The 230,686-nt window shown below is 36.6% G+C and carries 169 protein-coding genes, 1 tRNA gene, 1 pseudogene and 1 riboswitch (2 of these 172 running past the window's edge); of the genes and pseudogenes, 89 read left to right on the top strand and 82 right to left on the bottom strand.

Features of this window, described 5'->3' with window-relative positions; translation table 11 throughout:
- Positions 1 to 791, top strand: the end of a protein-coding gene (locus tag MM213_RS02035) for an ABC transporter ATP-binding protein (RefSeq protein ID WP_241409647.1). The gene continues 961 nt to the left of window position 1, outside the view; 791 of the gene's 1,752 nt are visible here — the last part of the coding sequence; its start codon lies off the left edge, out of view; the stop codon is at positions 789 to 791.
- 311 nt (positions 792 to 1,102) lie between these two features.
- Here MM213_RS02035 and MM213_RS02030 read toward each other — a convergent pair whose 3' ends face one another.
- Positions 1,103 to 2,080 (bottom strand): M23 family metallopeptidase, encoded by a 978-nt coding sequence (locus tag MM213_RS02030; RefSeq protein WP_241409645.1) that lies wholly within the window; start codon positions 2,078 to 2,080, stop codon positions 1,103 to 1,105.
- Between the two features lie 124 nt (positions 2,081 to 2,204).
- Here MM213_RS02030 and alaS point away from each other — a divergent pair, with 124 nt between their 5' ends.
- The 7 genes from alaS to MM213_RS01995 all read left to right on the top strand — a co-directional run bounded on the left by alaS (position 2,205) and on the right by MM213_RS01995 (position 12,119).
- A complete protein-coding gene (alaS, locus tag MM213_RS02025) occupies positions 2,205 to 4,835 on the top strand; it encodes an alanine--tRNA ligase (RefSeq protein WP_241409643.1) in 2,631 nt (876 codons plus the stop codon).
- 89 nt (positions 4,836 to 4,924) lie between these two features.
- Positions 4,925 to 6,385 (top strand): Asp-tRNA(Asn)/Glu-tRNA(Gln) amidotransferase subunit GatB, encoded by a 1,461-nt coding sequence (gatB, locus tag MM213_RS02020; protein WP_241409636.1) that lies wholly within the window; start codon positions 4,925 to 4,927, stop codon positions 6,383 to 6,385.
- A 6-nt stretch (positions 6,386 to 6,391) separates the two neighbouring features.
- Positions 6,392 to 7,507 carry a TlpA disulfide reductase family protein gene (locus tag MM213_RS02015; protein WP_241409634.1) on the top strand — a complete coding sequence of 372 codons (1,116 nt, stop codon included), beginning with the start codon at positions 6,392 to 6,394 and terminating at the stop codon, positions 7,505 to 7,507.
- Between the two features lie 256 nt (positions 7,508 to 7,763).
- On the top strand, positions 7,764 to 8,234 hold the full coding sequence (locus tag MM213_RS02010) for a nucleoid-structuring protein H-NS (protein ID WP_241409633.1): 471 nt from the start codon (positions 7,764 to 7,766) through the stop codon (positions 8,232 to 8,234).
- A gap of 27 nt (positions 8,235 to 8,261) precedes the next feature.
- A complete protein-coding gene (locus tag MM213_RS02005) occupies positions 8,262 to 8,840 on the top strand; it encodes a hypothetical protein (RefSeq protein ID WP_241273448.1) in 579 nt (192 codons plus the stop codon).
- Entirely contained in the window at positions 8,837 to 9,676 is an 840-nt protein-coding gene (locus tag MM213_RS02000; RefSeq protein WP_241409632.1) for a hypothetical protein, read from the top strand. Before MM213_RS02005 ends, MM213_RS02000 begins: the two co-directional genes overlap by 4 nt.
- Positions 9,663 to 12,119: a leucine-rich repeat domain-containing protein gene (locus tag MM213_RS01995; protein ID WP_241409631.1), complete on the top strand. Its 2,457-nt coding sequence runs from the start codon at positions 9,663 to 9,665 to the stop codon at positions 12,117 to 12,119. The genes MM213_RS02000 and MM213_RS01995 overlap by 14 nt, the downstream gene beginning before the upstream one ends.
- A gap of 70 nt (positions 12,120 to 12,189) precedes the next feature.
- Here the strand turns inward: MM213_RS01995 and MM213_RS01990 are convergent, their stop codons facing one another.
- From MM213_RS01990 to MM213_RS01970, 5 genes are all read right to left on the bottom strand, one after another.
- Positions 12,190 to 13,212, bottom strand: a complete 1,023-nt coding sequence (locus tag MM213_RS01990) for a hypothetical protein (RefSeq protein ID WP_241409630.1) — start codon at positions 13,210 to 13,212, stop codon at positions 12,190 to 12,192.
- 9 nt (positions 13,213 to 13,221) lie between these two features.
- Positions 13,222 to 13,545: a DUF3817 domain-containing protein gene (locus tag MM213_RS01985; protein WP_241409629.1), complete on the bottom strand. Its 324-nt coding sequence runs from the start codon at positions 13,543 to 13,545 to the stop codon at positions 13,222 to 13,224.
- A 171-nt stretch (positions 13,546 to 13,716) separates the two neighbouring features.
- Entirely contained in the window at positions 13,717 to 14,253 is a 537-nt protein-coding gene (locus MM213_RS01980; RefSeq protein WP_241409628.1) for a hypothetical protein, read from the bottom strand.
- A gap of 293 nt (positions 14,254 to 14,546) precedes the next feature.
- Positions 14,547 to 15,083, bottom strand: coding sequence for an acyl-CoA thioesterase (locus tag MM213_RS01975; protein ID WP_241409627.1), 537 nt, complete (start codon positions 15,081 to 15,083; stop codon positions 14,547 to 14,549).
- Between the two features lie 402 nt (positions 15,084 to 15,485).
- Positions 15,486 to 16,154: a protein-L-isoaspartate(D-aspartate) O-methyltransferase gene (locus MM213_RS01970; RefSeq protein WP_241409626.1), complete on the bottom strand. Its 669-nt coding sequence runs from the start codon at positions 16,152 to 16,154 to the stop codon at positions 15,486 to 15,488.
- A gap of 127 nt (positions 16,155 to 16,281) precedes the next feature.
- Between MM213_RS01970 and MM213_RS01965 the strand changes: the two genes are divergently transcribed.
- Positions 16,282 to 16,875, top strand: a complete 594-nt coding sequence (locus MM213_RS01965) for a riboflavin synthase (protein WP_241409625.1) — start codon at positions 16,282 to 16,284, stop codon at positions 16,873 to 16,875.
- A 118-nt stretch (positions 16,876 to 16,993) separates the two neighbouring features.
- On the opposite strand, the gene MM213_RS01960 is transcribed toward MM213_RS01965, so the two are convergent.
- From MM213_RS01960 to MM213_RS01950, 3 genes are read right to left on the bottom strand one after another with little or no spacing between them, the layout of a single operon-like run.
- Entirely contained in the window at positions 16,994 to 17,572 is a 579-nt protein-coding gene (locus MM213_RS01960; protein WP_241409624.1) for a phosphatase PAP2 family protein, read from the bottom strand.
- Positions 17,573 to 17,584: 12 nt separating this feature from the next.
- Positions 17,585 to 18,475, bottom strand: a complete 891-nt coding sequence (gene hemF / locus MM213_RS01955) for an oxygen-dependent coproporphyrinogen oxidase (RefSeq protein ID WP_241409623.1) — start codon at positions 18,473 to 18,475, stop codon at positions 17,585 to 17,587.
- 29 nt (positions 18,476 to 18,504) lie between these two features.
- Positions 18,505 to 19,131, bottom strand: a complete 627-nt coding sequence (locus MM213_RS01950) for a beta/alpha barrel domain-containing protein (RefSeq protein WP_241409622.1) — start codon at positions 19,129 to 19,131, stop codon at positions 18,505 to 18,507.
- A 111-nt stretch (positions 19,132 to 19,242) separates the two neighbouring features.
- On the opposite strand from MM213_RS01950, the gene MM213_RS01945 reads away from it, so the two are divergent.
- The 9 genes from MM213_RS01945 (at position 19,243) to MM213_RS01905 (ending at position 32,382) form a co-directional block, all read left to right on the top strand.
- Positions 19,243 to 19,902, top strand: a complete 660-nt coding sequence (locus MM213_RS01945) for a hypothetical protein (protein ID WP_241409621.1) — start codon at positions 19,243 to 19,245, stop codon at positions 19,900 to 19,902.
- A complete protein-coding gene (locus tag MM213_RS01940; protein WP_241409620.1) occupies positions 19,889 to 21,535 on the top strand; it encodes a S8 family serine peptidase in 1,647 nt (548 codons plus the stop codon). Before MM213_RS01945 ends, MM213_RS01940 begins: the two co-directional genes overlap by 14 nt.
- Positions 21,536 to 21,590: 55 nt before the next feature.
- Positions 21,591 to 22,244 (top strand): ribulose-phosphate 3-epimerase, encoded by a 654-nt coding sequence (rpe, locus tag MM213_RS01935; protein WP_241409619.1) that lies wholly within the window; start codon positions 21,591 to 21,593, stop codon positions 22,242 to 22,244.
- A 156-nt stretch (positions 22,245 to 22,400) separates the two neighbouring features.
- A complete protein-coding gene (locus MM213_RS01930) occupies positions 22,401 to 22,910 on the top strand; it encodes a hypothetical protein (RefSeq protein ID WP_241409793.1) in 510 nt (169 codons plus the stop codon).
- A gap of 183 nt (positions 22,911 to 23,093) precedes the next feature.
- Positions 23,094 to 24,083, top strand: coding sequence for a hypothetical protein (locus tag MM213_RS01925; protein WP_241409618.1), 990 nt, complete (start codon positions 23,094 to 23,096; stop codon positions 24,081 to 24,083).
- A gap of 93 nt (positions 24,084 to 24,176) precedes the next feature.
- Positions 24,177 to 26,726: a DNA gyrase subunit A gene (gyrA, locus tag MM213_RS01920; RefSeq protein WP_241409617.1), complete on the top strand. Its 2,550-nt coding sequence runs from the start codon at positions 24,177 to 24,179 to the stop codon at positions 26,724 to 26,726.
- Between the two features lie 14 nt (positions 26,727 to 26,740).
- Positions 26,741 to 27,949 carry a tetratricopeptide repeat protein gene (locus MM213_RS01915; protein ID WP_241409616.1) on the top strand — a complete coding sequence of 403 codons (1,209 nt, stop codon included), beginning with the start codon at positions 26,741 to 26,743 and terminating at the stop codon, positions 27,947 to 27,949.
- A gap of 179 nt (positions 27,950 to 28,128) precedes the next feature.
- Positions 28,129 to 30,588 carry a PIG-L family deacetylase gene (locus MM213_RS01910; protein WP_241409615.1) on the top strand — a complete coding sequence of 820 codons (2,460 nt, stop codon included), beginning with the start codon at positions 28,129 to 28,131 and terminating at the stop codon, positions 30,586 to 30,588.
- Between the two features lie 87 nt (positions 30,589 to 30,675).
- Positions 30,676 to 32,382, top strand: a complete 1,707-nt coding sequence (locus tag MM213_RS01905) for a sodium:solute symporter family transporter (RefSeq protein WP_241409614.1) — start codon at positions 30,676 to 30,678, stop codon at positions 32,380 to 32,382.
- Positions 32,383 to 32,429: 47 nt separating this feature from the next.
- Here the strand turns inward: MM213_RS01905 and MM213_RS01900 are convergent, their stop codons facing one another.
- On the bottom strand, positions 32,430 to 33,779 hold the full coding sequence (locus tag MM213_RS01900) for a M20/M25/M40 family metallo-hydrolase (RefSeq protein ID WP_241409613.1): 1,350 nt from the start codon (positions 33,777 to 33,779) through the stop codon (positions 32,430 to 32,432).
- A 67-nt stretch (positions 33,780 to 33,846) separates the two neighbouring features.
- Here MM213_RS01900 and MM213_RS01895 point away from each other — a divergent pair, with 67 nt between their 5' ends.
- The 5 genes from MM213_RS01895 to MM213_RS01875 all read left to right on the top strand — a co-directional run bounded on the left by MM213_RS01895 (position 33,847) and on the right by MM213_RS01875 (position 38,734).
- Positions 33,847 to 34,362, top strand: coding sequence for a DinB family protein (locus tag MM213_RS01895; RefSeq protein ID WP_241409612.1), 516 nt, complete (start codon positions 33,847 to 33,849; stop codon positions 34,360 to 34,362).
- 128 nt (positions 34,363 to 34,490) lie between these two features.
- On the top strand, positions 34,491 to 36,158 hold the full coding sequence (locus MM213_RS01890) for a DUF6909 family protein (RefSeq protein WP_241409611.1): 1,668 nt from the start codon (positions 34,491 to 34,493) through the stop codon (positions 36,156 to 36,158).
- Positions 36,159 to 36,347: 189 nt separating this feature from the next.
- Positions 36,348 to 36,926: a YceI family protein gene (locus MM213_RS01885; RefSeq protein WP_241409610.1), complete on the top strand. Its 579-nt coding sequence runs from the start codon at positions 36,348 to 36,350 to the stop codon at positions 36,924 to 36,926.
- Between the two features lie 7 nt (positions 36,927 to 36,933).
- Positions 36,934 to 38,199 carry a hypothetical protein gene (locus tag MM213_RS01880; protein WP_241409609.1) on the top strand — a complete coding sequence of 422 codons (1,266 nt, stop codon included), beginning with the start codon at positions 36,934 to 36,936 and terminating at the stop codon, positions 38,197 to 38,199.
- 13 nt (positions 38,200 to 38,212) lie between these two features.
- Positions 38,213 to 38,734, top strand: coding sequence for a hypothetical protein (locus MM213_RS01875; RefSeq protein WP_241409608.1), 522 nt, complete (start codon positions 38,213 to 38,215; stop codon positions 38,732 to 38,734).
- A 39-nt stretch (positions 38,735 to 38,773) separates the two neighbouring features.
- On the opposite strand, the gene argH is transcribed toward MM213_RS01875, so the two are convergent.
- From argH to MM213_RS01835, 8 genes are all read right to left on the bottom strand, one after another.
- On the bottom strand, positions 38,774 to 40,114 hold the full coding sequence (gene argH / locus MM213_RS01870) for an argininosuccinate lyase (RefSeq protein WP_241409607.1): 1,341 nt from the start codon (positions 40,112 to 40,114) through the stop codon (positions 38,774 to 38,776).
- A 172-nt stretch (positions 40,115 to 40,286) separates the two neighbouring features.
- Complete coding sequence (locus MM213_RS01865) at positions 40,287 to 41,366, bottom strand: M20 family metallo-hydrolase (protein ID WP_241409606.1); 1,080 nt, start codon at positions 41,364 to 41,366, stop codon at positions 40,287 to 40,289.
- Positions 41,367 to 41,530: 164 nt separating this feature from the next.
- Positions 41,531 to 42,331 (bottom strand): acetylglutamate kinase, encoded by an 801-nt coding sequence (gene argB, locus MM213_RS01860; protein WP_241409605.1) that lies wholly within the window; start codon positions 42,329 to 42,331, stop codon positions 41,531 to 41,533.
- Between the two features lie 26 nt (positions 42,332 to 42,357).
- On the bottom strand, positions 42,358 to 43,302 hold the full coding sequence (locus MM213_RS01855) for a Rossmann-fold NAD(P)-binding domain-containing protein (RefSeq protein WP_241409604.1): 945 nt from the start codon (positions 43,300 to 43,302) through the stop codon (positions 42,358 to 42,360).
- A gap of 108 nt (positions 43,303 to 43,410) precedes the next feature.
- Positions 43,411 to 44,541: an aspartate aminotransferase family protein gene (locus MM213_RS01850; RefSeq protein WP_241409603.1), complete on the bottom strand. Its 1,131-nt coding sequence runs from the start codon at positions 44,539 to 44,541 to the stop codon at positions 43,411 to 43,413.
- 11 nt (positions 44,542 to 44,552) lie between these two features.
- Complete coding sequence (gene argC / locus MM213_RS01845) at positions 44,553 to 45,518, bottom strand: N-acetyl-gamma-glutamyl-phosphate reductase (RefSeq protein WP_241409602.1); 966 nt, start codon at positions 45,516 to 45,518, stop codon at positions 44,553 to 44,555.
- Complete coding sequence (locus tag MM213_RS01840; RefSeq protein WP_241409601.1) at positions 45,508 to 46,707, bottom strand: argininosuccinate synthase; 1,200 nt, start codon at positions 46,705 to 46,707, stop codon at positions 45,508 to 45,510. The genes argC and MM213_RS01840 overlap by 11 nt, the downstream gene beginning before the upstream one ends.
- Positions 46,708 to 46,742: 35 nt before the next feature.
- Positions 46,743 to 47,423, bottom strand: a complete 681-nt coding sequence (locus MM213_RS01835) for a GNAT family N-acetyltransferase (RefSeq protein ID WP_241409600.1) — start codon at positions 47,421 to 47,423, stop codon at positions 46,743 to 46,745.
- A gap of 410 nt (positions 47,424 to 47,833) precedes the next feature.
- On the opposite strand from MM213_RS01835, the gene MM213_RS01830 reads away from it, so the two are divergent.
- The 4 genes from MM213_RS01830 to MM213_RS01815 all read left to right on the top strand — a co-directional run bounded on the left by MM213_RS01830 (position 47,834) and on the right by MM213_RS01815 (position 53,327).
- Positions 47,834 to 48,907, top strand: coding sequence for a Fic family protein (locus MM213_RS01830; protein WP_241409599.1), 1,074 nt, complete (start codon positions 47,834 to 47,836; stop codon positions 48,905 to 48,907).
- Between the two features lie 264 nt (positions 48,908 to 49,171).
- Complete coding sequence (locus MM213_RS01825; protein ID WP_241409598.1) at positions 49,172 to 49,876, top strand: DsbA family oxidoreductase; 705 nt, start codon at positions 49,172 to 49,174, stop codon at positions 49,874 to 49,876.
- Positions 49,877 to 50,029: 153 nt separating this feature from the next.
- Positions 50,030 to 50,221, top strand: a riboswitch (cobalamin riboswitch).
- A gap of 246 nt (positions 50,222 to 50,467) precedes the next feature.
- The gene (metE, locus tag MM213_RS01820; protein ID WP_241409597.1) at positions 50,468 to 52,810 is read left to right on the top strand and encodes a 5-methyltetrahydropteroyltriglutamate--homocysteine S-methyltransferase; all 2,343 of its coding nucleotides are present in this window, start codon (positions 50,468 to 50,470) and stop codon (positions 52,808 to 52,810) included.
- A gap of 133 nt (positions 52,811 to 52,943) precedes the next feature.
- Positions 52,944 to 53,327, top strand: coding sequence for an acyl-CoA thioesterase (locus MM213_RS01815; RefSeq protein ID WP_014773178.1), 384 nt, complete (start codon positions 52,944 to 52,946; stop codon positions 53,325 to 53,327).
- Between the two features lie 49 nt (positions 53,328 to 53,376).
- Here MM213_RS01815 and MM213_RS01810 read toward each other — a convergent pair whose 3' ends face one another.
- Positions 53,377 to 54,288, bottom strand: coding sequence for an SMP-30/gluconolactonase/LRE family protein (locus MM213_RS01810; protein WP_241409596.1), 912 nt, complete (start codon positions 54,286 to 54,288; stop codon positions 53,377 to 53,379).
- 248 nt (positions 54,289 to 54,536) lie between these two features.
- The gene (locus MM213_RS01805; RefSeq protein WP_241409595.1) at positions 54,537 to 55,340 is read right to left on the bottom strand and encodes a TolB family protein; all 804 of its coding nucleotides are present in this window, start codon (positions 55,338 to 55,340) and stop codon (positions 54,537 to 54,539) included.
- Between the two features lie 177 nt (positions 55,341 to 55,517).
- On the opposite strand from MM213_RS01805, the gene MM213_RS01800 reads away from it, so the two are divergent.
- The 4 genes from MM213_RS01800 (at position 55,518) to MM213_RS01785 (ending at position 58,306) form a co-directional block, all read left to right on the top strand.
- Positions 55,518 to 56,570 carry an oxygenase MpaB family protein gene (locus tag MM213_RS01800; RefSeq protein ID WP_241409594.1) on the top strand — a complete coding sequence of 351 codons (1,053 nt, stop codon included), beginning with the start codon at positions 55,518 to 55,520 and terminating at the stop codon, positions 56,568 to 56,570.
- A 108-nt stretch (positions 56,571 to 56,678) separates the two neighbouring features.
- On the top strand, positions 56,679 to 56,984 hold the full coding sequence (locus tag MM213_RS01795) for a DUF2752 domain-containing protein (RefSeq protein ID WP_241409593.1): 306 nt from the start codon (positions 56,679 to 56,681) through the stop codon (positions 56,982 to 56,984).
- Entirely contained in the window at positions 56,977 to 57,363 is a 387-nt protein-coding gene (locus tag MM213_RS01790) for a TM2 domain-containing protein (protein WP_241409592.1), read from the top strand. Before MM213_RS01795 ends, MM213_RS01790 begins: the two co-directional genes overlap by 8 nt.
- Positions 57,356 to 58,306, top strand: coding sequence for a DUF4097 family beta strand repeat-containing protein (locus MM213_RS01785; RefSeq protein ID WP_241409591.1), 951 nt, complete (start codon positions 57,356 to 57,358; stop codon positions 58,304 to 58,306). The genes MM213_RS01790 and MM213_RS01785 overlap by 8 nt, the downstream gene beginning before the upstream one ends.
- A 286-nt stretch (positions 58,307 to 58,592) precedes the next feature.
- On the opposite strand, the gene msrB is transcribed toward MM213_RS01785, so the two are convergent.
- The 4 genes from msrB to MM213_RS01765 all read right to left on the bottom strand — a co-directional run bounded on the left by msrB (position 58,593) and on the right by MM213_RS01765 (position 64,125).
- Complete coding sequence (msrB, locus tag MM213_RS01780; RefSeq protein WP_241273400.1) at positions 58,593 to 58,997, bottom strand: peptide-methionine (R)-S-oxide reductase MsrB; 405 nt, start codon at positions 58,995 to 58,997, stop codon at positions 58,593 to 58,595.
- 58 nt (positions 58,998 to 59,055) lie between these two features.
- Positions 59,056 to 61,458: a penicillin acylase family protein gene (locus MM213_RS01775; RefSeq protein WP_241409590.1), complete on the bottom strand. Its 2,403-nt coding sequence runs from the start codon at positions 61,456 to 61,458 to the stop codon at positions 59,056 to 59,058.
- A gap of 400 nt (positions 61,459 to 61,858) precedes the next feature.
- Positions 61,859 to 63,070, bottom strand: a complete 1,212-nt coding sequence (locus tag MM213_RS01770) for an NRAMP family divalent metal transporter (protein WP_241409589.1) — start codon at positions 63,068 to 63,070, stop codon at positions 61,859 to 61,861.
- The gene (locus MM213_RS01765; RefSeq protein ID WP_241409588.1) at positions 63,067 to 64,125 is read right to left on the bottom strand and encodes a DUF2891 domain-containing protein; all 1,059 of its coding nucleotides are present in this window, start codon (positions 64,123 to 64,125) and stop codon (positions 63,067 to 63,069) included. Before MM213_RS01765 ends, MM213_RS01770 begins: the two co-directional genes overlap by 4 nt.
- A gap of 147 nt (positions 64,126 to 64,272) precedes the next feature.
- Here MM213_RS01765 and MM213_RS01760 point away from each other — a divergent pair, with 147 nt between their 5' ends.
- The 6 genes from MM213_RS01760 to MM213_RS01735 all read left to right on the top strand — a co-directional run bounded on the left by MM213_RS01760 (position 64,273) and on the right by MM213_RS01735 (position 71,487).
- Positions 64,273 to 65,349 carry an alpha/beta fold hydrolase gene (locus MM213_RS01760; RefSeq protein WP_241409587.1) on the top strand — a complete coding sequence of 359 codons (1,077 nt, stop codon included), beginning with the start codon at positions 64,273 to 64,275 and terminating at the stop codon, positions 65,347 to 65,349.
- 76 nt (positions 65,350 to 65,425) lie between these two features.
- Positions 65,426 to 66,529: a DNA recombination protein RmuC gene (locus MM213_RS01755; protein ID WP_439647560.1), complete on the top strand. Its 1,104-nt coding sequence runs from the start codon at positions 65,426 to 65,428 to the stop codon at positions 66,527 to 66,529.
- 41 nt (positions 66,530 to 66,570) lie between these two features.
- The gene (locus tag MM213_RS01750; protein WP_241409585.1) at positions 66,571 to 67,230 is read left to right on the top strand and encodes a tetratricopeptide repeat protein; all 660 of its coding nucleotides are present in this window, start codon (positions 66,571 to 66,573) and stop codon (positions 67,228 to 67,230) included.
- Positions 67,231 to 67,676: 446 nt separating this feature from the next.
- Positions 67,677 to 68,129 (top strand): IS200/IS605 family transposase, encoded by a 453-nt coding sequence (gene tnpA, locus MM213_RS01745; RefSeq protein WP_241409584.1) that lies wholly within the window; start codon positions 67,677 to 67,679, stop codon positions 68,127 to 68,129.
- A gap of 556 nt (positions 68,130 to 68,685) precedes the next feature.
- The gene (gene trkA / locus MM213_RS01740; protein ID WP_241409583.1) at positions 68,686 to 70,032 is read left to right on the top strand and encodes a Trk system potassium transporter TrkA; all 1,347 of its coding nucleotides are present in this window, start codon (positions 68,686 to 68,688) and stop codon (positions 70,030 to 70,032) included.
- Between the two features lie 3 nt (positions 70,033 to 70,035).
- Positions 70,036 to 71,487: a TrkH family potassium uptake protein gene (locus MM213_RS01735; RefSeq protein WP_241409582.1), complete on the top strand. Its 1,452-nt coding sequence runs from the start codon at positions 70,036 to 70,038 to the stop codon at positions 71,485 to 71,487.
- Here MM213_RS01735 and MM213_RS01730 read toward each other — a convergent pair.
- The 3 genes from MM213_RS01730 to MM213_RS01720 form a co-directional block, all read right to left on the bottom strand.
- Positions 71,484 to 73,235: an ATP-binding protein gene (locus tag MM213_RS01730; protein WP_241409581.1), complete on the bottom strand. Its 1,752-nt coding sequence runs from the start codon at positions 73,233 to 73,235 to the stop codon at positions 71,484 to 71,486. The two genes, MM213_RS01735 and MM213_RS01730, sit on opposite strands and share 4 nt — an antisense overlap.
- 243 nt (positions 73,236 to 73,478) lie before the next feature.
- Positions 73,479 to 75,929: a ligase-associated DNA damage response DEXH box helicase gene (locus MM213_RS01725; RefSeq protein ID WP_241409580.1), complete on the bottom strand. Its 2,451-nt coding sequence runs from the start codon at positions 75,927 to 75,929 to the stop codon at positions 73,479 to 73,481.
- On the bottom strand, positions 75,919 to 77,511 hold the full coding sequence (locus MM213_RS01720; RefSeq protein WP_241409579.1) for an ATP-dependent DNA ligase: 1,593 nt from the start codon (positions 77,509 to 77,511) through the stop codon (positions 75,919 to 75,921). The genes MM213_RS01725 and MM213_RS01720 overlap by 11 nt, the downstream gene beginning before the upstream one ends.
- Positions 77,512 to 77,653: 142 nt before the next feature.
- Here MM213_RS01720 and MM213_RS01715 point away from each other — a divergent pair, with 142 nt between their 5' ends.
- Positions 77,654 to 78,166: a hypothetical protein gene (locus MM213_RS01715; protein ID WP_241409578.1), complete on the top strand. Its 513-nt coding sequence runs from the start codon at positions 77,654 to 77,656 to the stop codon at positions 78,164 to 78,166.
- Between the two features lie 78 nt (positions 78,167 to 78,244).
- On the opposite strand, the gene MM213_RS01710 is transcribed toward MM213_RS01715, so the two are convergent.
- The 3 genes from MM213_RS01710 to MM213_RS01700 form a co-directional block, all read right to left on the bottom strand.
- Positions 78,245 to 78,691 carry a hypothetical protein gene (locus tag MM213_RS01710; RefSeq protein WP_241409577.1) on the bottom strand — a complete coding sequence of 149 codons (447 nt, stop codon included), beginning with the start codon at positions 78,689 to 78,691 and terminating at the stop codon, positions 78,245 to 78,247.
- A gap of 84 nt (positions 78,692 to 78,775) precedes the next feature.
- The gene (locus MM213_RS01705) at positions 78,776 to 79,720 is read right to left on the bottom strand and encodes a DUF4625 domain-containing protein (protein WP_241409576.1); all 945 of its coding nucleotides are present in this window, start codon (positions 79,718 to 79,720) and stop codon (positions 78,776 to 78,778) included.
- Between the two features lie 83 nt (positions 79,721 to 79,803).
- On the bottom strand, positions 79,804 to 82,104 hold the full coding sequence (locus MM213_RS01700; RefSeq protein WP_241409575.1) for a TonB-dependent receptor: 2,301 nt from the start codon (positions 82,102 to 82,104) through the stop codon (positions 79,804 to 79,806).
- A 405-nt stretch (positions 82,105 to 82,509) separates the two neighbouring features.
- On the opposite strand from MM213_RS01700, the gene MM213_RS01695 reads away from it, so the two are divergent.
- Positions 82,510 to 83,694, top strand: a complete 1,185-nt coding sequence (locus MM213_RS01695) for a S8 family serine peptidase (RefSeq protein WP_500790160.1) — start codon at positions 82,510 to 82,512, stop codon at positions 83,692 to 83,694.
- 51 nt (positions 83,695 to 83,745) lie between these two features.
- Here the strand turns inward: MM213_RS01695 and MM213_RS01690 are convergent, their stop codons facing one another.
- Entirely contained in the window at positions 83,746 to 83,964 is a 219-nt protein-coding gene (locus tag MM213_RS01690; protein ID WP_241409573.1) for a DUF3820 family protein, read from the bottom strand.
- Between the two features lie 409 nt (positions 83,965 to 84,373).
- Here MM213_RS01690 and MM213_RS01685 point away from each other — a divergent pair, with 409 nt between their 5' ends.
- A complete protein-coding gene (locus MM213_RS01685; RefSeq protein WP_241409572.1) occupies positions 84,374 to 85,771 on the top strand; it encodes an alpha/beta hydrolase family protein in 1,398 nt (465 codons plus the stop codon).
- Between the two features lie 194 nt (positions 85,772 to 85,965).
- Here the strand turns inward: MM213_RS01685 and MM213_RS01680 are convergent, their stop codons facing one another.
- The 4 genes from MM213_RS01680 to MM213_RS01665 all read right to left on the bottom strand — a co-directional run bounded on the left by MM213_RS01680 (position 85,966) and on the right by MM213_RS01665 (position 91,338).
- A complete protein-coding gene (locus MM213_RS01680; RefSeq protein WP_241409571.1) occupies positions 85,966 to 86,268 on the bottom strand; it encodes a DUF3784 domain-containing protein in 303 nt (100 codons plus the stop codon).
- Between the two features lie 501 nt (positions 86,269 to 86,769).
- Positions 86,770 to 88,470, bottom strand: a complete 1,701-nt coding sequence (ggt, locus tag MM213_RS01675) for a gamma-glutamyltransferase (RefSeq protein WP_241409570.1) — start codon at positions 88,468 to 88,470, stop codon at positions 86,770 to 86,772.
- 88 nt (positions 88,471 to 88,558) lie between these two features.
- Entirely contained in the window at positions 88,559 to 90,922 is a 2,364-nt protein-coding gene (locus tag MM213_RS01670) for a S9 family peptidase (RefSeq protein WP_241409568.1), read from the bottom strand.
- A gap of 83 nt (positions 90,923 to 91,005) precedes the next feature.
- The gene (locus MM213_RS01665; RefSeq protein WP_241409567.1) at positions 91,006 to 91,338 is read right to left on the bottom strand and encodes an Hpt domain-containing protein; all 333 of its coding nucleotides are present in this window, start codon (positions 91,336 to 91,338) and stop codon (positions 91,006 to 91,008) included.
- Between the two features lie 103 nt (positions 91,339 to 91,441).
- Between MM213_RS01665 and MM213_RS01660 the strand changes: the two genes are divergently transcribed.
- The 4 genes from MM213_RS01660 (at position 91,442) to MM213_RS01645 (ending at position 93,378) form a co-directional block, all read left to right on the top strand.
- Complete coding sequence (locus MM213_RS01660; protein ID WP_241409566.1) at positions 91,442 to 92,011, top strand: rhomboid family intramembrane serine protease; 570 nt, start codon at positions 91,442 to 91,444, stop codon at positions 92,009 to 92,011.
- A gap of 88 nt (positions 92,012 to 92,099) precedes the next feature.
- Positions 92,100 to 92,276, top strand: coding sequence for a hypothetical protein (locus MM213_RS01655; RefSeq protein WP_241409564.1), 177 nt, complete (start codon positions 92,100 to 92,102; stop codon positions 92,274 to 92,276).
- Positions 92,254 to 92,724 carry a DUF2452 domain-containing protein gene (locus tag MM213_RS01650; protein ID WP_241275996.1) on the top strand — a complete coding sequence of 157 codons (471 nt, stop codon included), beginning with the start codon at positions 92,254 to 92,256 and terminating at the stop codon, positions 92,722 to 92,724. The genes MM213_RS01655 and MM213_RS01650 overlap by 23 nt, the downstream gene beginning before the upstream one ends.
- Before the next feature lie 6 nt (positions 92,725 to 92,730).
- Positions 92,731 to 93,378: a DUF7255 family protein gene (locus tag MM213_RS01645; RefSeq protein ID WP_241409563.1), complete on the top strand. Its 648-nt coding sequence runs from the start codon at positions 92,731 to 92,733 to the stop codon at positions 93,376 to 93,378.
- Between the two features lie 275 nt (positions 93,379 to 93,653).
- On the opposite strand, the gene MM213_RS01640 is transcribed toward MM213_RS01645, so the two are convergent.
- The gene (locus MM213_RS01640; protein WP_241275998.1) at positions 93,654 to 94,271 is read right to left on the bottom strand and encodes a deoxynucleoside kinase; all 618 of its coding nucleotides are present in this window, start codon (positions 94,269 to 94,271) and stop codon (positions 93,654 to 93,656) included.
- 352 nt (positions 94,272 to 94,623) lie between these two features.
- Complete coding sequence (locus tag MM213_RS01635; RefSeq protein WP_241409561.1) at positions 94,624 to 95,514, bottom strand: 3-hydroxyacyl-CoA dehydrogenase family protein; 891 nt, start codon at positions 95,512 to 95,514, stop codon at positions 94,624 to 94,626.
- 99 nt (positions 95,515 to 95,613) lie between these two features.
- Here MM213_RS01635 and MM213_RS01630 point away from each other — a divergent pair, with 99 nt between their 5' ends.
- On the top strand, positions 95,614 to 96,441 hold the full coding sequence (locus tag MM213_RS01630) for a CvfB family protein (RefSeq protein ID WP_241409556.1): 828 nt from the start codon (positions 95,614 to 95,616) through the stop codon (positions 96,439 to 96,441).
- Here the strand turns inward: MM213_RS01630 and MM213_RS01625 are convergent.
- Entirely contained in the window at positions 96,438 to 96,797 is a 360-nt protein-coding gene (locus MM213_RS01625) for an arsenate reductase family protein (protein WP_241409555.1), read from the bottom strand. The two genes, MM213_RS01630 and MM213_RS01625, sit on opposite strands and share 4 nt — an antisense overlap.
- Before the next feature lie 108 nt (positions 96,798 to 96,905).
- Here MM213_RS01625 and MM213_RS01620 point away from each other — a divergent pair, with 108 nt between their 5' ends.
- Both MM213_RS01620 and MM213_RS01615 read left to right on the top strand, forming a co-directional pair.
- Positions 96,906 to 97,394 carry a YkgJ family cysteine cluster protein gene (locus MM213_RS01620; RefSeq protein ID WP_241409554.1) on the top strand — a complete coding sequence of 163 codons (489 nt, stop codon included), beginning with the start codon at positions 96,906 to 96,908 and terminating at the stop codon, positions 97,392 to 97,394.
- A 48-nt stretch (positions 97,395 to 97,442) separates the two neighbouring features.
- On the top strand, positions 97,443 to 98,369 hold the full coding sequence (locus tag MM213_RS01615; protein WP_241409553.1) for an ROK family protein: 927 nt from the start codon (positions 97,443 to 97,445) through the stop codon (positions 98,367 to 98,369).
- A gap of 252 nt (positions 98,370 to 98,621) precedes the next feature.
- On the opposite strand, the gene MM213_RS01610 is transcribed toward MM213_RS01615, so the two are convergent.
- Together MM213_RS01610 and MM213_RS01605 are read right to left on the bottom strand one after the other, a co-directional pair.
- Positions 98,622 to 99,008 (bottom strand): hypothetical protein, encoded by a 387-nt coding sequence (locus MM213_RS01610; protein WP_241409552.1) that lies wholly within the window; start codon positions 99,006 to 99,008, stop codon positions 98,622 to 98,624.
- A complete protein-coding gene (locus tag MM213_RS01605; RefSeq protein ID WP_241409551.1) occupies positions 99,001 to 100,251 on the bottom strand; it encodes a sterol desaturase family protein in 1,251 nt (416 codons plus the stop codon). Before MM213_RS01605 ends, MM213_RS01610 begins: the two co-directional genes overlap by 8 nt.
- Before the next feature lie 124 nt (positions 100,252 to 100,375).
- Between MM213_RS01605 and MM213_RS01600 the strand changes: the two genes are divergently transcribed.
- Genes MM213_RS01600 through MM213_RS01585 form a run of 4 tightly spaced genes read left to right on the top strand, consistent with a single transcriptional unit; the run spans position 100,376 to position 106,188 of the window.
- On the top strand, positions 100,376 to 100,873 hold the full coding sequence (locus MM213_RS01600) for a DNA topoisomerase IV (protein ID WP_241409550.1): 498 nt from the start codon (positions 100,376 to 100,378) through the stop codon (positions 100,871 to 100,873).
- Positions 100,874 to 100,902: 29 nt separating this feature from the next.
- Complete coding sequence (locus tag MM213_RS01595) at positions 100,903 to 102,801, top strand: DNA topoisomerase IV subunit B (RefSeq protein WP_241409549.1); 1,899 nt, start codon at positions 100,903 to 100,905, stop codon at positions 102,799 to 102,801.
- Positions 102,802 to 102,835: 34 nt separating this feature from the next.
- Positions 102,836 to 105,472: a DNA gyrase/topoisomerase IV subunit A gene (locus MM213_RS01590; RefSeq protein WP_241409548.1), complete on the top strand. Its 2,637-nt coding sequence runs from the start codon at positions 102,836 to 102,838 to the stop codon at positions 105,470 to 105,472.
- Positions 105,473 to 105,501: 29 nt separating this feature from the next.
- Complete coding sequence (locus MM213_RS01585; protein WP_241409547.1) at positions 105,502 to 106,188, top strand: TrmH family RNA methyltransferase; 687 nt, start codon at positions 105,502 to 105,504, stop codon at positions 106,186 to 106,188.
- A 12-nt stretch (positions 106,189 to 106,200) separates the two neighbouring features.
- Here the strand turns inward: MM213_RS01585 and MM213_RS01580 are convergent, their stop codons facing one another.
- From MM213_RS01580 to MM213_RS01565, 4 genes are all read right to left on the bottom strand, one after another.
- Positions 106,201 to 106,650, bottom strand: coding sequence for a hypothetical protein (locus MM213_RS01580; protein WP_241409546.1), 450 nt, complete (start codon positions 106,648 to 106,650; stop codon positions 106,201 to 106,203).
- A 242-nt stretch (positions 106,651 to 106,892) separates the two neighbouring features.
- Positions 106,893 to 108,767 (bottom strand): CocE/NonD family hydrolase, encoded by a 1,875-nt coding sequence (locus tag MM213_RS01575; protein ID WP_241409545.1) that lies wholly within the window; start codon positions 108,765 to 108,767, stop codon positions 106,893 to 106,895.
- A gap of 436 nt (positions 108,768 to 109,203) precedes the next feature.
- Positions 109,204 to 109,812: a hypothetical protein gene (locus MM213_RS01570; RefSeq protein ID WP_241409544.1), complete on the bottom strand. Its 609-nt coding sequence runs from the start codon at positions 109,810 to 109,812 to the stop codon at positions 109,204 to 109,206.
- Positions 109,813 to 109,899: 87 nt separating this feature from the next.
- Positions 109,900 to 110,619, bottom strand: a complete 720-nt coding sequence (locus MM213_RS01565) for a VLRF1 family release factor (RefSeq protein ID WP_241409543.1) — start codon at positions 110,617 to 110,619, stop codon at positions 109,900 to 109,902.
- Between the two features lie 62 nt (positions 110,620 to 110,681).
- Here MM213_RS01565 and MM213_RS01560 point away from each other — a divergent pair, with 62 nt between their 5' ends.
- Positions 110,682 to 111,212: a HEAT repeat domain-containing protein gene (locus MM213_RS01560; protein ID WP_241409542.1), complete on the top strand. Its 531-nt coding sequence runs from the start codon at positions 110,682 to 110,684 to the stop codon at positions 111,210 to 111,212.
- A 35-nt stretch (positions 111,213 to 111,247) separates the two neighbouring features.
- A complete protein-coding gene (locus MM213_RS01555; protein WP_241409541.1) occupies positions 111,248 to 111,865 on the top strand; it encodes a hypothetical protein in 618 nt (205 codons plus the stop codon).
- 34 nt (positions 111,866 to 111,899) lie between these two features.
- On the opposite strand, the pseudogene hrpB reads toward MM213_RS01555, so the two are convergent.
- From hrpB to MM213_RS01540, 3 genes and pseudogenes are all read right to left on the bottom strand, one after another.
- Positions 111,900 to 114,380 (bottom strand): annotated as a pseudogene (hrpB, locus tag MM213_RS01550) (ATP-dependent helicase HrpB).
- A 96-nt stretch (positions 114,381 to 114,476) separates the two neighbouring features.
- Complete coding sequence (locus MM213_RS01545; protein WP_241409540.1) at positions 114,477 to 114,992, bottom strand: DUF2911 domain-containing protein; 516 nt, start codon at positions 114,990 to 114,992, stop codon at positions 114,477 to 114,479.
- Between the two features lie 98 nt (positions 114,993 to 115,090).
- A complete protein-coding gene (locus MM213_RS01540) occupies positions 115,091 to 116,236 on the bottom strand; it encodes a Gfo/Idh/MocA family protein (protein WP_241409539.1) in 1,146 nt (381 codons plus the stop codon).
- 494 nt (positions 116,237 to 116,730) lie between these two features.
- On the opposite strand from MM213_RS01540, the gene MM213_RS01535 reads away from it, so the two are divergent.
- Both MM213_RS01535 and MM213_RS01530 read left to right on the top strand, forming a co-directional pair.
- A complete protein-coding gene (locus tag MM213_RS01535; protein WP_241409538.1) occupies positions 116,731 to 117,189 on the top strand; it encodes a (2Fe-2S)-binding protein in 459 nt (152 codons plus the stop codon).
- A gap of 2 nt (positions 117,190 to 117,191) precedes the next feature.
- Positions 117,192 to 119,354, top strand: coding sequence for a molybdopterin cofactor-binding domain-containing protein (locus MM213_RS01530; protein WP_241409537.1), 2,163 nt, complete (start codon positions 117,192 to 117,194; stop codon positions 119,352 to 119,354).
- A 272-nt stretch (positions 119,355 to 119,626) separates the two neighbouring features.
- On the opposite strand, the gene MM213_RS01525 is transcribed toward MM213_RS01530, so the two are convergent.
- The 5 genes from MM213_RS01525 to MM213_RS01505 all read right to left on the bottom strand — a co-directional run bounded on the left by MM213_RS01525 (position 119,627) and on the right by MM213_RS01505 (position 122,343).
- Positions 119,627 to 119,776 carry a hypothetical protein gene (locus tag MM213_RS01525; protein ID WP_241409536.1) on the bottom strand — a complete coding sequence of 50 codons (150 nt, stop codon included), beginning with the start codon at positions 119,774 to 119,776 and terminating at the stop codon, positions 119,627 to 119,629.
- Between the two features lie 122 nt (positions 119,777 to 119,898).
- Positions 119,899 to 120,099, bottom strand: a complete 201-nt coding sequence (locus MM213_RS01520) for a hypothetical protein (RefSeq protein WP_241409535.1) — start codon at positions 120,097 to 120,099, stop codon at positions 119,899 to 119,901.
- 71 nt (positions 120,100 to 120,170) lie between these two features.
- On the bottom strand, positions 120,171 to 120,668 hold the full coding sequence (locus MM213_RS01515) for a hypothetical protein (protein ID WP_241409534.1): 498 nt from the start codon (positions 120,666 to 120,668) through the stop codon (positions 120,171 to 120,173).
- A gap of 400 nt (positions 120,669 to 121,068) precedes the next feature.
- Entirely contained in the window at positions 121,069 to 121,425 is a 357-nt protein-coding gene (locus MM213_RS01510; RefSeq protein WP_241409533.1) for a response regulator, read from the bottom strand.
- 354 nt (positions 121,426 to 121,779) lie between these two features.
- A complete protein-coding gene (locus tag MM213_RS01505; RefSeq protein WP_241409532.1) occupies positions 121,780 to 122,343 on the bottom strand; it encodes a DUF4136 domain-containing protein in 564 nt (187 codons plus the stop codon).
- A gap of 341 nt (positions 122,344 to 122,684) precedes the next feature.
- On the opposite strand from MM213_RS01505, the gene MM213_RS01500 reads away from it, so the two are divergent.
- The 3 genes from MM213_RS01500 to MM213_RS01490 all read left to right on the top strand — a co-directional run bounded on the left by MM213_RS01500 (position 122,685) and on the right by MM213_RS01490 (position 128,153).
- Positions 122,685 to 123,602, top strand: coding sequence for a DUF3078 domain-containing protein (locus MM213_RS01500; RefSeq protein ID WP_241409531.1), 918 nt, complete (start codon positions 122,685 to 122,687; stop codon positions 123,600 to 123,602).
- A 716-nt stretch (positions 123,603 to 124,318) separates the two neighbouring features.
- Positions 124,319 to 126,745, top strand: coding sequence for a DUF4982 domain-containing protein (locus tag MM213_RS01495; protein ID WP_241409530.1), 2,427 nt, complete (start codon positions 124,319 to 124,321; stop codon positions 126,743 to 126,745).
- Between the two features lie 421 nt (positions 126,746 to 127,166).
- Positions 127,167 to 128,153: an MAC/perforin domain-containing protein gene (locus MM213_RS01490; protein ID WP_241409529.1), complete on the top strand. Its 987-nt coding sequence runs from the start codon at positions 127,167 to 127,169 to the stop codon at positions 128,151 to 128,153.
- A 120-nt stretch (positions 128,154 to 128,273) separates the two neighbouring features.
- Here MM213_RS01490 and MM213_RS01485 read toward each other — a convergent pair whose 3' ends face one another.
- The 3 genes from MM213_RS01485 to sucC form a co-directional block, all read right to left on the bottom strand.
- Entirely contained in the window at positions 128,274 to 129,227 is a 954-nt protein-coding gene (locus tag MM213_RS01485) for a CobW family GTP-binding protein (protein WP_241409528.1), read from the bottom strand.
- Positions 129,228 to 130,038: 811 nt separating this feature from the next.
- Positions 130,039 to 130,112 (bottom strand) — tRNA-Arg (locus MM213_RS01480).
- A gap of 51 nt (positions 130,113 to 130,163) precedes the next feature.
- Positions 130,164 to 131,375 carry an ADP-forming succinate--CoA ligase subunit beta gene (gene sucC, locus MM213_RS01475; RefSeq protein ID WP_241409527.1) on the bottom strand — a complete coding sequence of 404 codons (1,212 nt, stop codon included), beginning with the start codon at positions 131,373 to 131,375 and terminating at the stop codon, positions 130,164 to 130,166.
- Positions 131,376 to 131,513: 138 nt separating this feature from the next.
- Between sucC and MM213_RS01470 the strand changes: the two genes are divergently transcribed.
- The gene (locus MM213_RS01470) at positions 131,514 to 132,173 is read left to right on the top strand and encodes an ABC transporter ATP-binding protein (protein WP_241409526.1); all 660 of its coding nucleotides are present in this window, start codon (positions 131,514 to 131,516) and stop codon (positions 132,171 to 132,173) included.
- Positions 132,174 to 132,189: 16 nt separating this feature from the next.
- Here MM213_RS01470 and MM213_RS01465 read toward each other — a convergent pair whose 3' ends face one another.
- Positions 132,190 to 132,642, bottom strand: coding sequence for a peroxiredoxin (locus tag MM213_RS01465; protein ID WP_241409525.1), 453 nt, complete (start codon positions 132,640 to 132,642; stop codon positions 132,190 to 132,192).
- A gap of 148 nt (positions 132,643 to 132,790) precedes the next feature.
- Between MM213_RS01465 and MM213_RS01460 the strand changes: the two genes are divergently transcribed.
- Entirely contained in the window at positions 132,791 to 133,597 is an 807-nt protein-coding gene (locus MM213_RS01460) for a DMT family transporter (RefSeq protein ID WP_241409791.1), read from the top strand.
- A 65-nt stretch (positions 133,598 to 133,662) separates the two neighbouring features.
- On the opposite strand, the gene MM213_RS01455 is transcribed toward MM213_RS01460, so the two are convergent.
- Positions 133,663 to 134,391: a hypothetical protein gene (locus MM213_RS01455; RefSeq protein WP_241409524.1), complete on the bottom strand. Its 729-nt coding sequence runs from the start codon at positions 134,389 to 134,391 to the stop codon at positions 133,663 to 133,665.
- A gap of 560 nt (positions 134,392 to 134,951) precedes the next feature.
- On the opposite strand from MM213_RS01455, the gene MM213_RS01450 reads away from it, so the two are divergent.
- Genes MM213_RS01450 through MM213_RS01440 form a run of 3 tightly spaced genes read left to right on the top strand, consistent with a single transcriptional unit; the run spans position 134,952 to position 138,368 of the window.
- The gene (locus MM213_RS01450) at positions 134,952 to 136,433 is read left to right on the top strand and encodes a nicotinate phosphoribosyltransferase (RefSeq protein WP_241409523.1); all 1,482 of its coding nucleotides are present in this window, start codon (positions 134,952 to 134,954) and stop codon (positions 136,431 to 136,433) included.
- Positions 136,426 to 137,337: a ribose-phosphate diphosphokinase gene (prs, locus tag MM213_RS01445; RefSeq protein ID WP_241409522.1), complete on the top strand. Its 912-nt coding sequence runs from the start codon at positions 136,426 to 136,428 to the stop codon at positions 137,335 to 137,337. Before MM213_RS01450 ends, prs begins: the two co-directional genes overlap by 8 nt.
- A gap of 29 nt (positions 137,338 to 137,366) precedes the next feature.
- Positions 137,367 to 138,368: a zinc-binding dehydrogenase gene (locus tag MM213_RS01440; protein WP_241409521.1), complete on the top strand. Its 1,002-nt coding sequence runs from the start codon at positions 137,367 to 137,369 to the stop codon at positions 138,366 to 138,368.
- Positions 138,369 to 138,504: 136 nt separating this feature from the next.
- Here MM213_RS01440 and MM213_RS01435 read toward each other — a convergent pair whose 3' ends face one another.
- Positions 138,505 to 138,837: a tetratricopeptide repeat protein gene (locus MM213_RS01435; RefSeq protein WP_241409520.1), complete on the bottom strand. Its 333-nt coding sequence runs from the start codon at positions 138,835 to 138,837 to the stop codon at positions 138,505 to 138,507.
- Positions 138,838 to 138,913: 76 nt separating this feature from the next.
- On the opposite strand from MM213_RS01435, the gene MM213_RS01430 reads away from it, so the two are divergent.
- The 4 genes from MM213_RS01430 to MM213_RS01415 all read left to right on the top strand — a co-directional run bounded on the left by MM213_RS01430 (position 138,914) and on the right by MM213_RS01415 (position 142,670).
- Positions 138,914 to 139,651, top strand: coding sequence for an electron transfer flavoprotein subunit beta/FixA family protein (locus tag MM213_RS01430; RefSeq protein ID WP_241409519.1), 738 nt, complete (start codon positions 138,914 to 138,916; stop codon positions 139,649 to 139,651).
- A 36-nt stretch (positions 139,652 to 139,687) separates the two neighbouring features.
- Positions 139,688 to 140,656, top strand: coding sequence for an electron transfer flavoprotein subunit alpha/FixB family protein (locus MM213_RS01425; protein ID WP_241409518.1), 969 nt, complete (start codon positions 139,688 to 139,690; stop codon positions 140,654 to 140,656).
- 5 nt (positions 140,657 to 140,661) lie between these two features.
- Positions 140,662 to 141,267, top strand: coding sequence for a bifunctional nuclease family protein (locus tag MM213_RS01420; RefSeq protein ID WP_241409517.1), 606 nt, complete (start codon positions 140,662 to 140,664; stop codon positions 141,265 to 141,267).
- A 116-nt stretch (positions 141,268 to 141,383) separates the two neighbouring features.
- Complete coding sequence (locus MM213_RS01415; protein ID WP_241409516.1) at positions 141,384 to 142,670, top strand: NupC/NupG family nucleoside CNT transporter; 1,287 nt, start codon at positions 141,384 to 141,386, stop codon at positions 142,668 to 142,670.
- A 261-nt stretch (positions 142,671 to 142,931) separates the two neighbouring features.
- On the opposite strand, the gene MM213_RS01410 is transcribed toward MM213_RS01415, so the two are convergent.
- Both MM213_RS01410 and pckA read right to left on the bottom strand, forming a co-directional pair.
- The gene (locus tag MM213_RS01410) at positions 142,932 to 143,372 is read right to left on the bottom strand and encodes a peptidylprolyl isomerase (RefSeq protein ID WP_241409515.1); all 441 of its coding nucleotides are present in this window, start codon (positions 143,370 to 143,372) and stop codon (positions 142,932 to 142,934) included.
- A 124-nt stretch (positions 143,373 to 143,496) separates the two neighbouring features.
- Positions 143,497 to 145,098 carry a phosphoenolpyruvate carboxykinase (ATP) gene (gene pckA / locus MM213_RS01405; RefSeq protein ID WP_241409514.1) on the bottom strand — a complete coding sequence of 534 codons (1,602 nt, stop codon included), beginning with the start codon at positions 145,096 to 145,098 and terminating at the stop codon, positions 143,497 to 143,499.
- A gap of 295 nt (positions 145,099 to 145,393) precedes the next feature.
- On the opposite strand from pckA, the gene MM213_RS01400 reads away from it, so the two are divergent.
- The gene (locus tag MM213_RS01400) at positions 145,394 to 146,980 is read left to right on the top strand and encodes a peptide MFS transporter (RefSeq protein ID WP_241409513.1); all 1,587 of its coding nucleotides are present in this window, start codon (positions 145,394 to 145,396) and stop codon (positions 146,978 to 146,980) included.
- A 245-nt stretch (positions 146,981 to 147,225) separates the two neighbouring features.
- Here MM213_RS01400 and MM213_RS01395 read toward each other — a convergent pair whose 3' ends face one another.
- Both MM213_RS01395 and dinB read right to left on the bottom strand, forming a co-directional pair.
- Positions 147,226 to 150,168, bottom strand: a complete 2,943-nt coding sequence (locus tag MM213_RS01395) for a DNA polymerase III subunit alpha (protein ID WP_241409512.1) — start codon at positions 150,166 to 150,168, stop codon at positions 147,226 to 147,228.
- Between the two features lie 11 nt (positions 150,169 to 150,179).
- On the bottom strand, positions 150,180 to 151,319 hold the full coding sequence (dinB, locus tag MM213_RS01390) for a DNA polymerase IV (protein ID WP_241409511.1): 1,140 nt from the start codon (positions 151,317 to 151,319) through the stop codon (positions 150,180 to 150,182).
- A 627-nt stretch (positions 151,320 to 151,946) separates the two neighbouring features.
- Here dinB and MM213_RS01385 point away from each other — a divergent pair.
- The 4 genes from MM213_RS01385 (at position 151,947) to MM213_RS01370 (ending at position 161,322) form a co-directional block, all read left to right on the top strand.
- Positions 151,947 to 154,745, top strand: coding sequence for a helix-turn-helix and ligand-binding sensor domain-containing protein (locus MM213_RS01385; protein WP_241409510.1), 2,799 nt, complete (start codon positions 151,947 to 151,949; stop codon positions 154,743 to 154,745).
- A gap of 193 nt (positions 154,746 to 154,938) precedes the next feature.
- Positions 154,939 to 157,995, top strand: a complete 3,057-nt coding sequence (locus tag MM213_RS01380; RefSeq protein ID WP_241409509.1) for a SusC/RagA family TonB-linked outer membrane protein — start codon at positions 154,939 to 154,941, stop codon at positions 157,993 to 157,995.
- 24 nt (positions 157,996 to 158,019) lie between these two features.
- Complete coding sequence (locus tag MM213_RS01375; protein WP_241409508.1) at positions 158,020 to 159,666, top strand: RagB/SusD family nutrient uptake outer membrane protein; 1,647 nt, start codon at positions 158,020 to 158,022, stop codon at positions 159,664 to 159,666.
- A gap of 135 nt (positions 159,667 to 159,801) precedes the next feature.
- Complete coding sequence (locus MM213_RS01370; protein WP_241409507.1) at positions 159,802 to 161,322, top strand: glycerophosphodiester phosphodiesterase family protein; 1,521 nt, start codon at positions 159,802 to 159,804, stop codon at positions 161,320 to 161,322.
- A gap of 25 nt (positions 161,323 to 161,347) precedes the next feature.
- Here the strand turns inward: MM213_RS01370 and MM213_RS01365 are convergent, their stop codons facing one another.
- From MM213_RS01365 to MM213_RS01320, 10 genes are all read right to left on the bottom strand, one after another.
- A complete protein-coding gene (locus MM213_RS01365; protein ID WP_241409506.1) occupies positions 161,348 to 162,067 on the bottom strand; it encodes a LytR/AlgR family response regulator transcription factor in 720 nt (239 codons plus the stop codon).
- A 259-nt stretch (positions 162,068 to 162,326) separates the two neighbouring features.
- Positions 162,327 to 164,255 (bottom strand): OmpA family protein, encoded by a 1,929-nt coding sequence (locus MM213_RS01360; protein ID WP_241409505.1) that lies wholly within the window; start codon positions 164,253 to 164,255, stop codon positions 162,327 to 162,329.
- Positions 164,256 to 164,261: 6 nt separating this feature from the next.
- On the bottom strand, positions 164,262 to 165,233 hold the full coding sequence (locus MM213_RS01355; protein ID WP_241409504.1) for a PorP/SprF family type IX secretion system membrane protein: 972 nt from the start codon (positions 165,231 to 165,233) through the stop codon (positions 164,262 to 164,264).
- Positions 165,234 to 165,235: 2 nt separating this feature from the next.
- The gene (locus MM213_RS01350; protein ID WP_241409503.1) at positions 165,236 to 168,706 is read right to left on the bottom strand and encodes a CLIPPER-2 domain-containing protein; all 3,471 of its coding nucleotides are present in this window, start codon (positions 168,704 to 168,706) and stop codon (positions 165,236 to 165,238) included.
- 36 nt (positions 168,707 to 168,742) lie between these two features.
- On the bottom strand, positions 168,743 to 170,947 hold the full coding sequence (locus MM213_RS01345) for a peptidase domain-containing ABC transporter (RefSeq protein ID WP_241409502.1): 2,205 nt from the start codon (positions 170,945 to 170,947) through the stop codon (positions 168,743 to 168,745).
- Positions 170,948 to 170,950: 3 nt separating this feature from the next.
- Positions 170,951 to 172,132 (bottom strand): HlyD family secretion protein, encoded by a 1,182-nt coding sequence (locus tag MM213_RS01340; protein ID WP_241409501.1) that lies wholly within the window; start codon positions 172,130 to 172,132, stop codon positions 170,951 to 170,953.
- Between the two features lie 191 nt (positions 172,133 to 172,323).
- Positions 172,324 to 172,557, bottom strand: coding sequence for a hypothetical protein (locus MM213_RS01335; RefSeq protein WP_241409500.1), 234 nt, complete (start codon positions 172,555 to 172,557; stop codon positions 172,324 to 172,326).
- A gap of 667 nt (positions 172,558 to 173,224) precedes the next feature.
- The gene (locus MM213_RS01330; RefSeq protein WP_241409499.1) at positions 173,225 to 173,461 is read right to left on the bottom strand and encodes a hypothetical protein; all 237 of its coding nucleotides are present in this window, start codon (positions 173,459 to 173,461) and stop codon (positions 173,225 to 173,227) included.
- A gap of 257 nt (positions 173,462 to 173,718) precedes the next feature.
- The gene (locus MM213_RS01325; RefSeq protein ID WP_241409498.1) at positions 173,719 to 174,687 is read right to left on the bottom strand and encodes a sodium-dependent bicarbonate transport family permease; all 969 of its coding nucleotides are present in this window, start codon (positions 174,685 to 174,687) and stop codon (positions 173,719 to 173,721) included.
- A gap of 34 nt (positions 174,688 to 174,721) precedes the next feature.
- The gene (locus MM213_RS01320; RefSeq protein WP_241409497.1) at positions 174,722 to 175,012 is read right to left on the bottom strand and encodes a hypothetical protein; all 291 of its coding nucleotides are present in this window, start codon (positions 175,010 to 175,012) and stop codon (positions 174,722 to 174,724) included.
- A gap of 98 nt (positions 175,013 to 175,110) precedes the next feature.
- Between MM213_RS01320 and MM213_RS01315 the strand changes: the two genes are divergently transcribed.
- The 8 genes from MM213_RS01315 to MM213_RS01280 all read left to right on the top strand — a co-directional run bounded on the left by MM213_RS01315 (position 175,111) and on the right by MM213_RS01280 (position 198,130).
- Positions 175,111 to 176,028, top strand: a complete 918-nt coding sequence (locus tag MM213_RS01315) for a LysR family transcriptional regulator (RefSeq protein WP_241409496.1) — start codon at positions 175,111 to 175,113, stop codon at positions 176,026 to 176,028.
- A 537-nt stretch (positions 176,029 to 176,565) separates the two neighbouring features.
- Complete coding sequence (locus MM213_RS01310) at positions 176,566 to 179,271, top strand: phosphoenolpyruvate carboxylase (protein ID WP_241409495.1); 2,706 nt, start codon at positions 176,566 to 176,568, stop codon at positions 179,269 to 179,271.
- A gap of 133 nt (positions 179,272 to 179,404) precedes the next feature.
- Positions 179,405 to 181,321: a fumarate reductase/succinate dehydrogenase flavoprotein subunit gene (locus MM213_RS01305; RefSeq protein WP_241409494.1), complete on the top strand. Its 1,917-nt coding sequence runs from the start codon at positions 179,405 to 179,407 to the stop codon at positions 181,319 to 181,321.
- A 193-nt stretch (positions 181,322 to 181,514) separates the two neighbouring features.
- Entirely contained in the window at positions 181,515 to 182,246 is a 732-nt protein-coding gene (locus tag MM213_RS01300; protein WP_241409493.1) for a succinate dehydrogenase/fumarate reductase iron-sulfur subunit, read from the top strand.
- A 392-nt stretch (positions 182,247 to 182,638) separates the two neighbouring features.
- The gene (locus MM213_RS01295) at positions 182,639 to 183,184 is read left to right on the top strand and encodes a phage tail protein (RefSeq protein ID WP_241409492.1); all 546 of its coding nucleotides are present in this window, start codon (positions 182,639 to 182,641) and stop codon (positions 183,182 to 183,184) included.
- A gap of 76 nt (positions 183,185 to 183,260) precedes the next feature.
- Positions 183,261 to 196,427, top strand: coding sequence for an MBG domain-containing protein (locus MM213_RS01290; protein ID WP_241409491.1), 13,167 nt, complete (start codon positions 183,261 to 183,263; stop codon positions 196,425 to 196,427).
- 98 nt (positions 196,428 to 196,525) lie between these two features.
- Positions 196,526 to 197,467: a PorP/SprF family type IX secretion system membrane protein gene (locus MM213_RS01285; protein ID WP_241409490.1), complete on the top strand. Its 942-nt coding sequence runs from the start codon at positions 196,526 to 196,528 to the stop codon at positions 197,465 to 197,467.
- A 411-nt stretch (positions 197,468 to 197,878) separates the two neighbouring features.
- Positions 197,879 to 198,130, top strand: coding sequence for a hypothetical protein (locus tag MM213_RS01280; protein ID WP_241409489.1), 252 nt, complete (start codon positions 197,879 to 197,881; stop codon positions 198,128 to 198,130).
- Positions 198,131 to 198,376: 246 nt separating this feature from the next.
- Here the strand turns inward: MM213_RS01280 and MM213_RS01275 are convergent, their stop codons facing one another.
- Complete coding sequence (locus MM213_RS01275; protein ID WP_241409488.1) at positions 198,377 to 199,399, bottom strand: LacI family DNA-binding transcriptional regulator; 1,023 nt, start codon at positions 199,397 to 199,399, stop codon at positions 198,377 to 198,379.
- A 241-nt stretch (positions 199,400 to 199,640) separates the two neighbouring features.
- Between MM213_RS01275 and MM213_RS01270 the strand changes: the two genes are divergently transcribed.
- The 8 genes from MM213_RS01270 (at position 199,641) to MM213_RS01235 (ending at position 212,573) form a co-directional block, all read left to right on the top strand.
- Positions 199,641 to 202,742, top strand: coding sequence for a SusC/RagA family TonB-linked outer membrane protein (locus tag MM213_RS01270; RefSeq protein ID WP_241409487.1), 3,102 nt, complete (start codon positions 199,641 to 199,643; stop codon positions 202,740 to 202,742).
- Between the two features lie 11 nt (positions 202,743 to 202,753).
- On the top strand, positions 202,754 to 204,121 hold the full coding sequence (locus tag MM213_RS01265) for a RagB/SusD family nutrient uptake outer membrane protein (RefSeq protein WP_241409486.1): 1,368 nt from the start codon (positions 202,754 to 202,756) through the stop codon (positions 204,119 to 204,121).
- Positions 204,122 to 204,157: 36 nt separating this feature from the next.
- On the top strand, positions 204,158 to 205,606 hold the full coding sequence (locus MM213_RS01260; protein WP_241409485.1) for a CBM96 family carbohydrate-binding protein: 1,449 nt from the start codon (positions 204,158 to 204,160) through the stop codon (positions 205,604 to 205,606).
- 95 nt (positions 205,607 to 205,701) lie between these two features.
- The gene (locus MM213_RS01255; RefSeq protein ID WP_241409484.1) at positions 205,702 to 206,463 is read left to right on the top strand and encodes a 6-phosphogluconolactonase; all 762 of its coding nucleotides are present in this window, start codon (positions 205,702 to 205,704) and stop codon (positions 206,461 to 206,463) included.
- Between the two features lie 255 nt (positions 206,464 to 206,718).
- On the top strand, positions 206,719 to 208,281 hold the full coding sequence (locus tag MM213_RS01250; protein ID WP_241409483.1) for a family 20 glycosylhydrolase: 1,563 nt from the start codon (positions 206,719 to 206,721) through the stop codon (positions 208,279 to 208,281).
- Positions 208,282 to 208,283: 2 nt separating this feature from the next.
- On the top strand, positions 208,284 to 209,765 hold the full coding sequence (locus MM213_RS01245) for a sodium:solute symporter family protein (RefSeq protein WP_241409482.1): 1,482 nt from the start codon (positions 208,284 to 208,286) through the stop codon (positions 209,763 to 209,765).
- A 3-nt stretch (positions 209,766 to 209,768) separates the two neighbouring features.
- Positions 209,769 to 210,917, top strand: coding sequence for an N-acetylglucosamine-6-phosphate deacetylase (locus MM213_RS01240; RefSeq protein WP_241409481.1), 1,149 nt, complete (start codon positions 209,769 to 209,771; stop codon positions 210,915 to 210,917).
- Between the two features lie 54 nt (positions 210,918 to 210,971).
- Positions 210,972 to 212,573 (top strand): beta-N-acetylhexosaminidase, encoded by a 1,602-nt coding sequence (locus MM213_RS01235; RefSeq protein ID WP_241409480.1) that lies wholly within the window; start codon positions 210,972 to 210,974, stop codon positions 212,571 to 212,573.
- Between the two features lie 256 nt (positions 212,574 to 212,829).
- Here the strand turns inward: MM213_RS01235 and MM213_RS01230 are convergent, their stop codons facing one another.
- Positions 212,830 to 215,991 (bottom strand): TonB-dependent receptor, encoded by a 3,162-nt coding sequence (locus MM213_RS01230; RefSeq protein WP_241409479.1) that lies wholly within the window; start codon positions 215,989 to 215,991, stop codon positions 212,830 to 212,832.
- A gap of 349 nt (positions 215,992 to 216,340) precedes the next feature.
- Between MM213_RS01230 and MM213_RS01225 the strand changes: the two genes are divergently transcribed.
- On the top strand, positions 216,341 to 217,429 hold the full coding sequence (locus MM213_RS01225) for a hypothetical protein (RefSeq protein WP_241409478.1): 1,089 nt from the start codon (positions 216,341 to 216,343) through the stop codon (positions 217,427 to 217,429).
- 67 nt (positions 217,430 to 217,496) lie between these two features.
- Here MM213_RS01225 and MM213_RS01220 read toward each other — a convergent pair whose 3' ends face one another.
- The 8 genes from MM213_RS01220 to MM213_RS01185 all read right to left on the bottom strand — a co-directional run.
- On the bottom strand, positions 217,497 to 220,385 hold the full coding sequence (locus tag MM213_RS01220) for a type I restriction endonuclease subunit R (RefSeq protein ID WP_241409477.1): 2,889 nt from the start codon (positions 220,383 to 220,385) through the stop codon (positions 217,497 to 217,499).
- A gap of 57 nt (positions 220,386 to 220,442) precedes the next feature.
- On the bottom strand, positions 220,443 to 223,985 hold the full coding sequence (locus MM213_RS01215) for a hypothetical protein (RefSeq protein WP_241409476.1): 3,543 nt from the start codon (positions 223,983 to 223,985) through the stop codon (positions 220,443 to 220,445).
- 3 nt (positions 223,986 to 223,988) lie between these two features.
- Positions 223,989 to 225,170 carry a restriction endonuclease subunit S gene (locus MM213_RS01210; protein ID WP_241409475.1) on the bottom strand — a complete coding sequence of 394 codons (1,182 nt, stop codon included), beginning with the start codon at positions 225,168 to 225,170 and terminating at the stop codon, positions 223,989 to 223,991.
- Positions 225,171 to 225,172: 2 nt separating this feature from the next.
- Complete coding sequence (locus MM213_RS01205) at positions 225,173 to 226,741, bottom strand: type I restriction-modification system subunit M (protein ID WP_241409474.1); 1,569 nt, start codon at positions 226,739 to 226,741, stop codon at positions 225,173 to 225,175.
- 252 nt (positions 226,742 to 226,993) lie between these two features.
- Complete coding sequence (locus tag MM213_RS01200; RefSeq protein WP_241409473.1) at positions 226,994 to 228,367, bottom strand: PAS domain-containing protein; 1,374 nt, start codon at positions 228,365 to 228,367, stop codon at positions 226,994 to 226,996.
- Positions 228,368 to 228,719: 352 nt separating this feature from the next.
- Positions 228,720 to 228,971 (bottom strand): CBU_0592 family membrane protein, encoded by a 252-nt coding sequence (locus tag MM213_RS01195; RefSeq protein ID WP_241409472.1) that lies wholly within the window; start codon positions 228,969 to 228,971, stop codon positions 228,720 to 228,722.
- A 1-nt stretch (position 228,972) separates the two neighbouring features.
- A complete protein-coding gene (locus MM213_RS01190) occupies positions 228,973 to 230,223 on the bottom strand; it encodes an alkaline phosphatase family protein (protein ID WP_241409471.1) in 1,251 nt (416 codons plus the stop codon).
- Positions 230,224 to 230,418: 195 nt separating this feature from the next.
- Positions 230,419 to 230,686, bottom strand: partial view of a SusD/RagB family nutrient-binding outer membrane lipoprotein gene (locus tag MM213_RS01185; protein ID WP_241409470.1) — the 3' end only. The gene runs 1,181 nt beyond the window's last position; the window shows 268 of its 1,449 coding nt (coding positions 1,182-1,449); its start codon lies off the right edge, out of view; the stop codon is at positions 230,419 to 230,421.

The following is a 230,686-nucleotide window of genomic DNA, read 5'->3' as shown; positions in this document are numbered from 1 at the left end:
AAATTATGAATTCACCATTGGAAAATGCATCAGGAGAAAGGAATATTGCTCTTCCAAAAATCATCGGAAATATCAGTTTCAAGGAGGTTTCATTTGCTTATGAAGAAGGTAAAGATGTGTTGCATGGTATCTCCTTTGAAGCACATGCTGGATCGGTGACAGCTTTGGTCGGTACTTCAGGTTCTGGAAAAACTACAATAGCTGGTCTTGCGGCATCTTTTTTGAATCCGGAATCAGGTTTGATCACTGTTGATGGTGTGGACATGCAAAAGATTACATTGGATAGCTATAGGTCCCAGCTTGGTGTAGTCCTACAAGATGATTTTCTTTTTGAGGGAACTATCAAGGAAAACATTCTATTTCCAAGACCAAATGCATCGAATGATCGATTGATTCAGGCAGTCAAAGCAGCACATGTTGACGAGTTTACGGATCGATTTGAAGATGGTTTGGATACACTGATCGGTGAGAGAGGGGTGAAACTTTCGGGAGGTCAGAGACAAAGGATTGCGATCGCTAGGGCAATATTGGCTGATCCTCGTGTTTTAGTTTTGGATGAAGCAACATCAAATTTGGATACTGAAAGTGAATCTTTGATTCAGGCGAGTTTGAAAGAATTGATGGAAGGGAGAACCACCTTTGTAATTGCACATAGACTCAGTACCATAAGGCAGGCAGATCAGATTTTGGTGATAGAGCAAGGGCACATAGTCGAGCAAGGGAAACATGACGAATTAATCGAAAAGCAAGGTAGATACTATCAGTTATATACCTATCAAGCAAGGATTTGATCATAAATTACAATATTCAAATAAAAAAAGAGGATACCAATAAGCTCCTCTTTTTTTTAGGCTTCTTAATTTGTTTTAAACCCAAAACTTCTAAATATCCGATATGATTATCCGTATCAACAGCAGTATGCATAATTAACACAAATGATCATGCGGATAATTGTTATTGGTTATTAGTCGATTAGTTATCATTGCATCAATTGGTTAAAAACACACCAATTTGTTTGGCCATTAGTGTGAAAGCGGATATACTATCAATTAATATCTAATATCCATCAATATCTTATATTCGATTCTAATCAACCAAAATATCAAGACAAAGATTGATTTTCTTTAGAAGCTAACTCCAATATTTTTTCATATTCACTAGGTTCTAGGTCTTTGAAGAAATAATGGACTGGATTTACATATGCGCCATCTTTGATTACTTCGTAATGTACATGTGGAGCAGTGGAAGAGCCAGTGTTTCCTACAGTGCCGATCATATCGCCACGTTTGACTTTTTGCCCTTTTCTCACTTTGAATTCATTCATGTGGGCATATCTACTTACAAAACCAAAGCCATGGTCTATTTCAATATATTTTCCATATCCTCCAAAAACAGTTTTAACATCTGAAACCACGCCATCTCCAGTAGCATAGATTGGAGTGCCTTTAGGTGCAGAAAAATCCACACCTGTATGCATCTTTCTTACTTTCAGAATAGGGTGTAACCTATTTCCAAACCCTGAAGCCAAGTTAATTAACTCTTCATTGACAATTGGTTGAATAGCTGGAATTGAAGCCCAGTATTCTTCCTTGTTCAAAGCCATTTCTGAAATATCATCATAGCTGACATTCTGGATATATAATTGCCTTTTCAGGTTTTCTACTTTACTTTTCAAAGAAATAATGAGTTGCTCTTGCTTCAAACCTTTGGATCTTATTTCTTTAAATCTATCCGCGCCACCTATACCCGCATTTCTAATTTCTGAAGGAATTGGTTCAGTTTCAAAAATAACCCTATACAAGTTGTCATCTCTTTGCTGCAAATCACCAAGCATTTGACTCATAATTCCAATTTCCTCCTCCATCAATTGGTAATAAAGTTTCAGTTCTTTATTTTCATTTCTAAGTAGGATTTCTTTGGGGCTATCGAAATAAAGGTTGAAAACGATCAAAATTGCAACTGCGATTATTGATGCAGCGGAAAAGAACCCCAGTGCATTTAGGACTACATCCCATTTGCTTTTTTGGTATCTTTCATATTTACAGGTTTTTGGATCGTAGTAATATTTTATTCTACTCATTATAATTTGCAGGGTAAATCTTCTAATTTTGCATTCCTTGTACGTACTTGGGTGATATAACGAACCGGAAGCGTGCAAATATATAAAATATGAATTTATAATCCGAACATAGTCAAAAGCTTACATGGAAGCAAAGAAAATCAGAAGTACATTTATTGAATTTTTTCAATCAAAACAGCATCAATTTGTACCATCATCGCCGATAGTAGTTAAAAACGATCCGACCTTAATGTTCACCAATGCGGGCATGAATCAGTTCAAGGATTATTTTCTTGGAAATGAAATAGCCAAGGCAACTAGAGTGGCAAACAGTCAGAAATGTCTGAGAGTATCAGGAAAGCACAATGATCTCGAAGAGGTAGGCGTGGATACTTATCACCATACCATGTTTGAAATGCTCGGTAATTGGTCTTTTGGAGATTATTTCAAAAAAGAAGCGATCGAATGGGCGTGGGAGTTATTGACTGATGTTTACAAATTACCGAAGGACAGGTTATATGTCTCTGTTTTTGGAGGTGATGCCTCAGATGGATTGGACAAAGATATTGAGGCATTTGATCTATGGAAAAATATAGTGCCTGAAGATAGGATTATATTCGGTTCTAAAAAGGATAATTTTTGGGAAATGGGTGATACTGGCCCATGTGGACCTTGTTCTGAGATACACGTTGATCTTAGATCTGATGAAGAAAGGGCTACTGAAAGTGGATTTGATCTTGTAAATAATGACCATCCACAAGTAATTGAGATTTGGAATTTGGTGTTCATGCAATTCAACAGACTCAGTGATGGCTCCTTGAAAGAATTGCCTGCAAAGCATGTGGACACAGGAATGGGTTTTGAACGTCTGGTACGAGCGATTCAGGAAAAATCTTCAAATTACGACACTGATATTTTCACACCATTTATTCAGATTCTTGAGAAAAAATCAGGAAAGACTTACGGTGAAAACGAAAAAATAGACATCGCTATGCGTGTGATTGTAGATCACATTAGGGCGATAGCATTTACAATTGCTGATGGGCAATTGCCTTCCAATAATAAGGCAGGATATGTAATTAGAAGGATTTTGAGAAGGGCTGTAAGATATGGTTACACTTTTCTGGGCTTCCAAAAACCATTTATGTTTGATTTGATGCCTCTTTTAGCAGAGAATTTTGGTGAAATATTCCCGGAAGTGGCAGCACAACAAGATTTTATCGCTAAAGTTATTCAGGAAGAAGAAGCCTCATTCTTGAGAACTTTGGATAATGGATTGAAAATTCTTGATCAAATTCAAGTTGAAATGGCTTCTAAGTCTGAAAAGATAATTGATGGTAAGACAGCTTTTGAATTGTACGATACTTTCGGGTTTCCATTGGATTTGACTTCTCTGATAGCAAGGGAAAATGGTCTGTCAATAGATGAGAAAGGTTTTGCCGAAGAAATGGCAAAGCAGAAAAACAGATCAAGAGCAGCTGCTGAGCAAGAGACAGGTGATTGGATAATGGTATCTGATGAAGAAGGAGTTGAATTTATAGGATATGATCATCTGGAAGCAGAGAGTAAAATTGTCAAATATCGACAGATAAAGGATAAAAAAGGAGACCGCTATCAATTGGTACTAGATAAAACGCCATTTTATGCAGAAAGTGGTGGGCAAGTAGGTGATCAGGGGTTTTTGGAATCAAAGGCAGAGAAAATAAAAGTTCTCGATACCAAAAAAGAAAATGACCTGATTGTTCATTTTGTAGATAAGTTGCCAAGTAATCCATCTGCGACTTTTTCAGCTAAAGTTAACGCTGAAAAAAGAAGACTTACGATCAATAACCATACAGCGACCCACTTGCTTCAGGCGGCATTGAAGGAGGTATTAGGTGACCACATTCAGCAAAAAGGATCTTTGGTCAATGAAAGTTTGCTTAGATTTGATTTTGCTCATTTCTCAAAATTGACAGATGAAGAAATCACTAAAGTAGAGTCAATTGTTAATGCGAAAATACGGGAAAACATAGCTTTGTATGAGCAAAGGAATGTCCCTATTGAAGCAGCCAAACAGCAAGGTGCAACAGCTTTGTTTGGAGAAAAATATGGGGATTTTGTGAGGGTTATCACCTTTGATAAGGATTTTTCTGTTGAGCTTTGTGGAGGATGCCACGTCGCTTCCACTGGAGTTATTGGATTGTTCAAAATTGTCTCTGAAGGATCTATTTCTTCTGGAGTAAGAAGAATAGAGGCTATTACAGCGGATGCTGCAGAATCCTACATCAATGAACAGTTGACTTTGGTGAAGGAAATCCAAGAGCTTTTGAAAAGTCCAAAAGATGTCAAAAAAGCTATTGAATCATTGATTCAAGAAAAAAACGAATTGAAAAAAGAGATCGAAGGACTGCACAGCCTACAAGCCAATGCGATAAAAGATGCTCTTCTGAATCAAGTCGAAGCAGTCGGTGTTACCAATCAATTGTTTGCAACAGTCAATTTGCCTTCAGCAGATGCTTTGAAAAAGATCGCATTTGAATTAAAAAATGAAGTAGAGAATTTGATCTGTGTGATTGCAGCAGAGATTGATGGCAAGCCACAGATTGCTGTTGTAATCAATGACGATTTGGTAAGTTCCAAAGGACTAAATGCAGGTAATGCAGTACGTGAATTGGCAAAAGAAATCCAAGGTGGAGGAGGGGGGCAACCTTTCTTCGCAACAGCAGGGGGCAAAAATCTAGCGGGTTTACCATCGGTTGTGGAGAAAGCAAAGATCATGTTTTCCCAGCTTTAAATCAACTTACTTAAATCTAATTTGGTTTTAGATGTTTTCTAAGCCATTTTTGAGTTTAATTATCGGTTTTTACAAAAAGAATAATAAAAATGCTTTCAGCAGAAATAAAAGATAAATATGAATTGGTAGTAGGGCTAGAAGTCCATGCGCAATTACTTACCAAAAGTAAAATGTACACTACTGATTCTACAGAGTTTGGAAACCTTCCGAATACCCATATTTCGGTCGTGACTTTGGGGCACCCTGGAACTTTGCCAAAGGTAAACAAAAGTGCTGTGGAGTTTGCAGTGAAAATGGGTATAGCCTGTAATTCCGAAATTACCAGAAAGAATATTTTTGCAAGAAAGAATTATTTCTATCCAGATCTACCTAAAGGCTATCAGATCACACAAGACAAGAATCCTATTTGTGTGGGAGGACAAGTTCCTTTGACAATGCCAGACGGTACCAAAAAATCAGTTACCCTGACTAGAATCCACATGGAGGAAGATGCGGGCAAGTCAATGCACTTAGCTGGCGAAGTTGACACTTTGGTAGATTACAATAGGGCAGGAGTACCACTTATAGAGATCGTATCCGAACCAGATATCAGATCTTCAGAAGAAGCATATGCATTTTTGGTGGAGATCAAGAAGCTGGTCAGGTACCTTGATATTTGTGATGGAAACATGGAAGAGGGTTCTTTGCGTTGTGATGCTAATATTTCAGTAAGATTGAGAGGAGCAGCTGAATATGGAAAGAAAGTAGAAGTAAAGAATATGAATTCTTTCAGAAATGTGGCAAGAGCAATAGAGCACGAGTATGAAAGACAGATTCACATGATTGAAGCCAATGTAGAAATTATTTCTGAAACTCGGACTTTTGATGCAACCACAGGTCTTACAGCTTCTATGCGAACTAAGGAAGACTTGAATGATTACAGATATTTTCCAGAGCCTGATTTGAGTCCAGTTGTAGTCTCAGAAGAATGGCTTGAAGGGATAAGAAAGGAAATGCCAGCATTGCCAAGAGAGTTACATTATAAATTTGTCAATTCGTATGGACTTCCTGAATATGATGCGGGTGTATTGACTGATTCAAAAGAAATCGCGCTTTATTTCAATGAATTGTGCGAATCAACTCAAAATTATAAAGCTGCTTCCAATTGGTTGATGGGTCCAGTGAAGTCATATTTGAATGAGTTGACATTGCATATTTCAGATTTCCCTATTTCTCCAAAACGTTTGGCAGATTTGATTGGGATCATAGATGAAGGCAAAATAAATTTCTCAGTAGCCTCACAAAAAGTGTATCCTGAAATGCTTAAGAGCACTGAGAAGACTCCTTTGGAGATTGCGCAAGAACTTAATTTGATTCAAGAAAGTAACGAAGGCTCGCTTAAGCCAATTGTTGAAAGTGTGTTGGCAGAAAATTCAGCTAAAGTAGAAGAATATAGATCTGGCAAAAAAGGTTTGATGGGGATGTTTATGGGACAAGTAATGAAAAAATCCCAAGGGAAGGCAGATCCAAAAGTAGCTACGAAAATCTTAACAGAATTACTAGAAAATTAGAAAAACATGCTAAATATATTTAAAAGCTTTTTTATTTCACTATTGACAATCTCTTTGGTTTCTTGCGACAATTCAGAGCAAGTTTTCGATGGCAAAGTGAAAATATCAGGAAAAATTGAAAACGCAGATGGCTCTGAATTGATATTAGTCAAGTACCTAGATGATAGGACAGAAATACTAGACACCTTAAAGCTTTCTTCAAATGGTAAATTTGAATATACTGTGGAATTAGAAGGGCCTGGGTTTTATGAGTTGACAATGCAAGAGAAAGTGTCCATTATGCTTGCTTTATATGATCAAGACGCGGAGATTAGCTATGATGTAAATGATGATAAAAGTCCTAACATTGAAGGTTCTGAAGATTCTCAAAATATGTTGAAAGTAAAGGAATTGAGAGAGGGATATCAAGAACAAATCAATGGACTCAATGATGCCTATTTTGAGGCAATGTCTGAAAAAGATCAAGAGAGAATTAAAGAGATCCAAGAACAAGCAATGAGTTTGGAAAGTAATCATGCTACTAAAGTCAAAGAAGTTATCGGTGAAATGAATGATAGCTTTGCGTCGTTGTTTGCAGTGGGTTTACTAAACATCAAGCAGGATTTTATTTTTGTGGATGAATTGGTAAGTAGATTAAATGATAAATACCCAAACACAAAAATGATAACTAGTCTTATGGCTCAATTAGAGGATCTAAGAGTCCTTTCAATAGGTCAGGTAGCGCCAGAAATATCTCTTCCAAATCCCAAAGGTGAGCTTGTGAAATTGTCAGATCTTCGTGGAAAGTATGTATTGATAGATTTTTGGGCAGCTTGGTGCAAGCCATGTAGAGAAGAAAACCCAAATGTGGTCAAGCTTTACAATCAATACAAGGATCAAGGCTTTGAAGTATTTGGGGTTTCATTGGATAGGACCAAAGAAGCGTGGGAAAAAGCAATAGCAGAAGATGAATTGACTTGGACACATGTTTCGGATTTGAAGTATTTCAATTCGGAAGCTGCTGCGACTTATCAGATCAATGCTATACCTGCGACCTATTTGATAGATCCAGAGGGTAAAATTGTAGCAAAAGATCTTCGTGGGATGAGTTTGGAAAATAAGCTTGCTGAGATATTTAATTAAGTTTTTTTTATTGTTAGAAAGAAGGCCATTTTTGTTTTAAGATGGCCTTCTTTATTTTTAAAAAATATTATGATCTTGTCCCAAATGGAATTGCTTTAAATATGAAGTTTTTCATATACATTTGCGCCATAATTAAGCATCACAGACTCAAGATAGCATAAAATTAAAAATATTTCTAGCGAATAGTTTTATGGAATGCTTTTTGATTAAAATGTGGTGTTCCAAAAGAACAAAATTTAAACTTATAATTCAGAACATGAAAAAAACAATCCTCAAATCACCTGTAAACAGATTCGTATTTATTGCTCTGTTCAGCTTAATGGCTATGGGAGCATGTAAAAGTAAAAAGAAAGTAGTCGCTGAGACCCCACCGCCAGCACCAGTTGAGCAAGTAGAAGCACCAGCTGCACCATCTACGCCAGATCTTTCAGCAGAAGAGGCCGCTGTAGGTAAATTGGAGAATTATTTCAATAGTGTTGCTAATTCAAATAACGTACAAGCAGCAAACGCTACAATCCAAGAAGCTTTGGGAATGTTCTCAAATCAAGAAACTCCAGTACTTATTGTGATTCACGAAGAAAGTGGAATCAAAGATTATGATGAGCCTACTACTATCTCTAAATATCTTAATTATTTGAAAGACACTAAGAAAAATTTGAACTTTATCAGTGATATCCGTTTAGATGGATCTGGAAGAGTTTCTGAATTAGAGCTTCGTCGTAAATAATCACACAAAATCGAATATATAATAATTATGAAAAAATACATTCCTTTATTTCTACTTGTCTTTTTGGCATCTGCGTCAATCACTTTGGCCCAGTCAAATGACATTAGCCCTTCAAGAAAGCAGGCAATAGATTCACTAGCTTTAGAAAAAGTTAAAGATTTAAGTAAATATATCACCATTATCGGTAGCAAAGAAACACAGTTCTCTGAGGCCAATAGAGTAATGGATAGAGCAGAAGAGCTTTTCGCACCAGATGCTGAAATGGGAGTTTCTTCTATCAACAGAAAAGAAATCGCTTATTACAAAGTAAGAAGATACTTTGAAAGATTGATGGCATTGAACTATGATAGAGTGAATATCACTTGGTATGATATCCATTACATTTCTGATTTGGAAAGACAGCCTGACGGACGTTATGTTGGGGTTGTTACAGTATATCAGAGATTCGAAGGAACTTCTTTGGAGAGTGGTTTAAATTATAGAGATACTACAAAGAAAGATATTACAATCTATGTTGAGAAAAAACAAACTCAGATCGCTGGTCGTACTATCGAATTCTGGGATGTTATGCTAGGTGATATCCGTGTGACTGAAACTTCAGCATGAGAAAATTAACAATACTTGTATTATTAATAATAACATCCATTCAGTTGGCACCGGGGCAGGGTTTATACAGCCCCGGTTCGCCACAGGATGATGGAAGGTTTGCTGCTTCAACAAAACAAGTAAATCAATTTTTTAGAAGGTTCAATGGCGAGGAAAGTGCTGATGGCAAAAAAAGATACTATGACACTGACTCAGAATATAGAGACAGAGAACTACGAGGTAAATTTATCAGCGTTCTTTTTGACAATGAAACTTCTAGTATCCAAAATTCTTTGAAATCAGAATTTCTCAAAGAAGTTCTTTCCGAAAATCTCCCACAGTATTTAAGTTTTCATAGAGGAGAGTGGTTTGCAGAAGTTCAGACTACCTTTATTTTCAAAGGAAAAAAAGAGGAAGTTACATTATTTATGAAATTACAGCCAGAGGGTTTGGGATACGAATGGGTTGTTGAAAAAATTAATTTTAAACCATTCAAAAACTTATTTAATAAACCCGAAGGTGATGCCAAAGGATTTCTACATCCTTTGAGTCATGAAATTGGATTTATGAATTTGCGTAAAGCTTTTCAGGAAAATGATAAACCTGAATCATACACGCCAAAAGAATATCAACCAGATTATCTGACGATATTTTTGTATGAAATGAAGAATGGAAATTTGAAATTTGACAACATCTCTGATGTGAAGTTTCATTTTTTCCAAATTAACAATTGGTACTTCGAACTTAATCAATTCAACAGACCTGGGTTCAACACAGGATGGTTGATAAGTAATTTAGTAAAACTTGACGCTGGAGATAAAGACGTTGTTCAGAAATACATATATGATCAAAAATAGCATTAAATATCTTCTTTTTACAGTAGCATTTGTCAATACCTCTGGTGTTTTTGGACAGCAAGCTCTGGGTGATTATTCCAAACAAGAGATCAAAGATCTTGGGCAAAAAGCCGAAGATCAAGTAAGATTTTTGGAATACTATTTTAACACTGTTGGTAGTAAAGATACACCTGCCCGTGATAAAGATGTTATTATTAGAGAAAGCTATAAGAAAATTTTCAGGGACGACAAAGTTCAGGTAGAAGATGATTTGTTACTTGATAGAAAAGTAATTACAAACAAAGACGTAACAGCTTACTTGAAGGATATTGAATTTTTTTTCAAAGATGCTGATTTCAAATTTAAAGTAAGAGAGGTAAAGCCTTTTTTGAGGGATAATGAAGAGTTATCATTTATTGTGACTCTAGATAGGACATTGACTGCTACAGGCTTGAATCATGAGAAAATATCCAATACGAAGGAGAGGTTCGTAGAAGTCAATGTAGATAAAAAAACGAATGAATTAAAAATAGCAAGTATTTATACCACCAAGTTGAATAGAGATGAGGAATTGCATGAGTGGTGGACGACACTTTCTTATACTTGGACAGATTATTTTAAAACAAAAATCGGACTCACCGAACAAGACTCTATTACAATAGATCATTTGTATAAAATAAGTCAAATTGATTCTATTAATTTATCAGGTAATACTTTTGTACTTGATTTGGAGCCTATACAAGCATTGAGAGACCTTAAATTTATTGACATTAGCAATACTAATATTAAGGAACTGAATCCAATCAGCAATGTTACTTTTTTGTCACATCTCAATATTGCAAATACTCCAACCGAAGATATTCAGTTTATCAAATATTCTGATAGATTGGTTTATTTGGATATATCTGGAACGCAAATCAATGATATCAGCGAACTGGGAAATTTAAAACTCTTAGCTACTCTGAAAGCAGAGAAGACTCCTATTATGAGTTTCGGCATTTTGAATTCTTTTGAAGCTCTTAGGTCTCTTGAGTTGAGAGAAAGTGGATTCAATAATCTCGAGAATATACAGGAATTGGAAAACTTAGTGAGTTTGGATATCAGTTCAAATTATTTGATAAACTTTGAGCTGCTCTCAAATCTAGTTAGTCTCGAAAGTATTAATTTAAATGAGACAAACATAGTTGATTTGTCGCCTTTGAAATCATTACCAAATATTAAGGTTATTAATATTAACCAAACTGAAGTTTCAGACTTGAATCCATTAGATAGAATTTCTACTTTGAAAAAAATCTATGCTGATAGAACAAGAATTCAAGAATGGGAAGCAGATGAATTTACTAGAAGAAATAGGTCTATTCTACTAATTCATCATGTAGAAAATTTACAGACTTGGTGGGAAGGTTTAACTCAACCTTGGAGGGATGTATTTGTGGGTATAAACAAAAATTTAGCACGTGCTGAGCCTTCTGTCGAAGACTTATCGACATTGATCAGTACTGACTCTTTAGATTTGTCTGATAGCGAGATAGTGAACCTTGGGCCAGTTCTTAAATTCAAAAAAATCAATTATTTGTATTTTGATAATACTAAAGTAGTAGATCTTTCTCCTTTAGCTGATATCAAAACACTAACAAAAATCACAGCAAGAAATGCTAGTGTAAGTACATTACAACCACTTTCAAACTTACCAAATATTGAAATTTTGGATTTTAGAAATAATCCAATTACAAGTATATCGCCATTGTTGGAATCGAATACTTTAAAATATCTAAATGTAGAAAATGCTCAAATCCCAGTAGAGGAAGTAGTTGCAGCGGTATATGCGAATCCAAATTTAAATATTATATATAGATCAGGTGATTTGCTTGGATGGTGGGATCAGCTTGATGACACTTGGAAATCAATTTTCAAAAAACAATTCAACAACACTTCTGAAGAGCCAACAAATGAAGAGCTTCACGCTTGGACTACCAAACCTAGTTTGGTAATCGAAAGGGAGTCAATTTCAAATTTTAGAAACCTCGAAGTCTTCATTAACTTAAGAGAGCTAAGCATATTTGATGTGCCAGCTATGGATTTTATCGATATTGGAAGTTTACTTCAGCTAGAGGAACTTAAGATTAGCCAGTCTCCAATATCTGATTTAGGAGTATTGTCTCAGTTGAGAAATTTACAAAGACTCGACCTTTCAAATACAGGTATTGATGATCTAAGGCCTCTGGGGGTACATACTCAATTGAAATCATTAAACCTATCTGGTACCAATGTGAAAAATCTAAGAGGCTTAAACTCTTTAATAGAACTTGATGATTTAGACATTGCAAGTACAAATGTGAAATCATTAAAGCCGGTTCAGGGATTGAATCTAAAAAAGTTAAGCTGCTTCAATACCAGAATAAACAAAAGGGGAGTGGATAACTTCAAAAAACTAAACCCTGACTGTGAAGTCAGATATTATTGATAAAGTGGAGATATGGTTATCAAAAAAGAGGTTGAAACATCAAGTTTCAACCTCTTTTTTGGTAGAATCCCTATTTTTTGAGAACCTGCTCTAAGCTTTCTCTCAAAATTGCCCCCATATTTTTACATGAAAGGAATCTATCGTTCTTGTAGTGTTTTGCTAAATCTGCTTTAAGAGAATCAATATTTTCTTTGGTAGAAATCGTGTCGTGTTCCATACTTTTGATTATATCTTCAATCTCTTTGTATGATGATTTTAATCTATTTGCTATCAAGGCCCTTTCTTCTCTTTGGTATTGAACCATAGACTCGGAAGTGATATGATTTAAACCTAATTGAATTAAGGCATTATTTTGCTTGAAATACTGAGGTAGGTAGATAGATTTTTTCCCTTCGTAAGATTGCTGATCAAAATCGATTGCCCTGATTCTATAATGAGTTTCCTCGAAATCTGGTGTCACATCAATTACAAAATTTGAAGAATGCATATCTCCCAATAGTCTGACAAAGCATCTTTCATTGAATTTCACAAACTCCTTTGCCAACCTGATTGGGTTCAATAATTGGTCATGGATGTGTAACTTCATAAACATTTCCCCAGGGATGCCAGCAATGTGCTCTTCGATTAATGTGTTTTCATGAACCAAATAACTTATCCTATTGGGAGAAAGCAAATGTTCTAATTCCAAGCCATAAACCCTCGAAGCATCAGCATTTTTGACATAAAAATAATCAAAGTTATCATTGATCCTGTTGACTATTCTTACTCGAAAAGGCTGGGTATTACCATAGCTACATAAATCTATGCGATCGACATAAAGGTGCTTCATAACAGATATGTCACCCTCAGCCTTTAGCAGGGCATATATCTTCTTAATGTTGTAATGAATATCTTCTCTGTCAGATTCGCTGTAAAAAACAGTTTCCCATAAAGTATCATTTCCTTTGTAGTCATACAAAGGGATAGAAGTATTATACCTTAAAAGGTCTTTGTAATGAATTGGGAAATCAACTACACGTCCATATTTGAATAAGTATTTCCTCAAACCTGAACTTATGGGATAGACGATTTTCTTTTTGCTGATTAAGGCCATAAATAGAATTTAGGAGTCAATCATTTCCTTCTCTTTTTTCTTAAGGTTCCTATCAAATATAAAAGGGCCAAACGGTAAAACTGAGGCAACCAAGCCAAAGAATGTTTTCCCAAAGCTCCAGTCTAGCTTCTTGGCTGTCGGAAAAATTATGTAAATATAAACAACAAACAATGCTCCATGTATCCAACCGACTATTTTGACTGCCATTGGCATATCTAACATGTATTTTAACGGCATAGCGATAAATAGCAACAATAGAAATGATATTCCTTCCAGTATACTTATCTTTCTAAACCTCTTTAACCACTTTTCCTTTTGTTCTATAGTTGCCATTATGATAGTTGTATTTATTTTTTTTAATCCGTTTATTTACCAGTTGCCAAACAAAATCATACTTCTTAAATCAATTTGTACACTGATAACTAATCAACAAATAACCTATAACGATTATCCGCATATTTTCATGTGGAAATTAACCTTCTAGTATCATTGCGGATAATCAAATTATTTTTTGATACCAAATAAAATTTGAAGCATGTTCCAAAGCGATTTTTTGAGTGCTACATCTGAGAAAATTGACCTTAAGTCATCAGAATAAAGATACTCTACACCATTTTCATTTTTTATTTCATAATCCCTTTGTTTGAATTGAAACAAACTATGGTTCAATTTTCCAAAAATCAATATTTTATTGGCATTCAATTCATCAATTTTGGCAAGTGAAACTTCTTCAACTGATTCTGAAGAACTCAAAGCTATGTCTTTGAGAGAACAGTTTACAGCTCCAAGGATTTTGAATAGAAATTCTCTCAAATCAGCTTCCAGATGACTTCCTTCATAGACTATTAAGATACCTTTTTCGAAATTTCCTTCATAAATAAGGTCATGTTCCTCTTCACTGACTTCTTCGCTGATTGCTTCTGCATCAGATACCAAATCTATGTTATAATTTTTCTCCAAAAGCGCAGGGATTTCATCTTGGACAATTACAATGTCCGAATCCAAAAACATTCCTAAATGATGTAAATTCATGCTTTCCATAAGGCTAAATTGACTAAAAAATCTCAAGCAAACAAACAATTCCAGTGGATTGAAACAAAAAAGCTAGCTTAACTTCTAAGAGTATTTGAAGAAGTTCTCAGTCTTAAATATTTCAAGAAGAAACCAAATTAAATTAGTAAAATTCCTAGAAAAAAAGGTGAAGAGTCTATCCCTTCACCTTTATTGGGATATTGTCAAGATACCCCACGAAGTGTTTGTCCACCGATTCTGACACCATCCTTTGCGACTTCGTTTTCTCTGCGTGACAGATGTACCAAAAATCAATTTAAATATTAGATTTCTTCCTTTTTATCGTCCAAGTTAAAGATTGATTTCAGTTCAATAGCATCCTTTGGATCCATTCTTTTTGCCAAAACTAACCTAAGTTGTCTCCTTCGCAATGCGCCTTCATAAAGCTCTATTTCTTCTTCCGTCTCGGGTTCTACTTCTGGAACTTCTATAGGTCTTCCTCCTTGATCCACAGCTACAAATGTGAAAAATGCTCTATGGGTTGTGATTTTTTTACTTGCTGGAATGTCTTCAGCGAAAACTTCAATAAATACTTCCATAGAAGAATTGAAAGCTCTCGTAACTTTTGCTTTGAGGGTTACTACATTTCCCAAAGCAATAGGGTGTTTGAAAGAAATGCTATCAGCAGAAGCAGTTACTACGATTCTTGTAGAGTGCTTTTGAGCTGCTATGGCTGCTACCACATCCATCCAGTGCATCAATTTCCCTCCCATGAGGTTGTTCAAAGTATTGGTATCATTTGGTAAGACCATTTCGGTCATTATCACTTCTGATTGCTTTGCAAATCTCTTCTTAGTCATTATATTAAATTTTAGACAAAAATACAGAATAAATTATCTATACAGAAATTATTTAACGTCAATATCGAAATATTGTTTGGTTAAATTCTGATTTTTGTGACTATTAAAATATTGGCATTCAATCTTCCTACAACTCAATCAACTACCCCCATCTTTCAAACCTTCCAACTTTGCAACTTTCAAACCAATTTTCCAATCTTCCAAAATACTAATCTTCTAATCCTCCAACAACTCAATCATCTATCCCCCAACTTTCAAACCTTTCAACTTTGCAACTTTCAAACCAACCTTCCAATCTTCCAATCTTCTAATCCTCCAACAACTCAATCAACTATCCCCCAACTTTCAAACCTTCCAACTTTGCAACTTTCAAACCAACCTTCCAATCTTCCAATCTTGTCATTAAAGCGACTGACTTCTCCAACCTTCCTCGCCTAGTAGGGGAACAAAAGCAAAATTGTCAAATTCTTCTTGGATAATCTTTCTTTCGGTTTTTTTGAATAGCTTCATCATCTTTTGGGTGTTTCTATCTCCAACAGGAATTACCAAAATACCCCCGACTTTCAATTGTTTGAGAAGGGAGTTTGGTACCACTGGAGCTCCTGCAGTAACAATGATTTTATCAAATGGAGCCTTTGTAGGAATACCTTGCGAACCATCACCGTAATAGAAGTTAATTGGAATGCCTAATTTGGTAAGGAATTTTTTTGTTTTGTCAAATAGCTTCTTTTGATACTCTATGCTGTGTACTTCCGCTCCAAGTAGATGGAGGATAGCTGCTTGATATCCTGACCCTGTTCCTATTTCCAAGATTTTGTCACCTGACTTTACTTCCAGCAATTCTGATTGAAAAGCGACAGTATAGGGTTGTGAAATAGTCTGACCTTCGCCTATTGGGAATGCTTTGTCCTCATAAGCATGTGAATCCAAAGCAGTGTCGAAAAAAAAATGGCGGGGAATCGTATTAATTGCTTGCAATACATTGCCGTCTTTTATACCTTTTTTTTCCAGTAATTTTACTAAGGCATTTCTTTGACCCTTATGTCTATAAGTATCCTCAAGTCTGAGCATTGATATAAATGAATATTTTAGAAACTTTAATTGAGACTGCTAAGTTAATGTTTAAAATGGCTTAATTTGAAGCAATTTCCATTTGAAAGTTTATAATCTGAATTATTCAGGAACAATATTAGAAAAAATGTTTACAGGAATCATTGAGACCCTTGGGGTTATACAGAAAATAGAAAAAGAAGGTACTAATTTTCATTTTTTTATTCATTCATCAATTACAAACGAATTGAAAATTGACCAATCTGTCGCTCACAATGGGGTTTGCCTCACTGTTGTGGCAATAGAAGGAGAGGTTTACAAAGTTACAGCAATCGATGAGACATTGAAAAAAACGAGTCTTAAAAATTGGGAAGTAGGTAAAAAGGTAAACATCGAAAGATGCATGCCTGCAAATGGAAGGTTTGACGGGCATATAGTACAAGGCCATGTAGATCAAGTAGGTAGAGTAGATGGTATTTCTGAGCAGGATGGCTCTTGGATTTTTGATTTTTCCTTTGATCCAAACCTTGGGAATGTCACTGTCGAAAAAGGATCAATCACAATAAACGGAACAAGCTTAACTTGTTTCAATTCAAAAAACGGAAGTTTTTCAGTTGCAATTATTCCATATACCTATGAATTCACAAATTTCCATCAATTACAAATCGGCAATGAAGTGAACTTGGAGTTTGACGTGATCGGAAAGTACATTCAGAGAATAATTAGAGGTTACTCCTCCTGATTGACGTTTTAGATCAAATCATAATTTTACGGGTGTTTCCGCAATTTAGGATGATCAATAACAAGAGAATTTGTGAGTTAAAAATATTACTCTATAGCTTGGTCAACTGTAGTGAAACTTAACTTTGGACTGTTTTTGCAGATATTTTGGAATTCAAAAACAGTCCGATCTGATATGATAAATATGCGCCTATAGTCCCAACGGAAGCTCCCACAATAACATCTGCTGGATAATGTACACCAAGATAGATCCTTGTATATGAAAATAATGCTGCCCAAAGGAAAAGCCATTTTACTGCCTGAAAACGATCTGTCAGGGTTAGAGCCATTATGGTGGCAATGCCAAAACTATTGGACGCATGCGAGGATGCAAATCCATACAAGCCACCGCATTTACCAAAATTATGGACTATTCCTTCCCACCTCGGGTCATGACAGGGCCTGAGACGCTCGAAGAAAGGTTTCATAAAGCCTGATGTAAATTGGTCCGCTATCAGGATAGTAAGCCCTATACTAATGAAAACCCACCAGGATTGCTTACCAAACTTTTTTACAACAAGAAAAGTCAAAAATAAATACAATGGTATCCAAGGGATGGTTTGGGTTAGTTGAAAAACAATCGGATCTAAAAAGTCAGTATGAAAACCATTCAGGTATATAAACAAGCTTTCGTCCCAAGATTTTAAACTTTCTACCATTGTCATCAATTATTAAACCCAATCTATTCCTTTTGTCAACAATTCCAGTGTATTGGCTTCTTTTGAACCGGACTCCACTTGATGCATATATTCCCAACTTGCTAACGGAGGCATACTCATCAAAATACTTTCTGTTCTTCCATTGGTGTCCAGACCGAATTTTGTACCTGCATCCCAGACCAAATTGAACTCAACATATCGCCCCCTTCTGAGCGCTTGCCAACTTTTTTCATTCTTTCCATAAGGGATCTGATGATTTTTCTTCATGAAATGTGTGTAAACCTTCGGGAATAAATAGCCTATAGCTTTTACAAATTCAAAAATTCCATTCATCTCTTCAGAATCTTTGGAGGTCAATCGGTCAAAGAAGATACCACCAATTCCTCTTGTTTCATTTCTGTGTTTGATGAAAAAATAATCATCTGCCCATTTTTTGAACTTTGGATAATAGCTTTCATCAAAATGATCACAAGTGTCTTTTATAGCTTGATGGAAAAATTTGGCATCTTCTTCATCCACATAATGTGGAGTCAAATCAATACCTCCTCCAAACCAATTCACACCATTACTCATTTCAAAATATCGAATGTTCATGTGAATGATAGGCACCATTGGACTCTCTGGGTGGATTACAATTGATACACCAGTTGCAAAAAAATCAGATTTCTCAAGATTCAGTTTTTGAAGGATTTTGTCTGGTGTAGGTCCTTCTACAGCCGAAAAAGCAACGCCTCCTTTTTCAATGATATTTCCATTTTGGATTATTCGGGTTCTCCCACCACCACCTTCTTGGCGTTTCCAAAGATCTTCTTTGAAGATTGCTTTCCCATCTGCCAATTCCAATTCTTTACAGATATGGTCTTGGATCTTTTTGAAATCATTTGCGATTTGATCCTTGTTCATTTTATTTTTTTTCAATCTTAAATCTAAAATCAGTCCTCCAACTCCAACACTTCCAAAATATCCGCCAGTTCATCAAAATCTTTCAAGCCTGGCTTGATTTCATCTCCACCTTCTAGAGATATTCCCTTTACTTTGGTTTTGCCTAACACTTCTTCGATTGTCGATGCATCCAGCCCAAATCCCAAGAGAACTTGGCATTTTTCTGCAAGTTCTTTGATTTTTAAGGATGTAGCTTCGTCTAATTCCAAGGTGTCACTTACCAAATGTACGGTTACTCCGAAATCAGCATACGACTTTGACTTGGAGATTAGATCATCGATTGTATCTAAATCCTCAACTTTACATTTCAAAATCAATCCGAAACTTGAATTTACGAGCATTTTTAGATGGATTTCTTCTTGAATTTCCAGATAATTTATCTCTGGGTAGGCTTTTACAATTTCCAAGATAGTATCTGGGTGACTTTCTTCAAACTCTGCAACATATTCCAAACCTGACAACCAATCTGTGATTTCCTTGAACTTTTCAGGGGAGATGAAGTTTTTATTGTTTTCTTCAAGGCTGAATCCCATCAAGTTAACATACATTCCCGCACAATATCTGGCATCGCTTAGGTTATTGATGTTGCTTATTTTTACAAAAGTTTTTAGTGACATGACAAGTATTGTTGATTTTATAGATACGAAGGTAAAAGATTTCGCCCGAAAAATGTATTTTTAGCCCCTTGTTAGTATGCTTCTATGCGATATTTGATTAAACTTTATTTATTGGTTGTTGCAATAGGTCTGTTTTCTTGTAGAGAAATGGATGATGTGAACGTGGATTTGGGTTATGATTATCAACCTTTGGATATTGGTCTGTTTTGGGAATATGAAGTAGAAGAAAGGATAGTATTTGGTGAAAATGATTCTGAGGAGTTTGCCTATTTTTTTAGGGATAAAATTGATTATTCCTATATCAATGAAGCGGGAGAAGAGGTTTTTGTAGTATTGAGAGAAAAATCTAATGATAGGATAGATTGGCTGATTGAAGGGAATTATTCGTTATTAGTTAGAAATCAAGCGTTGGTCAGAATGCAAGAAAATGAAAGAGTTGTCACCTTTTCTTTTCCACCTCGTCTCAACAAATCTTGGGATGGGCGAGTTTATTCTTCGAGACAGCCTGAGATGTTCAATGTAAGTCTCTTAGGAATTTACCAGCTTGGGCAAACTAACTACTCACAAGTTGTTCAGGTTTTACAAAGTCAAGAAGATGATAAAATCACTTTTCGGGATAATAGGTATGAAGTTTATGCTAAGGGTATTGGAATGATAGAGCAATATTTTGAGGTGTTTACATATTGTTCCCGAAATGATTGTTTGGGTCAGGAGTTGATAGATTCAGGCAGTTTGAGACATTTAAGGATTATCAATTATGGGAAAAATTAGATTCCTTTTTTCAATATTTTTCGCTTTGGTTTTCCATTTTTCGAATGGACAGGGAAAATATGCAGTTCATTATAAATACAAACCCCAAGATCAATTTAGTTTGGAGGATGGCACTGGATTTTTAACTACAAAATCGCTTGAAAGAAGAGTCAAGCAAAGCATTCCTCTAGACAGCTTGGATCTTCCAATTTCCAAAAAGTATGAAGCGCAAATTTTGGAAAATTCAATGGAATTGATCTATAACACAAAGTGGATGAATGCCTCACTAGTCATAGCTAGTCAGGATCAAGTTGATGTGATTTCTGGTTTTGATTTTGTTGAAAAAGTGGAATTTGTTTCACCTATTTCAAACAATGGCGGAAGGATTCACCGAAGAGATAAAAGAGCAAATATTCAAAATCTAGAATTAAAAAATGTTTCAAGGAAATCAAGCAATGAAGTTTATGATTTTCAAAATTCTCTATTAGGTATACAGCAAATGCATGAAGAGGGATTTACAGGAAAAGGGGTCACGATAGCAGTTTTTGATGGAGGATTTTTAGGAGTAGATAAAATCGATGGATTTAAGCATTTGTTTGAAAATAACCAGATTGTTGCTACAAGGGATTTTATAAATTTGAGAAATGCAGATGTTTATACTAGACACCAACACGGCACAAATGTCCTATCGCTAATTGGTGCTAATATGCCACAACTTTTAGTGTCTGGAGCTCCGGATGCAAGTTATATTCTTTGTATTACAGAAGATGTGTTTTCAGAATATAGGATAGAAGAATACAATTGGCTAAAAGCAGCCGAGTTTGCTGACAGTTTAGGGGTAGATATCATTAATTCATCATTGGGTTATTTAGATTTTGATGACCCAAGAATGGATTATTTTGCCGAAGATCTCGATGGTGCCACCGCAGTTATTTCACAAGCCGCTTTCATAGCTGGGCAAAAAGGGATATTGGTAGTCAATAGTGTAGGGAACTATGGCAGTAGAGGAGGGCAGTCCATCACAGCGCCTGCAGATGCAAAAGGGATTTTGTCTATCGGTGCAGTAGATATTGAATTCAAGCGTGCAAATTTCAGCTCTCAAGGACCTAATGCATTGGGTGATTTGAAACCTGAATTAGTCACATTCGGTAGGGGAGCATTTTTGATTAGATCAAACGGAACTGTAAGTCCAGGCAATGGCACATCTTTTTCGGCGCCACAGATAACAGCTTTAGCAGCTGGACTATGGCAGGCGAAGCCAGATTGGACCAAGAATCAATTGATCGATGCTTTAATAAAAAGTGGATCACAAGCAGAGAATCCTGATAATGAATTGGGGTATGGGATTCCTGATTTTGCAAGGGCTTATTATGGAGAGATTCTATCAGTCGAAGAAAAAGGGGAGGTTGAAGATTGGAAAATCTATCCAAATCCCAATGAAGGACAAGAGCTCTTTATAAATTTCGGACTGTCAAATCAGATTGCAATTAGACTATTTGACGTAAATGGAAGTGTGATTTTAGATAGTGAAATTTCTAGGGATTCAAATAATAACCCTTTTACGGTCAGTTTACCTACTTTGGTAAAAGGTGTATATTTATTGGAACTTCAGTCTGGCAGAGATGTCAAAAGGACAAAATTAATAAAAAGATAGGGGGCTAAACTCTTTTTTATTTCCTTTGCAGGATAAAAACCCTACTAAAACAATAATGTCAGTTAAAATAGCCCCTTCTATACTTGCATCTGATTTTGCCAACTTGCAAAAAGAGATCGAAATGATCAATGTTTCAGAAGCTGATTACATCCATGTGGATATAATGGATGGTGTATTTGTACCAAATATTTCTTTTGGGATACCAGTCACCGAAGCAGTAAATAAACATGCAAAAAAACCATTGGATGTTCACCTTATGATAGTCAACCCAGATCAATACCTGGAAGCATTTAAAAATGCTGGAGCAGCCATTATTTCTGTTCATTACGAAGCTTGTACTCATTTGCATAGAACTTTACAGGGAATCAAGCAGTTGGGCTGTAAGGCTGGAGTAGCCATTAATCCACATACATCTGTAGAGCTGTTGAAAGATGTCATTATGGATATTGACTTGGTTTGTATCATGTCTGTCAATCCTGGATTTGGAGGACAGAAATTTATCGAAAATACTTATGCCAAAGTAAAGAGGCTAAAAGAAATAATCATCGAAAATGGTGCAGAAACTGAAATAGAAATTGATGGAGGTGTAAATGAAAGTAATGCACCATTGTTGAGAGCAGCAGGAGCCGATGTTTTAGTAGCAGGAAGCTTTGTGTTTTCTTCGTCTGATCCTTTGTCAACCATAGAAAAACTAAAAAAGATTGATTAGTTTAAAACATCATAAAGAATCCTTTAATCAAAAATAATTACCTTTTAACAATATTTAAGGCACATCTTTTGCATATTTTTTTGGTAAAATGGTCTTTTAACGTTTTATTAGAGGATCGTTTTTGAATATAAAACTAAATTAAAATCTATTGTCATGATGAAAAGAGTATTTGTATTAGCCTTCTTAATGTTAGGTATGATGAGTGTGCAAGTCAATGCACAAGATGAGTCCGAGGAAGTTACCGAAGAAGAGATGATGAAATTTGCTGCCATGGAAGCTAATTTTGCTGCATTTATAGCAGGCAAGCAAGCTGAAATGGAAGATATGATCAAATCAAATGAAATAATCGAAGGCGGAGGAGCAAGGTATAATGAAATCAAAGCTGCTTGGGGTAACGATGAAAAATTAGCTGAAATTAATATCACTGAAGAGGAGAAAGCAGAATATCAGAGAATTCAAGATTTTATTGGTTCTATTGGTGAGTCTGCAAGAGAATACAAAACTGATCTAATTATGGACGCAGATGTTTTGGGAGCAGCGACTTACAACAAAGTGAACAAAGCAATCAAAGAAAATCCAGAAGTTAAAGAAAAAGTGGATACTATGATTGCAGAAATGAAAAAGAAAAATGCTGAAGAAGGACAAGAGCCTGTTACGGATATGTAATTTTTCATAACATCATAAAAAAAGGAGATTTTCAATTTGAAAATCTCCTTTTTTTATGTCTAAAGAGTATTTATTTTGTTCAAACCTCGTTATTTAATCGAACGATGTATTTAAAATTATGGTTATTTCGAATATCTTCATCCTTTCAATGAATGCTTTCTTGTCATCAATTATAGTAAATCTATGAATCTTAAGTCAATACTTCTACTATCATCAATCTTTTTGCTTACCATCATAGAAATACAAGCACAGCAAGATGATATTTTCGGAATTGATACGAGAGTAAAGCGTGGAAGAATGAGTGAAAGTAATATTGGGAATGTTTTCAGAAAGGGAATTAGCAATTTTAGTTTTGAATTATCTTCAGGAGGTAGTTATCTACATAACAATATGGATTTTTTATCCGCTAACCCTAGTGAATATCCAATAAGCCAATTTCAAAATATAGAAAATACGACAGAAATACCCGTCGATGAAATCACGAAGTTTGATGGTAGTGGTTTTGGTGTCCCTATCAATTTGGGAGTAAAGCTGAATGTATTTAACCTATTTATTTTGGGGGGCGGATACGGACGGGAAATTGGGAATATAAATAATTTGCAAGGTTCTGATTATAGATTTGAGTTCCAAAATAGTTCCTATACTTTCGACAAGCTATATGGAAATTTAGGTTTGGTTCTATATGATGCAAAAAAACGAGCAAGTTTTCTGAAATGGAAATACCGTAGATATTCTTCTCAGAATATATACATGCAGTCTGAAAAAAATCAAAGGATTCGTCAAAATTATCCTTGGAGATTTATCTTGGAAGGCGAGTATGGGAGTTTGATAGTTCGTAAATCACCAGATTCTCGTTTGGTAAATAATAATGAGCCTTATTATGGAATTGCTTTTAGAATAGAAAGGCAGTTTTCTGAATATGCACGATTTTTTGTTAAAACCGGAGCAGAATTTAGAAATTTATCATTTGAGGGCACAAATATTGAAGAATTTCAAAATATTAAACAGACTTTGTACGGCGCTCAAGTTGGCCTTTCCATAAGTCTTCCAGGGACAAAAAGGTGCAAAGTACAAGGTTGTGGTGTGGTAATGAAGCACTTACATGACGGGGTTGAGTATAGAGGTAGTTCCATATTCAATCTCCAAAACAGAAGAGTGGGTCAGTGGTATTAAAACTTATTTAAATTCCCCCTTTTTGAGTGTAAAATCATATTTTAAAACCGTTATCTTTTTATTATCTTGCAAGCTTATTGAGAATAGATAAATATGGCTCAAGGAGAAAGAGAGAATATCATACCGATTAACATTGAAGACGAAATGCGTGGAGCCTACATCGATTATTCGATGTCGGTTATTGTTTCCAGAGCACTTCCAGATGTCCGAGACGGACTAAAGCCTGTTCATAGAAGAATACTCTTCGGAATGCAAGAACTAGGCGTTTTACATAACAAATCCTTTAAAAAATCAGCTAGAATCGTTGGTGAGGTACTAGGTAAGTACCACCCACATGGTGACTCTGCAGTATATGAAACAATGGTTCGTATGGCGCAACCTTGGTCTTTGAGATATCCTTTGGTGGATGGTCAGGGTAACTTTGGTTCTGTGGATGGAGATAATCCAGCCGCGATGCGTTACACAGAAGCAAGGTTAAAAAGAATCGCAGAAGAGCTTTTGATTGATATCAATAAAGAAACTGTTGATTTTCAATTGAACTTTGATGATTCCTTGAAGGAGCCTGTTGTATTACCTGCAAAAATCCCTGCCCTTCTATTGAATGGCGCATCTGGAATTGCAGTAGGTATGGCCACAAATATGGCTCCACACAATCTAGGAGAAATTGTAGATGGCATCACCGCTTACATCGATAATAGAGACATCACTATTTCCGAATTGATGGAGTTTATTGTAGCTCCAGATTTCCCTACAGGTGGGATTATCTATGGATATAATGGTGTCAAAGCTGCTTTTGAAACGGGAAGAGGAAGGATAATCGTACGCGGTAAAGCTGGAATAGAGACTAAAGATAGTGGCAAGGAGATGATCATCATCTCTGAGATCCCATATTTGGTGAACAAAGCCAATATGATCGAGAAGACCGCCCAGCTGATTACAGAGAAAAAAATAGATGGTATTTCTGCTATCAGAGATGAATCTGATAGACAAGGAATGCGGATTGTTTATGAACTGAAGAGAGATGCCATTTCAAATGTGGTATTGAATAATCTTTACAAACAGACTCAGTTACAAACTTCATTTTCAGTAAATAACGTAGCCTTAGTTAAAGGAAGACCTTATACTTTGAACCTGAAAGACATGATTGTACATTATGTCAATCACCGTCACGAAGTTGTCATTAGAAGGACTGAATATGAACTGAGAGAAGCGGAAAAAAGAGCCCATATTTTGTTAGGTTATTTAATTGCTTTGGATAACCTTGATGAAGTAATTTCTTTGATCAGAAGTTCAAGAGATCCTGAGACTGCCAGAAATGGTTTGATGGAACGCTTTGAATTGAGTGAAATTCAAGCAAGAGCAATTTTGGACATGAGACTTCAGCGCCTTACAGGCATGGAGAGAGAGAAGATCCAGGAAGAATATGATCAGATCATGCTTCTTATTGAAGAGTTGAAAGAAATTCTTGCAAATGAGGATAAGCGTATGCAAATCATCAAAGATGAACTTGCAGAGATCAAACAAAGATATGCTGATGACAGAAGAACCGAAATCGAACACAATGCGGAAGATTTCAGTTATGAAGACATGATTCCAAATGAGGAAGTTGTAATTACAGTTTCCCACGAAGGTTATATCAAAAGGACAGCATTGACTGAGTATAGAACACAAAGTAGAGGAGGAGTTGGTTCAAGAGGTGCTACTACCAAGAATGATGATTGGACTGAATACCTTTTCACAGCTTCGACTCATAATTATCTTTTGATTTTTACGGATTTAGGAAAGTTATTCTGGTTGAAAACATATGCGATCCCGGAAGGTTCCAAAGCTTCGAAAGGCAGACCTATTCAAAATTTGATCAACATTACATCGGAAGATAGAATTAGGTCAATAATTCAAGTAGGAGACTTAGGGGATGAGGATTATATAAACAATAATTTCCTAGTGATGGTTACCAAAAAAGGGATCATCAAAAAAACCACTTTAGAGCAGTATTCAAGACCGAGAACTAACGGTATTATAGCATTGAATATCAGGGATGAAGATCAACTGATGCAAGTTGAAATGACCAATGGAGATTCCCATATTATCATTGCAGCCAAATCAGGTAGAGCTATTCATTTCCATGAATCGACTGTCAGACCGATGGGCAGGACCGCTACAGGTGTAAAAGCAATTAAGTTAACAGATGTTAATGACCATGTAATTGGCATGGTATGTGCCTCCAGAGAAGATGCAACGCTATTGGTTGTATCAGAAAAAGGTTACGGAAAGCGCTCAGAGCTTGATGCCTACAGAATCACAAATAGAGGAGGGAAAGGAGTTAAAGCAATGAGTGTCACTGAAAAAACCGGAAGTCTGGTTGCAATTAAAGAAGTAGTTGACACAGATGATTTGATGATTATCAATAAGTCAGGAATCACTATAAGAACTCCCGTTTCAAACCTTAGGGTAATGGGTAGAGCTACTCAAGGTGTGAGGCTTATCAAGCTTGGAGAAAATGATGAAATTTCTTCAGTAGAAAAAATCAAAAAAGAAGAAGAAACTGAGGAGGAATTGGATTTGATCAATCCAGAAGAAGGATCAAATCAAGATGATAGCCCAGATTCAGAAAACAATGTAACCGAAGAACCAAACAATTAAGAAAAAAGAACAAAATGAAAAAGTTAATCTTATCATTAGCATTAGTAGGTTTTGTCACAGTTAGTTTCGCACAGAAAAAAGTGTTGAAATCTGCTGAAAAAAACTACAAAAAAGGAGAGTTGACTACTGCTTTAACAGAAGTTGAAGAGGCATTATCTGACCCTGAGACAAAAGATGATCCTTCCACGATCTTTTTGAAAGGTCAGATTCAAACGAAGATGTTTGACACTGCTGACGAAAATGAAATGTCTACCGTTACTCTAGGTCGCGATGCATTTTCGACATTTTCCAAAACAATGGAAATGATCAACAACGATAAGAGTAGTAAGGTTGGTAAGGATCTATGGAAAGATGATCTTCCTGGAATGCCAGATAATTTGAGATCTTTTGGTATCGAAACACTTAAAAATGCGACATTTAATAAAGCTATCGCTACTTATGAAGAAGATAATCTAGAGATGGCATATGAATACTTTGCTTTAGCAAGTGATATCAGTCCTCAAGATACTACCATGAACTTCAATGCTGGATATTTGGCTAATCAATTAGATAAGACAGAGGAAGCAAAGGTTTACTTCAATAGATTGCTTGAAATCGAAGAGTATAACAAGCTAAACACTTATTATTTCTTGATTCAGATTGCAAGTTCAATTGATAAAGATCCAGAAGAGGCTTATAGATTAGTGAAATTAGCAAAAGAAGAAGATCCTACTGATAAAACTTTGGCTGAGTTTGAAATTCAGTTTTTGTTACAGCTAGACAAAATGGATGAAGCCATGAGTTCTGTTGTTGAAGCTTTAAAAAATGACCCAGAGAATACGGGTATTCTTTTGAGATATGGATACTTACTTGAGCAATCTGGTGACTTGGATGGAGCTTTGGTTCAGTACAAGAAATCTGTTGCAGCAGATCCTGACTTCTTTGAAGGTAATTATTATGCTGGAGCAATCTTCATAGAAAAAGCAAGAACGATCCTTAATGAAGTAGGTAGTTTGTCAGATGAAGAGTGGGAGAAGAAGTCTGATGCGATGAACAAAGAAGCAGAAGATCTTTATAAAGAATCAATTGTCTATTTCACAAAAGCTTCTGAATTGAAGCCTGATTCTACAGAGATATTAGAGACATTGTTTCAAATCCATACAAGATTAGATAATAAAGAAGAAGCTGAAAAATATAACCAAAAATTGATATCCATTTTGGGCGAAAACTGGATGGAAGGTTAATTTTAGTAATTTTAAATACTATAGAAAAAAGCTACCGCATGGTAGCTTTTTTTTTGGTTTTTTAGTTACCAAAAATCTCCCAATAAGAATATTTACATTGTTGAAATCCCTTTAATAAAAAATAGTTTTTATAAGTTTGATACAAACACTAAATTTTACCCATTAAACAATAAATCCATATGTTGAAACGTGCCAGTCTATTGACCACAGTGTTTGGTTTTTTATTACTTCAAGTTTTTGCTCAGAATCCTTCCTCTAAACTTTATCATGACCTGCTGACGCTTAAAGAGACGAAGAGAATACTTTTTGTGGCGGCACATCCTGATGATGAAAATACACGGCTGATCTCTTATCTAGCCAATGGAGAACATGCCCAAGTTGCCTATTTGTCGCTTACTAGGGGTGATGGAGGGCAAAATCTAATTGGTAAAGAGCTAGGAATTGAGCTTGGATTGATAAGGACCCATGAATTGTTGAAAGCAAGGGAAACTGATGGGGGGAGACAATTTTTCTCCCGCGCGCTTGATTTTGGTTTTAGTAAAAACCCTGATGAAACCTTGAACAATTGGGATAAAGAGAAACTGCTTTCAGATGTCGTTTGGATTATCAGGAATTTTCAACCCGATATCATTATTAATAGATTTAACACTATTCCAGGAACGACACACGGACATCATACTACTTCCGCGATATTATCCTCAGAAGCATTTGACATCTCTGGAGATCCACTTTATTTCAAAGATCAATTGGAGCTTACCAACACTTGGAATGCAAAAAGACTTTTTTGGAATGCTTACAATTGGGGTGGCCAATATGAACCTGAAGACGGTAAAAGCTATCATATTTTCCCTGTAGGGGATTATAACCCTTTATTGGGGATTACTTATTCTCAAATAGCAGCTAACAGTCGTACCATGCATAAATCACAAGGATTTGGCTCTACTTCTCAGATTGGTGCGGGTAAGGATTTTATTGAACAGATTAAAGGAGAAAATTTTAAGGATAATCCTTTTGAAGGAATTCCAAATAGATGGTTGCAAATTGAGGATGGTGAGCAAATTCAAAAATCAATCAATAAAGCGATTGAAGATTTTGATTTTATCAGTCCAGAGCAAAATGTCGTGAATTTTTTGATAATAAAGAGACTTTTAAAGCAATCAAAATCAGAGGATTTGTGGTTTTTGGAAAAGAAAAAGCTAATTGATGAATTGATTTTAGGTGCGCTTGGAGTCAAGGCAGAATTTGTAATTAAAAAGGAAATAGGATTCCCTGGTGAAACTATAGATGCAGAGTTGATTTTTAACAATCCATCAAATAAAAGGCTAAGATTAATTGAAGCAACAAATTCTTTTTTGAATTTGAAATTAGATCAAAATGCAGTTGACAATCAGCCTGTGAATAAATCAATCAAACTTCAAATTCCTTCAGAATTCCCTGTATCACAACCATTTTGGTTAGAAAATCCTATTAACAACAGTTTATTTGATATTAGAGATCCAATGAAAATTGGACCTCCAATCAATCAATCAACGATTGAATTGAATTTACTTACTGAAATTGAAGGAGAGAAAATTAACCTAAATCTACCACTCAGTTATAAATATAATGATCAAGTAGATGGAGAAATCAATCAGCCATTTACATTGGTGCCAGAAGTAAATGTCAATGTTGACAAGTCTAGTGTGTTCTTGGTAGAAGGTGCAATTCCTGAACTTAAAGTTGAGGTTTCTTTTAGGGATAAAATCTTTGACGGTGAAATTAAGTTGAAGGGGCTAAAAAAAGATCAATATGAAATTTTGACAGTGGAAACTGATGATCGAAGAAAAAGGAAGATTTATACGATAAAAATCAAGAACTCTGACCAAGAGAAAGTAGTTGTTTTGGCTTCCTATGAATCGAATGATAATAGAGTGTTTTTTCAAGACACAAAACGTATAATTTACAAACATATTCCAAATCTCACCTATTTTGTAGATGCTTCTTTTGACTTGATTAAAATGGACATTTCAATCAGTGGCCAAAAAATTGGATATATCAATGGGGCCGGTGATGATGTTCCCGAAGTTTTGAAAAATTTGGGATACCAAGTTTCATTTTTGGAGAATGGAGACCTTAGGAAAAATAAATTCAATGAATTCAAGACAATTATAGTTGGAATCAGAGCTTTCAATACAAACCAAGAGCTTGCCAACAACGTGAATCAATTGATGGAATATGTCAAAGAAGGAGGTAACGTTATTGTTCAGTATAACACATCCTCGCCGCTTTTGACTAGAGAACTAGGGCCTTATCCTTTCTCAGTTTCTAGAGATAGAGTGACAGTGGAAGAATCTCCTGTTGAAGTAGACTTCAATCACCCTTTGATGCGTTTTCCAAACCAGGTTAAAGAAAAAGATTTTGATGGCTGGGTGCAAGAGCGTGGACTTTACTTTACTGCTGATTGGGACTCTAATTATTCTACACCATTTACGATGCAAGATCCGGGGGAAAAGGCAAGTAAAGGATCTTTATTGTACACCAAATATGGTAAAGGAACATATACTTACTCTGGGATCTCTTGGTTCAGACAACTCCCAGCCGGAGTTCCTGGAGCTATCAAGATATTTGTAAACTTAATCGAACAACCAAGTGGAAAATAAAGTCAACTGGAATAACTGGTATATCGCATTGATAGTTACATTATTTGTTTTAATTGGGTTGTTTTACTGGTTAACCAAAGCTTTTTCATGAGCAATTTAGATTGGATAGTTTTATTTGGAACGCTTGCATTGATCGTTGGCTATGGAGTGTACAAAACATACGGTCCTAAGAGCATGGACAATTACCTGCGAGGTGATAGTGATATGAATTGGTGGACTATTGGTTTATCAATCATGGCAACACAGGCTTCAGCAATCACTTTTTTGAGTACGCCTGGACAGGCTTACGAAGATGGGATGCGTTTCATTCAATTTTATTTTGGGCTTCCAGTAGCCATGATTATCTTATCAGTCACTTTTATTCCTATCTATTACAAGCTTAAAGTTTACACTGCATATGAGTTTTTGGAAAATAGATTTGATCTAAAAACCAGAACATTGGCAGCATTGCTTTTTCTTACGCAAAGAGGATTGGCAGCAGGTATTACGATTTATGCACCTTCTATAATTCTATCCACATTATTGGGATGGAACCTTACATTGACAAATATTTTCATTGGAGTTTTGGTTATTGTATATACAGTTTCTGGAGGCACCAAGGCAGTTTCAATTACCCAAAAGCAACAAATGATGGTGATGATGGGAGGGATGATTCTAGCTGGTATATTGGTTATAAATATGCTTCCTGTAAAATTCACAGAAGCTTTGCACGTGGCAGGAAAAATGGAGCGGTTGAATATTGTGAATTTTGATTTTAACTGGTCAGATAGGTATAATTTCTGGTCTGGAATGACTGCAGCCTTGTTTTTGTTTTTATCATATTTTGGAACTGATCAATCACAAGTACAAAGGTATTTGACTGGGAAAACACTTTCCCAAAGTAGAAAGGGGTTGATTATGAATGGTCTTCTCAAAGTACCGATGCAGTTCATAATCCTATTTATAGGAGTCATGGTTTTTGTTTTTTACCAGTTTTTTCAACCTCCTGTTGTTTTCAATAAGGTTCAAACAGAAAAACTGGAAGAGTCACAGTTTAAATCAGATTATTTAAGTTTAGAAGAGGACTTCTCCAAAGCATTTGCAGAAAAGTCAGGAAGTATTGAAAGTCTGCTTGAAGCAGTTAGGGCTGATGATGTAACTGGAATAGAGCAGGCAAAGTCAGCTATGCAAGAAAGCTTTGCTAAGCAAGAACAAATCAGAGATGAAGTAAAAGCTTTGATCGTAAAAAATGATTCTGGGGCAGAGACGCGGGATACAGATTATATTTTTATGCGCTTTGTGATGGATTATTTGCCAAAGGGGATTATTGGGTTGCTTTTTGCCGTTATTTTTTCTGCAGCCATGTCATCTACAGCATCAGAATTGAATGCCTTGGGCTCTACATCTACTGTTGATATTTACAGAAGATCATTGAACAAAAAAGGCTCAGATCGACACTATATGTTGTCTTCAAAATGGCTGACGGCTTTTTGGGGAGTATTTGCAATATTATTTGCAACATACGCGACACTTTTCGAGAACCTTATTCAAGCAGTCAATTTACTAGGATCTTTGTTTTATGGGACAATTTTGGGGATTTTCTTGGTTGGTTTTTACATGAAATGGGTGAAAGGAAATGCTGTGTTTATCGCTGCATTGCTTGCCGAATCTGTTATTCTGATAATCCATTGGCATAATGGTGAGTCATTGCTTGGGATAAACATTGATATTGGGTATTTGTGGTACAATGCCGTCGGATGTCTTTTGGTAATGTTGTTTGCGGCATTAATTCAATTGGTCAATAGAAATAAATAGAAATTTCTATTGACCAATTTGGGTTGTCTTGTTTTTTTCAATTCGTTTTATCTCGTTATGGGCTGTGGAAACACTGCCATGCTTTCATGCCCATTTTCTCCGACAGATTGGACTGCAAAGAAATAATTATCTTTTGAATAAGGAATGGTAAGTGTATTATCTTCAGTGTAGATTTTCTTTGTCCAAATAGATTCACTTGTTTCCCGAATCAACACATAATAACCTTTGGCTTTTCCGGTCTTTGGAGCATCCCATCTTAGCGTTGATGTATTGCTTAAGCGCCTCACGTCAATGCCAACCATCTGTGGTTCTGATGGGGCAGTTGCTAAATATGCAAGGGAAGCCAAATTGATTCCAGTGATTTTGCGCATGTACTCGAAATCCATAAACTCAGGAAGATCTCCATATTGAATTCCATCTTCTTCACGCACATTTTCATGTTGTGCATAGTAGTTTTCATTCATCTCACAAACTCTGATCGCTGTAAATCCTTCTCTAGCGAATGGCGTATGGTCACCACCTCTCAAAAACCTATCATTTCTATAGATAAGTTTCACTTCAATTTGGTCAACATATCTTTCACCTACTTCCTTCATGTATCTAGCTAACTGCCTTGATTTGCTATCATTTTCACTATTGGTATATCGTCTAATGGCAGCCATTTGATCTGTTTCGGCCATAGGAATTCCTTCAGAAAAAATCCTTACTCTGGTATTGTCACTTAGATCGGTTTGGGAAGATCTACTATTTCCTATCATGTCATTGTTCAATGTGGCAACAAGGTTCCAATTTTCGGCCTTAGCTTTTTTTGCTAAATATTCAGCACCTTTTAAACCCTGTTCTTCACCGCTGACCACTACAAATTTGATCGTGGCAGGATAAGATTTTTTGGACATGATTTTTACCAATTCTATAATTGCAGCTACTCCTGATCCATCATCATTTGCTCCAGGAGCATCAATTTTAGCATCCATTACGTCCAAAGCTCTACTATCAATATGTGCCATGATAATGAAAATCCTGTCATCATTTGGATCGGAACCTTTCAGTGTTGCAATCACATTACCTAATTGGCTATCTGTTGGGATTCTGCGATTGTCAGCAGGGATTGTGAAAAAATCTATTTCAGATGATAGTCTGCCATCAGCTTCTTTTTCAAAAGATTTGAAATGATCCAAAACATAGTTTTGAGAAGCCAAAATACCGCGGTTATTAGATTTCTCACTGAGTGTATGTCTTGTTTTGAAACCTGCTAAATCTCGAACATATTGTTCAAGGCTTGAAGCTGAAATCTCAGATACCATTTTTTCGATTTCTGAATCTCTATTGATGATTTGTGTTTGGGCGGAAAGAGTAGCAACTATGAAATAAACGAATATTGGTAATAATTTTCTCATTTTGACTTTTTGTGATTTTGAAACACTTAAATTTACACAAAGCATCCTTAATCAAAACAAAAATTACATGAACGAAAATTTCTTCCCAAAAGAAGGGGAATATGCTCCATATTATCATAAATACATTTCAAAGGTAGAGAATATAGATGTTCCAAAGCTTTTATTGAGCCAAATAGAAGAAGTTAGGAGATATTATGAAGCTATGGGTGAAGAAAAATCCCAATTGGCATACGCTCCAGGAAAGTGGTCTGCAAAAGAAGTGTTGAGCCATATCATTGATACAGATAGGGTGATGACATTTAGAGCTTTATGCTTTGCTAGAGGAGAGAAAGCGGCATATCCTAGTTTTGATCAAGATCTGTATGTAGCAAATTCAGGAGCTAATAAGGTCCCTTTGGTCAATCTTTTGGAAGATTTTGAAATGTCTAGATATGCATTAGTATCTATGATAAAATCACTTCCTGAAGATTCCTATTCCAGAATTGGAAATGCTAGTGGTTATGATGTAAGTGTAAGAGCATTGATTTATATTATAGCAGGCCATGCTATGCACCATTTGGAAATTCTGAAAGAGCGATATTAATAGGCAAATGAAAATATATGATTCCTAATTTTCTGAATTAATTTCACTTGTTTCTAGAATAAAATTAAAGTTTATCAAGAAAAATGTATTATATTTGCTGAATTTATCTAATACAAAAAATGAAAAATATGAAAAGAACAAGAGCACAAGAATCTCGGGCAGCCATTGAAAAACTATATATTACGATGCGCCACTTATTTATGAGGGGAACATATAAACCAATGGGTGTGTCGGGTGAATCCCTTGTAAGCTCACTTTTGGTTCTTAGTCCAGAAATCTATGGCTTGGTCATAGACGAGGAAAAAATTGAGCTTGATGGATTACTTTATGTAATGGAAAGGCTTCCAAAAGGTATTGAAGAATGTCGATTTGTGAGATTGATTAGCAGGGAAGGTTATGAAAACTCTGATTTTTTAACTTTGGTACCAAGTAGAAGAAAAAGGAATTGTTATAGAGTGGATGATGATCAGATGTATGTGGAAATGACTCGCGGTAAATCTGATATTTATGATATCTTGACTCACCTTACATTTTTATACATTGAAGCTGAAAAAATCAGGGCAAATAGTACTGACCATAAAGGTAGAATAAACTTGAATTGGGAAATGCTTTCCAAAATAGTGGAAAAAGAAAGCAGGGGGGAAGACTTTGATCAAGAAGCGGCTTGTTCATACTTAAGCCATATTACTGGAAGAACTTTTGACGAAACGCACCATGCTATTCAAAAATTTGCACAATCCTCAAATTCAAATAGTCTTTTTTCGATAGTTTACCACTTAGGAAAGTTGTCAATTGATGAATTTCTTCATGAAAAAGACAGGGAGATTTCATTTTCTGCTACTTTAAGAGAAAGGGTTGGGCATCACGTTTATGGTGAGCTGTGGGCTACGAGGATCAAAAGTGTGTTGGACGATCAAGGTTTGTTGGCAAGACCCATACATATCGTTTCTGCAAACTTACATAGTGTTGTAAATACAATCTATGGCCATCAAGCACTAGGTTTGAAGAGTTATGATGAAATCGAAAAAGTAGCAATGGACATCAGTGTCAATGACAAAAAGCATAAAGGGAAAGAAATCCAAGCATTTGCCAATAAGAATGGATTTATTGATTTGCCAGATTTGTCAGGTACAAATATTGGAGCACAGATTATAGATACTGCCCAAATGGGAAAAGGCACTATCATCCCCGGGGTGAAAATCCCAAATGAGGAGAAGAATAAACCTGTGATTGTAGTCATGGATTATGCTTTTGGTGAGCAGGCTTATGAGTGTTTTGATGAATTGTTGAAACCATATGAAAAAGATGGAAAGTCCATTGCTTTAGATGTTGTATCTGCATCGATCATGGGGAAAGCAGGGATTTTGGAAGGAAATAAGGGAGATATCATGATACCAAATAGTCATGTTTTTGAAGGAACAGCTGATAACTATCCATTCAAGAATGAATTGAAAAAATCTGATTTTGAAGGATTTGGACTTGGAGTATATGAAGGTCCTATGATCACTGTATTGGGAACATCTTTGCAAAACAAGGATGTATTGCGCTATTTTATGGAATCCTCTTGGAAAGCCGCAGGACTTGAGATGGAAGGTGCACATTACCAAAAAGCAATTCAGTCAGCGAGTAAAATAAGAAATAGCATCCGCAAAAATGTAAAGGTTTTATATGCATATTATGCGTCAGACAACCCTTTGGAAACAGGAAGCACTCTGGCTTCGGGTGCATTGGGAATGGAAGGAGTAAGACCTACTTACCTAATTACATATAAAATACTCGAAAAAATATTTTCATAATATTTTTATCAATAAACAAGTGAATACTAAAACCTGGTGTGTAAACATCAGGTTTTTAGTTTTTTAATGGAAAATATTTTAAAGTTGAATTTTTTGTATTGTTGAAAATCATCAATAAAACTGACTTTGCTCATGTTTTGGGGAGCTATCTGGGTCTACCTTTGATTCATCAACAAACACCCAACTATCATGAAAACAAACAACTTTTCTATTCTAAAAATAACAATGCTTGCAGCTTTGGTTTTTCTAAACCTCTCTGCTTTTGGACAAACAAACTATTCCCTTTCGAGCAATCCAGAATTGAAGGTGACAGGAACATCTACTCTCCATGATTGGGACATGAAATCTTCTACAGCTACTGGAAAAGCTCAAATTTCACTTGAAAACAGCAAGATTGATAAGATTACGAATGTAACCATCATCATGCCAGCTGAAAGTATAAAAAGTGGAAAAGGAGGTATGGACAGAAATGCTTACGCAGCATTGAATACAAAAAACCATAAAGAAGTAAAATTCAACTTAAAAGAGCTGGTAGCTAAAGGCTCAAGCTATGAAGCTATCGGAGACTTTACCATCGCTGGAGTCACTAAGGCAGCCAAATTCCCTGTTACTGCCACAATATCTGGCGAAAAAGTAACCGTAAAAGGTAAGCATGACTTCAAGTTGACAGACTATAGCATCGATCCACCTACGGCATTGATGGGAACAGTAAAAACCGGAAACGAAGTAAGTATCCATTTCAATGTAACATTCCAACCTACTAAATAATAAAGTAATGAAAAAGCAAATTTTAACGCTGATTGCTATTGCAGGTTTATCATCCACTGTAATGGCCCAAGGTCTCCAAAGAGATATGCAATTCTGGAGATCTTATGATCAAAGAGGAATCAATGTATTCGAAACAGGCAAAGCAGATACGGTAGCGTATGATGGAATCAAAGTAAGGGTAGGAGGTCACTTCACCCAGCAGTTCCAAAGCTTGAGCCACAGCAATGCAGCAGGTTCTCCAGAATTGATCGAAATAGGAGCAGGTACGAACCTTGCTACTGCAAACTTAAACATCGACGTCGCTTTGGCTGATGGTGTAAGATTGAATTTGGTAACTTACCTTTCTTCAAGACACCATCCAGAAACTTGGGTAAAAGGAGGTTTCTTGCAAGTTGACAAATTGAGCTTTTTGAACATAGGAAATACAGATTGGTTTGACAAGTATTTGACTGTTCGTGTAGGTCACATGGAAATCAACTATGGTGATGCACATTTTAGAAGATCAGATAATGGTAACGCGATGTACAATCCTTTTATAGGAAACTATATTATGGATGCATTCACGACTGAAGTGGGTGGTGAGGTTTTCTTCCAAAATAATGGGTTCCTAGCTATGGTAGGTGTTACCGGTGGCGAAATCCAAGGTGGAATCACAAGACCAGATGATAGAAAACTGAATTTCATAGGTAAATTGGGTTATGATAAGTATGTTTCTGATGATGTAAGAGTAAGGTTAACAGGATCTGTGTACACTACTAAAGGCTCAGCACGAAATACACTTTGGGGTGGAGATAGAGCAGGATCAAGGTATTATTTAGTTATGGATCCTGTTGGAGCTAGTACAGCTGCAAACTTTACATCTGGACGTTTCAATCCAGGGCAGACTGATAATATTACGGCGATGGTCTTGAATCCATTTGTGAAAATAAAAGGGTTAGAATTATTCGGTAACTTTGAGCAATCAAAAGGTAGAGCGGCAAACGAACAAGCTGATAGAAAATGGAATCAACTCGGTGCAGACGCTGTATACAGGTTAGGTGTCAAGGAAAATGTTTACCTAGCAGCTAGATATAACAAAGTTAGTGGTGAACTAGCAGGTGGCCGTGATGTCAGCATCGATAGAGTTCAAATAGGTGGTGGCTGGTTTGTAACCAAAAATATCTTAGCTAAAGTTGAATATGTTAGCCAAAATTACAATGACTTTGCAGCAGGAGATATTCGAAATGGAGGAAAATTCAATGGCTTGATGATAGAAGGTGTAATAGGATTCTAATTTAACCAAAACCATGCGTATCCTTATCATTCTTGTTCTAATGTGTAGTTACACAGCTTCAAGCGAAAAGAAGCTGGTGATCACTGAGAAAGAAATATCTGTATCAGGTCAGACTTCTCTAGGTGGATTCACTTGTAACTATACTAACGAGAATTTTAAGGATACGCTTTTTGTCAATAGCAATAAGCTTAACAACCCAATAGTTTTTGATATTCCGGTTCAGGATTTTGGTTGTGGTAATTTTTTGCTCAATAGAGACTTCAGAAAAACCATAAAAGCTACCGAGTATCCCCATGCTAAAGTCACTGTCAACAATCTACGTGAAAATGGTAGTGACTATACTTGTGATGTGAAGGTAAATTTGGTAGGGAAAAAATTAGAATATAGATCTTTAAAGTTGAAAAATCACAAAGATCAATTGATTGGAAAGATTTCCATCAACTTTGATGAACTGGATCTAAGCCCTCCAAGCAAGCTTGGAGGTTTGATCAAAGTCGAAGAACAATTGAATCTGGAAATTAAGTTGGGATTTTGAAACAGAGATAGAAAGTATAGCATCTAGCTAATACTTTCTTTAAGAATTACTAATCAGACTTTCCAAAGCTTGATTCACTTTTTCAAATTCGAACTTGGCAATTGCATTATCCATTTTCACCTTGATTTCTTTGGTACACAGGTTCCCAATACTACCTTCATGTGTATGTTTTACATTTTCTTGATTTGGTGAAAAGTCATCTTTTTCAATGTCCATACCAACTTTTTTGTAAGCATCTCTAAAAGGTACACCTTGTAAAACCAATTCATTTACAACTTCCACAGAAAATACATGCTTATAAAAGGTGTCTTTCAAAATTTGCTCTTTGATTTTCACTTCTTTCAGCATAAATGTTGTCATTTTGATACAATCTAAGGTCATTTCCACACCTGGGAAAATAGATTCTTTCAATAACTGTAAGTCTCTATGATAACCCGTCGTCATGTTGGTAAGCTGAAGGGTTACTGTACTAGGAATTGATTGAATTTGATTTGTTTTTGCTCTGATCAATTCAAATACATCAGGGTTCTTTTTGTGTGGCATGATGCTGCTTCCTGTAGTAAGCTCATCAGGAAAAGTTAGGAAACCAAAATGCTGATTCATATAAATACAAATATCAGCTGCCAATTTGTTTAGAGTACCTGCAATTCCAGCAATGGCATATGCAATTGTTTTTTCTGTTTTTCCTCGGCTATTTTGGGCATTGATTACATTGTGGTGAAGATCCTCAAAGCCAAGCAAACTTGTCGTGAGTGTTCTGTCAAGTGGGAATGAAGAACCATATCCAGCAGCTGAACCTAGTGGGTTCTTGTTCGAAAGATTATAAGCGGCATGAAGTAAATCCAAGTCTTCAGTCAGGCTTTCTGCAAATGAACCGAACCACAGCCCAAATGATGAAGGCATTGCAAGTTGGGTATGCGTATAGCCTGGCATCAGGTTATTTTTATGCTTTTCAGATAGGCTTTGAAGTAGAGTAAACAATTCTTGAACTTCTTCTACCAATTCTCTAATCACTGCTCTATAGTAAAGCTTCAAGTCCACCAAAACCTGATCATTTCTGGATCTTCCACTATGAAGTTTCTTCCCAACGTCACCGAATCGTTGAGTTAGTAAAAATTCAACTTGTGAATGGACGTCTTCAACTCCTTCTTCAATCTGAAATTGTCCTTTTTCTATTTCTAGATAAATATCCTTCAATCCTTTTCTCAATATAGATAGTTCTTCAGCAGTCAAAAGACCGATTTTCTCTAGCATTACGGCATGAGCCATTGAACCTAATACATCAAAAGGAGCTAAGAGGATATCAAATTCTGGATCTCTACCAATTGTAAATGATTCAACTTCTTTTTTACTTGTCTTATCTTTTTGCCAAAGTTTCATAGTTGGAATGTGCTTCTTTATTAGATTGTGGGATTTTGATTAAATGCTGTTTGGTCAAGAAACGAGGCTTGTTAAGTTGGAAACTATTGATAGCTTTTTTGCCAAAAAAAGTTTAAATTCTATCTTTAACAAAAAACCTCACAGACCAAATCTAAACGACATAGGATTTTGATTAATCAAAGATATAGGTATTTAAAAGATTTATGTAACCTTCTATGCCTGAATGGATTTCTTCAATGTAAATATATTCATCAGGAGTATGTGATCTTGCCGAATCTCCAGGGCCTATTTTTATTGAAGGGAAAGGAATCAGCGCTTGATCAGACAGGGTAGGGCTACCATATTGAACAAGATTCAATTCGATTGCTACTTTTAGTATTTTGTGGTCTTGAGGGACTTTGGAAGAGTTGAGTCGCATAGACCTTGGAGTCAATTCAGCTTTGAGTACTGTATTCAACTCAATCAATGCTTCTTCCAATGTGTAGCTATCTGTAACTCGCACATCCAAAGTGTAAGTACAAGTATCAGGAACTACATTGTGTTGACTTCCAGCTTGGATGATTGTGGCTGAAACTTTCGTTTTACCCAAGAATTTGGATTCTTTTTCAAACTGATAGTTTTTGATGGTGTTCAGATCTTCCAAAGCTTTGTAAATGGCATTTTCACCCTCTTCTCTTGCAGCATGACCAGCCCTTCCTTTGACTACTGCGTCTAATACCATCAACCCTTTTTCAGCAACAGCCATCTGCATCAATGTAGGTTCCCCAACTATTGCCAATTCAATTTTTGGAAGCTGATTTACAATGCTTTCAATACCATTTTTTCCTGATATTTCTTCTTCTGCACTTGCTACTAAGATGATGTTGTAGGGGAGATTTTGAGGATAATAATGGATAAAGGTTTGGATCAAACAAACCAAGCATCCACCAGCATCATTGCTTCCCAATCCAAATAGTTTTCCATCTTCAATTCTGGCTTCAAAAGGATTTTTAGTGTATCCTGAATTTGGTTTGACGGTATCATGATGGGAATTGAGCAAAATGGATGGTTTGCTTACATCAAAATGCTTGTTGTAGGCAATGATATTATTTCCACTTCTTTTGGAAGAGATTTGATGCATATCAAGGAAAGTAACAATTATATCTGCAGTCAAAGATTCTTCCTTGCTGAAAGAAGGTATTTTGATCAGATCCTTCAGTAATGAAATTGCTTTATCCGAATATGTGCTGCTACTTATAATGTTTGACTCCATAAATTTTCAATCAACTTTTTGGCTTCAAAAGAATTTGAGGTTGATGATTAAGATTAACATATTCAATACCTTATAATTGGGATTTTCTCGAATGTCAGAAAAGGATATTCCAGTTTACTTGATAGGAACTGCTGTCTTAGAGAAATAAATTTCGACTTTTCAAATCAATATAGATCGTATCTATGCTTTTCTATATTTGTCCCGGAGACTTTTCCTTTGGCTGCCAAAAGAAGATTTTCCGCTTTGCCAATCCAAACCTGATTGACACCTTTATTCAAGGCTGCAAAAGCATTGTCAAGTTTTGGGATCATTCCAGAATGGATTACATTTTCTTTTCTCAATTCTGAGTAGATATCTTCATTGATCAATGGTACGATGGAATCGTCATTTTTCTCATCAATCAAAACACCCGCTTTGTTGAAGCAGTAATATAGATTGACTTTATGCTTACCAGAAAGGGCTACTGCCAATTCAGAAGAAATGCTATCAGCATTGGTATTGAGTAGTTGTCCTTTTTTGTCATGTGTGATGGCACATATCACAGGGATGATATTTTCGTCTAAAAGTGTTCCGATCAAGTCAGTATTCACTTCTTGAATATCTCCAACGAAACCATAGTCAATGGTTTTAATAGGTCTTTTCTTTGATCGGATAAGGTTTCCATCTGCGCCAGTCATACCAAGTGCATTTTGCTTTAGTTTTTGGAGTTTGGCGACGATTTGCTTGTTGATAAGTCCGGCATAGACCATGGTGACAATATCAAGGGTGTCTTTATCTGTAATTCTTCTTCCATCGACCATTTCGGGCATTACTCCCATACTTTCACCGAATTTGGATGCCAAGACACCGCCTCCGTGTATAAGGATCTTTTTTCCTGGAAATCTCGAGAACAAATAAAGAAATTCATCTAGTTTTTCGGGAAAGTCTATGACATTCCCTCCAATTTTGATTATGCTGATATTCATGGTTGTGGTAGGTTTGAGCTATTTAATTATTCAATTATTTTACTTAAAACTGCTTGAGCAGCATAAATTCTGTTTTCAGCTTGTTTTTGGACAAGACTTCTGCTTCCATCGAGGATTTCATCAGATAACTCGACATTTCTCCTTACAGGAAGGCAATGCATCACTTTTGCGTTTTTGGCATTCTTGAAATGCTTTTCAGTGAGCATCCAAGATGTGTCTGTACAATGGATTTTGCCATAATCATCAAAAGCTGACCAATTTTTTACATACACAAAATCTGCATCGACTAAGGCTTTTTGTTGGTTATATTCGATTTTTGCTCCTTTTGTAAATTTCGAATCTAAACCATAACCTTCTGGATGGGCAATAGTCAAATCATGTCCGCAGCCAATAGCCCATTCGGCAAATGAATTTGCCACAGCATGGGGAATAGCTTTGATATGTGGGGCCCAAGTCAAGACAACTTTTGGTTTATGTCCTGCAATGATGTTTTCTTGGATTGTGATCATATCAGCCAAGCTTTGCAATGGATGTCTGATGGCACTTTCTAAACTAATGACAGGTACTCCGGAGTATTTTATAAACTGATTGAAGACGAAATCTTCTGAATCTTCTTGTTTGTTTGATAAAGAAGGAAAAGCTCGAATCGCCAATACATCGAAGTAAGTCCCCAAAACAGCAGCAGCATCTTTGATATGTTCGACAGTACTTTTGTTCATAACGGCCCCTTCTTGCATCTCCAATGCCCAACCTTCCTTGTCCATGTTCATCACTATCGGTTCCATACCTAAGTTTAAGGCAGCAATTTGTGTACTTGCGCGGGTTCTTAGTGATGGGTTCAAGAAAATACAACCAACTCTTTTTCCAAGTCCTTTTGAGATATGTTGACGTGGGTCGGTTTTGTATTTTAAAGCTTCTTCAATAAGCTGTTCTGCAAGACTTTTATTTTCAAATTGAGTGAAATGCTTCATGAGATAAATACCATTGAAGAGAAATCTTCAATTATTTTAATTACTGAAATATTAAGGAATAGATGTATTTATTAAAATAAAATTGCATTTATGCTATATAAAATCTATTTAATTCAAAATCTCTTTTAAACAGATCAAAAACGAAGATAGCTGATTAATTTCAATATTTAAAGGAGGAAGCAAACGAATTGTATGTTTTCCTGCTGAACTTCCCGTGAATATTTTGTATTTATTTACTAATTCAGAACGGATTGGAGCGGATTCTTTGTCCAAATCCAAACCTATCATCAAGCCCTTTCCACGGACCTCTTTTACTCCCTTTATACTAGATAGGTTTTTCATCAAAAACTCTCCTGATTCCAAAGCTTTTTCCATCAGGTTTTCAAATTCGATGATTTCCAAAACAGCCAGTCCAGCTGCACAGGCCAAATGGTTTCCTCCAAAAGTTGTACCTAGGAGTCCATAGCTAGCTTCGATTTCTGGATGGATTAGAACCCCTCCAATTGGATAGCCATTTCCCATTCCTTTTGCCATGGTGATAAGGTCAGGAACAAGCTCTTCTACCCACTGATGTGCAAAGAACTTACCAGTTCTACCATAACCTGATTGAACTTCATCTAGGATTAGTTTTGCACCATTTTTCTTGCACAAATCTGAAATTTCCAGAAGAAAATCTGGATTTGGAACATGAATACCACCAACACCTTGAATTCCTTCTATTATTATTCCAGCAATATTTCCTTTGTCAAATTGCTTTTTTACTGCATCAATATCATTCCAAGGAAGAATATGTACATCCGAGCGCTGATTATTTGGTGCAATGATTTTAGGATTGTCAGTAAGCACTACTGCTCCTGAAGTCCTTCCATGAAAAGCCCCTGAAAACGAAATGAATCCAGACTTGCCTGTAACAAATGAAGCAAGCTTTAATGCATTCTCATTGGCTTCAGCTCCAGAATTGCATAGGAATAAATTGAAGTCTGGATACCCTGATAGTTCTCCTAGTTTTGAAGCTAGTTTTTTTTGAATAGGTATATGTACCGAATTTGAATAAAAGGTGATTTGATCTAATTGATCTTTGATTCGCTGATTAAAGTGAGGGTGCGCATGTCCAACAGAAATCACAGCATGACCACCATACAAATCAAGATACTCTACACCATTTTCATCCCATAAATTTGAACCTGAGGCTTTGACTGGGGTAACGTTGATTAAGGGGTAAACGTCAAATAAATTCATTTTCCTAAGTGTTAAAAAGCTATACTTTTAAGTTTTAACCCAGTATATTCTTCAATTCCAAATGCTAAATTGAAGTTTTGCACTGCTTGTCCAGACGCACCTTTCAATAGATTGTCAATAGCCGAATAGACGACTAATTGACCATTTTCTTTTTCCAAATGAATGATACATTTGTTGGTGTTGACTGCTTGTTTGAGGTCAATATCTTTTTTGGATACATGTGTAAATGGAGCGTTTTTATAAAAAGCTTCATAAGTCTCATATGCTTCATCAAGACTTCCTTCGAAAGGGAAATATGCGGTGATCCAGATACCTCTGGCAAAATTCCCTCTGTATGGAACAAAAAGAATGTCCGAATTGAAATCACTTTGAATTTGCCCAAAGGTTTGTTTGATTTCTTTGAGGTGTTGATGTGTAAATAGCTTATATACAGATGTGTTATTGTTTCTGTAGCTGAAATGGGAGGTTTCGGCAAGCTTTTTTCCGGCACCAGTACTTCCTGTGATACCCGAGACATGGATTGTATCTTTAACCCATCCTTTAGAAATAGCAGGAGCAAGGGCTAGTTGAATACCAGTTGCGAAACAGCCAGGGTTGGCTATCTTTTTTGCTGCTTTTACTTTTTCTTTGTTGACTTCTGGAAGACCATATACGAAATCGTTGCTTTCATCCCTGAAATCTGTGCTCAAATCGATGATGATGGTGTCTTCTGCAAACTTGTTTTCTTCCAAAAATCCTTTGGTCTCTCCATGCGGAAGCCCTAAGAATACAGCTTCTATTCCCTCAGTGCTTACTTTGTCAGTGAAAATCAGATCTATGTCGCCAATCAGATCAGGATGTACTTCTGAGGCTGTTTTTCCTTTTTGACTATTGCTATGGATATATGCTAATTCAACATTGGGATGATGAACCAAAAGTCTCAATAACTCTCCTCCTGTATATCCTGCTGCGCCAATGACTGCTACCTTAATTTTCATTGTCACTCTTGTTTACTTGATGGAAAATAGCGGTTTGGTTGCCCAAAATTCTTGTGAAACCTTTTACATCTTCAGCTGTATATCCTTTGTTCATTTCTCCATAGCTACCAAATTTGGAAGCCATCAAGTCATGCTCAGACTCGATACCAATGAGCTGGAATCTATAAGGGTGGAGCGATACTTTGACTTTTCCTGATACAAATTCTTGGCTATCTGCTAAGAATGCTTCTAAATTTCTCATAACTGGATCTAAGTAATGTCCCTCATGTAAGTGGTTGCCATAGAACTCAGAAATTTGGTTCTTCCAAAATGTTTGCCACTTCGTCAATGTATGTTTTTCTAATAATTGATGGGATTTGATTATGATCAAAGGGGCTGCTGCTTCGAATCCTACACGACCTTTGATACCGATAATTGTATCCCCAACATGAATATCTCTGCCTATTCCATAAGGAGCGGCTAGTTCATTTACCTTAAGGATTGCGTCCACGGAGTTTTCATATTTCTTATCATTTACTCCGATCAATTCACCTTTTTCAAATGTAAGAGAAATCTCTTCTGAATTGGTTTTTGTAGCAGGAGTTGGCCAAGCAGCTTCTGGAAGTGTTTGACTTGAAGTCAATGTTTCTTTTCCTCCTACTGAAGTTCCCCAAATACCTTTGTTGATAGAGTAGGCTGCCTTTTCAAAATTCATGGAAACACCATGTTTTTTGAGATATTCTATTTCTGCTTCTCTGCTTAGTTTAAGGTCACGGATAGGGGTGATTATCTCAATATCTGGAACGATCGTTTGGAAAATCATATCGAATCTTACTTGGTCATTTCCAGCGCCGGTGCTGCCATGGGCTACACATTTGGCTCCAATTTTCTTAGCATATTCTGCTAAAGTTTTTGCTTGTAAGATTCTCTCAGCAGATACTGAAAGTGGGTAAGTTTGATTTTTCAATACATTCCCAAATACTAGAAACTTAATTACTTCTTGGTAGTAAGTTTTGGTGACATCAAGAATTGTAAATGATGAGATTCCAAGGCTATTTGCTCTTGTTTCAGTTTCGTTTAGTTCTTCAGGGGAGAATCCACCTGTATTGATCAATACGGCGTGAACTTCATATCCAAGGTCTTTGGAAAGATGGAGAGCGCAAAAAGTTGTGTCTAATCCTCCGCTGTAAGCTAATACTACTTTTTTCATTTTTGGTTGTTTTTAAAAAGCCTAGGGCTTTAGATTTAAAATAAGCTAATGGTTTTGTCTTTGGTCTTTTTGATGTTAAGCATGACATATTTTTTCAATCTTGTCCACCTCTCAAACAATTTTATATTCTTTTTGAAGTCATTTCTCAATGCAAGATCTTCGTGCTCTACTTTTTTCAGTTTTGGTTCATAAAGCATGGCTGTGCAAAGACAGTTTTGTCTGTTTTTACTTTGTAATATTTCAAAATTCACACAGCTTTGGCAACCTTTCCAGAATTGTTCATCATCTGTCAAGTCTGAATAAGAAACAGGTATGTATCCCAATTCAGAATTTATTTTCATAACTGCTGCCCCGGTAGTCAATCCAAAAATTTTTGAGTCTGGGTATTTGGTTCTACTGAGTTTGAAGATTTCTTTTTTGATCATTCTAGCCAATCCATACTTCCTGAATTTTGGTGCTACAATCAATCCTGAGTTTGCGACATACTTTCCATGTCCCCAAGCTTCAATATAACAGAATCCAGCCCATTCACCTTCAGTGGTAGTGGCAATGACGGCTTTTCCCTCCATCATTTTTGTAACGATGTATTCTGGGGATCTTTTTGCAATTCCGGTGCCTCTTGCTTTGGCTGATTGCTCCATTTCATCAGTTATGGTAACTGCGAATAATGTGTGTTCCTGACTAGCAGGTTTAATAATAAAAGAGTAATTGTCCATTTGGTTTGATAGTAATAGACAGAGTAAAGACTCTTAGGTTGAAATTAAGTGGTTTAGTAATAAAGTATATGGGGTAGGTCGCCCACGTAGGGCACCAAAAATTATAGAAGGGACACTGCCCTAAAGCTGTTCCTAAATTCTCTTAAAGGAGCTAAAAATAGCATAGCTGTTAAACCCAAGGAAGTTGGGTAAATTTTGTAAAAAGTAGCTATGGTGTTTGTTTTTTTCATCTTTCGCTTCTTGCGCAACAAAGGTTACAAGTATTAAAATAAAATGCAAGGTTTTATACCAAAAATTTAAAGAAATGAAGAATTTTTTGGAAGGAGAGAAAAAAGTAGGAAAAATTGGAAAAAAAATTCCAAAACCAAAAAATGTTGACTAAATTTGTCATGATCAAAAAAGTCAACAAAATGAAGTCATTATCACAGTTACTCACAAATGCTCGAAATCAAAAAGGACTAGTAATAAGAGAAGTAGCCAAAGAATGTGATTTAGACGCAGCATTAATATCAAAATTTGAAAAAGGACACAGGATTCCCAATGAAAATAATCTCGTAGCATTAGCGCGTGTATTAGATATCCCATTGTCAGAGCTTCGCAAAATTTGGTTGGCAGAGAAGATTTATCAAATATTAGAAAGTGAAGAAGATCCTTCCAAAGTGTTGGCATTAGCTGAATCTAGAGTAGAATACCTGACTAAAAGTCAAATATTTGCAAAAGAGAGTCTAAGTCAAGAAGTAAATGAAAAGCTAAAGAACTTGGATAGTCTAAAAGAAAAATGGCAAACCAAAAAACCTTTGAATCAGACCCAGCTTCATAAATTGAAAGAATACTTCAATATCTCTTATACCTTTGAAAGCAATAGGATTGAAGGTAATACACTGTCTCTTCAAGAGACCCACTTGGTGGTGAATGAAGGGATTACGATAGGAGGAAAGTCAATGAGAGAGCATTTAGAGGCAGTCAATCATTCTGAAGCCATTGATTACATAGAAAAATTGATAAAAGATGAGATTGATTTTGGCAAGAGAGTTCTAATGGATCTTCATTATTTGATTCTGAAGGGAATCGATAAAGAAAATGCCGGTAGATATAGAAAAGTGCCTGTCCGCATATCAGGAAGTAGGCACGAGCCTCCTCAGCCTTTTATGATCGATAAGTTGATGGAAGATTATTTCATTTATTATACATCCAATAAAAATAAATTACATCCCGTTATTTTAGCAATAGAATTGCATGAGCGGTTGGTGAGTATTCATCCGTTTATAGATGGAAATGGAAGGACTAGCCGCTTGGTTATGAATTTAATTTTGATGAAACATGGATATTCGATAGCTAACCTAAAAGGTGATTTGAGTTCTCGATTGGCTTATTATCAGGCATTGGAGGAAGTTCAAATTAACAACAATCCAGAAGTGTTTTATCACCTAGTGATTGATGTTTTAAAAAATTCTCTCGAAAGCCACATTGAAATGGCGGGGTAGGTGGATGACACAGAGATTTAGTCGAAAAGCTAAAACTCTGTGTTTTTTTCTAAAAGATGAATAGAATCAATAAAATAACAGCCATAATGATCGCAATGATTGAATAGATTGGCTTTCTACGAGGGAATTCAAATTCACATATAGGGCAGAAAATTGCTTTCTTATCAACATCCATAGCGCAGGACGGGCATTCTTTAGTTTTCATATTTTTTGGAACTCTTGACATCAAAATTTGATTATTCATACAATAAAACCAAATATATTATGAAAATAGAGATATGGTCAGATATCATGTGTCCTTTTTGTTACATAGGCAAAAGAAGACTCGAGTCTGCATTGGAAAGTTTTGAATACAAAGATCATGTAAAAATCGAATGGAAGAGTTTTTTGCTTAACCCAGATATGAAAACAGATCCTGAAAAATCCACTTTGGAGTATTTGTCAGAGACAAAAGGCTGGAGTCTAGAGCAAACTCAGCAAATCACCAATCAAGTGGTAGAAATGGCTGAAGGTGAAGGGTTGACATATAAGATGGAGAATACAGTAGTAGCAAATGCCAAAAATGCACATAGACTATTGCAGCTATCTAAAACAGTGGAAAAGGGTGATGCAATGAAAGAAAGACTTTTGAGGGCTTATTTTACAGAAGGAAAAAACATTGATGACTTGAGTACTTTAATTTCTTTGGCAGAAGAAGTAGGAATAGATAAAGAAAGGGCTCAGGCCTGTTTGGAATCAAATGAGTTTGCTGCGAAAGTTGAACAAGATATCTCGGAGTCAAGACAAATTGGAGTGAGAGGTGTGCCTTTCTTTGTATTGGATAGGAAATTTGGTATTTCGGGAGCTCAACCTGTTGAAGTTTTCCAGGATACTTTGAATAAAGCTTGGGAAGATTATGTGAAGGAAAATCCCATTTTACAAATGAACAGTTCTGAAGGAAGCTCTTGTGACATAGAAGGGAATTGTTAACAAGAATGCTTGCTACAGAATTATATTTTGATAAAACTGTAATTTATTCTTGAAGCCCAGTAGTTTTTGAAGTATTTATTTAAAACTTAGATAGATTAGTGTGGGGTAAAGTGATTTTACTAGTTTTGTGAAATTAAAGTTCTTTACTATAATTCTATATCATCCGGAATTGGTTATGCTTAGGTGTGTATTAAAAGGGAATCGTGTGCAAATCACGAACTGTCGCGCAACTGTAAGTAACAATCCAAAGGTTTTTGTCTTAGTATGTCCACTGTTTTAAATAAAATGGGAAGGACGACAGAAGCTGTTACAAGTCAGGAGACCTGCCTATTTCGATATGACGATGCTTTCGCGATTTGAAGCTTTTAGTCAAGTGTGATTCAATTTCCTTCTATGCTTTTTTGGCATTTCTATAGGTCTTTGATCCAAAGTGAATTACCGATTTTGGTTTTTCCTTTATAGGAAAAGTGTGTCTGATTTGGGACATATTTATTTCCTTCACTTTTCTAACACCTTCTTTCCCAAAAGCATTTTTGATTTATTGTAATGAGCTTTTAACCTATTATTTCAAACAAATAAAGTTAAAAGAACATGCAAACGCATAATCTTGGCTATCCGCGAATTGGTAGTCAGCGAGAATTGAAAAAGGCCTGTGAAAACTATTGGGCAGGAAAAATCACAAGGCAGGAGTTGTTTCAAGTAGGAAACGAAATCAAGCTCAGCAATTGGACCTTACAGAAAGAATGTGGGATAGATTTGATTCCTTCAAATGACTTTTCTTACTATGACCATGTTTTGGATATGGCATTCACAATTGGAGCCATTCCCGAAAGGTATCATTCTGTAATTTTTGACAAAAATAAGTCTGAAATCGATTTGTACTTTGCAATGGCGAGAGGATATCAGGCAAATGGTTTGGATATCAAGGCCATGGAAATGACCAAATGGTTTGACACGAATTATCATTACATCGTACCGGAGTTCAAGAAAAATCAAGAGTTTAAGCTATTTTCTTCAAAAGTCATTCAGGAATTTGCAGAGGCAAAACTGGCAGGTTTCAAAACGAAGCCTGTTATTTTGGGGCCAATTTCTTTCCTTTTACTGGGTAAGGAAAAAGAAGCCGGTTTTGATCGCATTGACCTAATAAAAAATCTTCTTCCTGTTTATTTCCAAATATTGGATAAGCTTGTAGAACATGGTGTAGAGTGGGTTCAGTTTGACGAACCATTTTTGGCTATGAATCTTTCGACTAAAGAAAAAGAGGCTTTTCAAAATGTCTATTCCCAAATCAGAAAAAAGTACCCTCACTTGAAGACATTGTTAGCAACTTATTTTGGAGGTTTGTACGAAAATATAAGCGTAGCAACATCTTTACCTGTTTGTTGTCTCCATGTAGATTTGGTCCGTTGTCCCGAGCAATTGTATGAGTTGTTAGGAAATAAACCGAAAGATCTCTCCATTTCACTTGGATTAATTGACGGAAGAAATGTTTGGAAAAATGATTATAAAAATTCATTGAATCTAATTCAAAAGGCTCTTAGAAAAGTTGATCCCGAAAAATTATTTATAGCTCCTTCTTGCTCTTTACTTCATTCACCATGCGATTTGGATAGTGAGTTGAAACTTGATAAAGATATCAAAAGTTGGCTTTCATTTGCCAAACAAAAATTGGTGGAAATTAGTGATTTGAAGAAATTGTCAAAATCTGTCAATGTTCCAAATGCGAATGGTTTAGAATCTTTTGAAAATGGATTTTCTGATATTTTCAATAAAAATCAGGAAGCAATCAGCAACAGAATAAATTCAAGCTTGATTCATAAAAATGAAGTGAAGAAGCGATTGAATAATGTTTTGGACTCTGATTTTGAGAGAAAATCTTCGTTTCAGAATAGAAAGATTGTACAGGCAGAGTTACTGAATCTTCCGCTTTATCCAACAACTACAATTGGTTCATTTCCTCAAACAAAGGAAGTAAGAAAAGTTCGTGCTGACTTCAAGAATGGAAGAATCGATAAGCAGAATTATGAACAATTCATTAAAGATGAAACGGAGAAGACAATCAGAATCCAAGAAGAAATTGGTTTAGATGTCTTGGTTCATGGTGAATTTGAAAGAAATGACATGGTAGAGTATTTCGGTGAGCGTTTGCACGGTTTTGCATTCACTCAATTTGGTTGGGTTCAAAGTTATGGCAGCCGATGCGTCAAGCCACCGATTATCTATGGAGATGTGTATAGGTCGGAACCGATGACAATATTTTGGTCAAAATATGCTCAATCCCTCACTCCAAAGTTTGTGAAGGGAATGCTTACTGGACCGGTGACTATTCTCCAATGGTCCTTTGTAAGGGATGATCAAGATAGAAGCGTGACATGTAATCAAATTGCTTTGGCTATTAGAGATGAAGTTTTGGACTTGGAAAAAGAAGGAATCCGTATCATTCAGATAGACGAGCCTGCATTGAGGGAAGGTTTGCCAATCAGGGAAGAACATTGGGAAGGATATCTAGATTGGGCTATCAAAGCATTTAAGCTCTCTGCAAGCGGGGTAGATGACAATACCCAAATTCATACACACATGTGTTATTCAGAATTCAATGACATCATTGGTCATATAGCCAACCTTGATGCCGATGTGATTACGATTGAATGCTCTCGTTCACAGATGGAGCTCTTGGATGCTTTTGCAGACTTCAAGTATCCAAATGAAATAGGGCCTGGAGTATATGATATCCATGCACCAAGGGTCCCTTCCAAAGCTGAAATCATAGAATTATTGCAAAAAGCAGTAGATGTAATCCCATCAGAACAGATATGGGTGAATCCTGATTGTGGATTGAAAACAAGACAATGGGAAGAAACCCACAAGTCTCTAGTCGAAATGGTTTTGGCTGCTAAAGCTATGAGAGAACTAGTTCCTGTTACGTTGAATTAGTGTTTACCGAAAGATCAGCAAGTTTGTATAGAAGCTTGCTGATTCTTTTTGATTTATTTGAGAAAATTGAAGGCTCGACTTAAGAATAAAATAAGGAAACAGTTGCATTTGCAGCTTTTGAAACAGAAATAATATGAACTTAGAAGAAAGGATACAGCAATCAGAAACGCACATTTTTAAAGCGGTTTTCCCCAATACCACGAATCATTATGGGACGCTTTTCGGAGGAACAGCAATGCAGTTGATGGATGAAGTGGCATTCATCACTGCTACTAGATTTTGCCGTCAGCGGGTAGTAACAGTAAGTAGTGATAGGATTGACTTTACTCAGCCTATTCCTGAAGGCACATTTGTAGAATTGGTAGGTAGAGTTACTTCAATTGGAAACACAAGCCTCAAAGTACATGTAGAGATTTATGTTGAAGAAATGTATGACGACAAGAGAGAAAAGGCGGTTTCAGGAGTATTTACATTTGTAGCAGTAGATCAAAACAAAAAACCAATCAGCATAGTATGATAGCTATGCTGATTGGTTTTTTGTTTTTGCTTCCTAAGGAAAGCTCAGATTAGTAAGTTCCGTAAACCTTCATTCTTATTTTGTAAACGGACTCGGAAGCTGTAATGAAAAGCGTTTTTCTGTCTGGACCTGCAAAAGTCACATTTGCTGTCCACTTTTCGGGAATTGGTATGTGACCAATTTCTTCCGACTTTTTGTTATAGATTTTTACTCCATCTTCACCAGTTACATAGATGTTTCCCCTGAAATCAATAGTCATCCCATCAGATCCTCTCTCCAAGTAAATTTCTCTATTTGAAAGGTATCCATCTTCAATAATATCGTATTTGTAAATCTTATTTGCACCTGGATCAGATACATACAAGTTTTTCCCATCAGGTGTTCCGACGATACCATTTGGTCTTACGAGATTTTCATCTACGGGCATAAATTGTAACCTGTTTGCAGAAAGGAAATACAAATGTTCGCCGTCTTGTTGTGATTCGGGATCTCTAGTCCAATAGTCTCTTTTGTACAAAGGGTCTGTAATGTACATGTCACCACTTGGGGTTATAAACAGATCATTTGGACCATTCAATTTTTTGCCTTTGTAGCTTTCTATCAAAACAGTTTTATTGCCTTTGTCATCTATAGACCAAAGCTGATTATCCAAATCTGCACATGCGATCAAGTTTCCTTCTTTATCAAAAAACATCCCATTTGACCTGCCGGCATTTTCCATAAATACTTCTGTTTTTCCTGTAAAAAAAGACCACTTGATAATTTTATCATTTGGTTGGTCAGTAAAATATACATCACCCAAACGACTTACAGCTGGACCTTCGGTGAATGCAAAGCCAGTCTCAATTTTTTCCAATTGCGCATTTTTCTCTATCAAGTTCTTTTTATCAACAATTTGTCCTTGGCTTTTTCCTACTAGTGCAAATGTGCAAAGGGCAAATACTATCAGTTTATAATTCATGGCAAATATTTTGGGAATAAGTTCTATTTAAGTTTTTCTTTACAAGTTTAGAGACTTTATTGAGGATTTGGTATACTATGTCAAAATTTGATCCAAATTATCAGAGAAATCGAATTTAACAGTCGTTGAGGAATGCCCGCTGTTTAAGGTTGTTCTCTTTTGGTCAGTGATTGGTGTGTCAGAAACAGACCAAGGGGATTGGGTTCTGAGGGACGCAGACCAAGTATGTAGGCATTAATTCTAACTAATTAATCTAACCTATCCAAAACTACTACAATTTTCCCGAGTTTTTTGGAATAGTCCAACCTAGTTATTTTTCCGTAACCACTAATATCAACGTCACCTATTTTCCTCCAGTTAGAATCATTAAATTTTCTCACAAATAATTCAGTCCCTTTGGATGTTAATAGATGGTTTTTATCTATCCATATAAAGTCTTCATTTTCGTTTAATGTATTGCCATAAGTTAGGCTTTTCCTTTTTTCTAAATCATATCCATTGATGAGAAACACCTTGTCTGACCCTTGGTCAATTTTCTTGTTTTTATCAACAAAACTCATTTCACTGGATTTTGGTCTTTTTCTAATAGACCTTCCAATATTTTCCTTTATCGTAAAAATATCATCTTTGCTGTATGGATAGACCAATCTGTTAGGGCTACCAAGTACAAACATTGCAGCTTTGTTGTCATACCAATCGTAATAGCCTACAGGAAGAATGTCGTCGTACAACAATTCTGGCTCTCCGAAATTTATAGGATAAAGCCATAGTCTCTGCTTCCCATCTTCTTCAACTGTGATAGCAGATACATACAATCCACAATCTGTGATTCTTGGGGAATACTCGTTTTGGTTTGGGGTCTTGGTAAGATTGGTAAATTTGCTGTTTTCAAAATTATAGATAATGATATCAAAATTCCCCTTTTCATCAGCAGAAGAAAAAGCAAGCTGTTTGTCATTGATAAAACTAGGTTGATTATCGTAGCCTTTTCTATCAGTTATCTTTGTTTCACTCCCTTTGACCAATTGGATCTTACCACCTGATTTCTTCACATCTATGGATATGATGTCGGTTGAATTTTGTGAAAAGGCATTAAAGTTTAAAATAAGAAATAATAATATGAGAGGGCAAATTTTCTTTAGCATAAGTACTCGTGGAATTAGAAAACTAAATTACAAAATGCAGGTTAGAAGTAAGTGGATAAATTAAAATTATATCAAAATCAATACATGGAGCCGCTAAGAAGTCAGGGTGATCCTTTGGCCGATGCTCTGATTCCTATTCTTATTGACTCACCAGAATGGGCGATTAAGATTAATTCTTGGTCAGTATTTCCCAATAATAATGATATAGCGGGTTTCCCGAAAGAATTAATTAGATTTATTGAGTTTTATTCAGAAGCTCCAGATTTTATTGAAAAGGATAAAGTGAAAATTTCCCAAGATTTTTTCAATAAAGAAGGAAATATGTATTTGGCAATGTTGGGTTTTTATTCATTGCCTTTTTGTTATGCATTTGGAGATGGTGCTCAAGTTCTGATCAGGTCTAAAAGAATCACAGATGAAGTAGGGTTGAGGCTTTCTGAAACGGCACTTTTCTTACTTGATGCTTATCGTCCTGGTACATTCCTTTCAGATGATCAGGCTTTGATTACTTTTGCCAAAGTGAGATTGATACATGCTTACAGTAGGTATTTTGTAAAAAAATATGCCATAGACTGGAACAATGAATGGGGAATCCCAATCAATCAGGAAGATATGATAGGTACAAATAGTGCATTTAGCCTAATGGTGATCAGGGGAATGGAAAAAATGGGGAGATTTCCGGGTAAAGTGACATTGGAGGCAGTTCTGCATTATTGGAAAATTATCGGCTATTATATGGGGATAAATATTAGCTATTGGCCTGATACGTCTAAGGAATCATTTGAACTTGAAAAGATCATTAGAAAACGACAACTCAAGGAGTCCGAGGCTGGTAAGGTTCTTATTGGTTCATTGATTAAATATTATAAAAACAGTATTCCCGACAAGAACCTAACGAGCTACATTGAAACGATAATTGCGTACTTTATAGGAAAGGAAGCTTCATCAGCTTTAGGGATCAATGAAGAATTTCAACTTCCAAAAGCTTTGTATGGATTAATGTTAGACTTAAGTTTTTACAGGCAATCAGGTAAAAACCCTTCTTACAAAAAGATAAGATCACTCTTCATAGCGAAATCAAAAATTGACTTTGGAAAAGAAGTTCAACTTCATATACCGGTTATAAAACGTTCATAACCGTACACTTTTTGTCCGATTTTATCAAGAATATCTGTTTATAGCCTTGAATTTGGCTTAAAAATGCATTTTTCACAGTTGGCATTCTTTTCGTACTTTTCCTGTCAAATGAAAAAGTTAATAATATCTGTTAGAAAGCTGCCGCTTGAATTGATCTTTTGGATTGCCGCATTAATTGGCATTCTAAGGATAGACCCTTACGACGCTCATCATTTCAGTCTTTGTCCTTTGGATAACCTAGGAGTATCTTGGTGCCCAGGCTGTGGATTGGGTAGGGCAATGAGTCTTTTGTCAAGAGGGGATTTTCAGGAATCATGGTCCATGCACCCATTGGCCATGTTTGCTTTCGCAGTGATTATTTACCGAATATTTGAATTAATTAGAAACAACAAAACAACAAAACACTATGGCTAATGTATTAAGACATCTTCCTGAATTGGAAGGAATGGAATTGGGTTATATTCAGGGAATATTGAAGAATATGGATGAAGACCAAGCAAATCTTTTTGCTCAGGTCTACAGAGCAAGAAGAAAAGACAATCAAATGGTTTTGATTCTTTGTTTGCTTGGTTTCTTTGGATTTGCTGGATTGCACAGATTTATTATTGGACAAATTGGCTTGGGAATTCTCTATTTGTTGACATTTGGTTTATGTTGGATTGGTACCATAGTGGATTTGATTAATTATAAAAGTTTGGCTTACGAATTTAATATTCGAGTAGCACATGAAACTTTATCGATGATGTCCAATGGTAATTTTCAAGCACCAATAAACAAAAATGACAATGTTTAACAAATCACAATTGGTACTGCTAGTCTTTGGATTGGCAGTACTTTTTTCTTCCTGTGAAGGCGTAGGACCTATAGTTACTCGTGAGTACGATGAGACTTTTTCCGATATAAAGGAAATAGAAGTTACTGGCAGATACCTCGAGGTATCTTATGAAGGAAGTGAAAATGAAACGGTTGTTAATCTAAACTCTTATCTGGAAATATCAGAGAGTAGTGATATTGATTTAAGTTTTAGAAAATCTGGCTCTAAACTAATTATCGAAGTGACAGGTCAGCAAAGTTCGGTCAAATTCTTCAACTTAGGGACAACAAATGGCGGCTTTATAAGCTTGACAGGACCAGAAGATGTGAAATTGAAATTCACCAACAACTCTGGTTCCATAGATGTGAAATATGTAAAAAGTGAGCATATTGATCTTCAGGTGAACTCAGGATCTATCAAGGCTTTGGCATTGGATGTAGAAAAGATGAATCTAAAAGCTTCTTCTGGCAGTATTAAAGCTGAGGGCTTGATAGGAGAGGTTGAAGCTCAAGTTAATTCAGGTAGCATTACAATGAAAGAAGTCCAAGGAAATGTCAATGCAAATGCATCTTCGGGGAGTTTGAGGATAGAAGATGTGGAGGGCACAGTGAGTGGCAAGGTAAACTCTGGCTCCATGCGTTTTGATCAAATTAGTAGATTGGGTGATTTGACAGTTAGTTCTGGAAGCATCAACGCTACCAACTCAGGACTAGGAGTGGAGACCAACTTGAAATCAAGCTCAGGAAGTATCAAAATCCAAACCCCTTCAGATCTTTCCAACTTCAACTTTGAACTGGTAGCGAATAGTGGATCTGTAAAAGTGGGAGATCAGAGTGGTTCCAAAAGATTGGAAATAGACAATTCAAGTGAAATTACAGTTCACGGAAAAGCGAGTAGCGGAAGTATTAAAATATTCAATTAAATAAATAAAAGGACAATAAACTAAGATTGATAGGACGCAAAATGGAATTTGAAAAAGAGTAAAGAAAGTGTTCTTATTAAGTTTAAAAAACCCTCAAAGATTAGTTCGAGATTACTTCTCACTATATCTTTTTGAGTGGAAAAGTAGAAAAGGAGAAAGCTGAAAATAAGTTTATTTTTTCAGTTTTCTCCTTTAATTTTTATTATAAAACAATTGAGATGAATGGCTCTATTTGTTTTGTAATGAGATACTTATTTTAATTAAAAAAATTTTTTTGTTCTATTTATTATTTCTTTTCGAAATCCATAGATACTGAGTTGATGCAATATCTTATCCCACCACGATCTTTTGGACCATCGGGAAATCGATGACCTAAGTGTCCACCGCATTTGGCACAAAGAATTTCTTCTCTAATCATCATGTGTGAATAGTCCATTTTTACATCTATAGCATCAGGTGATACTGGTTCTGTAAAAGCAGGCCAGCCACAACCACTGTCATACTTTGCCGAAGAATGAAAGATTTCATTTCCACAACCTCTGCATTGATATATTCCCGTTTCTTTGTTGAGATAGTATTTGCCAGTATTTGGACGCTCAGTTCCTTTTTCTCTCAAAACTCTATAGCTTTCAGGATCAAGCTTTTCTTTCCATTCTGATTCGGACTTTTCTATAGGATAGTATTTTTTCATTTTATCGATTTATTGGAATCTCCAAGTAAATAACAATTGAAGCTGATTTAAGTTTCCCTTATTTTCTTTTTGGGCTAAATCTAAGAATTCCGCTTGGACTGTTTTTAATTTGTGATTCATTCATCAGCTGCGGTCGATATTGTCCTGTGGCAAACAACTCTGCTTGATCACTGTAGTGTGGACTGAATACGTTCCCACTCTGGCCAGTAGGCAAGACTGATTCTGAAGCTTCTACATTTGCAAAATCTATAATTATCCGCATAGCAGGGCCTGATTTCACATAATAAACACCATCTCCATTAAGGTCAAAGGCCAATTTGTTTATAGATTCTTCATTGGCTGGAACAGATGATGCTTTTACATTGAAAATTCTATCCAATGGTTTTTTTGCTCCCAGAGGATGGGGATGTTCTAATTTGACTGCATTTTTCCATTGCCAATTACTGATATTTTTTCCAAACTGACTTTCTAGCTCCGTAAGCGTTTTTTCTAATGCATTAAGAATGATTTCTTTTTTTTGCTCAATTTTTTCGGTAGAAGTATTATCCCACCAAGGTGAATTCTCTGTTTGAACCAGATTTTGAACACTTCTGATATAAAGAAAGGTCTTAAGAAAATTTTCAAAATCTGCTTCTCCTAATTCATCTGCCATCATTCCATGAAGTGTATGGTATAACCATTTGTAATACACTGTAGGAGAAATACTCTCAAAATCGTGATTCCCGTCCCAGTTTACCAAAGCCTGTTTTACTTTTTCAAAATCTCCGAAAGCTGATTCATTAATTGCTTCAATCATACTTTTGGCGATTTTAGGATGTGTTTCATTGACTGTTTCGAGTTGTAGACTTTTGATATTCTCTTGTGTCCAGTCATTCCTTGAGCTGACAGTTTTTGCGATTCTGTTCCATCTGTCTCCAGGGTAGTAGTATCCAGGAAAGAAAGTGCCATTGGATAAAGTATCAGGCTGATTGTTTGCCGAAGCTACAAATCCAGATGGAGGATTAACACTCATAGGATTTTCCTCAAAAGGCATCCATCCTGTTGGTTCATCTAAATCTGTCGTTCCATCAAGGAACAATTTGCTATTGACTTGTTCGGGTCTTATAGGTAATTTGGCCGCTGCCCACCAAGCTATATTTCCTGCTTTATCACCATACATCACATTGAGTCCAGGAGCATGTATCAGCCTTACAGCTTCTTCTACTTCTTGGATACTTTTGGCATGATTCATTTTGTAAATAGCTTCCAAAGCTTTAGTTGGTTCTTGAATATATACCCACCAAGATGCTACAGGATTATCAGTAAGTCGGCCAATTTCCGGAATCACATCATTCATGATAGGACCATGAATTGATTCTTTTATTTCAAAATCAATTGCTTCTTTGTCTTTAATTAAAATTTTTTCATTTCTGATTTTCAGATCTTTAAATGAATCTTTATAAAGTACTTGATTAGAGTTTTGAGGATTGAGTTTTTCTTCGAAAAAATCCTGATCATCATTCTCAAACATTGTCAAACCTATGCTATGTTCTCTAGTATGACCCACCAGTCCAAAAGGAACTCCTGCCAAATGATTTCCATAAAAACTGAAATCAGGGTACTCGATATGTGCTTCATACCAAACCGAAGGTTGGGCAAAACCTATGTGTGTATCATTCAGAAATAGAACTTCTCCCGAGGCTGTTTTTGTGGGACCAATTACCCAAGAGTTGCTTCCTTCCAAAAGCGGAACAGGTAATTTATCAAGCAACGAAATCAAAGTTTTGTCAAAATTGATATCATTGGTTTTGGGATTTCTATTAGGGTAATTGTTTGGGATAACATGATGCTCAGGCAATGTATGCACTGATAATACATCCAAATATTGAGGGCCGAGTTGTCGAGAAATTTTGGTGACAAGCGGGTCAGTTTTCATGGCCATAGCAAAAGTAAAAGACATATAGCCGACTATACTATGTACATCATTGATGGTAAACGGTCGTGGTTTTTCTCCCAGTAATGTATATTCCAATGGCAATTTCCCATTTTCTATAAATTGGTTGACACCTTTTATATAAGCTTCTGTGGCTGATTTCGAACTTGAGTTATGTTCTTGATTCCATTCTTCTGTGCTCCATTCGGCATGTTTAGGAATGCCTAAGGTTCTGAAAAATTTATCGACATCCACCAAATCCTCACCAAGAAGCTCTGCCAATGTCCCAGAACCAACTCTTCGCATCATTTCCATCTGAAAAAGCCGATCTTGTGCGTGGATATATCCGAGTGTCAGGTAAGCATCAATTTCATTTTCAGCATAGATATGAGGAATGCCAAAATCATCGAAATAGACCTCTGCATTTGTGTTTAGCCCGAGTAATTCTTTATTTCCATCGTATTCTGGAGCAAATATTTTTTTAGTTATTTGAAAACCAATAAGTGAAGCCAAGAATAAAAATGTTAATAAAATCAATAGTTTTTTCATAGATTCTTTGGGTTATGTTATTATTGAATTTTTAGACGTTTAGTAAAATGATTGTTCGAAATAGCATCAGAAAGTGCATTTTTCATATGAAATTATGGGGTATTTTTTTTCAAGTTTTAAATAGATTTATAATTCAACAAGCAGTATAGCTATAATATCAGTGTAAATATTCATGTTTTTATTTTTGATTAAATGACTATTTGCCGGTACCATCATATTTTGGGATAATTATCTTACCGCAAGTAATTATCCAATTGTAACTTAATTGAGGTGGAGTATCCGATATCAGTTATATTCTTGTAAAGCAGAAAATGTAGTTGTCAAATTTATTAGTGATAAAGTTCTGTATATCTATGTTATTTGTGACACTTGTAATTTAAATATCTAGGATAATTTTTACTTAATTAAGTACTTTGAAGATACTCCATCCGCCTAAAAACAAGGTGATTAGCCAGATTATTCCTCCAACAATGTTTAGAAACATCGAATTGACATGATTTTTCATGACAGACTTTTTATTGATTATCCAAAGTATGTAGGCGCTTAAAAGTGGAAGCAATATTCCATTAGCGACTTGTGCCCAAGTGATTAACTGAATGGGTTTGATTCCCAAAGAGGAGAAAATTAGCCCTAGTCCCAAAATGAAAATAATGCTAAGTCTCATAGGCTTGCTATTGATATTCGTAGACCAACCGAAACAGCCGGAGACTACCAAAGCGCCAGCTAAAGGTGCTGTGATTGCCGATGTAACCCCTGCAGCAAACAACCCAAATGCCATAAAGTACTTTGCGAAAACACCAAGTAATCCTTCTAACCCAATCGCTAAATCAGCAGCTGAATTAACATCTATAGCTTTACCCGAAGCAGCAGTCACCACGATAGCCATTGAAACGATGCCTCCCAAAACAACTGAAATAATGGTATCAAATCGAATATACTTTAGTTCAGATAATGTATTCCATTTTTGACTAACCAAAGATGAGTGAAGGAAAAGGTTGTAGGGAACAACAGTTGTCCCGATTAATGCTACTATTGTTATTATATTTTCAGTATTAATTTTTGGTACGAAACCAGTCATTAAATCTCTCCAATTTGGACCAAGGACAATTGCATTTGTGATAAATGCAAGACTCATCAATATGACCAACACTGTCAAATATTTGCTGATAGTTTTGAAACTTCCCAGCATCAAAAGTAGTAAAGCTATCGCACCAATGACGAGGTTGAGCAACTTTACCTTAAATTGACCGATATTCAAATTAGGCAATGATACAATCAATTCAGCACCCATAGCACCTCCAGAGATGTTTCCAGCTTCATAGGCAGCATTTCCTAGAACTACTGCAAGCATCACTAAGGAAATCGAAAAATATCTAACAACCCCAATATGGATTGTGTCAGAAATTACTGATGCGAGGCCTTTTTGGGCTAACAATCCTATTCGAGCGGCCATTTCTTGCAGTACAATCGTAGCGACAATCGATAGCCCCAATGCCCATAATAAGTCAAAGCCAAAGTTGACTCCTGCAAGTGTACAAACAGTCACTGTACCTGGACCAATAAAGGCAGCAGCGACCAAGGGCCCAGGTCCTATATATTTCTTCCAACTCATTTGGCACCTTGTTGCAAGGCATACACTGCAAAGCTTCCGAGCCAATGTGTACCCTCGTAATTGTCATCTACAATGGAGGGAAGCGAATAATTGATATGATCGTTAGCAATGACATCCAAATGCCCATATTGATGTGGGTATGCTCTGGATAGTCCGTAAATACACCAAGCTCTACTAAAATTCAATCCATCTAAATGGACTAATTTCCCATCTGTTCTATCACTTACTTCACCAGGTGCCAGCTGAAAATCTTTATTTTTAAGTTCAGGCATAAATTTCGTTACCCATTTGTCAAACTCTTCTTTTTCCAAAACCTTTCGCATGATATCCAATTCCTGAAAGCAGGGTGATAAAAAATCATATCCGCTAGGTTCCCAATCCAAAGGGCAGTTTTCATCATTCAAGAACCAATCTTTGGCACGTTGACGGATCATTTCTGACAATTTCTTTTCATTGACAGTTTCGGCATAATCAAATGCAAGTGACATCCCAAAAGCAATATTACTGTGTTCTCCTACGCGAATTGGATAGTTTAATTTGGGAAGAAAGTCGATATATTTTTTCACCATTAGATCAGTCAGTGGCTGAAGATTCCTTTCCAATTGCTTTGCAACTGGATCGTCCCATAGGTAAAGTTCCTCAGCCAATTTCAATACCCAAGCCCAGCCATAAGTTCTCTCATAACTTGAATTTTGAGGTTGAAAAAAGTAATTTACTTCAGCAAGAATGTTTTGATAACTGATATTGTCCAACAGAATTTCTTTTATTTCTTCTTTACCTTCCAAATCGGGAAATTGACGAAGCAAACTGACTAACATCCAATGACCATGAACACTTGAATGCCAGTCAAAACAACCATAGAATGCTGGATGAAGTTCTTTTGGACCTTTTAGATAATCTTCAGAAGCCAAAGTTTGGTTGAGCTTGTTTGGGTATTCTACTTGCAGACAATGAAGAGGCATTTTTGCAAGCCTATTTGCTTCTTGGATTGTCAATTGAATAGTTTCGATTTCTTCTTTCGGTTCTGGTTTTTGGCAAGAAAAAATGATCGTCATTAGAAAGATAATTGAAAGAATTGATTTCTGCATTCGTTTTAGCATAATGATAATTTCGATTAGATGTGGTAAAAGTAGATAAACACATTTTTTAATATTCGAAAATTAAGCCTTAATTTATGGAAACTTGCTAATATCTCTTCAAAAATGCTAAAACTCTTCGTATTGATTTTCAAAATTGTTGCTTCGCTAATCTTTTTGATTGGACTAGCTATTCTATTAAGTTATAGATCAGATATCGATCCAGAAGTTTTAGTGGAGAAATATTCAAGCGAATCTTCCTATTTTGTCCACGTAGATGGCATCGACTTACATGTAAAGGTGAAAGGGGAAGGAGAGCCTATATTTTTGATTCATGGGAGCTTTTCATCACTCCATGCTTGGCAAGATTGGGAAGAAGAACTTTCACAATATTTTATGACAATTTCCATGGATTTACCTGGCCATGGCTTGACAGGCCCTGATTCCCAAAAGCGCTACAATGTCAATGACTACGCAAGCTTACTTTTTGAATTGGCTGATAACTTGGGTTTGGAGGAATTTCACATAGCAGGCAATTCTATGGGTGGTGGAGTAGCTTTAAAAATGGCGTCAGATAAGCCTGAGCGAGTACTTTCATTGAATTTAATTGATTCTTCTGGTGCACCTAGACAAATTTCTGAAAATTCAGAACCAAAAGCCAAAAGCAAAAATACAACACCTTCAATTATTCGACTGGCTCAAACGCCACTATTTTCAAAAATACTTCTGAAATGTACCCCGGAATTTTTGTTCAGAAGAAATCTCAAGCAGGTCTATTATGATCAGAAAAAAATCAAGCCTCAACAAGTCACACGATATTATGAATTGATGCGAAGAGAGGGAAATAGACAGGCTACAATCGATCGTCTTACCTTTAGGAAACCTTTGGAAATAGATTTCGAAAAGATAAAAATGCCTGTTTTGATCACTTGGGGAAGGGAAGATACATGGATTCCTTTGGCAAATGGAAAAAAATTGGCGGAAGCTATTCCCGGTTCCAAACTGAAGGTTTTCGATCAAGCTGGTCATGTACCAATGGAAGAAATACCGACAGAGACTGTCGCAGAATATTTGTCATTTCTAGGGATTCAATCGAATATCGACTACTTTTCAGCTCCCAAATATTATAGTCATGTCGGTAGAGAATACAATTTATTTCCTTTTGTTAATTCAGACATTTCTTCTTTGCTACCTAATTTATAAACAAAGTCAGAAAGGAAGAGGCGATCAAGAAAGAAAAGCTGAATTTCAAGATCTTAAAAGTGAACTGAACAAACAAATGCAATCTAACAGAGCAGAGATCAATCAAGGATTAATGCATCAGTTTGGATTGGTTTTCGAATCTTTGCGCGCCAATAGCAAAGAGCAATCAGAAGTTTTGAGGGATTTTGGGAAGCTTTTTAGGGAAAATGTCAAGGAATTCAATGAGCTCCAAAGAGAGAAATTTCAAGAATTGATCCAAAGACAGGAACGTATGCTTCAATCTACAGAAGAGCGTCTTGAGAAAATGCGTGAAACTGTTGATGAAAAACTTCAAAAAACACTGGAAACTAGACTTGGTCAATCTTTTGAACTTGTGACTAAACAGCTTTTGGCAGTTCAAAAAGGTTTGGGCGAAATGCAGAATCTTGCCACAGGGGTAGGGGATCTAAAGCGGGTATTGAGTAATGTGAAAACACGTGGTGTGCTTGGTGAATACCAATTGCAGGGAATTTTGGAAAATGTACTGGCACCAGATCAATATGAAAACAATGTTCAACTGAAAAAAGGAATCACTGAACGGGTAGAATATGCTATCAAAATGCCAGGGAATTCCGATGATGGACCAGTATATCTACCAATTGATGCTAAATTCCCCCAAGAGTCCTATTATAGATTGCTTGATGCGTATGATTTAGGTGAAAAAGTACTAATCGATACTGCGAAAATAGAATTGTTCAAAGCAGTCAAAAAAGCAGCACAAGATATCAGCAACAAGTATATTATCCCTCCTTATACTACAGATTTTGCCATACTTTTTCTTCCAATGGAAAGTCTTTATGCTGAGATCATCAGAGATGGAGATCTAGCACAGCTATTGCAGAGAGAGTATAAAGTCATTTTGGTAGGACCTACAACTTTGGCAGCGATGTTGAATAGCCTTCAAATGGGGTTCAAGACCCTAGCAATCCAACAAAGAAGTAGTGAAGTCTGGAAAGTTTTGGGAGCAGTGAAAGCAGAATTTTCAAAATTTGGAGATTTGATTAGTAAAGCTCAAAAGAAGATTACAGAGGCAAGTACTGATTTGGATACTTTGGTTGGTACCAGAACAAGAGTGATCCAAAGGAAGTTAAAGGAAATAGAAGAACTGCCCGAAGAAGAAGGGAAAAAACTATTGGATTAAGAAAATATGCAGTAGTTTTAGTTTAAATTAAGAATGAATTTATGAAATATGTAATTGCAATAGTTTTGTTTTTTCAGGCTTTGGGTATCCAAGCTCAAGAAGTATATGAGGTAGATCCAGAAGAAAGAAATAATTCTATCGTCATAGCAAAAACAGCCCAAGACATGATTTCAAAAGGAAATTATGAAACGGCATCTAAAATTTTGGAACCTGTGATAGAGAAAGACCCAACATTTCACCCAGCCTATGTCAATTATTATAATGCCATCAGGAATATCCCTCAAAAAACAGATAAATTGATTGAAGCCCTGAAATCAGCAATGGAAATATTTGAGGAAGATGATGAATTAGCCTATTATTTGGGAAATATTTACCAAGAAAGAAAGCAATATGATGCGGCAATCAAAGCTTATTCTTCAGCAATAGCTTATAGTAAAATTAATGGTGAAGATTTTCCAATTGTTTGGGCTTATCATTTCAATAGAGGCAATTGTCATTTGAAAATTAAAAAATTTGAAAGAGCTATCTCTGATTATGATTATGCCTTGAAGCTGAGCCCCGACAACTCAGATATTTTGACCAATAGAGGAACAAGTCATTATCAAGCCAAAAATGCTGAAAAAGCCTGTGAAGATTGGAATGCAGCAAGGAGATTGGGAAGTAAATCTGTTGACAGATACCTCAGTTCATTTTGTAAATAATTGAATAGGGGATGGTAATGAATAGGGATGGTACTTTAGTCCAACCAAAAAAAGGTTAGAATTTCTATTCAGGCTTTAGCCGAATTCTTTTTTTGATCAAATCTGAAATTAACCAATCCTAATTTGAAAACATCTAGGCATTTATTATTTGGCTAAAGCCTGAAATGCATATTATTCTATCATTTTCCTCCAGCTAAAGCAGGAGGCAATTGAATACAGGGCCAAATCTAAACACAGGAGCAAATCTACATATATGATGCAATTCAAAAGGAAAGAATCATATCATGTTTTAGAGGGTTTTAATGAATAGGGATGGTGTTTTAGCCGATACTAAAAGAAATTCTAATTTGGATTTTAGTCTTTCAAAAATAATTTGGATTCGAAAAAAACTAAATGTAAATTTTGATTTTAAAATTGTTTTAATCGTTCAACCTTAATTTTTATTTATGTCTTACATAAAAGTTTACATACATTTTGTTTGGAGCACGAAAAACAGAGAGCCTCAGCTTGTAACAAAAGAAATAAGGAAAATGGTGTGGAGCCATATTCAAGAGAATGCAAAGAAAAAAGGGATATTTATCGATTTTGTAAATGGATATTCAGACCATTGCCATTGCTTGTTTTCTTTGGGGGTAGATCAAAATATTCAAAAAGTAATGCAATTAATAAAGGGAGAATCATCATTTTGGATAAATAGAAACGATATAATTGTTCCTACTTTGGGTGGAAAAAAATTTGAGTGGCAAGATGAATATTTTGCTGTTTCAGTTTCAGAATCTATGATTGAGAAAGTAAGGAACTATATAAAAAAACAGGAAGAGCACCATAAAAAGAAAACTTATCAAGAAGAGTTTGATGAATTCATCAATAAATTTGGGTTTACTAAATTTCATGATTAAAACCTTTTATTTCCTCCAGCTAAAGCAGGAGACAATTGAATATAGGGCCAAATCTAAACACAGGAGCAAATCTAAATATATGATGCAATTCAAAAGGAAAGAATCTTATCATATTTTAAAGGGTTGTTATGAATAGGGATGGTGCTTTAGCCCATCCAAAAAAAGATTAGAGTTTCTATTCAGGCTTTAGCCGAATTTTTTTGATCAAATCTGAAATTAACCAATCCTAATTTGAAAGGATCTAGGGATTTATTTTTGGCTAAAGCCTGAAATGCACATTATTCTATCATGTTTCTCCAGCTAAAGCAGGAGGGAATTGAATACAGGGCCAAATCTAAACACAGGAGCAAATCTAAATATATGATGCAATTCAAAAGGAAAGAATCATATCATGTTTTAGAGGGTTTTAATGAATAGGGATGGTGATTTAGACTAGATGAATCAAAAGGCAATTTTTCTTTAATTTTTAAATATTGCAATCTTCCAATCCCTTTCTCCCAATTAATTCATTCTAAGTCATTACATTTGTGATCAAATCAAATGATATTTCACCTTTATGGGAATGAAAATAGTCATTGCAGGGGCAGGGGATATGGGGTACCATCTTGCACAGCAATTGAGTTTTGATAACAAGGACATTGTCATGATCGATACTGACAAGGATGTTTTGGACAATGTATCCTCACACTTGGACGTACTTACCATTGTCGGAGATTCCACTTCTTTGGAAGTATTGAAAAATGCCGGTGTCAACGACGCTGAGATGGTCATGGCTGTAACAACTTCAGAAAAGTCAAACATCGTGACTGCAGTTTTGGCAAAACAACTTGGTGCAAAAAGGGTGATTGCAAGGGTTCGAAACCATGATTATTTGGATCCGGAGAATGATGTATATTTCAAAAACATTGGGATCGACAATATTATTTCCCCTTCAATGTTATGCAGTTCAGAGATAAAGAGAATGCTCAAAAACTCTTCATTTACGGATGTTTTTGAATTTGAAGAAGGTAAGTTGAACGTGGTGGGGATCACCCTAGATCAGTATAGCAGCTTGGTCAACAAAGCGATTTCTGATATGAGCCAAAACATTTTGTTTAGGGATATCAAAATTATTGCGATAGTAAGAGATCAAATGACCATCATCCCCAGGGGAAATACAATCATCAGAAACAATGACCATGTATTTTTTATTTCCAACAAAAAGGCTGTAGAATCGATCTTAGATCTTCTTGGCCAAAAAGAAGTTACAATCAAAAATGTAATGATTATTGGAGGAGATGATATGGCCTATGCCACAGCTTTGAAGCTTGAGGATTTTTATAGGGTGACACTTGTTCATAAAGACAAAGAAAGATGTAAATGGCTTTCTGAAAGACTTGATAAGACGCTGGTAATCAATGGTGACTATAAAAATATTGATCTTTTGATTGAAGAGGGTTTGGAGCAAATGGAAGCGTTTATTTCTGTCACAGAATCTTCAGAAACAAATATAATTACAAGTCTTTCTGCTAAAAATCATGGTGTTTACAAGACAATTGCCCATGTGGATACCAGGGAATACATCCATATTTCTCATAGTATTGGAGTAGATTCTTTGATTAATAAAAAGCTTGTGGCGGCAAACCAAATCACTAGATTTTTAAGAAAAGGGAATGTGGAAGCTGTTTCGGGAATCTATGGGGTGGATGCTGAATTTGTTCAGTATGTAATTACAAAAAACTACAGGATTACAAGAAAAGCGCTAAAGGACTTACATTTTCCTGAAAGTGCTATGGTAGCAGGAGTCATCCGTGGTGAGGAAGTTTTTATTCCGGATGGAGATTTTGTCATGCAAAAAGATGATAAAGTGATTGTTTTTGCGCTTCCTGGAGCAAAGAATTCTTTAGAAAAACTATTCCATTAAAAAATGATTCATTACAAAGCAATTGGTAAAATCATGGGAGCTTTATTGATGCTACTGGCATTTCTAATGCTTCCTGGATTAGCTTTTTCATTCTATTTTGGGAGTCAAGACGAAATGGCCTTAATAGGTTCAGCATTCATATCATTTGTGGTAGGAGCTACATTATATTTTTCATTTTCGAAGCAGGATCAAAACATCAGGAAAAGGGAAGGGTACTTGATTGTTTCTTTGAGTTGGTTGTTTATGTCAATTTTTGGGATGCTACCCTATATTCTGAGTGGTTCGATTCAAAATATCCCAGATGCTATATTCGAGACAGTTTCAGGATTGACGACAACTGGAGCAAGTATTTTGAATGATATTGAGGCAATGCCTGCTGGAATTCTATTTTGGCGGAGTATGACCCAGTGGATAGGTGGATTGGGAATTATTGTTTTGACGGTGGCAATTTTACCACTTTTGGGAATAGGGGGTATTGAATTGTTTGTAGCAGAATCTCCAGGTCCTACATCTGATAAGCTCCACCCCAGAATCCGGGAAACAGCCAAGCGGCTATGGTTTGTTTATTTAGGTTTAACAGTTTTGGTTGGGATTTTATATCATTTGGGTGGAATGACGATTTTTGATGCTATAAACCATGCCTTGACAACTATGGCCACTGGCGGATTTTCTACTAAAAATGCCAGCATGGCGTATTTTGATAGTGCATTCATTCAGTATGTAGCAATTGTCTTTATGTTTTTGGCAGGTACTAATTTCACTATCATATACTTCGGGCTGATTGGGAAGTTCAACCGCGTTTGGAAGTCTGATGAATTCAAAACCTATTTGTTAGTAACAGTAGTTTTGGCAATATCTTTTGCAGCTCCAATTTTCTATTATAGTGGACAGGACTTCGAAAAATCATTTAGGGATGGTTTGTTCCAAATCGTTTCTCTTATCACGACTACAGGATATGTGACTGCTGATTATACTTCATACCATCAGGGATTGACTTTGTTGTTTTTCATGATGTTGTTTTTGGGAGGTTCTGCTGGTTCTACTGCTGGTGGAATAAAGTTTGTACGTCATTTGACATTTGTGAAAAACACATGGTTGGAATTCAAAAGAATAGTACACCCAAGAGCTGTAGTCCCCCTAAAGATCAATGGGGATAGGGTTACAGGAAAAATCATAACCCATATTATGAATTTTCTCTTGATTTATCTGATGATATTTGTAATTGGTTCTATTGTAATGACGTTGATGGGCTATGATATACTTACTTCGTTTGGAGCTGTTGCTACTAGCTTAGGAAATGTTGGTCCTGCAATTGGACGCGTAGGTCCATTGGACAACTTTGCATTTTTCAGTCCATCAGCAAAAATATTCTTAAGCTTCTTAATGCTATTGGGTAGATTGGAATTATTTACAATCCTGATAGTGTTTACACCTTTCTTCTGGAGAGCAAACTAAGCCTTAGGTAACTCTACAAAGAAGGTAGTTCCTGAACCATATTCACTTTCAACCCAAATTTCACCTTTATTGATTTTAATCAGTTCTTTAGTTAGTATTAGTCCTATACCAGTGCCTTTTTCCTGATGTGTACCTAGCGTGCTGAAAAATTCTGAACCGAACAACCTATCAAGGTTTTTTCTCTTTATACCGATTCCTTCATCACTTACTTTAATTATAACCTTATCATTTTGATAATATGTGCTGATAATAATCTGATCATTTTGCTTTGTGAATTTCAATGAATTTGAAACCAAATTTCTAATTACAATCTCAATCATACTTTTATCAGCCACAGTCCAAGCATCAGAATCCACATCATTTATTATAATTTGACCTTTGTAGTAACCTGAATGATACAAGTATTCAATGTTTTTTTGTACAAGCTTTTGTATATCAATTCTTGTATTGTTCACTTCAAGCCCATTCATTTGACTTCTAGACCAAACAAGGAGGTTTTCGAGCAATATATTATTGCTACCTAAGTTTTCTGCAAGGATTGGTATATATGATATAAATTCTTCTTTGGTCAAGTTGTCTTCTTGAATAAGTTTTACAAGACCGCTAAGTGAATTAAGTGGACCTTTGAGATCATGTGCCAAAATTGAAAAAATTTTATCTTTCATTTTATTTAGCTTTTCTAGATCCTGAGATTGAATCTCTATTTTTTTATTCTGTTCTGATAGTTTGGTTAAATTTATTTTTTCTCTTTGCAAGGCTCTGTATACAGTCAAATATGCAATGGTAATTATTAAAAGAGTTATCACTAAGCCATAAGAAAGAAACATTTTAAACTGCTCATTCTGTTCTATGAGATCCTTTTGCCTGTTTAGAAAATCAATTTCTTCTTTTTGTTTTTTGATTGTCAAGCCAGCAAGTTGGATTTTAGTCCTCTCGGATTTTATAATATTTCTTTCTGCCTGTAGCAAGGATTGATATTTTTGAGCATTTTCTAAATCATTTAGATTAAAATATACTTGATTCATCATTTGGTAAATATGAATCATGGATTCTGAAAATGGCTTTTCTAAATGAATGTCATGAGCTAAATTTGCATATTTGATTGCTGCTTGTTGGTCTCCAGTTTTGATTTTTAGTTCAACCATTTTTTCTAAAGCGTTGATAGCCCTTATTTTATCATTGGTTATACCATATTCATAAAGCTTTAAGATGTCATTTTCAGCTTCTTCAAAGGCACCTAAATCCATCAAAATATCAGCTTTATTGAATTTTGAAACCATTACTTGTCTTGTTTGACCAAGCATTTCTCTAATTTCAATTGCCTTATTGATTTTCTCCAAAGCCTCTCTATATCTTCCAAGTTCACTCAAGACTAAACTCATGCCTGTTAAGTTGTATCCAAGTCCATTTTGATCATCGACTTTCAAAAAAATTCTCTCGGCTTCTTCATAATAGTCTAGAGCTTCATCATAATAATCTTTGTAAAAATACATTTGACCAATGTTGTTATAAGAGTGTCCAATCTGTATCTTCTCTCCAGATCCTAAGCTCAGTTCTAAAGCTAATTCATACATGTTCAAAGCTTCTTCTTGTAGATTCATATTTCTATAATATACCCCAAGCCTGTTCATGTTTTGAGCTTTTAGCTCCTTATTGTTTAGTTTGTCTGATAAAAAAATGGCTTCTTCATAATATTTTAAAGCAGAATCAGAATAATGGATTTCATGAACAAGTTCTGATAGCAACAAAAGTCTACTGCTATCATCAGTTGTTTTTTGATAAATTTTAAAAATGCTATCTGCTTTTACTTTATGTATATCATGTTGAAAAGCATTTACTTGTGGCGACCAAAAGCATAAAAAGCATACTAGAAAATAAAATATAATTTTAGATCTAAACAAGTTATGTTTTAGCATTATATTATTGAAGATAGAATAATATTTAAAATTAATTCATTGTATTGAATCTACAACCTATGCTTAGAATATTTTTCAGTTAATTAAGTTAGCTTTCATTTTCGCTATTCTATCTTCCAAATTCTCGGATGATAAAGTAGCCCTCAATCTATCTACCATGATTGGAAAAGAAAAAGGAGTGAATTGGCCTGGTTTTTTAACAATGATATGCTGATGATTGATTTTTTGAATAATATTTAGAATTTTAAATTTTTCCATCTGCATATCCAAAACTTCCCTTTGCGCCTGTTTCAACAAAAGATTTTCGGAATCGTACTCTTCAAAGACACCATAAAGTATGGATGAATTAGACTGAAGATGCTTGAATTTCATAGGTTTTCCTGGGAAACCTTGAAAAACCAAGCCTGAAATAGTTGCAATATCCCTGAATTTCCGTTTTGCCATTTCGCTTTCATTGATACAAGAAATGATGTCATCCAGTAATCCTTTTTCTGTAAATAAATCCTCTTCAAGTATATCCTCGATAGGTATATCACTGTCAGAAAGCAGTTCAAATCCATAATCATTCATCGCAATGCTGAAGGTAATCGGATAGCTCACACTGATCCTATATGCTACCAAAGCACCAAGAATCTCATGTACCATTCTTCCTTCGAATGGATAGAAATAAACATGATAACCCTCTTTGGAGATGTTTTTTTCGATCAAAAATGTATTGTCATCTGGAATCAACGATAGCTTTTGTTGTAAATCTAGCAATGGAGCAATAAATTCAATTTCTTCTGTTGCCAAAATCCCATTAGAGGCATCTTCCAATATAGCTCTGATCTTTCCAGCAAGTTTTGAAGTTAGGGAAATCCTTCCTCCCATATATGCAGGAATATTTTTGGTCTTCTTTGTAGAAAGCTGAACCTGTACTAATTGATCTTTGATTTTCAAAAACTCCAAACTTCTTCCTGAGAAAAAGAACCTATCACCTGGCTTTAACTTAGATATGAAGTATTCTTCAATCATTCCCAAGAATGCTCCATTCCTTAATTTGACTTTGAGCATAGGGTCAGAAACGATGGTTCCCATCGAAAGCCTATGTCTCATAGCGGTTTTTCTATCCGTTACTTTGTAAAATCCATTCTCTTGGATTTCCACTTTGGAAAACTCTTCATAGCTCTGCAAACTTTCTCCTCCTTGGGTAATAAAAGCAAGGACCCACTGAAATTCACTTTCTGTGATTGTTGAAAAAGAAAAAGTGTTTTTTATGATCTCAAGGAGATTTTTTGGAAAAAAACCTTCACCAACAGCCAATGTTACCAAAAACTGAATCAATACATCATAGGTCAAAATAGGGCAGGGGATACTTTCCATTTCACCTGTCGCCACTGCTTGTCGCAAGGCAGCAGCTTCTACAAGTTCTAAAGAATTGGTAGGGACGAAATATATTTCGCTTGCGACACCAGGTCGATGTCCTGCCCGACCTGCCCTTTGGACAAATCGCGCCACACCTTTTGGACTTCCAATCTGGATCACCGATTCTACAGGCCTAAAATCAACCCCAAGATCCAAACTTGATGTACAGACGACTAGCTTTAATTTGCCCAAATGGAGTGATTCTTCAACCCACGTTCTTACTGCCTGATCCAGTGATCCATGATGGATAGCAACCCATCCCGCCCAATCTGGGCGCTTTTCCATGATCTTTTGATACCAAATTTCTGTTTGAGCCCTCGTATTTGTAAATAATAGCACAGAACTTTTATCTTCAATTATCTGGATGACTTTATCAATAAGTTGTATGCCCAAATGTCCTGACCAAGGGTATTTTTCCAGTTCATCTGGATAGACTGTTTTTATATCTATTTTTTTATCTATTTCAGCTTTTACAATGTGAGTTTCAGCTTCTTTTCCCAATAGGATCTTGCAAGCTTCTTCCAAATTCCCGATTGTTGCAGAAATCCCCCATATTTTGAGAGAATCATTTAATCTACTTTTGATAAAAGCCAATGCTAATTGTACTTGAACGCCCCTCTTGTTGCCCAACAATTCGTGCCATTCATCAATTATAATTGTCTTTAGGTTTTGGAAAAGCTTTGAGTTGTCTTTTTGAGCCAATAATATGTGAAGGGTTTCTGGAGTAGTGACAAGGCATTCAGGTGGATTTCTTTTTTGTGCCTGTTTCTGCTTGTCAGTTGTATCTCCATTTCGAACTTCTACACGCCAAGGTAAGCCTAGCTGATCACATACTTCTTGCATGGCAAGGGCAATATCCTGTGCCAAAGCGCGCAATGGAGTAACCCATATTATTTGAAGTCCGTTTTTTTGAGGTTTTTGCCATGTTGATGGATTTTGATTGATGTATTCCAAAATCACAGGCATCCATAGTGCAAATGTCTTTCCACTACCAGTAGGTGCATTGAGCAAGCCGGATTTCCCATCCAAATAATCTTTCCAAGTTTCTTCCTGAAAAGGGAAAGGTTTCCAGCCTTTAGATTTAAAATACTTATTTGCCTGAACGAATCTCTTATCCACCATAGAGCGAAAGTAATGCTTTTAAGTCTTCTAAAGTATTGGCTTCTGCTATTGGCTTGTCTTTTCTCCATCTCTGAATCCTAGGAAACCTTAATGCTATTCCAGATTTGTGTCTTGGACTTTCTTGTATTCCCTCAAATGCAATTTCAAAAACCAGACCTGGTTTTACTGTCCGAACTGGTCCAAATCTTTCCAATGTATTCTTTTTGATATACTGATCTACTTCTTTCATTTCAGCATCAGTAAGACCAGAATATGCTTTTGCAAAGGGTATCAGTTTTTCATTTTCCCAAACAGCGAGGGTGTAGTCAGAATATAAATCAGCTCTACGGCCATGACCCTTTTGTGCATACAAAACTACTCCATCTATTGTCAATGGAGCAATTTTCCACTTCCACCAATTTCCTTTTTTTCTCCCAACTTCATATTGTGAGTTTTTATGTTTTAGCATAAACCCTTCTGCAAGCATTTTTCTGGATTCCTGATGAAGCAAAGACAACCCTTCCCATGTCTCAGTATTTACAAGTGGAGAAATCTTAAAGTTTTCTTCGTGTAGATTTGCTATGATCTGTTCCAGCTTCTTTCGCCTTATACCGATTGGTTGATCTCTGATGTCTTTTCCATCCATTTCCAACAAGTCATAGGCTATAAATCCAACAGGTGCATCCAAAAGCAATTTTTTTCCTATTGTTTTTCTTCCAATTCTGGTTTGCAACAAAGAAAATGGAAGAGGAGAACCTGCTTGCATTGCAATAATCTCTCCATCCAAAACAGTTCCTTTCGGTAGTCTTTGACTTATGGTCAATAGCTCAGGGAATTTATCAGTCACCAATTCTTCACCTCTTGACCAAATGAATACCTCATTTTCTCTTTGAATAATTTGGCCACGGATCCCGTCCCATTTCCATTCAATCTGCCAATCATTTACATCACCCAAATCCGAAGCTTCACCTTCTATTGGATAAGCCAAGTAAAAGGGATATGGCCTCGAAAGATCATCTGAGAAATTTTTTGACAATATCAATTCCTGAAAACTGGTGTTTTCGGGTGTCCAATTTCCCATTAACCTATGTGCCACTTCTGTTTTTTCCATTTCAAAAACATTTGCTACGGCTTGGGTAATTAGATTTTGACTTACTCCAACTCTGAATCCTCCAGTTATAATTTTATTGAAAACAAAACGCTCTTGGGAATCCAAAGATGACCATGCAGCCAGTAAATTGGATTTCTTTTCCATATCATCCATTTCATGAAGTGATTTCAAAAACTCAATCCAATAAGTTAAGCTAAAGTCTGAAGTAGCAGTTGGATTGGGTAGGAGTAAGGCTATAGTTTCCGCCAAATCCCCAACTGTTTGATAAGATTCTTCAAATAGCCATTCGGGGATTTTGGCAATCTCAAGACACCAAGTTCTTAATTGCTTTGTGTTGATGGCTCTTTTGGGTTTTTTGTGAGTAAATAATGCGAGCGTCCAAAGTTTATCCTCATCTGAAGCTTGATCCAAATAGCTTTCTAAAGCCTTCAATTTGTCAGAGGTTTTGTTGCTTTGATCTAGCTTGGAATATAAGGAGGTAAAAAGCTTCATGGATTTTGTTGTGAAATAATTAGGGAATTACATCATTCTGTGACTTTATTCACGTATTGATTGATAATTATTCTTTAAATTTAGATTATGAATTAACTATTTTAAAATTAATTCCGTTATTGAATTACAAACAGCATTTACCATGAAAAAGTTAATCCTTCTATTGTTGACCATTCCATTCTTTTTTGCCTGCAGCGATGATAAAGAAGAGAAATATACAACCAATTCCATAGAATATAACCTTTATCAAAGTTCTGATTTTGATTATGAAGGAAAATTAACTGTACGAGAGTTGACTTCAGGCCAGCTAGAGTTGACTGTAATCCTGGAAGGGAAAAAAGAATCGGACCCATATTTTTTTCCAGCGCATTTGCATTTTGGACAGTATGATAATCCAGATTCACCAATCGCATTTATGTTAAACCCGGTAGATATCCGTGACTTAAAAAGTACGACAGTCCTTGGAACATTATCAAATAGCAACACTTTGACTTTTGAAGATTTTAAAAGTTTTGATGGCCATGTAAAAATTCATCTTGCAGAAAGTGGCCCTGATTATGCTGTAATACTATCAGCTGGGAACATTGGTCAGAATGATAATTCATCAGCTGCCTTCAACTTGCAAGAAATGGCAATTTGCACACCTGCATATTAAAAAAAAACCTTGATTATCAACAAGTGAATTGAGATACAATTCTAAATACGCCTGTTGATAATCAAGTATGCTTTTTTATCAAGAATTAGAATCTTCCATTACTTCTGGAACCAATTTTCTAGTAAACCTTTCGTGTAGATCGAGAATTTCACTATGCATTACTTGCTGATATGCTTTATGCTCTTCATTTGAAAATTCTTTCATGGGATTGTGAACATGATATTTTCTTTGGACTTCATCATCATGAGAATGCTCGAATCCTGGAACTTCAATAATATCCTTATCCCAGATTTTAAGTTCTTCCTTCAATTCAGAGTATTCGATATTTGCTTCCTTGAGTTGTTTTTCAACAGCTAACAACTCCTCTCTGAGATCTAGGGAAGCTTGGTGAAATCTATTTGCTTCAATTAGATTTTCATCTTCTACCACTTCATGATTGTGATCGTGGCTTGATTTGCTGTTACATGCAAAGAAGATAACTGCAGAGAAAATTAGGATGTTGATTGTTTTGAAGATAGTGTTCATTATTTTGGTTGATTTGATTTTTTCTGGAAACGAAAAAGAGGAAAACCGAATGGATTTTCCTCTAAATATAAAGCATAAATTATATTAATCTATGTGAACTTCATAAGTCTTTTGCGTAACATTCCCTTGGACATCTTCTACCCAGATAATCAATTCTAGGTGATCTTCTCCAGCAGGAAGTATGATAGCATTTTCACCCGAAAGAATTTCTGATAAGTTTAAGGAAGTGTTATTAGGTAAGTCTTCTCCCTCTAATCCTTGTCTCCATGTAGATTTACCCCACATTTTTTCATAAAATTCACCATCCTTGATTCTTCCATGGTTATGTCCTTGATGATCATCTTCTTCTACTAATCTGATCCAAACGAACTTGATTTCTGAGCTCAACTCATGATTTCCTTTGCTAATAGATCCTTCTACAGCTAAAGCTTCACCAGCTTCTCCTTCTATTTCTCCATCATGTAAGTTTGTCACTTCTGTCACAGGCGCATAAGCTCTTTCGATAAAGAAGGTTGTAATATAATTGCTTTCATCTGCAAAACCTGTTTGGTTTCCATGAATATCAACAGCAGATATAATTATGTCATAAGGTCCTGCCAATACATTTCCTTCAACCCTTGAAGTAGGACCTGCCCAATAAATATCAGTTGAAGAATTATCAACATTCAATGTTTTGGCACCTACTGGGAATCTAAATATTGGATTCTCTGCATTGGCACTGTAGATATCTTTTACACTTAATTTCTCAAAAGTATTTGAAAGTCTTCCATGAGTATGGCCATCAAATGTATTGTGTATATCAACTAATACTTGTCCGATGCCTGATTCATCAGTAACACTAAATCTGATATGCATGTGGTCAGTAGTAGCAGCACGTACTTCGTTTGCCATAGGTCTGAAGCTATCTCTTCCTTCTGCAAATCCGATTACTGGGGCGTCAAGATCAGTAACGCTAGGATCTTGATCATCTGTACATGAAAAGCTCAATGCAAGTAAGCTGAATGATAATAAAATTGGTAATTTTTTCATTGTGGTATGTTTGTTATAAACTCGTATGCAATTATGTTGCAAATATAATGCAATAAGGTTGCAATAAAAAGAGTTTACTGTATTTATCTTATGGAAATAGGGATTTTCAAGTTTACAGTAACATTTCTTCCTTGTTCAGGAAGATTCAAAAGTCTGTATCTACTTAAGTGGTTTAAGTAGAATTCATTTGTCAAATTCTGACCTGCTACTTGAAATTGAAGTTTTTGACTTTTCAATTTCATTTCCCAGCTCAAGCCAGCTCCTAAAAGTTTGTATCCAGCTGTTGTTCTTTCATTTCTATCAACTCGATTTTGATCTGCTGCCAATCTTCCATCTACAAAGATTCTCATGTTATAAATGAATTTCGAATCTAAAGGTAGGCGATATTCTATTGCTGCAAATGTACTAAACGGAGGTGTCAATGGAAGAGGCAAGCTTGTATCTAAATTTTGATTATAGACATATTCAGAGCCTATATTTAATGAAAGGTCTTTTACAATGTTTATATCAGCACTCAATTCACCACCAAGAAAAATCGCATCATTTTGTCTGTATTCCCAAAGAATACTTGATCCTGGTAAGGTAGAAAACCTAGCAGAAGGAGCCAGGTAAATGTAGCCATCAAAATATCCAACAAAAGGACTAAGGTTAATAGAGACTTTTCTATTTGAGAAAGCAAAATTAAGGTCAGCTTGATAGCTTCTTTCGCTTTCAAGCTCAGGATTGCCAATTTCGTGTCGGAAGTTGCCATGATGGACACCATTTGAGGAGAGTACAATAGGAGTTGGAATCCTGAAAGCAGAACCAAGATTGATTTTTAAATTGTAGTTTTCTTTAAAAACCCATGATAAACCAGATGAAGCACTCCAGTTTACAAATGATTTTTGAATATCTGGATTTCGCTGATCTATTTCACCTGTTGGCCTGGAATTTCGGTAAATTGGTTGTAAATGTTCTTGAATATCATGATATGCTCCATCGATTCTTGCGCCGGTATTGAAAATTAGGTTTGGGGAAAATTTGATTTCCCTAAAGTAGAAAAGCCCTCCTTGAATAGATTCATAGTTTGGCAATAGAAATTCAAATCCACTATGCTGATTTCTGGAAAACTGCGTGTTGAAGCCAAGGATAGCTTGTCCTTTATCATTTTTTTGTTGACTTATTCTTGCGTTGGCGGTAAAAACATCCAAATTCAAGGAAAGTGCCAAGTTGCCAAATGGGTTATCAGGTGCTACTTCTTGTGAATGCGGTAGTGAATATTCTTCTCTGATATTCTTTTGATAACCAAAATCCAACTCAAGCCATCTGTCATCCAGCATAATGCTATTATTCCAGATTACCTTCAAATGCGAACTTTCTTGCCTTGGAATGTCAATATTTCTTGAGTTTCCGTCTGGTCTAAGGTTGTAGGATCTTGGCACCCCTACTGCACCTACAAACAATCCGGCTTTTTGTTGAAACCTGCTTACAGTTACTGTGGAGTAACCCCATTGTTTTTTTACTCCAGCCATTGCAGAAAAATGCCTCTCTGAACCAGCAGTATTTTTTAGTCTGTTTTCAAAAATGGGCAGTATAAAACCAGCATAATTAAAATTCTCAGCGGGTACTCTGTAGTCGGCAAAGTCTTGCATTGTAAACCTGCCGCTGAAGACAAAATCACTTTCATTTCCTGCAAAAGATGCGGAATTTGAGATCATGTCATTGTTGCTTCTATACATACTGTTAATGCTAGCCTCAATTTCACCATTCTGTTTGAATGCAGGAGGTGAGATATTGATTACACCAGCCATCCCGTCCGAGCCATACATCAAAGATGCTGGGCCTTTGATGATCTCTACTCGATCTACATCAAAAGGGTCAATTTCCAAACCATGATCAGTTCCCCATTGCTGTCCTTCTTGTTTGATTCCTCTATCATTGATCAAAATCCTGTTGAAACTCATACCTCTAATCACAGGCTTTGATATTCCAACACCTGTATTGATTGTGCTGATTCCTGGGAGTTTTTCAATCGTATTTGCGAATGTCCCAGCATTGTTTTTCTCAATATAATCCCTATCGATCACCAAAATTGTTTGTGATTGTTCCAGGGGTCCATTTTTGAATGGATTAGCTTCTATGGTTAGACTTTCTAATTGAATAGCTGAGGCGATCATTTCGGTTGAAAATTCCACATCAGCATCCTTAATTAAAAGAGTCTTGCTTTGGGACTTGTAACCTATATGAGTAATGTGAAGGTGGTAGTTGCCAGGCCTTAGCTTGTCGATTTCATAATTTCCATCAATGTCAGCTGCAGTTCCTTTTCCCAATTCATGTATAAAAATCGATGCCATTAAACCCTCGCCAGACTCATCAATTATGCGGCCTGAGAGTTTGAAATCCAATATTTGACCATTTGTATGATGTCCAACAAATAGAATTAGGATTATAATTAAGTATGATTGGTATTTTACGTAATGCAAGGGAAATTGAAGTAAAATGCAAAATTAAGAGTAATATCAATCAAACACTAATCAAATGAAACAAAGTTGCATAAAATTAAATATTATGTTTAAACAGTCGAATTCCTGACATAATTCATTTGAGAATATAGAAATATTTGAATTTTATAATTTCGTATATTAATAGTTTTATATTCTTCTTTAATATATGTACGCAAAATTATATATTAGTCATATGAATTTCAGTAATGTTTGTTTTTGTTAATGGAATATTTAAATTGAAGAAAAAAATTAAAACCCTATTTGATTATGAGAAAAAACTGGTACAAATTTAATGGTAGGAATGTCATGATTGCGGCATTTTTCTTTGGTTTAGTTGCTTCATCTTGTCAGGAGACAATAGAGGAGCCTAATTTAAATAGTGATTTGGAATTGGCCTCTTTAGAAGATAGAGGAAAAATTATTCCTGGCAGCTATATAGTAGTCTTGAATCCAAGTAGCATCACTTTTAGAAAAGATGGCTCATATGCTGATGTCAATGCTCTTGCAAGGAAGAATGCAGAAAGTATTTTATCAAAACATAGAATTTCAATTAATAAGTTAGAAATGTCATATGGCTCTGCGATAGATGGTTTTGCTGTAAAATTGACTGATTCAGAATTATCTACCTTATCAAAAGATCCTCAAGTTGCATTTATTGAACCAGATCAAATTATAACAATAGGACAAGGTAGGCCAGGAGGCGGAGGAGGAAGTACTTCACCTTCCCAAACAATACCATATGGGATTTCAAGAGTTGGTGGTGGTCAAACTTACACTGGTACGAAAAAAGCTTGGGTGATCGATACAGGTATTCAATTGAATCATCCAGACCTAAATGTTGATCAAACGATTGGTTTTTCTGCATTTACAAAGGGAAAGGATGCTGGTTTTGATGACAAAAATGGACATGGTACTCATGTAGCTGGAACTATAGGCGCAATCGACAACAATATAGGAGTGGTGGGTGTAGCTGCAGGAGCAATTGTAGTTCCAATTAAGGTTTTAGACTCAAGAGGTTCAGGGTCTAACGCTGGAGTTATAGCTGGTGTTGACTTTGTTTCTGCAAATGCAAATAGTGGTGACGTTGCAAACATGAGCTTAGGAGGTGGGGCTTCTACAGCTCTTGATAATGCGGTGATATCAGCCTCGAACAAAGGGATCAAATTTGTAATAGCCGCAGGAAACTCAGGAGCAGACTCGAACAATTTTTCACCAGCTAGAGTGAATGGAGCAAATATTTACACAATATCGGCTATGAACAGTTCGGACTCTTGGGCTTCATTTTCAAACTTTGGAAATCCACCTATTGATTATTGTGCCCCTGGTGTGAGTATCAATTCTACATGGATTAGTAGTGGTTATAGATCTATAAGTGGCACTTCTATGGCCGCTCCTCATGCTGCTGGAGTTTTGATGTGGGGAAATCCAAATACCGATGGTTTTGTGATTGGTGATCCTGATGGAAATCCTGATCCGATCATCACAAGGTAAAAGCTTTAAAAAATGATTTATTCAAAAGTCTGATCAAAACTGGTCAGACTTTTATTTTGATATTCTTTTCAATTGATACAAAATATCCTCTAAACCATTCAGTCTGATTTCGTAAAGGGTATGAAGCCACATCCCCAATTTTCCTTCTGGAAAACCCTTTCCATGCATCCAAACCAAATAGTGCTCAGGGATATCGCATAGTAATTTTCCTTTGTACTTTCCAAAAGGCATCTTTTTAGTTACCAAATCCATCAAAATTTCTTTATCCATAGGGTAAAATTAGTATAACTTTTTCAAATGGCTATTTGCAATTGAACATTTAAGGAATTACTCTAAAAAATATAGTGAACTGCAATATAACCTATTAGTTTTAGGTGACAAAGCCCAAAAATCCGAAGGAAAGAAACTCGACACAAGCATAACTTTGGGAATTAATCGATGTCCAAAAATCTCAAACCTCAAAATTAGAATAGATTCAAAAATTATAACTATTGACTCGCTTTCTTACCTTTACCCAAACAATTTGCTATAACTTAAGTCAATATATGTTTAATTAACTGATTGACTATTAATTAATAAAGATTATCCATATGTTTTTTTTTGCGATATTCAACTAATGGTGTCATTAAGGATAATCAAATTTTTTATATTACATCCGAAAAATAAAATTTACACTATCATGAAATATCTATTCTGCATTTTGGGTTTGCTAATTTTTATAAACTTCAATAGTTTTTCGCAAGATATTGCGGGAAGTTGGAAAGGTGATTTGAAAGTAATGGGACAAACCATTCCGCTGATCACGCACTTTGAAGAAGTAGATGGAGAGTGGATAGGTACAATGGATAGCCCAAACCAAGGAGCTATGGGAATTCCGATGAAAAAAGTTCTTGCAAACCAACTTATGGTAAGCTTTGAAATGAGTGTGATGAACGCTTCTTACGAGGGAGTTATGCAAGGAGATGAAATCAAAGGGAATTTTTCGCAAGGAGGGATGAAATTTCCACTTGATCTAAAAAGAGTGACTTCTGGGGAACTGGAAGAATTAGGGCCAAAAAGACCTCAATTACCCGTTGGACCATTTGATTATGATGTTGTCGAGGTTGGTTTTGAGAATTCTTCTGATAACATAAAACTAGCAGGAACACTGACAAAGCCCAAAGGTGAAGGGGAATTTCCAGCAGTCATCTTAGTGACTGGTTCTGGGCCTCACAATAGAGATCATGAAATGGTTGGGCATAAACCTTTTTGGGTAATGGCAGATTACTTGACAAAAAACGGCATAGTTGTATTGAGATATGATGAAAGAGGAGTGGGGGAATCTAATGGGGATTTTTCTACCGCTAACATAGAAGACTTAAAGAATGATGTGGTTTCAGGGATTGAATTTTTGAAAAAACATCCTTCAGTAAATTTGGAGAAAATAGGAGTTGTAGGACATAGTGAAGGTGGCTTGATTACTTGGATTCTTGGCTCGGAAGGCCATGATTTATCCTTTTTGGTTTCTTTGGCAGGTCCTGTAGTCCCTATCAAGGATTTGATGACTAAACAGACAGAAGAACTTGTAAAAGTCTCTGGAGCACCGGAGTTATTAGTAAAATCAGAGACAAATAAAAACAGAAAAATTTATCAGGCAGTAATTGACAGTAAATCAGATGAAGAGTGGAAAGCTGCACTGAAACCAATTTTTGAAGCATCACTGAAGGAACTGAATATACCTGAAAGTCAATGGCCGAATGCAATCATTAAATCTCAGGAAGCATATGAACATCAGTTGACTCCTTCAATGATTTATTTTTTGAAAATAAATCCCGAAAACTATATCAAAGAAATTGATGTACCAGTTTTTGCAGGTTTTGGTTCAAAGGATTTGCAAGTTGTAGCGAGTCAGAATGGAAATAGATTGATAGAGTTGTTTGAAGGGAAATCTGATTTACTCACGCTAAAAGTATATGACAATTTGAATCATTTATTCCAAACCGCCAAAACAGGGGGTACTAATGAATATGGGACCATAGAAGAGAGTTTCAATGAAAAAGTACTCTCTGATATTCTCGAATTTATTAAAAAGCAGTAATAGGATTTAGCCGCTAAATACGTAAAGGGAAATTGTTGGATTGGTTTTAATTCCAAAAAATAGTGTTAAAAGTATGAATTAATTAAAAAGTCTTGTAAGATATATTGAAGATGAAAATGAACAAGAATGGTTCAAATCAATCTTATTTAGAACTTTAAAAAATGCTATTCTAGTTTTTCCTTGGTTCTATGGAATTATCTACGATTTGCTAATAAATTTCCAAATATGATAAATATCACTACACCAAGCAAGGTTACAAATATCGGAACTACCGTAGTCAAATTGGGCATTTCAAGCCAGATAGATGCTGGATAAGAGATAATGCAGCAAACTCCCATTATACAGAATAGAACAAAAGCAAAAAGCGGCAATCCATTATTCGTAGCTCTTTCTTGATCCCTTTGGGATAAACTGTTATAACCAGCGAGAATATCAGGATAAACTCGTACCACAAAACCAATGATTAAATAAAGAACTCCTGCCATCAATGCATCCATGATTTTTTCTTTTTATCTGTCAAATATTTTAAAGATGACCATGTTTGTTACAATTCTCATCAAAACCTGTATCTGTATCACTAAAAATTAAGGTTCAATATATATGTAAATTTCGATATCTGAAAGCCTTTTTATAACATTGTCAGTCATGTCAGCTTCAGAATTCCTAATGGAAATAAACCAAATTGAACGCTGATCTTGCTACTGCCATTGCAGGCTTTTTTGAGGGCAAACTTGCTTAAGAGTATTCAAAATCACCTATAGGCCATTCAAAATGACAATGAAAAAAAATAAAATTTAGATTTTCAAAATCTTAGCTAAAATGGGGCTAACAAATGTCGATTCTAAGAGGAATCTTGTAAAAATTAATTAGAAATAAGTCAGTGGGTAAAAAATATTGATCCTACTTGGATTACTCCTTAAAGGAAGGTGTATGAAAATTTAAAATGGATCTCTTTTGATCCATTTTAAATTTTGCATTTGGTAATTCTCTCTAACCTATCAGTAACCCACGGCTGTATCATCACCCCTTGGATCTGCTCCTCCTTCTAGTTTCCTATCTTTCATAACCAAAATCGCATCTACTTTACCAATAATTGGAGATGGGGATTCATTGATCAAATATCCTTTTGATTTCAATGCTTCCAAAGTTTCTGTTGTAAATACATCTTTCTCAAATCTGATTTCATCAGGGAGCCATTGATGATGGAATCTAGGTGCATTAACTGCTTCTTGCATACTCATGTCAAATTCAAGGACATTTAGGATAGTCTGTACTACTGAAGTCATAATAGTTGATCCTCCTGGTGTTCCTACTATCATCAATATTTCCCCGTCTTTTTCTACCAAAGTAGGAGACATGCAGCTGAGCATTCTTTTTCCAGGTTCTATTTGGTTGGCTTCTGCACCGATTAACCCAAACATATTGGGAACGCCTGCTTTTGCCGAGAAATCATCCATTTCGTTATTAAGAAAAAAACCCAAGTCATCACAAAACAATTTTGAACCAAAAGCACCATTGAGCGTGGTGGTGATAGCTAAAGCATTCCCAAATTGATCCATAATGGAGTAGTGGGTTGTCTCTTCACTTTCTTGAAACTGAATATCTCCGTGCGAGACATCTGAAGAAAGTGTTGCCTTTTCTTTATTGAAAGTGGACATTCTATCTTTCAGGTAATTCTTATCCATCATTTTTGCCAATGGAACTTCTACAAAATCAGGATCACCCAAATAAAAATTACGATCTGCATATGCTCTTCTCTCAGCTTCTACCAATACTTGTATGTATTCAGGAGAATTATGCTCCATTGATTTTAGATCAAATTCTTCAATCATACCCATTATCTGGGCTATAGTAATACCACCACTGCTTGGTGGTGCCATTGAGATAAGCCTATGACCTCTATAATCAAACACAATAGGATCTCTCCATTGTGCTTCATAACTAGCCAAATCCTCCATTGTGATTATTCCGCCTTTTTCCTGAATAAAGTTCACTAATCTTTGAGCGGTTTCTCCTTTGTAGAATTCATCTCTGCCATTTTTCGAGATTCTTCGGAGTGTTTCGGCCAAAGCAGGATATTTAATGGTATCATTTACATTGAATTCTTGAGCAAAAAGTGAATTTTCACCACTAACTTCAGCTATGATTCTCCTATTGTATCGAAGTCCAGATGCTTGTTTTTCTGTTACAATGGCACCTTTTTCAGCAAAAGCAATAACTGGAGCCAATATTTCTTCCAAGGGTAAGGACCCAAATTTCCTATGTACTTCCAAAACTCCCGCGACAGTACCAGGAACACCCACTGCAAGTGCTCCTGTGGTACTCAGTCCAGGAATTACTTCACCATTTTCGTCTAAATACATATCTCGGGTTGCCGCCAAAGGAGCTTTTTCTCTATAATCTATCGATCCGATACTCCCGTCAGGCTGTCGATAAACCATAAAGCCTCCACCACCCAAATTCCCAGCAAAAGGAAATGCAATAGCCAAGGAAAGCTCTGTCGCAACCATGGCATCAAATGCATTACCACCTTTTTCTAATATGGAAATACCTATTTCAGAAGCTTCTTTTCTTGCTGAGACTATCATTGCTTTTTCTGCAATCAAGCCAGTCTGCACTTCTTTGGTTGGTACGTTTTTACAGGCTGATAAACATAAAAAAGTAATCAGCACTAATCCGAAAAATGATTTGGTTTTCATAATTTTCAAAATTTTAGTTTTAATAAAATAAATGTTCAAAATGGTTTACAATCACCCAATAGCGATTGTAAACCATATTTGATAAAGGTTAATTTAACAATGTTGAATTAAATAACTTTAAAATTCTCTTATACTCATCTGTCCAACTGCTTGGTTCTACAAATCCATGATCTTCAACAGGATAAACTGCCATTTCCCAGTTGTCTTTTTCAAGCTCGATCAATCTTTGTGCAAGTCTTACTACATCTTGAAAATGAACATTGGTATCGATCATGCCATGTGCGATCAATAAATTACCTTTCAATCCTTCAGCGAAATAAATAGGAGAGGAGCGCTTGTAAGCAATAGGGTCATTGAATGGTTCATTCAAAATATTGGAAGTATAGCCATGATTGTAATGAGCCCAATCAGTAACCGAGCGCAAGGCTGCCCCGGATTTGAAACTTTCAGGTGCATTGAAAAGAGCCATTAATGTGATAAATCCACCGTAGCTTCCACCATAGATTCCCACTCTTTCAGGATCTACTCCATGATTATCAGCCAAATATTTGGCTCCATCGACATGATCAGAAAGATCTTTGCCCCCCATATGTCTATATATTCCCGTTCTCCAATCTCTTCCATATCCTGCGGATCCTCTATAGTCGATATCCAAAACTGTATATCCCAAATCAGTTAGAAGGTTATGGAACATGTATTCTCTAAAATAACTAGACCACCATTTATGGACATTTTGCAAATAACCGGCTCCATGCACAAATATTACTGCTGCGCCATTGCTTTTCTCAGAAGTAGGTTTGTATAACCTTGCTGGGACTGACGCTCCATCTTGAGCAGTAAAGTTCACTAATTCTGGCTCTCTCCAATTGTAGGATTTGAATTCTTCTGATTGACCTGAAGTTAGCTGCTTGGCTTCTTCCTTAGCATTGTTTGGTTTGAGATACAATTCCCAAGGCTTATTGCTGTAAGAGTAAAGGATTGCAATGTGCTTTTCATCTGGGGAAAGACTGACATCATTATTTCCTGTCATAGTTGTCAATTTTTCCATCTTGCCACCCATTAAAGACATTTTGTAGAAATGTCTCTCACCAGGATGTATTTCTGATGTAGTCAAGTACCAAGACTTTTGATCTTTAGAAATAAAAGGGTTGAAAACCTCAAAATCACCGCTTGTAAGTGCTTTTTTCTTGCCAGTAGTAACATCTAGTAGATAAAGATGTGAATAGCCACTCACTTCAGATTGGAAATAAATGTGCTTATTGTCAGGTAACCAACCTAACGTGCCTCCGCCAAAAGCAGATCCAATACCTGGGCCAGCCACCCAGGCTTCGTCTCTTTGTCTATCGAGAACTTTTAGATCTCCTGATTTCAAGTCAAGTTGTGCAATCCATCTATCTTTATTATCAGCTGACCTGATATTTACAATAGCAAATCTGCCATCATTGGAAAAAATTGGGGATGATATTGTAACAATTCTATCTTTTTCTTCCCATGTTTTTTCTGGATAGTCTTTGGTGTAATCAGGTAAATCTTGTATACCTTCCAGCTTGCTTACGTCGATGATGGTGACTTTTTCATTTTCCAAATCATAAAGTGCCAACTCAACTTTCGTTGGGTCGTCGCCAACCTTTGATCTTGTGTTGATATCTGTAGTATACCCCGAAGCATGGGTATAGTCAGGTACTACAGTTCTTTTACCATCAGTTCTTGTGACCAAATTGAATGTAGCGTATTTTTCATCTGGACTCAACTGAAGTGATGTGGCTGATTTATCACCTAAATAATAAGCAAAAGTTTCTTTTTCTGTGGTAGCTTCTCTGTAGGCTTTTGATAGTTCTTTTTTCTCTTCTCGTTCTTTCACTACCTGAAGAAGTTCTAGATTATCTTCTTTCAACCAAAGCTCACGATCTTTAATTTGAACGCCTTCTCTTGATATGAGTTTGTTTCCAGATTTGATATTGGTGATTTTGTTGATTTTACCACTTTCTATATCCATGACATACATGTTTCCTCCAGATTCAAAGGAAATGCGATTTTCATTGGCTAAAAATTTGGGAGTTCCAATCCTATCTCCCCAATTCAAGAGTGTTGTTTTTTTACCAGTAGCAACTTCAAATAGGATGATTTCGCCATCTCTCACAAATAGTTTTTTGCTTTGATCTTGGTTTTTGTTTGCAAAATTCGGTATGAATTGGCGTTGTTCAACCAAACTCACCTTTTCTATTTGATCAGTCTTGTTGATAGCTATTTTGTAAAGAGAATCAGACGGATTCCCATCAGGGTTGTAATTAAAAAAAACATGTTTTCCTTGTTCATCCCATCTTACATTTGAAGGGAAGTTTCCCATCCACTTGGGGTCTTTCATTATTTTTTCTATTGTCAAACTTTCTTGAGCAAACCCAAGAAATGAAAAATAGAATAATGCGAAAGCAATTATTGATAATTTCCTCATGTGTTAATTTTTTCTTTAAAAATAATAATTCCTGAAATCAAAAAGAGAAAAAAAATTATGGATGGTTGAAATAACAGAAGAGTTTACAACTTCTCAAGAAAATCATTTAACTCTTTTTCAATAATTTCAATGTTACTTCTTAATTGTTGGTAATGTTCGAGAGAATTTTCTGAATCTTCATTTATTACTTCGAGGATTTTTTTTGTTTCTAATGCTCCTATGTAGCTCATGCATGGTTTCGCTTTATGACATTTTTTTTGAATAGTACCAAAGTCATTAACATCATACTGATCTTGCATTTGCTTAAGTTCATGTAAGTTTGTCTTTAAAATTATTTGAATCATTTCTCTTATCATTTCCTTGTCATCATCCCCGAAGTACTGAAAAATTGATTGTGGATTAATATATTGGTACATATTTGTAAAGGAAATTGAAAACATTCAAAATTGTTAGAATGTTTGGTGTTGAGAAATAATAAGAACAGAACGGAAGATAATCATTTTTTTAAAAAAAAGTAGTATGGCATTTCACAAACAAAAATTTTTAAAAAAATTAAATGAGAGTTTAGTGGTGCCAACAAGATTAGCATTGTTGATGATTCTTGTATTTTTACTTGAAGTTAGTCTTAATCTCAAATTAAGTTTTTTGGGGATATTACCTCTTAGTGTTATACATTTACCAGGAATACTGTTTTCATCATTTTTGCATGGTAATATTGGTCATTTATTGACGAATTTATTTCCATTTTTTGTATTGACTACTATGCTATATTTTTTTTATGAAAAGGTAGCCAATCAAGTTTTTTTAAGCTGTTTGTTTGTAACTAACATGATTGTATGGTTAAGTGCAAGACCCTACTATCATATTGGCGCTAGTGGATTAGTTTACGCATTGGTTTTTTTTATGATTTTTTTAGGCTTGTTCAAAGGGACATATAAAACAATCATTATTTCCATTTTCATTATTTTACTATATGGAAGTATCATTTATGGAGTACTTCCAAGTAATGGTAGAATTTCATGGGAATCACATTTAGCAGGAGCATGTGTGGGTGTCGTCACGGCATTTTGGATGAGCAGAAAAGTCTGACATTTGAGTTTTTTATCCATCTTGATTGTACTATTTTTGCACAATTGAAAACCGAATACGTCAATAAGCTGTTAGGATACCAATAATTATGAACAAGAATAAGCTGATCTTTCTGATAATCGCAGGATTATTTTTATTAGCCATGTTATGGATTGGTTATGATATTTCTTCCAGAACCACATTTCCTGGTGCAAAAGGAAACTTAAAAGAAAGAATAGCTCCAAGTGATAGCCTAAAAGTAGATGAGCAAAAAACAAAAAATTGATGTAGATAAAATTGATCTCGATAGGATGAAGGAAATGACTACCGAGAATCCGGGATTGTTGCCTTATGCACACACTTCCGGTGGTGCGATCATCAGGCCTGAGGACAAAGGGAAGATTACTGGTAGAGCAGTAGCAGCCATGCATTCCCAAACAGACATGCAAATGGCTCAAATCTATCAGCAAATGCAGCTTTTGGCTGATCAAGCAAAATTGATCCAAAAAAGGGTAGAGGTTTCAGAGAGAATTTATCAAGCAAGTATAAGTTTTGAGCCATTGATCAATCATATTTATTATTTATATGAAAAAGAGGATGGTACAGATTTTTTGAGCATGATTGCACCAGAAGAATGGGGTAGGAAAAAAGGTTTTGCTAGCTTTGTGGCAGAAATCAAACTTCTCGCTGACCATACATGGGAAATCTTGCGGGAGGGTACATCTAACTCCTAACAAAAAGTGCATCAAATTAAAGTAAATAATCTTATCCAAATTTTAAAAGATTCTGAATTTCAGATAGAAGAGGACTTCTATATTGAGGTAAATAACGAATATCTCAATGGAAAAGGTGAAGTTTTACTTGCAGAGATTTTTGAAACCTTAGGAGGAGATGGTCACCATTTGCCTATGTTAGAAAGATTAAAGTTTGATTTTAAAATAAACAGATTTTTGTTTGTTTATGACGATCAAGTTCACTTCAATAGATACAGGCTATCTACTTTGAAAACAGATCTTTATGATACATTTTCATATTCATGGTCTGATGGGTACAAGCGACTTTGCAGAACATTTGAAAAGGACTGTTTGAAAGCAGGATTACAGGAAAGGATTTGGTTTGGACCTCCCATAGCGTCGAAGGTTTTTGGAAAATCTGAAGAGCCAGGGGACTTGTCAGGCAATGGCTCCGCAGGATGGAAGCTCAATGCATACAATGATGCCCAATACGATTTGCTGACAAGACTACATGGTTACAAACTTATAAGAATCCCTGTTTATGAAAATATCATGACAGGAGGTAGTTTGAAAAAAATTGATGATTTGCTCCTTAACCCAAAAGAAGAAACTTATCAAACAATTAAGAATTGGTTGTTTAGGAAGTTGGTTTAATGATGAATTTATAAGCTTTGGATTAGTTTTCAAGACTTACTTTATTTAATAATTAGTTATTAGTTAATTCAGTGAAATAGTTGATTTAGTTGTTGGTTAATTAAATAAAATAGTTGATTGGTTTTTGAGTAGATGATTTAGTAACTAATCGACCAATAATTTAGAAAACTATCAACTCATATAACTCTATATCTCAATTTACTATTCCCTAATTGACTGATCACTCAATCCAATATTCACTGATAACCCAATCCACTATTCACTGATAACCAATTTTAGGAAAATAAACCGAAAATCTCACGATCGACTTGTCCAACAATGGCAGAAAAATCTTCTTGATTTGCTACAAAATCCATATCATTTACATCTACGATCAACAATTTACCTTTGTCATAGGCAGCGATCCAATCCTCATAATGTGAATTGAGGTTTTTTAGATAATCAATTCTGATAGCGTTCTCATAATCTCTTCCTCTTTTTTCAATTTGTCCGACAAGTTTCGGGATATCAGCTTTCAGATAGATCAATAAATCCGGAGCTTTCACAAAATTGATCATCGAATGGAATAGATTAAGATAGTTGTCATAGTCTCGCTGACTGATCAAATTGGATTTGTAAAGATTGGCTGCAAAAATATAGGCATCTTCATAGATCGTCCGATCTTGGATGATGGAAATATTGCTATTTTGGATCAAATTGATCTGATTGAAGCGACTATTAAGAAAATAAACCTGCAAATGGAATGACCACCTTTTCATATCTTCATAAAAATCTGCCAAGTATGGATTGTTGTCCACTGCTTCAAACTCAGCTTTCCAGCCATAATGTTTGGCAAGTTTTTCTGTTAGGGTAGTTTTTCCACTACCAATATTTCCTGATACCGCTATATGCATTTCCTTAAAATAAATTTGAAAGAGACCTTTTATAATGGTCTCTTTAATAACATTTCAATGCCATTTAGATAAGACCTGCCAGGTTTTCTATTAAATTAGTAAAGGTCTCTAATTTGTCAGGGAAGACCAATAAAAGATTTAAATCTGGCAGGTCTGTTTTCTTAACTAAACGACATTGAATAATAATTCTGTATGATTCTATTTTTTGTATTTCCAACTAGATACCTGTAGCAACTTAAGTAATGTGTTTACAATACTTTTAGATGCTGTTTTCAGTTGACAGTTGAATTTATCCGCATGATTTTACTAAGTGTTGATCTTACCTTCAGGTGCCATTTAGGATAATTGTATTTTACTTTTTGAACTGTGAAGAAACAACTACCTCTTTGCTTCCTGCTATGTACTTATAAAATCCTTCTCCTGTTTTTGCTCCTTTGAATCCTGCTTCAACCATATTTACCAAAAGAGGGCATGGGGCATATTTAGGATTACCAAAGCCTTCATGAAGCACTCTCAATATAGAAAGACATACATCCAAACCAATGAAATCTGCCAGTTGCAAAGGGCCCATTGGATGTGCCATTCCCAATTTCATCACAGTATCGATTTCTTCAACACCAGCTACACTTTCATAGAGGGTGTAGATTGCTTCATTGATCATTGGCATCAAAATCCTGTTTGCTACAAAACCAGGATAGTCATTTACCTCGACAGGGACTTTCTCCAGCTTTCGAGATAATTCCATTATTTGCTCTGTCACTTCATCTGAGGTAGCATAGCCTCTGATTACTTCGATCAACTTCATCACTGGAACTGGATTCATAAAATGCATTCCAATTACCTTATCTGGTCTTGAAGTAACCGCGCCTATTTTGGTAATAGAGATCGACGAAGTATTGGAAGCTAAAATGGTATGTTCAGGACATAATTTATCCAATTCCCTGAAAATGTCTAATTTGATATTGACGTTTTCAGTCGCTGCTTCGACTACCAAATCGACATCTTTCACCCCTTCTTCAGTAGAAGTGAATGTTTCAATGTTTGCTAAAGTGTTTGCCTTATCAGTTTCAGAAAGCAATCCTTTGGAAACTTGACGGTCAAGATTTTTGCTGATAGTGGCTAATGCTTTCTCCAAAGCATTCTGATTGATATCTATCATCGAGACTTTGTATCCATGCTGGGCAAATACGTGTGCTATACCATTGCCCATGGTTCCTGATCCGATTACTGCTATATTTTTCATGTATAAAATGGGTTTATATGATCTTTTCGATTTTCAAATCTAAATCGATTCGCCTCCTTTTCCAATTTCTACTTCAAGTAATTTAATTACCTTTGGGATATGAAAGAATTGGGGAAAATCAATAGCCTATTGATCAATAGGTTTACAGCCAACGGGGCTTATTTGGCACTTCACGATGGTGAGGAAGTTTTATTACCTAAGAGCTATTTACAGGAAGATTTCAAAGAAGGTCAGGAAGTTGAAGTATTTGTATATACAGATAGTGAAGATCGTCCAGTTGCAGTAACTAACCGACCAGTAGCATTGTTGGATGAATTTGCAGTGATGGAAGCCAAAGAAATCACCCGATTTGGTGCATTTATGGACTGGGGCTTACCCAAAGATCTATTCGTTCCCAAATCGGAAATGCATGTAGACATGGAGGAAGGTGAAAAGTACCTAGTTCGTGTATGCATGGATTTCAAAACTGACAGACTTATAGGAGTTAGTAAGTATGAAGACTTTTTGGAGCTGGAGACTAGAGGATTTGAGGAAGGGCAAGAAGTAGAGGCATTGATTTTTGCCGAGACAGATTTGGGTTTCAAAGCTTTGATTGAGAATGCCTTTGAGGGTTTAATCTATAAAAATGAAGTGTTTACAACAATTGAGTTGGGCGATAAGGTAAGAGCTTTTGTCAAAAAGAGGAGAGAAGATGGGAAATTGGATTTGAGATTGGAACCTATCGGGAGGGAAAAATACGAGGAAGGGGCTGAAAAAATCCTTTCTGTTTTAAAAGTAAAGAAATTTTTGCCCCTTCATGATAAATCATCCCCTGAATCCATCAAAGAGTTATTGGGAATGAGTAAAAAGCACTTTAAGCAATCTATTGGTCAATTGTATAAAGCTAAGATAATCAAAATTTTAGATAATGGGATTGAACTTGTCTAATTTAATTTGAGTATTTGATTTGGAGAAGTACAAAGCACTGCTTTGTTTTTCATAATGGCTATAGGAGCCTTTATCAAATGTGGATATCGCACTAAGATCTGCAACCAGCTATCATCATCCCAGGTTTTGCCGGCAATATGATTTTGATAGTCAGGGTGTGCTCTATTAAGAAGATCCTTGGGACGCATGGATAATTTATCAAGAATTGACCTCCAACCAGTTGTAGTGATCTTTTCCTTATCCATGTCAATTAAATTTACATGGTTTGCTACTGCATGCGCATAGGCTCTTACTTGCTTATCAACACTATGTGTAGGATTGTAGTAAAAGAACAGTTCGTTTGGGTGCATTTTCATGATTTTATTGATTAATTGAAATTTAATATAGTGTTATTCTAAGTTAAATCAAAATTAAATGATTATTTTATTTTCAGTAGCAGTATGTTATATATGTGATTGTTGATAATGGATTTAGAAAGTTTCAATATAAAAAGTAAGGCTGAGTACAACAGCAACAAAAAGACCAAGGAGAAGCTGAAAAACATCAAGTCAAAAACACTTGATGTGATGTTTGAAAAGTCTCATGATGAAAAGTTTGAAAAAATTGATTGTCTCTCTTGTGCCAATTGCTGCAAAACTACAAGTCCAATTTTCATTCAGACTGATATTGATAGATTGGCGAAAGTTTTCAGGATGAAATCATCAGATTTTATTGATACCTATCTTTATAGAGACGATGATGGAGATTATGTATTGAAAAGTTCACCATGTCCTTTCTTGAATGATGATAATACCTGTTTTGTATATCAAGAAAGACCAAAAGCATGTAGGGAGTATCCGCACACAAATAGAAAAAACATGCAGGGAATTCTTAATCTTTCGCTTCAAAATACACTTGTTTGTCCAGCAGTCTTTGAAATTTTTCAAGACTTTGGCAAAGATTTTAGGAAGTAAAGCTAAGACTTTACTATTTTAGGGCTTTAAACCTATTGAAGAATAACTATGGATAATAAAGAAGAGCATTTTTTAGGTGTTGACGTTGGAGGCACCCATTTGAAAATCGGCTTGGTAAACAAGAAAGGTGAGATTGTTTCTTTTGACAAAGAAGATACCACACCCTATAGAGATGACCCGAGGGGATTTAACACCTGTTTTATTGAGGGAGTAGGGAAGTATCTCGAAAAATATCCTGAAGTAAAAAAAGTTGGTATAGGACTACCAGGTCTTATTTCAAAAGACAGAACCACTACATTGGAAATTCCAGCCATCCCAGCTTTGAATGGATTCAATCTCAAACAAGGACTGTTGGAGAAATATCCAAACACAAAGTTTTTCCTCGAAAACGATGCTGCAGCTGCCGCTTTGGGTGAGTTCCGTTATGGAACATCAAATCCTTCAGATAACTTTCTATTCATTACCATGGGTACCGGGATCGGAAGCGCATTGATTTTGAATGGAGAGGTATTCAAAGGATCTAGAGGAAATGCCATGGAAATGGGGCACATGCTTTCTAGAGGAAACGAAGGATTGGAGCGAATCATTGGTAGAGATGGGATTTTGAGAATCATGGATAGAATGATTCGTGCTTATCCCGATCTTGCTGGAGAATTGGTAGGTCAGGAATTGGGTACACACCTTCTAGTAGATACTGCCAAAAAAGGAAACCAAGTTTCATTGATGGTTTTTGAAGAAGTAGCCAGGGTTTTGGGAGAAGCGATTGTTTCTACAATCCGGATTTTAGATGTGACAGAAGTTTACTTTGGTGGTGGAATTTCCGCAGGCTTGGAATTCATGATGCCAGCTTTGGATAAAACTGTAAGACAGTTTTTGACCAAGTATTATGTTGAAGACTTGCAGTTAAGCAAAGCAACCTTGGAAAATAATGCAGGTACGCTCGGTGCTGCTGCATTGTGTTTTATGGAAGATTAAAAAGTTTGATTATCGGTAATTACACCAATAGGTGAATTTGCCGACTAAATAATACAGATTATTGTTATTAGTTGATTAGTTTTTAGTGCATCAATTGACTTAAAATACATCAATTTATTTGGTTACAGTTAAGTGCCAGAATGCATGTTTAATTTTATTGATTCTCAAAAGTATTTATTTACCCTATATAAAAAGACTTATTTCAATGAAATAAAAAAGCCTTTGAAAAATCATTTTCAAAGGCTTTAATTTTTATGGATCCAATCTACTTATCGTGACTTCACTGACTTTGTTGATGGCATTGAGTCGAAACATTACCTTCAAAGGTTGTTTAGATTCATCATGATTGTCGCAGTTATCGCTCGGTTCGAGGAAGTAAAAAAAGAAACTCTGGCTTTTGTCAACAAGCATTACCCTATCTGGCCTTCCAAATGTTTTGATTAATTGTTGGTTATTCGCACCCAAGAAATCATTTTTTATCCTTTGGATTTCATCTATTTGCTGAATCCTCAAACCATTACAGCCATATCTGTCCTTTTTCCAATTTTCAATATCAAGACTTCCTACTTCTAGTTTTCCTGAGCAGGAAAATGTACCCAAACCTAATATGAAAATTAATAGGTAAAATGTGTTACGCATGTTGCTGTTCATTGGTGATGGATTTTTGGAATTTTTTGACGACATTTTCGTTTTTCCAAAGCCAAAAGTAAGAGGAGAATCCATACATAGAAAGCACAATGATGATTATATTTTGAGGTAAGAAATCCAAACCTATATACCAAGCTGCTATTAGAAACAATGCAACTCTTGCAATTTCTTGAACATGATACATACGACTTTGTTCAAAAATACCAGAAAAGCTAACTGTACTCCAAACAATAAGAAAAGACAAGCCAACTTTCAAAGGCCAATCAAAATTTTCTAAATTAAAAAGAAAGTAAGCTGTGATTCCCATCAAAACCACATATTGAAAAAACACATAATAGTTCAATGCTTTTGGAACAGTTGTGTCAAACTTTCTGTAATTTTCATCTACTTCTTTTACACCTCTATATCCTCCCAGATAATCTGGCAGCCATCCAGGTTTATTGAACATATACCTTATTTTGTCCGACCAATTTGGGATTTGCTTCATTTCCTCTTTCATCGTAGCGTAATGCGACAAATTGACCCATACAGGATTCCAGCTATTTACAGGAACAGTAATGCCATAAGTTGGTTTTTCTTCTTCTTCCTGAAAAGTCCCAAACCATTTGTCAAAGATGATAAAAGTCCCTCCGTGATTTTTGTCAATGTATTTTGGATTTCTTCCATGGTGTACCCGGTGATGTGAAGGTGTATTCATGAATTTTTCCAAAAAACCCATTTTTCCAATTGCTTCTGTATGGATCCAAAACTGATAAAGAAGATTCAATCCAGATACCAAAACCAAGAAAACTGGATCAAAACCTATAAAGGCCAAAGGGAGATAGAAGAAAAATGTCCAAATAGTCTGTGTAGAACTTTGTCGTAAAGCTACTGACAAATTGTATTCCTCACTCGAATGATGTACTACATGTCCACCCCAAAAGAGATTGATTTCATGGGATTTTCTATGTGCCCAATAATAACAAAAATCATAGAGAAAAAACAGGATGAAAAAGGTCCAGATATTGTTTTGAATCTCAAAAAAAGCAAATTGCTCGTAAAGAAAAGTGTAAACACCAATTGAAAGAACTTTTATAAACACACCTGAAACTTGTGAGACCACTCCAAGGTTAATATTCGTAATAGCATCATTCATCCTGTAGCTTGGATTTTTTTGAAATCTCAAGACGATCAACTCTATTCCCATCAAAAGAAAATATATTGGAATGGCAATTATTACTGGACTCAGATTCATCTTACATTCAGGTTATTGGGTAAATTCTGCTTGAAAACTACTGATAAAAACTGAATAAAGGAAAAAACCTATTCGATTTTGCTAAGCATAAATCTTTATATTAGCGCCTTAAAACTATCATCATATGTATTACCGATTTGGAAAAGTATTTCATTTTATATCAGTTCTGGTATTCACCCTATCATTTTTGTACATCTACGCCTCATTATCAGATGTCGTGGCGTATCAATTGGATGAAAATGGTGGCTTCCTGAAAAGTGTCCCAAAAGAAACCTTTTTTTATTCTGGAATTATCCTGTTTATAGTTTTGAATGTGCTCATGATAGTACCAGGAAAAATGATTGAGAATGGAAGTACCACAAACCTCAAAAGAATTTTCCCAAAAGGAGAGTTTCTAAGTGATGTCATGATCGCATGGATATACAGTTTTGTAGGTATTATCAATATTTCCTTGACGATAATGACGTTGTTTATCCACAGTATCAATAATCAAAATGAAATTGCTTCAAGTCAATACAATGTTTTTTTCTATCTCATTCCAGTGTTGTTTGTGGTATGGATAGGAGGTCTTTTCTGGATTTTGATTCAGAAATTTAAGGCTGTTCAAGCCAACAGTATATAATATTTCCCAATAATTAGTAACTATTTCAAATGGCAGAAAACGTTCAATATACCGAAGACAGTATCAAATCACTTGATTGGAGAGAACATATCAGGCTTAGGCCAGGGATGTATATCGGAAAGCTTGGTGATGGTAGTGCTCAAGATGATGGTATCTATGTATTGGTAAAGGAGATTCTCGATAACAGTATCGATGAACACATGATGGGTTATGGCAGAACCATTGATATCAAGATTTCTGAACATAAAGTAGAAGTGAGGGATTATGGGAGGGGAATTCCATTGGGAAAGGTGATCGATTGTGTCTCAAAAATCAACACTGGTGGAAAATATGATTCAGGAGCTTTCCAAAAATCAGTTGGTCTGAATGGAGTAGGTACCAAAGCTGTAAATGCACTTTCTGATTTTTTCAAAGTTCAATCATATAGAGATGGAGAAACGAAAGTTGCTCAATTCGAAAAAGGGATTCTTGTCGAAGATAGAAAAATAGAGAAATCTTCTGACAGAAATGGTACAAAAATCATTTTCTCACCAGATTCCAGTGTTTTCAAAAATTACCATTTTATCCCTGAGTACCTAGAAAACCAAATTTGGAATTATGCATTTCTTAATGCAGGTCTTACGATCAATTACAATGGCAAGAAGTTTTTCTCTGAAAGAGGACTTTATGATTTGTTGACAAGAAAAGTAGATGAAGAAAGTGCTAGATATCCAATAATTCACCTCAAAGGCAATGATATAGAAGTTGCGCTTACACATAGCAACCAATATGGAGAGGAATATTACTCATTTGTAAATGGTCAATTTACCACCCAAGGGGGGACGCATTTGGCGGCCTTTAGAGAAGCTATTGTAAAAACCATAAGAGAGTTCTACAAAAAAGATTATGACGCTTCAGATATTCGCCAAAGTGTCGTAGCGGCAATTGCTGTAAGGGTACAAGAACCCGTTTTCGAATCCCAGACAAAAACAAAACTTGGATCTCAAACTATCGGTGGAGATGGGCCGACATTAAGGACTTTTGTAAATGACTTCCTCAAGGTTGAACTTGATAATTATTTACATAAAAATCCTGCTGTTGCAGATGCCTTGTTGAAAAGAATTTTGCAATCTGAGAGAGAGAGAAAAGAGATCTCAGGTATCAAAAAGCTTGCAAATGAAAGAGCAAAAAAAGCGAATCTTCACAATAAAAAACTTAGAGATTGTAGAGTCCACTATGATGATGCCAAAGGTGATGAGGACAAAAGGAATAATACGATGCTTTTCCTCACTGAAGGGGATTCTGCTTCAGGTTCTATTACAAAGTCGAGGGACGTTCAAACACAGGCAGTTTTTTCTTTGAGAGGAAAACCCTTGAATTGCTTTGGTATGACCAAAAAAGTAGTGTATGAAAATGAGGAATTTAACCTTCTTCAACACGCTTTAAATATAGAAGATGGAATAGAAAATCTAAGGTATAGAAAGATCGTAATCGCCACAGATGCAGATGTTGATGGTATGCATATTCGCTTGTTGATCATGACCTACTTCTTGCAATTCTTTCCAGATTTAGTAAAAAATGGGCATTTATACATATTAGATACGCCATTATTCAGGGTGAGGAACAAAAAAGAAACAATCTATTGCTACACGGACGAAGAGCGCCAAAGAGCTATCCATAAATTGGGGAAAACAGCTGAGATCACTAGGTTCAAAGGTCTTGGTGAAATTTCCCCAGGAGAATTTGGGACATTTATTGGTGAGGATATTAGGTTAGAACCAATCATCCTAAACAAAGAGACCAAAATAGCTGATCTTCTAGGATTCTATATGGGAAAAAATACTCCTGATAGACAGACTTTTATCATTGATAATTTGAAAATTGAAAAGGACATTGTACATAATGATCCTGAGAAAGATCAAAAAGAAAACGAAGAAGAAGCAGCGTAACCGAAGGCAATAGTATTGAAATACAAAAACAAGTATGAGCGATCAAATCAACGATAAACCAGAAGACAAAGAAGGAGGTCTGCATGAATCAGTTCCAGTTACAGGAATGTACAAAGAGTGGTTTTTGGACTATGCTTCTTATGTAATTTTAGAAAGAGCTGTACCCGCAATAGAAGATGGTTTGAAACCTGTTCAACGTAGAATCCTTCATTCCATGAAGGAAATGGACGATGGACGATTCAATAAAGTAGCCAATATTATTGGTCAATCTATGCAATATCACCCTCATGGAGATCAGTCCATTGGTGATGCCATTGTCAATTTGGGGCAAAAGGAATTATTGATCGAGACGCAGGGAAACTGGGGAGATATCAGAACAGGAGATGGCGCTGCTGCTTCACGTTATATTGAAGCGAGATTGTCCAAATTTGCCTTAGAAGTAGTTTTCAATCCACAGACTACAGAGTGGCAACTGTCTTACGATGGAAGGAAAAAAGAACCTGTCACTTTACCTGTCAAATTCCCTTTGTTGCTAGCACAAGGCGTGGAAGGGATTGCTGTGGGATTATCTACAAAAATTCTTCCTCACAACTTTATTGAACTTATCAATGGGTCAATTCAAATCCTGCAAGGAGAACGACCTTACCTTTTACCAGATTTTCCTACAGGTGGATTAGCTGACTTTTCAGAGTATAATGAAGGACAAAGAGGTGGTCGTGTAAAGGTTAGAGCAAGAATTGAAGAAGGGGATAATAAAACACTTTTAATCAAGGATATACCATTTGGGACTACGACTAATTCATTGATTGAATCCATTATCAAAGCAAATGATAAAGGAAAGATAAAAATCAAAAAAGTAGTAGATAATACTGCCAAAGATGTAGAGATTCAGATCCAATTGGCTCCAGGTCAATCACCGGATATGACTATTGATGCATTGTATGCATTTACGGATTGTGAAGTAAGCATTTCGCCAAATGCATGTGTGATCATCAAGGACAAGCCTGTATTCCTGTCAGTAAATGACATCCTACAATACAATACCAAACAGACCAAAGAGCTTCTCAAAAGGGAGCTTGAAATCCGTAAGGCTGAATTGATGGAGAAATTGCTTTTCTCTTCTTTGGAAAAAATATTCATTGAAAATAGAATCTACAGAGATATAGAGGAGTGTGAAACATGGGATGCCGTAATTCAAACAATCGACAAAGGTTTGGATCCATTCAAACCAGATTTTTACAGAGATATCACAACCGAAGATATTGTCAGATTAACTGAAATCAAGATCAAGAGGATCTCGAAATTTGATGCTTTCAAGGCGGATGAATTGATGCGCAAACTGGAAGAGGAGCTCAAAGAGGTTAATTACAACCTGAAGCATCTTACTGCTTATGCAATCAAGTATTATGAAAACTTGCTGACGAAGTACGGAAAAGGAAGAGAAAGAAAAACTGAGATTAGAACATTTGACCAAATTGAGGCCACAGTCGTAGCAGCAAACAATGCCAAACTTTATGTAAATAGAGCTGACGGATTTGTTGGCTATGGTTTGAAAAAGGATGAGTTTGTCTGCGATTGTTCTGATCTGGATGATATCATTGTTTTCAGAAAAGATGGAAAATGTATTGTTAGCAGAATTCAGGAGAAAGGATTTGTTGGCAAAGATATCCTTCACGTTGCAGTCTTTAGAAAAGGGGATGAGAGAATGGTTTATAACCTTATCTATCTCGATGGTGTGACAGGTAGGGCAATGGTCAAAAGATTTCAGGTACTAGCAGTTACTAGAGATCGTGAATATGAACTTACCAAAGGCACCAAAGGCTCTAAAGTCCTCTATTTCACAGCCAATCCAAATGGAGAAGCAGAGATTGTTACAATCTATTTAACCCAAGGGGCAAAAGCCAGGGTAAAAGTATTTGATTTTGACTTTAGTTCAATAGAGATTAAAGGTAGGGGAGCAGGAGGAAATATTCTCACTAGATATCCTATCCGAAAGATCCAACTCAAGATGGAAGGTGTATCTACACTTGGCGGCCTAGACATTTACTTCGATAAGTCAGTTGGTAGGTTGAATACAGATCAAAGAGGGGTTTTGATAGGTAATTTCCTCGGAGAAGATAGGATCGTCGTTTTCTACAAAAATGGTGAATATGAATTGACCACTTTTGAATTGACAAATAGATATGAAGCTCAAAATGTACTTCTGATCGAGAAATTTGATGCGCAAAAAGTGGTGTCAGCAATCTATTATGATGGAATTTCCAAAACTTACTTCGTAAAGAGATTCCTAATTGAAACATCGACTATCAACAAGAAATTTAGTTTCATTTCAGACCACAAGCAATCCTATTTGAAGATCATATCTACAGAAAAACAGCCTCAGGTGAAAGCTAAACTTCAGAAAGGCAAAGAAGTAGAAGAGAATGAATATGATTTGGATATGCTGATTGATGTCAAAGGATGGAAATCTGTAGGAAATAAATTTTCCTCGCATCAAGTATTGGAAATGGAATTGATCCAACCAAAGAAAGCGCCTGAGCCGGAAGTGATAGATCAGGAATTTAGTGACGATGATTCAGGTTCTGATGATCCTGACGATTCCTTGGAAATAGGATCAACAATTGATTTGAATATCAAAAAGGAAGATGAGGATCAACTTGGATTGTTTTAGAAATCGATATATCATCTGAATTTAGATTTATGGATTCAATTGAAAAAGAGTTCTTGGCTTATTTGAGTGGCTATATTACACCTCATAAGCTGGCACTGATGGAAGAGATCTTGTCAAAAAGAACACGCTATTTTACAGTTGTATTAGAAGATATCTACAAGCCACACAATGCTTCAGCCGTTCTTAGGACGGCTGATTGCTTTGGTATTCAAGATGTATATATTGTCGAAAAGAGTCAAGAGTACAAAGTAAATCCCTATGTAACCAGAGGAGCAGCCCAATGGGTAGATATACATCGCTATAGTAATTATGGAGGGAATGCCGTGGAATGTTGTGTCTCTGACTTGAAGAGCAAAGGTTTCAAAATCTACGCAACCAGCCCGCGTGAAGATAGTATCTCAATCCATGATTTGAAAGTAGATGAAAAAATCGCATTAGTATTTGGTAATGAACATGAAGGGGTGAGTGAAGAGATGATTTCACAGGCAGATGGATTGGTTCATATTCCTATGGATGGCTTTACAGAGAGTTTCAATATTTCTGTAGCGGCATCGATTTTTTTGTTTGACCTGCAAAGAAAAGCCTCTGCATCAAATATCCCTGATTTTTACATTGGTGAATCAGAAAAAGAACTCTTAAGATCAAAATGGTACAGGGAAATAGTCAAGTATTCAGAGATTCACGAAAAAGAGTTTTTGAAAAACTATAGTCAATAAATTTTTAATAGATCATCGATATGGATTTCTTGATCTCCTGTTTTTTAATCCTACCAAATAGATACTTCCCAGACTCAGGCAAAACAAGGAGCTTACTATCATAAATAAAGGTCTCGCAGCTAATTCATTGAAATATGGATGCGCTACTAGGTAAACCAACGGTAAGCCTACCAATCCTCTAATGATCATAACCACTGCAAATCCATATAGCAAAAAGTTGATCAGTGATAATTTTCCTTTTCTTTTTGCTGCAAAAAAAGTGAAGAGAGACACCATACCAAGAATAAATGCAATTCCCAAAGTTGTGATAACCGGTTCAATCATCCCAGCTTCTGATTGTTTTGCCATTTCTGAACCCGCACCAAAAAATATATACCATTCAGCACCTCCAATTACAATCCCAATGTGTAAAATAGAAATAAGTGCTGTGATAAATCCTGCTGATAAAAGCCATTTATTCATACTCAAATATAAACAAAAGGAGCTTTTTTGTAAATAAAAAGCTCCTTTTGTTTGAATTTCAGTGGAAGAACCCTTAGTTCTTCGTAGAATTAGGTATTAGAAATCAAAAATTAAGGAGCGTAGCCCTGTTTTCTAAATTCCTGCAGATAAATGTGAGAATTCAGGGCTACGCCCCTAGTAGGGGGGGTGTTATGAAATTTTCTACGAAGATAATAGGGCTAACGCCCCTTTTTTGAATCGTGCTATTTCTTTACGATCGGTAATGTGATGCTGCTAGGGTATTTGCTTGAATGATGGATGTTGTTGGTGGCAACTATTCCCTCTGTCTCATCATAAGTATTTCCTCCAGTATTCATGTTTCTGTCAAATCTAGGGAAGTTAGAAGATGATACTTCTATTCTGATTTTATGTCCTTTTTCAAAATAGTTAGAAGTGGACATAGGGGTCATATTTACTTCATAGACTTTTCCCTTTTCCATGAAAACCTCTTTTTCGTATCCTTCTCTATACCTAACTCTCTGGATTGTTTCATCGAGGTTGTAGGCACTTCCATCAGGATAAACATCAATCAGTTTGATCGTAAGGTCAGTGTCTTTTACATCAGTAGAAAGGAACAATTTTGATTCTATAAATCCACTAATTTCAACTCCTTCTTCAAGGACTTCTGAAGTGTAAACCAGAATGTCTTCTCTCAATTCCATTTCTTGTTGATCCCAAGAGCCTCCTTGTATAGCATTTCCTGTACAGCATACATTTCCTCCATAAGAATTCACTGGATTCATTGGGTCATATTTGAAAGAGTCAGGATTGTCTTTGCTTGGCTTTTTCTTAGTCAATGAACCGTCTCCCAATCTGGAATTTGCCTTGCCCTTACTATCCAAATAGAATGTTGTCATTTCTGCTTCTTTTGGTGGCCAAGTATCTGAAGATTGCCATTTGTTGGAACCCATTGTGAAATATTGCACTTTCGGCATTTCTTCTTTGATCTGGTTTTTTTCACCCTTTAGCCAGAAGTCAAACCAAGCATAAGTCAGTTCATTATAATTTAATCTTGCGTCCCCGACAGATCTTTCCCCAACAATCGTATTGTCAGTAGCTCGTGTATATGCGCAGTGTAGGGTAGGAGCTATCACCAAATATTGGTTTTCCCTGATTTTCGGATCTTTTGCGTTATCTCTCACATGATTGTACAAAGCCAAGTTTGGACTAGTAGCTACATCATACCATGACACAAACCAGAAACTTGGTTTTTCGAATTCCATATCATCATGAAAGAGCCCTCCTTCAAACCATTTTGGATCATTTGGCTTTCGGGTGATCATTTCTTCATAGATTCCTTTTGGACCATTTACATTTTTGATGATATCCTGTATTGGTAAATGATTTAATCCTTCTTTCCAATCAACTCTTGGATATCTTGGTGCCATGTCATAGAACCTTTGTAATCTCAATAAATCCTCCTGTTCGATTCCTTCTGGCAATCTTGGCGCCATTGGATCATGTTGAGTGCTATAAAGCCAGGTAGTAAATAGCATTTGACCAGCACCACCACGGTACCAGTTCCCCTGTTCGAAGTAATCACCGATTCTACCAACTCCAGCACCAAATCCCTGAGGAACCAATGCTGCATGTGCTGGGTGGTTCATAGCAGCTACAGCCATCTGCCATTCCGCAGTAGATGAACAGCCGATTGTACCGATTTTCCCATTGCTCCATTCTTGTGCTGCCATCCAGTCGAATGCATCATATCCATCTGTCAATGGTGTACCTAGAATATCCCATTCCCCTTCTGAAAAGAATCTTCCTCTTTCATTCTGAACAACATAAGCATAACCTTTTTGTACGGCATCCAATGCACTTTGTAAAGTTCTCGTAGTCAATTCTCCATCTCTGTATGAATTGAAGTTGTATGGAGTTCTAGAAAAAATAATTGGGACAGGTGTATCTCCTTTTGGACGATAAATATCAGTCGCCAACCGAACTCCGTCGCGCATAGGCATCATCACTTTTTGGTCAATGATTGCAATCTCATCGAGTTGTTGCAATACAGATTTTTCTTGAGCAATAACTTGCCCAAAAAGTAAGAACAAGAGAGGTAAGAAATAAAATTTTTTCATATTAGGATTTTAGTTTTAATTGGGTGGTTTTTGAATTTAGGCAAATACAACTAATCATTCGATAAATTGAGTCTTTTATAAAACTGTTTATATTTTTACTTTCAACATTTGGTATATTTTGAATAAGGCATTCTTATTTAATCAATATTTTAAAACTCTTAAAAATTTTTAGAGATAATTGCTGCATCCAATAAATTCTTTTCTAGTATAAAGAGAACAACTTAATCTAAAATAAAGATAAAAAATTTAAAACATTATTCTGAAAATATTTATATGAATGGACTTTATGAGTTTCCATTTCTATGCCTTTGGCTACGGCCGAAAATGTAGCAATCTATTTCTTTTGATTGATAGCTGTCGACAGTTCGCAATTATTGTTAAAAATCGAGTTTTTATATATTTGTCCTGAAGTAATCTTGGATAATTTTTAGGGGCTTCAGTTCCTTTTAAATTTCTCTCTCAATCCTTCAAAAACTGGTGTTCTATTCTTTTTTCTCTTTGCACGGGCTTTTTTTCTTCTCTTTTTGTCTTGTACCTTACTTTTTACGATCACCGTTCTTGCCGAAATCCCAACTTGGCCTCTGTAAAATTCCTCTCTACCAGACATGTTGAAATTTGGCTTGTAATCTAGGGAAATCGTGGTGTTTAACACAGTCATCTCAATTCCCGCTATCAGATCAATCCCATTGGTATTATTGCCATAAGTAGTAACAATTTCCATTGTTGCTGGATTTTTGACATTGCTTTCTTCCCAGCCTAAAGAATACCCCAATCCATAATAGTAGTTGAATCTTTTGGAAATTATAGGTTTATGCTTTTCAATTAAAAGGTGCATAGTAGTATTTCTACTAAAGTCAGATTGAATGATGCCTTCCAAGGTAACATGTTTTAAGATTCTTTGCTGAGCAGTGATTCCTACTGTCCTGCTAAAATCGTTAGAACCTAGTCTCAACCCAGCAGCTGTCCCATAGCGCTGAGCAAAGGACCCATTACTGCAAAATAGAAAGAAAGATAAAAGGAGAAAAGCTGTGAATTTTTGAATCATATTCTAATTTATAAGTGATTGTAAATCTTTGGGTTTAGTTTTTCCTTTAAAGAAAATTTCAAATGATCAATAACTATTCCATATTCCTTACCAATCATCATTGTTCTCTTCTAGTGAAGAGTTTTTCAGTTTTATCTCCTTTATAAAATCCTGATAAATTAATGCTCCACTTTCTGAAATTCTGATCTCGGATTGCAAGAGGAATTTGTTTGTTGCAATCAATTCCTCAAATGTTGGATTCTGAATATGCTTTGGGATTTTGAAGATTCTGGGATCTTGTTTATCAAATGGAGTTTTGATTTTTCCTCCATAAAAATAGGGAATCAAGGTTTCTGAACAGCTTATACCGATTTTATCGATTCTAAATTCATCAAAATGTTCTTGTAACCGCTCGTTTATTTGGTCAAAGAACTCCAGGGTTTCTTGTAACCTGATCCTTGAACCTGCCCTAGATTTTCCTTTGGTTTTCAGATGTTTGATTTGGCTTTTTCCTTGTTTCTTTCGAGTCATGTAGGCACGGAAAACTTTATGTTGATGACATTCGAAATTTTCAAAAAAGCCTACAGAGGCAATTCCTGAGCGAATCATTACTAATACATAGTTTTTGAAATCTGCTTCTTTTGGCTTTAATTTTTCAAAATCTAATTCGAAATCTAGAGGAAGTCGAATTATAATGATAACTTCTTTTTCTATTAAAAAATCAAGTTGATGTTTTTTATTATTATATTCGAGGGTAGCACCCTTAGATTTCATAAATTCAATAAAACTGAAAATCAAACTATTATCGAATCCTTCTACTTTCATCATAAATATTTTAATAAAGACCTGATAAAGGTCTTATATTTGCCAAAACACTAATGTATAAAAGCATGGATAATAAAATACCATATCTACTAGAGAAAATGTGCGATAAATCTGAAAGCGAGGCTTTTGATTATGCAGATAAGCTGGCAGAGATTGGTACTGAAGAAGTTGTAGATCTATTGATTGAAATCATAAAAGGGGAGGATCTAGACAATGCATATTTAGCTGCCAGAGCATTAAGTAAGATTGAAAACAATCAAAAAGCACTCGATCCAATCCTAGAAGCAATTCATGACAATAACAATAAAAACAAAAATGGACAATTTGTTCAAGCGCTTGAGGGATTTGATTTAAGTAATAAATTTGTTGATTTATTTAGAATTTACTTGTTTGGAAATTTTAAATCTTCAAATTTAGCAAAATATTATTTGGATTATGTTGAGTTTGAACTAACCCCGCGAGTTCTCAAAAAAGCTGAAAAACATTGGAAGCATTATGAAAATAATGTGTCCCATGATAGTGATGATTTCTTGATCAAAAAAGATGAAGTGGAAACAATACTTCAGGAAATCAAAGATCTTTTTCTTGAAGATTGACCAACCTTTCAAACTTATGAGAGTTTAAATAAATTATGGGAATAGAAAAAATCATATCACTTCATCAAGATTTTTTTGTGGATTTTGGGTTTGTTTTTGATCCCATACAGTTCTATTTTACCAAATCAATACCCGAAGGAAAGCAAGTTGTTTTTTTTCATCATATCCAAAATCCCGATGCTAACTACATTGAATATCAATTAGGTGTGAGATTGGATAGAGTAGAAAATATCATTAATGGATTTCTTCCATCTTTGGGAGATTTCAAAGATAGGAGTATTACCCATGTTGTACCAATTGATCAAATCAATAGGGAATTTCCAAGGAGATATTTTTTACAAGACAATTTAGATTTGAACAAAATTTTTGGAAAAATTGAAACTTTCTTCATTGAAGATGGATTCAAATGGCTGGATTACTATTCCAATCCCAAAAATTTGGAGTTTTTATTCAATAATAATCCGGATCAAGAGCTTATTACTCAGAATTTCACCTATAGATCTGCACGCGCAATTACTATATGCAAATTGTATAATTCAAAAGAATACGAACTCACTAAGAAAGCATATCTTGACAAACTCGAAGAAATGATGGTCACTCCATTTACCCTTGCAAGTTTTTTGAATTTGTTGGCACATCTAGAGAATTTGTGAGTTACCTAATTCGAATATAGCATCTGCAAATTTTCTAATTTTTTTTTACTCCTCTGACAGCCACCGCCGCCAACGGTTTATCAGGCCATGAATGTTTTGGATATCGCCTTTTTAGCTCTTTTTTAACTTCAAAATATGTGTTTTCCCAAAAACTTTTCAAATCTTCTGTAACCTGAACAGGCTTGAATCCAGGTGATAATAAATGCAAACGTAGGTTCACACTTCCATCGTTGATGCGAGGAGTTTCCATCCAACCAAATACTTCCTGAAGTCTTACTGAAAGTACAGGATTGTCGCCATGATCTGAATATTCAATTTTGATATTGCTGCCACTTGGAACCTCAATCTTTTAAGGAACCAATTTGTTGAATGTATTTTGCTGGTCAAATGTTAGGGAATGATATAGGATAGAGGCTAAATCAAGCTTTTTGAAATCTTCAGGTTTTCTAACTTCACTCAGATAGGGCCCCAAAATACTTTTGTGGTTTTCAATGATCTTTTCAGTTGACCAATTAGGCCAATTTTCAGTTGGCCTCCATTTTCTAAGGCTTTGCATTCTGGCTTGAAGAGTGACCACCTTTTCCGAAAAATCAAGAAGTTTGCGTCCTTCTTGATGTATGGCATTGGAAAGTGCTTCCATCAAATCATTTTCTGATAAGTCCCTAATTGGAGTGGACCTTAGAACAATACTTCCAATGCTTAGATCCAAGCTTGCCACCAATCCTCCTTTTTTACTATCCCAAAGTACTTTTCTTTTTTCTTTGACAAATGGGGCAAGGTCTTTTGGGTTAAGAGGGGAAGCTAAGAATACCTTACCCATTCCTTCTCGAGCATCAATATGACTAATTGCTAACCATGATTCATTTGCCAAATCATCTTTATGGCCAATCATAGCAATTTTGCCATTTGCCAATTGAAACTGAGCATTGTTGCCTGGCCTCGCATAAGCTATTCTTTCGGGATAGGCTAAAGCGATTAGCGAGCCTGTCTCGAAGGAATCTACCATCGAATTGTCAATCTCTGCTTTGAAAAGCCTGCGATAATTTGAAGCAATTTTTTCTATTTTATTCAATCCTTTGATTGATAGATTTTCCCTTCTAGCTCTCCTTAATGCATCAATGCGGAGGTTGATATCTACTCCAGTGTCTGGAGCTAATGGGTCTCTTTCTTCCAAAAGTCCTGCAATATCTGCTGCCAAGGAAATTTTATCTTCATTTTCAGCAATCACTAGCATGTGGGCAATTCTAGGGTGTGCCGGAATTGCATGAATTTTCTTTCCATGTGGAGTGATTTTGCCATTTTCTACGGCATTTAGCTGAGTCAAAATATCAAAAGCCTGAGCCAAAGTCCCTACTGGAGGTGGTGTAAGCCATGTCAATTCCCTGATGTCCTTGATGCCCCATTCCAACATATCCAATACCATAAATGCCAAATCAGCTTCCAATATTTCAGGAGTTCTAAATTCAGCTAGGTTGGCATGTGTAGCTTTCGACCAAAGTCTATAGCAAGTACCGGGTTGAAGTCGTCCTGCTCGACCAGCTCGCTGATCCGCAGAGTCCTTTGCTATCCTAATTGTTTCCAATCTACTCAAACCTGACTTTGGGTCAAATTTTGATGTTCGTCCATATCCTGAGTCAATCACAATTGTGATTCCTTCAATAGTTAAACTTGTTTCTGCTATCGAAGTCGAAAGGACTACCTTCCTTTTGCCAGATCGATTTGGCATAATGGCCTGATACTGTGCAGTAGGTGAAAGTTGACCATATAGCGGATGGATGGAAAATTCGGGTAATTGCTTTCTTAAAATGGCTTCTGCTTTCTTGATCTCGCCTTGACCAGGCAAAAATACCAAGATATCACCTTTATCATTCTTACTTGCATCTATGACGCTTTTTGCAACCATTTCAGGCATCAACCATGGATCGATATCTCCAGCGTATTTGATTTCTACCGGAAACATTTTTCCATCACTCGAAATGACAGGCGCTTTAAGAAGCGATGAAAGTTGCTGCATATCCAATGTCGCAGACATTACCATGATTCTAAGGTCAGGTCTCAGCAGTTGCTGTGCTTCTCGGCAAAGAGCCATAGCTACATCTGCGTGAATATTTCTCTCATGAAACTCATCAAAAATAACCAATCCAACATCCTCCAATGCATTGTCAGAATGGAGCATTCTGGTAAGAATTCCTTCAGTCAATACTTCGAGCCTAGTATTGGTAGAAACTTGACTTTCAAATCTAATTCTATATCCAACCGTCTGCCCAACTTTTTCCTCCAAAAGTTCAGACATTCTCAAGGCTATCGATTTCGTAGCAAGCCTTCTTGGTTCCAGCATTAAGATTTTCTTTCCTTTCAAAAATGGTTGCTCAAGCAAAGCTAAAGGTAAAAGTGTGCTTTTTCCGGCACCAGGAGGAGCTTGCACGATCAATGTGTTGTTGGTATTCAGTTCTTGTATGACCTGTGGAATAATTTCCCTTACGGGTAGGTCTATTGAAAATGGATCAAAGTTCAAATCTTTCTATTTTGAGAGGGGCAAAGATAAAAAAAATCCGCTTTCTGACCCCAAAGAATCTATAGAAAGCGGATTTCATATAAATTGATCATGTATTTACTCTACTCTTGCAGCAGCTCTTCCATATTCCCAACGAATTTCGAATCCACCTTCAGTAACTTCATACACCAATCTTTCTTCCATTGTAGAACTTTGGCCTGATGGTACACTTACACGCAAAGCATCTTCTGCTTGGTCATAAGAATAAGAACCCCATTGTTTTGCTACTTTATTGAAGATGAAAGTAGATTCCATTTCTCCTGGAATTACAAAGAAACTGTATTTTCCTGCAGGCAAATCTTTACCTTGGATTTTGACATCCTTACTGAATTCAATAGTCGTAGCGTCATTTGCTCCTGCTCTCCAAACTTGACCTAAAGGTACCAAATCACCCCAGATGGTTCTACCTTTCACAGCAGGGCTGCTATAGTTGATGGTGATTTTTGCACCATTGATTTCACCTTCGGCTGTTTTTGCTGGACTAGGCTTTTCATCTTGCGCATTTGCAAAAAGACTAACTGTAGCAAACAATAAGGTCAGCAAGCCAAATTTTTTAAAGATTGATCTTTTCATATTATTTATTTGAGTTTAAAATAAGTTATTTAGACTGTTGAAATTTAGTCTGTTTTATTAATTATAACAAGATAAAATTTCACATCTCGTATTTGAACTTAAATTTTCACCCAAGCTTGCTTTTTATGGCTTTCAATAATCCTTTCACAAATCAATAGTTCTCTAAGTCCATCTTTGAAAGTTGGGAAAGTTGGTGCTGATGGTTGTTTTCCTTCTCTTACAGCAGCATATACTTCCTTAAACATTTGTTTGGAGGTATCAGGGAATCCTTCATTGTGCCCACCAGGAAAACTTATCAATCTTGCTGCTTCTGTAGAAAAAAGAGCAGGATCTTTCATCAGATGCTGATTTGCGGATTCTCTTTTTCCAATCCACATTTCATTTGGTTTTTCTGAACACCATTCAAAATTTGATTTGCTTCCAGCGATCTCTATGTTCAGACGGTTTTTACGACCTGCATTTACTTGAGAAACAGTCACAGAACCTTTGTTTCCATTGTCAAATCTCAAAAGAACTGTTGCATGATCTTCGGTATTGATTGGAACCTCAGCATAATCAGATGGGCTGAGCATTTTTCCTGAGTAAGTTTCAATTGGTTTCAGGGGCTTCAACCTTGTCTTGTGCACTGTAGAGAAATCAGCCATAACTTCGGTTATTTTCAAACCAGTCACATACTCAGTCAAGTCCAATAAATGTGATCCAATATCAGCTATTGCTCTAGAGTCTCCCGATTTATCAGGCTCCAATCTCCAGTTGTAATCAGTTTGTAAAAACAACCAATCTTGAAGGTATGAACCCATAATGCTATAAATATCACCCAATTCACCAGTTTCGCGCATGGTTTTCATTTGTCTCACCATTGGGTAATAGCGAAGATTAAAGTGGACAGCATTCACTAGACCTTTTTCTTCAGCCAATGCTACAAGCTCTTCGGCTTCTTCAATCTTTGTTGCAAGTGGTTTTTCACAAACTACATGCTTGCCAGCTAACAATGCAGCTTTAGATTGGGAGTAGTGAAGAAAATTTGGCGTACAAATATGGACTACATCTATTTCAGGATTTTGAAGCATTTCTTCAAAAGTATATGCATTTGGAATTCCAAGAATGGCTGCTTTTTCTCTTGCCAAATCAATATTGACCTCACAAAGAGCAACTACTTCCATGTTTGGCAATCTTCTCAATGCTTCCAGATGAGCTGGTCCTATAAATCCAGTACCAACGATTGCAGCTTGTATTTTTTTCATATTAAGGTTTGATAGTTTGTAAATTGAATAGATTCTAAAAAATAAATATAAGCTAAGATCTTTTTTTAACCTTTAAATCTCCAGATTTTCTTCAACTAGAGATTAGATTCAATAGATTATTTTAGAAGATCGAAATAGACGTGAGATATGAGATTAAGATGCGAGAAGCTAGTGTCTACGACTACGTCACCTCGACGACAGGAGAGGTCGCGATCCGTTTTTAAACTGGAAAGTTAAAATTGAAGTTAGGGAGTGAAATTCAGTATGAGATTTCTCCCTTTAGTCGAAATGACTTGTCTTTAAAACGAGAGTATATGTATAAAAAAAGTGTCAACTATTTTCAGAACGAGATAGTGGATTATTTAATCAAATATGTCTTTCCATTTAAATTTCAATACTGCGGTTTATCAAAAAAAATTCAACAAAATATGAACTGGCTTAGTTTGAGTATTTTAAATGCTTAAATTAAAAGGCTTAATCAATCAAAAGAAACAATGGCAAACTATAATCTTCGAGTAAACGGTAAGAAGTATGAAGTAGATGTTGAAGAGGACACTCCTTTGCTTTGGGTGTTGCGAGATCATCTTGGACTTGTCGGAACCAAATATTCCTGTGGGATAGCACAATGCGGTGCATGTACAGTTCATATCAATGGAGAAGCTACATTTTCTTGCGTTCTGCCTGTTTCGAGTATCGGAGATGATAAAGTGACTACGATAGAAGGACTTTCAGAAGATGGAGACCATCCAGTCCAAAAAGCATGGAACGAGATTGATGTAGCACAATGTGGCTATTGCCAAGCTGGTCAAATCATGAATGCTGCTTCATTCTTGAATAAAAATCCAAAACCATCTTTTGATGAAATTGATGAGGCCATGAATAGAAACATTTGTCGCTGTGGAACTTATCATAAAATCAGGGAAGCAGTAGCATTAGCAGCAAAAACTAAATAATCATGGCAGAGATAATTAAAACAAACAGAAGAGATTTCCTAAAATTGGCAGCTACTGCTACAGGTGGATTGTTTATTGGTTTCTACTGGTCGGGCTGTGATTCGCCAAAGATGCAAGTTCTCAGCAATGAAGAAATACTAGCCAAAGCTACAGATTTCAATAGCTTTCTTTCAATTACTCTCGATGGCGATGTAGTCATTTATTCCCCAAATCCTGAATTGGGACAAAACATCAAAACTTCATTTCCAATGGTGGTAGCAGAGGAATTGGATGCTGATTGGTCTAGGGTTAGAGTTTTGCAAGCACCATTGGATACTGATAAATTTGAAAGACAATTGACAGGTGGATCAGGGGCCATGCCACATTCTTGGGAGAGACTAAGGAAAGCTGGAGCAACGGCAAGACACCTTCTTTTGACTGCTGCGGCAACTCGTTTGGAAGTAGATAAGAACTCTCTCACTACAGAAAAAGGAGTGATTTACCATAAATCAAGTGGCAAAAAACTGAATTATGGGGAAGTGGTGCTGGATGCAGCGCAATTGGAAGCTCCGGATGAAGTGATTTTCAAAGACCCAAAAGATTTCAAAATCATAGGAACTCCAATCAAAAATGTGGACAATCAGGAAATGTTTACAGGAAAGCCTCTTTTCGGATTGGATTTTTACAGAGAAGGCATGCTTCATGCAATGGTACAAAGACCACCTTTTGGCATGAAAATCAAATCTGTCGATGATACTGAAGCACGTAATGTCTCAGGAATCCAAGAGGTATTCGTATATGATAATAACGTTGCCCTTGTTGGATCTTCTACTTGGCCGATCATGAAAGCCAAAAAACTCCTGAAAATCTCATATGAACCTGATGGGAATGTAGAAAGTACAGCTGATCATGACCGTATTTTCAAAGAACTTTTAGATTCCAAAGAAGCAAGAGTGATGCGTGAGGATGGTAATGTGGATGTTGCATTCAAAAATGCATCAAAAGTAATCACAAGTGAGTATCAATGCCCATTTTTATCGCATTCTCCAATGGAACCGATGAATTTTTTCGCTCATGTGAAAGAAGATCAAGTTGAGCTTATAGGTCCTACACAAACTCCAGATTCAGCACGAGTTCAGACTGCAAATTTATTGGGTATCCCAAAAGAAAATATTAGTGTGGAAATCACTAGGCTTGGTGGTGGATTTGGAAGGAGATTGAGGGCTGATTATGTGTTAGAAGCTGTGCAAATTTCCAAAAAGATGGAAGCACCTGTAAAAGTGACTTGGAGTAGGGAAGATGATATGACAGGTGGAGCTTATAGACCAGCAGTTAGATATAGATTTTCTGCGGCATTGGATGAGGAGGGGAATATGATAGGCTACAAACTCAGAGGAGTAGGAATGAATGCAGGAAATTCTGTAAGACAGGATAATTTTCCTTCAGGTGCAGTGGAAAATGTATTGATTGAAAATGTCAATTATGAATCTTCGGTAACAACCAATGCTTGGAGAGCGCCGATTACTAATTTCTTGGCTTATGCTGAACAATCATTTTTGGATGAAGTAGCATTAGAAGTTCAAAAGGATCCTGTGAAGTTTAGACTTGATCTATTGCAGAAAGCCAAAAACTCACCGGTTGGGTCAGTCAACTATGATGTGGATAGAATGATCGGAGTGATCAAAGATGTAGCTGAAAAGTCAAATTGGGGAAAAAACAGTAATGTAAAACAAGGATTCTCAGTTTACTTTTCCCATAGATCTTATGTAGCTCAGGTGGCAAATATAGAAATGGAAAACAATCAGCCAGTTCTCAAAAAAATCATCGCAAGTACAGATTGTGGGATCGTAGTAAACCCAACTGGAGCAAATCATCAAGTAAGAGGTGGGATAGTAGATGGAATGGGGCATGCAATGTTCGGAAACCTAACTTTCGAAAATGGACTTCCAAAACAGAAAAACTTTGATTCTTACAGACTAATAAGGATGAAGGAAGTTCCTGAGGTTGAATTACATTATGTAGATAGTGGCTATGATCCAACAGGATTGGGAGAACCAGCATTACCACCTACTGGAGGAGCTATTGCCAATGCAATTTTTGCAGCTACAGGCAGAAGACTAAGAAGTCAGCCTTTTGTAGAGCAAAAAGAATATTCAGATATGAATTTGGAGATTAGGAGAGGGTGATTGTTTATTTGAAATGTGGTATAAGTAGAGCAAAAAGCTTTGCAAAACATAAAAATAAAAAAGTAAAGTTACGAGCCTGATATAGCTTTAAATTTTGTATTAATTTAGTGATCACTAAAAAGCTTAAATCTGTATGGCTAAACTTCAAATATTGATAAGTAGGGGATATTTGATCAATAAAAAAAGCTATCTTTTCCAGAGATAGCTTTTTATTTTTTATATAAAGTGAAATAAGAATCAAGCCTTATTTCTAATTGATCAATGTATACTAATCAATGTTTGTCTTCAGATTTTTTCTTGAATAGAGTACTCCTCACATCTACAGCCGAAATTCCAGCACCTAGGCCAATTAAAATACATACAATCAATAAAAATAATTGTGCACCAGGAGCAATAGGTGAATTGAATATTTGTAATAGCATGATATATTAAGATTAGATTTATTTCAAATAATTTTATGCAAGATAGCACACAGAACTTTTATGACAAAATTGGTTTGTAAAAAAGCAGGATTAAAGAGAAATCCTGCTTTTATTTTGGACAATTAATCTATGTCATCGTCCAAGTCTTCAAAGTCATCATCATCGAAGTCATCATCATCATCGTCGAAATCTATGAAGTTGTCATCGATTAACTCGCTTTCTTCCTCAAGGTCATAAACCTCGTCTTGGAAGTCTTCCGTAAAATCTTCGTCATCTTCTTCGAAATCATCAAAATCATCAAATTCATCTTCTAAATCGTCCATTTTTTGATAATAAATTGTTGCTAAATTGATTGAATGTTTTTGGTAAATACTAAATACCGTAAAATTTTTATTTAAGCCAAGACTGCCTCATCATTATTTTTATGGAACATTTTTATCTCGTTGATATTCAGGTTTATATTTTGTTGCTGCATCCATTTTTCTTCTAATATATTTACCCAAACCTCCATATAAAAGATAACATCTTCTTTAACATTCTTCCTTAAGTTGTTTCTTTTAGAAAGAGGCATTTCTTTTAGAACTTCTGGAGAAGTCAACTTTTCGAGGTGGGCCAAATCTGATAGTGTCAATCCAGCACTTAGAAGTTGGTCAATGACTTCATCCATTGGCAAACCGCTTGTAGGACAATAATCGATTAATTGATCGTTCCAATCCCCGTGCCTTTCCATTGCATATCGATGAATATCTCCTTTTGTATACTGTGTAATTTCTTGTGCCAAGTTTCCGCAATTACAAGCACCCATATGACCCCATTGGTATGTTGCTCCATTTTTTAATTTATCTATTGTTCCTCGAAAAGCTTTTATAAGTTTTAAATTTGCTGTAGCCATGATTTTTTTATGTTTAATCTACCATACAAGGAATATAACTAATCAATCGAGAGCAAGTTTATTTTTTTTATAAAAAATTGTGACGGTTTAATAACAACTTGTTTAGATTAATTTATGATTCTGAAAAATGAGATTAATAAATGGATAATATGAAAAGAAACTTAACAAAATCGAAAGAAATTACTTTGTTGATAGTTAACCGAAGAATTCAACAAAAAAAAATTACACGCTTTGTAAAAGATCTCTAAATGAAATTAAATGGAGTACTAGAAATGACACCAAAATGTGTATTGACGTACAGTACAGTTATAAATAGACTAGTATATTCTCGTGGGTGTTTGTGTAAACCAATACTATCCGAATGTTTTAATTGCTGACACTCAAAAAAAAATTAAATCATTTAATTAAAAATTGTTTTTATATATTTTTTTATCAAAGGTTTTGATAGGTATTGTTTTACCAACGAATAGTTATTTGCTTTGTTGATGTCTCTTTCATCCACAGAACTACTAAGGATATAAACCTCTGGTTTATAATCGTATGGATCAAACTCCTCCAAAAAATCCCAGCCAGTCATTTCAGGCATATTTAGATCCAAAAACAAATAGTTTGGATGAATACTTGAAATATCTTTTAGAGCATCAGTTGCACTTTGAAACTTAAATATTGTGAAAGGAACTTTTATGTTCTTAGAAATAAGTTTTTCAGTCACAAAAGTGCTGATCGGATCATCATCTATGAGTACTATTTTAAGCATTGAAGTGCACAATAGTTGTGGTGAAATACAATAAAATTTATACAAAAATACAAAAATACAGTTAGAAAGCAATAGGTAAACTGCATAAAAATTAATTTATGAGTTGTAATTTATTTTAATATGTATTAAAATTATCTTCAATAGCGCTTGAAAGTGAGTTTTCAAATATAATCATACACGAAATCATTGACGGATTACTGTCGATAGTAGTTGAACTAGAAGGTATATACCTTATTAAAAATTATGGAAATTGTCAACAATCTATTATTGACGATTGTGTGCCTCCGAGTAGTCACCTGATATTTTAATTATAACGAAAATTTAATTTACAATACTTATAAAAGGTATTTGTAATTAATTAGCCTTTACATGATCTTTATAGGCACCCACAACTTTCCTCGCAGATTTTATTAAGTTTTTATTTTTCGACTTAGTTCCACTTGCTTCACTAACTGCTGTTATTGTCATTAGCATTTTATCTTGCTTTGGATCTATATAATCTACGATCAATTGAAGCAATTCATAATTTTTTGTTGAAGTCATATTTTGCCTTCCCATAAATCTAGGGTCAAACATCCATGGGTCCCAAACACGCATTCCCCACATTGGATACTGATTGTTGTATATTTCCCTTTGTCGAGGCTCTTCGTTAGAGCTATATCTGATCACCAACTCTGGGGATTCTCTATCATATATAAGTCCTAATTCTTTCATTTTAATTTCTATCTCATTTGATACTTTTGCATCAAGTAATTCGTCACTAAAACTCTTAACTCCTATTTCTTTATTGACTATAACAAAAGAAGTATATTCTTTGTAGGGTTTAACTTCGGTTCTTTCTTTGAACAACTCTATGGAGCTGCATGATGATAAAAACATGGTTACAAGTGAAAGAAAGATCAGGGTTGCTTTTTGCATATTGTCATTATTTAATCACTAATTCTCAATAAATATATGAACGATAAACTGATATATTTGATTTCCTTTTTTAAATATAGTGGAATATGTGTATCCTCTATCCCATCAATAGCCTTGCAAATTGATTTAATTTTAAGTCATTTGATTCATTAGTAATTAATTGGCCAATAACGATGTTTTGCATGAATTTATTTGATAATTCAACTACTAGGATAATTGTATCGTGCTAGCTGTTAATTAAAGACCAAGAAACAATAGATGGTAAAAGAATCTATATTTGGTTTTAATCTTTATAATTAATTATCATTTTTGTCAAAATTTTAACTTCAAAATCTTTATCAATGAAAAAAATATTTACGATTATAATTTCTTTGACGTTTGGTTATCATAGTTTTAGTCAAGATTTGACTTCGGCGATTGTTGTTGACTCTTTGGCACAGTTGGTTGTAAAAGACACATCATATTGGACAAATGAGTTTAGTGTTGGATTGAATTTCAACCAAGCTGCATTTAGTGGTAATTGGAAAGCAGGGGGTGTCAATTCTGTTGCTTTTGGTTCTATAGCAGCAGGCAAGGCAAATTATGCAAAAGGAAAATTAAGTTGGGACAATCAACTGGAATTGATGTATGGGATTGTAAAAAATGAAGGTCAACAAGTAAGGAAATCTAATGACAGGATATTTTTTGATTCCAAAGTAGGATACAAAGCGAGTAAAAATTGGTCTTACTTTGGTTCATTAAATTTTATGACACAGTTTACTGATGGTTTTGAGTATGGACCGGATGATCAACGCTCTTTGATTTCAGGTTTCTTTTCACCTGCATTTTTGACATCTGGTATTGGTATGGAATATAAGCCCAATAAGGATTTTGCACTAAGAATAGCTCCTTTTTCGCCAAGATTCACATTTGTTTCAGATCCGACTATCATCCAAAATGTACCAACAAACTATGGTGTTCCTGTTGGTCAGAAAGTGAGAACAGAATGGCTAGCATTGCAACTTTATGCTACTTATGATAAAGAAATTACAGAAAATTTGACCGTAAAATCAAGATATCAAATGTTCGCAAATTATGAGACTTTGGCTTTCAAAACTATAGATCACAGGCTAGACGTAACTTTGATTGCCAAGATTACTAGATTTGTAGATGTTACATTCACAAGTATCAATGTTTATGATTTGGATATGGATCCAGGAATTCAATATTCTCAGGCTTTGGCATTAGGTATTTTGTATAAGGTAAGCAACAAAAAGTAGGTGTTTGTACACTTTTTCTGTAAAATATTTTGAATATTATTTTTAAATACTATTTTTGTTCTAATTGTGGTAGTTAAAATAATAGTTGGTTTAGTTTTCATATAAAGGGCAGGAGAGTTTCTCCTGCTTTTTTATTTTTATCACAAATTTTTAATTTAAGCATTCTAATTTTTTTTATCATTATTTACTTTTTTTGTAATTAATTTTAAATAATAATGTTAAGATTTTTTGATATCATAATCAGCTATATCCTTTAGTAGTTAACATATGTATTTGATATCTTGACAATAATCAAATTGTATATCTTTAAGCTAGCTTGGTTCCTTCGAATTTATCACGATGTAATATCAGCTTATATAAATTGACTTTAGTATGTAAGTACAGGATGGTTGATTGATTTTCTATTTTTAATTTTGATTGTGATCTGCCTTCTTTCCGTTTCCATGCAAATAACATCCTATATTAAAGCAAATGATTTAATACTTATAGTAATGGACTATATTCTGTATCTGTTCATTAACGTATTTACCCTAGCATCAAAATACCGAGTTCAGCTGCCATTCAAGGTGTGATTTAAGGTTTACGATTATCCGCAATGATACCAAAAATCGCGTTAATAATCGTCGAAGGTCGATAGCAGCTGAATTTAAGGTATTTACCTAGTTTAGTGTGGTTACTGATGAGAAAGTTAAAGAATTAACAAATTTAAATAATCTATGAAAAGCACATTATTTTCTTTTTTTGTTATCCTAATTGTTGTTAATCAATCTTTTAGTCAAACTAGAGAGGTTTTAGAATTGAAAAACTGGAAGTTTTATCAGGGTGATGTAAGCCATGCGAGTCAGTTGAATTTTGATGATTCTGAGTGGGAGCAAGTAATTGTTCCCCATGATTGGGCCATTAAAGGCCCATTTGATAAGGAAATTGATCTTCAGGTAGTCAAAATAGAGCAAAACAATGAAACTATTGCAACTGAGAAAACAGGTAGAACAGGCTCTTTGCCTTTTATTGGAGTAGGATGGTATAGAACAAAAATCGTGAGACCCGATTATGATACAGATAAGCAAGTGATTTTGACATTTGATGGAGCAATGTCCAATGCAGAAGTTTATGTAAATGGTCGAAAGATAGGTAATAGGCCTTATGGCTACAGTTACTTTTTTTTTGACATTTCAAAGGAACTGAAAGTAGGCAGTGAAAATGTAATAGCAGTGAGATTAGAAAACAAGGCGTTTTCATCAAGGTGGTATCCAGGAGCTGGGATTTATCGAAAGGTCAAAATGATCACTAAAGACATAGCGAGTTTCAAGCATTGGGGACATTTCATTACTACACCTTATATAAATGATAGTATTGCCAAAATCAATATCAAATCCCAAGTACATGGAGAAAATATCGTTATAAAAACTTTTATCAAAGATGAGAAAGGGAATGTGGTGGTAGAAAATGTTGCTAATCAGAGGTTTGGTGATGAAATTGAGCAAAGTATTTCTTTAATGAATCCAAAGAAATGGGATATCGAAACGCCATATTTGTATACAGCAGAAATGGAGCTTTATCAGGATGATATTTTGAAAGATAATGAATCAATTACTTTTGGAGTTAGAGAGATCAAGTATAGTTCTGAAGTAGGTTTTGAATTGAATGGGAAGGTGGTAAAGTTCAAAGGCGTATGCCTTCATCATGATCTAGGCCCTTTGGGTGTTGCTGTCAATAAATCTGCGCTAAGGAGGCAGCTCAGAATATTGAAAGACCTTGGAGTGAATGCTATCAGGTCATCCCATAATATGCCTTCAATAGAACAGCTAGAACTATGTGATGAAATGGGTTTTTTGTTTTTGGCAGAGAGTTTTGATGAATGGAAAAAGCCAAAAGTAAAGAATGGATACAATTTATACTTTGATGAATGGGCTGAGAAGGATATTGTTGATTTAGTTCATGCCACAAGGAATCATCCAAGCATAGTAATGTGGAGTGCAGGAAATGAAGTCCCTGATCAATGGGGGAGTGATGGTGTGAAGCGTGCTAAGTGGATTCAAGATATTTTTCATAGAGAAGATTCTACCAGACCAGTTACTGTAGGCATGGATCAAGTTAAAGCAGTAATGGAAAATGGATTTGGTGCAATATTAGATGTTCCAGGGTTAAATTATAGAGTTCATTTATACGAAGATGCCTATAAACTTTTTCCCCAAGGGATGATTTTGGGATCAGAAACTGCCTCTACAGTAAGTTCACGTGGTGTTTATAAATTTCCTGTCGAAATTGGGTTCAATAGAATTCATGATGATTTGCAAAGTTCGTCTTATGATGTTGAATATTGCAGTTGGTCTAATTTACCTGACGATGATTTTGTTTTGCAGGATGATAAGCCATGGGTGATTGGAGAATTTGTTTGGACTGGTTTTGATTACTTGGGTGAGCCAACACCTTATGATAATTTCTGGCCTTCTCGGAGTTCATATTTTGGTATTTTGGATTTGGCTGGAATTCCCAAAGACAGATACTACCTATATCGAAGTAGATGGAATAAAAAGGAGGAAACATTGCATATTCTGCCTCATTGGAATTGGAAAGGAAGGGAAAGGGAAAAGACACCTGTCTTTGTATATACAAATTATGAATCGGCAGAGCTTTTTGTAAATGGTAAAAGTCAAGGAGTCCAAAGGAAAAATAACACTTCAAACCTGCACAGATACAGATTGATGTGGATGGATGTGAAGTATGAACCAGGCGAAGTGAAAGTTGTGGCGTTTGATGAAAATGGAAAAGCAGTTGCAGAAAAGTTCATAAGGACATCAGGGAAAGCACACAGTATTCTACTTGAAGCAGATAGAAAGGTGATAAATGCTGATGGGGAAGATTTAAGTTTCATTACTGCCACTATAGTTGATAGGAGAGGAGTTCCTGTTCCTGATGCTATGGAGAGGTTAAGCTTTGTGGTGTCTGGTAATGGTTCATTCAAAGCTGTTTGTAATGGTGATGCTACATCTCTAGAAGTGTTTCATAATCCTGCAATGAAAACTTTCAATGGAAAACTTGTAATAATTGTACAGTCATCCGAAATAGAGGGAGATATAAAGGTTACTGTCTCAGGCAAAGGACTCAAAACTAGCGTGATTGATTTAAGTAGTAAAAAATAAATCTAGGTTATTTTTTTAATCATGACTCTTTCTAAGAACCATACAAATAAGTTGAGTAATAATCAATCGAATTATAAAACTTGTACAATGTCTTAGATAAAGATCGTCCACTATATAATGTCTCTTTTTGCCTAAAGTACAATTTTAGAGCACTCATTTGGAATTATGTATACCCGCGTTCATAACCGTAGCCACATTAAATTAGGTATATACCTTGAGTTCAGCGGCTGCCGACTGTTGACGGTTGTCTACATGATTTCATTTTCCTTTGACTAGATAATGACACTTTTGATTAACTAATTTTTGTTTTAAATGTTTGTTAATTATTTATTTAAATATTAAATTAGTGAAATAAACATTACTTATTTGATTAAATATAATTTTGATTATATATTATTTAACTTTAAAAGTTATTTTAACTATGAAAAAATCTATTTATACAATTTTAGCTTCTGTAATATTGACAGCTTGTCTGGTAGAACCAAAGCCAGAGGATAGTTTAATTGAAGAGTTGAGAACTGAGAAGGAAACTCTACTAATACGATCTTTTGATGAGTCTAGAACTGAACCAGTTGATTATAGTTTTTTGGGATATGGTTTTGATGTTAGAGGGGAATTTGCAGGAATAAGTTCTGTAAAGAGCAAGATTTTTGATTTAGAAAAACTTGCTGAGGAAAACAGTGCGCTTATAGATATTGTAGAGACAAACCAACAGGCAGGTAAAATCGATATAACAGCAGTAAATAGAAATGAATTTTTGATGGGTCTTTCTGATAATTTTGAATCGACTAGAGGACTTAGTGTGTTTAGTGGGACAATAGATGCGTATTTTCCGGATAGTTTAATTTCTGAAGATAATGTTTTTGCATCTTGGACTTTGACAAGGTTGTTTAAAAACATCAGCATTGACCTTGAAGGGTCTGAATTTTTAACGCAAGAGTTTACTAATGACCTGCAAAATAAAAATCCAGAAGAATTGGTTGATAAGTATGGTACACATTTTATTAACAATGTACTTTTGGGGCATAAACTGACTATCATGTACAGTTCAGAAACTGAAAATCCCGATAAGGAAGATGCTGCTATTTTGGGACTATCGGTTGCCATGAGAAATATTTTTGATATTGGATCTGGTTCTGTAAAACATGTGAATGCAGTTTTAGCAGAAGGAAATTTTTCTCAAATTTTAAGCTATAAAGCAGTTGGAGGTGATTCAACACAAATGCTTCAAACAGAAGGTGATGAAGATGATTTTCCAAAAGTTGATATACAACCTTGGCTTAACACCCTTGAAGAGGAAAATATGACTTTTATTGGTAAGGAAATTCTTCCTTTGTATGAGCTCATACAAGATGAAACATTGAAAACTGAAGTTAAAAATTATATTGAAAACTTATTTGACACCTAAAAGGTGCTCTCTTCTAAATTTGTTGACACCATGGATAACTTAATTTACATAGATCATTAAAATGTATTAGATAATCCTATTCTTAGTAATGAGGCTGCGCACATGGTTACATCAAGAGTCTTAGTACTTTACAGTTGAGTAGAGATTCCTGAGAATTCGCTCCAATCCTTGTCTCTCAATATTCCTTCCAATAAACACCAAAACAGGTTGAGGGTCTTCGCCCTCAAGGTATTCATGTTTGGTGAGTGAAACCTTATTTCCAGTTGATTGTACTAAGATAATATCATCAGACCCCTCAATTTTTGCAAATCCCTTAATCCTATATATTTGATTGTAATGCAAGAACATCGTTACAGTTAAAGCAGCGTATAGCTTGTCTTTATCAAATGGATTGACAACTTCAATAGCAATGCTTTTCATTCCATGACCATTTTTGCTCTCTCTACTTTCAAAATCAAGTCTGTTAAATTCGTTGATGTTCTTTGTAGAATCAAAGAAACCTTTTTCAATAACACCGAATTTTGAGCTTGTGATCTTGGCAAAAGGATTAATTTCCGAAATGTGCCTTTTAATCATGCTTATATAAGAAGACTGCACCATATCTTCTTTATTGATTATTATATAATCAGCAGCTACCAATTGCCTGGTGATTTCAGGTATCTCTGTCACCCTTTCTTCAAAATTCTCAGCATCCACAATTACTATTATTGATTGGAGGTCAAAGAATTTCATTATATCCTCTCTTTTGAATATCGATGCAAGCATACCTGCATCAGCCACTCCTGAAGCCTCAATGTATAGATTCTCGGGTAAGTTTTCTGCCATGATCATTTGCTCTAATACAGCTATTAACTCTGTATCTAAAGAACAGCAAATACAGCCATTATTTAGCTCAAAAAGTTGATTGTAGTTTTTTTTTACGAGTGCGTTGTCTATTGACGTGCTTCCGAATTCATTTTCTATTACAAAGTTCACCTTGCCTTTTTGCTGTTCAAGTAGGGTGTTCAAAAATGTTGTTTTTCCTGACCCCAAGAAGCCTGTTAGCAATGTGAATTTGATTTTTGGTTTATTCATTTTTTTATTTTTTGACTATATAAACGCAACTATGTTGCAATTTAATTAGATGTCTATTTATATCATAGTATTATATATGATTTTAGTGTTCTTTATTGTAATACATGTTAAAGTCCACTAGTTTCGATTAAAAAGACATTTTTACTTCAATCTTTTCAACCTTCTCTTTACTAATCATCTTACATTGTCGAAAAGTAGAATCTGTGATGATAAATTTTTCAATTTTCAACTTTTTCGGATCATCATAAATGTATATTCTCAAGAAACTAGAATATATTTCTACTAAAGCTTACTTGGCATCGATCGAGAGGAAAATTAAAAAATTGAATGAGTATTCTCTGAGGGAATTTTGAACTAGATTTAACAAGGATATTTATGTAAAACTGATACTTTGTGAAATGTATGGGATTTCACTGCTTTATTGAAAGTGAAATATTGAAAAAAAATCAAATCACAGTATCTTATGAAGAAAGCTTTTTGTAAGGTATTAATACAAAAAAAAACACCAAGTCAACACTATTTTTGTAAAGCTCAGTGAGGTTTCCCTTACAGAAAAGTTATAGTATTTATTGTATAGCTCTTGTCTGTAATATTGATTTTATGCTAACGCATTTAATGGTTGTTGAATTGAGAAGTAAGAGCTTGATTGCGTGGATATGCATGTAAGATCTTGATATTTTAAAAATCAAAGAGCTTAAAAAAAAGTACTTCTATTGCTTAATTTGGCGCTTTTTAGCTTTTTCTTACTTTCTTAAATCTCAGGAAATCGAATTGGGAAAATCAATTTTGAAAGATCTAATGGTAACTTTAGTGCGCTCGGAAGGATTCGAACCCTCAACCCTCAGAGCCGAAATCTGATATTCTATCCAGTTGAACTACGAGCGCAAGAAAAGGGATTGAACAAATTTCAATCCCTTCCATATTAATATTTATAACTTAGGCAATAGCCTCTTTTACTTTCTCAGCAGCTTCTTTCAAAGTGATCGCAGAAGAAACTTTCAATCCTGATTCATCGATGATTTTCGCACCTTCTTCAGCGTTTGTTCCTTGCAATCTCACAATGATTGGCACTTGAATGTCACCAATAGACTTGTAAGCTTCTACCACACCATTTGCAATTCTGTCACATCTTACGATACCACCGAATACATTGATAAGGATAGCTTTTACATTTGGATCTTTCAAAATAATTCTAAATCCAGCTTCTACAGTAGTAGCATTTGCCCCGCCACCTACATCTAGGAAGTTAGCCGGTTCACCACCAGAAAGCTTGATCATATCCATAGTTGCCATCGCAAGACCAGCTCCGTTTACCATACAACCTACGTTTCCGTCAAGTTTTACATAGTTCAAACCTGATTCAGCAGCTTCTACTTCCAAAGGATCTTCTTCAGCAATATCTCTCATTGCCGCAAGATTCTTTTGTCTATATAGTGCATTGTCATCTATGTTAACTTTAGCATCTACAGCTAGAATTTGATCATCTGAAGTCTTCAATACAGGATTGATTTCAAATTGAGAAGAATCAGTTCCTTCATAAGCTGCATAAAGAGCAGTGATAAATTTCACCATTTCTTTGAATGCATTTCCTTCAAGACCAAGTTTGAAAGCTACTTTTCTAGACTGGAAACCTTGCAGACCAACTTTAGGATCTATCCATTCCTTGATGATTTTTTCAGGAGTTTTTTCTGCAACTTCCTCGATGTCCATACCACCTTCTGTAGAAGCCATGATCACATTGCAACCTTTAGCTCTGTCCAAAAGGATAGATAGATAATATTCTTTTGGTTCTGAAGCACCAGGATAATAAACATCCTGAGCAACTAGTACCTTATTTACTTTTTTACCTTCAGGACCTGTTTGGATTGTCACCAAAGTACCTCCAAGGATGTTTTTGGCTTTTTCAGCTACATCTTCCAATTTTTTGGCAAGAACCACACCGTTAGAATCTGTTTCCTGAACTTTGCCCTTACCACGTCCACCGGCATGGATTTGTGCTTTGATCACATACCATGAAGTGCCTGTCTCTGCATTGAGTTTTTTGGCCGCTTCAAGTGCTGCTTCAGGGGTATCAGCTACGATTCCTTCCTGAATTTTTACACCATAACTTTTTAAAACTTCTTTTGCTTGATATTCGTGTATATTCATCCTTGTGAAATTTTTGCACGAAGTTAAGGCCTTCAACTCGATTTTTCAAGTTAAAAACAGTCTGTTTTGGTAAATATTTAGCAATTTTGACGGAATACTTCTTATTGGTTGTAATTTTGAATGTTTTAAAACTTGACTATGCTGGTAGCAAAAGGAATAGAGAAATATTATGGTGATCTGCATGTGCTTAAGGGAGTGGATGTTATGATCAATCAGGGTGAAGTCGTTTCTATCGTAGGGGCTTCGGGTGCAGGAAAAAGCACACTTTTGCATATTTTAGGGACTTTGGATGAAGCCGACAAGGGTGAAGTAAAAGTTGGAGAAACCAATGTCACAAAACTCAAAGGAGATAAATTGGCGGAGTTTAGAAATAGGGAAATTGGTTTCATTTTTCAATTTCACAACCTTTTGCCCGAGTTTACGGGCGCAGAGAATATCATCATTCCAGGTTTGATCGCCGGAAGAAATGAAAAAGAACTTAAAACTAGGGCAAAAGAACTTGCCACAATCCTCGGAGTGGAAGGAAGATTGCAGCACAAGCCTTCGGAGCTTTCTGGAGGAGAACAGCAAAGAATCGCTGTAGCACGAGCGTTGATCAATGACCCTAAAATCATTTTTGCAGATGAACCAAGTGGAAATCTTGATTCAAAGAGTGCACAGGATTTACACGAATTGTTTTTTAGACTTCGAGATGAATTTGGTCAGTCATTTGTAATTGTCACCCACAACCAAGAACTGGCAGAAATGGCAGATAGAATGCTGACGATGCAAGATGGGAAAATTGTTTCGGGGCTTTAAATAAATACTAAATGTCCTACTTCCTTTTCAATACTTCCAACATCTCGTTGACATGCTTTTTTGACTCAAACATGTCTGAATATGCACCTTGCACAATATGATTGCTATCAAGTAAATAGGTGATTCTTTTAGGCATTCTGACTAAAGGAATTAAAGCGTCATAAGCTTTGCAAACATCTCCTTTTCCGTCACTTAATAGCTCAAAGGGTAATTTAAATTCTTTTTGGAACTTAAGATGGGTTTCGATTGAATCCCGACTGATGCCATAGACAGGTATATCGAGATCTCTAAATGCTGCAAATTGATCTCTAAAATCACAAGCTTCAGCAGTACACACTCGGGTGAAGTCCTTAGGATAAAAATAGATGATGCAAGATTTTCCTGCTGCATCTTTATTTAATGTGAAATCATTTCCTGATGTGGAAGGTAAAGTAAAGTTTGGTGCTTTTTGACCTATTTTGAGTGCCATGATTTTTGGATGAAATTTAAATACCAAACCATAAAACAGAAAAAAGGTTCCACAGAATTTTTTATGGAACTAATCCCCATCGATAAGGTTTTATCTAGAAATCCGAATTTAAATATTTCAAGTTTTGAGTAAAAAAAGTGTTCAACACATGCTATTGGCAGGATTTCTATTTTCACTGATGAATGTAGCAGTGAAATTAGTACCGCACATTCCTGCAATAGAGATTATACTTTTTCGATCTGTCATGAGTTTTTTTATGACCTATTTTGCATTGAAAAGACTCAACATACCTCTTTTGGGAAATAATAGGTCTTTGTTGATCATTAGAGGTATAGCAGGTTCTGTTGGTCTGATCGCATTTTTTTACAATCTTCAAACGATCCCTTTGGCAAGTGCGGTGACGATAAATTACCTAGCTCCGATATTTACCACCATCTTGGGGATTTTTATAGTTAAAGAAAAAGTAGCTAAGCGCAAATACATTTATTTCGGGATCTCTTTCCTAGGAGTGGTCATTATCGAAGGTTTTGATCCAAGGATTAGTGCATTTGACTTGGGTATTGGATTGATCGCTTCCTTGGCAATGGGTGTGGCTTACAATGTGATCAGAAGATTGAAAAATTCAGAACATCCACTAGTTATTATGTTCTATTTCCCTTTGATTACGACCCCAATTGCTGCTGTTGTTTCCTACTTTTTTTGGGTAATGCCTACTGGCTGGGATTGGTTGATTTTGGTGATTGTTGGTGTTTTGACTCAGGCAGCCCAATATTTTATGACTTTGGCATATCAGAATGCAAATCTTTCCAAAGTGGCAAGTTTGAGCTATGTAGGAATCATCTATGCGCTGAGTTTTGGTTTTTTGATTTTTGATGAGACATATAGTTTGATTACTTATATGGGGATGGTGCTGGTTTTGGCTGGAGTGATTTTGAATGTAACTTCGAAAAAGTAAAAACACCTATTCATTTTTAGGAAAGAATAGGTGTTTATATATGGATTCTAAAACTGCTTTTATTTCTAATTTTTCAATTCGATTTCGATATCTGCAAATTTATCTATATTATCACTTACTCTTTTGTAAATGTTCCTATTTGTATTCCTATTGATAAGTAAAGTTCCATTTACCAATTCTGCATTCTCAAAATCAGCGTCTGATATTCCTCTAAACCAATTATTCGCATTGATTTCGAACAATACAAGTGGATTATTCATCGCATCAATTGTGAAAAATTGACCTTCACCTTCAATTTCAACTTCGAAATCAATGTCGTCACCAAAATATTCATAAATCAATGGTGCTGTGGATCCATCAGAAAATGAATACGTGCCTTCTATAAATATTGAAGGTTCGTTTCTGTAATCAATCAAGTCTAATTCTATTTCAATCTCCCTATACTCACCTGCTTCGATATTGATTATAAAATCTGTGGACTCGTCGAATTCGTTAAAGGTGATTTTTCTGATATCGTTGAATTCGATTTCAAATTCTTTGGAGAAATTTCCTGACTCATTCCTTCCTTCGACTTCTAATTCCAATTCCTTGATTTGAATGAAACCACTTTCAATAGTCAGATTACTGTTTGCAACTCTACCATTTTGAGACGATTGAGTTCCATTGTTTAAAACAAAGGCAAAGCCAAGTTTCCCTTCACCGCTTCCAAGCGGATCATCTTCATTGTTGCAAGAGGTAAAGCCAATTGCTAACGCAAGCGTTAGGACTTTAAGGATGTTTTTAGAAATTTTCATATCACTTTGGTTTTTTAATGCTATAATTCAAGGTGTTTGAATTAAATTTTATTGATGGTGAAAATTAATTTTCAAGAACCGTACTAGTTTTTTAACAATTTTTCACATTATAAACAAAGGGTATATAAAAATGTATATGCGAAATTAATTTGTGATCAAGTTGCATTTACCTGTCTTTAAATTTCTGAAAAAATCATAAAAAGTATAATTGGGCAAATCCTTGCATTGGTCTAAACTTTACAAATTTTCAAAACTTGAAACACCCTAATCAGTTTTTCCAATACGTAATTATTTCTTTGCTTTTGTGAATTAAGGAAAAAAGAGATGATTACTGCTATATTTGAGAATTCCAAAGCTGAAAGTAATTTGAAAGTTATGTGTAATACTGATTTAAATATCTTTTTTTTTGAGTGAATTGATTTGGATTTATTCTAAATTTGGATTTTTAGGATAATCTAACAAAGGATAGTGCAAAAGCATGATATTTAAATTAAAAGCCTGCTTTATTAGCTATGAAAAACAGAACCTATAAAACTTAATCCAGCCAAAGTTTAAAAATAATGAAAATCACAAAAGACCTATACCAAGGTTCCTTGGCACTGTTGACAGACTTTTACCAACTCACAATGGCATATGCCTATTGGAAATCTGGAAAGGCAGAGCAAGAAGCTATTTTTAATCTTTTTTTTAGAAAAAATCCCTTCCAAAGTGGTTTTACAATTGCCGCAGGTCTCGAATATGTAATAGATTTCTGTAATAATTTCACTTTCAACAAAGGTGATTTGGACTATTTGAGTGAGATGAAAAACACTGATGGAACGGTTGTCTTTGAGTCGGATTTCATTGAATATTTGAGAGAAATGAGATTCACTTGCGATGTGGAAGCAGTGGAAGAAGGAACAGTTATTTTCCCTCACACACCTTTGATCAAAGTCAAAGGGCCACTGATCCAATGTCAGCTTTTGGAAACTGCTTTGTTGAATATTACCAATTTCCAAACTTTGATAGCTACAAAAGCGGCGAGGGTAGTTTTTGCTGCAAAAGGAGACTCCGTTTTAGAGTTTGGTTTGCGTCGGGCACAAGGGATAGATGGAGCATTGGCAGCAAGTAGAGCTTCATTTATAGGGGGATGTTCTGCCACAAGTAATGTGATGGCAGGGAAATTATTTGGAATTCCGGTATCAGGAACGCATGCACACAGCTGGATTATGTCTTTCGATACAGAGCTTGAGGCATTTTATGCGTATGCAGATGCTTTTCCTGAAAAATGTGTGTTTTTGGTTGATACTTATGATACGATCAATGGGATCAAAAATGCGATCGAAGTTGGCAAAGTTTTGAGGGAAAAGGGAAAAGAAATGGTAGGAGTCAGAATTGATTCTGGAGATTTGGCCTATTTTAGTAATATAGCCAGGGAAATGCTCGATGAAGGTGGGTTTCCTGATGCCAAAGTGGTTGCTAGCAATGATCTAGATGAACATATTATAACCTCATTGAAAGCCCAAGAAGCTTCTATAGACGTATGGGGAGTGGGAACTAAACTGGTGACAGCATACGATCAGCCTGCTTTGGGTGCAGTTTACAAATTGGCAGCTATAAAGGATCAAAATGGCAATTGGGAACCCAAAGTGAAAGTTTCCCAACAATCCATTAAGATCAATATCCCTGGCGATCATGATGTCATCAGGTTTTCTAAAAATGGAAAAGCAGTAGCAGATATGATCTATTTGAAAGAAGAGCAAGCCAAGAAAAATATTTATACGATTATTGATCCTATCGATCCTACAAAAAGAAAAAAGATCAATGGGGAGCATATAGATCAAACAATTCTTTTGAAGCCTATTTTCAAGAACGGGATACAAGTATATGATCCGCCTGCTATCGAAAAGATCAAAGAAAACACCCAAAAGAATCTTCAATTTTTTGACAAAACCCATAAAAGGTTAGTCAATCCACATATATACCCTGTTGGTTTGGAAGAAAAACTATATCAACTGAGAACAGATTTGGTATTTAAAATGAAAAATTACGACCATGAATAAGAAGATTATTTTCTCGATACAGTCATATTGTTATTTACGAGATAGGGTATTAATGCTAGGAGATTTTGATAAAGGAGAAATCGAAGTGAAGCAGTTTCCAGATGGGGAAAGGTATCAGCGGATATTGACTGATGTATATGAAAGGGATGTGGTATTGATTGGTGGTACGATTTCAGATTCCGATACATTGGAAATCTATGATTTAGCCTATGCATTGATTAAATATGGGGCGAAATCAATATTTATTGTTTTCCCATACTTCGGTTATTCTACTATGGAAAGGGCGATCAAAAAAGGAGAGGTTGTTACCGCAAAGTCAAGAGCCGTGATGTTTTCGTCTTTGCCAAGGACAAGTCAAGGCAATCACTTTATGTTTTTTGATTTACATTCAGAAGGAATTCCCCATTATTTCGAGGGTCAGGTATTGATCAATCATGTCTATTGCAAATCAATTGTTACAAGAGTTGCTCAAGAATTAGCTTCTAAAGATTTTGTAATGGCCTGTACAGATGCTGGCAGGGCAAAATGGGTAGAGTCTTTGGCAAACGACATGGGGGTAAATGCTGCTTTTGTATTCAAAAGGAGAATCTCGGGAGAAGAAACGGAGGTTACGAGCATTTCTGCTGATGTAGAAGGTAAAGATGTAGTGATATATGATGACATGATTCGTACTGGAGGCTCTTTGATTAGTGCAGCCAAGGCATACAAAGATGCTGGGGCCAACAAGATCTTCACCATTACGACTCATGGTTTGTTTACCAATGATGCGCTTCAAAAAATTCAAGACTCAGGAGTGATTGAAAAAGTAATTGCTACAGATACTCATGTCAATTGCAATAGCATAGATTTGGATATTCTCAGAATAGAAACAGTGGCTGATTTGATAGTAGAAGAGTTGAAATGACATTCAATAAACCCAAAAGTATAACAAAAATGAAATCAATAGTTCTAAACAGTGCATTAGAAAACAAAATAGAAATCAAAGAAATAGAAATACCAAAGCTTGGAGCAAATGAAGTTTTGGTGCAAATCCGCGCAGCAGCACTCAATCATAGAGATGAATGGTGCAGACAGGGCTTGTATCCAGGGTTGAAGGACGGAGTTGTAATGGGTTCAGATGGGGCAGGGGTGATTTCAGTTGTAGGCGAGAACGTTGATAAAAAAAATATTGGAAGAGAAGTGATCATCAACCCAGCGATGCATTGGGGAGAAAATCAAAAAGCCCAAGGTAAGGAATTCATGATTTTAGGAATGCCCGAAAATGGCACTTTTGCTGAGTATGTAAAAGTGAATTTTGATAGGATTCATGATAAACCAAAAAATCTAAATTGGGAACAAGCGGCAGCATTGCCACTGGGAGGCTTGACTGCATACAGGGCCGTAATGGTACAAGGGAGACTTCAAAAAGGCGAAAAAGTATTAGTTACAGGTTTTGGAGGAGGAGTAGCACAATTTGCGGCGCAATATGCTTTAGCCAAAGGGGCCGAAGTCTATGTGAGTAGTAGTTCTAGCGAAAAACTAGATGTCGCCACAAGACTTGGGGCAAAAGGCGGTTTCAATTACAGAAATGAAAATTGGACAAATGAAGCATTGAAAATGACAGGTGGATTTGACCTGATTATCGACAGTGCTATGGGTGATACACTGGGGAATTTGATAAAAGTCACAAAGCCGGGGGGTAAGATAGTGTTTTATGGAGCTACAAAAGGGAACCCTAAAGATGTGGATGCAAGGAAAGTGTTTTGGAGTCAAATCCACTTGATAGGAAGTACAATGGGGTCAGATCAAGATTTTAGTGAGATGTTGGAATTCGTAGAAGAAAATGAAATTTTGCCTGTAATAGACTTTGTATTTGGTGTAGAAGAAGCTGTGGCAGCTTTTGACCGTATGAAATCTGGCCAACAACTAGGTAAAATCATAATCAAATTTAGATAGCTAAAACAATCTATAACCATATTTCCTTTATGAAAACCAACTTTTTGAAAGTGAAATTGAGATACTATCTTGAAGATTTTGTTGGAATCATTTGATAAAAAACTTCAAGAGTAAAGCTTTGACTATTTACAAAAGTTTAGATTAAATCTTGATCAAAAAGGAAGTTTTGGTAAGAATTTTGAAGCTCTCTCAATGCGTGTGAATTTTGTTGTAACTTGGCTAAAGAAATACCATCTTCGTATATCTTTTTAGCTTCATCTATCAGATTCAAATCTGAACAAAGAGCAGCGGCATGATAATAGGTAGGCAGGTAAACCTTGTGGTCATTTAAGAGTTTATTAAAATAGTGAAGTGCCATTTGGGGATCTTCATTTCTGAATTCCAAGGCTAGAGCATACCAATTGAAAGGATTTTCGGGTTCTGATTCTGCATAACTTTTGAGAGTTTCGATGCGGGACAAATTGCTCATGAATTCTTTTTTTAATTAAAGGCTTAATCACTAAATTCACGCAATTTAAATAAATTAAATAACCTAAATATACATAATGAAAATTCTTGTCTGTATTACACACGTACCGGATACTACTTCCAAAATTCAATTTACTGATAATAACACCAAATTCGATAAGAATGGAGTGCAGTTTATCATTGGTCCATATGATGATTATGCCCTAGCCAGAGCAGTAGAATTAAAGGAGCAATTGAGTGCTACTTTAACCGTGTTGAATGTTGGTGAAGCAGAGACTGAACCTACGCTAAGAAAAGCACTTGCTATAGGCGCTGATGATGCCATTCGCGTAAACTCTTTCCCGAAAGATTCACTTTTTGTCGCTAAGCAAATTGCAGCTATAGCCAAAGAAAATAATTATGACCTTATCTTGATGGGTAGAGAATCTATTGATTTCAATGGAGGAATGGTTCATGGTATGGTTGGAGAATTACTGGGTATTCCTTCAATATCACCTGTAATGAAACTAGAAATAGATGGGAATACAGTAAAAATGGCAAGAGAAATAGAAGGTGGTAAAGAGTATTTGGAGGCTAGCTTACCTCTTATTGCAGGTTGTCAAGAGCCGATTGCTGAATGGAAAATACCAAATATGCGAGGTATTATGTCAGCAAGAACCAAACCATTGAATGTAATCGAGCCAGTAGATGAAAGTACAGCTACAGAAGTTTTGCAGTTTCAATTGCCACCGGCTAAGGGTGCTGTGAAATTAGTGGACAAAGACAATGTTGAAGAACTTGTCAAGTTGTTGAAAAATGACGCGAAAGTACTTTAATCACTATCTATTCAAAAAACAATAAATCAAGATAATATGTCAATTTTAGTATATATTGAGCACGCAGAAGGTGCTGTTAAAAAAACAAGTTTGGAAGCCGTTTCTTATGGAAAAGCATTGGCCGAAAAAACTGGAGCAGGAGAAGTAATCGCGGTTGCTTTAGGAGCTATTGAAGAGTCAGAATTAAAAAAAGCAGGATCTGCAGGTGCTAGCAAAGTAATTCATGACAGTAACGAAAAACTTACAGCTGGCGTGATTCAGGCGCATGCCGATGCAATATCACAAGTATATAGTCAAGTAGGAGCTCATACACTCGTCTTGGCAAAATCTTCCTTGGGAGATGCCGTAGCAGCGAGACTTGCCATCAAGCTAAATGCAGGTTTGGTTTCAAACGTAATGGATTTGCCAGACACTAGTGATGTCTACAAAGTAAAAAGAAGTATCTATACCGGAAAAGCTTTTGCTGAGACAGTAATAAATACAGAGCACAAAATTCTGGCAGTAAAGAAAAATGCTGTCGATCTCCTTACTGATGGTGGTGATGCCAGTATAGAATCTGTAAGCCTTACTATTGGTGATTCAAATTTTGCTACAAATATAACATCGACAGACAAGGCTACTGGAGATATACTACTTCCTGAAGCAGATATTGTAGTGTCAGGAGGAAGAGGTATGAAAGGTCCTGAAAATTGGGGAATGCTGGAAGATTTGGCAAAGGAATTAGGTGCGGCAACCGGATGCTCTAAGCCAGTTTCTGATATAGGATGGAGACCTCATCATGAACATGTAGGGCAAACTGGAGTAAAAGTTGCGCCAACTTTGTACGTAGCAGTTGGAATTTCGGGTGCTATTCAACATCTTGCAGGTGTAAATTCTTCAAAATATATCGTCGTTATCAACAAAGACCCTGAGGCTCCTTTCTTTAAGGCTGCTGATTATGGAATTGTTGGCGATGCATTTGAAGTGATTCCCAAATTAACTGAAGCTTTAAAAGCAATAAAATAAAACTTGTGGACAAAACTATTGAATTAGAAATTCTTGGGCTTACATCGAATAATTCTCAATCAGGTTCTTTTACACTTGTGTTGGGAGAAGTAGATGGACGAAGGAGGCTTCCAATCGTGATCGGTATGTTTGAAGCCCAGGCAATTGCTATCGAAATAGAAAAGATTATTCCCAACAGGCCAATGACTCATGATCTGTTCAAATCTTTTTCTAGCAGCTTTAACTTTACGATTGATCAAATATTAATATCTCAAATGCAGGAGGGCGTTTTTTATGCAAAGATTTTGTGTAAAAATGCTTCAAAAGTAGTAGAAATAGACGCAAGACCTTCTGATGCTATAGCTATAGCAGTTAGATTTGAGGCGCCTATATTCAGTACATCAAAAGTGATGTCGGAGGCTTCTATAGAGGTAAATGAAGAAGATGGGAAAATCACGCAACAGAAAACTTCAAAACCTTCTAAAGTAACTTCTACTTCAAAATCTTCTCCTGGTGATTCTTACAAAGATTTTAGTCTGGAAAAGTTGAATCAGTTATTGGAAAAAGCTATTGATAGTGAAGATTATGAAAAAGCGGCTAGAATAAGGGATGAGATCAACAAGCGAAACTAAAAAAGGAAAAGTCTGGTCAAAGCCAGACTTTTCCTTTTTTAAATTTATTGGTACAAATCAATTATATTTATCGCACAATTTTAACAAAAAATTAATTTAGCCAAAAATTCATAAGAATGGATTATTTCAGAGGTTTACTGGGGATAGTAGTTCTGCTACTCGTAGCATTCATTTTTTCAACCAATAAAAAAGCGGTGGATTGGAGACTGGTTGGAATAGGCGTATTACTCCAAGCTATTTTCGGATATTTGATCACAAAAGTAGAATTTGTAGCCTCAATTTTCGCAACTGTCAGTAGAGGATTTGTTAAATTTCTTAGCTTCTCAGAAGCAGGAGCTACTTTTATTTTTGGAGATTTGGCCACAAATTCATTTGGATTTATTTTCGCTTTTCAAGTGTTGCCTACGATTATCTTCTTTTCGACGGTGTCAGCAGGATTATATTACTTGGGAGTTTTACAAAAAATTGTATTTGGTATTGCATGGGTAATGTCAAGGACGATGAGACTTTCAGGAGCAGAAAGTCTCTCGGCTGCAGGAAATATATTTTTAGGACAGACTGAAGCGCCTTTGCTGGTAAGACCATTTATCCCTACCATGTCAAAATCAGAATTGATGTGTCTAATGACTGGCGGTATGGCTACGATTGCCGGAGGTGTTTTGGCTGGATATGTAGCATTTTTGGGAGGTGAGAGCCTTGAGGAGCAGAGCCGATTTGCGGCCTATCTTCTTGGTGCAAGTATTATGAATGCACCCGCAGCTATTGTGATGTCAAAAATCATGATTCCCGAAACACAAAAAGAAGCTGTAAACGATAAGCTCGAAGTCAACCAAGAAAATATGGGGGTAAATTTAATCGATGCGATGTCGATAGGAGCTTCGGAGGGGCTCAAGTTGGCTTTGAATGTCGGAGGTATGCTTTTGGCTTTTATAGCTGTGATAGCAGCTCTGAATTTCATCCTTTCAGGATTGATAGGAGAGTGGACAGGGCTCAATGCCTTCGTACTTTCTTCGACTGATGGTCAGTTTTCGGGATTTTCTTTGGAGTATATTCTTGGACAAGTCTTTAGGGTATTTGCATGGGTGATCGGTGTAGAATGGAATCAGACTTTGCAAGTAGGATCTTTACTCGGTCAGAAGACAGTAATAAATGAGTTTGTGGCGTATTTGAGTTTAGCTGATATGAAAGAGGCAGGTGGTCTGTCTCCGAAGTCTATTGTAATAGCTACTTATGCATTATGTGGCTTCTCCAACTTCAGTTCTATCGCTATCCAAGTAGGTGGAATCGGCAGTATAGCACCAAATCAACAAGGAAACCTTTCAAAACTGGGCATGCAGGCATTGTTTGCAGCAACATTAGCTTGCTTGATGACAGCGACGATTGCAGGAGCGCTTTTTGCTTGATTCGATTTGTTGTTTTGAAAAAGAAAAGTGACAATTAAAATCTTTCTGAATCAGTAGATGAATTGAATAGAAAAAGCTTCATATCGATCATGTTTTTGTAACATAGACATGAGATACAGTGTAGGTCAACTAATGCGAAAAATTGCGTTTTAAATGGTTGATTCGATTTAAGAAATATACTGAAGTGATCAAAAAAAAGGATCTGAACATCGAATTCAGATCCTTTTTTGTTGATAATTTTTAATCAAATATGCACGAAAATTACTCGGCTTCGTTGATGACAATTTTGTCGATAGAATCACCAGCTCTGATATCGTCAATTACATCTAGACCTTCGATCACTTTACCAAAACAGGTATGGTTTCTATCCAAGTGACTAGTATTAGTACGACTGTGGCAAATAAAGAATTGGGATCCTCCAGTATTTCTTCCGGCATGTGCCATTGATAAAACACCTCTGTCATGGTATTGATTGTCTCCGGTAAGTTCGCAGTCAATTTTGTAACCTGGGCCACCTGTACCATTTCCATTTGGACATCCACCTTGAATCACAAAATTTGGGATCACTCTATGGAAAGTCAAGCCATCATAGAATCCTTTTTTTGAAAGTGTAATAAAGTTCTCAACTGCTTTTGGAGCATCTTTTTCATAAAACTCCACTTTCATGATTCCTTTTGGGGTGTGTATTTCTGCTGTCTTCATGTATATAATTTTCTTTTGACAAAAATAGCAAAACTTTGTCAAGTCCTCTTGTGAATTAAGCAAAAATAAAAGGAGTGCAAAAACACTCCTTTCTTTGGGTTTACTTCCTATAGGGTCAATTGGGTTATAGGTTTGGAGATCCTGCAAGGATATCCTCTGTTGCATAGTCTTTATATTTTTCGAAGTTTTGGATAAATGCAGCACCAAGTTCACGTGCTTTTTTGTCATAAGCATCTTTATCTTCCCAAGTAGCACGAGGGCTCAATACTTCCGCGGGTACATTCGGGCAAGATTCTGGGATAGCTACACCAAAGACACTGTGTTTTCTATATGACACATCGTCCAATTTACCTTCTAGGGCAGCGGTAATCATCGCCCTTGTATATTTAAGTTTCATTCTAGAACCAACACCATATGGCCCACCAGTCCAGCCAGTATTGATCAGCCAAACATTTACCTGATGTTTCTCCATTTTCTCACCAAACAATTCTGCGTATTTCGTCGGATGAAGCGGAAGGAATGCAGCTCCAAAACAAGCTGAAAATGTTGTTTTTGGTTCTGTAACACCTACTTCAGTACCTGCAACCTTGGCTGTATAGCCTGAAATAAAATGGTACATCGCCTGACTTTTGTTGAGTTTGGAGATAGGAGGGATCACTCCAAATGCATCCGCTGTCAAAAAGAATATGTTTTTTGGAATGCCTGAAATGGATGGCTCTATAGCATTCTTGATATGATTTATCGGATATGCTGTACGAGTATTTTCTGTAACACTATTGTTGGAGTAATCAACTGTTCTCGTGCCTTCATAAAACCTCGTATTTTCCACAATTGCCCCAAACTTGATTGCATCCCAGATCTCTGGTTCTTTTTCATAAGATAGATCAATAACTTTTGCATAACACCCACCTTCGAAATTGAAGATAGTATCTTCTGTCCAACCATGTTCATCATCACCGATCAGGCCTCTGTTAGGGTCAGCAGAAAGGGTAGTTTTTCCTGTTCCGGACAACCCGAAAAATATAGCTGTATCTCCATTTGTGCCGGCATTTGCCGAACAATGCATAGAAAGCACTCCTTTTTCATGTGGGAGCAAATAATTCAACACAGAGAAAATACCTTTTTTCATTTCTCCTGCATATGCAGTACCTCCGATCAGAATGATTCGCTTGGTCAGATTGATGATGGCGAAGTTTTTTTGCCTTGTCCCATCGATTTCTGGATCAGCTTCAAACTCCGGGGCACAGATGATCGTGAAGTTAGAATCAAAATTTTCCAATTCAGCTGCACTAGGCCTTAAAAACATATTGTAACAAAAAAGATTTTGCCATGCAAGTGTATTGATCACAGTCAAATTTAGTCTATGATTAGGATCAGCACCTGCATATGCATCTCTTACATAAAGCTTTTTGTCAGACAAAAAGTCAATCATTTTACTGTAAAGGTTATTGAATTTTTCTTCCTCAAAAGCGATATTGATGTCGCCCCACCATACACTTTCTGTGGTATTAGAATCTTTAACAATAAACCTGTCTTTTGGCGAACGTCCAGTAAATGCACCAGTGTCAGCCATTAAGGCTCCGTTGTCAGTAAGTACTGCCTCTTTGTTGAAAAGTGCCTGCTCGACCAATTCTGCTGGTGTTAGATTCCACATAACATTGGCAGTAGTTTGAACACCTAGTCTAGACAAGCTTTTTTTGGCGGGCTTGAGCTCCAGTTCTTGCATATTGATTTAGTTTTATTTGGGTTATTTCAATGCCCAAAGATATGTAATTAAGTAATCTAATTTTACTTAAAAATGCCTTTTTTTTCCTTTTCAATCGATTACGTAGAATTTTTGAGCAAGGAAAGTACTTCAGGAATGTCATAAATGATTCTATCTTATTTTAAAATTTGATTATAAATGATAAGAGAAATATCTCATTGGTGTAATTAATCAAAACCGCATTTAGCTAGAGTAAAAAAAATCACTTATAATTGTAGCTAATAATGTTAATTTTCTATCTCCTAAAAGTATAAAATTGGAAAAAATCCCTAACGATTCATTGAAATCTCTCGGTGAAGAGATAATCGACGGACCAACTATTTTTGGTCATCCCAAAGGTCTAATGACACTATTCTTTACTGAAATGTGGGAAAGGTTTAGTTACTATGGCATGCGTGCATTATTGATTCTCTTTATGACTACTCCGATTTTGAGTGGTGGTTTGGGATTTGATGACCGTACAAGTGGTGCTATATATGGACTCTATACCATGGGTGTGTACTTGTTGGCCCTGCCAGGTGGATGGTTTGCAGATAGGTTGTTTGGGTTGAAGAAATCCGTTTGGTACGGTGGGATTATCATTACAATCGGCCATTTCACCATGGCATTGCCAGGGATTGTGGAGCTGTTTTCGGATCACTCTGGGGAAGTTACCGAATTGTCAAGCTTGGATATCAATGCATTTTTTCTGGGATTGATTCTGATTGTGGTTGGCACAGGGTTGTTGAAGCCAAATATCAGTTCTATTGTAGGCCAGCTTTATCCAGCTGGTAGCAGCAAGCGTGACGCTGGATTCTCTATTTTCTACATGGGTATCAATTTAGGCGCTTTTATCGCACCAATTGCGTGTAGTACTTTGGCTGTATACAATTGGCATTTGGGATTCGGACTTGCAGGATTGGGGATGTTTATCGGATTGATTCAATACAAGCTTACGGGAAAGTATCTTGATGGAAAAGGCGATGACGTCAAAGCAACAACACCAAAGGAAAAGGATTCTAGAGCAAGAATGATCAAATACTCGACACTTGCAATTTTGATATCAATTGTTTTGATCATTTTGATGTTTATGGGAGTGATTCCTATAGATGCCTTTGCTATTGCAAATATTTCTCTTTACATCATTGCAGCGGTTACCTTTTTGTATTTTGGATATGTCTTGTTCTTTGGTGGTTTGACATCAGACGAAAAGAAAAAGACTTGGGCAATCTTCATTGTTATCATTTTTGCAGCTTTATTTTGGTCAGGATTTGAGCAAGCAGGCTCTTCATTGAATTTATTTGCAGAAAGATTTACCGATAGGAGTTTTATGGGATGGGAAATACCTACCGGATATTTTCAGTCCATCAATTCTATGTTTATCATTTTATTTGCCCCATTCTTTGGTGCTATGTGGGTATGGCTCGGAAGAAGACAATTAGAACCAAGCTCTCCTTTGAAATTTGCTTATGGTTTATTGTTGTTGGGCATTGGATTTTTGGTGATGTTTTTTGCAGCAAAGATTGCTGCTACAGGTGAGTTGGCAGCACCAACTTGGTTAATATTCACTTATCTATTGCACACTTTTGGAGAGCTGAGTTTAAGCCCAGTAGGATTGAGTTTGACTACTAAGTTGGCTCCAGAAAAATATCAAGGTCAAATGATGGGTATGTGGTTTATATCAGTTGCCTTGGGTAATCTTATAGCAGGTATGATCGCAGGTGAAGTGAGTGGTGGTACAGAAGAAGCACTGCAAGCGATGCCGAGTCAATATATGATGATTGTAGCTACAGTTGTTGGCGCTGGGGTATTGCTTCTCCTTCTCAGCAAGCCAATCAAAAAGCTGATGGGAAATGTCCATTAATCAATAAAGGCTTCTCCTAAATTAAGTCGTGATTTTTAAAGTACAGAAAAAGACAGAGACCAATTTTTAGAAAATTGGTCTCTGTCTTTTTATCCCTGAATTTGAAGGGCTGATCAAAAGTAATTTTTAATGTCATCGAAAAATCAGGTTTCACATACTAATTTCAAAATGTGTTCTCTGACTCTGTCATCAATAGAATGAAATCTTTAGAATTCTTGTTTTACGACTAATGCATGCTCATAAAGCTATCCCACAGGTTTGAATTTTTTATCTCTGATTCCAGCTTTTTTCATTGTCTGTACACTGAGGTTAAACACCCCGAAATCTTCAATAACAGTACCTCTTAGACGGTAGATACCACTTCCTTGGAATGGGTATTTTTTTAGGGAGTTTGGGAAGTGTACAGTGTCCAGCCAGTTTCCCTGCTGGTCAAGAAAAGTACCAAATGCCATAAGATCTTTGTGTATAGTACGTACATCTTTGATAGTAACGAGCTGTCCTAACAACTCTACAACCTTTCCTTTGTATTTGGGGATTTCAGAAGAGAAAATGGTCCCAAGCCCTTCGTCATCACAAAGCTTGAATAAGTTCGTAGAAACACAAAATCCCAGAATCTCTATTTCGTCTATAGCATCCTCAAGAGGATAATCAGTGAATCTTGGCAATTCAAATTCGGCAGGTTCTTCCTTAAAGAGTCCAAATGAATCTTTATGCTTGTTTCGGCTGACCAGAAAGTTCGCTTTCCATAGGAGTTCTTTTTTTCCAAATCCTGTAAATGAAAACGCACCTACGCGGATCAAGAGATTCAGTTGCTCTGGACCAGGCACGACTCTATGTATAAAATCTTCCAGGCCCGCATAAGGTCCGTTCATTTGTCTTTCGTTCAAAATCCTATTACAGAGTTCTTTTTCCAATTTTTCGACATGGATAAATCCCACATATACGTCCGATTCCAAAATATTTGTCAAATACTCACTTTTGTTGACACAAGGGAGGTTTATGTTTGCGCCAGTCCGCTTGAGTTCGTGGAAGTAAAACTCCGTTTTGTAAAACCCTCCAAAATTATTGATGACAGCTACCATGAATTCCCTTGGAAAGTAGGTTTTGAGATAGAGACTTTGATAGGACTCCACAGCAAATGAAGCACTGTGTGCCTTGCTGAAACTGTATCCGCCAAATGACTCTATTTGTCTCCATACTTCTGCGGTGACACGGTCGTCGTAGCCAAAGCTTTTGCAGTTGCTGAAAAACTTATCCCTGATGTTGTAGAATTTTTCGTGGCCTCGGTACTTTCCAGACATGGCTCGTCGCAGAATATCTGCTTCACCCATATCCAAACCCGCAAAATGATGTGCTACTTTGATGACATCCTCTTGATAGACCATCACACCATATGTCTCTTCCAATAATTCCTTCATTTTGGGATGTAAATAGACGACTTTTTCAGGGTCATGGAAGCGCTCGATGTATTCTTTCATCATTCCTGACTGTGCTACACCAGGACGGATGATAGAGCTTGCAGCAACCAATGTTATGTAATCGCTACAGCGGAGCTTGGTCAGTAGCTGTCTCATTGCGGGACTTTCAATGTAAAAACATCCAATTGTATCAGCTTTTCTAATATTATTATTGACTTTTTCATCCATCATGAATTTTTCTACCTGATGAATGTCAATGTGCACTCCTTGATTTTGTTTTACCAGCCGAATGGTTTCTTTGATATGCCCTAAACCTCTTTGACTCAATATATCAAGCTTAAACAAGCCCACTTTTTCAGACAAAAACATATCTATCTGGGCAGTAGCAAACATCTTTGGGGGAAGCTCATTGACTGTATAATGATAAATGGGCTTTTCGGATATCAGAATACCTCCAGGGTGAATACTCAGGTGGTTGGGCATATTTTCCATCATGACACCATACTTGAAAATAGCCTTTTGGATTTTATCCTCATCCAATGGAATACCCTTTAGCCTTATCAGATTGTCGATTTCTTCCTTTGGCAAACCAAAAACTTTCCCCAACTCCCTGATGGTTGCTTTGCGCTGAAAAGTGCTGTACATGCCCAATAATGAAACATGATCCTTTCCATAGCGCTTGAAAATGTAGTCAATGACTTCGTCTCTGTCTTTCCATGAGAAATCAATATCAAAATCAGGAGGAGAAGTACGATGGGGGTTGAGAAAACGCTCGAAGTAGAGATCGAGCTTGATGGGGTCCACATCTGTTATTCTAAGACAATAGGCGACTATCGAATTGGCTCCCGATCCTCTACCTACATAATAGAATTGCCTGTTTTGAGCATATCGAATCACATCCCAAACAATGAGAAAGTAGGCGTTGAAGTTCATCTCATCGATAATCTTCAGCTCTTTGAAGAGGCGTTTTTCTGCCATAGGACTGTTTCCATACCTGTATTGCAAGCCTTCTATCGCGAGCTTTTCAAGTAGTATTCGGTCATCCTCCTTGGACGAGGTGTAGTGTTTTTTGTTTTTGTCGGTATGTAGAGGTGTTTCGATGCCACATCCCTCCATCATGTGGAGCGTATTGGTAATTATATAGGGAAACTGCCGAAACTTGACCATCAGATCAGATTCCGGGACAAACATTTCGTGCTTTCCTGCGAGCTCTTCAGCTCTTAACTTGGTCCACACGGTGTTTTTGTCGATTGCGCGGAGCAACTTGTGTAAATTATAGGAAGCCTTGTCTTTGAAAGTAACAGGATGTCTGACGATGTACTTGCTTGGATGCCTGTAGGGCTCAAGCATAGCGAATCGATTGAGATCTGTAGTTTGTATTCCTATCAGCTCATTAGGATGTAGGTCTTCTGGGAGAATAGATTCAAATTCATAAATGACGAGCACATTCTCGAAGCGGTCTGAACGGATAGGGAATGGCTCTTTGACCATCAGATATATAGAAAGAAACTTATTGATTTCTGCCAAACCCTGCTCGTTTTTAGCAATCAGTAAATAACAGAATTGGTCGCCATTTCGTATTTCAGTTCCCACGATGGGCTTGATGCCTTCTGATCTACAATAATCCACAAAGTCCCATACATCGGCAGTGCTGTTGATATTTGTCAAGCCGAGGGTTTTTAGTCCAAGGTCTGCCGCCAAGCTTACAAGTTCCCTTGTCCCAAGGGTTCCGTATCGGAAGCTGAAGTAAGTTTTGCAGTTGATATACATGATCCAAAGACTTAAAGTGAGATGGCACGGATGATGGTTTTTTCACCAAATCGGGTTTTTATCTTATCTAAAGCCTGATAGAGATTGACATTTTCTTCTGTATCTGTAAACAGGTCTATTTGCTGAAACCCCTGTATAAGATGGCTTAATTTTACTCCTATCAACCTTACCAACATTCTCTTTTCGAGAAGTCTATCAAAAAGATCTTTTGCCCTGTCGATCAGAACCTCGTCGGAGTTTGTATAGGGGATTACAGTCTGTCTGCTGAATGTATCAAAATTTGAATAACGTAGTTTGACGGTGATGCATCCGCAGAGTTTTTGGTTTTTCCTCATTTCGAAAGCTACTTTTTCTGTAAGTCTGATCAGCTGACTGCGGATAAATTTTGGATCAATTGTGTCTGATTCAAATGTAGTCTCCGAGCCGATGCTTTTTTGCTCAGAATATGGTATGACAGGGGAGTTGTCTATACCCTTGGCTTTTCGAGAAAGATCTAGGCCAGGCTTTCCCAAAAGGTTTTGCATCATTTTCATTGGGATCTCACTGAGAAGCTTGATACTATCTACACCCATGCGCTCTAGTAAGACAGCTGTTTTGTCACCTATTCCTGGCATTCTTTTAATAGAAAGAGGAGCTATATAAGGCCTCTCTGTTCCAAAGGGAATGTTCATCTGCCCATTTGGTTTGGCATCTTGGGTGGCTATCTTAGAGATGAGTTTATTGACGGCTAGTGCACACGATAGTGGTAGACCAGTTTCGTTGTAAATTCTGGTTTTGAGTTCTTTTGTGTACTTTTGGCAACCAAAGAACCTATCCATCCCTGTGAGATCGAGATAGAATTCATCAATAGAAGCTTTTTCAACGACAGGAACCTGATCTCTGATTACATCAGTGACCATTTTTGAGTATTTGCTGTAGCTATCAAAATCCCCCTTTACATAATAGGCAGAGGGGCACAGTCTTCTGGCAAGCTTCATGGGCATCGCAGAATGCACTCCAAATTTCCTAGCTTCATAGCTGCATGAAGCTACGACTCCTCTGTCCGAACTGCCCCCAATGATGACAGGCTTACCGTTCAAAACACCATTTTTCAACCTTTCTACAGATACAAAAAATGTATCCAAATCCATATGCACGATATTTCTCTCCATGATGCCGCTTGATTACCTCTACTTGTTACTTTTATAAACCATTAAATGTTTATAAAAGTAACAATTTCTTTATGCATGAAGAAGTGCTTTCAAAATTAAATCTTAGATACCTGTGTTTGTGACACAAATTGAGTCAAAAATATTTTTGGAAACGAAAGTGAGGTGCATTTTTGTGCAGAGATATCTAAACAGACTAGGGAGAATGTTTGTAAACAATTGTTTATTCGGGGAAGCAAATGGCACAAAAAACTCTTCATTATATCATGTATGATACTGCTTAAATTCAAGTTACAATTTGACTCAGAAGAATGCTTTTGAACTATTAAAAATTATTCATATTCAAGGTGTTAATGTGTTTTTGATAAATCTGGATACAAACAAACTCGCTTCGTGTATTGCAAATCAGAGCAGTATTTCCAAATAAATAAGTTACTTGAAATCCCAATGCACGACTTTGGTAGAGAAATGGTCTAAAAGTACATCCTCTGATTAGAGAGCTCTTTTTTTAGATTGAATAATAAGTTTTTTAGATGAGTGTAGCTTATGATCATGCCCGAATTCATAATACTGCCTTAATAAGTTTTATAAAAAAAAAGCTTTATTTTACAGTCAAAACAGTTACCCAAAATGTCCGTAAGATTTAGTTTTTTCTTGATATTTTATTTGTTCTTAGTTTCGTTTGAGGGTTTGTCTCAAGAGTCATTTCCCATTATGAACTTCAGTCCAAGGAATTATGATGCAGGAAATCAAAATTGGGATATCACTGAAACGGAAAATAAGCGATTGTTTTTTGCAAATAATGAAGGTTTACTAGAATATAATGGTGCTAATTGGAAATTGTATCCATCTCCCAATCAGAGTGTGATTCGTTCAGTAGCATCCTTTTTGGATCATATTTTTGTTGGGTCGTACATGGAGTTTGGCTATTACCAAAGGGATGCCAAGGGTCAGCTTCAATACATATCCTTATCCAAAGAAGTAAAAATGCTGGAGGATGAGAATATTTGGCATATCAAGATTATAGATAATCAAGTGTTTTTTCAGTCGTTGGACAGGCTTTATATATATGACATAGCCGAGCAAACTCTCAATGTGATTACAGATGAAAAATCCTATGTTCGGATTTTTGAAGTTGGCAATCAGCTTTTGATTCAAAAGAAGAATGAGGGGATCTTCAAACTTGAAATGGGGCAAGAAAAACTTTTCTTGGAATTGCCCGAGAAAATCAACAATGATCTTGTAGTAAATATTATTGAATCAGAAAATGGGAAGTTGATTTTCACTAGACACCATGGGATATATCAGGTTGTGGGAGAAAAAGTACAGAAATTGGATACTGATTTCAATAAATTGTTTCCTGAGAGAAAAATTTTTAGTGCAAAAACAACTTCAAATGGAGATATTTTAATTGGAACTATTTCAGAAGGTCTAATCCAGTTGAATAAAAAAGGGGAGTTTATCGGTGTTTTGAACCAAGGGAATGGCTTAAACAATAATACAGTTTTGAATATCTTCGAAGATTCTCAACAAAACATATGGCTTGCTTTGGATAATGGGATTGACTGTATCAATTATAAGTCTTCTGTTACTGAGTATGTAAATTCTCAAGGTGTATTAGGAACAGTATATGCAACCATTATTCATAACAATAAGATATACTTAGGATCAAATCAAGGGCTGTTTTATAAAGATGAAGAAAGAAATAACACCCTACAAATGGTATCTGGGACAGAGGGGCAAGTATGGTCACTTTACGAGTCGGGAGGTGTTCTTTTCTGTGGTCATGCATTAGGTGTATTCAAAGTCAATAATGGAAAAGCTGAACTGTTTTTAGATATCCCTGGAGTATGGGGCTTCAAAGAAAATCCGTCCTTGCCGAATTCTATTTTTTTTGGTGCTTATTCAGGATTAGGCAGAATTTACAATAAAGATGGGAAGTGGGATGCTTGGGAAAAAATCGAAGGCTTTGATTTTTCGGCAAGATTTTTTGAAATAATGGATGAATCTACATTTTGGGTTAGTCATGAAAATAAAGGTTTATTTAAGGTAATGTGGGACTCTAAGAGCAATAAAATCTCTAATGTCTCTCGATTTACTGATCTTCCAAATCTATCAGGAGCCTCACTTGTTAGTTTTGACGAAAAGATTCTCTTAAGTAGTCTGGATGGTGTTTTTGAAATTCAAAAAGATGGCTCATTGTTTTTAAATCCATCATTGAGCAAATTGATAGATCCAGATAATTACCTTTCTGCAAAGCTTATCAACGACCCTATCAATAGCAGAGTGTGGTCTTTCAATAAAAATGGGATTACATATGCCAGAAAAAGTACTGTAAAGGAATCTTATGAAACTGTTTCATTTTTTATCCCAAACAACCTTAGGAGGTCAGTCATTAGTTTTGAAAATCTTAATGCTATTGGTAAAGACCAATACATTCTGGGAAAGACTAATGGATATGTCAGACTTGATTTTAATAAAAATAAAAATCCAAAACACCATGTTCATTTGAATAGTGTTACTGTTTTTGGAGATACTATCAGCCTTGCAGATTTGGACAAACCTGCTACATTGAAATTTGCCAATCGCACTTTAGAGTTTTCTTATTACGTACCTTTCCACGAAAAATATAAGGAAGTGCAGTACAGTTATTTTATAGAAGGATATCATAATCAATGGTCAACTTGGAGCAATGACAGCAAAGTTAAGTTTGAAAACTTACCTTTCGGTCAGTACAAATTCAAAGTAAAGTCAAGAATTGGTGATTTCACATCTGACAACCACGCAACCTTCGATTTCTCTATTGACAAACCTTTTTACTTGTCAAATGTAGCTGTCTTGCTGTATATCTCCATTTTAATTTTATTGGCCTTGATAGTGCACAAGTCCTACAAAAAACATTTTCTCAGGAAGGCACAAGAAGCTAAGTTGAAAAGTATAAGCGAATTGGAAAACATAAAGATCAAAACAGACCAAAAGATAATAGGTCTCAAAAACAAGCAGCTTGAAGTCGAAATTGAAAGTAAAAACCGGGAGCTTGCAATTCTTACTATGAATAATATTAAGAGAAATGATTTTTTGATAAAAGTAAGAAAAGAGCTCAAATCACAAACAAATTTGCCAGAGAATTCTACAGTATATAAATTGATTGATAGTAATTTGAACAATGAAAAGGACTGGGATTTTTTTGAAGAAGCTTTCAATAATGCAGATAAAGAGTTCTTAGAAAGAGCTAAAAGAATCTGCCCTGATCTAAATCACAATGATCTAAAGTTTTGTACCTATATAAGATTAAACCTTAGCGCCAAAGAGATAGCATCTTTGTTGAATATTTCTACCAAAAGTATAGAAGTAAGGAGGTATAGATTGAGAAAAAAATTAGGACTTGATCAAGACGTTAATTTAACGGATTTTATACTTAGTATTTAACCCTACATTACCACTACAAGTTGGGGTATAGTACTCTTATTTAATTGTTTATTTCAACTTTGTTTTTTTCAAAACACTGAAAATCAATATTTTAACATTATTTTTTTTAAGTAGCAATTTTGTATAGGATTACAAATTCCTTTCCGGTCGCTTTCTTGGTAGTTTTGAGTTCAATAACAAAACCTAAAAAAATATGGAATACAAATTACCAGTCAGAAAGCTAAAAAGCATTCTCCTATTATGGCTAGTTTATTTAGGGCTTTTTAGTTTTTCTATTGCGCAACAGGACAAAACTGTAAGAGGCGTAGTAAAAGATGAAATTGGTGACGGGATCCCTGGGGTCTCTGTCCTGATAAAAGGAACTACTATTGGAACCGTCACAGATTTGGATGGTAATTTTGTTTTATCTGCACCTTCTTCAGCAGAGACAATCTTATTTTCTTACCTGGGCTTCAAGAAGCAGGAGCTACCAATCTTAAGTTCAAATATGGAAGTCGTTTTATCTCAAGACTTGGGAAACTTGGACGAGGTTGTAGTAGTAGGATATGGGACACAAAAGAGATCGGAGATTTCTGGCTCTGTGTCTGTGATTGATGTTGACAAAGCAACATCAATTCCAACTACCAATGTTGCAGAAATGATAAGAGGTAGAGCTGCGGGAGTTCAAGTTACTCTTGGCTCTGCAAGACCAGGCGGAACTTCCAATATTCTTATCAGGGGCAGAAACTCTATCAGAGGAGGCAACGCACCATTGATAGTATTGGATGGTTTTCCTGTAGATAATATCAATGACATAAATCCAGATGATATTACATCCATAGAAGTACTCAAAGATGCCTCTTCCCAAGCGATATATGGCGCTAGGGCTTCGAATGGTGTCATCCTTGTGACCACTAAAAGACCCACAGAAGGCAAAGTTGCAGTGACAATCCACTCGTATTTGTCTACACAGAATCTGACCAAGAACTTTGATCTGTATAATGCCGAGGAATTCGCACAGCTAAGAAGGGAAGCAAGAAGGACAATGAACCCAATTATTGATGGGCAGCAGGCCTATAGTGATGATATTGTGAACTTTGGAGGAAGTGCGGAAGCTCCAGAATACCAGAATTTCATTGCGGGTAACTATGTCAATTGGGAAGATGAGGTGTTGCGGACAGCCGTTATTCAAAATCACAACATCAGCTTGTCCGGTGGGACAGACAGGACAAAAGTTTTTTCGAGCATCAACTTGTTTGATCAGGCTGGACTTATCCCCACTTCAAGCTTTACTCGAGGAACATTCAGAATCAATCTTCAACAAAAAGTGACAAATAAACTTACCCTAGAGACCAATCTCAACATGGGAAGGGACAGTCAAAGAAGAGAAACTTCTAACCTAGATTTCATCACGATATCTCCATTCACTGGACCAAGAGATTTAGAGGGGAATTTGGTCAGAGAAGTCGCTGGAGCTAACGCCAGTAGTGCGACAATCAATCCTCTGTGGAACATTCGAGAATCTGACAACAACATTAAGTCAAATTTTTACAATTTGAATTTTGTAGCCACATATAAATTCAATGATAAATTCAGCTACAAGCTCAATGCACTTACGAGTCAAAGGGCAAGTGAAGAGGGTACATATATCACACGTCTACACTCAGCCGGTGTTACTCCAAATGGAAGAGCTACTTTAGCTAATACTTCGCGAGAGGAATTTTTGATTGAAAATATTCTTAACTATTCTGATCAGTTCAATGATGACAATGTTTTTGATTTCACTTTTGTACATTCCATTAATGAACGTACCAATGGCAGGACTTTTTCTACAGGGACAGGTTTTGGCAGTGATATTCTAGGGTTCAATGGTATATCAAATGCCTTAAATTTTAATACACAGAGGACGCAGCAGCAGTTTAAGCTAGCTTCATTTCTCGGAAGAGCAAGATATACCTTAAAGGATAAATATCTCTTGACAGTCACAGGTAGGGCTGACGGTGCATCGGTATTTGCTGTCAATAACAAATGGGGATTTTTTCCTGCTGCTTCATTTGCATGGCAGATGCATAAGGAGTCATTTTTGGCAAACTCTAATTTGATTGATGAATTAAAGTTAAGAGCAAGTTACGGATCGGTAGGTAACCAGTCTTTGGATCCTTATACTACCTTGGGAGTTGTGGAGAACTATCCGTATGTATTTGGCGGTCAGATTACTGGGGGGAATTTACCGGGTAACTTACTTCCGAATCCAAATTTGACTTGGGAAACATCCACTACTTTTAATGTAGGCTTAGATTTTGGGATAATTCAAAATAAATTGACAGGTAGCATCGAATACTATAATACCGAAACCACAGATTTACTTACTGACATTTCTTTGGGAGGGACTTCTGGATTTACAACCATGATTACCAACGGCGGAAGGTCCAAAAACAATGGAGTAGAGCTCTTTTTGACAGGCCATATTATCAATAAAAGAGATTTCAACTGGACAATGACAGCTATGGCTGCCAGAAATAGAAACCAAATTCTATCCTCAGGGATTTTTGACGAAGCAGGAAATCCTAGGGATGATTTGAATAGAAATAGATTTATAGGGAGACCTATCAATGTCATCCGGACGCTGTTGTTTGATGGTATTTTCCAATCTGATGAAGAGGCCCTAGCCTCAGCTCAAGGAACTTTGAATGGAACAGTTTCACCATTTCAGAATGTGACTACATTGACCGCTGGAGCCATTAGGCTAAAAGATGTAAATGGTGACGGCGTGATTGATATTGATGACAATGTTATTTTGGGTACCGATCCAAGATGGTTTGGTTCTGTTACATCTAATGTTCGTTACAAAAACTTCGAACTGTTTGCAGATGTGTATATTGTCCAAGGTGCGACAAGATTCAATCCTTACCTAGCTAGTTTTAATGAAGGGGGGACATTACAATCTGTGAGAAACGGGATAAAAGTTGATTACTGGACACCAGAAAACCCATCTACAACTTTCCCAAGACCGAATTTCTCAAGTGCACCAGCTAATATTTCTACAATGGGTATAGCAGACGCATCATATGTAAGGCTACGAACATTGACGCTTTCTTATAATTTCAATCCTATTTTATTGAACAAGTTCAAAATGACAAATGCCAGGTTGTATTTCACTGGGACCAATCTTTTGACTTTCACGGATTACAAATCTTATAGTCCAGAAAATAATCCTGGTGATTTTCCAGATGCGAAAGTTTACACTTTAGGCGTTAATCTTAGTTTCTAATCTCACCGTAAAAAATTAGCTACAATGAAAAAGTCATATATAAAATTAACAATGCTCATAATGTTGGGCTTTTCAAGTCTGACATCTTGTACCGATTATTTGGAAGAAAAGCCTACGGCACAGTTTACAGCAGATTTCGTCTACAACACTCCAGATGGACTAGAGGCAGGTGTTGTAGCCTTGTATGCATTGCATAGATCCTTTTGGGAGAATCAAGCAAACAATGGCTCAAATGCAATCATCATTGATTCAAAAGATGATTTGACTGTACCAAGAGGAGGGGAAATATCTAATTATGGTAGGATGAGAAATGGTACTAGGGTTGATAACAGCGGTGTATATGGAAACTATTGGAGACATTACTATAGACTAATAGATAGATCAAACGCTCTGATACAGGCAGCGGAGAATATCACCAACATAGATGAGCAAAGAAGGTTGCAGATTTTGTCAGAAGCAAAATTCTTTAGGGCTCATTCAGTTTTTATTTTATACAAACTCTTCAAAAACATCTACATAACCACTGAGCCTACTACCCCTGAGAATTCTTCCTTGATTATCAATGATAAAACTTCCAAAGAAGAGATTTTTGCATTAATCAAAAGCGATCTTGCATTTGCAATTCAAAATCTTTCATTGACAAATTCACAGCCAGGTAGAATTCGGAACGGTGTGGTAAGGCATGTGAGAGCTGAAGTAGCCTTGTGGGAAGAAGATTGGCAAGAAGCAAAACTACAATCTGAGGCAGTAATCAATTCAGGTGCCCATGCGCTAGTGCCGAACACTGGACTTGTCTTCGCTGGAGATTTGAATCATTCAGAAGCTTTGTGGACACTTCAGTGGAGAGCGCAAATCAATGGCATTGCCCATAGAATAAACTTCAATCTAATGCCAAACTATGCTGAACTTATTCCCGGATCTAGATATACCATCGAGCAGGGAGGGAGAGGATTTGGATGGCTAACATTGAACAATTACCTGAGGGATTTACTCAATGAAGACCCTAACGATACGAGGATAAAAGGGACTTATTATATTCAAGATTATGTTTATAATGACCCAAATACCATTCCTGCTGACAAAGTTTTAGGTGAAAAAATCATTCACCCACAGTGGCAGGAGTTCGCTTCTACAGCAGCAAATAGAAATTTTTGGTTCATAAGACTTAATGCCGGTTGCAAAAAGTACTTTCCCGATAATGGTATTCCCACTGAAAACAACCATTTTAAAAATATAATGCTCTATAGGCTTGCTGAAACTTACCTTTTTGCTGCTGAGGCAAATTATAGACTTGGTAATACAAGTGATGCTATTTCACAATTAAATGCAGTAAGAGCTCGTGCAAATGCTGCACCTGTATCAGACATCTCCATTGAAGCCATCCTTGATGAGCAAGCCAGAGAGTTGGCTTTTGAGGGTAGGAGATGGTATATGCTGAAAAGAACAGGCAAACTATATGAGCATATTATCACCTATGCAGGATATGGAATGCCTGGTGATAAGAGTTTAGAAAATTCTACTGCTGGTGGTGCCAATAATACCAAGGAAAGACCATTGCCATACAGAAATGATGCTAGAGCTACCATGGAACCTCATATGATAAACTGGGTCATTCCTTTGAGTGAAATCAATCTTCTCGGACCAAATTACCCACAAAACGAAGGGTATTAATTAAAACAGGGTGATTGATAGATGACTTTTTATTTTACATTTATCAATCCCCTTTTTTTCTTTGAATACAGGGTTTTGTTATGGTTCCAAATCAAAGTTCTTTAAAAATATATTTGCTGTACAATAAAATTATTTATGAAAATATTACTATTTGCACTTGCTATTTTCTGTGTTTCATGCACTAATAATCCCCAATACAGTCATGAAAATCAAGAATCACCGACAAAAATAATAGCTCATAGAGGTGCATGGAAAAAAAATGGCTTGCCCCAAAACTCTCTAGCCTCACTAAGAAATGCGATTGAGAAGGGTTTTGATGGTTCTGAGTTTGATGTGCGCATCACCAAGGATGATTCATTAATCATAGTTCATGATCCTGTGCATCAAGGATTGAATGTAGAAGAATCGACTTATCAAGAGTTGATTGAGTATCCCTTGTCAAATGGAGAACGACTACCGACTTTATTGGAATATTTGGTGGAGGGTATGCGTGATAATTCCAAGACCAAATTGATATTGGAAGTCAAACCTTCCGAAAATGGCACCATAAAAGGTCAATACATAGCTGAAAAATCAATGGATCTTGTTAAAAAACTTGGAGCTGAAAGTAATGTGATCTATATAAGTTTTGATTTTGAGATACTTAAGAAGTTAAAGTCAATTGATAAATCGGCATCAGTTCATTATTTAGAAGGAGACAAAAAACCTATTGAAATCAAAGATAACAATATCGATGGTCTTAATTATCACTACTCTAGATACAAGAAAGACTCTCTATACTTCTCCGAAGCCAAAAGTTTAAATCTAAAATTAAATTCATGGACGGTAAATGATCCCGATATAATGGATTGGCTTTTAGATAACAAGCTTGACTACATTACTACAGATGAACCTGAGATTTTGGCTGAAAAAATTTTTCTTAGGGAAAAGCTAGAGGATAAAAAATTGGTGTGGAAGGATGAGTTTGATTATGAAGGACTTCCTGATTCTACCAAATGGTCTTTTGACACACAGGGGAATGATTGGTCTTGGGGTAATGACGAGCTTCAGTGGTATACAGAATCTAATTCAAATAATGCAGAAGTATCTAATGGTATCTTGAAAATTACAGCAGTCAAAGAAGCTATTGGAAATAAGAGATATAGTTCTGCGAGACTTAGATCTCTGGGTAAAGGAGATTTTAAATATGGATATTTTGAAATCAGCGCTAGGATGCCTTCTGGTAATGGTACGTGGCCAGCTATTTGGATGCTTCCAAGTAATTCTGATAAAGGTTGGCCAGAAGGTGGGGAGATTGATATAATGGAACATGTGGGGTTTAAACCAGATACAGTATTTGCAACTGTACATACCAAAGCGCATAACCACCTTATCAATACGCAAGTTGGAAATGACTTCCTTTTGCCAACAGCTGTCTCCGAATTTAATATTTATAGCTTGTACTGGGATGAAGAAGTCATTAAAGCCTATGTAAATGGTATTTGCTACTTTACTTACCAGAAAAATGGACAAGGGACTGAAGTATGGCCATTTGACAATGAATTTCATTTACTACTGAATTTGGCAATAGGAGGGGGTTTAGGAGGAAAAAAGGGCGTAGACGACAGTTTGTTTCCGCATGTCTTTGAAGTGGATTATGTGAGGGTATATCAGTGATCATCAAGAAAAATCCAATCTAGATTCAGGAATTTATTTTTGTAATGTACTTTTGAAGTCCAGAATAGTGGTTTTTTCCAATAGGAATAAAATGATCTCCAATTTTTAACTCCTTTCCATTGATGGCATCGATATTTCTTATGTTTACGACAAATGATTTGTGTACCCTTACAAAAATACCATTGGGAAGATTAAACAAAAGCTCTTTGATAGCACATCTTAAAATGAATTCAGTATTACTTGAGATAATCCTGAGGTGATTTTCTGCTGTTTCTATGTAATCTATTTCGTAGACATTAACTTTCCTTAACCAACCTTTGTCTTTAATATAAAGGTAGGTATGATTTTCCTGAAGCTGATATGTTGATCTATTTTTGGAATTGACATTATTGAGAACTAACTCTATTGTAATGATTAATGTTTCCTTACAAAATGGCTTCAAAATGTACGCTTCAGGTTTTATTTTTTTTACTCGTTCAATAGTATTACTGTCATTGAGTGAAGAAATAATGATGATTGGAATAGAGCTGGCCTGTCTGATTTTTTCAGCGATCAATATACCGTCATTTTGATAACGAAACTCAATCTCCATTAAGATTAAGTCTGGATTAAAAGACGTTAAAATATTTTCAACTTCGATATCAGAATTTGTGCTCTTTATATTATCGAAACCATTTATCTCCAATAATTCGCGAATCGTTTCTGTCAAAACCATATCGTCTTCGATTAATAAAATTCTATTCATTTCCACATATTAGGGTTTTACTTTGTTATTAGATGGTGATTTTCTTATTGCAAATTTCCTCAATGCAAATAGATTCATTTTTAAGTCATACTATTTGTCAAGAAATCTGAAATTGATCAGGGCAGATAAGAATGATGTTTATTCACTTTCATATCAGTATCCACATTTTAAGTTAACCTTTGACGACTATTCGCATGATTTCATTTGAAAATTCACTTTCTAGTAGCATTTCGGATAATCATCTATTGATCACAATATTCTATTTTTTATTATTGATGATCTGAAATTCCACTCGGTCATTTTCTAAATGTTCTTCGTCGGAACAAGGTATTCCCGGTACACAATCATTGATAGGTTTACCGGATCCTTCACCGATGGTCTTGATCCGGTCTTTATTTATGCCCTGATTAGTCAAATAATCTTTGACTAATTGGGCTCTCGTTTCAGATTTTCTTTTGTTGGTTATTGGATTTCCTCTAGCATCAGTATGACAGAAGATTTGCACTTCCGTATCCATATTGTGTTTCAACAGCAACACAAGTCTATCGAGTTTTTCCGTATTATCACCTTTTGTGAGCTTACCTGAATCGTCAAACCCAGCTTCAAACAAAAGTTGTTTTTCTGTATTTAACCTAGTCATACCAAACTTCATATACTCTTTGCTTTTTGCAGGTTCTATTATGATTTGCTGAAATGGTTCATAGCCTTTATTTAGTATCAAAACACTGCTTTTTTGTACCTCTGGATTCCAATTGATTTCAAATTTTCCCTTATCATCTGTATAAATCAGTGTGGTATCTAAATCTTGCAGGTACAAGATTTTTAAGGGTTTAATAGGAGTATTGTATTCCCGATCAAACACAATTCCGCCAAGCGATTTAGTTGAATTGTTTACATAAGTTATTTTGTATAAGTCATCATTCCCATCTCTATTTGAGCTTATGTATGCTTCTTTTTGATCTTGATTCTTATAAATTGTAAAAAATAAATCATCACCATTTGAGTTTGTTGGCATTTCGAGATTTTCGGGTTGTCCATAACTGTTTGCTTTTATTATGGAAAAATAGACATCGTAACCACCATATCCCTCATGACCATTACTTGAGAAATATAGCTTAGCATCTTTCACAAATGGGCTTCGTTCATCTTTATCAGTATTGATTGGTTTCCCTATATTTTTGGGTTTAGACCATTTATTTTTTCCTAAATACTCAACATAGTACAAATCAAGACCTCCATAACCACCTGGTATGTCAGATGAAAATATCAAAATATTCCTCTCAAAATCCCAGTGGGGATCTATCATGGCGTATTTTTCTGATTTATCGTTGATTAGCTTTTGTTCAGCTCCATATTGACCATTTTCTAGCTTAGGTCTCAAAAATATTTCTGGTAATCGAATATCATTATCAGGCAGAATAATGTTTTTTAGCTTTTTCGTGTTGTCTAATTCACTTGCGGAATAAAAAACGAAATGGTTTGAAAATGTGATAATTCCATGTTGAACCTTGTTTTCAATGAATGTGACCAATTGTGCATTTTGAGTACTTTCTATATCAGAAGAATTGATTTGGTAAGATTTAAATATTAGATTTTCGTATGGGTTTCCAGTACTTTGAAAGAACTTGTCGGGTTTATTTGACACGAAATAATATGTCCCATTGTAGTTTTGAAGGCCAAAATCTCTATAAATTGAATTGATACCAGATAATGAAACGATTGACTCTACAGATTGGTCAATTATGGGATTTTCATTTTTTTTCAAAATTCCCTGCATGTATGCTAGTTCATTTTTTTTGAGGTTTATCCTGTTCGAAAATTTGCTCAACTGATACAAAAGTTGGGCTTGTTTGTAGTCTTTTAATTTTACACTTGTTTCAAAATAGGGTAAAACATCATCCTCTGACAATTCAAAATTGTCTTTCAAGTATAAAAACCCTTCTGATGCAACTTCATAATTTTTTAAATAATAGTTAGTCATGGCCAAGCCTTGTACTGCTTCTCTAGTCTCCTTTACACTCAGTGATTTTTTGTAAAGATCAAGAGCTTCCAAAAATTGCCCTTTCTTAAAAGCGTCATTTGCTTCTTGTAATCTTCGCTTTTCAAAAGTCTGGAATCCTTGAGCGCTTACAAAGCCTACTAGGATAAGTGAAATATATACCGTTATGATAGTTTTTATGATTTTCATATCTAATCAAAAATATTTTGGAGAATATAGCTTAGGCCTTCTTTGCGGAAATAGAAAACCTATTGAAATATCATGAGTCGAAAAGGAGCGCAAACTTATACTATTGATTTGATGATCATATGCATACCCAATCCTAAGTCCGTTAACCAACCAAAACTGGACAGTTCCAACAAGTCCAGTACCTCGTTTCAAATTGTCGTTATTTACCCTGTTTGCATAATCAACAGCAGTTCTATATGTGAGACCCAACCATAATCGCTCGTAAAACAAAAGACTTGAACTAAAGTCAAATCTAGCAGGAGATCTAAAATCATCTAGTAATAAAAGTGTATTTTTCATGCTCACTTCATTACTTAGATCTAACCAAAACCCTGTAAAAATATTTGTCTCTATCGTATTGTTCAAGACAAAATCACCTCTATCACTTCCGAGGAAAATAGAGGCTAAGTTGTCTATACCCAAACCGAAAAAGAATGTTTCATCATAATAAAACAACCCTGATTTCAACTCAGGATAAGATACATTTCCTCCAGCTGTAGGGATGCCTGGATCTTCTGAGTCCAATCCATCAAGCAAGGATCCATCTAAAAAGGAATTTACTAATCCTAAGCCAATGCCAAAACTTAAAAATTGCTCTTCCGAAAGTTGAAGATGATAAGCTACGTTTCCATAAATAGCATTGGTCCGATTGGCTCCAAGCTGATCGTTTATCGCATGTATTCCTATCCCAAGTTGTTTACTATCAAGAAACCCATCTGCAGCAAGAGCTATGGTTTTTGGACTTCCTTCTATACCTGCCCATTGTGTGCGGTAATAGCTTTGGACGTAAATTTGCTCTTTGTATCCTGCGTAGGCTGGATTGATGAAGACTGGATTGAACATGTACTGGCTAAACTGTGGAGTTTGCTGTGCATGAATATGATTTGAGGCAATCATGAATATGAAAACTAGTACTGAATATATTTTTGACTTTTTCATAGTTATTTGATTAGCGTTATATATCCACTTACTAAAAAATCACTCCCATTAATCTTCTTTCCTTGTATTTGGTAAAAGTATGTTCCCGGATTTAAGCCATCACCAGACCATCCATCCACATAATTAGATCCTCGGAAAAGTTCGATTCCATATCTATTGAAAATGATTACTTCCCATGTTTCCAGAAAACCTCCCAAACCTTGTGTTTGCCAAGTGTCATTTTTGCCGTCCCCATTTGGAGTAATGACATTTGAGACTTTATAATCCAACTGTTCATGAACCGTGTTTGCAACCTGAACCACTTCTATGCCCTCGTTTTTCTCAATAGCCAAATATGCCTGGTTGATAACATTCAATGAAGGAATCAATGCCTCAACCTCAAACACTAAAGTTTTGCTTTCACCCACAGCAAGAGTAGAAATCTCCCAAATTAAGACTCCAAATTCTGAATTGTATTCTGCTGCTGTACCTTGGTTTATAATTCCTACAAATCCCACTTCTGCCGGCAGTGTATCACTGACAATAATGCGTCTTTCAATGATTTCATTTTCCCCTTGATTTGTAATTGTCAATGAATAGCGAAAAACTTCCCCTACCTGAACCGATGTTTTTTCCAGGGATTTGTCGAGTAATATATTCAAATCAGCATCTAGATCAGACTCTTGTACTTGGACTGGAATAGATTGGGCAGTTTTCTCTTCGAAATTGGCGCCTGATACAGATGCAGTATTGATGATTACTTGTGCATTTTCCTGTACCATTGCACTTATATTCAAGATTAGATTACCACCAGATGCCAATGATGGAAATGTCCAGCTCACGGTTTGACCATCTATTTGTGAAGAACTATTTGCAGAGATAGGTAGTAAGTAATTTGGTAAAATATCTTCAACCAAAAGATTTTCAGCAACGACATCCCCTGCATTTGTAATCATTATTTCAAAATCGATGATCGACCCAATGAATACTTCATCGTTATTTGAAAGAATTTTCGATATTGATACTGTTGTTTCACTGTTTTCTTGCTCCTTGATAATTACAATTGTTTCTACAATTTCCGAAAGGACAGGTGAGGGGATCTCTACACTCGTAATTGATGCTTGGTTTCTAATAATTGATTCTGGCACTGCATCTTCGAGAATCTCCACTATCAATGTAAGCTCTAATGTCTCTTCAGGGCTCAAGGTTTGAATACTCCATAATACTGTCCCTGAAGTCAATGTACCGTTGTTATCTGCACTCACAAAAAGTGTATTTGCTGGGACTGGATCTGCTACCACCAAATTGCTTGCAATCCCATTCCCAATATTTTTTACTGTAATTGTATATGTTATTAATTCACCAATAGCAGCTTCGGATTTATTGACTATTTTTTCTATTTCGAGAATGGGATCATCATCATTGATTACCAATACATTCACTGTATTTGAAGTTTGATTATTCTCGTTTTCATCTAAAAGCTTTCCTGTAGCTAAGTTTGAGATTATCGATCCTGTTGGCAAACCCTCCACAAGCCTGACGGTGATTGTCAATTCAATAATTTCTTGGGGGGGGAGATTTGGGATACTCCAAGTTACCGTGTTGTTTGATGATAGCTTGACATTGCTTGAAGATGTGACAAAGATGAACCCAGGCGCTAAAATGTCTTTTATCTCAAGATTATTAAGCTCTCTACTTCCTTCGTTTGTAACAGTTATAGTAAAGGTTACTATTTCACCGCTTTTTGCAGTTTCACGGTCAACAGATTTTTCTAGCTTGTAATTTTGGCAGTTTTCTGCCATCATAATTGATACAGGGATAGGAGAGGGGCTATTACCACAAGAGTTTTCAAATTCAGTTACAAGATAGAATGTCGAAATAAAGTTGTCAGCATTAAGGTTTGAGACAGTTAGCACACCTTGTTCATCTATGCGAAACAAGGTTTCTAATATTTGCTGATTGTCCAGAATCTCTGTTTCCAAGTCTGCATCCAAATACCATCTGAACCTTAGCTGACCCTCTTCAAATCCACTTTCGGAATTCAATCTTGGAGTTAGAATCAAAGTATCACTTGGACAAATCGCTTCTTCATTTCCACTGACTACGATTTCTAGATCTTCTATTGCTGGCAATAGTCTTATAACCATGGGTAATCTATCAGATTCTTTTAAACATACTGGGTCAAAAGAGGCTACATAAAATGTTTGATTTTCAAATATTTCTTGACTGATGAAGTTTGCGTTTTCCGGAAGTTCAGCCAATGGAACTTCAGCATTCAAACTATCATACCACCTCAACAGCAGATTTTCGCTTGCGTTGGCTGTAAGTGTTACACTTTCACCTTTACAAATCTCAATTTCCAAAAGCTCCTGAGGGATAATAGGTTCTGCAATGGTTTTTTCGATCAAGGCTAATTGAAGACTTGGAAGACTTGTGGCACCATCTGTATTTCGGCATAAGAGGACAGCTATTCTATTTATCTGATTATCGACTTCAAAGTCAATGTTGATGAATTCACCGTTTTGGAGTTTTTGAATATTTTCAGTAGATACCAAATCTGCAAGATCTTGCTCGAATACTAAGTTGGAGTTTTCAAAGCCGTTTATACTAATGTTCTGTAAATCAGGAGTACCAATATTGTCAGTATCAAATCGGAATCTTAGCGAAAAAGTAGATCGTTCAGCAGATAGTTCTGAAAGTAAAACGAACTGTTCCATTGAAGCATCTTGATTGATTGCAGTAAAATTTAAAATCGAAAAAGTTTCCGGATCTCCATCCAGAATATTTTCAGGGTTGATTACAGGTTGGGTGCCTAGAAGATTTGAAAGATTAAAGTTTTGGAGATTTACGCCAGTGAATACAGGTTTGATACATTCATGATTTGGCGTAATTATGAAGGCCCCAAATATTTCAGTTGTATTTTCTACTCCCAATCCCAAAAGTGCACTAGTCCTGTCAATAATCCTTATGCTTCTATATGGTAGATCAGGTCTGATACTGATATAGTAATCACCATTTTCATCTACTACTACCCTCAAATCATCCCCTGCGAAATCAGTTGGTGTACCAGTATTTCCAGATAGGATTATTTGGTTTGAATTTTTTGCCTGAATTTCCAAAGTATGATTACCAAATATTTGGTTTTGCAGTAAGCTGCTCCCCAGACCTGATTCCCGTCCACCAAGTAAAGCTTCTAATACTTCTATATCAAAATCTAGCTTGATAAATGTAGTTGTATTGGCAGGGAGGATACTAGGAAATTCTATTTCAATAATTCCAGTTCTTGCTCCTATGCCTAGTGCCAATCCTGAATTTGAGCTCAATCTGGCAAAAGTGTCCAACTGCCCATCTACTGCATTTGGTGCATTTGAAACACCTTCTTGAAAAATGACTTGATTAGCAAATTCTTGGTTAATTTGTGCCCATAGTTGATTGTTTTCTCCCAAAAGAAAAATGATAATAAATAACAAAAATGACTTTGATAGTATATTCATGATTGAATGATTCATTCGAATGGCAATAAGTATTCATTATTTACCCGTATTGATTTTGTAATCAGGCATCTGTTTTTGCCACATGTTATGGTATATGCCTTGTTTTACCAATAATTCCTCGTGGTTACCAGACTCAATCAATAATCCTTTATCCATTACAAGTATCTTATCAGCACTAATTACAGAAGATAGTCTATGGGCTATCAAGATGACAGTCTTTCCCTTATCTTTGAGGTCATAGAGTGTTTTCATGGTATAGGACTCAGATTCAGAATCCAAGGCTGATGTAGCTTCATCAAAAATCAGGATACTTGGATCTTTGTATAATGCACGTGCTATAGCCAATCTTTGACGTTGACCACCAGAAAGGCTGACACCATTTTCACCTATATATGTTTTGAAACCATTGGGTAGCTCTTCTATAAATTCTAAAATTCCCAAATCTTGACATATTCTCAGTACCTTTTCGATATCAGGATTGAAATCCCCTACAGCTATATTGTCTAATATATTTCCTGCAAAAAGATGAATGTTTTGAGGAACTACACCGATTAATTTTTTGAGTGACCCTCCATGAATGTATTCCAGGTTTTGCTTACCTATATAGACACGTCCAGAAGATATAGGATATACCTTTTGGATAATAGACATCAAGGTAGATTTCCCAGAACCAGATTGACCAACAATTGCAGTGATCTTCCCTGCTTCCATTTCTAGATTCAAACCATCAAAGACTTGGCTTCTGGTACCATAGCTGAATACAACATCTTTGAATTGTATATTTCCAATATGATCTTCTGTGATCTGAACTTTGCCTTCGTTGCTATCCGTATCTATGTCCATGATTTCAAAAAGTCTGTCTGCAGCAATCAAAGAATCTTGAATGGTTTTGTTCATACTGATAAATGATGCAACAGGCCCAGTAAAATATCCCATAATCGCATAGAATGATAAGAGCTCACCAGCTGTAAGTTCATTTTTCAATACGAAGGTGGTTCCAATCCATAAGAGAATTACTGTAAACAAAGAGGTAACCATACCGCTAGCATTCCCAATCCAAATTGAATTTGTGCCAGATTCATAAATTGATTTAAGTAAATTGATGAATCTTCCTTCAGTTTTTAAATTCGTAAAGTCTTCAATTCCAAATCGCTTGATAGTGCTCACTGCATTCAGGGATTCTACCAATTGTGCTTCAAGATCAGCAGAATTTTCCATCAATTCTCTTTGGGTTTTCTTGTTTACCTTATTTGAAAAATAGTAAATCAATACATACAAAGGGATTACAACCAACATTAATAGGGCTAGTTTCCAATAGAAAACAAACATCAATGTAAAGGAGAATATCAGGACGAAAATGTTTACGATGAAACCGACGATCACATCATTAATAAATGCCCTTATTTTTACAGCATCATTGATTCGGGAGATTATTTCCCCTGTCCTCATGGTGTCAAAGAATTGCTGGGGGAGCTTTAGCAGATGCTTGTAGTAACCTAAAATTAGCTTTGCATCGATTTTTTGACCCGTTTGCAAGGTTAATATACCTTTGAAATGACCTAGTACTACACTGAAAAGTATAATACAGATCATCATAACTCCCATTAGGTTCAAGAGGTTTCCGTTGTCGTTTGGAAGGACATTGTCAATTATTTTTTGAATATAAAGTGAAGTTGCTAGTCCTAGTATAACAGCAAAGACAGAACCGATCAAAATTTGTGTGAAAATGAAAGAATAGGGTTTCAATAAAAACCAAAATCGTTTTGCTACACTGTATTTTTCATTTTTTGCTTCAAATGATTCATTGGGATCGATAAGTAAAACAACATTTGTCCATATCGAAAAAAACTCTTCGGTGGTCATTATCTGAACTTTCCCGATAGCAGGGTCCATCAATGTAACCTCCAAATCGGTGGTTTTTAAAATCACTACATAATGATGTAAACGTCCCCTAACTATTACATGGGCGATACTTGGGCATGGTAGCTCAGATATTTGATTATTATTTACTTTCACGCCTTTAGCATCGAAGCCTAATTGTTTTGCAGCTTCAATCATTCCCAGCAAGTTTGTACCTTTTTGGTCTGTATACGCTATTTGCCTTATTTTGGCAATCGGAACCTCCAAGTTGTAATAAGCGGATATAGCAGCTAGACATGCAGCACCACAATCTGTGAGATCATGTTGTTGAATCTCAGTTTTTTTAAAATCCCTATTTTTGAAGTAATTGAAATTAAACATACATTAATTGCTGGCTATATTTGGATTGACCCAATCATCTACCTTATCAAATAATAGGTTGATAATTCTCCTTCTAGTAAAACTAAACCTTGCCTGTACTGTCATTCCCTTGAGTAATTGTCCGGAATAGCCATTTTTTAGCGTCATTTCTTCCCTCGGAAGTTCACATCGGATCTTGAAATAGGGCTTACCATCTGATTGAATGAAAATATCATTTGATATAGATTCAATGGTTCCTTCCAAAAATCCCCACTCATTATAATTGAATGCATCTACTTGAAATTTTACAGGTGTATTGGGATTGATAAACCCAATGTCCTTTGGCTCAACAAATACTTCTGCTATCAATTCTCCATCTGGAGTGATTTCGGCTAAGGTTTCACCGGATGATACACTTGCGCCAGGAAACAACTGTCTCAAGTCCTGAATAAACCCATCTACAGGGGACTCAATGGTATAAAACTTGATCTCTTCATTGATTTGCGCCTCCTTCGATTTCAAATCTTGAAGTTGTAATCTTATTTGGTTTAGGTTGCTTTGCCATAAAGCAGCTTGCTGGGAGTAGGAGGCAAGCAAGCCGTTTTTGGAGCTTTCATAGACCTGTTTGGTTCTGTCAAATTCAGCTTCTGCTATTGCACCTGACTGAAAAAGTGTCTCTGATCTTTTAAATTCTTTTTTGCTAAGTTCAAATTGTTCTTTAAGATCATTCAGTTTTTGATAGAAGTAGTTTGCTTCCTGTTGGTAATTGGAGTTAGAAAGTCTTGGTATAGATTCCCAATCGTATCGGTTGGTTTTTTGAATCAAAAATGTCAAATCATTTAACTGTGATTCATACTCTGAGACCAATTTCCTTGTATTACCTGATTGCTCTTCCAAAATATTTGTCTTCACTGTAAAAATCCTGTCACCTTTTTTGACCCTGGAGTTTTCGACTACAAAAACTGAATCAATATTGCCAGTAACAATAGATCTTAATTGGTTTTTGTTGTCAATGGCTTTGATCATTCCCACACCGCGCACATTGACATCTACTTTGATGACAAATATGGAAATGAAGATTGCAATCAATAGTACTAAGACAGCCTGATATAAGACAATTGATTTTGAATCATATTTTCTAAAGAAATAGCTTGTAGTACCTTCCAATATCTCTGGTGGAAAGATCTCTTTGTGGTTCGGATTCATGTGATGATGATTTCTTTTCGTTTTTTAAATAGAATCTCACATAATTTCCCTTTTATAATAGGGGCACATCTTCGCGTGAACTAGTTTTCACACATATTTGACTTAGAAAAGTCTGATTGAAACGGATGAGGTCTATTTTATAATTATAAAAATCACAGCTAGCGGAATTGTCCACTAGCTGATAGTTGTATTTATCGACGATTTGCAAAGTCAAATAAACCAATGTTGCTTAGGTTCAATCCTAACCCAAACGAGTCTCTATCTCCATCTCTAGACTCTGATACACTTGACAGGTTAAGTCCTATACCACCAATCAAGGTAGTCTGAGAAGCTGATTCACCTCTATTTCTAGAACCTAAAAGTCCACCTAACAATCCACCATTTACTTCTCTCAATTCTTCGGAATTCATTTCTTGGAATTTCATAATAATTAAATTTAGTTAGTTAGTTACCTACTCTTTTGAAGGTTTTCGGTGTCCCCTTGATCTGCTAGCATGGAGCTATTTACGAAGTGAATGATTTGATTGGATTTATTGAAAGGAATAATATTCTAAAAAAAGTGTTTGCATAGTATTCGCAGTGATTCGCATAGAATTATTTTTGGTGATTTTGCCTGGATAAACTCTTCTTAGACAAATTTTTTAAAGGTGAATAATTTAGAAAAAATGCCACTTTAATTATAAAATAATAGGTAATATGTATATCCGCTTTTACACCAGTAGCCACTTAAAATAATCTAAAATAGTATATTTGAAGCGCTGTGGGCCGTTAGCTGTCGACAGTTGACAATTATCCGCAAGATTATTTGTGATAAAATCACATACTGGTGTCATTGCGGATAATCATTATAGGTAAATATCAAATGACATCAGTATTTTATGAAGAGAGTTATTTTTGATTCAATCCGGCAATATGGAAAAGTAATTAATTGATAATATAAAATCTAATAGTATAAAAATTAATTGAAAAATAAGAAGCTGTTCCTTAATCCATTTCAAAATCAAGCAATTTGACTCTATGAAAATTCACTTAGATGTATTTCCTATAAAAACAGGAACTGTCTCTTTTTGTGAGACAGTCCCTATTTAATTTTTATCTTCTATTTGCAGAATCAAACAGACCAATGTTGCTCAGATTAAGACCAAATCCAAATGAATCTCTGTCTCCATCTCTAGATTCTGATTCACTTGACAGGTTAAGGCCTATACCACCAATCAAAGTTGTTTGTGAAGCTGATTCACTGTTTCTGTTTCGCGAACCCAAAAGTCCACCTAACAATCCACCATTTACTTCTTTTAATTCTTCGGAATTTAATTCTTGGAATTTCATAATAATTAAATTTAGTTAGTTAGTTACCTACTCTTTTGAAGGTTTTCGGTATCCCCTTGATCTGCTAGCATGAAGACAAATACGAGGTATTGGATAAAGTTGGATTTACACAATCAAAAAAAAAATAGAAAAAAGTCAATTTTGATAATTTGTGTGTTCCCATTATTGTATATGGTTTAATGAAAAGTTCTGTTTAAAACACTAACAAATAAGCAAGTTGTGTACTTAGTGATCACGATGCTGACAATCATACATAATTAATAATAGGATGCCAAAAGGAAATATAGAGGCATTCCAATTGTAATATTTACTGGAAATGTCACAGCTAAAGCCATAGGTAGAAAGAGGCCTGGATTGGCCTTTGGTACAGTCATTTTCATAGCTGCAGGAACAGCTATATATGATGCACTTGCAGAAAGTATAGCCAACATAAAGCGATTTGAAACATCATCTGTCACTGCTGCACTAATTAAGGCTACTATTGATCCGTTTATAAGAGGAATTACAATGGCAAAAATCACTGGAAACCATCCATATTCGAAAAATGAACCTAGTTTTCTGCCGCTGATAATACCCATATCGAGAAGAAAAATCGCCAAAAATCCTTTGAAGATATCATTCGTGAAAGGTTTAATACCTTCGGCCTGAGCATCAGAGGCCAAGAAGCCTATAATTAAACTACCTAAAATCAACATTACACTACCATTTGTGAAAGAGTGCTTGATTACGATCCGTTTTTTAACTTTCTCAGACTGCATACTGTCTTTCGTAAATGTAGATATTAAAAGTAGACCAATGACGATTGCCGGCGCCTCCATCAACGCCATAATGGCAACCATGTGCCCATGAAGTATCATTTGCTGCATCTCCAAATAGCTGACGGCAGTGACAAATGTGACTGCACTGATAGAGCCATATGCTGCGGCGACTGCACCTGCATCGTAAACGCTGAGCTTTCTTTTCAATATGAAAAATGTATAAATTGGAATCGCTGAAGCAATGGATATCCCAAATAAAATAGTCCATGCAATCTCCATGTTCATAGCTTCATGTGCTAATTCTTGACCGCCTTTGAAACCAATTGAAAACAATAAATACAGAGAAATAAATTTTGAAGAATTGGGGGGGATTTCAAGATCACTTTTGAATAATACAGCTACCAAACCCAATACAAAGAAAAGCAAAGCTGGATTGGTAAGATTCTCAATAAGTAAGTTGAGATTCATAATTTTTAATAGGTTTGATTAAGATCAGAATTGATTAAACTTCAGTTTTTTTGCTCTCTTGGGCTATTAATTCAATAGAAGCATTAATCCTGTAAATTGAATTGTTTGCTTCAGCTTGTTTGAAAAAATCATTTATTTTCAGAAGTTCACCTTGAAGTGATTTGATTCGTCTTTCTGAGTTTTCATCTTTTATCCCGAATCTTATATTTGAACTGAAGCTTTTTCGGACATGAAAATTGATCTTATCATTGAATAATTGAACTAAAATCTCTCTCGCTTCAATTTGGTCAAATTCTCCCTCTATCAGATTAAATTTTTTATCCATTTCCATATTATCTTCTGTTTTTAAATTTTGGCCAAAATTGTAGGAAAAAATTCATTAGTTTTTATTTAACTTTATTATCTAAATCATAAAGATTGATTATGAATTATACTCTTCATCAATTATTGGTATTTCAAAAAGTAGTAGAGACATGCTCTATTACAAAGGCTGCAGAAGAACTGCATTTGACTCAGCCTGCAGTTTCAATTCAGTTGAAAAATTTTCAAGATCAGTTTGACATTCCACTTACAGAGGTTTTAGGCAGAAAAATTCATATTACCGAATTTGGGTATGAAATTGCCAAACTTGTCGAGGCGATATTTGCTCATGTCCAATCCATAGAAAGTGTCACGATGGCTTACAAAGGACAGCTTACAGGAAGATTAAAAATTGCAGTAGTTTCGACAGGAAAGTACGTGATGCCATATTTTTTGGGAGACTTTATGAAGATGCATCAGGGAGTTGAATTGAATATGGATGTTACCAATAAAAGTAAGGTTCTGAAATGTCTTGAAAAGAATGAAGTTGATTTTGCTTTATTGTCCATTTTACCCAAAGAAATGAATCTAGAATATTTAGACTTATTGGATAATGACCTTTTCTTGGTTGGGAATAAGCATTCAGAGGTTGATTTTGAAAACAATTCAGAAGAAATTTTTAAAAACTTACCTTTAATATTTCGAGAAAAAGGCTCAGGTACGAGACAAATTATGGAAAGATTTATTGAAGGCAGCAAAATAACAATTCAAAAAAAAATGGAATTAACTTCCAATGAGGCAGTCAAACAAGCAGTGCTAGCGGGTTTAGGATATTCTATCATGCCAATCATTGGAATAAAAAATGAACTTGTGACTGGGCAATTAAAGATAATACCCATTCAAGGATTACCAATAACAACTAAATGGAGATTGGTCTGGCTAAAAGGGAAAAAACAAATGCCATTGCCTAAAGCATATTTAGATTTTCTTCAAATAGAGAAAAATAGGATCTTGGAAAAATTTTTTGGCGATTTGATTTAATGACTTTGGCGATTTCTATACATAAGTATCCGTAATGTAGCACTTGGGTAAGAAGTAGCTTTGTAAGTTACGCATACTCATCAGCCTCAACAGCCCAAAGTCTACAGAACCACAAATCGTTCATCCGACAATCTATTGTTTGGCTACGTGCAAGAAAGCGGATAGTCACATTTCTATATTATTGATTTACACTACTTTACAAATTGAGATGAAAAAATTCGAATTAGCTTAGTTCCGATATTAATTGAAATTATATTTTGATAGATATTGATCCAAATCAAACATTAATACTAGAATAATAATCTACTGGCAAAGTAGCGGATTTACATATTATGATTATCCGCAATAATGCCATTAATCAATTAAACGATTGTTTTTTGGCAAACTGATACTAATAGATATTTGATATTGGTTCGAAATCACAGGTTAATCCAATTATCTAGATTCTACTGGTATGAAAACGGATATACATATTATATATTTTATCGATCTGTGAAATCGCTTTATTTTGCAATAAATAATGACCATATTTATAATATGGACCTCAAAAAATCTTCAAGTCAAAAATTAATTGCAGATAGAAAATTCCTAATTGAATGTTATGTGACAATGCTGTCACGTATCAAGGAAGATGGCCTTGTATCACTAATAAATCATAGCGACAAAAATTATAATTTGAATGAAAGTCATGTCTCTAGTGAAAAGGTAATACAGGCATTGAGCATTTATTTTCAATTGATGACATTGGTGGAAGAAAATGCAGCTACACAGTACAGAAGAAATGTAGAAACTGCGGAAAAATCAAATCCAATTCGTGGTTCTTGGTCAGAAGCATTTGGGATTTGGTTAGGCGCAGCTGTAGGAGAGGATGAAATACTCAGTGCCATATCCTCAACAAAGGTATTACCAGTACTTACAGCCCACCCGACTGAGGCAAAGAGGGTGACTGTTATTGAAATCCACAGAGAATTATATTTGCTTTTGGTAAAAAAGGAGAATCTCTCATTGAGCAGTTATGAACAAATTTTAATTAAAGAACAAATAATTAACTTATTGGAGAGGTGGTGGACTACAGGAGAAATATACCTAGAAAAACCATCTGTTAGGGATGAAAGGGCCAATGTACTTCATTATTTGACAAATGTTTTTCCTTTGATTCTTGAGAAAAGTGACCAAAAATTAAAGTACGAATGGTTAGCGCATGGACTAGACCCAACCAAAATCAAAAATCCTGATGTATTCCCTAAAATCAATTTTGGAAGTTGGGTTGGTGGTGATAGAGATGGCCATCCTCTAGTCACGGCAGATATCACTAAGGAAACTTTAGGACTCCACAGAGAAAAAGCTCTCAAACATGTGAAAAGTTGCCTGAATAATTTAGTGAAAAAGCTTTCTATTTCAGCAATTTCCAACTCAGTTCCCCAAGTGCTGATCGATGCAATTGGCAACAGATCAAAACTATTGGGGGATTCTGGTTTTAGAGCTGTCCAAAGAAATCCCCATGAACCTTGGAGGCAATTTGTAAATTTGATGTTGCTTCAGATAGAAAATACTATTTTGGAGGAAATAGAAGATCCACTCTTATGCTACAAATCCAGTAAGTATTTGGAAAAAGACTTGAGTTTTTTGAGAAATACACTTTTAGAATCTGGTTTTGATGGTATTGTCGAGGATTTGCTTTTTCCCGTTGAGCGTACAGTAAGGTGTCTTGGCTTTTATTTGGCAAAATTGGATATCAGGCAAAATAGCGATTTCCATGATAAGGCAATCTCACAGATTATGAAATCAAATGGAGAAATTGATTATGATTTTTCAAGTTGGGAGGAGATTAGACGATTGAGATTCTTGAACCATATCTTACTTTCTAACGCCTCGATTACCAATGTTGATAGATCTTATGGTTTAGAAGCAGATCACTTACTTGGTTGCTATAGGGTGGTCAGACATCATGTTGCTCAATATGGTACCGAGGGGATTGGGTCATTCATAGTAAGCATGACTAGAAGTCTCAGTGATTTATTACTTGTGTATTTGTTTATGAGAGAGACTGAATTGTTAGAGACCAATATTCAAGTCGTTCCATTGTTCGAAACTATCACAGATTTATACAATGGTCCCGTAATTTTAGATGATTTTTTGCAACACCCAATTACTAAAAAAAGGGCTGCAAGTTTGCAGAATAAGCAAGAAGTAATGTTAGGTTATAGTGATAGTAACAAAGATGGAGGGACGATAGCAAGTAAATGGAATCTATATAAAGCAGAAATTGCACTTGCTGAGGTCGGCTCAAAAAACCAAACAAATGTTTATTTTTTCCATGGAACTGGTGGTACTATCAGCAGAGGAGGTGGCAAGTATCATCGGTTTTTGGAAAGTATGCCAGAAAACACCGTAGGTGGGGCTATTAAACTTACTGTGCAAGGTGAGTCTCTTGCACAACTTTTCGGAAATCCACTTACTGGGACATACAACTTAGATGCTCTTTGCTCTGGAGTAGCAAGACACATTGTCAATGATGCAGCACATCAAAAAGGACTCAATTACCCATTGCAAATTATGGGGTTTTTGTCTCAAAAATCCTTCGAGCACTATAGAGATTTTATCGAAACAGAAGGATTTATCGATTTTTATGGTAAGGTTACTTGCATTGATGTTTTGGAAAAAAGTAAGATAGGCTCAAGGCCGGCTAGAAGAACAGGCTCAAGAACACTTGCAGACTTGAGGTCAATTCCTTGGGTGTTTAGTTGGAACCTTTCTAGAAATACGATTACAGGGTGGTATGGATTAGGTTCCGCTTTGAAAACCCTGAAAAAAAATAGACCTAATGATTTTTTGGTACTAAAAAATTCTATACAAAATTGGAGTTTTTTTAGGTTTTTGATGATTCAAACTGAAACTAACCTTATCTTATCCAATTTGAGTGTTATGAGACTATATTCTGAATTGGATGAGGATGTTGGAGAAAGGGAAAAGTTTATGAATAAAATCCTAGAAGATTATCAAGATAGTATTTTAATGCTCGAAGAGCTTTTTGGTGAACCAGCTTCTATTCGAAGAAATTCACAATATGAAAATTTGGAGTGGAGAAATGAAAAATTAGAAATACTGCATCATTTACATATAAAATACTTGAAAAAATGGAGGTCTATCAATGATGAGAATAGTAGAGAAAAAGAAAGTATTTTAATTAAATTATTAAGTATAATTAATGGATTGTCAAGTGGCTTAAAAAACACAGGATAAGCATCAAACTTAAGCTTTTCAAAGATTTGTAAGTGCTAATAGTTGATTTTATTTCGAAAAGCTAAGCAAATATGAAGATTATTTTAGGCTTGATTAAATGATTGTATATATAAAATAATGATCCCTTGAATACATGTTAAACTCCAGAATTCCAGAAGGACCACTTGAAGAAAAGTGGAAAAAATATAAGGCAAATGCGCAACTTATTAATCCTGCAAATCGCAGAAATTATAAGATTATCGTGGTAGGTACAGGGTTGGCAGGCGCATCTTCTGCTGCAAGTTTAGCAGAGCTGGGATTCAATGTGGAAGTATTTACCTTTCATGATTCTGCAAGAAGAGCGCATTCTGTAGCTGCCCAAGGGGGTGTAAATGCAGCCAAAGATTATAAAAACGATGGGGATAGTGTCTGGAGAATGTTTTACGATACACTAAAAGGTGGAGATTTTAGAGCTCGTGAAGCAAATGTGTACCGTTTGGCTGAATGTAGTATGTCTTTGATAGATCAGGCTGTCGCCCAAGGAGTACCATTCGCAAGGGAATATAGTGGCTATCTTAGCAATCGATCTTTTGGGGGTGTTCAAGTAAGTCGGACTTTTTATGCAAGAGGCCAGACTGGGCAGCAGCTTCTACTTGGTGCATATCAATCCTTAATGAGACAAAATGATGGAAATAACCTAAAGCTGCATACTAGACATGAAATGCTTGATGTCATTACTATAAATGGTGAGGCAAAAGGAGTTACCGTTCGAAATCTTGATAATGGAGAAATAGTATCGCATAGCTGTGATGCTCTAATTTTAGCATCAGGTGGTTATGGAAAAATATATTACCTGAGCACACTAGCGATGAATTGTAATGCAACAGCTATTTGGCGCGCACATCGAAAGGGGGCATTTATGGCTGCACCAAGTTGGACGCAGTTTCACCCAACTTCATTGCCCCAGCTAGGAGGCTATCAAAGTAAACTTACCTTAATGAGCGAATCTTTACGCAATGATGGAAGGATCTGGGTACCACTGTCTCCAAATGATCAACGACCACCAAATGAAATCCCAGAAGAGGAGCGCGACTATTACTTAGAGCGTCGCTATCCATCATTTGGAAATCTAGCACCAAGAGATATTTCTTCCCGTGCAGCCAAAGAACGTATTGATGCAGGCTGTGGGGTAGGGCCAATGGGAAATGCGGTATATCTTGATTTTAAAGATGCCATAAAACGAGATGGGGAAAAGATCATTGAGCAGCGATATGGTAATTTATTTGGAATGTATCAGAAAATTACCGGCACTGACGCTTATAAAGAACCAATGATGATTGCTCCTGCTGCTCATTTTAGTATGGGTGGGTTGTGGGTGGATTATCGATTGATGAGTAATTTATCAGGACTTTTTGTTTTGGGTGAAGCTAATTTTTCAGATCATGGTGCCAACCGCTTAGGAGCAAATAGTTTACTGCAAGCTTGTGTTGACGGTTATTTTATAGCTCCAAGTACTATAATGGATTATTTGGCAGAAAAAAGTCCAGTCAAATCTCCTAAAATGGATGAATGGGATTCGGCGGTCATCAAATCAAAATCTGAAGTTATTGATCGTCTTCAAAATTTATTGACTATCAAAGGGAATACGACCGCGGAAGAATTTCATAAGGAACTTGGGCAAATCCTCTACAAAAAATGCGGATTATCTCGCAACAAAATTAGTATGCAATCTGCCAAAAATGATTTGTTGATTCTTCAAAAGCGTTTTTATGAAGAACTGTTGATTCCTGGAAGTACAAATGAAATCAATTTTGAATTAGAAAAAGCAGCAAGAGTAGAAGACTATTTGGAGATGTCTATTCTTATAGTGGAAGATGCTTTACAAAGGGAAGAATCCTGTGGAGCTCATTTTAGAGAGGAACATCAAACAGACGAAGGGGAGGCATTACGGAATGATGAGGAATTTAAATATGTAAGTGTTTGGGAGTTCAAAGGCAATAATTCATATGAACTGCATAAAGAACATTTAGATTTTAAATTTGCTGAGTTGAAAAATAGAAGTTATAAATGATTTTATGACTGTTCGGTTCTTTACCAATAGCTTCAATTCTTAGAATTATAGCTTGATTCAATTTAATTTCTAATACTTTCCAAGAGCAATTATTATATGATATGAGTGAAATCAAGTTTATAATTTCTTCACTGTCAAATTTCCATAGATTCATATCATCATATATGCTCACCTGACTAAAAAAATGAAAATTATGAAACTAGAACTTCACGTATGGCGACAATCAGGGCAGTTTGAAAAAGGATATTTCGAAAAACATGTGTTAGATGATTTAGATGAACATATGTCTGTACCCGAGATGCTTGATCATCTCAATACCAAGATAATAAAATCCACAGGAAGCCCAATCGCTTTTGAAAGTGATTGTAGAGAAGGGATTTGTGGTCAGTGTGGTTTTGTGATTAATGGAGATATTCATGGTCCCATTAATGGGACTACTACCTGCCAAATTCACCTTCGTAGCTTTGATGATGGGCAAACTTTATTTATTGAACCGTTTAGGGCGAAAGCTTTTCCAATAAAAAAAGATCTTGTAATAGATAGATCAGCATTTGATAGGATTATACAAGCGGGTGGATACATAGGTGTCAATACAGGACAGGCTTCAGAAGCAAATACAATTCTAATCAATCATGAACTAGCAGAGAAGGCTTTTGATGCTGCTGCATGTATTGGATGTGGTGCTTGTGTAGCAGTGTGCAAAAATGCCAGTGCAATGCTTTTTACATCAGCAAAAGTTAACCATCTATCCATGCTGCCACAAGGTGAGCTTGAAGCTTCTCAAAGAGTCACAAACATGGTGAATCAGATGGATGAGGAAGGATTTGGGTCTTGTACTTATACGGGGGAATGTGAAAAAATTTGTCCGCAAGGAATTTCCATTACTAACATTGTTGATTTGAATCGTCGATGGTTTTGGAAATAATGTTAAATAGTTATTCGCTAAGACACCGGGAAGATAATCTTTGCATGTAAGCATGTGGATAAATATCGACGGTCAACATCTGCTGAATTCAAAGTATGTACCAAATTAAATGTAGACACTGGTTTGAAAGCGGATATGTTGTTAATGTTGTTTTTGGTAAACGGGTTATCTTACCATTTACAAACCTGGATTAACCTAAATAATAAAAAATATTTTTTTATCATCTAATAATCAATGTTTTATAGAAAGTGTTCATTTTTTTATTTTTCAAATACAAATAATTGTTTTTAGTAACAATTTAGAATTTATGGTAAAAAATAAGTGTTAGTACGTATTTATTTTCTAAGGATAAATATGTTGATTGCCTACTATTTCACTCTAAATACTAAAAAATGGAACCACTAATTGGACAAATCATGATGTTTGCCGGAACCTTTGCTCCCAAAGGTTGGGCCTACTGCGAAGGGCAGCTCATTTCTATTTCCCAGAATCAGGCTTTATATAGCATTTTAGGAAATACTTATGGCGGAGATGGTATAAATAACTTTGCACTACCAGATTTAAGGGGGAGAGCTCCTATTCATAAAGGTCACGGGCCTGGTTTAAGCCCTATCAATTTAGGAGAGCAGGGAGGCACAGAAAAAGTCACTCTGGATATGAGTAATATGCCTGCACACAATCATGCGTTAAATGTGAGTAATTCAGCAGGAACAAGTTTCAACCCCGAAGGAAATGTGCCAGCTGCCTCTCAGTTTCAGGAAAACCGTCAAAGTCCTGTTATCAATGTCAACTCATACAACGGCAATTTTCCCAATACTGCTATGTCACCAAGTACCATTAGCGTTCAAGGCGGAAACCAGCCATTTAACAGCCGAAATCCTTATTTAGGCATCAATTATATTATTGCCTTAGAGGGTGTTTACCCTATGAGAGATTGATTTTTTGTCCTTTGGGGTATGCCTACTCCAAAGGACATCCTTTTTTTAATTTTCTTTTATTCAGAATCAGCCCACTATGAAAAAAACTCTACTAATCTTTCTATTCTTTACCTCTTTTTTCGCTTCACACCTTCCAAAGAAGGCATCTGCTCAGATCAATACCATTACCTTTAATGAGTTGGCTAATAATTTAGCTTTGGGTAAGTCCTATACCAACAGTGGCTTTACTTTTTCAGTAAACATACCGGCAGGAAGTTCCGCTCAAATAATAAGCTTGCAAAACGTAGGATTTCAGGGGTCAATGGCCCTAACAGATAATAATTTCGCGTTTGGAGGCATTACACGTTGGACTATCCGAAGAGCTGATAGTGAAGCATTCCAATTTAGAAGTATCTTTTTGCAAGATGGAGGTTTTGGAAGCAGTACCACAGGAACCATTCAAGGCTTTAAAAACGGTAGTTCCACTGGTCCTGCTAAAGCTATCCAATTCAATTCAGCTACTGCAGGACTAAAAGATTATGCAGGCGATCCTGATTTTTTTGATGTGGATGAAGTTCGGATTCAAGCAGCAGACATCAATTTTAACCTGGATCACTTTACCTTCGGACCACCTTTTTCTCCTGTAGATACAGATCCTGCGGAAGTTACGTCCATTTCTTTGACAGGTTCACCTGATGCCAATGCTACTTCAGTGGTGTTTTCTGTCAATTTCAACAAAACCGCTTTGAATGTCAGTCCTGATGATTTCCAATTGACCACATCAGGTACGGTGGTCGGTACGGTATCCTCAGTATCAGGCTCTGGTTCCACATATTCGGTCACAGTTAATGACATCTCCGGGGACGGAAGTCTTCGACTTGACCTAAGATCAGGAACCAATATCAGCAATGCAAATGGAAATACTGGCACACCTGCCTTTACCTCAGGGCAGTTTCATTTTGTGAGTCCATGCTTTATTGAAACTTTTGAAGATGAGGCTATTGGATCAAAAATATTCACAGGAAATGGGTTGAGTTTTTCATTACTGGGAAACTGGGAAGTATCTCAGGAAACACCTTTTGCAGGTATCGGTGGATCGCAGAAACACCTGACAAACACAGGTGCAGGCCCCTATATCATCACTTCCGATGAGTTGATCACCATGAAACAGTTGGCGCTCTACCTGTCTTCAAACCCTTCCGGAACAAACCCTACCAACGACGGAACAGTCACAATCAAAGGGTTTAATGATGGAGTAGAAAGATTCTCCTTAACCAAATCAACCGGATTCCCTACTGATCTTTCCAATAACGGTGGCTATTTCTTTATTGATTCTGCAACAGAACAAGGACAAAACAACACCAACAAAAGAATTGACAGACTTGAGATTTCTTTGGGTGGCAGTTTCGTATACCTGAATTTGGATAACTTTGAATGGTGTGAAGCAGGCCCCAACACCCCTCCAACTATCGCTAATCCAATCCCTGATCAAATAGCCACTCAGGATGAAGCCTTTAGCTTTCAATTTGCTGAAAACACATTTGAAGATCAGGATGAAGGGGATATCCTTATTTTCACAGCAAATCTTACAGGAGGGGACCCACTACCTGCATGGTTGAATTTTGATGCCAATAGCAGGACTTTTTCAGGAACACCTACAAGTGATAATCTAGGTGAAATCAGTATTGATGTCACAGCAGATGATCAAGAAGGAGGATCTGTAACAGATACCTTCACATTATCTGTGGAAATCGGTATCGTGATCACTCCTTCTGGTAACAACATCCTTTATGTTAACAAAAATGGTTCTGGCACAGGTGAAGGCAATTCCTGGGCAAATGCTATCCCAGAACTTGCTGAGGCACTGCGATGGGCAAAAGAAAATGAAAACAATGACTTATGGTCTGCCGATGAACCACTTCAGATTTGGGTAGCGGGTGGCACATACAAACCTATGTTCAGCCCACAGGATGGGTTTTTATCCACTGATGGAGGAAGGGACAATGCCTTCTTGATGGTCAAAGATGTGCAGGTATTTGGAGGCTTTGCTGGCACAGAATCCAGTCTGCAAGAGCGGGACTTTGCCTTGTCTCAAAACACCAGTATTCTTAGTGGGGACTTGCTGGAAAATGACGGACCCAACTTCGCAAATAATGATGAAAATGCCTATCACGTAGTCATCTTACCTGATAATGTAGGAGTAGCCAGTCTGGATGGATTTGCCATTACGGGCGGCAATGCCAATGGAATCGGTGATATTTTCATCAATGGTAGAAATATTCCCAGACCGGTTGGAGGAGGCATATTCAATATAAATTCACCAATGGAAATACGGAATGTGTCTGTTGTTGGAAATTTTGCGATCGCTAATGGAGGTGGTATTTACGAAATATTCTCAGAGACCTCTTATACCAATGTGCTTATTTCCAAGAACAAAAGCCAAAATCGAGCAGGTGGAATATTTTCAGGATTCTCTATTTCGGAATATACAAATGTCACCGTTGCCGATAATGAAGCAGGTCAACAGGGTGGTGGAATATACAATGAAGGTTCAGCACTGAAAATCCAAAACATGGTATTGTTAGGCAATACGGCAGGAATCAGTGGAGACGGATTGCTGAATGATAACCTTGAAACCCCTGAAAGTACTGTAATTTCTTTTAGTTTGATCCAAGGTTTGAACAGCGAAAGCAATGGCAACATCAGTGCGGTTGGATTAAGTACAGATGATGTGTTTGAAGATTTTGAGAATGGAAATTACAGACTCAAAGCTGGTTCCCCTGCCATCAACACCGGAAATCCTGATACAGATTTATCCCTCTTCCCAGTAGGTCCGGAAGGACCAATCGATCTGGGTGGCAATCCCAGGATCATTAATGAAAGAATTGATATGGGGGCTTTTGAGCGCCAGCAATTACCTCAAACCATTACTTTCAATTCTCCCCCTATCCTTACATACGGAGATATGAATGTAGAATTTGATATCTCAACCACTTCAGGTTTACCAGTCACTTATACTTTAAATGACAATGACTTTGTTTCTGTCACATCGAATGGATCAGGATTGAATGCGCTTCAAGCCACAGAAGGCCTGATTGAAATCACCGTTTCAGTTGCTGGAAATGAAACTTATGAAGCAACAAATGTCACTGTATCAATTCCTGTTGGCAGACTCCAGTTGGAAATCGCGGCTCCTATAATTTCTCCAAAGGAATTTGACGGAACAACTGATGTCATTTTAGAACTTGGTCAAATTTTGAACCTAGTAGAAGGAGATGTTTTACAGTTAGACTTCACAGCGTTTTTTGACAATCCAAATGCAGGGTCAGGAAAAACGATAACTGTTCAATATATAATTTCTGGAACAGATGCAGCTAACTATCTTGCTCCAAACACATTTATCAGCAATGAAGGTGTTATCACACCTGCCACAATCACAGGAATTTCTTTCGAGAATGTCAGCACTGTATTTGACGGAACGGAAAAAACCATTGAAATCACAGGCACGCTCCCTGATGGAGCAACAGTGGACTATGAAAACAACGGTAGAACGAATGTAGGAAACCAGCAGGTAACCGCCAGGATAACCGGTTCCAACTTTAATGATCTGGTATTGACAGCCGAGTTGGAAATCACCCCTGCCACCATCACGGGAATAACCTTCGAGGATCAGAGCTTTGTGTTCGACGGAACCGAAAAAACCCTTGAAATCACCGGAACATTACCTCCAGGAACTTCTGTGACTTACGAAAACAATACCAGAACCAACGTGGGTACCCARGAAGCAACGGCTACCATTATCGGAAGCAATTTCACAACCTTGGTACTGACGGCGGACTTGACGATTACCCCTGCTACAATTACAGGTGTCACTTTCGAAGATGGGAACTTTGTATTCGACGGAACGGAAAAATCCATTGAAATCACCGGAACATTACCTCCAGGAACTTCTGTGACTTACGAAAACAATACCAGAACCAACGTGGGTACCCAGGAAGCAACGGCTACCATTATCGGAAGCAATTTCACAACCTTGGTACTGACGGCGGACTTGACGATTACCCCTGCAACAATTACAGGAATCACCTTTGGAGATGGGAACTTTGTATTCGACGGAACGGAAAAATCCATTGAAGTCACAGGTACATTACCAGCAGGATCATCAGTTTCTTATGATAACAACACCAGAACGAATGTAGGAACACAAGAAGCAACGGCTACCATTAGCGGAAGCAATTTCACAACCTTGGTATTGACGGCGGACTTTACGATTACGCCAGCTACAATTACAGGTGTCACTTTCGGAGATGGGAACTTTGTATTCGACGGAACGGAAAAATCCATTGAAATCACCGGAACATTACCTCCAGGAACTTCTGTGACTTACGAAAACAATACCAGAACCAACGTGGGTACCCAGGAAGCAACGGCTACCATTATCGGAAGCAATTTCACAACCTTGGTACTGACGGCGGACTTGACGATTACCCCTGCTACAATTACAGGTGTCACTTTCGAAGATGGGAACTTTGTATTCGACGGAACGGAAAAATCCATTGAAGTCACAGGTACATTACCAGCAGGAACATCAGTTTCTTATGATAACAATACCAGAACCAACGTGGGTAGCCAGGAAGCAACGGCTACCATTATCGGAAGCAATTTCACAACCTTGGTATTGACGGCGGACTTTACGATTACGCCAGCTACAATTACAGGTGTCACTTTCGGAGATGGGAACTTTGTATTCGACGGAACGGAAAAATCCATTGAAATCACCGGAACATTACCTCCAGGAACTTCTGTGACTTACGAAAACAATACCAGAACCAACGTGGGTACCCAGGAAGCAACGGCTACCATTACCGGAAGCAATTTCACAACCTTGGTATTGACGGCGGACTTTACGATTACGCCAGCTACAATTACAGGTGTCACTTTCGGAGATGGGAACTTTGTATTCGACGGAACAGAAAAATCCATTGAAATCACCGGAACATTACCTCCAGGAACATCAGTTTCTTATGATAACAACACCAGAACGAATGTAGGAACACAAGAAGCAACGGCTACCATTAGCGGAAGCAATTTCACAACCTTGGTATTGACGGCGGACTTAACGATTACGCCAGCTACAATTACAGGAATCACCTTCGAAGATGGGAACTTTGTATTCGACGGAACGGAAAAATCCATTGAAGTCACAGGTACATTACCAGCAGGAACATCAGTTTCTTATGATAACAACACCAGAACGAATGTAGGAACACAAGAAGCAACGGCTACCATTAGCGGAAGCAATTTCACAACCTTGGTATTGACGGCTGAGTTGACGATTACGCCAGCTACAATTACAGGTGTCACTTTCGAAGATGGGAACTTTGTATTCGACGGAACAGAAAAATCCATTGAAGTCACAGGTACATTACCAGCAGGAACATCAGTTTCTTATGATAACAACACCAGAACGAATGTAGGAACACAAGAAGCAACGGCTACCATTATCGGAAGCAATTTCACAACCTTGGTACTGACGGCGGACTTTACGATTACCCCTGCAACAATTACAGGAATCACCTTCGGAGATGGGAACTTTGTATTCGACGGAACAGAAAAATCTATTGAAATCACTGGAACACTTCCTTCAGGAACTTCGGTGTCTTATGCTGCTAATTCAAGAACAAACGTAGGAAGCCAAGAAGCAACAGCTACGATCACAGGATCGAATGTCGAGACTTTGATATTGACAGCTGATCTGACAATCACACCTGCTGCCATTACAGGAATCAGTTTTGACGATGCAAGCTTTGTCTTCGACGGAACTGAGAAATCTATTGAAATCATTGGAACACTTCCTTCAGGAACTTCGGTGTCTTATGCTGCTAATACAAGAACAAACGTAGGCACACAGGAAGCTACAGCTACGATCACAGGTTCGAATTTCGAGACCTTGATATTGACAGCTGATCTGACAATCACACCTGCTGCCATTACAGGAATCAGTTTTGACGATGCAAGCTTTGTCTTTGACGGAACTGAGAAATCCATTGTAATCACTGGAACACTTCCGGTAGGGACCTCAGTTTCTTACTCTGACAATTCAAGAACAAACGTAGGAACACAGGAAGCTACAGCTACGATCACAGGTTCGAATTTCGAGACCTTGATATTGACAGCTGATTTGACAATCACGCCTGCTGAAATCACAGGAATTACCTTCGACGATGCAAGCTTTGTCTTTGACGGAACTGAGAAATCTATTGAAATCACAGGAACAATTGCTGTAGGGACCTCAGTTTCTTACTCTGACAATTCAAGAACAAACGTAGGCATGCAAGAAGCAACTGCTACGATCACTGGTTCGAATTTCGAGACCTTGATATTGACAGCTGATTTGACAATCACACCAGCTGACATTTCAGGAATCACCTTTGACGATGCAAGCTTTGCCTTTGACGGAACAGAAAAAACCATAGAAATCACAGGAACACTTCCGGTAGGAGCTTCGGTAGTTTATTCAAACAATTCAAGAACAAACGTAGGCACGCAAGAAGCAACTGCTACGATCACTGGTTCGAATTTCGAGACCTTGCTATTGACAGCTGATCTGACAATCACACCTGCGGAGATCACAGGAATCAGTTTTGATGTTACAAGCTTTGTCTTTGACGGAACTGAGAAATCCATTGTAATCACAGGAACACTTCCTGCAGGAACTTCAGTTTCTTACTCTGACAATTCAAGAACTAACGTAGGCACACAGGAAGCAACCGCCACGATCAGTGGATCGAATTTCGAGACTTTGCTATTGACAGCTGATTTGACAATCACACCTGCTGAAATCACAGGAATCAGTTTTGACGATGCAAGTTTTGTGTTTGATGGAACAGAAAAAACAATAGAAATCTCTGGAACACTTCCGGTAGGAGCTTCGATAGTTTATTTAAACAATTCAAGAACAAATGTAGGAAGCCAAGAAGCAACTGCAACGATCACTGGTTCGAATTTCGAGACCTTGATACTGACAGCTGATCTGGCAATCACACCAGCTGACATTTCAGGAATCGGGTTTGATGATGCAAGCTTTGTCTTTGACGGAACAGAAAAATCCATAGAAATCACAGGAACACTTCCGGTAGGAGCTTCGGTAGTTTATTCAAACAATTCAAGAACAAACGTAGGAAGCCAAGAAGCGACAGCAACGATCACAGGTGACAACTTTACGACCTTGATATTGACAGCTGATTTGACAATCACACCTGCTGCCATCACAGGAATCGGGTTTGATGATGCAAGCTTTGTCTTTGACGGAACTGAGAAATCCATAGAAATCACAGGAACACTTCCGGCAGGAGCTTCGGTAGTTTATTCAAACAATTCAAGAACAAACGTAGGAAGCCAAGAAGCGACAGCAACGATCACAGGTGTCAACTTTACGACCTTGATATTGACAGCTGATCTGACAATCACACCTGCTGCCATCACAGGAATCGGGTTTGATGATGCAAGCTTTGTCTTTGACGGAACAGAAAAATCCATAGAAATCACAGGAACACTTCCGGTAGGAGCTTCGGTAGTTTATTCAAACAATTCAAGAACAAACGTAGGCACGCAAGAAGCAACTGCTACGATTACAGGTTCGAATTTCGAGACATTGATATTGACAGCTGATCTGACAATCACACCTGCTGCCATTTCAGGAATCAGTTTTGACGATGCAAGCTTTGTCTTTGACGGAACTGAGAAATCTATTGAAATCATTGGAGCACTTCCTTCAGGAACTTCGGTGTCTTATGCTGCTAATACAAGAACAAGCGTAGGCACACAGGAAGCAACGGCTACCATTATCGGAAGCAATTTCACAACCTTGGTACTGACGGCTGACTTGACGATTACGCCAGCTACAATTACAGGTGTCACTTTCGAAGATGGGAACTTTGTATTCGACGGAACGGAAAAATCCATTGAAATCACAGGAACAATTCCGGTAGGAGCTTCGGTAGTTTATTCAAACAATTCAAGAACAAACGTAGGAAGCCAAGAAACGACAGCAACGATCACAGGTGACAACTTTACGACCTTGATATTGACAGCTGATTTGACAATCACGCCTGCTGAAATCACAGGAATTACCTTCGACGATGCAAGTTTTGTATTTGACGGAAGCGAAAAAACCATTGAAATCATTGGAACACTTCCTTCAGGAACTTCGGTGTCTTATGCTGCTAATTCAAGAACAAACGTAGGAAGCCAAGAAGCAACAGCTACGATCACAGGATCGAATTTCGAGACTTTGATATTGACAGCTGATCTGACAATCACACCTGCTGCCATTACAGGAATCAGTTTTGACGATGCAAGCTTTGTCTTCGACGGAACTGAGAAATCTATTGAAATCACAGGAACACTTGCTGTAGGGACCTCAGTTTCTTACTCTGACAATTCAAGAACAAACGTAGGCACACAGGAAGCAACCGCCACGATCAGTGGATCGAATTTCGAGACTTTGCTATTGACAGCTGTTCTGACAATCACACCAGCTGACATCACAGGAATCAGTTTTGACGATGCAAGCTTTGTCTTTGATGGAACTGAGAAATCTATTGAAATCACTGGAACACTTCCTTCAGGAACTTCGGTGACTTATGCTGCTAATACAAGAACAAACGTAGGCACACAGGAAGCTACAGCTACGATCACAGGTTCGAATTTCGAGACCTTGATATTGACAGCTGATCTGACAATCACACCTGCTGCCATTACAGGAATCAGTTTTGACGATGCAAGCTTTGTCTTTGACGGAAGCGAAAAAACCATTGAAATCATTGGAACACTTCCTTCAGGAACTTCGGTGTCTTATGCTGCTAATACAAGAACAAACGTAGGCACACAGGAAGCTACAGCTACGATCACAGGTTCGAATTTCGAGACCTTGCTATTGACAGCTGATTTGACAATCACACCAGCTGCCATCACAGGAATCAGCTTTGACGATGCAAGTTTTGTCTTTGATGGAACTGAGAAATCTATTGAAATCACTGGAACATTACCTCCAGGAACTTCTGTGACTTACGAAAACAATACCAGAACGAATGTAGGAACACAAGAAGCAACTGCTACCATTATCGGAAGCAATTTCACAACCTTGGTACTGACGGCGGACTTAACGATTACGCCAGCTACAATTACAGGAATCACCTTCGAAGATGGGAACTTTGTATTCGACGGAACGGAAAAATCCATTGAAGTCACAGGTACATTACCAGCAGGATCATCAGTTTCTTATGATAACAACACCAGAACGAATGTAGGAACACAAGAAGCAACGGCTACCATTAGCGGAAGCAATTTCACAACCTTGGTATTGACGGCTGACTTGACGATTACGCCAGCTACAATTACAGGTGTCACTTTCGAAGATGGCAACTTTGTATTCGACGGAACAGAAAAATCCATTGAAGTCACAGGTACATTACCAGCAGGAACATCAGTTTCTTATGATAACAACACCAGAACGAATGTAGGAACACAAGAAGCAACGGCTACCATTATCGGAAGCAATTTCACAACCTTGGTACTGACGGCGGACTTGACGATTACCCCTGCAACAATTATAGGAATCACCTTCGGAGATGGGAACTTTGTATTCGACGGAACAGAAAAATCCATTGAAATCACTGGAACATTACCTCCAGGAACTTCTGTGACTTACGAAAACAATACCAGAACGAATGTAGGAACACAAGAAGCAACTGCTACCATTATCGGAAGCAATTTCACAACCTTGGTACTGACGGCGGACTTAACGATTACGCCAGCTACAATTACAGGAATCACCTTCGAAGATGGGAACTTTGTATTCGACGGAACGGAAAAATCCATTGAAGTCATTGGAACACTTCCTTCAGGAACTTCTGTGACTTACGAAAACAATACCAGAACCAACGTGGGTACCCAGGAAGCAACGGCTACCATTACCGGAAGCAATTTCACAACCTTGGTATTGACGGCGGACTTGACGATTACGCCAGCTACAATTACAGGTGTCACTTTCGAAGATGGGAACTTTGTATTTGACGGAAGCGAAAAAACCATTGAAATCATTGGAACACTTCCTTCAGGAACTTCGGTGTCTTATGCTGCTAATTCAAGAACTAACGTAGGCACACAGCAAGCAACCGCCACGATCAGTGGATCGAATTTCGAGACTTTGCTATTGACAGCTGACCTGACAATCACACCTGCTGCCATTACAGGAATCAGTTTTGACGATGCAAGCTTTGTGTTTGATGGAACGGAAAAATCCATAGAAATCACAGGAACACTTCCGGTAGGAGCTTCGGTAGTTTATTCAAACAATTCAAGAACAAACGTAGGAAGCCAAGAAGCAACAGCTACAATCACTGGTTCGAATTTCGAGACCTTGATATTGACAGCTGATCTGACAATCACACCAGCTGACATTTCAGGAATCGGGTTTGATGATGCAAGCTTTGTCTTTGACGGAACGGAAAAATCCATTGAAGTCACAGGAACACTTCCGGTAGGAGCTTCGGTAGTTTATTCAAACAATTCAAGAACAAACATAGGGACACAGGAAGCTACAGCTACGATCACAGGTTCGAATTTCGAGACCTTGATATTGACAGCTGATTTGACAATCACGCCTGCTGAAATCACAGGAATTACCTTCGACGATGCAAGTTTTGTATTTGACGGAACTGAGAAATCTATTGAAATCACAGGAACACTTGCTGTAGGGACCTCAGTTTCTTACTCTGACAATTCAAGAACAAACGTAGGCACGCAAGAAGCAACTGCTACGATCACAGGTTCGAATTTCGAGACCTTGATATTGACAGCTGATCTGACAATCACACCTGCTGCCATTACAGGAATCAGTTTTGACGATGCAAGCTTTGTCTTTGACGGAACTGAGAAATCTATTGAAATCATTGGAACACTTCCTACAGGAACTTCGGTGTCTTATGCTGCTAATACAAGAACAAACGTAGGCACGCAGGAAGCTACAGCTACGATCACAGGATCGAATTTCGAGACCTTGATATTGACAGCTGATTTGACAATCACACCAGCTGCCATCACAGGAATCAGCTTTGATAATGCAAGTTTTGACTTTGATGGAACAGAAAAATCCATAGAAATCACAGGAACACTTCCGGTAGGAGCTTCGGTAGTTTATTTAAACAATTCAAGAACAAATGTTGGAAGCCAAGAAGCAACTGCTACGATCACTGGTTCGAATTTCGAGACCTTGATACTGACAGCTGATCTGGCAATCACACCAGCTGACATTTCAGGAATCGGGTTTGATGATGCAAGCTTTGTCTTTAACGGAACGGAAAAATCCATTGAAGTCACAGGAACACTTCCGGTAGGAGCTTCGGTAGTTTATTCAAACAATTCAAGAACAAACGTAGGAACACAGGAAGCTACAGCTACGATCACAGGTTCGAATTTCGAGACCTTGATATTGACAGCTGATCTGACAATCACACCTGCTGCCATTACAGGAATCAGTTTTGACGATGCAAGCTTTGACTTTGATGGAACAGAAAAATCCATAGAAATCACAGGAACACTTCCGGTAGGAGCTTCGGTAGTTTATTCTAACAATTCAAGAACAAACGTAGGCATGCAAGAAGCAACTGCTACGATCACTGGTTCGAATTTCGAGACCTTGATATTGACAGCTGATTTGATCATTACACCGGCAACTTTAGAAATTACTCCAAACTCAAACCAAGGTAAAGTTTATGGAGAGACTGATCCAATTCTTACATTCACTGTAAGAGGATTTGGAAACGGGGATGATGAAGGGATAATAACAGGTTCAATAGTCAGAGGTATTGGTGAAAATGTTGGTAACTATGCCATACAGCAAGGAACACTAGATGCTGGATCTAATTATTTCATTAGTTTCACGCCTGTAGATTTCCAAATTAGTCAAGCTCCGCTTACGATCACAGCAGAGAACAAGTCAAAAGTCTATGGCGAATCAAACCCAACATTGACCTTTACTTATGATGGTTTGGTTAATGGAGATACAGAGGTTAAAACTTTACCAACTATCAGCACAACTGCAACAGAAAGCTCTGATGTAGGTATCTATCCAATTACTTTATCAGGTGGATCGGATTCTAATTACTCCATTACTTTCGTGTCAGCAACTTTGGTGGTTAGACCAGCTAGTTTGACAATTTTGGTAGATGAAAATCAGTCTAAGGTTTTTGGGACGACTGATCCTGTGTTTAGCTTTATAGCTACAGGATTTGTGGCTGGTGATGACGAAGAAATTATTTCAGGAAATTTGGCTAGACTAGCTGGAGAAACAGTTGGTAACTATCCAATAAATCTTGGAGATTTATCTGCTGGAAGTAATTATGAAATTGAGTTTGTAGGTCGAAATTTTGAAATCTTACCTGCCGTGATAGAGATGGTTTTGCAGCCTTCTCCAATTGAATCAATATGGGGTGTTGATCCAGGTTTACCAAGTACAATTACTGTGATGACTACAGACGGACAGTTCCTCGAACTTCCAATAACTTGGGATTTACAAAGCCTTTATATCTTCGGAAATGGGGACTATCCTCTAACGGCAAGTATCAATCTACCGTCGGGAATTTTGAATCCTCAAGGGTTACTTGTAGAGATTGTGTTAACAATACTTCCAAAACCAGCCCCTGAAGACATCCTGCTAGACAACAATAGTTTTGAGGCAGAAGCTGGCCAAAATCTTATTGCAATAGGTAATTTTACGGTAGTGGATCCAATTGACGATCAGCATGAAATAACTCTCTCTAACCTCGCTTTTGATAATGTATATTTCCAAATCACAAATGGAACATTATTCTGGAGTTCGGATGATAGGGCAGAGGGTAGAAGAGAATTCACCATACTTGTTCGCGTAGTGGATCGTGATGGAAATGTTATTGAAAAAGAAATTTCCATACTCAGAAACAGAACTTCAGTGAGCAACATCGAGATCTTTAACGCTTTCACTCCAAACGGAGATAATGTAAATGACACTTGGGGTGTGGGTGAATTGAGGTTCTATAGAAATGTTCGTATCCAAATTTTTGAGAGAAGTGGCAAAAGGGTATTCTATACAGAGGATCCAGATGTGCGTTGGGATGGAAAGTTCAACAATAATGAAATGCCAGTAGGCACATATTATTGGATAGTGGAAGTTAGGGAAACAGGTGAAGTTAGAAAGGGAATGCTAAACTTAATTAGACAATAGAGCAAATCTAGTATTGTGTACAAAGGTCCAAAGAGTAGCTTCAAACTTTAGGAGCGCTGAATTGGTCCTTTGTACTTAATAAAACAAAATATATGACTATGAAAAAAATATATATATTCTTTATAATTTTCATTTTGAGCACTTCAGTCTTTGCCCAGTCTAGAAAATACATTTCACAGTTTAGCCACATGCAGAGTTATTTCAATCCAGCGTTGACTGGATATGAGGGCTCTAGTTTCAGAGGCTTAGTTCGTAATCAATGGGCTGGTTTCGAAGGAGCTCCGATGACCTATTTTGGTTCATTGGAGTTTGATATTGCTGATTTTTCAAAAAGCGGAGATCCAGATAAGAACGCATTGGGATTCAATGTGCTTCATGATGAATATGGAGCATTTATAGAAACTGAGATGATTGCTTCTTATGCCTCAAGGATTCAGATCGCAGAAAAAACATCCATTAGGTTAGGGGTAGGTGTGAACTACAACAGAGTAAGGCTTGATGGGAACAACCTGACCACTGAACAGGCTAATGATCCGAATATAGCACAATACCTCAATGGATTTGCTAATATGCAGGTGTTGGATTTCAATATTGGTTTGGCCTTGACACATCCTAATTATTATGTTTCCTATGCGATGCACAATGTGAATCAAGGTGCAATCAACTCAGGAGATGCTTTTATGGAAAGAAAGCCTAGGGTTGGTATAGTACAGGCAGGTTATAGAAATGCTATCAGTTCAAATCTGTCAGTAGCGACCAATTTTATGTATCGCAGCCAAGTAGACCTGCCTGATAATATAGAATTTAACTTTAAAGTCTTGATGATGGATAAAATTTGGCTAGGTGCTGGACATAGGATAGATTATGCAAATAATTTTCAATTAGGAGTTTTGCTGCCTTTTATGAGAGTTGGATATGTGTACGAGCTACCAATGAGCAGATCTTATCTTCTGCCAAACACTACACATGAATTTTTGGCCGTGATTCCATTGTTTAGGAAAAACGTAAGGGAAAACAAGAAAGAGGTGCTTATATGGTAATCAGATATTAACTTTATCATAAGATGTTTTAAAATTTAAGGGAATGCCAATGTATATATAGTCTTATAAATTTTTGTTAAAGAGTTAGAAAAACTGCTGTTATGCAGCCTATAGGGTTTGAAAAAGCAGGTTCTGTTTTGAATTAGAGTTTTAATTTTTTGTTTTTTCACTAACTCGTTGTCTTTTTTTGAACTACGATTAAACTACATAGTCTTGTATTCTCAAGAGTTAAATATTGTCTTTGCGTATATTGATGGAAATCATAGAAGTAACGATAATTCTATTTTTATGCATCGTTATGCATATTCGGATCAAATTTTGTGATGTATATATAATATTGTGAGTACTTAAAACAAATCTTTGAATTTATTGTGCTACTACTATATATATGAATATAATTATTAAAAAACTATGACAAGATTTAAAAAGTATTTAAACAAACTATTGGGATATCTAATTTTAATACTAATGATTTCCTTTGATTCCAATGCCCAAAACCAACCAAATATCCCAAAACCAAGTGGTCCAATAGATTTTTCTAAGACAAGTAATATTGTCATTTTTATTATTATTCCTATAATTATTATCTTGGCGTTTTTGATTTTCAGAAAAAGAATAATGAAAGTTAAGAAGGAAATAAAAGATAGAAAAGAGAAGCAGTAAGACTATAATTACTAATTAAGAGATAAAATAGTGCAACCAATAATGATTCTGGTTTTGAGAGAAGTTTTTTTCAATTTTAGATAATTTTAAACTTTTCAAAAAGTAAATAACATACGTATTCCTACTTTTTTACTTTTGAACTTATTGTTGTCTAATCTAAAGTTTAAGTCGTAGAAAAAGTTATAACAGTCTTCAGAGGTTGGTTAAAGTAGTTGTAAAAACCCATTTAAGAATTTTATAGATCCATTATCTAGTGCTAGATTCCCTTATTAATAGCTCTGTTTTTATAGTTATGATCTCTGTTTGGATAATATCCTCTTCTTCTTCGATCTGACGGATCAGGAGCCTAGCTGCTGCCATTCCCATTTCAAAGGCCCTATCGTTGACAGTTGTTAGGTGTGGTTCAATGATTTTGGAAATAGGATAATTACTAAAACCAACTATAGCAATTTCCTGAGGGATTTTCACCATATTTTTTTGGAAAACCTGAATAGCACTTACAGCCGTGTAGTCATTTGAACAAAATATTCCATCAGGTCTTGATTTTAGAGCGAGTAGTTTTTTGGCCACCAATGCACCTTCCTCATAGCTCAAATCTTTTGTGAAATGAACCAAGTTTTTTTCCATAGGGAATTTATGTTTGACAAGTGCAGCTTTGTATCCCTCAAATCTTGCTTTAAAAATACCCGTTGATTGGCTTCCACCGATGTGTGCTATTCGTTTACACCCGACTTCAATCAGATGTTCTGTAGCTTTGAAAGCGGATTCATAGTCATTGATTATGATTTTGTTGGCCTCAAATCCTGTAGGAACCCTATCATAAAATACCAATGGGATTTTCATTCGATTTAGTTTTTCAAAATGTTCATAAGAGGTAGTTTCAGTTCCTAAGCAGATGATTACCCCCTCAGACATTTTATTTTGAAGTATTTTAGTAATCTTGGATTCTCGCTTTATTGAGTCCCTCGATTGAAAAATAGTGACATTATATCCTGACTTGTAAGCATATTCTTCAATTCCACTGATCACAAGTGAATGGAAATGAATATCAATCCTAGGAACAATTACCCCGATTGTCAGTGTCTTGCTTTTCCTGAAACTGGAAGCAATGGAGTTTCTTGTAAATCCAAGCTCTTCAGCTTTTTTGAGGACTTTCTCCTTGGTTTCTTGACTGATGCCTGTATGGTCGTCCAATGCCCTTGATATGGTAGATGCTGCCAAACCAAGCTCTTTAGCCAAGTCTTTGAGGGTTGTTCTTTTCTTGTTCATGCGTCTGAGTTAGCAAACGTTTGCAATTTAAAAAATATTAATGGCATTTGGAAAAATATCTTCAATCATTTAAAAGGCCTAAAAACTGATTTTAAGCAATATTTACGTATAATTTCTCTTTTTGACTCCATGCAATTTTTAGAAAATTTTATGCAAACGTTTGCATATTAATTCCTAAAATTTTACATTTGAAACAGGTACTTAATTAAAATTCTATTGAAACACATTTAACATTAATTCTATGAGCCAAAGAATCAGAAATGCCCTATATAAATTGGAGGGTAGCCACTTAGCACTCAAAATTGGTCTTTCTCTATTGGTTTTGCTCTTTTTAACCTTTTCAGTACATGCACAAGGCATTACTATCAAAGGTAAAATTACAGACAGCAAAACAGGAGAGCCTATTTTTGGAGCTGCTGTCATTGTGAAGGGAACTTCAAACGGTACATCTACTGATATAGATGGATTTTACTCCCTTAGCAATATTTCAGATCAAGATATCTTGAGATTTTCATATTTGGGGTTTGAACCGCAGGATATTCAAGTTGGGAACTTTAGTGAATTAAATGTTTCCCTTGTTTCCTCTACTAGCGATTTGAATGAATTTGTTGTCGTCGGATATGGAGTTCAGGAAAAAAGAAATTTAACGGGGTCTATTGTTTCCGTAGGAAGCAATGAGATTTCTCAGACCAATTTTCAAGACCCGATTTCTGTTCTTCAAGGCCGGGCTGCGGGTGTGCAGGTGACTTCCAATTCAGGTGCTCCAGGAGGGGCAATGACTATCACTATCAGAGGAAATTCATCCTTGAACGCCGGTAATTCACCACTATATGTGGTAGATGGCGTTCCTATTGAGACAAATGTCACTTCTTCACTTAATGGAACTGAGAATTTTGGACTCAATCCTCTTGCTGATATCAACCCTACGGATATTGAGTCTATAGAAGTATTGAAAGATGCGGCCTCAACAGCGATTTATGGCTCTAGGGCTGCAAATGGAGTGGTCATGATTACTACCAAAAGAGGAAAGTCTGGCAAGCCTCAGGTGGATTTAAATATCCATTCTGGGATTAGTACTGTTTCCCGAAGGCTTGGTGTTCTCAATGCAAGCCAATATAGAAGTGCTGTTTTGGATTCTTATGCGAATGCAAATAGCTCAGAAGCAATAATTCCGGCAGTATTAGATTCTCTAAGTGCTGTAAACAATGGGGATTTTGACTGGCAAAGTGAAATGTTTAGAGTAGCAAGACAAAATAATGTTGATTTTTCCATAAGAGGTGGTTCCGATAATGTGCGTTACGCTTGGAGTTCCTCTTTCTTTGACCAAGATGGTATTATTCTTAACTCAAATTACAAGAGAATCACTTCCAGATTGAATGTTGACTTTGATGTTTCGGACAGATTAACTATCGGGCAGAGTGTTTCTTACACCAATGCAATAAACAATAGATCCAATGCAGCTGGATCTGGAAACTTGAGTATTGTCAGGGAGCTTTTGATTAGGCCTCCGACATTTGCAATGTTTTTGCCTGATGGATCACTTAATGGATATCAGTTGGGTAGAAGAAATCCAGTAGGCTTGGCTGAATTATCCACTAACCTAAACAAAAGCAACAGAGTCATAGCTAGTCAATATGCAGAGTTTAGAATTGCAGAAGGACTAAAATTCAGGAGCAGTATCAATGTTGACTTCGTTTCAATGAAGGAAGACACATTTATTCCTTCGACTCTTGATTTTAGGGAAGGTTACAATACAGGTTCTGTCAGGTCATCAAATAATATGACATGGGCAAATGAAAATATTTTAACTTATCAAAAGCAGTTCGGCACTAGCCATAATTTTGGAGCTCTAGCAGGGTTTAGTTACCAAGATTGGAAATATGAAAGAGCTGGTTTAGATGGACTGTTTTTCGCAAGTGACAACATCAGGACATTGAATGGTGCAGGTACGATTGCTAATCAAGATGTTAATATTGCTACAGAACACTCGATGTTGTCTTATTTTGGTAGGGTTTCTTATGACTTCGAAAGAAAGTATTTATTTGAGGCCAATATCAGAGCTGATGGATCTTCACGATTTGGCAGAGATAATAGATTTGGGTTTTTTCCATCAGCTTCTGTGGGCTGGAGATTCTCCGATGAAGGTGTCTTTGATAATTTAAATTTCCTAGAAGATGGTAAATTTAGATTCAGTGCCGGAAAAACAGGGAACGAAGCTATTGGAAATTATACTTCACAAGGGGAGTTTATGGTAGGGACCAACTATCTGGATTTTTCTGGTGCCTCACCTACAGTTATGCCAAATGCAGGCCTTACTTGGGAGACTACTACTCAATACAATGCTGGATTGGATCTTTCCTTCTGGGAAAACAAATTGATGATCAATGTAGATGCATATTTAAAGAACACAAATGACCTGCTCTACAACGTCCCAATTCCAAGGGAGACCGGTTTTGATTTTATAACACAAAACATAGGCAGCATTCAAAATAAGGGGATTGAATTGATGGTCACTACCCGAAACATGGATACAAGGGATTTTAGTTGGAGTACTAACTTCAATATAAGCACCAACAGGAACATGGTCAAAAGCCTTCCCGAGAATGTACTCACCAATGGTTTTATTCAAAATGGGGCATTTCATATCCTTCAGGAAGGTTACCCAATTGGAACCTTCTTCGGTTGGAGGTTTGATGGTGTATATGCAAGCGACGAAGACAATGTAAACGGAATCACAAATGGGGCACAAGGGCCGGTATATAGAGGAGGTGATCCTATTTGGCATGACCTTAACGGGGATGGATTTATTGATCAAAATGATAGGCAGATCATCGGTAATGCCACGCCTGACTTCTTTGGAGGGATCAACAATGATTTTACCTATAAAAATTTCAGTCTAAGCCTTTTCTTCCAATTTTCTTATGGAAATGATATTTACAGTGAAATAAATCACCAAAGAAATTCCATTGTGAGGTATAATAACCTTTCTACTGATGCTTTGAATAGATGGAGACAGCAAGGTGACATCACTGATTATCCAAAACCTGTCAGAGATGATCCTTTGCAATCAATGAGCAGGATACAAAGTAGATGGGTAGAAGATGGGTCATATATCAAGCTCAAAAATGTCCACTTCAGATATAGCTTGCCAAATAAAATATTGGAGCGCTGGAAAATATCAAAATTGGATGCCTATGTCACTGCGACTAACTTGATCACTTGGACCAACTATACAGGATATGATCCTGATGTAAATTCATTTAGCGGATTGAGAGTAGGTGTAGATCAAGGCTCTTATCCACAGAGTCGTACTATTATCCTAGGTTTAAATATTGGCTTATAAAGATGACAGTTATGAAAAATAGAATAAAAATATTTCTGGGGGTTTTGTTATTAGCCTCTTATTCATGTTCAGAAGACTTGTTGCAGAGAGATCCTGTCAGTAGCTTTTCAGCCCAAGGTTTTTATCAAACATCAAGTGACGCCCAGGCTGGAGTATTTGGAATTTACGATGCTGTTCAAGCTACATTTTCCACCAATTTCTCTTATTGGGGTGAAGGTAGAGCAGATGCTGTCAATACAAATCAAGCCGGAGATCCATTTTTGCTACAACAAAATACACTGAACACAATATTGGCATCTGCAAGATGGAACAATATATACGAGACGATAAGCAGGGCAAACTATGCTATCAAATATGTTCCAACTGTTTTTGATGGTGACAGTGAATTTGGAAGACAACTTGTGGCCCAAGCTCGTGCACTTAGAGCCTTGTCATATTTCTATGCGGTGAGGGTATGGGGAGATGTTCCATTGATTATTGAACCTTATGAAAGTATTCAACAGAATATTTTTCCTGAGCGAACAGCGAAAGAACTCGTATTGATGCAAATAGAAGCAGATTTGATTTATGCATCGGAAAATTGCAGAGCGAGTTTTGGTGGACAACGCGACAGGATTTTGATCACAAGAGGCGCAGCAGACGCAATGCTGACACATCTTTATATGTGGAAAAAGGACTATGTAAATGCCATTGCTTCTGCAGATAAGGTGCTAGCCAATAGTTTGTATTCTTTGGTATCCATCAATGATTGGTCAAGAATCTTCACCCAGGGGTATACTAATGAAAGCATATTTGAAATAGGATATAATGAAGTCCAAAGAAACTCACTCAGAGTGTTATATGCTTTGGGATCCGATAGTAATTTCTTCCCCAGCCAGTCTTTTAGGGATTCATTTGAAGAGGGAGACCTGAGACGGAACTTGATTTATGATGTTACGGAAACGCAGCCTAGAAAAATCTGGAAATTCTTTGGAGAGGGCTTTAGTGATGAAAGTCCTGAGCCTTCAGACAAAAATATAGTAATGTTTAGACTGGCAGATATCATTTTGTTAAAAGCAGAAGCCCACCATCAGTTGGGGCAGACTGCTGAAGCACTTACTTTGCTGAATACCATCAGGGTAAGGGCAGGTCTTCCCAATTTGGATGAAGCTACTGCCATCAATTTGTATGGAGATGTGGAATCTGCGATTCTACATGAAAGGCTAATTGAATTGTCCTTTGAAGGACATAGATGGTTTGATTTGGTAAGGACAGGAAAAGCGATAGAAGTCATGAATCCAATCAATGGATTGAGCGATGAAGCAAATTTGGTTTGGCCTATTCATGAAGATGCCATAAATAGAAATCCTAGCTTAGTCCAAAATCCATTTTACCAGTAAAACGATGGCTTTGGCAATGCAAACATTAAATAAAGTATGATGAAAAATATAAAATCAAACAAAATCATAACATCCTTGGCTATTAGCTTGGTTGGGATAAGTATGTTTTTCAGTTGCGTAATTCAGGATAATTTTGATTATCAGGAATCAGGCGTAACTGGCGAATTGGGAGTTTCGGCATTGGAATTTTTTCAGACAAATGATTCTTTTTCGATGTTGCGAAACGCTATTGAGCTCACAGGACTTGAAGCTGTCTATGGAGGGGGAGAAATCAGGACATTTATAGCACCTACTAATGCTGCATTCAATGCATACCTCCAAAGTAATGGCTACGGAAGTCTTTCTGAAGTACCCGTACCGATACTGAGAAATGTTTTGAGGTATCATATTGTAAAAGCAAGAGTGATATTTACTGATCCAGAATTGTTTGAAAGCAATCGACCATTGCCTTACGAAACAGAAAGTGGTCAGACGATGTTCCTTTCGCATAATGCCAATTTTATTGGGCTTATCAATCAGAATACAAGCAGGCAGTGGGAGATAGCCACTTCTAATCTTGAGCCGACCAATGGTGTGATTCATGTAGTCAATGCAATCGTATTCTTTTCTGCGCAATCAGTAAATCTAGATGCGCTTGATCCATCAGTCAAAACAGATACAATTTTCCCAATCTTTGATGCTTTTGTTAATGGAGGTTCATTTGCAAATACCAATTATGGTGCTAACCCTCTTTTGCGGGTAAAGAACGTGACAGGTGCTGGAGATTTTGATAGAAGAGCATATTTGCTATTTGATCTTAATGAGTTTCAAAGTGAAGGAGTAATCACAGACTTAAGGTTTCAGATAGGAGTGGTGTTTACGCATGCCAGAAATGACCTATTGGATCTTTATAGTGTCAATGATACAACATGGACTGAAATGGGCTTGAACTGGAACAATGCAACTATGCCTGATGATGGCCCAATAGCGACATTGAGAACGACAAGAATTCCTGCATTTAACTATGACATCACTGATTTTTTTGAATCTAGGGAGTCTAGGGGCAAAATCACACTGATGCTCGACGGAGAAGCTACCAAAGATGAGACAAATGATTTAGCATCAAAAGAGCACCCAACACTACCTCCGCCAATGCTGATTGCCACTATTGCAACAGGCAATAGCGTTCTTGAATTTGTCACCAATGCAGGGTTTTCAGTAGAAAGAGGTGGTTCGGTTGCTTGGGACAATAGCATCCTTGAGATTTCAGGTGCAGGAGCTAATGATATCATTTATACGGTAGAAGAAGCGCCAGAAAACGGCTGGATTGTTAGTGGGGCAAGCATTTTGCAAATCGGCAGTAGATTTACCCAAAATGACATCAATGTCATGAATCTTTCATACGTCAATAATGGAAATGGTGCTACTGATAAGATTGTTTTGTCAGCTAGAGATAGGGCTGGTGCCAGGTTAGATGCTTTTGAAGTACTAATAACAATCCAATAATATTCTTTTCACATTCATGTGTAATTGGGCTGAAGACCTTCTCGCAGATAAAGTCTGTCTTCAGCCCTACTGTTTCATAAAAAAACCTAATTAAAATGATAGATATTCAAAAAGACATACATGTCTTTTCAGAACGTAAGCTAGTAGGAATTGCTGCTGGAAAGGCAGTAGAAAGATGCATTCTCGAATTGCAGGAAAAGCAAAGCGAGGTGAGGATTATTTTTGCCGCTGCTCCTTCTCAAACTGATATGTTGAAATATTTGGCTTCTTCAAAAAAGATTAAATGGCACAAAGTAGTCGCTATGAATATGGATGAATACATTGGCTTGCCAGAAAATTCAAGTCAACTATTTTCCAATTTTCTAGAGGAAAACCTATTTTCAAAAGTATTTCTTAAGGAGAAGAATGTGATCAATACTCACGTTCAAACAGCAACTGAGATCGAAAGATATTCAGAATTGATCAATGAAGACATAATCGATATAGTTTGCTTAGGGATAGGAGAGAATGGTCATATAGCCTTCAATGATCCTCCTGTGGCAGATTTTGAAGATCCTAAAGTCATTAAGATAGTGGATTTGGATGATGCTTGCAAAGTCCAACAGGTTAATGACGGGTGCTTTGAAACCATTGAAAAAGTCCCCAAAACAGCACTCACACTTACAGTACCTACCTTGATGAAAGGGAAAAACTTATTTTGTGTGGTTTTGGGAGAAAATAAAAGTGAAGCAGTCAAAAACACCTTGTCAGGCCCTGTATCTACATCTTGTCCTGCTTCCATACTCACTACACACCCCAACTGTCAATTCTACTTCGATCAAGAAGCAATAAAAAAAGTTGAATACCTGCTAGAATAAATAAAGTTGATATCAAACCCAAAGTAGAAATTGAAGTTTTTCTACTTTGGGTTAAAATAATAACATTGAATTTTAGCATTAAACTTTGTGTATATCTGCTTTTAAATAATTATCCATAAATACGCTGAATCAAATGCGATTGATTGTCAACTTTCGAAGATTGTCAGTATGATTTCAAGTTAATACTTCACAACTGATGTCTTTGTAAATAATCAATATAAATTAACTAAAAAACTATAATAAATCCTGATTAACATGACCTTTAGAAATCAATTTATGTTTATAGCCTTACTTGTAGTTTCAATGATATTTGCACCTATTGGTTTTGCAGAAAATACATGGGACACAAACAAAAAGGATTTCAAAATCAAAGGTTTTCACCTCGATCTGAGAATTCAGGTAATGACACCTGAGGCGCTCAAGGATTTTGCTGAAGAGATGCATGGCTTTGGCTTAAATACATTGATTGTAGAGTGGGAGGGTACTTACCCATTTTCCAAGCATGCTACTATATCAAATGAATATTCATACTCTAGGCAAGAAATTGAAGATTTCATTTCTTTTTGTGAGAAATTGGGAATCAAGGTTATACCCTTACAGCAGAGTCTTGGTCATGTAGAATACATCTTGAGAAATCCCAGGTATAGTCATTTGAAAGAAGATAGAAAAGACATCTCGCAAATCTGTCCTCTAAAAACCGAAGAGAGTCGGGAACTTTTTACTGATCTGTTTAGAGATTTGGTAGAATCGCATAATTCTGATTACATCCATATCGGAGGAGATGAGACTTACCTGTTGGGACATTGTGAGCTATGCAGTCAGAAGGTAAAAGAGGTAGGGAAGTCAAAGCTTTTTGTAGATCATATGAAAATGATCACCGAAATTGTCATTGATATGGGCAAAACTCCCTTGATGTGGGCTGATATAATTTTAAAATATCCCGAAGCGGCTTCCGAATTGCCTAGTGAGACGATTTTTATAGATTGGAATTATGGGTGGAAAATTAACCATTTTGGTGATATTCCTAATCTTCAGAAATTGGGCTATTCCTTTTGGGGCGCGCCTTCCATCAGAAGCCATCCTGACAATTGGTATGTGACAGACTGGCCAACACATTTCAAAAATCAAAGGGAGTTTATCCCTCATGGTAGAGATAATAACTACAAAGGAATGGTCATGACGTCTTGGTCAACCACCGGGCTTTACGGGTTTACTTGGGATGTAGGATATGATGTAGTGGATATGACACAGATAAGAAATACCTATCCTATGTCTGGATTTAGGATTTTGATCGCTAGCTATGCAGCGTCTTTGGATAAAGATGAACCTATTGATGCCAAAGAATTCGTCCTTAGTTATGCTTCTGAACGCTTCGATATTCAAGAGAATGAGGCATTGAAATTATGGTCTTTTTTATCTTTTCCACCAGAACTGATAGTAAATGGCAAGCCGGAAAGAAGTGAAAATGTAGAAGGTATGAAAGCAAAATTTTCGAAAGTCAGAGATGGTTTGCTCAAGGTTGCCCCAAAGAGTAATATTCAGGAATTTGAACACTTTAAATTGATGGCTGATTTGAGAATGCACTATTTGGATTACAAGCAAATTGAAGAAATATATAATTCAGAATCATTTTCCCAAGAAATGACACCGCAACTAATTAGTCAACTAGAGGAAGTTTTAGAAGATGCAAAAAAATTGAGTGAAAGGTTTATTGATCTGAACAAAGGGTTTTTGTATGAATCTGAGCTTGAGGATCAAAATATGCTTAGGAAGCAACAAATGCTTGTGCTCCATAACCGTTTATCCAAGCTGAAATAGAAATGGAATTACTCGACTGGATTGTTCTGTCTATATATTTCCTGATGCTCTTGTCTATAGGTCTTTGGGCTTATTTCAGGGTAAAAGATTCAGCGGATTTTTATACTGCTGGAGGCAAGTTGCCATGGTGGCTTTCTGGAATATCTCACCACGTTTCTGGGTATAGTGGGGCAGTATTTGTTGCCTATGCAGGGATTGCCTATACACATGGATTTACACTGTATGTTTGGTGGGCTTTTACCGTAGGGCTTTCTACTTTGATAGCCGCTTTTTATATAGCACCAAGGTGGTCAAGGTTGAGGATATATGCAGGCATACAATCTCCAACAGAATATTTGCTGATAAGGTACAATTTACCCACCCAGCAACTGATAGCATGGACTGGTACAATTATCAAGATTTTTGATACAGGCGGCAAACTTGCCGCTATTGCAGTGCTTTTGAATGTATTCAGTGGTACGTCAATTACAGTAGGGATTCTTTTGGTCGGGATAGTATCCTTGGTTTATATCACGATTGGAGGACTTTGGGCTGATGTATGGAATGATTTTGGCCAGTTTATAGTGCAGTTGCTTGCCGGCCTGACTATGTTTGTGATGATTTTGCTAAAGCTTGAAGACGGTATTGCGGGGGTTTTTTCTATGTGGGAAAGACTTCCTGAGGGTAATTCTGACTTCTTCAATGATCCTTATACCATCTTGTTTGCACTAGTAATGTTGATGATTAATTTTTTCAGTTATAGCGGAGGCACTTGGAATCTAGCTACTAGGTTTATTTCCACCTCTTCTGGAAAAGTAGCCAAAAAAGCAGCCATTTTATCATCCTCACTTTATTTTGTTTGGCCTCTGGTTTTGCTTTATCCAATGTTTGCAGCTCCGATATTTTTCCAAAATATTGCTGACCCTACTCTTTCTTATGGTACTATGGTTTTAGAGTTTTTGCCTTCTGGTTTAGTAGGCTTGGTTTTGGCATCCTTATTCGCAAATACTTTATCAATGACTGCATCTGACTCCAATACAGTATCGGCTGTCATCAGTAGAGATATACTACCTGTAATTTTCCCTTCATTCAAATCCTTTTCCAAAACCAAACTTTTGAAAGTTGCCCGAATTACAACATTTTGTTTTACGGTATTGACTATTATTACAGCTTTGAATTCAGGATATTTCGGAGGTGTGTTTGGTTTGATCATATCTTGGTTTGCGGCACTTCTGGGTCCGATAGCAATTCCGATGATATTGGGATTATTGCCAGCTTTCAAAAAAAGTGATGGAAAAATAGCTATGATTTCGATAGTTGGAGGATTATTTACATTTGTTATGCTTAAAATTTTCCCTGTTGACTCTTTGTCAGCTGAGATTGGTTCACCGACTTTAATTTCATTTCTACTCTTTGTTATCCTTGGATATTTTAACAATAAACCTGTTTCTCAGGAAATAAACGATCTACATGCCAGTTTGGGAAATAATGAAGAAAAGCAATAAACCATGACACAATCCATAAAAGGCATCCACTTCAAGACGCAGAAACCTGTTAGCTTTTCTATTGAAAAGAATAGGATTTTGGATATTTCTGAAAACGAATCAAATACAGATCTACTCTGGATAGCACCAGGATTAGTAGATCTTCAAGTAAATGGTTTTAAGGGTAAAGACTTTAACGAAGAAACACTTCAGGTAGAAGATGTAAAGGAGATCACGAGGGAACTTTGGTCCATTGGAGTGACTACTTATTTTCCGACTCTAATAACAAATAGTGAAGAGAAAATAGGCCTTGCGATTCAAAAGATCATCAAAGCTTGTGAAGATAAATCAATCGATGATACAATAGAGGGGATTCATTTGGAAGGGCCATTTTTGTCCATGGAAGATGGACCACGGGGTGCCCATCCAATTGCGTATATCAAAGCACCAGATTGGGATCTTTTCTGTAGGTGGCAAACAATAGCCAAAGGTAAAATCAAAATGATCACCCTGTCACCCGAATGGCCTGAGTCAGTTTTTTTCATAAAAAAATGTGTTGAATCAGGAGTGAAAGTCGCAATAGGTCACACCTCATGCAGTCCATCTCAAATCAGTGAAGCCGTAAATGCAGGAGCAACTCTATCAACGCATTTGGGGAATGCTGCCCATGCGTTTCTTCCACGGCATTCTAACTACCTATGGGAACAATTGGCTTCAGATAATCTATGGACTACAATGATTGCAGATGGTTTTCATTTACCAAAAGCGCTTTTGAAAGTGTTTTTGAAAGTAAAACCAAAAAAAAGCATCTTAGTGAGTGATGCTACAAAATTTGCTGGAATGAAGCCTGGGATTTACCAAAGCCATATTGGTGGGGCGGTAGCCTTAGATGAAAACGGGCGGTTATCTATGAGAGATTCTCCAGGGTTTTTGGCGGGATCTGCCAAATCTTTATTGGATTGTATCGATCATCTGACAAGCAATCAAATTTTATCCCATGATAATGCAATTGAAATGGCATCTATAAAACCAATGGAAGCTATGGAAATCAGGACAGATTACGGTTTGGAGATTGGGAGTAGGGCGGATTTGATCATTTATGAATTGGACGAAGGGAAAATAAAAATCATCCAAACAATAAAATCCGGCAAAGTAGTGTGTTCAAACCTTTGAAGTTGCCCAAAGTATTTTCAAAAACTCACAATAGAAGAAATTTACAATAAGAATATGAAAAAGAACCTCTTGTATTTATTAACATCTTCCTTGATAGGTTGGGCTTGCATATTCAACGCAAAGGCTCAAATCATTCCGCAACCTCTTCAAATGGTTTTTGGTGGTGGAGAATTGATCATTGAGCCTGGTTTGAATATAGTATCATCAAAAGAATTGCAGACAGAAGCCGAGGGATTGGCAGATTTTTTGGAAAAAGGATTTGGGAAAAAGAATTCTATAATTTTTGATGGAAAAGGAATAATTCTTTCAATTGATAAAGTATTGTTGGAGTCCTTGGGTGAAGAAGGCTATAAGCTTAAAGTGGACGATCAAGGAGTCAGTATTGCAGCTGGAGCATCTGTAGGTATTTTTTATGGTATTCAGTCCTTTAAACAACTGTTTCCAGTGGATTTTGGGTTTAAGTCAGGTCATCAAAAAGTGGCTATTAAAATGTTAGAAATCACAGATAAACCAAGGTTTGGGTGGCGTGCATTTATGTTGGATGAATCAAGGCATTTTATGGGGAAAGAGCAAGTCAAAAAGCTTTTGGACCAAATGGCTATGTTGAAGATGAATGTTTTTCATTGGCATCTCACAGATGATCAAGGCTGGCGGATAGAAATTAAAAAGTATCCCAACCTCACGGCAATAGGATCCAAGCGCAAAGATACACAAGTAGAAAGAGGGAGCGACAAACGCTTTGGAGAGCCCCATGAAGGGTTTTATAGGCAGGAAGAAATCAAGGAAATAATTGCGTATGCAAAGGACAGACATATCACCATTGTTCCCGAAATTGAAATGCCGGGACATGCAATGGCTGCAATTGCTGCTTATCCTTGGCTTGGCTCGCTAGGTACCACCAAAGAAGTTCCTGAGACATTCGGGAAAATGCCTGATTCATTCAACATAGCTGACCCTAAAGTGATTGCATTTCTTCAAGATGTTTTGGATGAAGTGATTGACCTATTTCCAGGCGAAGCTATTCATATTGGAGGTGATGAAGTGAATTATGAGCCATGGCTAAAGTCTGATTCAGTCAAAGAGTTTATGTTAAATGAAGGGCTCAAGTCTCCAGTTGATTTACAGATTTTTTTTACCAACCAAATTTCAAATTATCTTGAAGGCAAAGGAAAACGCATGATGGGATGGAATGAAATCATGGGAGATGATATCCATGAAGAGCGGGAAGAATCACCACAGGACATTGGACAAAAGCTAGGGTCAACATCCATTGTCCATTTCTGGAAAGGAGACTTATCATTGATCCAAAAAGCAGTAAAGGAAGGTTATCAAGTGGTAAACTCAAACCATTGGGATACTTACCTTGATTATACTTATGAAAGGTTGCCACTTTCCAAATCCTACGCATTCAACCCCATTCCAGAAGGTTTAGAACAAAAATACCACAAGAATATCTTAGGAAGTGGTACCCAAATGTGGACTGAATACACTCCAAATATTCAATCGATGGAGAAACAAGTCTTTCCAAGATTAATCGCGTATGCAGAAGTGGGATGGACAGAATTTGAGAATAAAAATTTCGAGAGATTCAAAGAAAATTTACTTATCTACCAGAAAAGGCTTGATTTCTTAAATATCGCAAGCGCTGATTATTGAATTTATATTTTAAACACATAAGCCTGTATGTCACCTGATATACAGGTTTTTAATTGAGTCATCTTTAGCATGACAATCATTCTCTGTAAAGTCTTTAGGTTGGTATCTGAAAGGGTAAATTTTAGTATAAGTTTTCTTTAATGGGACTTGTTTTGAAAATTAAGACTACACATTTTTCACAAAATCGATTTCGAATTGGTTATTTTTCGATTAAATAATGACTAAAGCTAGTAGGTTAAACCCCAAAATTCCATTCTCAAAAGGAGTAGTTTAGTCCCAGCTGCATCTGCCATCTTGAGTTGATCGGGTCTATTAGCCATGGAGTTCCTTGTGGGTTTTTGAATTGAAATACTGGTTGATTTTCCTCGATTCTTACAAAGTCTATCAATCCAAAACCTGAGTTTTGTACATTGGGCACAAAATGCTGCTTTCCCCAGTCTCTTGAGATGAGATTTCCGAAGTTGAAAATGTCCAGTGTCACTTCCAACTGACTTTTATTATTAAAAAAAATGTTTTTTGAACTTGCCCTCACATCTATTTGGTGGTTCCAAGGTGTTCGTGCTGCATTGCGCTGGGCATATTGTCCTCGGTTTTTTCTTAGATATGGATTGCTTTCTATATAGTCATTCAATTGTTGCCATTGTGTTTCTTGGTTGATCAGTATTTCATTATTGCTTCCTCTGATATCTGTTAGTTTTATGTCGCTTCTATTTTGAGGGATAAAAATAAGGTCATTCTTAGCTGATCCATCACGGCTCACATCTCCTTCATAGACAAAAGAATATGGACTCCCAGCTCTTCCGTTATATATCAACCCCAAAGATATTTGTTGACTTTTGGATATTTGCCGGTTGATAAAATGGGTAGTTATTACCTTATGTCTCAAATCAAAATTAGAAAAGGCAAGGGCAGGATTATTACTGTTTAAGGCTTGATTCCATTCAAAGTTGGCTGCATGAGAGCTGCGGACTGTAGAGTGTATATCCTTACTTACCCCATAAGAGTAGCCTATGTATCCTTGATAATTATCCATTTTTTTATTGATGCCTGCAGTGAGGTTATAGCGGTAACCTTCATTGGTATTCGTCAAAAGGAAAACGTTTGTGAAATTTTCATTGATTTTGATGGACTGCCCAGTGGCTAGATAGTAAGATCTGTTATCAGCCCCGCTAAAATTGCCCAAGGAATCCATCCTGTTGATTGATTGAAACATCAAGCCTGTAAGTACCTTTGCATAGGTAGCTTCCAAGTTCAATTCAAAGTTCCCGGGAAGCCTAAAGTCAAGTGCTATATTGCTTTTCCAATCTCTAGGGAGGGAAAAATTGTTGTCTATCAGATTGATTTCAGTGAGTCCAGGTTGCAAAGTGGAAAGCTGTGATAGGTCTCTTTCAATGGCTAAAGGCTCTGATGGCCTTACATCAATATTATTGTAAACTGTTCCTGAATTGTAGTAAACATAGGCATACCATAGAAATGGGATCCTACTGGTAAAAAAACCAGATCCTCCTCTTAGTAGCGTATTTTCTCCGATTCTGTAATCGAAACTTACCCTTGGATTTATCTGAGGCTTGGTATTGATAGAGTTCTCAAATCCTGAAAATTCGGAGTTATTTTTTAAAGCTTCACTTAGTGGAAACTCACCAGGATGGATTTGCATATCCACTCGTACCCCTGCCTGCAAATTCAGTTTTTCATTCACTCGAAATTCGTCTTGTGCATAGAATCCAAGGAGCCAGATTGCATACTCAGCTGAGGGGGTATACCTATTGTATTCAAAATCATTGTTTTGAGTATTGAAAACGCCTCTTACTCTTGATGGTCTGTCAAGGAAAAAACTCTCCACAGATGGATATTGCCATCGACCGTTGTATGCAGTCAAGAAGTTATACTGAATCTCACTGACCTCAGCTGATCCTCCAATTGTAAAAATATTTTTTCCTTTATATATACTCAAGTTATCTGTAAGCTGACTCGTATTGACATTGAGTCCATAGATGGCAGCCTCTCGGTAAGTTCCTGCGAATATGGTATTGGCAGTGTTGTAGGTGATTTCCAAATGTGGAAAAACATCACCATCAAAAGTCCTTTGATCTCTAACGATCGTATGACCCATTGTCAGTTTGTTTGAAATGTTTGGGCTTAGATTACTTCTAAGCTCTGCTTGTGTGCTATTGACAAAAGTATTGTGTCGAAATCCCTGATTTGAGTAGTTAAAAAAATTCTGCGACCATTCTAAGTTATCGGAAAAACCCTTTACGGTATTGTTTCTTATAGTAAGTTGATGCTTCTCTGACAAATTGAAGTCAAACCTCAGAAAGTACTTGGTACTTGCTTTTTCTATAAAAACATCTTGAACTTTGCCTGGGTCATAGCCATATCGTACCATCAACGTATCAGATATCTGTTCCAACAAAGCCCTGGGAAAATTTGAATTCTCTGTGCCCGGTGTGTTGAGTAGTGGTTGGCGATTGTAGGCATGTTCTATATTTAGAAAATAGAAAATCTTGTTTTTGAGAATAGGACCACCAAGGCTAAAGCCTATTTGGCCATCATAAAATTTATCTTTTTGCTGTTTTTCACCACCGGCATAATTTCCCAAAAGCCATTGATTCCTACCAAACCCATAGAGATTTCCCTGTATCTGATTTGATCCACTTTTGGTGACTACATTGATGCTTGCACCTGAAAAGTTTCCATAGGTCACATCAAAGGGTGCAATTTTTACAGAAAGTTCCTCAATTGCACCAAAACCAATGGGCTGAGTTCCGGCAAGTCCGCCAGGTGTACCTGAGGCGCTGGAGCCTGCAGCACCACTTGATGGCTCTTGAAACCCAAATACATCATTGGTGGCCAAGCCATCTATGGATAAATTATTGAACCTATAATTTGCTCCTCCGAAGGAATTGAGGTTTGATTCAGGCATCAGCCTTGTGGCATCTTGAATACTTCGGTTTAGTGTTGGAATATTTGAAAGGGTTTGGGAAGTGATCGATGTTTCATTGCCTTTTTTAGGGTTTTCAAAAATATCGCCTCTGTTAGTATATACCAACACCTCTTCAAGGCCAGTATCATCTTCCTCTAATTCTATAGAAAGTAGGGTAGTGCTTCCAAGACTGATCGATATGGGTTTTTCTGTAAATATTTTGAAACCTAAGTAGCTAACTTGAATTTCATATTGTGAAGCCGGAGGAAGTTGGAGAAAACTGTAGAATCCATCTTTCCTTGATATTGCTTGATGTTTTTTGCCGTTGGAAGTATCGATTAATAGTACCTGAGCTCCTTCCAAGATGATACCCTCTTTATCTTTTATGAAGCCTTGTAGCCTTCCTGTGGTTTCTTGAGCATGCAATTTAGACTGAAACATAATGACCGAAAAATAGGCTATCAATAAAAATATAATCTTTAACGATTTTTTCATGCATGAAATTTTATAATGTGATTATCATCAATGACCGCATTAGTCGAATGTGTCAATAAAATCATTTGAATCAAATCTTCGATTTTTGACTGAATGATCCAGGTATCTATTCAAATTAACTAGCGTACTGTTGCGTAAGTGGAAATAGATTTACTAAAGCTTACGAATAACCTTACATTTTTGGATTGCTGTTCTTTTTAATGAGAGCAAAAAATTATTAAAAAGTACTTCACTATATAGTTTCTGACTAACTCGAGCGTGTTTTTTTTTCGTGAAAAATACCAACAACAGGGTATTTTTTATATGGTTCTTGTTTTGGAAATTTGTTGAGAACCAAAATCCAGACAAAATGAAAAAGCTTTACTTACTTACATTACTACTAGGATATTGTTATGCTGCATATGCACAATTTCCTTCAATCAAACCCACAAACAAGTTGTCATACAAAATAACAAATGACTTGAAAACGATGGGACTCAATGCACATATTCCTGAATCACTAGAAATGATAGATGTAGCAGGAGCTTTTGGAGCTAGTGAATTTTATAGTAATAAGTTTAAAGAACACGAAAAAGAGGTTGAGAATTTACTAAAAGCAAATGACGAACTAGCAAAAAAATCAGATACGGCATCTTTGAAAAAGATTTTTGACAATAATAAAAAACTCGTTGACATAAGGAAACAAATAGAAGAATATAAAGAGCTTAGTGGTTACTACGCTGCGATTAACAGAATTAATGGGATACCTAAGGCAACCAATTATTTTCTTCCTGTAAAGAACCGTTACCAAGCTAGCTTCTTTTTCAATTCAGTAGAGGGTGATAAACCTAACACTTTTAGTAATGTAGTCTTGCAAGGGAATCAAGATAGGGCTACAATTTTCACAGATTTGGTCTCAGGTACATTTGCAATAGGGAGAATATCATTTTCAAGTGTATTTTACTCAGGGGATAATTTAGACTCTTTGGAACTTGCAACTAAGATATTGAATGGAGGTGGATTGACTAACCTTAGATTTGAAATCCCTCTATTTTTTATGAATACTACAAATGTAGCTTTGTATGTTTCTGCAAAGCCAGGAGCGATAGCTGACATTCCGATATTTGGCTCTGAAATCCCAAAATCTAGCTTTGTTGGTTATTTGGAGTTTCCTATTGAAGGGTATCTTGAATTGAAAACCAATGAAGGTAATTTCAGTCTTTTTGGAAACTTCAAAGCAAGCAATATCAGGGGTACTAGTGCATTTTATCAAGGACTCAAAAGTCCCGTAGATAATCCTCTAAATCAATCATTTTGGATAAGCCAAGTATATTTGGGGATAAATATTACAGATAAATACAGGATATCTGCTAACATCCCTTTTGCTACCACGAGGTCTATTGTATTGCCTGATGCAGTTCAAATAGGTATTCAAATAAATCAAATCGGAAAAAAATAAGCACTGAAAACCAATTATTACCACTTGTTTCTTAGAAGTTCAGTGGATAGGTAAGGAATATGTATGCTTAAGCCGCCTCTGAAATTCCATTGATAAAGGTCTCTACAAATCCAAGGATTTTGGATTTGATGCGTTCAGCGATGGTTTTACGCTCTTTAAGTGATGGCTTGTTTTTCATCAATCCGATGATATCGTCTCTTAGAGGCTCTTTTTCGGTATAGATAAAATCTCCAATCACTTTTTCCAAAGCTTCATCATCCAAGTTTTCTTCTTGGCTGAGCTGATGAAGCGCTGTGAGCCTTTCCATAGTCCAGAATGTGGCAAATTCATCAGGAATATCTTCCGAATCCGCTATTTTTGGGAGGTTTTCACGGATAAATTTCTCGATCAATTCCCGCTTGCTTCTAAGTTGGACTTCACCTACGATGAGCTCTACGATCGCTTTCTTCTGTTTCTCTTGCTCCTCAGGAGTGGCGTCTTTTAGTTTGCCTAGAAGTTTCAAAATATAGCTCACATTGATCTCGTCACGGTGGATCAGTTCAAGTTCAAAGTCTATGTCGTTGAGGATGGAAATCTTTTCTTTTTGACTGTCATTTTTTGTCCTATCATACAAGTCAAGGTATTTACTCTTGTAGTCCTCAAATGCCTGCTCCGGCATAGAAAGGTCAGCGAAATCAAACTCTGTAAATGTGCCCAAAACATTTTTCAGTCGCATCAACTCTCTGAAAGCTTTTATGAATTCCAGCTGTGCATCTTCATCTTGAAGATCATTGACACTGTTGACTGATGGTGCGATTTTAAGCAATTCTATATATGCATCGTTGAATTTCTTTATATAATCCTCATAGGGCTCTATAATTATCTCGCTCTTGGCCTCTATGTTGGAAAAGAGTGAGATAGCTTGATCGGTGGCATCCTTTAGATTTCGGAAACAGACGATGTTGCCTTGGGATTTGAGTTCATCTAGAATTCTGTTGGTCCTGGAGAAGGCTTGGATTAGCCCATGATATTTTAGGTTTTTGTCAACATATAGGGTGTTTAGTCTTTTGCTGTCAAAACCTGTCAAGAACATATTTACTACCAGCAAAATATCAACCTGCCTATTTTTCACCCGCTTGGCAATGTCATTATAATAATTGTAGAAGGATTTGGAATCTTGTGTACTGAAGTTTGTACCAAAATGCTTGTTATAATCTCCAATAAACTCATCCAAGTATTCCCTCGGGTGCTTTTTGCCTTGTGACTGTAGTCCATATGGAGCCTTGGCTTCGGCAGCCACTAGCAAGGAATCATTTTCATCTTCCATCGTTAGACCCATTTCATCCACGTCATCATCAATCAGATCCACATTTGCACCGTAGGAAAAGATGGTGCCTACTTTTAGCTTGTGTTCTCCTGCTTCATATTTGGACTGAAAAAGTTTATAGTACTCTATCAGTACATGGACGCTAGGCACACAGAAGATTGCTGTGAAAGCCCTATTATGTGTTTTCCTCCCATGATTATTGAGGATATAGTCTACGATGTTGTTGAGTCTTTGTGGTGCATTCATCACCTCTTCTTCATCGATAGCCTCTACATTGATGTCGAAGATATGGTCTCTTTTCTTGAAAGTGGAAATGTACTCTACTGAGAATTTCAATACGTTTTCATCCCGAATTGCATCTGTTATCACGTACTTGTGGAGACAGTCTCCGAAAAGCATCTGGGTGGTGCGTTTTCCCCACTCGTTGGTACCCGCGTTTTTTTCGAAGATAGGCGTACCTGTAAACCCAAACATCTGACATTTTTCAAAAAATGCCTTGATATCGGAATGGGTCTTGCCAAATTGACTCCGGTGACACTCGTCAAAAATAAAGACGATGCGCTTTTCTTTGAGGGGAGTCATCTTTTCTACATAGCGAGCTTTGTTGACGGCTGTTGATAGTTTTTGAATGGTAGTGACAATCAACTTATCGTCTCCAATCAGCTGCTTGACTAGGGTATTGGTATTGTTGGTTCCATCAATACTTCCTTTGCTAAATCCATTGAATTCTTGTGTAGTCTGGGTATCGAGATCTTTTCTGTCCACGACAAAGACCACTTTATAGACATGGGGCAAGTTAGTGAGAATCTGTGCAGTCTTGAATGATGTGAGTGTTTTTCCCGAACCTGTTGTATGCCAGATATAGCCATATTTGGTGGTAGATTTGACCCTATCCACAATCGCCTCTGTAGCATAGTACTGATAGGGGCGAAGCACCATCAAGGTTTTTTCTGTTTCGTTCAAGACCACGTACTTGGTGATCATCTTGGAAATATGGCAAGGCTCCAGAAATGTGTCTGCAAAAGTTGAAAGCTGTGTGATCAACTTGTTTTTGACATCTGACCAGTAGAATGTCTGTTTGAAACTCCGCGACTTCATAGGCCCATTGGCGTAGTATTTGGTGTTGGCGCCATTGCTGATTACGAAGATCTGGATAAACTGAAAAAGTCCCTGACCTGCATCATAGGAATGAATGCCATATCGAGAGGTTTGCTTGAAGGCTTCTTTGAGTTCCAAGCCTCGACGTTTAAGTTCTACCTGAACGAGTGGAATGCCATTGACTAAGATCGTGACATCATAGCGGTTTTTGTAGAGTCCCTTCATAGAGATCTGCTGAGCAACCTGAAACTCGTTTTTACACCAGTGTATCTGATTGATCAGTTCGATGGTGCGATGCTCTCCGGAATCATCTGTGTACTCCACTCTATCTCTGAGAATCTTTGCTCGCTCAAACACATTTCCTTTGTTGATCGCATTGAGGATTTGTGCAAATTCCTTTTCGCTGAGTTCGGTTTTGTTGTGTGTTTCGAGTTGAGTTTTCAAGTTTGAAAGCAAGGCAGTTTCATCGGCAATCGTGACCTTTTTATAACCTAGCTGCTGTAGCTGAGAGATCAGGTTGTTTTCAAGGGTCTGTTCTGGTTGGGTGGTCATAATAATTTTCAAAAGTTGCTTTCTGGAAATCTGCAAGTACTCTTTAAAGATGTGGTTTTATTGTTTGTTTCGTAGTTTTTGATCCTCAATTTCCTGATCCGCCTGCTGGTTATATTCAGTGGATAAGCTTTTCAAAATCACCGCAAATCTATGAAAGCCGGCGTCTTCTATTTCTTCGGCTTTTTTTTGATACTGTTTTGCTAAATCTCGATCTTGCTTTCCAGTAGGGTCAACCCAATGAGCTCCGCGTGCGTTAAATATTCCTGTCTTGAAACCTGCGCGCATGTCTTCAGCTCCAAGTTCGTTTAATGAAGCAGCAACAGCTTTGTGTATCCATAAACCGTCGGGATCTGGTGGAGTGTTTATCAATACCTCGCCAACATGAATCTGAGCAACATCTAGGTGGCCAGATTCTTTACAGATTTCCTTGACCTTCTCAAACCAATTGGTGAAGTAAATTTCGTTGAAAACTCCATCTTGCTGTGTTCCCGGAGGTGTCTTCCACATATGGAGTAACTGCCACCCATTTATAGCGTTTTCCTGTAATTTTTTATTGGGCTCTTTTGGAGGCTGATCTTCTTTCTTGGAGCGGTAAACCATTTGAATAATTTGACAAAAGAACACAGGGTCATTTGCAAGTCTATTTTCTAGAAGTTTTGGTGTGGCACCGCCATGACCATCCAGTAAAGGTAAATAAGCCCATTCTACCTTTAAAAGGTTGTCACTGTTAACTTGTGACTCCTTTTGAAGGTGTATGATAAGATTGATGATGTTATATTCGTCTCTTGCAACACCTGGTTCTTTAGAAGAAATAGCTTCAAGTAACGCTTTTATTCCTAGCTTACTATCGATTGGCCACTTCAAATGAAGCATAATGCTCATGCAATTGATTGCTGTTTGTGGTCTGCCATATTGAATGAGTTTCTCAATCCCATTAGAAATATCACCATCAGATTGATGTATGTTTGCACCCGTACGAGTCCAGTATTCAGCCTCATGCTCTTTAAGCCATTCTGAAGCACGATTCCACACTTCCTTGGTAAATGGTAAACATGCCAGGAAAAGACCTAATTGCCTGGGTTTCCAATCAGATTTTTTAAGGCCGTCACACCAGCTCGATCCTTTGCTTTGGTATCTTCGCCATATAAAATTACTTACAAATGCGTTAAGTTTGTCCTCTGTAGAATCAAGGAAGTGAGGTAAAATGGTGTTTTCAAGAGTTTCATCTTCAATAGCCCCAATTGCATACCCAACCTGAAAAGGTGATGAAACAGATTTTAGGAATCTGATGACACCATCAATACCATGTTGGTTAAAGATTTTCGAAATGGCAATCTCACGCCTCTCGTTCAGTTTTTTTCCTTGATCTACCCAATCTCCGTTTTCATCATAAAGATCAAATTCTCGATCTGTAAAGAGGTGCTGATACAAATTAAAGGGGTCGGTTGGGGAGAGTTTTTCTGAAATTTTTTCAATTTGGTGAATCAGATCTATGGGTAATGCCCAACTTGAATCGGAAAACCGCTTGTGTCTGTTCGTGAATTTTGTTAAATGATCCCAGAGTAAAAGTGTTTGGTTTTCAGACAGCTCACCAATGGATTCAGAAGATAGGACTTTGACAAGTTGATCAAAGGCTCTTTTAGGTAGTTTATCAAATCGTTCAATCAACGTAGAAAGCCGAATGACATCTATTCCTGCATTAGCCACCGCAAGCTCCGAAATAAAGTTTACCTGACTCCAGTATTCTTGTTGTGAAACAACATTTTTCCAATCATCAGGGATCGTATTTCGCCAATTTGGTTTGTGTGACCCTAATGAGGTTTTGCAATGGCCAGGAAGAAGCTTAATTATCAAGTCCCAAGCGATATCAGGTTGTTCTCTAAGGATTGTTCTTAATGCCACTTTTCTCTTTTCAACAGGTGCAAGTGTTTGTGGTAACCATGGCAGTAAAATAGTTATAAGTGAATTAGATGGTCGATTCGCCCAATTTCCGCCAGGATCGTGACTGGAGAGCTCAGCAAGAGCAACGCAGACACGGACCAAATACTGTTCATCCCAGGCTAAGACTTCTAAAGCCCAGAGTAGACCTGTTAAATAATTTCTGCCAGTGATACCGGTGCCTTCTTGCGAAAATAGTTCATCAAAAGGACAAGTTTCAAGGTATATCGCTTTTTCAACTGCTGTAAGAAATTCATCTGGGGAAGCCTCAGCAAGAGTGGGTAGTAAACCGTTAAGGCTACCCCACATAACCCAGTCGGCATTAGACAGAATTTCATGTAGAACAACTCGACATGTTCTTTCGGCTTTTCCATGCGAGCAATTGCGACATGCCTCTGGATGATTGTTTAGTATGGCCAAACCTTCGGATATTCCTTTTCTCAAAACATTTGAATAATTTAGCATCTTACCATGAATATTCGCGGCATATCGTTTGTCGGGTGACAGTTCAAAAGCGGGGTCTGGCTCCTTAAGTACCGAAACAGATAGTGACTTAAACATATCGAGGTTTTGATCAAGGATGCGTGTTGCCAGAAGGTTCCAAAGTTTGGCTCGATCAATGACTTTCCAAATACCGTTTCTAAGAGAAAGAGGACTTTCAGTTGAAAGCAATATTTCCCGAGCCTTCTTCAACCATTCTTCATAACTGATGCCTAGTATTTGTGTAATCGCTTCTATGTCTGATTGATTGTTTTCATCCCAAGCACCTATCAAAATAGCCAATGCCAGATAGGTAGCGTCCGGGTGCTGAGCCCAATTCTCTTTATGACTCTCCTGTGCCACCTTGAACTCTTCGGGAATTTCTGATAAGGTCTTTTGTTTAAATGCTTCTAAAAGGTCTTCAGGAATATTTGTAGCCGTGATAGTGCCAGCATCCTTATTCCATATTTGAACTATTTCTACAACCTTTGACCAGACCAACTGCGGAGATTGTTGCTGAAATTGAGAAATGTGTGAATGCAGTAGTGATAGGACAACACCGAATTCATTTCCAAGATCGTATCCGATCAGATGAAAATGTCTCAGGAAGTCATAGAGTTCATCCCTTGAGATCTGGAATCCACGATTAGCTGCTTTTAGGTGGTGTTGAAAGACTTCCAGTTTCTCAATACTCTTTGAAGGACTGAAATTCGATTGATGGACATTTCTGAAAAATTCATCAACATTTTTGGTGTGCCTCGCCTGATTCAACAACCATTGCACATTATGGGAATCAGTCGCACTCAGGGGGCCTGTGATCAAGGCAATAATGTCTTCACCTCTTGTAAAACTTTTGGGATTGTTATAATCGTTCCAAGCGCCTTGAATAACCTCCCCAAATAAAGGATTTCGCGGAGTAATAGCAATAGAATGCTTAACCTGACCGAGAATTTTCCGCTGTTTTTTGTTAATTGGATCTTCGACGATAACGACTAGATCGTCTGTTTCAAAGCCATCAATCTTTCCCTGAAGTTTAATTTCCTTAATTGGCCAGCAAGGAAGACATGGAGCGTGTCCCCCAGTTAGCATTAGCGTGACAAATGAGGCTTGGACATGAGCTTCAAATAGAGCTCCACCGCCGCCGGTCGAAAATGGGTTGCTTAATTTTTTCTTCTTTGCCATATTCTACACAAACATCTGCTGCAACAACCCCTTCTTCCAAATGCGCAAGCCCTGGATTTGGCTGTCAAGCGTTTCAAGGTTTTCGTCAATGGATTTCAGGAATGCAGCTATTTTTATCTGTTCTTCTCGGCTAGGAATATTCAGCTCAAATGATTTGACGATTTCACCTGAGAGATTGCCTTGACCTCCTTGAAGGTACTTTTGAGTCAGAGCATTTTTGTTCAACTTTAGCCAGTTTAACAGAAACATATTTTCACCAGCCCACCTTATACAAAGGATAGCTTGATTGATTGCACCGTTGATTTTGGAGATCCCAGCTTCTCCGCTGGTAGCACCGTAAATAGCAAGTAAAAGATCTCCTTTCTCTACCATTTTTGCTGACGAGTTTTTCAGACCTTTTTCCGTCAAAGTAAGTTCTGTCGCACTTGCGTTTATTTCACCGGATCGAATAAATGGAATATCACCCCCGTAAAGATCTGGGTCAGATGATTTTGGTGTTCCTCCAGAAAATACTTTCACTACCTCCCCCAACTTCCTCTCCTCCCAATCAGGAAACTCAGAGCCATCGTCTTGCTTGAATCTGATCTGTTGTGAGAAGATTTGCTGCATCACACCCTTTTTGTAGGCTTCTAGCTTTTCCTTCTTCTGCTCTAGCAACTCAATCCGCTCGTCAACCGAAGAGAGGAAGGATGCGATTTTTTGCTGTTCAGGAAGGGAGGGGAAGCTGATGATTGTATTTAAAATATCACCTCTAGAGAGTCCAGGGATCATATTCCCACTAGCCAATGCGACGAAATTTCTTTGAAGTGGCATCAATCTTTGGAAGAGAAAATTTGTATTACCGTTTTCCCCACGAATTGCCATAAGCTGCCGACCAATAGCTATCTCTTGTAAATGAAGAAACATCATTGTCCCAACACCGCTTCCTTTTACAGTGAATAAGATATCGGACCCTATAGCCGTATTCTTTTGTTTGTTTGTCCACTTTGTCAATTTCAAGCGGTCATTTGTGAAGTCTGATGGTCCAGTAAAATAAGGGAGTGATCTTGGATTTGAAGGGTTGTTAAAATATTCGCTCGGCCCTAAATGTTGACCTGAGATCAGTTTATAGAACTTCTTAACTTTTTGACTTTCCCAGACATCTGAGAAGTTCGAGAAACGTAATTTTGGAGAAACTTTTTCCATAATCAAAACGGCGCTTTAATTCCCAACTCTTCGCAAAATCCCTTTAGTACCGACTCGTTACTTTTCAAGGCAGCGTCCAGTTGCTGTATCTCAGCTGCTGTTGCATCCAAGTCCACTTGCTCTTCTTCCTCAAAAGTATCCACATAGCGGGGGATATTGAGGTTGTAGTCATTTTCTGCAATCTCCTCTAGTGAGGCTACATAGCTGTATTTGTCTATAGTCTCACGGTTTCTGTAGGTATCGATGATCTTCTCGACATCGATGTCTCGAAGCTCGTTTTGGTTGCCGACCTTAATGTAGTTTTCGTCACTACTTGCATCGATAAAGACGATATTATCGTCAAACTTTCTGCACTTTTTCAAGACCACAATACAGGTTGGAATCGTCGTTCCATAGAAAATATTGGCAGGAAGGCCGATCACGGCATCAAGCACATTCATCTCCTTGATCATGTACTGTCGGATCAGTCCTTCTGCACCTCCACGAAAGAGAACTCCGTGAGGGAATACACTCGCCATGATTCCATTGTCAGCCAGCTGAAAGAGCATGTGCTGCATAAAAGCAAAATCTGCTTTGGTCTTTGGTGCAAGCCTTCCATACTGACTGAAGCGTTCGTCACTGTTGTAGAGTGGGTTGTCGTCTCCCTTCCAATGTGCAGAAAAAGGAGGGTTTGCCACAATCGCCTCGAAGCGCTGATCGAGATGCTGTGGATTTTCCAAAGTATCATCCTGTCTGATGTCAAACTGTCTATAATGTACACCATGAAGGATCATATTCATTCGCGCCAAGTTGTAAGTCGTGCGGGTGAGTTCTTGCCCGTAAAACTCACTTACTTGAGCTTCCTTCGCCACACGGAGTAGGAGGGAGCCCGATCCGCATGTTGGGTCATAGACTGATTTGAGTTTATCTTTGTCTGTGCTGACTAGCTTTGCCAGAATCTTCGACACCTGCTGAGGGGTGTAGAATTCTCCTGCCGACTTACCAGCACCAGCGGCAAACTTCCCAATCAAGTACTCGTAAGCATCGCCAAGTACATCAGACTCGATGTCCTCCAATCGGAAATCGATAGAATCGAGGTGATTAAGGATTTGCACGACGACCTCGTTTCTGGCCTTCACGGTCCTTCCGATCTTGTTTGAACTTAGGTCAATATCTGAGAAAAGGTCATTGAAGTCCTCTTCGGAATCTGTACCCATTGTGCTTTGCTCGATGTGATTGAGTACGGCCTTGAGATCTTCGAGGATATAGTTGCTATCCGTCTCTGTAGCGGCATTGCCTTTGGCGGTGATGGAAGCGAAGAGTTCTTCGGGTTTGAGAAAATAGCCCAATGACTGAAGTGATTCATCTTTGATGGCTTCCAGCAATTCGGGGTCTTTGAGTGTAAGATAGTCTTTGAATTCCTCAGTTTCGAGTAAGCCATTTGCGTAGAGGTACTGTCTTTCGCTCAGGTATTTGTAGAAAATAAAGCCTAGGATATAATCTCTGTAATCGTCTGCACTGACTTTGCCACGTAAAAGATTGGCTATTCCCCAGAGTTTGCTTTCCAGTTGGCGTTTTTGGTCTTCAGACATTTATTTTTTTATAGATTTTTTAGCTCACCGAATTAATTAGCCTTGTAGGGAGCGAGGTTTACAAACAGTTTTACTCAGGGTGTTTTCACAGATGCAATTTCCATATTTTCAAATCGAGGTGCAATGAGCTATAAAAAGCCTTAAGCTCAAGTGTTTCGGAAATACAATCGACTGCTTACTAAGCTTCAGCGCTGTAGGTGAAAATTTCCCAAGGCTAATATAAGAGAATGGAAGGGAATTCTTAGTTTTTTTTCAAATAGGAAAGTGATTTTCTTTTTGATTATCTTCACTTAAACTGACATTTTCATGAATGACTTTATCAAGTTCCTCAACGGACTCTCTAATCAAATCGATCAAAAGCTCTATTTCTAAATTTGACTTATTTTCATCCTTCAATAGTCCACATAGTCCTAGAATATTAGCTACAGGTTTTCTGACAATATGGCTTTGGTTCCAAGCGATTTTTTTCAGGGCTTCATTTTGTCGCAAAATTTTCATTTCCCTTTGAATCAATTCATCTATTTCGATAGCAGTAGCAGTAGCGATCACTGTCTTGTTGTCTTTGTTGGTCACAGGACCACCATTTGCAATCAACCATTTATAATTGCCATTTTTATGTAATGCTCGAAACTTTACCCCCGAGACTTTTTGCTTGGTTTTATAAATATTCTTTATGATTTCGAAACAATCCTGCGCATCTTTAGGATGAATAAATTGGGAAAATAATTTGTTTTCAATTTCGTCAACTTTGAATCCCAATATAGATTCTATACTTTCAGAAACAAATTGAAAAACCCCATCATTGCTGATTGAAAAAATTATACCAGGGCTATTTTCAATAAGATTTTGATATTTATTTTTCGTTTCTAATATAATAGATTCTTTATGTTTTTGATCGCTAATGTCACTAACACTTTTTGATACGCCTATCACCTCACCCAATCCATTGATGACAGGTTTGAATACAAACTTCCACCAGTTTTCACCGTCAAATTTTTCCAGAATGATTGACTCTCCAGTTAAAACTTTTGAAAAGATACACTTGAATTCTGACCTGAAATCTTCCAAATAAAAATCTATACAGGTATCTCCGATTTCAGCTTCCTTTCCAAAAAGTGATTTGGTAATTTCTTTTGCCTTTTTATTATTAAAAACAATTTTCAAATCCTTGTCTACACAAGTATAAGCCGTATTCGCATTGTCATATATGGATTGTAGGAAAATGTCTTGCTGAGTAAGGTCATCGCTTTTTCTGTAGCTTTCAGATATATCACGGCCTAAAAATGAAATTGCGATGACTTGTTCTTCGTCCATTATAGGAGATATTTCCCATTTGATCCAAATTTGACACTTCGCTTCGCTGTCCATTGTTTCTACTACATTTTCATAAGTCTTTGTAGGATCTTCTAGACACTGTTTGATAAAACCATTTAATGAACTTTCTTCATCTGCTACAGCGATGCTTGGTGATATGCTATTTTTTATAACTTCTTCATCGGAACCAAATACACTTTTTACTTTATTGTTAATGAATAAAATCTTCCCGTTTGTATCTGTTAGAACCACTAGATAAGAATTAGAGTGTTCTAGAAATTTGGGAAAAATCTTATCGTTAATTATTTTCATAGGGTGTATTTAAAAACATAGCGAACTACTATAGCTCTAGAGAGAAATTTGCTTTAAAATTTCGTCAACATCATAAAAATATAATAAATAAAAATTATTACAATACAATTTTAATTTTTTCAGCTTCTAAAATTAATTTTTTGCTTACCTAATAATTAAATAATATGGAGATAAGGAACTTTGCAATTAACGCTAGAATAATCAGATTTAGCTTATCTCCGATATTGATTGGTAATGGATATGATGATTATCCATAATGACAATAGTATTTGTTTTTATCAGAATTAATCTGTTTGTAAATGTTTGGGTGACTGAGAATAGTGCATTTTCAATAAAGAATATAAAAAGATAATCAAACATCTAGCTTTTTCTTCCTATCCACCATCATCCCATAGACGGCAATTGCGCCCCAACAGGCATTGATGAAAACACTGGGAAAAGAAGCGTCATGCAGCGTGTTGAGAACAAGAAACACAGCTCCCAGAATATTGGAAATATGGTATTTGTAGCTGGTAGATTCCCATTTTTTAGTAATCAATAGAAAATACGAGACCAAAAAGCACAATGCCCCTAACCAACCAAAGCTGTCCATCCAAAATTTCATATCACTTTTCTTTTTTGTTTGAAACAAGCCATTTGTTGACAGTATTATGTTTGGCCTTGAACAATACCTTCATTTGCTCTTTTTCGGTTCCTTCTAAAGGGATCGAATAGGATCTTTTTCTCCCTTTCACTTTTGCTATAAGCTTGTAATCATCAGCATCTCCAGAAGTCCTGAATTTATTACTGTAAGAAGCCCAAATCTCTATAGATTCATTTTTGTCTCCAAGAAATTCCCAAGTAAATTGAATTTTGTTTTTATGGATTCTCACTTGAGGATGATAAATCGAAACCGGTCCAATCAAAGGAACTCCATCGATCTCCTCTAGATTCTCGGATGGTACCGAAATTCCCAAATGTCTGATCATGGTCGGTAAAATATCTACGATAGCGACGTCTTTTTCATTGAAATATGAATTTAGTCCTTTGGCATTTGTAGAAACCCAAATTTCACGCTCCCTGTCCGATTGGCCTCCATGATGCAAGCCTGTATTAGGTTGTCTTCCATGATCTGTTGTGACTACAATCAGCCAATCTTCTCCCATTTCCTTTCTAGATAACACAGCCTGATAGATTTCTCCTGTTTGTCTATCTGCTTCTCTGACTGCATCGAACAGTTGAGGACTGTCACCATATCTGTGTCCCATATCGTCAGGATATTCCAAGTACACCCAACTCAAATCAGGGCCATTTTCACGGATATATTTTGAGGCTTCTTTGCTTACCAATTCATCAATGTTGAAGATGTATCTTTTTTCCGAATCGTGGGGAAAGGCTATCGTATCCAACTCAAATCCATCAAAAGCATAATCCAATTCCAAATTGCCAGTAGCATCTAGTTTTTCGCCGATCAATTTGGTTCTGTTGTCAAGCCAAGTGGAAAATATTGCTGTTTTTGATTCGGGATTTGCTTCTTTCAAAAACCTGAAAATAGTCCAATAGTGGTAGTTTGGTCGCCTGATTTCGTTTCCATAAACGTTGTGTTTGTTCACCCAAGTACCAGTCAAAAGGCTGTTGTATCCTACGGCTGAAATAGTCGGCGTTTCAGAATAGCTACCTTTATCACCTCCCACATAAGCTTTTGAAAAACCACCTGCAGAGGCGATTTGATCTATATTTGGAGTTTCTACATTTTTGATTACATCATAAGAAATTCCATCCAAGATGATAAAGACTACTTTTTTGCTTTCATTCTGAGCTAAAGAATGGAGCTGAAAACCAAAAATGGCAAATAGGGTAATTGCAAACTTTTTCATAAGTGTTGTTAAAAGAAACTGCTTTGTATACGTTAATCATAAAATTTCAAAAAAAACTTTGAAGAAGAATACTAAGAAATGAACAAAGGAAAAAGGGAATCGAAATTGCTTCTTTTACCTCTTTCCTCTGACCTTATTGCTTAATTTAATAAATTTAAATTTGAGCTAGACTCTTCATCTAAGATAATAGTGAAACTATGGTTTCAACAACCACATTTCAGAATTGATATCATCTTGTCCTCCGAACTGCCGCTGAAGCGCTGCATTCATATTTTGGAGGTTCAGTTGAATTTCATTTTGTGGATACATCCATCTTTTTGGGATACCTCCAGGGTTGATTATTTGATTGGATAAACTGAATGTAGGTATTCCAGTTCTTCTTTGGTTAAAAAAAGCTTCCCATCCTGTATTCATGAAAAAGGAGGTATGCTTTTCTTCCAAAATCTTTATCAATCCATCATTT

Origin of the sequence: Belliella alkalica (assembly GCF_022549785.1) — a bacterium.
Taxonomy (GTDB): Bacteria; Bacteroidota; Bacteroidia; order Cytophagales; family Cyclobacteriaceae; genus Belliella; species Belliella alkalica.
The sequence above is the reverse complement of the archived record's forward strand: the minus strand, read 5'-3'. Positions and strand labels throughout refer to the sequence as shown.

What these genes read in the sequence shown, in the direction of transcription:
- MM213_RS02030 (WP_241409645.1), bottom strand. Translation starts at nt 2,080, where the DNA reads ATGAGTAGAATAAAATATTACTACGATCCAAAAACCTGTAAATATGAA.
- alaS (WP_241409643.1), top strand. Translation starts at nt 2,205, where the DNA reads ATGGAAGCAAAGAAAATCAGAAGTACATTTATTGAATTTTTTCAATCA.
- gatB (WP_241409636.1), top strand. Translation starts at nt 4,925, where the DNA reads ATGCTTTCAGCAGAAATAAAAGATAAATATGAATTGGTAGTAGGGCTA.
- MM213_RS02015 (WP_241409634.1), top strand. Translation starts at nt 6,392, where the DNA reads ATGCTAAATATATTTAAAAGCTTTTTTATTTCACTATTGACAATCTCT.
- MM213_RS02010 (WP_241409633.1), top strand. Translation starts at nt 7,764, where the DNA reads ATGAAAAAAACAATCCTCAAATCACCTGTAAACAGATTCGTATTTATT.
- MM213_RS02005 (WP_241273448.1), top strand. Translation starts at nt 8,262, where the DNA reads ATGAAAAAATACATTCCTTTATTTCTACTTGTCTTTTTGGCATCTGCG.
- MM213_RS02000 (WP_241409632.1), top strand. Translation starts at nt 8,837, where the DNA reads ATGAGAAAATTAACAATACTTGTATTATTAATAATAACATCCATTCAG.
- MM213_RS01995 (WP_241409631.1), top strand. Translation starts at nt 9,663, where the DNA reads ATGATCAAAAATAGCATTAAATATCTTCTTTTTACAGTAGCATTTGTC.
- MM213_RS01990 (WP_241409630.1), bottom strand. Translation starts at nt 13,212, where the DNA reads ATGGCCTTAATCAGCAAAAAGAAAATCGTCTATCCCATAAGTTCAGGT.
- MM213_RS01985 (WP_241409629.1), bottom strand. Translation starts at nt 13,545, where the DNA reads ATGGCAACTATAGAACAAAAGGAAAAGTGGTTAAAGAGGTTTAGAAAG.
- MM213_RS01980 (WP_241409628.1), bottom strand. Translation starts at nt 14,253, where the DNA reads ATGGAAAGCATGAATTTACATCATTTAGGAATGTTTTTGGATTCGGAC.
- MM213_RS01975 (WP_241409627.1), bottom strand. Translation starts at nt 15,083, where the DNA reads ATGACTAAGAAGAGATTTGCAAAGCAATCAGAAGTGATAATGACCGAA.
- MM213_RS01970 (WP_241409626.1), bottom strand. Translation starts at nt 16,154, where the DNA reads ATGCTCAGACTTGAGGATACTTATAGACATAAGGGTCAAAGAAATGCC.
- MM213_RS01965 (WP_241409625.1), top strand. Translation starts at nt 16,282, where the DNA reads ATGTTTACAGGAATCATTGAGACCCTTGGGGTTATACAGAAAATAGAA.
- MM213_RS01960 (WP_241409624.1), bottom strand. Translation starts at nt 17,572, where the DNA reads ATGGTAGAAAGTTTAAAATCTTGGGACGAAAGCTTGTTTATATACCTG.
- hemF (WP_241409623.1), bottom strand. Translation starts at nt 18,475, where the DNA reads ATGAACAAGGATCAAATCGCAAATGATTTCAAAAAGATCCAAGACCAT.
- MM213_RS01950 (WP_241409622.1), bottom strand. Translation starts at nt 19,131, where the DNA reads ATGTCACTAAAAACTTTTGTAAAAATAAGCAACATCAATAACCTAAGC.
- MM213_RS01940 (WP_241409620.1), top strand. Translation starts at nt 19,889, where the DNA reads ATGGGAAAAATTAGATTCCTTTTTTCAATATTTTTCGCTTTGGTTTTC.
- rpe (WP_241409619.1), top strand. Translation starts at nt 21,591, where the DNA reads ATGTCAGTTAAAATAGCCCCTTCTATACTTGCATCTGATTTTGCCAAC.
- MM213_RS01930 (WP_241409793.1), top strand. Translation starts at nt 22,401, where the DNA reads ATGAAAAGAGTATTTGTATTAGCCTTCTTAATGTTAGGTATGATGAGT.
- MM213_RS01925 (WP_241409618.1), top strand. Translation starts at nt 23,094, where the DNA reads ATGAATCTTAAGTCAATACTTCTACTATCATCAATCTTTTTGCTTACC.
- gyrA (WP_241409617.1), top strand. Translation starts at nt 24,177, where the DNA reads ATGGCTCAAGGAGAAAGAGAGAATATCATACCGATTAACATTGAAGAC.
- MM213_RS01915 (WP_241409616.1), top strand. Translation starts at nt 26,741, where the DNA reads ATGAAAAAGTTAATCTTATCATTAGCATTAGTAGGTTTTGTCACAGTT.
- MM213_RS01910 (WP_241409615.1), top strand. Translation starts at nt 28,129, where the DNA reads ATGTTGAAACGTGCCAGTCTATTGACCACAGTGTTTGGTTTTTTATTA.
- MM213_RS01905 (WP_241409614.1), top strand. Translation starts at nt 30,676, where the DNA reads ATGAGCAATTTAGATTGGATAGTTTTATTTGGAACGCTTGCATTGATC.
- MM213_RS01900 (WP_241409613.1), bottom strand. Translation starts at nt 33,779, where the DNA reads ATGAGAAAATTATTACCAATATTCGTTTATTTCATAGTTGCTACTCTT.
- MM213_RS01895 (WP_241409612.1), top strand. Translation starts at nt 33,847, where the DNA reads ATGAACGAAAATTTCTTCCCAAAAGAAGGGGAATATGCTCCATATTAT.
- MM213_RS01890 (WP_241409611.1), top strand. Translation starts at nt 34,491, where the DNA reads ATGAAAAGAACAAGAGCACAAGAATCTCGGGCAGCCATTGAAAAACTA.
- MM213_RS01885 (WP_241409610.1), top strand. Translation starts at nt 36,348, where the DNA reads ATGAAAACAAACAACTTTTCTATTCTAAAAATAACAATGCTTGCAGCT.
- MM213_RS01880 (WP_241409609.1), top strand. Translation starts at nt 36,934, where the DNA reads ATGAAAAAGCAAATTTTAACGCTGATTGCTATTGCAGGTTTATCATCC.
- MM213_RS01875 (WP_241409608.1), top strand. Translation starts at nt 38,213, where the DNA reads ATGCGTATCCTTATCATTCTTGTTCTAATGTGTAGTTACACAGCTTCA.
- argH (WP_241409607.1), bottom strand. Translation starts at nt 40,114, where the DNA reads ATGAAACTTTGGCAAAAAGATAAGACAAGTAAAAAAGAAGTTGAATCA.
- MM213_RS01865 (WP_241409606.1), bottom strand. Translation starts at nt 41,366, where the DNA reads ATGGAGTCAAACATTATAAGTAGCAGCACATATTCGGATAAAGCAATT.
- argB (WP_241409605.1), bottom strand. Translation starts at nt 42,331, where the DNA reads ATGAATATCAGCATAATCAAAATTGGAGGGAATGTCATAGACTTTCCC.
- MM213_RS01855 (WP_241409604.1), bottom strand. Translation starts at nt 43,302, where the DNA reads ATGAAGCATTTCACTCAATTTGAAAATAAAAGTCTTGCAGAACAGCTT.
- MM213_RS01850 (WP_241409603.1), bottom strand. Translation starts at nt 44,541, where the DNA reads ATGAATTTATTTGACGTTTACCCCTTAATCAACGTTACCCCAGTCAAA.
- argC (WP_241409602.1), bottom strand. Translation starts at nt 45,518, where the DNA reads ATGAAAATTAAGGTAGCAGTCATTGGCGCAGCAGGATATACAGGAGGA.
- MM213_RS01840 (WP_241409601.1), bottom strand. Translation starts at nt 46,707, where the DNA reads ATGAAAAAAGTAGTATTAGCTTACAGCGGAGGATTAGACACAACTTTT.
- MM213_RS01835 (WP_241409600.1), bottom strand. Translation starts at nt 47,423, where the DNA reads ATGGACAATTACTCTTTTATTATTAAACCTGCTAGTCAGGAACACACA.
- MM213_RS01830 (WP_241409599.1), top strand. Translation starts at nt 47,834, where the DNA reads ATGAAGTCATTATCACAGTTACTCACAAATGCTCGAAATCAAAAAGGA.
- MM213_RS01825 (WP_241409598.1), top strand. Translation starts at nt 49,172, where the DNA reads ATGAAAATAGAGATATGGTCAGATATCATGTGTCCTTTTTGTTACATA.
- metE (WP_241409597.1), top strand. Translation starts at nt 50,468, where the DNA reads ATGCAAACGCATAATCTTGGCTATCCGCGAATTGGTAGTCAGCGAGAA.
- MM213_RS01815 (WP_014773178.1), top strand. Translation starts at nt 52,944, where the DNA reads ATGAACTTAGAAGAAAGGATACAGCAATCAGAAACGCACATTTTTAAA.
- MM213_RS01810 (WP_241409596.1), bottom strand. Translation starts at nt 54,288, where the DNA reads ATGAATTATAAACTGATAGTATTTGCCCTTTGCACATTTGCACTAGTA.
- MM213_RS01800 (WP_241409594.1), top strand. Translation starts at nt 55,518, where the DNA reads ATGGAGCCGCTAAGAAGTCAGGGTGATCCTTTGGCCGATGCTCTGATT.
- MM213_RS01795 (WP_241409593.1), top strand. Translation starts at nt 56,679, where the DNA reads ATGAAAAAGTTAATAATATCTGTTAGAAAGCTGCCGCTTGAATTGATC.
- MM213_RS01790 (WP_241409592.1), top strand. Translation starts at nt 56,977, where the DNA reads ATGGCTAATGTATTAAGACATCTTCCTGAATTGGAAGGAATGGAATTG.
- MM213_RS01785 (WP_241409591.1), top strand. Translation starts at nt 57,356, where the DNA reads ATGTTTAACAAATCACAATTGGTACTGCTAGTCTTTGGATTGGCAGTA.
- msrB (WP_241273400.1), bottom strand. Translation starts at nt 58,997, where the DNA reads ATGAAAAAATACTATCCTATAGAAAAGTCCGAATCAGAATGGAAAGAA.
- MM213_RS01775 (WP_241409590.1), bottom strand. Translation starts at nt 61,458, where the DNA reads ATGAAAAAACTATTGATTTTATTAACATTTTTATTCTTGGCTTCACTT.
- MM213_RS01770 (WP_241409589.1), bottom strand. Translation starts at nt 63,070, where the DNA reads ATGAGTTGGAAGAAATATATAGGACCTGGGCCCTTGGTCGCTGCTGCC.
- MM213_RS01765 (WP_241409588.1), bottom strand. Translation starts at nt 64,125, where the DNA reads ATGACGATCATTTTTTCTTGCCAAAAACCAGAACCGAAAGAAGAAATC.
- MM213_RS01760 (WP_241409587.1), top strand. Translation starts at nt 64,273, where the DNA reads ATGCTAAAACTCTTCGTATTGATTTTCAAAATTGTTGCTTCGCTAATC.
- MM213_RS01755 (WP_439647560.1), top strand. Translation starts at nt 65,426, where the DNA reads ATGCAATCTAACAGAGCAGAGATCAATCAAGGATTAATGCATCAGTTT.
- MM213_RS01750 (WP_241409585.1), top strand. Translation starts at nt 66,571, where the DNA reads ATGAAATATGTAATTGCAATAGTTTTGTTTTTTCAGGCTTTGGGTATC.
- tnpA (WP_241409584.1), top strand. Translation starts at nt 67,677, where the DNA reads ATGTCTTACATAAAAGTTTACATACATTTTGTTTGGAGCACGAAAAAC.
- trkA (WP_241409583.1), top strand. Translation starts at nt 68,686, where the DNA reads ATGGGAATGAAAATAGTCATTGCAGGGGCAGGGGATATGGGGTACCAT.
- MM213_RS01735 (WP_241409582.1), top strand. Translation starts at nt 70,036, where the DNA reads ATGATTCATTACAAAGCAATTGGTAAAATCATGGGAGCTTTATTGATG.
- MM213_RS01725 (WP_241409580.1), bottom strand. Translation starts at nt 75,929, where the DNA reads ATGGTGGATAAGAGATTCGTTCAGGCAAATAAGTATTTTAAATCTAAA.
- MM213_RS01720 (WP_241409579.1), bottom strand. Translation starts at nt 77,511, where the DNA reads ATGAAGCTTTTTACCTCCTTATATTCCAAGCTAGATCAAAGCAACAAA.
- MM213_RS01715 (WP_241409578.1), top strand. Translation starts at nt 77,654, where the DNA reads ATGAAAAAGTTAATCCTTCTATTGTTGACCATTCCATTCTTTTTTGCC.
- MM213_RS01710 (WP_241409577.1), bottom strand. Translation starts at nt 78,691, where the DNA reads ATGAACACTATCTTCAAAACAATCAACATCCTAATTTTCTCTGCAGTT.
- MM213_RS01705 (WP_241409576.1), bottom strand. Translation starts at nt 79,720, where the DNA reads ATGAAAAAATTACCAATTTTATTATCATTCAGCTTACTTGCATTGAGC.
- MM213_RS01695 (WP_500790160.1), top strand. Translation starts at nt 82,510, where the DNA reads ATGATTGCGGCATTTTTCTTTGGTTTAGTTGCTTCATCTTGTCAGGAG.
- MM213_RS01690 (WP_241409573.1), bottom strand. Translation starts at nt 83,964, where the DNA reads ATGGATAAAGAAATTTTGATGGATTTGGTAACTAAAAAGATGCCTTTT.
- MM213_RS01685 (WP_241409572.1), top strand. Translation starts at nt 84,374, where the DNA reads ATGAAATATCTATTCTGCATTTTGGGTTTGCTAATTTTTATAAACTTC.
- MM213_RS01680 (WP_241409571.1), bottom strand. Translation starts at nt 86,268, where the DNA reads ATGGATGCATTGATGGCAGGAGTTCTTTATTTAATCATTGGTTTTGTG.
- ggt (WP_241409570.1), bottom strand. Translation starts at nt 88,470, where the DNA reads ATGAAAACCAAATCATTTTTCGGATTAGTGCTGATTACTTTTTTATGT.
- MM213_RS01670 (WP_241409568.1), bottom strand. Translation starts at nt 90,922, where the DNA reads ATGAGGAAATTATCAATAATTGCTTTCGCATTATTCTATTTTTCATTT.
- MM213_RS01665 (WP_241409567.1), bottom strand. Translation starts at nt 91,338, where the DNA reads ATGTACCAATATATTAATCCACAATCAATTTTTCAGTACTTCGGGGAT.
- MM213_RS01660 (WP_241409566.1), top strand. Translation starts at nt 91,442, where the DNA reads ATGGCATTTCACAAACAAAAATTTTTAAAAAAATTAAATGAGAGTTTA.
- MM213_RS01655 (WP_241409564.1), top strand. Translation starts at nt 92,100, where the DNA reads ATGAACAAGAATAAGCTGATCTTTCTGATAATCGCAGGATTATTTTTA.
- MM213_RS01650 (WP_241275996.1), top strand. Translation starts at nt 92,254, where the DNA reads ATGAGCAAAAAACAAAAAATTGATGTAGATAAAATTGATCTCGATAGG.
- MM213_RS01640 (WP_241275998.1), bottom strand. Translation starts at nt 94,271, where the DNA reads ATGCATATAGCGGTATCAGGAAATATTGGTAGTGGAAAAACTACCCTA.
- MM213_RS01635 (WP_241409561.1), bottom strand. Translation starts at nt 95,514, where the DNA reads ATGAAAAATATAGCAGTAATCGGATCAGGAACCATGGGCAATGGTATA.
- MM213_RS01630 (WP_241409556.1), top strand. Translation starts at nt 95,614, where the DNA reads ATGAAAGAATTGGGGAAAATCAATAGCCTATTGATCAATAGGTTTACA.
- MM213_RS01625 (WP_241409555.1), bottom strand. Translation starts at nt 96,797, where the DNA reads ATGAAAATGCACCCAAACGAACTGTTCTTTTACTACAATCCTACACAT.
- MM213_RS01620 (WP_241409554.1), top strand. Translation starts at nt 96,906, where the DNA reads ATGGATTTAGAAAGTTTCAATATAAAAAGTAAGGCTGAGTACAACAGC.
- MM213_RS01615 (WP_241409553.1), top strand. Translation starts at nt 97,443, where the DNA reads ATGGATAATAAAGAAGAGCATTTTTTAGGTGTTGACGTTGGAGGCACC.
- MM213_RS01610 (WP_241409552.1), bottom strand. Translation starts at nt 99,008, where the DNA reads ATGCGTAACACATTTTACCTATTAATTTTCATATTAGGTTTGGGTACA.
- MM213_RS01605 (WP_241409551.1), bottom strand. Translation starts at nt 100,251, where the DNA reads ATGAATCTGAGTCCAGTAATAATTGCCATTCCAATATATTTTCTTTTG.
- MM213_RS01600 (WP_241409550.1), top strand. Translation starts at nt 100,376, where the DNA reads ATGTATTACCGATTTGGAAAAGTATTTCATTTTATATCAGTTCTGGTA.
- MM213_RS01595 (WP_241409549.1), top strand. Translation starts at nt 100,903, where the DNA reads ATGGCAGAAAACGTTCAATATACCGAAGACAGTATCAAATCACTTGAT.
- MM213_RS01590 (WP_241409548.1), top strand. Translation starts at nt 102,836, where the DNA reads ATGAGCGATCAAATCAACGATAAACCAGAAGACAAAGAAGGAGGTCTG.
- MM213_RS01585 (WP_241409547.1), top strand. Translation starts at nt 105,502, where the DNA reads ATGGATTCAATTGAAAAAGAGTTCTTGGCTTATTTGAGTGGCTATATT.
- MM213_RS01580 (WP_241409546.1), bottom strand. Translation starts at nt 106,650, where the DNA reads ATGAATAAATGGCTTTTATCAGCAGGATTTATCACAGCACTTATTTCT.
- MM213_RS01575 (WP_241409545.1), bottom strand. Translation starts at nt 108,767, where the DNA reads ATGAAAAAATTTTATTTCTTACCTCTCTTGTTCTTACTTTTTGGGCAA.
- MM213_RS01570 (WP_241409544.1), bottom strand. Translation starts at nt 109,812, where the DNA reads ATGATTCAAAAATTCACAGCTTTTCTCCTTTTATCTTTCTTTCTATTT.
- MM213_RS01565 (WP_241409543.1), bottom strand. Translation starts at nt 110,619, where the DNA reads ATGATGAAAGTAGAAGGATTCGATAATAGTTTGATTTTCAGTTTTATT.
- MM213_RS01560 (WP_241409542.1), top strand. Translation starts at nt 110,682, where the DNA reads ATGGATAATAAAATACCATATCTACTAGAGAAAATGTGCGATAAATCT.
- MM213_RS01555 (WP_241409541.1), top strand. Translation starts at nt 111,248, where the DNA reads ATGGGAATAGAAAAAATCATATCACTTCATCAAGATTTTTTTGTGGAT.
- MM213_RS01545 (WP_241409540.1), bottom strand. Translation starts at nt 114,992, where the DNA reads ATGAAAAGATCAATCTTTAAAAAATTTGGCTTGCTGACCTTATTGTTT.
- MM213_RS01540 (WP_241409539.1), bottom strand. Translation starts at nt 116,236, where the DNA reads ATGAAAAAAATACAAGCTGCAATCGTTGGTACTGGATTTATAGGACCA.
- MM213_RS01535 (WP_241409538.1), top strand. Translation starts at nt 116,731, where the DNA reads ATGGCAAACTATAATCTTCGAGTAAACGGTAAGAAGTATGAAGTAGAT.
- MM213_RS01530 (WP_241409537.1), top strand. Translation starts at nt 117,192, where the DNA reads ATGGCAGAGATAATTAAAACAAACAGAAGAGATTTCCTAAAATTGGCA.
- MM213_RS01525 (WP_241409536.1), bottom strand. Translation starts at nt 119,776, where the DNA reads ATGCTATTACAAATATTCAATTCACCTATTGCTCCTGGTGCACAATTA.
- MM213_RS01520 (WP_241409535.1), bottom strand. Translation starts at nt 120,099, where the DNA reads ATGGACGATTTAGAAGATGAATTTGATGATTTTGATGATTTCGAAGAA.
- MM213_RS01515 (WP_241409534.1), bottom strand. Translation starts at nt 120,668, where the DNA reads ATGGCTACAGCAAATTTAAAACTTATAAAAGCTTTTCGAGGAACAATA.
- MM213_RS01510 (WP_241409533.1), bottom strand. Translation starts at nt 121,425, where the DNA reads ATGCTTAAAATAGTACTCATAGATGATGATCCGATCAGCACTTTTGTG.
- MM213_RS01505 (WP_241409532.1), bottom strand. Translation starts at nt 122,343, where the DNA reads ATGCAAAAAGCAACCCTGATCTTTCTTTCACTTGTAACCATGTTTTTA.
- MM213_RS01500 (WP_241409531.1), top strand. Translation starts at nt 122,685, where the DNA reads ATGAAAAAAATATTTACGATTATAATTTCTTTGACGTTTGGTTATCAT.
- MM213_RS01495 (WP_241409530.1), top strand. Translation starts at nt 124,319, where the DNA reads ATGAAAAGCACATTATTTTCTTTTTTTGTTATCCTAATTGTTGTTAAT.
- MM213_RS01490 (WP_241409529.1), top strand. Translation starts at nt 127,167, where the DNA reads ATGAAAAAATCTATTTATACAATTTTAGCTTCTGTAATATTGACAGCT.
- MM213_RS01485 (WP_241409528.1), bottom strand. Translation starts at nt 129,227, where the DNA reads ATGAATAAACCAAAAATCAAATTCACATTGCTAACAGGCTTCTTGGGG.
- sucC (WP_241409527.1), bottom strand. Translation starts at nt 131,375, where the DNA reads ATGAATATACACGAATATCAAGCAAAAGAAGTTTTAAAAAGTTATGGT.
- MM213_RS01470 (WP_241409526.1), top strand. Translation starts at nt 131,514, where the DNA reads ATGCTGGTAGCAAAAGGAATAGAGAAATATTATGGTGATCTGCATGTG.
- MM213_RS01465 (WP_241409525.1), bottom strand. Translation starts at nt 132,642, where the DNA reads ATGGCACTCAAAATAGGTCAAAAAGCACCAAACTTTACTTTACCTTCC.
- MM213_RS01460 (WP_241409791.1), top strand. Translation starts at nt 132,791, where the DNA reads ATGCTATTGGCAGGATTTCTATTTTCACTGATGAATGTAGCAGTGAAA.
- MM213_RS01455 (WP_241409524.1), bottom strand. Translation starts at nt 134,391, where the DNA reads ATGAAAATTTCTAAAAACATCCTTAAAGTCCTAACGCTTGCGTTAGCA.
- MM213_RS01450 (WP_241409523.1), top strand. Translation starts at nt 134,952, where the DNA reads ATGAAAATCACAAAAGACCTATACCAAGGTTCCTTGGCACTGTTGACA.
- prs (WP_241409522.1), top strand. Translation starts at nt 136,426, where the DNA reads ATGAATAAGAAGATTATTTTCTCGATACAGTCATATTGTTATTTACGA.
- MM213_RS01440 (WP_241409521.1), top strand. Translation starts at nt 137,367, where the DNA reads ATGAAATCAATAGTTCTAAACAGTGCATTAGAAAACAAAATAGAAATC.
- MM213_RS01435 (WP_241409520.1), bottom strand. Translation starts at nt 138,837, where the DNA reads ATGAGCAATTTGTCCCGCATCGAAACTCTCAAAAGTTATGCAGAATCA.
- MM213_RS01430 (WP_241409519.1), top strand. Translation starts at nt 138,914, where the DNA reads ATGAAAATTCTTGTCTGTATTACACACGTACCGGATACTACTTCCAAA.
- MM213_RS01425 (WP_241409518.1), top strand. Translation starts at nt 139,688, where the DNA reads ATGTCAATTTTAGTATATATTGAGCACGCAGAAGGTGCTGTTAAAAAA.
- MM213_RS01415 (WP_241409516.1), top strand. Translation starts at nt 141,384, where the DNA reads ATGGATTATTTCAGAGGTTTACTGGGGATAGTAGTTCTGCTACTCGTA.
- MM213_RS01410 (WP_241409515.1), bottom strand. Translation starts at nt 143,372, where the DNA reads ATGAAGACAGCAGAAATACACACCCCAAAAGGAATCATGAAAGTGGAG.
- pckA (WP_241409514.1), bottom strand. Translation starts at nt 145,098, where the DNA reads ATGCAAGAACTGGAGCTCAAGCCCGCCAAAAAAAGCTTGTCTAGACTA.
- MM213_RS01395 (WP_241409512.1), bottom strand. Translation starts at nt 150,168, where the DNA reads ATGTATATCAACTGCAAAACTTACTTCAGCTTCCGATACGGAACCCTT.
- dinB (WP_241409511.1), bottom strand. Translation starts at nt 151,319, where the DNA reads ATGGAGAGAAATATCGTGCATATGGATTTGGATACATTTTTTGTATCT.
- MM213_RS01385 (WP_241409510.1), top strand. Translation starts at nt 151,947, where the DNA reads ATGTCCGTAAGATTTAGTTTTTTCTTGATATTTTATTTGTTCTTAGTT.
- MM213_RS01380 (WP_241409509.1), top strand. Translation starts at nt 154,939, where the DNA reads ATGGAATACAAATTACCAGTCAGAAAGCTAAAAAGCATTCTCCTATTA.
- MM213_RS01375 (WP_241409508.1), top strand. Translation starts at nt 158,020, where the DNA reads ATGAAAAAGTCATATATAAAATTAACAATGCTCATAATGTTGGGCTTT.
- MM213_RS01370 (WP_241409507.1), top strand. Translation starts at nt 159,802, where the DNA reads ATGAAAATATTACTATTTGCACTTGCTATTTTCTGTGTTTCATGCACT.
- MM213_RS01365 (WP_241409506.1), bottom strand. Translation starts at nt 162,067, where the DNA reads ATGAATAGAATTTTATTAATCGAAGACGATATGGTTTTGACAGAAACG.
- MM213_RS01360 (WP_241409505.1), bottom strand. Translation starts at nt 164,255, where the DNA reads ATGAAAATCATAAAAACTATCATAACGGTATATATTTCACTTATCCTA.
- MM213_RS01355 (WP_241409504.1), bottom strand. Translation starts at nt 165,233, where the DNA reads ATGAAAAAGTCAAAAATATATTCAGTACTAGTTTTCATATTCATGATT.
- MM213_RS01350 (WP_241409503.1), bottom strand. Translation starts at nt 168,706, where the DNA reads ATGAATATACTATCAAAGTCATTTTTGTTATTTATTATCATTTTTCTT.
- MM213_RS01345 (WP_241409502.1), bottom strand. Translation starts at nt 170,947, where the DNA reads ATGTTTAATTTCAATTACTTCAAAAATAGGGATTTTAAAAAAACTGAG.
- MM213_RS01340 (WP_241409501.1), bottom strand. Translation starts at nt 172,132, where the DNA reads ATGAATCCGAACCACAAAGAGATCTTTCCACCAGAGATATTGGAAGGT.
- MM213_RS01335 (WP_241409500.1), bottom strand. Translation starts at nt 172,557, where the DNA reads ATGAAATTCCAAGAAATGAATTCCGAAGAATTGAGAGAAGTAAATGGT.
- MM213_RS01330 (WP_241409499.1), bottom strand. Translation starts at nt 173,461, where the DNA reads ATGAAATTCCAAGAATTAAATTCCGAAGAATTAAAAGAAGTAAATGGT.
- MM213_RS01325 (WP_241409498.1), bottom strand. Translation starts at nt 174,687, where the DNA reads ATGAATCTCAACTTACTTATTGAGAATCTTACCAATCCAGCTTTGCTT.
- MM213_RS01320 (WP_241409497.1), bottom strand. Translation starts at nt 175,012, where the DNA reads ATGGATAAAAAATTTAATCTGATAGAGGGAGAATTTGACCAAATTGAA.
- MM213_RS01315 (WP_241409496.1), top strand. Translation starts at nt 175,111, where the DNA reads ATGAATTATACTCTTCATCAATTATTGGTATTTCAAAAAGTAGTAGAG.
- MM213_RS01310 (WP_241409495.1), top strand. Translation starts at nt 176,566, where the DNA reads ATGGACCTCAAAAAATCTTCAAGTCAAAAATTAATTGCAGATAGAAAA.
- MM213_RS01305 (WP_241409494.1), top strand. Translation starts at nt 179,405, where the DNA reads ATGTTAAACTCCAGAATTCCAGAAGGACCACTTGAAGAAAAGTGGAAA.
- MM213_RS01300 (WP_241409493.1), top strand. Translation starts at nt 181,515, where the DNA reads ATGAAACTAGAACTTCACGTATGGCGACAATCAGGGCAGTTTGAAAAA.
- MM213_RS01295 (WP_241409492.1), top strand. Translation starts at nt 182,639, where the DNA reads ATGGAACCACTAATTGGACAAATCATGATGTTTGCCGGAACCTTTGCT.
- MM213_RS01285 (WP_241409490.1), top strand. Translation starts at nt 196,526, where the DNA reads ATGAAAAAAATATATATATTCTTTATAATTTTCATTTTGAGCACTTCA.
- MM213_RS01280 (WP_241409489.1), top strand. Translation starts at nt 197,879, where the DNA reads ATGACAAGATTTAAAAAGTATTTAAACAAACTATTGGGATATCTAATT.
- MM213_RS01275 (WP_241409488.1), bottom strand. Translation starts at nt 199,399, where the DNA reads ATGAACAAGAAAAGAACAACCCTCAAAGACTTGGCTAAAGAGCTTGGT.
- MM213_RS01270 (WP_241409487.1), top strand. Translation starts at nt 199,641, where the DNA reads ATGAGCCAAAGAATCAGAAATGCCCTATATAAATTGGAGGGTAGCCAC.
- MM213_RS01265 (WP_241409486.1), top strand. Translation starts at nt 202,754, where the DNA reads ATGAAAAATAGAATAAAAATATTTCTGGGGGTTTTGTTATTAGCCTCT.
- MM213_RS01260 (WP_241409485.1), top strand. Translation starts at nt 204,158, where the DNA reads ATGATGAAAAATATAAAATCAAACAAAATCATAACATCCTTGGCTATT.
- MM213_RS01255 (WP_241409484.1), top strand. Translation starts at nt 205,702, where the DNA reads ATGATAGATATTCAAAAAGACATACATGTCTTTTCAGAACGTAAGCTA.
- MM213_RS01250 (WP_241409483.1), top strand. Translation starts at nt 206,719, where the DNA reads ATGACCTTTAGAAATCAATTTATGTTTATAGCCTTACTTGTAGTTTCA.
- MM213_RS01245 (WP_241409482.1), top strand. Translation starts at nt 208,284, where the DNA reads ATGGAATTACTCGACTGGATTGTTCTGTCTATATATTTCCTGATGCTC.
- MM213_RS01240 (WP_241409481.1), top strand. Translation starts at nt 209,769, where the DNA reads ATGACACAATCCATAAAAGGCATCCACTTCAAGACGCAGAAACCTGTT.
- MM213_RS01235 (WP_241409480.1), top strand. Translation starts at nt 210,972, where the DNA reads ATGAAAAAGAACCTCTTGTATTTATTAACATCTTCCTTGATAGGTTGG.
- MM213_RS01230 (WP_241409479.1), bottom strand. Translation starts at nt 215,991, where the DNA reads ATGAAAAAATCGTTAAAGATTATATTTTTATTGATAGCCTATTTTTCG.
- MM213_RS01225 (WP_241409478.1), top strand. Translation starts at nt 216,341, where the DNA reads ATGAAAAAGCTTTACTTACTTACATTACTACTAGGATATTGTTATGCT.
- MM213_RS01220 (WP_241409477.1), bottom strand. Translation starts at nt 220,385, where the DNA reads ATGACCACCCAACCAGAACAGACCCTTGAAAACAACCTGATCTCTCAG.
- MM213_RS01215 (WP_241409476.1), bottom strand. Translation starts at nt 223,985, where the DNA reads ATGGCAAAGAAGAAAAAATTAAGCAACCCATTTTCGACCGGCGGCGGT.
- MM213_RS01210 (WP_241409475.1), bottom strand. Translation starts at nt 225,170, where the DNA reads ATGGAAAAAGTTTCTCCAAAATTACGTTTCTCGAACTTCTCAGATGTC.
- MM213_RS01205 (WP_241409474.1), bottom strand. Translation starts at nt 226,741, where the DNA reads ATGTCTGAAGACCAAAAACGCCAACTGGAAAGCAAACTCTGGGGAATA.
- MM213_RS01200 (WP_241409473.1), bottom strand. Translation starts at nt 228,367, where the DNA reads ATGAAAATAATTAACGATAAGATTTTTCCCAAATTTCTAGAACACTCT.
- MM213_RS01195 (WP_241409472.1), bottom strand. Translation starts at nt 228,971, where the DNA reads ATGAAATTTTGGATGGACAGCTTTGGTTGGTTAGGGGCATTGTGCTTT.
- MM213_RS01190 (WP_241409471.1), bottom strand. Translation starts at nt 230,223, where the DNA reads ATGAAAAAGTTTGCAATTACCCTATTTGCCATTTTTGGTTTTCAGCTC.